At 60.0% G+C, this 228,079-nt stretch carries 219 protein-coding genes, 1 tRNA gene and 3 pseudogenes (1 of these 223 only partly in view); 127 read left to right on the top strand and 96 right to left on the bottom strand.

Features of this window, described 5'->3' with window-relative positions; genetic code table 11:
• The 9 genes from olsA to trmB form a co-directional block, all read left to right on the top strand.
• Positions 1-485 carry the 3' portion of a lyso-ornithine lipid O-acyltransferase gene (gene olsA / locus BN77_RS06025; protein ID WP_007529532.1) on the top strand. 313 nt of this gene lie to the left of the window's left edge, so only the last 485 of its 798 coding nucleotides appear in the window; its start codon lies off the left edge, out of view; it ends in the stop codon at positions 483-485.
• A gap of 48 nt (positions 486-533) precedes the next feature.
• Positions 534-1,943, top strand: a complete 1,410-nt coding sequence (miaB, locus tag BN77_RS06020) for a tRNA (N6-isopentenyl adenosine(37)-C2)-methylthiotransferase MiaB (protein ID WP_007529530.1) — start codon at positions 534-536, stop codon at positions 1,941-1,943.
• Positions 1,944-1,961: 18 nt separating this feature from the next.
• Positions 1,962-3,014 (top strand): PhoH family protein, encoded by a 1,053-nt coding sequence (locus tag BN77_RS06015; RefSeq protein ID WP_040676793.1) that lies wholly within the window; start codon positions 1,962-1,964, stop codon positions 3,012-3,014.
• Positions 3,014-3,529: an rRNA maturation RNase YbeY gene (ybeY, locus tag BN77_RS06010; protein WP_007529526.1), complete on the top strand. Its 516-nt coding sequence runs from the start codon at positions 3,014-3,016 to the stop codon at positions 3,527-3,529. Before BN77_RS06015 ends, ybeY begins: the two co-directional genes overlap by 1 nt.
• Entirely contained in the window at positions 3,526-4,677 is a 1,152-nt protein-coding gene (locus BN77_RS06005) for a hemolysin family protein (protein ID WP_007529525.1), read from the top strand. Before ybeY ends, BN77_RS06005 begins: the two co-directional genes overlap by 4 nt.
• 77 nt (positions 4,678-4,754) lie before the next feature.
• Complete coding sequence (lnt, locus tag BN77_RS06000) at positions 4,755-6,356, top strand: apolipoprotein N-acyltransferase (protein WP_007529522.1); 1,602 nt, start codon at positions 4,755-4,757, stop codon at positions 6,354-6,356.
• 151 nt (positions 6,357-6,507) lie between these two features.
• Positions 6,508-6,924, top strand: coding sequence for a helix-turn-helix domain-containing protein (locus BN77_RS05995; protein ID WP_007529519.1), 417 nt, complete (start codon positions 6,508-6,510; stop codon positions 6,922-6,924).
• A gap of 182 nt (positions 6,925-7,106) precedes the next feature.
• A complete protein-coding gene (gene metK / locus BN77_RS05990; protein ID WP_007529516.1) occupies positions 7,107-8,360 on the top strand; it encodes a methionine adenosyltransferase in 1,254 nt (417 codons plus the stop codon).
• Positions 8,357-9,058: a tRNA (guanine(46)-N(7))-methyltransferase TrmB gene (gene trmB / locus BN77_RS05985; RefSeq protein WP_007529514.1), complete on the top strand. Its 702-nt coding sequence runs from the start codon at positions 8,357-8,359 to the stop codon at positions 9,056-9,058. Before metK ends, trmB begins: the two co-directional genes overlap by 4 nt.
• Before the next feature lie 7 nt (positions 9,059-9,065).
• Here trmB and BN77_RS05980 read toward each other — a convergent pair whose 3' ends face one another.
• Together BN77_RS05980 and BN77_RS05975 are read right to left on the bottom strand one after the other, a co-directional pair.
• Positions 9,066-9,323, bottom strand: coding sequence for a BQ00720 family protein (locus tag BN77_RS05980; protein ID WP_028745285.1), 258 nt, complete (start codon positions 9,321-9,323; stop codon positions 9,066-9,068).
• A gap of 49 nt (positions 9,324-9,372) precedes the next feature.
• On the bottom strand, positions 9,373-9,804 hold the full coding sequence (locus tag BN77_RS05975) for an Hsp20 family protein (protein ID WP_040677598.1): 432 nt from the start codon (positions 9,802-9,804) through the stop codon (positions 9,373-9,375).
• Positions 9,805-10,065: 261 nt separating this feature from the next.
• On the opposite strand from BN77_RS05975, the gene BN77_RS05970 reads away from it, so the two are divergent.
• On the top strand, positions 10,066-11,010 hold the full coding sequence (locus BN77_RS05970; RefSeq protein WP_007529505.1) for a nucleoside hydrolase: 945 nt from the start codon (positions 10,066-10,068) through the stop codon (positions 11,008-11,010).
• A gap of 23 nt (positions 11,011-11,033) precedes the next feature.
• Here the strand turns inward: BN77_RS05970 and grpE are convergent, their stop codons facing one another.
• On the bottom strand, positions 11,034-11,666 hold the full coding sequence (gene grpE, locus BN77_RS05965; RefSeq protein WP_007529503.1) for a nucleotide exchange factor GrpE: 633 nt from the start codon (positions 11,664-11,666) through the stop codon (positions 11,034-11,036).
• A gap of 217 nt (positions 11,667-11,883) precedes the next feature.
• Between grpE and BN77_RS05960 the strand changes: the two genes are divergently transcribed.
• A complete protein-coding gene (locus BN77_RS05960) occupies positions 11,884-12,318 on the top strand; it encodes a GFA family protein (protein WP_007529501.1) in 435 nt (144 codons plus the stop codon).
• 5 nt (positions 12,319-12,323) lie between these two features.
• Here the strand turns inward: BN77_RS05960 and hrcA are convergent, their stop codons facing one another.
• Positions 12,324-13,412, bottom strand: a complete 1,089-nt coding sequence (hrcA, locus tag BN77_RS05955; RefSeq protein ID WP_007529499.1) for a heat-inducible transcriptional repressor HrcA — start codon at positions 13,410-13,412, stop codon at positions 12,324-12,326.
• Between the two features lie 175 nt (positions 13,413-13,587).
• Between hrcA and rph the strand changes: the two genes are divergently transcribed.
• The 4 genes from rph to hemW are packed head-to-tail and all read left to right on the top strand — an operon-like array spanning position 13,588 to position 16,583.
• Complete coding sequence (gene rph, locus BN77_RS05950; RefSeq protein ID WP_007529497.1) at positions 13,588-14,307, top strand: ribonuclease PH; 720 nt, start codon at positions 13,588-13,590, stop codon at positions 14,305-14,307.
• Complete coding sequence (locus tag BN77_RS05945) at positions 14,304-14,720, top strand: VOC family protein (protein WP_007529495.1); 417 nt, start codon at positions 14,304-14,306, stop codon at positions 14,718-14,720. Before rph ends, BN77_RS05945 begins: the two co-directional genes overlap by 4 nt.
• 7 nt (positions 14,721-14,727) lie before the next feature.
• The gene (rdgB, locus tag BN77_RS05940; protein ID WP_007529493.1) at positions 14,728-15,372 is read left to right on the top strand and encodes an RdgB/HAM1 family non-canonical purine NTP pyrophosphatase; all 645 of its coding nucleotides are present in this window, start codon (positions 14,728-14,730) and stop codon (positions 15,370-15,372) included.
• 8 nt (positions 15,373-15,380) lie between these two features.
• Entirely contained in the window at positions 15,381-16,583 is a 1,203-nt protein-coding gene (gene hemW, locus BN77_RS05935; protein WP_007529491.1) for a radical SAM family heme chaperone HemW, read from the top strand.
• Here the strand turns inward: hemW and BN77_RS05930 are convergent.
• The 6 genes from BN77_RS05930 to mutM form a co-directional block, all read right to left on the bottom strand.
• Positions 16,580-17,497, bottom strand: a complete 918-nt coding sequence (locus BN77_RS05930) for a DMT family transporter (RefSeq protein WP_007529489.1) — start codon at positions 17,495-17,497, stop codon at positions 16,580-16,582. The genes hemW and BN77_RS05930 overlap by 4 nt on opposite strands.
• Before the next feature lie 179 nt (positions 17,498-17,676).
• A complete protein-coding gene (locus BN77_RS05925) occupies positions 17,677-18,756 on the bottom strand; it encodes a saccharopine dehydrogenase family protein (RefSeq protein ID WP_007529487.1) in 1,080 nt (359 codons plus the stop codon).
• Positions 18,757-18,874: 118 nt separating this feature from the next.
• Positions 18,875-20,422: a chromosomal replication initiator protein DnaA gene (gene dnaA, locus BN77_RS05920; RefSeq protein ID WP_040677595.1), complete on the bottom strand. Its 1,548-nt coding sequence runs from the start codon at positions 20,420-20,422 to the stop codon at positions 18,875-18,877.
• A gap of 840 nt (positions 20,423-21,262) precedes the next feature.
• Positions 21,263-21,541 carry a 30S ribosomal protein S20 gene (gene rpsT, locus BN77_RS05915; protein WP_007529484.1) on the bottom strand — a complete coding sequence of 93 codons (279 nt, stop codon included), beginning with the start codon at positions 21,539-21,541 and terminating at the stop codon, positions 21,263-21,265.
• Positions 21,542-21,726: 185 nt separating this feature from the next.
• On the bottom strand, positions 21,727-22,500 hold the full coding sequence (locus BN77_RS05910; protein WP_007529481.1) for an enoyl-CoA hydratase: 774 nt from the start codon (positions 22,498-22,500) through the stop codon (positions 21,727-21,729).
• Positions 22,501-22,514: 14 nt separating this feature from the next.
• Positions 22,515-23,405, bottom strand: a complete 891-nt coding sequence (gene mutM, locus BN77_RS05905; RefSeq protein WP_007529479.1) for a bifunctional DNA-formamidopyrimidine glycosylase/DNA-(apurinic or apyrimidinic site) lyase — start codon at positions 23,403-23,405, stop codon at positions 22,515-22,517.
• 152 nt (positions 23,406-23,557) lie between these two features.
• Here mutM and ubiE point away from each other — a divergent pair, with 152 nt between their 5' ends.
• The 9 genes from ubiE (at position 23,558) to BN77_RS05860 (ending at position 34,471) form a co-directional block, all read left to right on the top strand.
• On the top strand, positions 23,558-24,334 hold the full coding sequence (gene ubiE, locus BN77_RS05900; protein ID WP_007529477.1) for a bifunctional demethylmenaquinone methyltransferase/2-methoxy-6-polyprenyl-1,4-benzoquinol methylase UbiE: 777 nt from the start codon (positions 23,558-23,560) through the stop codon (positions 24,332-24,334).
• A 56-nt stretch (positions 24,335-24,390) separates the two neighbouring features.
• Positions 24,391-25,965, top strand: a complete 1,575-nt coding sequence (ubiB, locus tag BN77_RS05895; protein ID WP_007529474.1) for a 2-polyprenylphenol 6-hydroxylase — start codon at positions 24,391-24,393, stop codon at positions 25,963-25,965.
• Between the two features lie 92 nt (positions 25,966-26,057).
• The gene (locus BN77_RS05890; RefSeq protein WP_007529472.1) at positions 26,058-27,641 is read left to right on the top strand and encodes an aromatic amino acid lyase; all 1,584 of its coding nucleotides are present in this window, start codon (positions 26,058-26,060) and stop codon (positions 27,639-27,641) included.
• A gap of 31 nt (positions 27,642-27,672) precedes the next feature.
• Positions 27,673-29,055: a dihydroorotase gene (locus tag BN77_RS05885; RefSeq protein ID WP_007529470.1), complete on the top strand. Its 1,383-nt coding sequence runs from the start codon at positions 27,673-27,675 to the stop codon at positions 29,053-29,055.
• Positions 29,052-30,314, top strand: a complete 1,263-nt coding sequence (locus tag BN77_RS05880) for a Zn-dependent hydrolase (RefSeq protein WP_007529467.1) — start codon at positions 29,052-29,054, stop codon at positions 30,312-30,314. The genes BN77_RS05885 and BN77_RS05880 overlap by 4 nt, the downstream gene beginning before the upstream one ends.
• Positions 30,314-31,411, top strand: a complete 1,098-nt coding sequence (locus BN77_RS05875; RefSeq protein ID WP_007529465.1) for a DUF917 domain-containing protein — start codon at positions 30,314-30,316, stop codon at positions 31,409-31,411. The genes BN77_RS05880 and BN77_RS05875 overlap by 1 nt, the downstream gene beginning before the upstream one ends.
• A 4-nt stretch (positions 31,412-31,415) precedes the next feature.
• A complete protein-coding gene (locus BN77_RS05870; protein WP_007529463.1) occupies positions 31,416-31,745 on the top strand; it encodes a TfoX/Sxy family protein in 330 nt (109 codons plus the stop codon).
• Between the two features lie 49 nt (positions 31,746-31,794).
• On the top strand, positions 31,795-33,456 hold the full coding sequence (locus BN77_RS05865) for a urocanate hydratase (RefSeq protein WP_007529461.1): 1,662 nt from the start codon (positions 31,795-31,797) through the stop codon (positions 33,454-33,456).
• 139 nt (positions 33,457-33,595) lie between these two features.
• Positions 33,596-34,471 (top strand): DMT family transporter, encoded by an 876-nt coding sequence (locus BN77_RS05860; RefSeq protein WP_007529459.1) that lies wholly within the window; start codon positions 33,596-33,598, stop codon positions 34,469-34,471.
• Here the strand turns inward: BN77_RS05860 and BN77_RS05855 are convergent, their stop codons facing one another.
• Positions 34,472-35,767, bottom strand: a complete 1,296-nt coding sequence (locus BN77_RS05855; protein WP_007529457.1) for an MFS transporter — start codon at positions 35,765-35,767, stop codon at positions 34,472-34,474.
• 96 nt (positions 35,768-35,863) lie between these two features.
• Between BN77_RS05855 and BN77_RS05850 the strand changes: the two genes are divergently transcribed.
• A complete protein-coding gene (locus BN77_RS05850; protein WP_007529455.1) occupies positions 35,864-36,736 on the top strand; it encodes a LysR family transcriptional regulator in 873 nt (290 codons plus the stop codon).
• Here the strand turns inward: BN77_RS05850 and BN77_RS05845 are convergent, their stop codons facing one another.
• Positions 36,737-37,642, bottom strand: a complete 906-nt coding sequence (locus BN77_RS05845) for a LysR family transcriptional regulator (RefSeq protein WP_007529453.1) — start codon at positions 37,640-37,642, stop codon at positions 36,737-36,739.
• A gap of 126 nt (positions 37,643-37,768) precedes the next feature.
• Here BN77_RS05845 and BN77_RS05840 point away from each other — a divergent pair, with 126 nt between their 5' ends.
• Together BN77_RS05840 and BN77_RS05835 are read left to right on the top strand one after the other, a co-directional pair.
• A complete protein-coding gene (locus BN77_RS05840; protein ID WP_007529451.1) occupies positions 37,769-38,533 on the top strand; it encodes an SDR family oxidoreductase in 765 nt (254 codons plus the stop codon).
• A 125-nt stretch (positions 38,534-38,658) separates the two neighbouring features.
• The gene (locus tag BN77_RS05835) at positions 38,659-39,408 is read left to right on the top strand and encodes an SDR family oxidoreductase (RefSeq protein WP_007529449.1); all 750 of its coding nucleotides are present in this window, start codon (positions 38,659-38,661) and stop codon (positions 39,406-39,408) included.
• A 103-nt stretch (positions 39,409-39,511) separates the two neighbouring features.
• Here BN77_RS05835 and BN77_RS05830 read toward each other — a convergent pair whose 3' ends face one another.
• Complete coding sequence (locus BN77_RS05830; protein WP_007529446.1) at positions 39,512-40,876, bottom strand: PepSY-associated TM helix domain-containing protein; 1,365 nt, start codon at positions 40,874-40,876, stop codon at positions 39,512-39,514.
• Positions 40,877-40,939: 63 nt separating this feature from the next.
• The gene (locus tag BN77_RS05825) at positions 40,940-41,344 is read right to left on the bottom strand and encodes a hypothetical protein (RefSeq protein ID WP_007529444.1); all 405 of its coding nucleotides are present in this window, start codon (positions 41,342-41,344) and stop codon (positions 40,940-40,942) included.
• 121 nt (positions 41,345-41,465) lie between these two features.
• Here BN77_RS05825 and coaBC point away from each other — a divergent pair, with 121 nt between their 5' ends.
• Positions 41,466-42,674 (top strand): bifunctional phosphopantothenoylcysteine decarboxylase/phosphopantothenate--cysteine ligase CoaBC, encoded by a 1,209-nt coding sequence (gene coaBC, locus BN77_RS05820; protein ID WP_007529441.1) that lies wholly within the window; start codon positions 41,466-41,468, stop codon positions 42,672-42,674.
• Here coaBC and BN77_RS05815 read toward each other — a convergent pair.
• A complete protein-coding gene (locus BN77_RS05815; RefSeq protein ID WP_007529439.1) occupies positions 42,664-43,473 on the bottom strand; it encodes a class II glutamine amidotransferase in 810 nt (269 codons plus the stop codon). The genes coaBC and BN77_RS05815 overlap by 11 nt on opposite strands.
• 262 nt (positions 43,474-43,735) lie before the next feature.
• Here BN77_RS05815 and BN77_RS05810 point away from each other — a divergent pair, with 262 nt between their 5' ends.
• From BN77_RS05810 to otsA, 6 genes are all read left to right on the top strand, one after another.
• Positions 43,736-44,647 carry a pirin family protein gene (locus BN77_RS05810; RefSeq protein ID WP_007529438.1) on the top strand — a complete coding sequence of 304 codons (912 nt, stop codon included), beginning with the start codon at positions 43,736-43,738 and terminating at the stop codon, positions 44,645-44,647.
• A 449-nt stretch (positions 44,648-45,096) separates the two neighbouring features.
• Complete coding sequence (locus tag BN77_RS05805) at positions 45,097-45,774, top strand: FadR/GntR family transcriptional regulator (RefSeq protein WP_007529435.1); 678 nt, start codon at positions 45,097-45,099, stop codon at positions 45,772-45,774.
• On the top strand, positions 45,771-47,063 hold the full coding sequence (locus BN77_RS05800) for a CynX/NimT family MFS transporter (protein ID WP_007529433.1): 1,293 nt from the start codon (positions 45,771-45,773) through the stop codon (positions 47,061-47,063). The genes BN77_RS05805 and BN77_RS05800 overlap by 4 nt, the downstream gene beginning before the upstream one ends.
• Positions 47,064-47,209: 146 nt before the next feature.
• Positions 47,210-48,670: a S10 family peptidase gene (locus BN77_RS05795; RefSeq protein WP_244426207.1), complete on the top strand. Its 1,461-nt coding sequence runs from the start codon at positions 47,210-47,212 to the stop codon at positions 48,668-48,670.
• Positions 48,671-48,773: 103 nt separating this feature from the next.
• Positions 48,774-49,568 carry a trehalose-phosphatase gene (gene otsB / locus BN77_RS05790; protein WP_007529429.1) on the top strand — a complete coding sequence of 265 codons (795 nt, stop codon included), beginning with the start codon at positions 48,774-48,776 and terminating at the stop codon, positions 49,566-49,568.
• Positions 49,569-49,608: 40 nt separating this feature from the next.
• The gene (gene otsA, locus BN77_RS05785) at positions 49,609-50,985 is read left to right on the top strand and encodes an alpha,alpha-trehalose-phosphate synthase (UDP-forming) (protein ID WP_007529426.1); all 1,377 of its coding nucleotides are present in this window, start codon (positions 49,609-49,611) and stop codon (positions 50,983-50,985) included.
• A gap of 8 nt (positions 50,986-50,993) precedes the next feature.
• Here the strand turns inward: otsA and BN77_RS05780 are convergent, their stop codons facing one another.
• Positions 50,994-51,896 carry a choline sulfate utilization transcriptional regulator gene (locus tag BN77_RS05780; RefSeq protein WP_007529424.1) on the bottom strand — a complete coding sequence of 301 codons (903 nt, stop codon included), beginning with the start codon at positions 51,894-51,896 and terminating at the stop codon, positions 50,994-50,996.
• Between the two features lie 194 nt (positions 51,897-52,090).
• On the opposite strand from BN77_RS05780, the gene betC reads away from it, so the two are divergent.
• Together betC and BN77_RS34650 are read left to right on the top strand one after the other, a co-directional pair.
• Positions 52,091-53,605 (top strand): choline-sulfatase, encoded by a 1,515-nt coding sequence (betC, locus tag BN77_RS05775; RefSeq protein ID WP_007529422.1) that lies wholly within the window; start codon positions 52,091-52,093, stop codon positions 53,603-53,605.
• A 54-nt stretch (positions 53,606-53,659) separates the two neighbouring features.
• Positions 53,660-53,864, top strand: a pseudogene (locus BN77_RS34650) (TOBE domain-containing protein).
• Positions 53,865-53,867: 3 nt separating this feature from the next.
• Here BN77_RS34650 and tsaA read toward each other — a convergent pair.
• Together tsaA and BN77_RS05760 are read right to left on the bottom strand one after the other, a co-directional pair.
• The gene (gene tsaA, locus BN77_RS05765; protein ID WP_007529420.1) at positions 53,868-54,389 is read right to left on the bottom strand and encodes a tRNA (N6-threonylcarbamoyladenosine(37)-N6)-methyltransferase TrmO; all 522 of its coding nucleotides are present in this window, start codon (positions 54,387-54,389) and stop codon (positions 53,868-53,870) included.
• A 54-nt stretch (positions 54,390-54,443) separates the two neighbouring features.
• Positions 54,444-56,027, bottom strand: a complete 1,584-nt coding sequence (locus tag BN77_RS05760; RefSeq protein WP_007529417.1) for a peptide chain release factor 3 — start codon at positions 56,025-56,027, stop codon at positions 54,444-54,446.
• Between the two features lie 90 nt (positions 56,028-56,117).
• Here BN77_RS05760 and dut point away from each other — a divergent pair, with 90 nt between their 5' ends.
• Positions 56,118-56,588 carry a dUTP diphosphatase gene (dut, locus tag BN77_RS05755; RefSeq protein WP_007529414.1) on the top strand — a complete coding sequence of 157 codons (471 nt, stop codon included), beginning with the start codon at positions 56,118-56,120 and terminating at the stop codon, positions 56,586-56,588.
• 71 nt (positions 56,589-56,659) lie between these two features.
• On the opposite strand, the gene BN77_RS05750 is transcribed toward dut, so the two are convergent.
• The gene (locus BN77_RS05750) at positions 56,660-57,130 is read right to left on the bottom strand and encodes an Lrp/AsnC family transcriptional regulator (protein WP_007529412.1); all 471 of its coding nucleotides are present in this window, start codon (positions 57,128-57,130) and stop codon (positions 56,660-56,662) included.
• Positions 57,131-57,233: 103 nt separating this feature from the next.
• Between BN77_RS05750 and BN77_RS05745 the strand changes: the two genes are divergently transcribed.
• Complete coding sequence (locus tag BN77_RS05745) at positions 57,234-58,130, top strand: DMT family transporter (RefSeq protein WP_007529410.1); 897 nt, start codon at positions 57,234-57,236, stop codon at positions 58,128-58,130.
• 15 nt (positions 58,131-58,145) lie between these two features.
• On the opposite strand, the gene BN77_RS05740 is transcribed toward BN77_RS05745, so the two are convergent.
• The gene (locus tag BN77_RS05740; protein WP_007529408.1) at positions 58,146-58,658 is read right to left on the bottom strand and encodes a Dps family protein; all 513 of its coding nucleotides are present in this window, start codon (positions 58,656-58,658) and stop codon (positions 58,146-58,148) included.
• A 207-nt stretch (positions 58,659-58,865) separates the two neighbouring features.
• Here BN77_RS05740 and BN77_RS05735 point away from each other — a divergent pair, with 207 nt between their 5' ends.
• Both BN77_RS05735 and cysK read left to right on the top strand, forming a co-directional pair.
• Positions 58,866-59,483, top strand: a complete 618-nt coding sequence (locus tag BN77_RS05735; protein WP_007529405.1) for a LysE family translocator — start codon at positions 58,866-58,868, stop codon at positions 59,481-59,483.
• A 132-nt stretch (positions 59,484-59,615) separates the two neighbouring features.
• Positions 59,616-60,578: a cysteine synthase A gene (gene cysK / locus BN77_RS05730; protein WP_007529403.1), complete on the top strand. Its 963-nt coding sequence runs from the start codon at positions 59,616-59,618 to the stop codon at positions 60,576-60,578.
• 310 nt (positions 60,579-60,888) lie between these two features.
• Here the strand turns inward: cysK and gshB are convergent, their stop codons facing one another.
• From gshB to rsmI, 8 genes and pseudogenes are all read right to left on the bottom strand, one after another.
• Positions 60,889-61,833, bottom strand: a complete 945-nt coding sequence (gene gshB, locus BN77_RS05725; protein ID WP_007529401.1) for a glutathione synthase — start codon at positions 61,831-61,833, stop codon at positions 60,889-60,891.
• Positions 61,834-61,928: 95 nt separating this feature from the next.
• Positions 61,929-62,438: a cupin domain-containing protein gene (locus tag BN77_RS05720; protein WP_007529399.1), complete on the bottom strand. Its 510-nt coding sequence runs from the start codon at positions 62,436-62,438 to the stop codon at positions 61,929-61,931.
• 103 nt (positions 62,439-62,541) lie between these two features.
• On the bottom strand, positions 62,542-63,639 hold the full coding sequence (locus BN77_RS05715; RefSeq protein ID WP_007529396.1) for an ABC transporter ATP-binding protein: 1,098 nt from the start codon (positions 63,637-63,639) through the stop codon (positions 62,542-62,544).
• An 11-nt stretch (positions 63,640-63,650) separates the two neighbouring features.
• Positions 63,651-64,493 (bottom strand): sn-glycerol-3-phosphate ABC transporter permease UgpE, encoded by an 843-nt coding sequence (gene ugpE / locus BN77_RS05710; RefSeq protein WP_007529394.1) that lies wholly within the window; start codon positions 64,491-64,493, stop codon positions 63,651-63,653.
• Positions 64,494-64,503: 10 nt separating this feature from the next.
• Positions 64,504-65,385: an ABC transporter permease subunit gene (locus BN77_RS05705; RefSeq protein WP_007529391.1), complete on the bottom strand. Its 882-nt coding sequence runs from the start codon at positions 65,383-65,385 to the stop codon at positions 64,504-64,506.
• Between the two features lie 73 nt (positions 65,386-65,458).
• On the bottom strand, positions 65,459-66,757 hold the full coding sequence (locus BN77_RS05700; protein ID WP_007529388.1) for an extracellular solute-binding protein: 1,299 nt from the start codon (positions 66,755-66,757) through the stop codon (positions 65,459-65,461).
• Positions 66,758-66,882: 125 nt separating this feature from the next.
• Positions 66,883-67,249, bottom strand: a pseudogene (locus BN77_RS31915) (YraN family protein).
• Positions 67,242-68,141, bottom strand: a complete 900-nt coding sequence (gene rsmI / locus BN77_RS05690; protein ID WP_040677591.1) for a 16S rRNA (cytidine(1402)-2'-O)-methyltransferase — start codon at positions 68,139-68,141, stop codon at positions 67,242-67,244. Before rsmI ends, BN77_RS31915 begins: the two are co-directional and overlap by 8 nt.
• A gap of 270 nt (positions 68,142-68,411) precedes the next feature.
• Here rsmI and dnaN point away from each other — a divergent pair, with 270 nt between their 5' ends.
• The 7 genes from dnaN (at position 68,412) to BN77_RS34065 (ending at position 73,374) form a co-directional block, all read left to right on the top strand.
• A complete protein-coding gene (dnaN, locus tag BN77_RS05680) occupies positions 68,412-69,530 on the top strand; it encodes a DNA polymerase III subunit beta (protein WP_007529381.1) in 1,119 nt (372 codons plus the stop codon).
• A 122-nt stretch (positions 69,531-69,652) separates the two neighbouring features.
• Positions 69,653-70,246 carry a phospholipid N-methyltransferase PmtA gene (gene pmtA, locus BN77_RS05675; protein ID WP_007529380.1) on the top strand — a complete coding sequence of 198 codons (594 nt, stop codon included), beginning with the start codon at positions 69,653-69,655 and terminating at the stop codon, positions 70,244-70,246.
• Between the two features lie 5 nt (positions 70,247-70,251).
• On the top strand, positions 70,252-70,839 hold the full coding sequence (locus tag BN77_RS05670) for a histidine phosphatase family protein (protein ID WP_007529379.1): 588 nt from the start codon (positions 70,252-70,254) through the stop codon (positions 70,837-70,839).
• Between the two features lies 1 nt (position 70,840).
• Positions 70,841-71,539, top strand: coding sequence for an orotidine-5'-phosphate decarboxylase (gene pyrF / locus BN77_RS05665; protein ID WP_007529378.1), 699 nt, complete (start codon positions 70,841-70,843; stop codon positions 71,537-71,539).
• A gap of 17 nt (positions 71,540-71,556) precedes the next feature.
• A complete protein-coding gene (locus tag BN77_RS05660) occupies positions 71,557-71,844 on the top strand; it encodes a DUF1330 domain-containing protein (protein WP_007529377.1) in 288 nt (95 codons plus the stop codon).
• A gap of 112 nt (positions 71,845-71,956) precedes the next feature.
• Positions 71,957-72,937, top strand: a complete 981-nt coding sequence (locus tag BN77_RS05655) for a complex I NDUFA9 subunit family protein (protein ID WP_007529376.1) — start codon at positions 71,957-71,959, stop codon at positions 72,935-72,937.
• A 284-nt stretch (positions 72,938-73,221) separates the two neighbouring features.
• Entirely contained in the window at positions 73,222-73,374 is a 153-nt protein-coding gene (locus tag BN77_RS34065; RefSeq protein ID WP_028745343.1) for a hypothetical protein, read from the top strand.
• Between the two features lie 109 nt (positions 73,375-73,483).
• On the opposite strand, the gene BN77_RS05645 is transcribed toward BN77_RS34065, so the two are convergent.
• Positions 73,484-74,281, bottom strand: a complete 798-nt coding sequence (locus BN77_RS05645) for an undecaprenyl-diphosphate phosphatase (RefSeq protein ID WP_007529374.1) — start codon at positions 74,279-74,281, stop codon at positions 73,484-73,486.
• 250 nt (positions 74,282-74,531) lie between these two features.
• Between BN77_RS05645 and BN77_RS05640 the strand changes: the two genes are divergently transcribed.
• From BN77_RS05640 to BN77_RS05630, 3 genes are read left to right on the top strand one after another with little or no spacing between them, the layout of a single operon-like run.
• Entirely contained in the window at positions 74,532-75,224 is a 693-nt protein-coding gene (locus BN77_RS05640) for a glutathione S-transferase family protein (protein ID WP_007529373.1), read from the top strand.
• Between the two features lie 12 nt (positions 75,225-75,236).
• Entirely contained in the window at positions 75,237-76,385 is a 1,149-nt protein-coding gene (gene queG / locus BN77_RS05635) for a tRNA epoxyqueuosine(34) reductase QueG (protein WP_007529372.1), read from the top strand.
• Positions 76,385-77,257: an SDR family oxidoreductase gene (locus BN77_RS05630; protein WP_040676785.1), complete on the top strand. Its 873-nt coding sequence runs from the start codon at positions 76,385-76,387 to the stop codon at positions 77,255-77,257. The genes queG and BN77_RS05630 overlap by 1 nt, the downstream gene beginning before the upstream one ends.
• A gap of 6 nt (positions 77,258-77,263) precedes the next feature.
• On the opposite strand, the gene BN77_RS05625 is transcribed toward BN77_RS05630, so the two are convergent.
• Positions 77,264-78,478: an MFS transporter gene (locus BN77_RS05625; RefSeq protein ID WP_007529370.1), complete on the bottom strand. Its 1,215-nt coding sequence runs from the start codon at positions 78,476-78,478 to the stop codon at positions 77,264-77,266.
• A 601-nt stretch (positions 78,479-79,079) separates the two neighbouring features.
• On the opposite strand from BN77_RS05625, the gene BN77_RS05620 reads away from it, so the two are divergent.
• The 7 genes from BN77_RS05620 to BN77_RS05590 all read left to right on the top strand — a co-directional run bounded on the left by BN77_RS05620 (position 79,080) and on the right by BN77_RS05590 (position 86,581).
• Positions 79,080-79,442: a septal ring lytic transglycosylase RlpA family protein gene (locus tag BN77_RS05620; protein ID WP_028745348.1), complete on the top strand. Its 363-nt coding sequence runs from the start codon at positions 79,080-79,082 to the stop codon at positions 79,440-79,442.
• Positions 79,443-79,595: 153 nt separating this feature from the next.
• Entirely contained in the window at positions 79,596-80,885 is a 1,290-nt protein-coding gene (locus BN77_RS05615) for an RsmB/NOP family class I SAM-dependent RNA methyltransferase (protein WP_007529368.1), read from the top strand.
• A gap of 129 nt (positions 80,886-81,014) precedes the next feature.
• Positions 81,015-82,295, top strand: a complete 1,281-nt coding sequence (locus tag BN77_RS05610) for an imelysin family protein (protein WP_007529367.1) — start codon at positions 81,015-81,017, stop codon at positions 82,293-82,295.
• 46 nt (positions 82,296-82,341) lie between these two features.
• Positions 82,342-83,880 carry a di-heme oxidoreductase family protein gene (locus tag BN77_RS05605; RefSeq protein WP_007529366.1) on the top strand — a complete coding sequence of 513 codons (1,539 nt, stop codon included), beginning with the start codon at positions 82,342-82,344 and terminating at the stop codon, positions 83,878-83,880.
• Positions 83,880-84,974, top strand: a complete 1,095-nt coding sequence (locus tag BN77_RS05600) for an imelysin family protein (protein ID WP_007529365.1) — start codon at positions 83,880-83,882, stop codon at positions 84,972-84,974. Before BN77_RS05605 ends, BN77_RS05600 begins: the two co-directional genes overlap by 1 nt.
• 4 nt (positions 84,975-84,978) lie before the next feature.
• Positions 84,979-86,067, top strand: a complete 1,089-nt coding sequence (locus BN77_RS05595; RefSeq protein WP_007529363.1) for a DUF1513 domain-containing protein — start codon at positions 84,979-84,981, stop codon at positions 86,065-86,067.
• Positions 86,068-86,128: 61 nt separating this feature from the next.
• Positions 86,129-86,581, top strand: coding sequence for a TspO/MBR family protein (locus BN77_RS05590; RefSeq protein ID WP_007529361.1), 453 nt, complete (start codon positions 86,129-86,131; stop codon positions 86,579-86,581).
• 33 nt (positions 86,582-86,614) lie between these two features.
• Here the strand turns inward: BN77_RS05590 and BN77_RS05585 are convergent, their stop codons facing one another.
• A complete protein-coding gene (locus BN77_RS05585) occupies positions 86,615-87,190 on the bottom strand; it encodes a dienelactone hydrolase family protein (RefSeq protein ID WP_007529359.1) in 576 nt (191 codons plus the stop codon).
• Between the two features lie 44 nt (positions 87,191-87,234).
• The gene (locus tag BN77_RS05580; protein WP_040676782.1) at positions 87,235-88,296 is read right to left on the bottom strand and encodes a glycoside hydrolase family 25 protein; all 1,062 of its coding nucleotides are present in this window, start codon (positions 88,294-88,296) and stop codon (positions 87,235-87,237) included.
• Positions 88,297-88,540: 244 nt separating this feature from the next.
• Here BN77_RS05580 and BN77_RS05575 point away from each other — a divergent pair, with 244 nt between their 5' ends.
• From BN77_RS05575 to guaA, 3 genes are all read left to right on the top strand, one after another.
• Positions 88,541-88,990 carry a PaaI family thioesterase gene (locus BN77_RS05575; protein WP_007529354.1) on the top strand — a complete coding sequence of 150 codons (450 nt, stop codon included), beginning with the start codon at positions 88,541-88,543 and terminating at the stop codon, positions 88,988-88,990.
• Positions 88,987-89,625 (top strand): 5'-methylthioadenosine/S-adenosylhomocysteine nucleosidase, encoded by a 639-nt coding sequence (locus BN77_RS05570; RefSeq protein WP_007529351.1) that lies wholly within the window; start codon positions 88,987-88,989, stop codon positions 89,623-89,625. Before BN77_RS05575 ends, BN77_RS05570 begins: the two co-directional genes overlap by 4 nt.
• 93 nt (positions 89,626-89,718) lie before the next feature.
• Positions 89,719-91,281: a glutamine-hydrolyzing GMP synthase gene (gene guaA, locus BN77_RS05565; protein WP_007529349.1), complete on the top strand. Its 1,563-nt coding sequence runs from the start codon at positions 89,719-89,721 to the stop codon at positions 91,279-91,281.
• A gap of 174 nt (positions 91,282-91,455) precedes the next feature.
• On the opposite strand, the gene BN77_RS05560 is transcribed toward guaA, so the two are convergent.
• Positions 91,456-92,517, bottom strand: coding sequence for a LacI family DNA-binding transcriptional regulator (locus BN77_RS05560; RefSeq protein ID WP_007529347.1), 1,062 nt, complete (start codon positions 92,515-92,517; stop codon positions 91,456-91,458).
• Between the two features lie 113 nt (positions 92,518-92,630).
• Between BN77_RS05560 and bglB the strand changes: the two genes are divergently transcribed.
• From bglB to kduD, 8 genes are all read left to right on the top strand, one after another.
• Positions 92,631-93,731 carry a beta-galactosidase BglB gene (gene bglB, locus BN77_RS05555; protein WP_007529344.1) on the top strand — a complete coding sequence of 367 codons (1,101 nt, stop codon included), beginning with the start codon at positions 92,631-92,633 and terminating at the stop codon, positions 93,729-93,731.
• On the top strand, positions 93,728-94,564 hold the full coding sequence (gene kduI, locus BN77_RS05550) for a 5-dehydro-4-deoxy-D-glucuronate isomerase (RefSeq protein ID WP_007529342.1): 837 nt from the start codon (positions 93,728-93,730) through the stop codon (positions 94,562-94,564). The genes bglB and kduI overlap by 4 nt, the downstream gene beginning before the upstream one ends.
• A complete protein-coding gene (locus BN77_RS05545; RefSeq protein ID WP_007529339.1) occupies positions 94,561-97,047 on the top strand; it encodes a hypothetical protein in 2,487 nt (828 codons plus the stop codon). Before kduI ends, BN77_RS05545 begins: the two co-directional genes overlap by 4 nt.
• 88 nt (positions 97,048-97,135) lie before the next feature.
• Positions 97,136-98,404 (top strand): ABC transporter substrate-binding protein, encoded by a 1,269-nt coding sequence (locus BN77_RS05540; protein WP_007529337.1) that lies wholly within the window; start codon positions 97,136-97,138, stop codon positions 98,402-98,404.
• Positions 98,405-98,634: 230 nt separating this feature from the next.
• Positions 98,635-99,663 (top strand): carbohydrate ABC transporter permease, encoded by a 1,029-nt coding sequence (locus tag BN77_RS05535; protein WP_007529335.1) that lies wholly within the window; start codon positions 98,635-98,637, stop codon positions 99,661-99,663.
• On the top strand, positions 99,660-100,712 hold the full coding sequence (locus BN77_RS05530; RefSeq protein ID WP_007529333.1) for a carbohydrate ABC transporter permease: 1,053 nt from the start codon (positions 99,660-99,662) through the stop codon (positions 100,710-100,712). The genes BN77_RS05535 and BN77_RS05530 overlap by 4 nt, the downstream gene beginning before the upstream one ends.
• A 9-nt stretch (positions 100,713-100,721) precedes the next feature.
• A complete protein-coding gene (locus BN77_RS05525) occupies positions 100,722-101,807 on the top strand; it encodes an ABC transporter ATP-binding protein (protein ID WP_007529331.1) in 1,086 nt (361 codons plus the stop codon).
• The gene (gene kduD / locus BN77_RS05520) at positions 101,791-102,549 is read left to right on the top strand and encodes a 2-dehydro-3-deoxy-D-gluconate 5-dehydrogenase KduD (protein WP_007529329.1); all 759 of its coding nucleotides are present in this window, start codon (positions 101,791-101,793) and stop codon (positions 102,547-102,549) included. The genes BN77_RS05525 and kduD overlap by 17 nt, the downstream gene beginning before the upstream one ends.
• A 224-nt stretch (positions 102,550-102,773) precedes the next feature.
• On the opposite strand, the gene BN77_RS05515 is transcribed toward kduD, so the two are convergent.
• The 3 genes from BN77_RS05515 to BN77_RS05505 form a co-directional block, all read right to left on the bottom strand.
• The gene (locus BN77_RS05515; RefSeq protein ID WP_007529327.1) at positions 102,774-103,253 is read right to left on the bottom strand and encodes a hypothetical protein; all 480 of its coding nucleotides are present in this window, start codon (positions 103,251-103,253) and stop codon (positions 102,774-102,776) included.
• 135 nt (positions 103,254-103,388) lie between these two features.
• Positions 103,389-103,967, bottom strand: coding sequence for a TetR/AcrR family transcriptional regulator (locus BN77_RS05510; RefSeq protein WP_007529325.1), 579 nt, complete (start codon positions 103,965-103,967; stop codon positions 103,389-103,391).
• Between the two features lie 96 nt (positions 103,968-104,063).
• A complete protein-coding gene (locus BN77_RS05505) occupies positions 104,064-104,624 on the bottom strand; it encodes a methylated-DNA--[protein]-cysteine S-methyltransferase (RefSeq protein WP_007529323.1) in 561 nt (186 codons plus the stop codon).
• A 341-nt stretch (positions 104,625-104,965) separates the two neighbouring features.
• Between BN77_RS05505 and BN77_RS05500 the strand changes: the two genes are divergently transcribed.
• The 3 genes from BN77_RS05500 to ybaK are packed head-to-tail and all read left to right on the top strand — an operon-like array spanning position 104,966 to position 106,849.
• The gene (locus BN77_RS05500) at positions 104,966-106,021 is read left to right on the top strand and encodes a M14 family zinc carboxypeptidase (RefSeq protein ID WP_007529321.1); all 1,056 of its coding nucleotides are present in this window, start codon (positions 104,966-104,968) and stop codon (positions 106,019-106,021) included.
• Positions 106,022-106,372, top strand: coding sequence for an ArsC family reductase (locus tag BN77_RS05495; protein WP_007529319.1), 351 nt, complete (start codon positions 106,022-106,024; stop codon positions 106,370-106,372).
• A 3-nt stretch (positions 106,373-106,375) separates the two neighbouring features.
• Positions 106,376-106,849 (top strand): Cys-tRNA(Pro) deacylase, encoded by a 474-nt coding sequence (gene ybaK, locus BN77_RS05490; RefSeq protein ID WP_007529317.1) that lies wholly within the window; start codon positions 106,376-106,378, stop codon positions 106,847-106,849.
• A gap of 2 nt (positions 106,850-106,851) precedes the next feature.
• Here the strand turns inward: ybaK and BN77_RS05485 are convergent, their stop codons facing one another.
• Positions 106,852-107,358 carry a MarR family winged helix-turn-helix transcriptional regulator gene (locus tag BN77_RS05485; RefSeq protein ID WP_040676778.1) on the bottom strand — a complete coding sequence of 169 codons (507 nt, stop codon included), beginning with the start codon at positions 107,356-107,358 and terminating at the stop codon, positions 106,852-106,854.
• 20 nt (positions 107,359-107,378) lie between these two features.
• Between BN77_RS05485 and BN77_RS05480 the strand changes: the two genes are divergently transcribed.
• Both BN77_RS05480 and BN77_RS05475 read left to right on the top strand, forming a co-directional pair.
• Positions 107,379-108,095 carry a glutathione S-transferase family protein gene (locus BN77_RS05480; RefSeq protein ID WP_007529312.1) on the top strand — a complete coding sequence of 239 codons (717 nt, stop codon included), beginning with the start codon at positions 107,379-107,381 and terminating at the stop codon, positions 108,093-108,095.
• Between the two features lie 115 nt (positions 108,096-108,210).
• Positions 108,211-109,464 (top strand): aminopeptidase, encoded by a 1,254-nt coding sequence (locus BN77_RS05475; protein WP_007529310.1) that lies wholly within the window; start codon positions 108,211-108,213, stop codon positions 109,462-109,464.
• Here BN77_RS05475 and BN77_RS05470 read toward each other — a convergent pair.
• Positions 109,412-110,320 carry an EamA family transporter gene (locus BN77_RS05470; protein WP_007529308.1) on the bottom strand — a complete coding sequence of 303 codons (909 nt, stop codon included), beginning with the start codon at positions 110,318-110,320 and terminating at the stop codon, positions 109,412-109,414. The two genes, BN77_RS05475 and BN77_RS05470, sit on opposite strands and share 53 nt — an antisense overlap.
• A 99-nt stretch (positions 110,321-110,419) precedes the next feature.
• Between BN77_RS05470 and BN77_RS05465 the strand changes: the two genes are divergently transcribed.
• Positions 110,420-110,902: a MarR family winged helix-turn-helix transcriptional regulator gene (locus tag BN77_RS05465; RefSeq protein ID WP_007529305.1), complete on the top strand. Its 483-nt coding sequence runs from the start codon at positions 110,420-110,422 to the stop codon at positions 110,900-110,902.
• 72 nt (positions 110,903-110,974) lie between these two features.
• Here BN77_RS05465 and BN77_RS05460 read toward each other — a convergent pair whose 3' ends face one another.
• Together BN77_RS05460 and xseA are read right to left on the bottom strand one after the other, a co-directional pair.
• Complete coding sequence (locus BN77_RS05460; RefSeq protein WP_007529302.1) at positions 110,975-112,084, bottom strand: endonuclease/exonuclease/phosphatase family protein; 1,110 nt, start codon at positions 112,082-112,084, stop codon at positions 110,975-110,977.
• Between the two features lie 84 nt (positions 112,085-112,168).
• Complete coding sequence (gene xseA / locus BN77_RS05455; protein ID WP_007529300.1) at positions 112,169-113,758, bottom strand: exodeoxyribonuclease VII large subunit; 1,590 nt, start codon at positions 113,756-113,758, stop codon at positions 112,169-112,171.
• Between the two features lie 603 nt (positions 113,759-114,361).
• Between xseA and BN77_RS05450 the strand changes: the two genes are divergently transcribed.
• The gene (locus tag BN77_RS05450) at positions 114,362-114,598 is read left to right on the top strand and encodes a hypothetical protein (protein ID WP_007529296.1); all 237 of its coding nucleotides are present in this window, start codon (positions 114,362-114,364) and stop codon (positions 114,596-114,598) included.
• A 3-nt stretch (positions 114,599-114,601) separates the two neighbouring features.
• On the opposite strand, the gene BN77_RS05445 is transcribed toward BN77_RS05450, so the two are convergent.
• Complete coding sequence (locus tag BN77_RS05445; RefSeq protein WP_007529294.1) at positions 114,602-116,431, bottom strand: hypothetical protein; 1,830 nt, start codon at positions 116,429-116,431, stop codon at positions 114,602-114,604.
• 155 nt (positions 116,432-116,586) lie between these two features.
• On the opposite strand from BN77_RS05445, the gene BN77_RS05440 reads away from it, so the two are divergent.
• Both BN77_RS05440 and BN77_RS05435 read left to right on the top strand, forming a co-directional pair.
• Positions 116,587-117,594, top strand: coding sequence for a glycosyltransferase (locus BN77_RS05440; protein WP_007529292.1), 1,008 nt, complete (start codon positions 116,587-116,589; stop codon positions 117,592-117,594).
• Positions 117,591-117,968, top strand: a complete 378-nt coding sequence (locus BN77_RS05435) for a GtrA family protein (RefSeq protein WP_007529290.1) — start codon at positions 117,591-117,593, stop codon at positions 117,966-117,968. Before BN77_RS05440 ends, BN77_RS05435 begins: the two co-directional genes overlap by 4 nt.
• A gap of 3 nt (positions 117,969-117,971) precedes the next feature.
• Here the strand turns inward: BN77_RS05435 and BN77_RS05430 are convergent, their stop codons facing one another.
• Positions 117,972-118,958: a Gfo/Idh/MocA family protein gene (locus BN77_RS05430; RefSeq protein ID WP_007529287.1), complete on the bottom strand. Its 987-nt coding sequence runs from the start codon at positions 118,956-118,958 to the stop codon at positions 117,972-117,974.
• A gap of 179 nt (positions 118,959-119,137) precedes the next feature.
• Between BN77_RS05430 and BN77_RS05425 the strand changes: the two genes are divergently transcribed.
• Both BN77_RS05425 and BN77_RS05420 read left to right on the top strand, forming a co-directional pair.
• A complete protein-coding gene (locus BN77_RS05425; protein ID WP_007529285.1) occupies positions 119,138-120,085 on the top strand; it encodes an aldo/keto reductase in 948 nt (315 codons plus the stop codon).
• 29 nt (positions 120,086-120,114) lie between these two features.
• The gene (locus tag BN77_RS05420; RefSeq protein WP_007529283.1) at positions 120,115-120,558 is read left to right on the top strand and encodes a GNAT family N-acetyltransferase; all 444 of its coding nucleotides are present in this window, start codon (positions 120,115-120,117) and stop codon (positions 120,556-120,558) included.
• Here the strand turns inward: BN77_RS05420 and BN77_RS05415 are convergent.
• Both BN77_RS05415 and BN77_RS05410 read right to left on the bottom strand, forming a co-directional pair.
• Positions 120,548-121,165, bottom strand: coding sequence for a hypothetical protein (locus tag BN77_RS05415; RefSeq protein WP_040677584.1), 618 nt, complete (start codon positions 121,163-121,165; stop codon positions 120,548-120,550). The two genes, BN77_RS05420 and BN77_RS05415, sit on opposite strands and share 11 nt — an antisense overlap.
• 71 nt (positions 121,166-121,236) lie before the next feature.
• A complete protein-coding gene (locus BN77_RS05410) occupies positions 121,237-122,127 on the bottom strand; it encodes a LysR family transcriptional regulator (protein WP_007529279.1) in 891 nt (296 codons plus the stop codon).
• Positions 122,128-122,253: 126 nt separating this feature from the next.
• On the opposite strand from BN77_RS05410, the gene BN77_RS05405 reads away from it, so the two are divergent.
• Together BN77_RS05405 and BN77_RS05400 are read left to right on the top strand one after the other, a co-directional pair.
• Positions 122,254-123,249 carry an aldo/keto reductase gene (locus tag BN77_RS05405; protein WP_007529277.1) on the top strand — a complete coding sequence of 332 codons (996 nt, stop codon included), beginning with the start codon at positions 122,254-122,256 and terminating at the stop codon, positions 123,247-123,249.
• A gap of 100 nt (positions 123,250-123,349) precedes the next feature.
• A complete protein-coding gene (locus BN77_RS05400) occupies positions 123,350-123,709 on the top strand; it encodes a nuclear transport factor 2 family protein (protein ID WP_007529275.1) in 360 nt (119 codons plus the stop codon).
• A gap of 52 nt (positions 123,710-123,761) precedes the next feature.
• On the opposite strand, the gene pheT is transcribed toward BN77_RS05400, so the two are convergent.
• The 5 genes from pheT to infC form a co-directional block, all read right to left on the bottom strand.
• Positions 123,762-126,185, bottom strand: a complete 2,424-nt coding sequence (gene pheT / locus BN77_RS05395) for a phenylalanine--tRNA ligase subunit beta (RefSeq protein WP_007529273.1) — start codon at positions 126,183-126,185, stop codon at positions 123,762-123,764.
• A gap of 15 nt (positions 126,186-126,200) precedes the next feature.
• Positions 126,201-127,283, bottom strand: a complete 1,083-nt coding sequence (pheS, locus tag BN77_RS05390; protein WP_007529271.1) for a phenylalanine--tRNA ligase subunit alpha — start codon at positions 127,281-127,283, stop codon at positions 126,201-126,203.
• Between the two features lie 263 nt (positions 127,284-127,546).
• A complete protein-coding gene (rplT, locus tag BN77_RS05385) occupies positions 127,547-127,951 on the bottom strand; it encodes a 50S ribosomal protein L20 (protein ID WP_007529269.1) in 405 nt (134 codons plus the stop codon).
• Positions 127,952-127,990: 39 nt separating this feature from the next.
• Positions 127,991-128,194 carry a 50S ribosomal protein L35 gene (gene rpmI, locus BN77_RS05380; RefSeq protein WP_007529267.1) on the bottom strand — a complete coding sequence of 68 codons (204 nt, stop codon included), beginning with the start codon at positions 128,192-128,194 and terminating at the stop codon, positions 127,991-127,993.
• A 291-nt stretch (positions 128,195-128,485) separates the two neighbouring features.
• Positions 128,486-129,022: a translation initiation factor IF-3 gene (gene infC / locus BN77_RS05375; protein WP_025658610.1), complete on the bottom strand. Its 537-nt coding sequence runs from the start codon at positions 129,020-129,022 to the stop codon at positions 128,486-128,488.
• A gap of 179 nt (positions 129,023-129,201) precedes the next feature.
• On the opposite strand from infC, the gene BN77_RS05370 reads away from it, so the two are divergent.
• Positions 129,202-130,002: an alpha/beta hydrolase gene (locus tag BN77_RS05370; RefSeq protein WP_007529262.1), complete on the top strand. Its 801-nt coding sequence runs from the start codon at positions 129,202-129,204 to the stop codon at positions 130,000-130,002.
• Between the two features lie 148 nt (positions 130,003-130,150).
• Positions 130,151-130,750 carry a transglutaminase-like cysteine peptidase gene (locus BN77_RS05365; RefSeq protein WP_007529260.1) on the top strand — a complete coding sequence of 200 codons (600 nt, stop codon included), beginning with the start codon at positions 130,151-130,153 and terminating at the stop codon, positions 130,748-130,750.
• Positions 130,751-130,865: 115 nt separating this feature from the next.
• On the opposite strand, the gene mbfA is transcribed toward BN77_RS05365, so the two are convergent.
• Positions 130,866-131,849, bottom strand: a complete 984-nt coding sequence (gene mbfA, locus BN77_RS05360; protein WP_040676771.1) for an iron exporter MbfA — start codon at positions 131,847-131,849, stop codon at positions 130,866-130,868.
• A 316-nt stretch (positions 131,850-132,165) separates the two neighbouring features.
• Here mbfA and BN77_RS05355 point away from each other — a divergent pair, with 316 nt between their 5' ends.
• Positions 132,166-132,534 (top strand): helix-turn-helix domain-containing protein, encoded by a 369-nt coding sequence (locus BN77_RS05355; RefSeq protein ID WP_007529256.1) that lies wholly within the window; start codon positions 132,166-132,168, stop codon positions 132,532-132,534.
• 13 nt (positions 132,535-132,547) lie between these two features.
• Here the strand turns inward: BN77_RS05355 and BN77_RS05350 are convergent, their stop codons facing one another.
• The 5 genes from BN77_RS05350 to BN77_RS05330 all read right to left on the bottom strand — a co-directional run bounded on the left by BN77_RS05350 (position 132,548) and on the right by BN77_RS05330 (position 140,726).
• Positions 132,548-132,757: a hypothetical protein gene (locus tag BN77_RS05350; protein WP_007529255.1), complete on the bottom strand. Its 210-nt coding sequence runs from the start codon at positions 132,755-132,757 to the stop codon at positions 132,548-132,550.
• Between the two features lie 150 nt (positions 132,758-132,907).
• Positions 132,908-134,743 (bottom strand): TPR end-of-group domain-containing protein, encoded by a 1,836-nt coding sequence (locus BN77_RS05345; protein WP_244426206.1) that lies wholly within the window; start codon positions 134,741-134,743, stop codon positions 132,908-132,910.
• A 268-nt stretch (positions 134,744-135,011) separates the two neighbouring features.
• Positions 135,012-136,139: a molecular chaperone DnaJ gene (gene dnaJ / locus BN77_RS05340; RefSeq protein ID WP_007529251.1), complete on the bottom strand. Its 1,128-nt coding sequence runs from the start codon at positions 136,137-136,139 to the stop codon at positions 135,012-135,014.
• Positions 136,140-136,224: 85 nt separating this feature from the next.
• On the bottom strand, positions 136,225-138,141 hold the full coding sequence (gene dnaK, locus BN77_RS05335) for a molecular chaperone DnaK (RefSeq protein ID WP_007529248.1): 1,917 nt from the start codon (positions 138,139-138,141) through the stop codon (positions 136,225-136,227).
• Between the two features lie 236 nt (positions 138,142-138,377).
• Positions 138,378-140,726: a transglycosylase domain-containing protein gene (locus tag BN77_RS05330; protein ID WP_007529246.1), complete on the bottom strand. Its 2,349-nt coding sequence runs from the start codon at positions 140,724-140,726 to the stop codon at positions 138,378-138,380.
• Between the two features lie 235 nt (positions 140,727-140,961).
• On the opposite strand from BN77_RS05330, the gene BN77_RS05325 reads away from it, so the two are divergent.
• Together BN77_RS05325 and BN77_RS05320 are read left to right on the top strand one after the other, a co-directional pair.
• Positions 140,962-141,285, top strand: coding sequence for a GCG_CRPN prefix-to-repeats domain-containing protein (locus BN77_RS05325; RefSeq protein ID WP_007529245.1), 324 nt, complete (start codon positions 140,962-140,964; stop codon positions 141,283-141,285).
• Positions 141,286-141,465: 180 nt separating this feature from the next.
• Entirely contained in the window at positions 141,466-141,648 is a 183-nt protein-coding gene (locus BN77_RS05320; RefSeq protein ID WP_007529243.1) for a hypothetical protein, read from the top strand.
• A gap of 460 nt (positions 141,649-142,108) precedes the next feature.
• Here BN77_RS05320 and BN77_RS05315 read toward each other — a convergent pair whose 3' ends face one another.
• Together BN77_RS05315 and BN77_RS05310 are read right to left on the bottom strand one after the other, a co-directional pair.
• Positions 142,109-143,497, bottom strand: coding sequence for a dipeptidase (locus BN77_RS05315; RefSeq protein WP_007529239.1), 1,389 nt, complete (start codon positions 143,495-143,497; stop codon positions 142,109-142,111).
• A gap of 258 nt (positions 143,498-143,755) precedes the next feature.
• Positions 143,756-144,172: a MarR family winged helix-turn-helix transcriptional regulator gene (locus BN77_RS05310; RefSeq protein WP_007529237.1), complete on the bottom strand. Its 417-nt coding sequence runs from the start codon at positions 144,170-144,172 to the stop codon at positions 143,756-143,758.
• Positions 144,173-144,595: 423 nt separating this feature from the next.
• On the opposite strand from BN77_RS05310, the gene polA reads away from it, so the two are divergent.
• Positions 144,596-147,595: a DNA polymerase I gene (gene polA, locus BN77_RS05305; RefSeq protein WP_040676768.1), complete on the top strand. Its 3,000-nt coding sequence runs from the start codon at positions 144,596-144,598 to the stop codon at positions 147,593-147,595.
• Positions 147,596-147,767: 172 nt separating this feature from the next.
• Complete coding sequence (locus BN77_RS05300) at positions 147,768-150,119, top strand: DNA translocase FtsK (RefSeq protein WP_007529231.1); 2,352 nt, start codon at positions 147,768-147,770, stop codon at positions 150,117-150,119.
• 200 nt (positions 150,120-150,319) lie between these two features.
• Here the strand turns inward: BN77_RS05300 and phnN are convergent, their stop codons facing one another.
• The 7 genes from phnN to phnC all read right to left on the bottom strand — a co-directional run bounded on the left by phnN (position 150,320) and on the right by phnC (position 157,124).
• Positions 150,320-150,919, bottom strand: a complete 600-nt coding sequence (gene phnN, locus BN77_RS05295) for a phosphonate metabolism protein/1,5-bisphosphokinase (PRPP-forming) PhnN (RefSeq protein WP_007529229.1) — start codon at positions 150,917-150,919, stop codon at positions 150,320-150,322.
• The gene (locus tag BN77_RS05290; protein WP_007529228.1) at positions 150,916-152,055 is read right to left on the bottom strand and encodes an alpha-D-ribose 1-methylphosphonate 5-triphosphate diphosphatase; all 1,140 of its coding nucleotides are present in this window, start codon (positions 152,053-152,055) and stop codon (positions 150,916-150,918) included. Before BN77_RS05290 ends, phnN begins: the two co-directional genes overlap by 4 nt.
• A gap of 12 nt (positions 152,056-152,067) precedes the next feature.
• On the bottom strand, positions 152,068-152,763 hold the full coding sequence (locus BN77_RS05285) for a DUF1045 domain-containing protein (RefSeq protein ID WP_007529226.1): 696 nt from the start codon (positions 152,761-152,763) through the stop codon (positions 152,068-152,070).
• 130 nt (positions 152,764-152,893) lie between these two features.
• Positions 152,894-154,234 (bottom strand): phosphonate ABC transporter, permease protein PhnE, encoded by a 1,341-nt coding sequence (gene phnE / locus BN77_RS05280; protein WP_040676766.1) that lies wholly within the window; start codon positions 154,232-154,234, stop codon positions 152,894-152,896.
• 8 nt (positions 154,235-154,242) lie between these two features.
• A complete protein-coding gene (phnE, locus tag BN77_RS05275) occupies positions 154,243-155,214 on the bottom strand; it encodes a phosphonate ABC transporter, permease protein PhnE (protein ID WP_007529222.1) in 972 nt (323 codons plus the stop codon).
• Between the two features lie 70 nt (positions 155,215-155,284).
• The gene (phnD, locus tag BN77_RS05270; RefSeq protein WP_007529220.1) at positions 155,285-156,190 is read right to left on the bottom strand and encodes a phosphonate ABC transporter substrate-binding protein; all 906 of its coding nucleotides are present in this window, start codon (positions 156,188-156,190) and stop codon (positions 155,285-155,287) included.
• Positions 156,191-156,278: 88 nt separating this feature from the next.
• Positions 156,279-157,124 (bottom strand): phosphonate ABC transporter ATP-binding protein, encoded by an 846-nt coding sequence (phnC, locus tag BN77_RS05265; protein WP_007529217.1) that lies wholly within the window; start codon positions 157,122-157,124, stop codon positions 156,279-156,281.
• 291 nt (positions 157,125-157,415) lie between these two features.
• Between phnC and BN77_RS05260 the strand changes: the two genes are divergently transcribed.
• Positions 157,416-157,628 (top strand): hypothetical protein, encoded by a 213-nt coding sequence (locus BN77_RS05260; protein WP_007529215.1) that lies wholly within the window; start codon positions 157,416-157,418, stop codon positions 157,626-157,628.
• A gap of 56 nt (positions 157,629-157,684) precedes the next feature.
• Here the strand turns inward: BN77_RS05260 and BN77_RS05255 are convergent, their stop codons facing one another.
• From BN77_RS05255 to phnK, 3 genes are all read right to left on the bottom strand, one after another.
• On the bottom strand, positions 157,685-158,299 hold the full coding sequence (locus BN77_RS05255; RefSeq protein ID WP_007529213.1) for a DapH/DapD/GlmU-related protein: 615 nt from the start codon (positions 158,297-158,299) through the stop codon (positions 157,685-157,687).
• The gene (gene phnL, locus BN77_RS05250; RefSeq protein WP_007529211.1) at positions 158,296-159,006 is read right to left on the bottom strand and encodes a phosphonate C-P lyase system protein PhnL; all 711 of its coding nucleotides are present in this window, start codon (positions 159,004-159,006) and stop codon (positions 158,296-158,298) included. The genes BN77_RS05255 and phnL overlap by 4 nt, the downstream gene beginning before the upstream one ends.
• 63 nt (positions 159,007-159,069) lie before the next feature.
• Positions 159,070-159,846 carry a phosphonate C-P lyase system protein PhnK gene (gene phnK, locus BN77_RS05245; RefSeq protein ID WP_007529209.1) on the bottom strand — a complete coding sequence of 259 codons (777 nt, stop codon included), beginning with the start codon at positions 159,844-159,846 and terminating at the stop codon, positions 159,070-159,072.
• Between the two features lie 220 nt (positions 159,847-160,066).
• On the opposite strand from phnK, the gene BN77_RS05240 reads away from it, so the two are divergent.
• Positions 160,067-161,245 (top strand): IS110 family RNA-guided transposase, encoded by a 1,179-nt coding sequence (locus tag BN77_RS05240; protein ID WP_007529207.1) that lies wholly within the window; start codon positions 160,067-160,069, stop codon positions 161,243-161,245.
• Between the two features lie 8 nt (positions 161,246-161,253).
• Here the strand turns inward: BN77_RS05240 and BN77_RS05235 are convergent, their stop codons facing one another.
• Genes BN77_RS05235 through phnG form a run of 4 tightly spaced genes read right to left on the bottom strand, consistent with a single transcriptional unit; the run spans position 161,254 to position 164,320 of the window.
• Entirely contained in the window at positions 161,254-162,135 is an 882-nt protein-coding gene (locus tag BN77_RS05235) for an alpha-D-ribose 1-methylphosphonate 5-phosphate C-P-lyase PhnJ (RefSeq protein ID WP_007529205.1), read from the bottom strand.
• Complete coding sequence (locus BN77_RS05230) at positions 162,132-163,241, bottom strand: carbon-phosphorus lyase complex subunit (protein WP_007529203.1); 1,110 nt, start codon at positions 163,239-163,241, stop codon at positions 162,132-162,134. The genes BN77_RS05235 and BN77_RS05230 overlap by 4 nt, the downstream gene beginning before the upstream one ends.
• A gap of 3 nt (positions 163,242-163,244) precedes the next feature.
• Positions 163,245-163,853, bottom strand: coding sequence for a phosphonate C-P lyase system protein PhnH (gene phnH / locus BN77_RS05225; RefSeq protein ID WP_007529201.1), 609 nt, complete (start codon positions 163,851-163,853; stop codon positions 163,245-163,247).
• Entirely contained in the window at positions 163,853-164,320 is a 468-nt protein-coding gene (gene phnG / locus BN77_RS05220; RefSeq protein WP_007529200.1) for a phosphonate C-P lyase system protein PhnG, read from the bottom strand. Before phnG ends, phnH begins: the two co-directional genes overlap by 1 nt.
• A 98-nt stretch (positions 164,321-164,418) precedes the next feature.
• Here phnG and phnF point away from each other — a divergent pair, with 98 nt between their 5' ends.
• On the top strand, positions 164,419-165,150 hold the full coding sequence (gene phnF, locus BN77_RS05215; RefSeq protein ID WP_007529199.1) for a phosphonate metabolism transcriptional regulator PhnF: 732 nt from the start codon (positions 164,419-164,421) through the stop codon (positions 165,148-165,150).
• A 52-nt stretch (positions 165,151-165,202) separates the two neighbouring features.
• Here the strand turns inward: phnF and BN77_RS05210 are convergent, their stop codons facing one another.
• Positions 165,203-166,072: an oxidoreductase gene (locus BN77_RS05210; RefSeq protein ID WP_007529198.1), complete on the bottom strand. Its 870-nt coding sequence runs from the start codon at positions 166,070-166,072 to the stop codon at positions 165,203-165,205.
• An 87-nt stretch (positions 166,073-166,159) separates the two neighbouring features.
• Between BN77_RS05210 and BN77_RS05205 the strand changes: the two genes are divergently transcribed.
• Positions 166,160-166,573: a winged helix-turn-helix transcriptional regulator gene (locus tag BN77_RS05205; RefSeq protein WP_040676762.1), complete on the top strand. Its 414-nt coding sequence runs from the start codon at positions 166,160-166,162 to the stop codon at positions 166,571-166,573.
• A gap of 61 nt (positions 166,574-166,634) precedes the next feature.
• On the opposite strand, the gene BN77_RS05200 is transcribed toward BN77_RS05205, so the two are convergent.
• The 7 genes from BN77_RS05200 to BN77_RS05170 all read right to left on the bottom strand — a co-directional run bounded on the left by BN77_RS05200 (position 166,635) and on the right by BN77_RS05170 (position 173,312).
• On the bottom strand, positions 166,635-167,270 hold the full coding sequence (locus tag BN77_RS05200; protein ID WP_007529196.1) for a 2,3-bisphosphoglycerate-dependent phosphoglycerate mutase: 636 nt from the start codon (positions 167,268-167,270) through the stop codon (positions 166,635-166,637).
• A 20-nt stretch (positions 167,271-167,290) separates the two neighbouring features.
• Complete coding sequence (gene dapB, locus BN77_RS05195; RefSeq protein ID WP_007529195.1) at positions 167,291-168,115, bottom strand: 4-hydroxy-tetrahydrodipicolinate reductase; 825 nt, start codon at positions 168,113-168,115, stop codon at positions 167,291-167,293.
• Between the two features lie 21 nt (positions 168,116-168,136).
• Positions 168,137-169,927: an ABC transporter ATP-binding protein gene (locus tag BN77_RS05190; protein WP_007529194.1), complete on the bottom strand. Its 1,791-nt coding sequence runs from the start codon at positions 169,925-169,927 to the stop codon at positions 168,137-168,139.
• Between the two features lie 96 nt (positions 169,928-170,023).
• Positions 170,024-171,049: a glucokinase gene (locus BN77_RS05185; protein ID WP_007529193.1), complete on the bottom strand. Its 1,026-nt coding sequence runs from the start codon at positions 171,047-171,049 to the stop codon at positions 170,024-170,026.
• 36 nt (positions 171,050-171,085) lie between these two features.
• A complete protein-coding gene (locus BN77_RS05180) occupies positions 171,086-171,466 on the bottom strand; it encodes a methylglyoxal synthase (protein WP_007529192.1) in 381 nt (126 codons plus the stop codon).
• Between the two features lie 92 nt (positions 171,467-171,558).
• Positions 171,559-172,629 carry a penicillin-insensitive murein endopeptidase gene (gene mepA / locus BN77_RS05175; protein ID WP_007529190.1) on the bottom strand — a complete coding sequence of 357 codons (1,071 nt, stop codon included), beginning with the start codon at positions 172,627-172,629 and terminating at the stop codon, positions 171,559-171,561.
• A gap of 110 nt (positions 172,630-172,739) precedes the next feature.
• On the bottom strand, positions 172,740-173,312 hold the full coding sequence (locus BN77_RS05170) for an isochorismatase family protein (protein ID WP_007529188.1): 573 nt from the start codon (positions 173,310-173,312) through the stop codon (positions 172,740-172,742).
• A 51-nt stretch (positions 173,313-173,363) separates the two neighbouring features.
• On the opposite strand from BN77_RS05170, the gene BN77_RS05165 reads away from it, so the two are divergent.
• The 10 genes and pseudogenes from BN77_RS05165 to BN77_RS35650 all read left to right on the top strand — a co-directional run.
• Complete coding sequence (locus BN77_RS05165) at positions 173,364-173,978, top strand: TetR/AcrR family transcriptional regulator (RefSeq protein WP_007529186.1); 615 nt, start codon at positions 173,364-173,366, stop codon at positions 173,976-173,978.
• Between the two features lie 112 nt (positions 173,979-174,090).
• The gene (locus tag BN77_RS05160) at positions 174,091-175,929 is read left to right on the top strand and encodes an extracellular solute-binding protein (RefSeq protein ID WP_007529184.1); all 1,839 of its coding nucleotides are present in this window, start codon (positions 174,091-174,093) and stop codon (positions 175,927-175,929) included.
• Between the two features lie 155 nt (positions 175,930-176,084).
• A complete protein-coding gene (locus BN77_RS05155) occupies positions 176,085-177,179 on the top strand; it encodes a microcin C ABC transporter permease YejB (protein WP_007529182.1) in 1,095 nt (364 codons plus the stop codon).
• On the top strand, positions 177,179-178,327 hold the full coding sequence (locus BN77_RS05150; protein ID WP_007529179.1) for an ABC transporter permease: 1,149 nt from the start codon (positions 177,179-177,181) through the stop codon (positions 178,325-178,327). Before BN77_RS05155 ends, BN77_RS05150 begins: the two co-directional genes overlap by 1 nt.
• Positions 178,324-179,961, top strand: coding sequence for an ABC transporter ATP-binding protein (locus BN77_RS05145; RefSeq protein WP_007529177.1), 1,638 nt, complete (start codon positions 178,324-178,326; stop codon positions 179,959-179,961). Before BN77_RS05150 ends, BN77_RS05145 begins: the two co-directional genes overlap by 4 nt.
• A gap of 8 nt (positions 179,962-179,969) precedes the next feature.
• A complete protein-coding gene (locus BN77_RS05140; protein ID WP_007529175.1) occupies positions 179,970-180,929 on the top strand; it encodes a 2-hydroxyacid dehydrogenase in 960 nt (319 codons plus the stop codon).
• A gap of 89 nt (positions 180,930-181,018) precedes the next feature.
• Positions 181,019-181,369 carry a hypothetical protein gene (locus BN77_RS05135; RefSeq protein ID WP_007529173.1) on the top strand — a complete coding sequence of 117 codons (351 nt, stop codon included), beginning with the start codon at positions 181,019-181,021 and terminating at the stop codon, positions 181,367-181,369.
• 168 nt (positions 181,370-181,537) lie between these two features.
• Positions 181,538-182,842, top strand: a complete 1,305-nt coding sequence (gene pncB / locus BN77_RS05130) for a nicotinate phosphoribosyltransferase (RefSeq protein ID WP_007529171.1) — start codon at positions 181,538-181,540, stop codon at positions 182,840-182,842.
• Positions 182,843-182,981: 139 nt separating this feature from the next.
• Positions 182,982-183,503 carry a peptide-methionine (S)-S-oxide reductase MsrA gene (gene msrA / locus BN77_RS05125; RefSeq protein WP_007529169.1) on the top strand — a complete coding sequence of 174 codons (522 nt, stop codon included), beginning with the start codon at positions 182,982-182,984 and terminating at the stop codon, positions 183,501-183,503.
• Between the two features lie 139 nt (positions 183,504-183,642).
• A pseudogene (locus tag BN77_RS35650) lies at positions 183,643-184,384 on the top strand (integrase core domain-containing protein); the annotation flags it as partial.
• Positions 184,385-184,427: 43 nt separating this feature from the next.
• Here the strand turns inward: BN77_RS35650 and BN77_RS05115 are convergent.
• Positions 184,428-184,517: transfer RNA gene (locus BN77_RS05115), tRNA-Ser, on the bottom strand.
• A gap of 229 nt (positions 184,518-184,746) precedes the next feature.
• Between BN77_RS05115 and BN77_RS05110 the strand changes: the two genes are divergently transcribed.
• The 12 genes from BN77_RS05110 to BN77_RS05055 all read left to right on the top strand — a co-directional run bounded on the left by BN77_RS05110 (position 184,747) and on the right by BN77_RS05055 (position 197,824).
• Positions 184,747-185,064, top strand: a complete 318-nt coding sequence (locus tag BN77_RS05110) for a hypothetical protein (protein ID WP_007529163.1) — start codon at positions 184,747-184,749, stop codon at positions 185,062-185,064.
• A 303-nt stretch (positions 185,065-185,367) separates the two neighbouring features.
• The gene (locus BN77_RS05105; protein ID WP_007529161.1) at positions 185,368-186,360 is read left to right on the top strand and encodes a BMP family lipoprotein; all 993 of its coding nucleotides are present in this window, start codon (positions 185,368-185,370) and stop codon (positions 186,358-186,360) included.
• A 68-nt stretch (positions 186,361-186,428) separates the two neighbouring features.
• Entirely contained in the window at positions 186,429-187,940 is a 1,512-nt protein-coding gene (locus BN77_RS05100; RefSeq protein ID WP_040677582.1) for an ABC transporter ATP-binding protein, read from the top strand.
• A gap of 7 nt (positions 187,941-187,947) precedes the next feature.
• On the top strand, positions 187,948-189,051 hold the full coding sequence (locus tag BN77_RS05095) for an ABC transporter permease (protein ID WP_007529157.1): 1,104 nt from the start codon (positions 187,948-187,950) through the stop codon (positions 189,049-189,051).
• A gap of 12 nt (positions 189,052-189,063) precedes the next feature.
• Positions 189,064-190,035: an ABC transporter permease gene (locus BN77_RS05090; RefSeq protein ID WP_007529155.1), complete on the top strand. Its 972-nt coding sequence runs from the start codon at positions 189,064-189,066 to the stop codon at positions 190,033-190,035.
• A gap of 4 nt (positions 190,036-190,039) precedes the next feature.
• Positions 190,040-190,429: a cytidine deaminase gene (locus BN77_RS05085; RefSeq protein ID WP_007529152.1), complete on the top strand. Its 390-nt coding sequence runs from the start codon at positions 190,040-190,042 to the stop codon at positions 190,427-190,429.
• A complete protein-coding gene (locus BN77_RS05080; protein ID WP_007529150.1) occupies positions 190,426-191,229 on the top strand; it encodes a purine-nucleoside phosphorylase in 804 nt (267 codons plus the stop codon). The genes BN77_RS05085 and BN77_RS05080 overlap by 4 nt, the downstream gene beginning before the upstream one ends.
• Entirely contained in the window at positions 191,226-192,002 is a 777-nt protein-coding gene (deoC, locus tag BN77_RS05075) for a deoxyribose-phosphate aldolase (protein WP_007529147.1), read from the top strand. Before BN77_RS05080 ends, deoC begins: the two co-directional genes overlap by 4 nt.
• 1 nt (position 192,003) lies before the next feature.
• Positions 192,004-193,323: a thymidine phosphorylase gene (gene deoA, locus BN77_RS05070; RefSeq protein ID WP_007529145.1), complete on the top strand. Its 1,320-nt coding sequence runs from the start codon at positions 192,004-192,006 to the stop codon at positions 193,321-193,323.
• Between the two features lie 304 nt (positions 193,324-193,627).
• A complete protein-coding gene (locus BN77_RS05065) occupies positions 193,628-194,710 on the top strand; it encodes a substrate-binding domain-containing protein (protein WP_007529143.1) in 1,083 nt (360 codons plus the stop codon).
• 80 nt (positions 194,711-194,790) lie between these two features.
• Positions 194,791-197,043 (top strand): ABC transporter permease, encoded by a 2,253-nt coding sequence (locus tag BN77_RS05060; protein ID WP_007529141.1) that lies wholly within the window; start codon positions 194,791-194,793, stop codon positions 197,041-197,043.
• Entirely contained in the window at positions 197,036-197,824 is a 789-nt protein-coding gene (locus BN77_RS05055) for an ATP-binding cassette domain-containing protein (protein ID WP_007529139.1), read from the top strand. The genes BN77_RS05060 and BN77_RS05055 overlap by 8 nt, the downstream gene beginning before the upstream one ends.
• Positions 197,825-197,867: 43 nt before the next feature.
• Here the strand turns inward: BN77_RS05055 and BN77_RS05050 are convergent, their stop codons facing one another.
• From BN77_RS05050 to BN77_RS05020, 7 genes are all read right to left on the bottom strand, one after another.
• Entirely contained in the window at positions 197,868-198,389 is a 522-nt protein-coding gene (locus tag BN77_RS05050) for a TIGR02281 family clan AA aspartic protease (RefSeq protein WP_007529136.1), read from the bottom strand.
• Positions 198,390-198,549: 160 nt separating this feature from the next.
• Positions 198,550-199,179 carry a uracil phosphoribosyltransferase gene (gene upp, locus BN77_RS05045; protein ID WP_007529134.1) on the bottom strand — a complete coding sequence of 210 codons (630 nt, stop codon included), beginning with the start codon at positions 199,177-199,179 and terminating at the stop codon, positions 198,550-198,552.
• Positions 199,180-199,285: 106 nt separating this feature from the next.
• Entirely contained in the window at positions 199,286-200,254 is a 969-nt protein-coding gene (locus BN77_RS05040) for an adenosine deaminase (RefSeq protein ID WP_007529132.1), read from the bottom strand.
• Entirely contained in the window at positions 200,251-201,471 is a 1,221-nt protein-coding gene (locus BN77_RS05035; RefSeq protein WP_007529130.1) for a phosphopentomutase, read from the bottom strand. Before BN77_RS05035 ends, BN77_RS05040 begins: the two co-directional genes overlap by 4 nt.
• Before the next feature lie 99 nt (positions 201,472-201,570).
• Positions 201,571-202,146: a TadE/TadG family type IV pilus assembly protein gene (locus tag BN77_RS05030; protein ID WP_007529129.1), complete on the bottom strand. Its 576-nt coding sequence runs from the start codon at positions 202,144-202,146 to the stop codon at positions 201,571-201,573.
• A complete protein-coding gene (locus tag BN77_RS05025) occupies positions 202,146-202,763 on the bottom strand; it encodes a TadE/TadG family type IV pilus assembly protein (RefSeq protein WP_007529127.1) in 618 nt (205 codons plus the stop codon). Before BN77_RS05025 ends, BN77_RS05030 begins: the two co-directional genes overlap by 1 nt.
• Positions 202,764-202,875: 112 nt before the next feature.
• Positions 202,876-203,286, bottom strand: coding sequence for a pilus assembly protein N-terminal domain-containing protein (locus BN77_RS05020; protein ID WP_007529126.1), 411 nt, complete (start codon positions 203,284-203,286; stop codon positions 202,876-202,878).
• Between the two features lie 385 nt (positions 203,287-203,671).
• On the opposite strand from BN77_RS05020, the gene BN77_RS05015 reads away from it, so the two are divergent.
• From BN77_RS05015 to BN77_RS04970, 10 genes are all read left to right on the top strand, one after another.
• Entirely contained in the window at positions 203,672-203,866 is a 195-nt protein-coding gene (locus BN77_RS05015) for a Flp family type IVb pilin (protein ID WP_007529125.1), read from the top strand.
• An 83-nt stretch (positions 203,867-203,949) separates the two neighbouring features.
• Positions 203,950-204,462, top strand: a complete 513-nt coding sequence (locus BN77_RS05010) for an A24 family peptidase (RefSeq protein ID WP_007529124.1) — start codon at positions 203,950-203,952, stop codon at positions 204,460-204,462.
• Between the two features lie 109 nt (positions 204,463-204,571).
• Entirely contained in the window at positions 204,572-205,384 is an 813-nt protein-coding gene (cpaB, locus tag BN77_RS05005) for a Flp pilus assembly protein CpaB (protein ID WP_007529123.1), read from the top strand.
• Positions 205,385-205,389: 5 nt separating this feature from the next.
• Positions 205,390-206,901, top strand: coding sequence for a type II and III secretion system protein family protein (locus BN77_RS05000; RefSeq protein WP_425280172.1), 1,512 nt, complete (start codon positions 205,390-205,392; stop codon positions 206,899-206,901).
• Between the two features lie 35 nt (positions 206,902-206,936).
• On the top strand, positions 206,937-207,641 hold the full coding sequence (locus tag BN77_RS04995; protein ID WP_007529121.1) for a CpaD family pilus assembly protein: 705 nt from the start codon (positions 206,937-206,939) through the stop codon (positions 207,639-207,641).
• A gap of 18 nt (positions 207,642-207,659) precedes the next feature.
• Positions 207,660-208,937 carry a CpaE/TadZ family protein gene (locus BN77_RS04990; RefSeq protein WP_007529120.1) on the top strand — a complete coding sequence of 426 codons (1,278 nt, stop codon included), beginning with the start codon at positions 207,660-207,662 and terminating at the stop codon, positions 208,935-208,937.
• A gap of 29 nt (positions 208,938-208,966) precedes the next feature.
• On the top strand, positions 208,967-210,424 hold the full coding sequence (locus BN77_RS04985) for a TadA family conjugal transfer-associated ATPase (RefSeq protein ID WP_007529119.1): 1,458 nt from the start codon (positions 208,967-208,969) through the stop codon (positions 210,422-210,424).
• Positions 210,425-210,428: 4 nt separating this feature from the next.
• Positions 210,429-211,436, top strand: coding sequence for a type II secretion system F family protein (locus BN77_RS04980; protein WP_007529116.1), 1,008 nt, complete (start codon positions 210,429-210,431; stop codon positions 211,434-211,436).
• A gap of 12 nt (positions 211,437-211,448) precedes the next feature.
• Positions 211,449-212,432 carry a type II secretion system F family protein gene (locus BN77_RS04975; protein WP_040676752.1) on the top strand — a complete coding sequence of 328 codons (984 nt, stop codon included), beginning with the start codon at positions 211,449-211,451 and terminating at the stop codon, positions 212,430-212,432.
• A gap of 82 nt (positions 212,433-212,514) precedes the next feature.
• Entirely contained in the window at positions 212,515-213,147 is a 633-nt protein-coding gene (locus BN77_RS04970) for a LysE family translocator (RefSeq protein WP_007529112.1), read from the top strand.
• 2 nt (positions 213,148-213,149) lie between these two features.
• Here the strand turns inward: BN77_RS04970 and BN77_RS04965 are convergent, their stop codons facing one another.
• Positions 213,150-213,980: a tetratricopeptide repeat protein gene (locus tag BN77_RS04965; protein WP_007529111.1), complete on the bottom strand. Its 831-nt coding sequence runs from the start codon at positions 213,978-213,980 to the stop codon at positions 213,150-213,152.
• Positions 213,981-214,122: 142 nt separating this feature from the next.
• Here BN77_RS04965 and BN77_RS04960 point away from each other — a divergent pair, with 142 nt between their 5' ends.
• The 3 genes from BN77_RS04960 to BN77_RS04950 all read left to right on the top strand — a co-directional run bounded on the left by BN77_RS04960 (position 214,123) and on the right by BN77_RS04950 (position 216,846).
• Positions 214,123-215,511 (top strand): leucyl aminopeptidase, encoded by a 1,389-nt coding sequence (locus tag BN77_RS04960; RefSeq protein WP_007529109.1) that lies wholly within the window; start codon positions 214,123-214,125, stop codon positions 215,509-215,511.
• Between the two features lie 116 nt (positions 215,512-215,627).
• A complete protein-coding gene (locus tag BN77_RS04955) occupies positions 215,628-215,978 on the top strand; it encodes a MarR family transcriptional regulator (protein ID WP_007529107.1) in 351 nt (116 codons plus the stop codon).
• Between the two features lie 10 nt (positions 215,979-215,988).
• On the top strand, positions 215,989-216,846 hold the full coding sequence (locus BN77_RS04950) for a C40 family peptidase (protein ID WP_007529105.1): 858 nt from the start codon (positions 215,989-215,991) through the stop codon (positions 216,844-216,846).
• Here the strand turns inward: BN77_RS04950 and BN77_RS04945 are convergent.
• The 8 genes from BN77_RS04945 to purU form a co-directional block, all read right to left on the bottom strand.
• Positions 216,839-218,230, bottom strand: coding sequence for an amidase (locus BN77_RS04945; protein ID WP_007529103.1), 1,392 nt, complete (start codon positions 218,228-218,230; stop codon positions 216,839-216,841). The genes BN77_RS04950 and BN77_RS04945 overlap by 8 nt on opposite strands.
• A 31-nt stretch (positions 218,231-218,261) precedes the next feature.
• On the bottom strand, positions 218,262-219,128 hold the full coding sequence (locus BN77_RS04940; RefSeq protein ID WP_040676748.1) for an ABC transporter permease: 867 nt from the start codon (positions 219,126-219,128) through the stop codon (positions 218,262-218,264).
• 1 nt (position 219,129) lies between these two features.
• Entirely contained in the window at positions 219,130-220,077 is a 948-nt protein-coding gene (locus BN77_RS04935; protein ID WP_007529099.1) for an ABC transporter permease, read from the bottom strand.
• Positions 220,078-220,124: 47 nt separating this feature from the next.
• A complete protein-coding gene (locus tag BN77_RS04930) occupies positions 220,125-221,972 on the bottom strand; it encodes an ABC transporter substrate-binding protein (protein WP_007529097.1) in 1,848 nt (615 codons plus the stop codon).
• 18 nt (positions 221,973-221,990) lie between these two features.
• On the bottom strand, positions 221,991-223,022 hold the full coding sequence (locus BN77_RS04925) for a P1 family peptidase (protein WP_007529094.1): 1,032 nt from the start codon (positions 223,020-223,022) through the stop codon (positions 221,991-221,993).
• Between the two features lie 122 nt (positions 223,023-223,144).
• Positions 223,145-223,339, bottom strand: coding sequence for a hypothetical protein (locus BN77_RS04920; protein WP_007529092.1), 195 nt, complete (start codon positions 223,337-223,339; stop codon positions 223,145-223,147).
• Between the two features lie 522 nt (positions 223,340-223,861).
• On the bottom strand, positions 223,862-226,789 hold the full coding sequence (locus BN77_RS04915; RefSeq protein ID WP_007529087.1) for an aminotransferase: 2,928 nt from the start codon (positions 226,787-226,789) through the stop codon (positions 223,862-223,864).
• A 110-nt stretch (positions 226,790-226,899) separates the two neighbouring features.
• On the bottom strand, positions 226,900-227,784 hold the full coding sequence (gene purU / locus BN77_RS04910; RefSeq protein WP_007529085.1) for a formyltetrahydrofolate deformylase: 885 nt from the start codon (positions 227,782-227,784) through the stop codon (positions 226,900-226,902).
• Positions 227,785-228,079 lie beyond the last annotated feature (295 nt).

Genomic DNA, 228,079 nt, shown 5'->3' with positions numbered 1-228,079 from the left:
TGGCAAGGCTGCAGAAGAGCGTCTTTGTGGTGCGGGAGGAAAAGCGCAAGACCGGCCACCAGGCGAATGAGATTGCCACCCGCATGGCGGACGGCGAGGTCGTCGTACTGTTCCCGGAGGGCACGACCTCGGACGGGAACCGGCTGTTGGAGGTCAAATCGTCGCTGTTTGGCGCCGCCGCCATGGCAGTTCCGGCTTCGCCGACCGGTGCCGTCGTCATTCAACCCGTCGCGGTTGCCTATACGGGCATCCACGGTCTGCCGATGGGACGTTATCATCGCCCGCTTGCTTCGTGGCCCGGCGATGTCGAGATGCTACCGCACCTGAAAGACATGCTGCGATGCGGCGCCTTTGAGGTCGACGTATGCTTCGGCGAGGCGGTTGAATATCGCGCCGACAGCAACCGCAAGGAAGTCAGCGCTACGATTGCGCGGCGAATCCGCTCGATGCTTGGCGCCGCCCTGCGCGGCCGCGACGCCGCGTAAGACAAGATTTCCTTTTCTCGCGAACTAAAAACCACTAAATAGCCGGCCATGACCCAGGACAGCGCCCTACTTCAGGCCCCGGAGACCGGTCTCCGCGATGGCAGCAACAGCCGCAAGGTTTTCATCAAGACTTACGGCTGTCAGATGAACGTCTATGACTCGACGCGCATGAGCGATGCCCTCGCCCGTGACGGATACGAGCCGACGGAGGTCATGGAAGAGGCCGACCTCGTTCTGCTGAATACCTGCCACATTCGCGAAAAGGCTGCTGAAAAGGTCTATTCCGCGCTCGGCCGTCTGCGCGAGATGAAGAAGGAACGCAATAAGGAAGGTCGGGAGTTCATGATCGGCGTTGCCGGCTGCGTGGCACAGGCTGAAGGCGAGGAAATCCTGCGCCGGGCGCCAGCTGTCGATGTCGTCATCGGGCCGCAGACCTACCATCGCCTGCCGGAAGCGCTGCGCAAGGCAAAGGACGGGCACCGCATCGTCGACACCGAATATGCGCTCGAAGACAAGTTCGAGCATCTGCCGATCGCCGAAGCCAAGAAAATCCGTTCGCGCGGCGTAACCTCCTTCCTCACCGTTCAGGAAGGGTGCGACAAATTCTGCACCTTCTGTGTCGTGCCCTATACCCGCGGCTCGGAAGTGTCGCGGCCGGTCAGTCAGATCGTCGAGGAGGCGCAGAAGCTTGTCGAAGGCGGCGTGCGCGAAATCACGTTGCTCGGTCAAAACGTCAACGCCTGGCACGGTGTCGGCGGCAATGGCCAGGAATGGACCCTTGGCGACCTGCTCTACCGGCTGGCCGAGATCCCCGGCCTTGCACGACTGCGCTACACTACGAGCCATCCGCGCGACATGGATGATCGCCTGATCGAGGCGCATCGGGATCTGCGCGCGCTGATGCCGTACCTGCATTTGCCGGTGCAAGCCGGCTCCGACCGCATCTTGAAGGCGATGAACCGGCGGCATACGGCCGCCGAGTATCTGGCGTTGATCGAACGTATCCGTATTGCCCGTCCAGATATCGCGCTCTCCGGCGACTTCATTGTCGGCTTTCCGGGGGAGACAGACCAGGATTTTGAAGATACACTTCGTCTTGTGGAGGAGGTGCGCTATGCGCAGGCTTTCTCCTTCAAGTACTCGACACGGCCGGGCACGCCCGGCGCGGAACTGAAGGACCAAGTGCCGGAAGAGATCAAGGCAGAACGACTGGAACGCCTGCAGGCGCTTCTTCTGAAGCAGCAGCAGGAATTTGCCGAATCCTGCATCGGCAAATCGATCGAACTGTTGCTCGAAAAGCCCGGTCGCATGCCGGGACAGCTTATCGGCCGTTCTCCGTGGCTTCAGTCCGTGAATGTTGATGCAAAAGCATTGCAAATCGGTGACATTATTAATGTGCGAATCACCGGAACCGGAACCAACAGCCTGTTTGCCGAGATAGCAGAGGCTGAGGTCTAACCCTAGGAGCTCGACCGCTTGAACGGACAAGAATTGGTTTCTTCTTCACCGCGCCACCCACGCATTGCGAGCGACGCCAATCACTTTATTCTGACGTTCGAGAACAATCGGTTCGCCAGTGAACTGTTCGGTCAGTTCGACCAGAACCTCAAGCTCCTTGAAGAGCGTCTGCACATTGACGCGCGAGCGCGGGGCAATTCCGTCGTTATCTCCGGAGATATCGTCGCCACCAACCAGGCGCGACGTACCCTCGATTATCTCTATGAGAAACTCCAGAAGGGCGGCACCGTGGAACGCTCCGACGTCGAGGGCGCGATCCGTATGGCGATGGCCGCCGACGATCAGTTGAGCCTGCCGACGTTGGAGAAGAAGGCCAAGCTGACGATGGCCCAAGTTTCCACCCGCAAGAAGACAATCATTGCCCGCACGCCGACGCAGGATGCCTATCTCAGGGCACTGGAGCGTGCTGAACTTGTCTTCGGCTGTGGTCCGGCAGGTACCGGCAAGACCTACCTCGCCGTCGCCCATGCCGCCCAACTCTTGGAACGTGGCGTCGTTGAGAGGATCATTCTTTCGCGCCCTGCTGTCGAAGCCGGCGAACGCCTCGGCTTCTTACCCGGGGACATGAAGGAGAAGGTCGATCCTTACCTTCGCCCGCTCTACGACGCGCTCTATGACATGATGCCTGCCGACAAGGTCGACCGCGCCATTACCGCCGGTGTCATCGAGATTGCGCCGCTCGCCTTCATGCGCGGGCGGACACTGTCGAACGCCGCAGTCATCCTCGACGAGGCGCAGAACACTACGTCGATGCAGATGAAGATGTTCCTGACGCGTCTCGGCGAGAACTCACGCATGATCGTCACTGGCGACCCGAGCCAGATCGACTTGCCGCGGGGTGTCAAGTCGGGATTGGTGGAGGCGCTGCAACTGCTGAACGGCGTCGAAGGCATTTCAATCGTCCGCTTCAAGGATACGGATGTCGTGCGCCATCCACTCGTCGGGCGCATTGTCAGGGCCTACGATTCCACCTATGCAGCGGAAACCGAAGAGGTTAGCCAGCAGGGCTGATGGCGCAACTCGATGTCCAAATCAGCATCGAGGAGGGAAACTGGCCCTCCGAAGATGCGTTGCATGCATTGGCGGATCGCGTGCTCGAGACGGCGGCAACCTACCTTCGCGAGAGCGAAGGGCAGCCTTTTCCCAAGATGATCCCCGAAGTCTCGCTGGTTTTCACCGACGACGCCTCGATCCAGGACATCAACGCCGAGTGGCGCGGCAAGGACAAGCCGACCAACGTGCTTTCTTTTCCCGCCTTCCCGGTCAAACCCGGCAAGGTGCCGGGCCCGATGTTGGGCGACATAATTATCGCAAGAGAGACCGTGGAGCGGGAGGCGGTCGAGCTCGAAAAGAGCTTTGACGACCACTTGACCCACCTTATGGTGCATGGATTCTTGCATCTCTTCGGCTACGATCATAATAATAACGCTGAAGCCGAGATAATGGAGGGGCTTGAGACTCGCATTTTGGCAGTACTCGGCCTATCTGACCCATACGAGGGTCAAGACCTTAAAATGGAACCATGAGCGACTTTACGACGAAACCGGCCGCTGAGGCCAAGGACGCCGATCAATCATCCTCTTCCGACGAGGGTGGCAGTAGTAGTAGGCAGTCCGGACGATCCCAATCCTTCTGGTCGCGCGCAGCGCGCATCCTGAGACCACAGCAGGGCTCGCGCCTGCGCGAGGACATCGCCGACGCGCTGATGACCGACGCGGCCGTTGGCGACGTGTTTTCGCCGGACGAGCGGGCGATGCTGCACAACATCCTGCGCTTCCGCGAAGTGCGTGTCGCCGACGTGATGGTGCCGCGCGCTGATATTGAGGCCGTCGATCAGAACATCACCATAGGCGAACTGATGATCCTGTTCGAGGAATCCGGCCGTTCGCGCATGCCCGTCTATGCGGATACGCTCGACGACCCGCGTGGCATGGTGCATATCCGCGACCTCCTATCCTACATCGCCAAGCAGGCGCGCAACAAACGCCGCGGCAGCACCAAGGCACTCAAGCCGGCAGAGCCTTTGGTTGAAGTTTCCCCGGAGCACCTGCAAAAGCCGACGCGCGCCGCCAAGCCGAATTTCGACCTCAGCCGCGTCGACCTGCAGAAGACGCTGTCAGAGGCCGGCATCATCCGCAAGATCCTCTTCGTCCCGCCGTCAATGCTTGCCTCGGATCTTCTTCGTCGGATGCAGGTGAATCGCACGCAGATGGCGCTTGTCATCGACGAGTATGGCGGCACCGATGGGCTGGCATCGCACGAGGACATCGTCGAAATGGTCGTCGGCGACATCGACGACGAGCACGACGACGAGGAAGTCATGTTCAAGCGCGTATCCGAAGACATCTTCGTTGCGGATGCCCGAGTCGAATTGGAGGAGATCGCCGAAGCGATCGGACCGGACTTTGACATCACTGAACAGGTCGACGAGGTCGATACGCTGGGCGGCCTGATCTTCTCCGAACTCGGGCGCATTCCGGTGCGCGGCGAGGTGGTGCAGGCCCTGCCCGGTTTCGAGTTCCATATTCTCGATGCCGATCCCCGCCGTATCAAGCGCGTGAGGATCACGCGCAAGCGCCAAGCCATCCGCCGCCGCGTCAAGATCGACGGTGACGGCACGCCCGGCTCCGATCACGGCGAAGAGCGGCCAGCCGACGCCCCCACGACAAACTGATTGCCGCAAAACACGACAAACGGCGGTTTTTTTGAAAGACTGCGGTCGGGTTGATTCGCAGCGTGACGGGAGTGCGCATGGAGCGGCTTGCAGACAGGGTCATCCTGGCCTGGGGGGTCAAGAGGGTTGCATTGGCCGTCTTTGCGGGCGCCGTTGGCGTTCTGGCCCTGCCGCCGTTCGGTTTCTTTGCTGCCATGTTCGTGTCGTTCACGGTTCTTGTCTGGCTGATAGACGGTTCAGCTGCCGCTCCTGAAAGTGGGCTGCTCAAGCGCCTGTGGCCTTCCTTCGTGACTGGCTGGCTCTTCGGCTTCGGCTATTTCGTCGCTGGTCTCTGGTGGCTCGGACATGCGTTGATGATCGATGCTGCGGCCTTCGCCTGGGCGCTGCCGTTGGCGATCCTCGGCCTGCCTGCCGTGCTCGCTGTCTTCTACGGAATTGCCGCGGCGCTGGCGCGAACCATGTGGTCTGACGGCATGGGGCGGATCGCAGCACTCGCGGCGAGCTTCGGGCTGCTTGAGTGGCTGCGGAGCGTACTTTTCACTGGCTTTCCCTGGAACGCTGTCGGCTACGGCATCACGCCGGTGCCGCTCATGATGCAGTCGGCGCATGTCATCGGCATCATGGGCATCACGTCTCTCTCAGTCTTCGTCTTTGCCGCGCCCGCACTCCTCGGCACCCGTCAGGGGGCGAGGCTTGGCCTGGCACTGGCCGCCCTGCTTTTCGCCGCGCATATCGGCTACGGCGCCCTTATCCTCTATGGCCCTCAGCCTGCGGCAGCGCCAGATGCCAAGAGCCCGGTTATCCGCCTCGTTCAGCCGATGATCGAACAGACAGCGAAGATGGACACGGACGCTGATCGCGCCGCTATCTTCGAGAAGCACCTAAAGCTCTCCGTGGAACCGCCGAAGGATGGTGGCCGAAAGCCCGACATCATCGTCTGGCCGGAAACGGCTGTCCCCTTCATCCTCACCGACAACCAGGATGCGCTCACCCGGATCGCGGAAACGCTCGATGACAACCAGATCTTGATCGCAGGCGCCGTTCGGGTGGAAGACATGGGGCCAGGTAATCCGCCACGCTATTACAATTCGATCTATGTCATCGACGGCCGTGGACAGATTGCCGGTGCCGCCGACAAGGTGCATCTCGTTCCGTTCGGCGAATACGTACCCTTCGAAAGCATACTCGACGATTTCGGCATCCAGAACGTCGTGGAGATGCCAGGCGGCTTCTCACCGGCCGCCACGCGCCAGCTGCTGACGTTGCCGACCGGGATCAAATTCTATCCACTCGTCTGCTATGAGATTATTTTCCCGGATGAGATGACTGGTGACCTTGGCGCGGCAAATGCCATCCTCAATGTCACGAACGATGCGTGGTTCGGCACAACACCCGGCCCTTATCAGCATTTTCAGCAGGCCAGATTGCGCGCCGTGGAGACCGGTTTGCCACTGATTCGCAACGGCAACAGCGGTATTTCAGCCATCGTGAACGCCCGGGGCGAGATCATTGCTGGCCTCGGGCTCAATGAAACGGGCTTCGTCGACGCAACCATTGAGAGCTTCGGCGCGCAACGCGGTCCAGGCCACCCACGGCAAACTTACTTCTGGTTGCTGGAAATACTTCTGTTTGTAATTGCGTTGACCTCGCGCTTTGGTTTTGTTTTCAAGCAGAATTGACCGAAAACCCCTAAAATTGCATAGTAGTTGGGATCGGCGTTCTTGGCGTATGTTTCAAGGTGGTTTATTAGGACTTTGCAACGTGACGTTTTGGAGATGGGTTTGGGCGTGCCGGTTTGAACAAGGTTGAAATTATTGTTAGGGCAGGACCATGGTTGAGAACAAGAAGCGGCCGAACCCGATCGACATCCACGTTGGCAGTCGTATTCGCCTTCGCCGAACAATGCTTGGAATGAGCCAGGAAAAACTGGGCGAGAGTCTCGGCATTACCTTTCAGCAGATCCAGAAATACGAAAAGGGCACCAACCGCGTCGGCGCAAGCCGCCTGCAGAACATCTCCAGCATTCTGAACGTTCCGGTATCCTTCTTCTTCGAGGATGCGCCCGGAGAGCAATCTGGCCTATCCGGCATGGCGGAAGCCTCAAGCTCCAACTACGTCGTTGACTTCCTTTCGTCGTCCGAAGGGCTCCAACTTAACCGTGCGTTCGTGAAGATTACTGACCCGAAGGTTCGCCGTAAGGTCGTCGAACTGGTGAAGGCACTCGCTGCAGAAGCCGACAGCGAATAATCGCCACTCAAGTTTGGATCAAAATAGGAAAGCGGTCGCAATGGCCGCTTTTTGGCGTTTTCTGGGCATAATTTGCCACTTTGCCGCAGATATAAAGATATATTTATGTCCTTGTACGCTTGTTTTTCGCGTGCGAACTGAGTACCTACTACGCAGCTTTGTTCTTTGAGGGGAATCCCGAAATGCGCGCCAATTACCTCTTTACCAGCGAGTCAGTTGCCGAAGGTCACCCGGACAAGGTGTGTGACCGGATCTCCGACGAGATCGTGGATCTGGTCTACCGCGAAGCCGCCAAGACCGGCGTCAACCCCTGGGGTGTGCGCATCGCCTGTGAGACGCTGGCGACTACCAACCGCGTCGTGATCGCCGGTGAAGTTCGCCTGCCGCCGAGCCTGATGAAGAAGGACAAGGACGGCAAGGACGTCATCAATCCTTCAAAGTTTAAGGCTGCCGCCCGCCGCGCCATCAAGGACATTGGCTACGAGCAGGACGGGTTCCACTGGAAGACGGCCAAGATCGACGTGCTGCTGCACTCGCAGTCCGCCGATATCGCCCAGGGCGTCGACAGTGCCGCCGACCAGCAAGGTGATGAAGGTGCTGGCGACCAGGGCATCATGTTCGGCTATGCCTGCAAGGAAACGCCTGACCTCATGCCGGCGCCGATCTATTACTCCCACAAGATCCTGCAGTTGCTGGCCACGGCCCGCAAGAAGGGCGACGGCGACGTCGCAAAGCTCGGCCCGGATGCCAAGAGCCAGGTGACGGTGCGCTACGTCAACGGCAAGCCCGCCGAGGTCACGTCGATTGTTCTCTCCACCCAGCACCTCGACGAAAGCTGGGACTCGAAGAAGGTTCGCGCTGTCGTCGAGCCCTATATCCTCGAAGCCCTCGGTGATCTGCCGATCGCCGATGATTGCAAGTGGTACATCAATCCGACCGGCAAGTTCGTCATCGGCGGCCCGGACGGCGACGCGGGCCTAACCGGCCGCAAGATCATTGTCGACACCTACGGCGGCGCTGCTCCGCACGGTGGCGGCGCGTTCTCCGGCAAGGACACGACCAAGGTCGACCGTTCGGCCGCCTACGCTGCCCGTTATCTCGCGAAGAACGTCGTTGCTGCCGGTCTTTCCGATCGCTGCACGATCCAGCTCTCCTATGCGATTGGCGTCGCACAGCCGCTGTCGATCTATGTCGACCTGCACGGCACCGGGAAGGGTGTAACGGAAGACCAGGTCGAGGCAGCGATCCGCAAGAACATGGATCTGTCGCCGACCGGCATCCGCCGTCATCTCGATCTCAACAAGCCGATCTACGCCAAGACCTCGGCCTACGGCCACTTCGGCCGCAAGGCCGGCCGTGACGGCTCATTCTCCTGGGAGCGCACTGACCTCGTCAAGGCGCTCAAGGAAGCCGTGAAGGTCAAGGAAGCAGCATGACCGATATGGAACGCCGCGGACGCGCGACCGAAGCCTTCTTCGGTCGCCGCAAGGGAAAGGCTCTGCGCGAACATCAAGCGGAGCGACTGAATACCCTGCTTCCGGCGTTCCTCATTGATCTTTCAGCTGCCCCGCCCGCGCCGCTGAATAGTCTCTTTCCGGTGCCGATCGAGAGGCTGCGCCTGGAAATTGGCTTCGGCGGCGGCGAGCACCTGATCCATCGCGCCGTGGAGATGCCGTCCACCGGCTTTATCGGCGTCGAACCCTTCATCAATTCGATGCAGAAGCTGCTGACAAGCGTCGACAAGGCGGGCGCCAAGAACGTCCGTGTCTATAACGATGATGCAACGCAATTGCTGGATTGGTTGCCTGACGCCTCGATCGACCACATCGACCTGCTTTACCCGGATCCGTGGCCGAAGCGGAAGCACTGGAAGCGCCGCTTCGTGTCGAAGACCAATCTCGACCGCTTCCACCGCGTACTGAAGCCGGGCGGGCTGTTCTGCTTCGCATCCGATATCGATACTTACGTCAACTGGACGCTACTCAAGTGCCGGGACCACGGCGGCTTCGAGTGGCTGGCCCGGAATGCCATGGATTGGCTGACGCCCTACGAGGGCTGGCCGAGCACACGCTACGAGGCCAAGGCGCGGCGTGAGGGCAGATCTTCCGCTTATCTCACGTTCAGGCGCGTCTGAGCCTGCCTTAATGCAGGCTCACCGTTTTCAGTTCATCCTCGGCAGCCTTAAAGAAGGTACTGGAGCGGTTATCCGTCAAAAGGATCGGCGTGCCATCGGCGCCGAACAGCGCCCATAGGTCAACGCTCGGATCGATATCCGGCGCTTCAGGGAAGCACTTGGAGACTTCTTCAGACCGCATTTTCCGGATGTAGGCGACCTCGCCGTTGCCGATAACGGCAAGTTCGGTTTTGGTCAGGTGAGAATTGGCTTCTTTCATCAACATTCCTGTACCTCCAACAGAAGGGACCAACGGCTCAAGTTGCGCCGTTGTCCTACTCTGAGACCGAAATGTTAATTTTCTTCACCATACGGCTCGGCTCCGGGCGAATGAGATCTACCGAGAGCAATCCGTTCTTGAGGCAGGCGCCCAGAACCTGCATTCCGTCGGCTAGAACGAAAGTCCGCTGAAACTGACGCGCGGCGATGCCGCGATAAAGGTAATCCCGCTCGCCTTGATCGACCTGTCGACCACGGATCGAAAGCTGATTTTCCTCGACCGACACGTCCAGTTCTTCTTCGCTGAACCCGGCAACGGCAAGAGTTATGCGCAGCCTCTCCGGATCGCCGGCGGCGCGATCAGCGGCGACGCGCTCGATATTGTAAGGGGGGTATCCATCGCTGGCCTTGGAGAGGCGCTCAAGCGTCTTTTCCATGGCGTCGAAGCCCAAGAGCAAAGGGCTCGCGAAAGGCGTAATGCGGCTCATCATCTTCAAGTCCTTGATTCAAGCGACCTTGCCGGACCTGAAAGACAGCATCCGGATGCCGTCAATATGGGAATTGCTGGAGGCGTGCGCAAGGCGGATGTCCGCACTCGCCGCCGGAAAGGCCGCAACAATCCGAGCTTGACAAAGCGAGTGTCGCCTCGCATCAAAATCTGCCCGTGCCGGCTGCGCCGATTTGCAATGGGAATATAAACAAACGGTGCATGCCACGAAGCCGCGCACCACGAGGATAGAACGACCGCAATGGCAGACCCTAGGAAGATCATCATTGATACTGACCCCGGTCAGGACGATGCAGCCGCCATCATGCTTGCCTTCGGCAGCCCGGAAGAGCTCGAAGTTCTGGGGATCACCACGGTCGCCGGCAATGTGCCGTTAGCCTATACGAGCCGCAACGCGCGCATCGTCTGCGAACTCTGTGGGCGCACCGATACGAAGGTCTTCGCCGGCGCGGACAAACCGATCGCGCGCAAGCTCGTGACTGCCGAGCACGTGCACGGCAAGACCGGTCTTGATGGTCCTGTTCTCGACGAGCCTGTCATGCCTCTACAGGCGCAGCATTCCGTAGACTTTATCATCGAGACGCTGCGCCGCGAGCCTGAAGGCACCGTGACGCTCTGCACCCTGGGGCCGCTGACCAATATCGGCCTGGCCTTCCAGAAAGCGCCCGACATTGTCCCGCGTGTCCGTGAACTGGTCATGATGGGTGGCGGCTTCTTCGAGGGCGGGAATATCACACCGGCAGCTGAGTTCAACATCTACGTGGACCCCGAGGGAGCTGACATTGTCTTTCGTTCCGGTGTTCCGATCGTAATGATGCCGCTCGACGTCACGCACAAGCTTCTGACGCGCAAGGACCGCGTCAAGCGTATGGCCGATCTCGGCACGCGCCCGGCGATTGCCATGGTGGAGATGCTGGAATTCTTCGAACGTTTCGACGTCGAGAAGTATGGCTCAGATGGCGGTCCGCTGCACGATCCGACGGTTATCGCCTACCTGCTGAAGCCTGAGCTATTCAGAGGCCGGGCGTGCAATGTCGAGATCGAGGTTTCATCGGAACTGACAGTCGGGATGACCGTCGTCGACTGGTGGCACGTCACCGACCGCAAGCGCAACGCGCAGGTCATGCGTTATGTCGATGCGGACGGCTTCTTCGATCTCTTGATCGAGCGTTTCGCCCGCATCTAATGCCTAAAAGGGCGCCTGAGAGATCAGGCGTCCTTCTGGTCGAAAACCGAATTGGTTTCGGGCTCAACGAGCTTCGGGCCGCCCTTGGCGACGCCGACCATGGCAGGACGCAGAACGCGTTCACCGATCGTGTACCCAGCCTGAACGACCTGGACAACGGTGTTGTTCGGCACCTCGGGGTTCGGCACTTCGAACATAGCTTGATGGAAATTTGGATCGAATTTCTGGCCGACCGGCTCCAGCTTGCGTACACCATGGCGCTCGAGCGCGGACAGCATCGAGCGCTCCGTCATCTCGACGCCTTCGATTAGCGTCGTCAGGCCGGCATCGGCGGTAGCCTTGGCTTCCTCGGGGATCGCGTCGATGGCGCGGCGCAGGTTATCCGAAACGGCCAGCATGTCGCGGGCAAAGCCAGCGACTGAATAGGCTTTTGCGTCCTTGACCTCCCGCTCTGTGCGGCGGCGCAGGTTATCCATCTCCGCGGCAAGGCGCAGGTAGCGGTCGCGCAACTCTATATTCTCGGCCTTCAGAAGTTCCAGCGGATCGGGTTGTGCTGCGGCTTCAGCGGCGGCTTCGTTCTCGACGTTTGCGGGGGCGTCCGCTGCGGCTTCGGTCGCGGCGGCGTCAGGTCCGTTCTTCGTCGTTTCGTCAGTCATGACGTTCTCCGGTGATTGGTGTCTTTTAGGATGTGCCCGATATCGAGCTTTGACGGGCAAAAATCAAGTCTGCGTAACTGAAAAGCACGCGATCTGAGGCGCTCATCCCGGGTTGACCGAAAGGGTTACCTTGACTTGCTCGCGCTAAAGCTCTTTTATTTTAGCTACGTCTAAATCTTTGGTGCTTCGGCCTTATCGAGGTCAAGGAGCTGCTGCCATGAGCGATCAGAAAAGCTATTCCGGGCGCTGCTTCTGCGGCGCCGTGGGGATTGTTGCTACCGGTGAACCGGCGACAATGGGATACTGCCACTGTGCCTCCTGTCGACACTGGTCGGCGGGGCCGGTCAATGCCTTCACGCTCTGGCAGCCGCACACTGTCCGCGTCACCAAAGGCGGGGAGCACGTGGAAAACTATCAGAAGTCCGATACAAGCGTGCGGAAATTCTGCGAACTCTGCGGTGGACATCTCTACACCGATCACCCGACCTGGGGACTCACCGACGTTTCGGCGGTGCTTCTACCCGATCTCGATTACGTTCCGGCATTGCACATCAATTATCAGGAAAGCGTGCTACCAATCCGTGACGGCCTGCCGAAATACAGAGACATGCCTGTAGAGATGGGCGGCTCGGGCGACCTGCTCCCGGAATAATTGTCCTACTTTGCGCCGCGTGATAATCGCGTCATCAGCTGAGCTGTATAATCCACCATCGGGACGATCCGCGAGTAGTTGAGCCGAGTCGGCCCGATGACCCCGACGGCGCCGACAATGCGATCGTCATCGTCTCGGTAGGGCGCAACAATCAGCGACGAGCCGGAGAGCGAGAAGAGCTTGTTTTCCGAGCCGATGAAGATACGTACGCCCGGCCCGCTCTCGGCGAGATTGAGAAGCTCCAGCAGGCTGTCCTTTTTTTCAAGGTCGTCGAAGAGCATCCGCAAGCGGTCGAGATCGTCGGCGCCGGCTAGACCGGCGAGCAGATTGGCGCGACCGCGAATGATGAGCTGGGCCGGCTTGCCTTCATCCGCGCTGCCAGACCAGACGGCGATGCCCCGCTCGACGAGATCCTGCGAAAGGGTATCAAGCTCGCTGCGCACTTCATCCTTCAGTCGGCTTAGTTCGTTGCGAAGTTCTGGTAGCGTCTGGCCGGTCATGTGGGCGTTGAGGAAATTGGCCGCCTCCGTCAATTGCGACGACGTTACACCGGCCGGAAGCTCGATTATACGATTTTCCACCTGGTCGTGATCACCAACGAGGACCGCGAGCGCCTTGGTCGGCTCAAGCCGGATGAATTCGACATGCTTGAGGATGGGATCGCTTTTCGAGGTGATGACAAGCCCCGCGCCGCGCGAGATGCCCGAGAGCATGCGGCTGGCCTCGTTCATCATCAATTCCATCGGATTGTCGCGGCTTTCGGCACGCACCTGCCGATCGATATTGGCGCGATCTTCGGCCGAGAGGTCGCCGACTTGCATGAAGGCGTCGACGAAGAAGCGCAGGCCGATCTGCGTCGGCAAACGGCCCGCACTGACATGCGGTGAATAAATGAGGCCAAGTTCTTCCAGATCGCTCATCACGTTGCGCACGGACGCCGGCGACAGCGACATCGGTAGGATGCGCGACAGGTTGCGGGAGCCGAGCGGTTCACCCGTCTCCAGGTAGCCCTCTACGATGCGGCGAAAGATTTCCTTAGAGCGTTCATCCAGCGCATCCACTGCATCTGAAACCGACGTCGACCTGAACTCCATGAAACCTTGCGTATCCGTGCTGACGATGATCCGACAAAATATAGCCAATCTCCCTGCAGCGGCAAAAGGGAAATTGCAAATGGGCTCTGCCAATCGTAGAAGCTCTCAACACCATAGCACGCATGATCTATCCGAAGGCCGCCTGCGTCTTCGACAGCATGATTAGGAGAATAGTATGCGGCCCTCAGGCAGAAAAACCGACCAGATGCGCAAGGTCTCTTTCGAGCGCAATTTCTCGAAGCACGCGGAAGGTTCCTGTCTGGTGAAGTTCGGCGATACGCATGTGCTGTGCACGGCAAGCGTCGAGGAAAAGCCGCCGGCGTGGCTACGCAATACGGGCAAAGGTTGGGTCACGGCCGAATACGGCATGCTGCCACGCGCCACCGGCGATCGCATGAAACGTGAGGCGGCCGCAGGCAAACAGGGCGGCCGCACCCAGGAGATCCAGCGCCTGATCGGCCGGTCGCTGCGCGCCGTCGTCGACCTCAAGGAGCTCGGCGAGCGCCAAATCACCCTGGACTGCGACGTCATCCAGGCCGACGGCGGAACGCGCACGGCATCGATTACCGGCGCCTGGATTGCGCTCTACGACTGCCTGAAGTGGATGGAAGGCCGCAACATGCTCAAGGTCGAGCGCGTGCTGAAGGACCATGTCGCGGCCATCTCATGCGGCATCTTCGCGAACCAGTCGGTACTTGACCTCGACTATCTCGAAGACTCTTCGGCGGAGACCGACGCGAATTTTGTCATGACCGGCGCCGGCGGCATCGTCGAAATTCAAGGCACCGCCGAAGGCGCGCCCTTTACCGACGAGGAGTTCGCCTCGCTGATGGCACTCGCCAAAGGCGGTATTGCCGAGCTCGTCGCGATGCAGAAGCAGGCGATCGCCGAATGAACGACATGCTGGAAGGCATGCTGGAGACAGCGCTCTATGCAGATGATCTTGACAAGGCCGAAGCCTTCTATGAAGGCATCCTCGGCCTTTCGAAGATCTCGCGGGGCGGCAACCGGCATGTCTTCTTTCGCTGCGGCCCCGGCGTGGTGCTGATCTTCAATCCTAAGGAAACGATCAAGCCACCCTCGCCTACCGCACTGCAGGTGCCGCCACATGGCGCGACAGGTGCAGGACACGCCTGTTTCCGCGTCTCTGGGGAAAATCTCGATGCGATTGCCGCCCGGTTGAAGTCCGAAGGCGTTGCCATCGAATCCGAAGTCACCTGGCCGCAGGGCGGCCGGTCGATCTATTTCCGCGATCCGGCGGGCAACAGTCTTGAATGCGCTGAAGCCCGCATCTGGGGCATCGAATAGGACAACCATGCGCAAGCTCGAAACCAAGACCATCGTCGTTGCCAGCCACAATGCCGGCAAGATCCGGGAAATCCAGGACCTGATCGGCCCCTTCGGCTTCACGGCAAAGTCGGCCGCCGAATTGAACTTCGTGGAGCCTGACGAAACCGGCACCACCTTTGAGGAGAACGCAACGATCAAGGCGCTGGCGTCGGCTGAAGCCGCCGGACTGCCGGCGCTGTCGGACGATTCCGGCCTCGTCATCGACGCGCTCGGCGGTGACCCGGGCGTCTACACCGCCAACTGGGCCGAGAAGCCGGACGGCACCCGCGACTTCGCGATGGCGATGGAAAAGGTCGAGGCGGCGCTGGACAAGATCGGCGCTTCGAAGCCGGAACAGCGCACGGCGCGCTTCGTCAGCGTGCTCTGCCTTGCCTGGCCGGACGGCCACACAGAGCTTTTCCGTGGCGAAGTCGAAGGCGTTGTCGTCTGGCCGCCACGCGGCAGCCGGGGTTTCGGCTACGATCCGGTCTTTCAACCTGAGGGCTTTGACACTACCTTTGGCGAGATGAGCGCGGAACAAAAGCACGGCTGGAAGCCGGGCGAGTCAGCAGCTCTGTCGCACCGCGCCCGCGCTTTCAAGATTTTCGTCGAAACCTGCCTAGAAGGCTAAGGGCAAACGTGGACACTTTGAAACAGCCAAAACTGACGCGCGATGCCGCTCTTCTGCCCGACACCGGCGAACCCGGCTTCGGCGTCTACGTGCATTGGCCGTTCTGTGCCGCCAAGTGCCCCTATTGCGATTTCAACAGCCACGTCCGCCACCAGCCGGTCGATCAGGAGCGCTTTACAGCGGCCTTCCTGAAGGAGATGGCGACGGTGCGCCAATTGAGCGGATCGAAGACGGTGACGAGTGTTTTCCTCGGCGGCGGCACGCCTTCGCTGATGAAGCCTTCGACGGTTTCGGCCATTCTCGACGGCATTGCCAAGCATTGGCATCTGCCCGATGGAATAGAAATCACCATGGAGGCGAACCCGTCCAGCGTCGAGGCGGAGCGTTTCCGCGGCTATCGCGCGGCCGGCGTCAACCGCGTCTCGCTTGGCGTCCAGGCGCTGAATGACCGCGACCTGAAGTTTCTCGGTCGATTGCATGACGTTGCCGACGCCTTGAAGGCGATCAAGCTCGCGCGTGACATCTTCCCCCGCATGTCCTTCGATCTGATCTATGCCCGCCCGAACCAGACGGTCGACGAGTGGGAGCGCGAACTGAAGGAGGCGATCTCTTACGCGGTCGATCACCTCTCGCTCTACCAGTTGACAATTGAGGAAGGCACGCCGTTCTACGGCCTCCACAAGGCTGGCAAGCTAGTCGTACCGGACGGCGATCAATCGGCTCTGCTCTACGAGGCGACGCAGGAGATCAGCGCCCGCGAAGGCCTGCCTGCCTACGAGGTATCCAACCACGCGCGCCCGGGTGCGGAAAGTCGCCACAACCTCACCTACTGGCGATACGGGGATTATGCCGGCATCGGCCCCGGCGCCCACGGGCGGTTGTCGCGCGGCAGTATGAAGATCGCCACTGCGACCGAGCGCAAGCCGGAAAGCTGGCTCGATCTCGTCGAGCGCGACGGCCATGGCATCATCGATCAAGAGCAACTTGGCTACGAGGAGCAGGCGGACGAGCTGCTGTTGATGGGGCTGCGCCTGAAGGAAGGCGTCGATCTCGCCCGCTGGCAGCAGCTTTCGGGCCGCGATCCAGACCCGAAGCGTGAAGAATTCCTGCTGGAGCACGGCTTCATCGAGCGGATCGGCAACTCCCGGCTTCGCTGCACGCCATCAGGCATGCTGATCCTCGATTCCGTCGTCGCCGATCTCGCCTGCTAGGCGGGCCGCTTTCTGCCGCGCGAGAATAGGCGTCCGTCGATCGCCGCCAGGCCGATCGCGATCATCGCCATACCGATCAGGTGCTTGGTCTGCATCTGCTCTCCGAGAATAGCCGCTCCGAGCAGGATAGCACTGACGGGGATCAGGAAGGTCACAAGCATGAGGTTCGTTGCGCCTGCCGTTGCCAGGATGCGGAAGAACAGCACATAGGCAATCGCGGTCGACAGCAGGGCCAAGCCCAGCAATGCCATCCAGGTTTCGAATGATGGCACGGCCAGTATCCAGGGTTGGTCGACAACGAGCGCGATCGGCAGCATCAGGGCGGTCGAGGCGGTGACCTGCCCTGCGGCGGGGATTAGCGGCGCCATACCCATCTGGCGAAAACGGCGACCGAAAATACCGGCAAAGGAATAGGAGAGCGCAGCCCCCAGCACCGCAAGCTGCGCCAGCACGTTCGAGCCGAGATCACGCAACACGTCGAAGCCGATCATATAGGCGACACCCGCAAAGCCGACGAGAACGCCGAGCAGGCGGTTACCGGTCATCTTTTCATCGGCAGTCAGGAAGTGCGCGACAACAACGCCGAACAGCGGCGTCGTGGCATTCAGGATCGAGGCAAGGCCGCTTTCGATATGCGTCTGGCCCCAGACAATAAGGCAGAAGGGGATCACGTTGTTCAGGATGCCCATACCGAAGAAGGCCGCCCAAGTCCTGCCGTCGCGGGGCATGAAATGGCCGGTTGCCCGGACGATCACGTTCAGCGCCAGCGCGGCGATCAGAACCCGGCCCATGACGATCGTAAACGGCGGCAGGGTCTTCACCAGAATTCCGGTGAAGAGGAAGGATCCGCCCCATAACAGAGATAGCACCAGCAGCATTCCCCACTCGGCAAAGCCCATCTGTTTCTGCTGCATCATCTTCTCCCTGGTCAGCCTGCCACCGCAATACATCCCGTCACAGGCTGCCGCCACCCGATTGTTGCGCGGCGCGGACGCGCCGACATCCTGGGTAAGGCGCAACAGCGAAGTCGATCCCATGCCCGGTCTCACAGAGTGCCTTTTAAACTGTGAGCATACTGGACGAGCCTGAGAGATTAATGGCCGGGCGCGCCGGTCTTGAAGAGACTGCCGGTCGGCGTGCTCAGGAACATCTCCAGCGGAATGAATTCCTGATGCAGGAAGCCGGCAGATGGTAGCAGGTCGTCGCGCACCATCTCGATCACGGCAACCACCGAGGCCGACGTCGTCCAGGCGATCGCCGTGCGGCGAGCGCCAGCGATCTCGATCGGATAATAGGCGCGGACGAATTCCTTGCGACGCAGGTTGCCGTTCTCCGTGCCCTCCGCCGCCACATGGACATAGACGACATCGTCTTCAACCGGTGGCTTAGCGTTGGTGAGGATTTCGCCGGCGAGTTTGCGTTTGTCGCGCATCAGCAGTTCATGGAAGAAGAAGTTCATCAAATCCATATGTCCGGGATAGCGCATCGTCTTGTAATCGAGGTTCTCGACCTTGCCGAGCAGCGTATCGCACATGGTTCCGATGCCGCCTGACGTTGTGAAGGCTTCGAGCTTGACGCCCTCAACATAGATCGTCTCGTGCCACTCCATCGGGGAGACGAGCTTGCGGATGCCACCCTCGATAACCTCGCAGTCGTTCAGATACTCGTTGACCACGCCTTCGGGCGACCAGTTGAAGGCGTAACCGAGGAGACCTGTCGGGTGCTGCGGCAGGGCACCGACCCGCATGCGAATCGACCGACATTTGTCAAATCCATCCGCAAGGCTTGCCCCTACAATGCCCACGAAGCCGGGGGCCAGGCCACACTGTGGGGCCATCAGCCCGCGCGCAGCCTTGGACAGTTCGATAATGAAATTTGTGGTCGGCACGTCTTCGGTTAGGTCGAAGTAGTGAATGCCCGCAAGATGGGCAGCGTGCGCCAGGCCGATGTTGAGGTGATAGGGTAGGCAGGAAAGCACGGCCTCGACGCTCGAGAGCAATTGGCCAATCACGGCGGGATCGGAGATGTCTTCTCTCCTGCATTCGAAAGGTAGGCCCTCCGTCGGCGCCTGAACATCGACGCCGAGAACGTCGAAGCCTCCCTCATGCAAGAGCGTTGCGGCCAGTCGCCCAACCTTGCCCAGCCCGAGAACAGCGATCCTGTCGAACCTCATCCAGCTTCTCCCCTGTACCGCTAGCCATGCTCCTCCAAGCCAACCTACAGAAGATTGTGCGCAAAAGAAAACGGCCGGAGCGATGCCCGGCCGTCAACTTGCAGGAAAGGTTTCCTGACTACTCGTTGATCAGGCGCTTCAGCAACTCGATCTCGTGCGAGAGCTTCGTGTCGCCGGCAATCAACTCCTCGATCTTGCGAACGGCGTGCAGCACGGTCGTGTGATCGCGACCGCCGAAACGACGGCCAATTTCAGGGAAGGACCGCGGCGTCAGCGTCTTCGACAGGTACATGGCGATCTGTCGCGGTTTTACGATGACGCGGGTGCGGCGGTTCGAGACCAGCTCCTGGCGCGACACGTTATAGTGCCGTGCAACGATGCGCTGGATGTCCTCGATGCGGACACGGCGCGGCTCGCCCGAGCCAACGAGATGAGCAAGAAGCTCATCGACGCGCTCGACCGTCAGGTTCGGTTCGAAGGAGCGGCGGAACAGCAGCTGGTTGAAAGCGCCTTCCAGCTCGCGGCCACTTGCCGTGATATTGCGGGCAACATGATTGAGCAGATCGACCGGGATTTCCAGGGACGGATCCTCGACACGAGCAGCAGCGAGGCGACGCTTCAGGATTTCGAGACGCATCTCGTAATCGGGGGCGTCGAGCTCGATTGCCACACCGCCCTGCAAACGGGAGCGGACACGTGGATCGAGCGATTCCAGCTCCCAGGGAGCGCGATCGGCAGCGACGACGACCTGCTTGGCGCTGTCGAGCAGCATGTTCAGCAGGTGGCAGAACTCGTGCTGGATCATCTTGCCCTGCAGGAACTGCATGTCGTCGATGATGAGAAGGTCGATATTGCGCAGCGAGTCCTTCAGCGTCAGTGCATCATTGTCGCGGATCGCGGTTGCGAAACGCCACATGAAATACTCTGCTGTCAGATAGACGACGCGCAGGGCGCGCGGGTTCTGTACCGCGGCATTGGCGATCGCCTGCAGAAGATGCGACTTGCCGAGACCGACGCTGGAATGGACGAAGAGCGGATTGAAGCGGACAGCGCCCTGTCCAGCTTCAGCAATCGTCTTGGCAGCGGCAAGAGCCACACGGTTAGAGCTGCCTTCGACGAACGTGTCGAAGGTGAAGCGTGAGTCCAGCGGCGAGCCGAAGAGCGGCTGGCCGGAAGTGGCCGGACGGGCTGCAACTGCAGACGACACTGCCTGCTGGGCAATCTGGCCGGCATGCTGCGCCACAGGACGGCGCGTCTGTGCGGCGGCAACAGGCTCTGGGGAAGCCGGCTCTTCAACCGGCTTGCCGACGCCACGCGTTGCCGTGCGAACAAGAATTTCGACTTTCAGAATTTCTGAGTCTTCTGCCTGGAACAGGCTGGTGATCAGCTCAAGATACCGGTTGTTGATCCAGGACTTCAGGAAAGTGGTCGGCACCGTCAGGCGCACGACGCTCTTTGAAACCGAATGCAATTTCAGCCGCGCAAACCAGCTTGCATAGACATCCGGACCGACTTGCGCCTTTAGGCGGGCGCTGACACGCTCGAAAAGTACACCATGCTTCATCTCTCCCTTTTCCCCTGCCGCTTCGGCGCACATAGAGCCAAACGCCTGCGGTTCACTGTCCCCACTCTCCAGGACATCCGCCGTCATTGTATTCATCTGCATCATGCCGCCTTCCATTCGCCGGCCGACTTTGTTTCGTCGCCCGATTATTTCCCCGCTATGGCTAGAAAGTGGCACCCTCATGAGCCACTCGCCTGCCGGTTCACTCAAATACTGCCCCACTCACAGGATGATCCCGGAAAGGCGCGAGCCCGCATCATGCGATTCGGCTGCATTTCCTCGGACTGGATGCCGCTCCTCGCAACACCGGCGTCCAATCGTCCTGCCACGACTTCTCTTCCCCATTCCGGTTTCACGCAATGCGTGCAAACCAACTCACAAAACATCACCGTTCCGCGACAGCCACGTCGCGGTCAAAAATGCTCAAGTGCGTGAAAAACCGGAGACTTAAAACTCTCCGTAACAAGGGGCACAGTTTCATCGCCCCGCCGACGTGGCAGTTTCAGACCAAGCCTTCGCAGGTGATGTCTGGACCCCTTGTTGATCGGCATTTAGGCAGGATCGAATGCGGGAATCAACGATGAATTTTACGCAAAATTAAGAGCGGCCCGTTGACTCCGGGGACAGTTTTTGAGCGTCACATCCGTGTCAAAAAAGAATCGCTTTTGAATCAAGGAGATTCCCCTCGCCGGCATTTTTGACACGCATAAAAAGAAAAAAATAAAAAAGCTTCTTGACTCTGCTCAGACCGCAGATTGTAGGCCCCGAGTCGGGCGAACCTGAAGTATCCTACAACAAGTGTTTGTTATTATTGGATTTTTCGTGTCACACGCTCGACATGAAATTGTCGCCGAGTTAACCATACGGAAGCCAGCCGGCGGAATCGAAAAAGCCCGACAAAGTTGCCGGGCTAATCATAATGATAGGTTTATTAACGAAAGATTATGCGGTCGCAGAAACCGACAGAGCTTTTACACGAGCGGCCAGGCGCGAAACCTTGCGTGAAGCCGTGTTGGAGTGCAGCACACCCTTGCTTGCGGCGCGAGCCAGTTCCGGCTGTGCGGCGAGGAAAGCTTCCTTTGCCTTGGCAGCATCACCGGATGCGATTGCCTCTTCGACCTTGCGAACGAAAGTACGAACGCGCGAGCGACGAGCCTTATTGACGTCGGTACGGCGGGCGATCTTGCGGGTCGCTTTTTTCGCCGAAGTTGTATTGGCCATGGATGCCTCTCTAAGAATTCGAACAAACTCCGTCATCACCGCGGGCCCTGCGGCCACTTAATCCAGCGATGCGGGAGCATAATCGGAAAACCGGAGTGGCTTCCCGAACCGTGGGCGGGCATATAACCCTAAAGCCGACCCACGTCAACGCGCATTTTCAAGGAAACGCCGCCTTTCTCCAAGGGTCAGCGGTTCTTGAAGGTGGGCTTACGCTTTTCGATGAAGGCCGTCATCCCCTCTTTCTGATCTTCGGTGGAAAACAAGCTATGGAAAAGGCGGCGCTCGAAGCGCAGACCTTCATCCAATGTCGTCTCCAAGGCGCGGTTGACGGCCTCCTTCGCCATCAGCACGGACGGACGCGACAGCGAGGCAATCTTGGCGGCCGCCTCAAGTGCCTCGTCCATTAGGCGCTCGGGCGCCACCACACGCGAAACGAGTCCTGCGCGCTCGGCTTCGGCAGCGTCCATCATGCGGCCGGTCAGGATCAGGTCCATCGCTTTGTAGCGGCCGACGGCGCGCGTCAATCGCTGTGTACCGCCCATGCCGGGGATGACGCCAAGCGTGATTTCGGGCTGGCCGAACTTGGCGGTCTCCGACGCGATGATGAGGTCGCACATCATTGCAAGCTCGCATCCGCCGCCGAGGGCAAAACCGCTGACGGCCGCGATCACAGGTTTGCGTACCTTTGCAACATCGTCCCAGCCGCTCATCAGATCGCGGCTGTAGACGTCAACATAGCCAAGCGGCTGCATTTCCTTAATGTCGGCGCCGGCGGCGAATGCGCGCTCGGAGCCGGTCAGCACCATAGCACCAACCGCATCGTCGTCTTGGAAGGCTTCGTAAGCCTGGAGGAGCTCTTTCAGCACGGTCGAATTCAGCGCATTCAGCGCTTGCGGGCGATTCAACGTGATCAGCCCGACCGCTCCACGGGTTTCGACGATCAGTGTTTCATAAGCCATGGACTATCCTCCCGTTATTTTTGGCAGACAGGGCAATAGAAGGTCGAGCGCCCCGCCTGGACGATGCGTGCGACCGTACCGCTGCAGCCGGGCGTGCGGCAAGGTAGACTTTCGCGATCATAGACCGAGAAGGAGTGCTGGAAGTAGCCAAGCGAGCCGTCGGTCTGGATATGGTCCCGCAGAGACGAGCCGCCCGCCTTGATGGCGTCCGCGATGACGTCCCTGATCGAGGCGACCAGAAGTTCCATCTGCTTGGTCGGCTTGCCGGTCTTGGTGACGATTGTCGCCGCCGCCCGCGCCGGACGCAGGTGCGCGCGCCATAGCGCCTCGCAAACATATATATTGCCGAGCCCAGCAATATTCTTCTGGTCGAGCAGCGCACTTTTCAGAGGCTGCGTCTTTCCCATAAAGCGTTCCGCGAGATAGGCAGCGCTGAGCTCGTTGCCCGTGGGCTCCGGTCCGAGGCCGAAGAGGAAGGGATTAAGATCAATCTCCGAACGATGCACCACGTCCATAAAGCCAAAACGGCGCGGGTCATTATAGATGACACGGCTAATGCCGTGCGGTCCCTCAAGATGGAAAATCGCGTGATCGTGCTTTTCGTCCTTCGACTGCAGATGATGAAATTCGCCGGGCCAATCGGAAACCGGCCCCGCCTCGATGCGGAAGGAGCCAGACATCCCGAGATGCGATATGATCGTCGTGCCGTCGTCGAGGTCTATCAGCAAATATTTGGCGCGACGGCCAAGCGCGACGATATTGCGGCCGGTCGCCCGCGCCTCCAGACCCTCCGGAAAGGGAAACCGGAGATCCTTGCGCCGTAGCTCCAGGCGGACGATGCGCGCACCTTCCATGGTGGGAGCAAGCCCGCGTCTGACGGTTTCGACTTCTGGCAATTCCGGCATCTTAACCCATCTATATCTAACATGTTTCAACCAGAGGCGTTGTGCGCTATAGCGCCAGGGTGCCCGCGGCTTTGAGCGTGGCCCACAGATAGCGCCGCGCGCGTCCGTTCGCTATGGTCGCCGCGCCGATTTCAGATAGATGGAGTATTTTGATGTCAGAAAGCCGTACCTCTGCCGAAGGCGGCATGGAAACATCCTACGGCTTCCGCGAAGTGGCGGATGGCGAAAAGCAAGGTCTCGTCAACGAGGTCTTTCATAAGGTCGCCAAACGCTACGACATCATGAACGACGTCATGTCAGTCGGCATGCACCGGGTCTGGAAGGACGCGATGATTACGGCGCTGAACCCGCGCAAGGAGCCCGGCTACAAGGTTCTCGACGTTGCAGGCGGCACCGGCGACATCGCCTTCCGCATCATCGAGGCTTCCAATCGGCAGGCGCATGCGACCGTGCTCGACATCAACGGCTCGATGCTGGCGGTCGGCGCCGAGCGCGCCGCCAAGAAGAAGCTCTCCGACAATCTGACTTTCGTCGAGGCGAACGCCGAGGAGCTGCCGTTCGAGCCGAACAGCTTCGACGCCTATACGATCGCCTTCGGCATCCGCAACGTACCGCGCATCGACGTGGCGCTGAGTGAAGCCTATCGCGTACTGAAGCGTGGCGGCCGGCTGCTCGTGCTCGAATTTTCCGAAGTCGACATGCCGCTTCTCGACCGCATCTATGACAGCTGGTCCTTCAATGCCATTCCGAAATTCGGCAGGGCGATCACCGGCGAGTCCGAGCCCTATCAGTATCTCGTCGAATCGATCCGCAAGTTCCCCAACCAGGAGAACTTCGCCGAAATGATCCGCAAAGCGGGCTTCTCCCGCGTGAGCTTCACGAATTATACCGGCGGCATCGCAGCCCTTCATTCTGGCTGGAAGCTCTGAGGCATGATCCGAGGCACTCCGTTCACCCGCTCGCCTTCGCAGGCAGGCAATCCGGCATGAGCACTCTGGGCGCATATTTCCGGCTTTGGCGCGTCGGCTGGATTCTCGTGCGCGAAGGCGTGATTTCGGCCTTGCCGTCGGACGATCTTCCGCCCTCGATCGGGGTTGCCAAGTCGTTTGTCGGTATGTTCGCGCGCAATCGTTCGAAATCGAAGAAGCGCAGCGACCGACTGGCGCAAGCCGTTGAAAGGCTCGGCCCTTCTTACGTGAAGATCGGGCAGTTCCTGGCAACGCGCCCGGATGTCGTTGGCGTCGAGTTCGCCGACGATCTGTCGCAGCTTCAGGACCGCATGGCGTTCTTTCCGCTCGCCGCCGCCAAGGCGAGTATCGCCGGGTCTCTCGGACGCCCGATTGAGGACCTTTACGCAAGTTTTGGCGAGCCGATTGCCGCAGCGTCGATTGCCCAGGTGCACGCGGCCGAAGTCGATACGCCTGCTGGACGCAAGAAGGTCGCGGTCAAGGTCGTTCGTCCCGGCGTGCGCCAGCGCTTCTCGCATGACATAGAGGCGATGTATCTGGTCGCTCACATGCAGGAACGCTTCATGCCTTCGAGCCGGCGACTGAGGCCGGTCGAGGTCACGAAGACCCTGGAGCAGACGACCAAGGTTGAAATGGACCTGCGCCTTGAGGCGGCAGCCCTTTCTGAGATTGCAGAAAATACCGAGAAAGACCCGGGCTTCCGTGTGCCGAAGGTCGATTGGGAGCGCACCGGCCGCGATGTGATCACCATGGAGTGGATTGACGGCGTGAAGATGTCCGACGTCGAGGGTCTACGCGCCGCCGGCCACGATCTCAACCTGCTTGCCGATACACTGATCCAATCGTTTCTTCGCCATACGTTGCGTGACGGCTTCTTCCACGCCGACATGCATCCTGGGAACCTCTTTGTCGACGAGCATGGCGATATCGTCGCGGTCGACATGGGGATCGTCGGACGACTGGGGAAAAAGGAACGCCGCTTCCTGGCCGAAATTCTCTTCGGCTTCATCACCCGCGACTACATCAGGGTCGCGGAAGTCCACTTCGAGGCCGGCTACGTACCGGGGCACCACAATGTCGAGAGCTTCGCGCAGGCGATCCGCGCGATCGGCGAGCCGATCCATGGTCAACCTGCCGAGACGATCTCGATGGGCAAGCTGCTGACGCTGTTGTTTGAGGTCACCGAACTCTTCGACATGGCAACGCGGCCGGAACTGGTCATGCTGCAGAAGACCATGGTCGTGGTCGAAGGCGTGTCGCGCATGCTCAATCCACGTTTCAACATGTGGAAGGCGTCAGAACCCGTCGTCGGCGATTGGATCCGCAACAATCTCGGTCCGAAGCGGATCGTCACCGATCTCAAGGATGGATTGAAGGCGGCCGTGAAGCTTGCCGAGGCCGCGCCCGAGATTGCCGCCAAGACTGAGAAATTTCATCATCAACTGCTGCAGATGAGCGAGCAGGGGTTGCGGTTCGACGCAGAAACGGCCGATGCGATCGGCAAATCCGAAGCGCGCCACAATCGCTCCGGTCGGTTCGCCCTCTGGATTATAGCGCTTGCCCTTCTCTATATTGCGTGGGTGGTGACCTGATCCATCGCAGCAACGCATGCTGTGTTCGATATTTGGGATATCCCACCCAGTAGCGCCGTCGCATAGTCTCACTTTTCAAGGAGATATGGCAGATGAAGCATGAACGCCCCCGCATCGAACTTTCCGGGCAGCCGCTCAGCTTTGCTGAGATGGTGAGGATCGGATCGGGCAAGGTGGCGCTTTCAGCTTCGACGACGGGCATGGCCCGCGTCGAGGTTGCCCGCGGGATTGTCGAGGACGCGATCAATTCCGGGACGCCCGTCTATGGAGCAACCACCGGTGTCGGCGCCATGAAGGATGTCGAATGGTCTTCCGAAGATGTCGACGCTTTTAATCTGGGGCTGGTGCGTGCACATCACTTCGGCACCGGGACACCGTTTTCGAGCTCCGTCGTGCGCAACGCGATGGCCATCCGCATCAATACCGCACTGACGGGACAAGTCGGTTGCACGCGTGAACTTGTCGATTCCTATATGCGCATGCTGGAGGCCGGCATTATTCCCGTGGTCCGCCGCACCGGCTCTATCGGTTGCGCCGACATTGGCCTCATGGGACAGATCGGCGCTGTATTGACCGGTGTCGGGGAAGCCGTCTATCGGGGCAAGCGCATGCAGGCTGCCGACGCCTTCGCCGCAGCCGGCATGAAACCATTCACTATGGCTCCGCGCGACAGTCTGGCCTCGCTCAGCGTCAATGCCGTGAGCTTCGCGGCGGCAGCGGACGCGACCCGCAATGCCGCAGCTTCCATTCGCGTGCTGCTGGCCTCCGGCATGATGGCCTCAGGCGCGCTTGGCGCTTCCCGCGACCCGTGGCTTTCCGTTCGCCATGTCGGCACCTCCCGGGAGGCTTTGATCGGCTCCTGGCTTTGCAACGCTTCGGACGCCTGGCAGTGGCCGGTCAAAACCCATGTCCAGGACCCGTTGAGCCTGCGAATGATCGCTCAGGTCTTCGGCGCGGTCATCGAGAACCTGCTCACGACAGGCCACAAGATCCTCGCCGCCACTGGACGCTCCGACGACAACCCCGTCGTCGTCGAGGGGCGGGTGATGACCTCGGGCGGATCGCTGCCGCTTGACGTGACGATCCTGCTTGAATCGGCCGCTCTCTGCATGGCGCACGCTGCCCGCAACGCCTTCAATCGCTGCGTCCTGCTCGGCAACGGCCAGCGCCGTGACCTTCCGGTCAATCTCGTGCCGCCGGGCCGTATCGCCACCGGATTCGGCCCGATTATCAAGCTGGCCGGCGAGATCTTTTCCCGCGTGCTGTCGATGTCGAACCCGGTTTCTGCCCAGTCGCTGGTGGTCGCGGCTGGCCTCGAGGACGAGGCTGCCTTCCTACCGTTGGTGATCGAGCGCTTCGAGCGCCAGACGCGCGCGCTGATGCGACTTGCCGCTCTCGAAACGCTGCTTTCTGCGCAAGCCGTGGACATTCTCGGCGACAAGCCGAAAGGCGTCGGCGCGATGCTCTATGACGTTGTTCGCAAGCACGCGGAGTTTTATACGGTCGACCGGCCACTGTCTGCCGAAGTCGAAGCGATCGAGGAAGAACTCGGCTCCGACGCCTTCCTGTCCAAGCTGATAGAAGAGGTGCCGATCGCATCGTTCGACGATTTCTTTGCCCTCGGGTCACTGGAGCGCATCGAGGAACGCCTCACCCAGGAACCGGTTGTCATCTGATCCCTTCAATTCTTGCCACGGAGAAAGCGGCATGGCTGATTTCGATCTCGTTCTGCAGGGCAGGGTCGTTTTGCCGGAGCGCATCTTGGAAGCCGGCTACGTTGCCGTCCGCGATGGCAAAATTGCGGAATTCGGCCTTGGCGTGCCGCCTGGCGCACGCGAGCGCCACCTGCTGGGCAAGGCCTTGATCCTGCCGGGAGCAATCGACGCCCAGGTTCACTCGCTGTCACAGAAGGACCAGGAAGATTTCATCTGGTCGACGCGCTCGGCTGCGGCCGGCGGTGTGACGACCATCGTCGATATGCCTTATGATGAAGGCAACCTCGTCTGCTCGGCGGAAGCTGTAAAAAAGAAGATCGCTCACGCCGGCCCACAGGCGCGGGTCGATTTTGCGCTCTACGGCACCGTGGATCCTGAAGAAGGCGCCAAACGGGTCCCCGAAATGATAGAGGCCGGCGTTGCCGCCTTCAAGTTCTCGACCTTCGGCACGGATCCGAAACGTTTCCCGCGCATTCCCCCTGCTCTGCTGGACGAATGCTTTGCCGCTATCGCGCCGACAGGGCTGACCGCAGGCGTCCACAACGAGGATGACGAGGCCGTCCGCACCTATATGGAGCGCGTGAAAGCAAGTGGGGTCACCGATTGGCGGGCGCATGGACTGTCCCGGCCGCCGATCACCGAGCTGTTGGCTATGCACACCATTTTCGAAACGGGCGCCAATACCGGATGCCCATCGCATGTGGTGCATTGTTCACTCGGGCGCGGCTATGACATCGCGCGCGCCTATCGCCGCGACGGCTTCGAGGCGACGGTGGAATGCTGCATCCACTATCTGACTCTGGACGAAGAAAACGACGTCAAACGCCTAGGCGGCAAGGCTAAGATTAATCCGCCGATCCGACCGCGCGGCGAGGTCGAGGCGCTGTGGCGCAAGGTCGCCGAGGGCAATGTCTGGCTGGTCTCGACAGATCACGTCAGCTGGTCCGAGAATCGCAAGACTAACCCTGATATGCTTGCGAACGCCTCAGGTGTGCCCGGGCTTGAGGTTATGGTGCCGCTCTTCCTCAAGGGTGCCTCCGAGCGGGGCATCCCGCTCACCTGGGCGGCCAAGCTGATGGCAGAGAACCCGGCGAAGCATTTCCGCCTCGATCACGTCAAGGGTGCGCTCACGCCAGGCAAGGACGCCGATATCGTCGTGCTCGAGCCGCGCGAAATGGTCTATGACGCAGCCGCCAGCGGCAACAACGTGGTTGGCTGGAGCCCTTACAACGGCATCCTCCTTCCGTGGACGGTCTCGGCGACCTATCTGCGCGGCAAGAAGATCGCCGATGGCGTGACGGTACTGGCTGAACCGGGAACCGGCCGATTTGTGCGCCCACTGCCAAGGCGGGTGATTGCCGGAGCCGCACAATGAATAGAAACCTGCCGGTGAATCCAGATCGCATTGCAGAGGATATCGACGCCCTGGCCGGGATCACCGAACCCGGCCATCCATGGACCCGTCGCGCCTTCTCGCCGCTCTTTCTCGAGGGGCGCGCCTATATCGAAGCGCGCATGCAGGCGGCTGGCCTCGAGACAAGGATCGATGCAGCCGGCAATCTCATCGGCAAGCGGCGGGGCGCCATCGAAGGGCTCGGCGCGATCATGCTTGGTTCGCATTCGGATACCGTACCGGACGGTGGCCGCTTCGACGGCATTGCCGGTGTGGTGGCGGCGCTGGAGGTCGCTCGTGCGCTTAGCGATCGGGGCATTGAACTTGATCACGACCTGGAGATCGTCGACTTTCTTGCGGAGGAGGTCAGCATCTTCGGAGTCTCCTGTATCGGCAGCCGTGGCATGACCGCGCAACTGCCGGAAGCCTGGCTTTCCCGCGCCACGGACGGGCGTGATCTGGCCGAAGCGATTGCCGGGGTTGGTGGGCGCCCGGGCGTTCTGCTGCAGCAGAACAGGCCGGACATTGCAGGTTTTCTTGAGCTCCATATCGAGCAGGGACCGGTTCTCGAGAACGAGAGGAAGGATGTCGGCATCGTCACCGCGATTGCCGGGATCACCCGGATCGAGATTATCGTCGAAGGGCGCGCCGACCATGCCGGCACGACACCGATGGATAGCCGCTCGGATGCGCTGGTCGCCGCCGCGCAACTGGTTCTCGATATCCGCAATGCCGCAGCCGCTCGTGCGAAGACACCGGGGCATTTCGCTGCGACGGTCGGTGAGTTCCGGATCGAGCCGAATGCAGCCAACGTCGTTCCCTCGAAGGTCGTCCTGCTGATCGATGGGCGGGCAGAGGTCCGAAATGACATGGAAGCCTTCTGCGAATGGCTGGACGAGCATGTCATTAAGTTAGCCATCGCTTACGGAGTGTCGATCAAAAGCCCGATGCGCATCTCCGACAACTATCCGACGCCGAGCGATGCCGGGCTGTTGAAACGGCTCGAAAGGGCATGCGAAACCGTCGGCGCCAAGTATCGGCGCATGGCGTCGGGCGCCGGCCACGACATGGCCTGGATCGCCAAGGTCGCGCCCGCGGCCATGATCTTCGTGCCCTGCAAGGAGGGACGCAGCCACTGCGCTGACGAATTGGCTGACAATGACGACATCAGCCTCGGTGCTGCAGTGCTTTTCGAGGCCGTCATGGACATGGACAAGAGCTTGAAGCAGGAGAATGCCTGATGGGACGCATACTCGTTGAGAAGGATGTCGAAGCCGCCGTAAAGGGCGGGTCGGTCTATGCCGCCGGTGGTGGCGGCTGGGCGGACCACGGCCGCATGCTCGGCTATGCTGCCGTCAATATCGGCAAGCCCGAACTCGTATCGATCGACGAGTTGAATGACGACGACTGGATCGCGACCGCTGCTGCGATCGGCGCACCAGCCTCCACCACCCCGTGGGAAATGCAGGGTATCGACTATGTGAAGGCCGTGCAGCTGCTGCAGGACGAACTAGGCGAGACACTGTCCGGCCTGATCATCGGCCAGAACGGCAAGTCGTCAACGCTGAACGGCTGGCTGCCCTCCGCAATCCTCGGAACCAAGGTCGTCGACGCCGTCGGCGATATGCGCGCGCATCCGACAGGCGACATGGGCTCGATCGGCATGGCGGGTTCGCCCGAACAGATGATCCAGACCGCGGTCGGCGGAAACCGCGCTGAAAACCGATACATCGAGCTCGTCGTCAAGGGCGCAACGGCGAAGATCTCACCGATCCTGCGGGCGGCCTCCGATCAGTCAGGCGGGTTCATTGCGAGCTGCCGCAATCCGCTGCGTGCATCTTATGTGCGCGCCAACGCAGCACTCGGTGGCATCTCGATGGCGCTGGCGCTGGGCGAGGCAATCATTGCCGCGGAGAAGATAGGCGGCTCGGCCGTGATCGATGCCATCTGCAAGACAACCGGCGGCCAAATCCTCGCCGAAGGCATCATCACCAAGAAGGACGTCGTCTATACAAGGGAGGCCTTCGACATCGGCACGATCGTCGTAGGCTCCGGCGACAAGGCGGTGACCATGCATGTGATGAACGAATACATGGCCGTCGACGATATGGAGGGCAAACGGATCGCCACCTTCCCCTCCGTCATTACAACGCTGTCGCCCGAGGGCGAGCCGCTGAGCGTCGGTCAGTTAAAGAGCGGCATGCATGTCTTCATCCTACATGTGCCGATGAGCACCATTCCGCTGTCTGCCAGCGTTCTCGACCCGACCGTCTATCCCCCGGTGGAGAAGGCGATGGGCATCGAGCTTGCGCGCTATGCGCTTCTGCCAAAGGCCTGACATCATGGCACGGGACATCGGCCTCGAGGAACTGCTGAAAGAGGAGCTGGGCACAGTGTCCGGCCTCAGCGAGAAGCCGATGTTCGGCGGGCTAGCCTTCCTGCTCGACGGGAATCTCCTTTGCGGCGCCCGACAGGACGGTATGCTGATCCGTCTTGGCAAAGGCAATGACGACTGGGCGCTCGACTTGCCCGGCGCCGCGCAGATGCTTTCCGGCGGCCGTGCAATGCACGGTTGGGTCAGGGTCGGCGCGGAGATTTATGGCGATGACAATATACGGCGCCATCTCCTCGAGGCAGCCATTGCGTTCGTGCGCTCACTACCCGCCAAGTGAACGGAAGCACCGAGACCCCAAAAAAGACAGAGACAGAGGAACGACCAAGATGCCGAAACCCAATCCACGTCATCCGAAATTTCCAGTTCCGGGCGGACCGGAGCTGCGCGCCAAGGGTTGGCGGCAGGAGGCTCTGCTGCGGCTTCTCGAAAACGTTCTCTCCGTCGGCGAGGATCCTGACAATCTCATCGTTTATGCCGCGCTCGGCAAGGCAGCGCGCAGCTGGGCGGCGCACAGGGGCATCGTCAAGGCACTGATAGAAATGGACGAGGACCAGACGCTGCTCATCCAGTCCGGCAAGCCAATCGGCCTTGTGAAGACGCACGCAAAGGCGCCGCTGGTCATTATGGCGAACTGCAACATCGTCGGGCAATGGGCCAAGGCCGAGGTCTTCTACGAACTGCAGCGCAAGGGGCTGATTTGCTGGGGCGGGCTGACGGCCGGCGCTTGGCAGTATATCGGCAGCCAGGGCGTCATCCAGGGCACGTATGAAATCTTCATGCGCATTGCCGAACGTCGGTTCGGCGGCGATCTCTACGGGCGCTTCGTTCTGACGGCGGGTCTGGGGGGCATGGGTGGCGCGCAGCCGCTCGCCGGTCGCATGGCGGGTGCCGCCATCCTATGCGTCGACGTCGATCCCGAGCGCGCGAAGAAACGGCAGGAGATCGGCTACCTGCAGGAAATCGCGCCGGATCTCGATACGGCGCTTGCCATGATCGACGCCGCTGTGAAGGAGAAGCGAGCGCTTTCTGTCGGTCTCGTCGGCAACGCGGCGGAAGTCTACCCTGAGATCGCACGGCGCGGCATCGTGCCTGATATCGTCACCGACCAGACGTCTGCGCACGATCTTGTCTACGGTTACGTGCCGAAAGGCATGAGCCTTGCGCAGGTTCGCGAAATGCGCGACGACGGCCAGGGACAGTTGATGGCGGCAAGCCGCGCCTCGATCGTGCAGCATGTGACCGCCATGCTGGACTTCCAAAAGAACGGCTCCGAAGTCTTCGATAACGGCAACCTGATCCGCACCCAGGCAAGAGAAGGCGGAGTCGCTAATGCCTTCGACATTCCGATCTTCACCGAAGCTTATCTTCGGCCACTCTTTGCGCGGGCGATCGGTCCCTTCCGCTGGATGGCACTATCGGGCGAAGAAAGCGATATCGCCCGGATCGATGATCTGCTTCTGGAGATGTTCCCCGAGAACAAGATCATCACCAACTGGATCCGGCTGGCGCGCGAGCATGTGCCTTTCGAGGGGCTGCCGGCCCGTATTGCCTGGCTTGGCCATGGTGAACGCACGATGCTCGCCCGCCGGGTCAACCAGTTGGTTGCAAGCGGTGAGCTGAAGGGGCCGGTCGCCTTCTCGCGTGATCATCTCGATGCAGGCGCAATGGCGCATCCGAACATCATGACCGAGCGGATGAAGGACGGCTCCGACGCGATCGCCGATTGGCCGCTGATCGATGCCATGATGCTCTGCTCGTCTATGGCCGATCTCGTGGTGGTTCATTCCGGCGGGGGAGGCTACGCCGGCTACATGACGAGCTGTGGCGTGACCATCGTGGCAGATGGCACCGATGCCGCGGACGAGCGGCTCGACCATGCGCTCACCAACGACACAGCGCTTGGCGTTATGCGCTATGCCGATGCCGGCTATGACGAGGCGTTGGACGAGGTCGCCAAGAAGGACGTCGCCTATATCCGTCTTGGATAGTATCGCAGCGCGGTTGCATCACCCGAATTTTTCGTCGGATTACGCTATAGCGTGACGCAAAGGATCGATCGCGCGGCGCGCCTGACTGATAGGTATCAGATGTCGAACCGACGCTGCCTTCTAATGAACGGACCTCGCCATGCAGGCTCGCACCTACGGTACGCTCCTCGTCAGCATTGCTACGATCATGTGGAGCACCGCGGGGCTCTTCGTCCGGGCGCTCGATCTCGATGTCTGGACCGTGCTCGGATGGCGATCACTGTTTGGCGGGCTGGCGCTGGCAATCATCATCTTTGCAAAGAAGCGGATCAGCGCGGAGGCCGGCAAGGTATCGCTGTATTTGTATCCGCTGTTTGGTCTCATGGCCGCCATTTCGATGTATGGCTATATCGGCGCGTTGAAGCTGACGACCGTTGCCAACGTGCTTGCGATCTATGCCACCGTTCCGTTTGTCGCTGCGGCCATCGCTTATCTCTGGATGAGGGAGAAGATCAGCAGGCGCGTGCTGATCGCGAGCCTCATCGCCTTTGTCGGCGTCCTTATCGTTGCAGGCTTCAGCGCGAGGCCTCAGGACATCGCCGGCAATGCGCTGGCCTTCCTGATGACGCTGACCTTCAGCGTTTTGCTCGTGGCAGCGCGGCGCTACCCCGCGCTGCGGCTGGCGCCGGTCAACGCGCTTGGGTCTGGCTTCTGCGTGCTGCTCTGCCTGCCGCTGATGTCGCACGTGATGCCGAGCCCCCAGGAAATCCTCGTGCTTGCCCTCTTCGGATCGACGACATCGGGAATCGCCTATCTGCTATTCATGACCGGTGGTCGCTATATTCCGTCGAGCGAGGCTGGGCTGATCGGTTTGCTCGATGTCGTGCTCGGTCCGCTCTGGGTCTGGCTCGTCTTCTCCGAGACGCCAGCTCTTTCCACGATCATCGGTGGCGGGATCATCCTGATCTCCGTCTTTTGGTACCTGTGGAGCGGCGTGAGAGGGGCTCCGCCGCGGCGAACCTTGAAGAATGTTTAGTCAGTTTACGATCGCCTCCGCCGTTGCCAACATTGCGGCCGCGAGCGCCGCGATCATTCCGATAGCCAGCAGCGAAAGCGTGAAGGCAACAACGCCATTCCAGCGATCGGCGCCCCAGGAATAGCCTCCGACCGAACCGGCAACACTGGAACCGATGTAATAAGACAGTAGATAGAGCGCGGAAGCATGCCCCTTGGTCACGAGGGCAAGGCGGCCGACAAGGGCGCTCGCAACCGAGTGCGCGATGAAGAAACCCGACGTCAGCAGCACAATGCCAAGCACGATTAGCGGCAAGGCGGATGAAAGTGTAACCGCCACGCCGGCGGCGGCAATCGCAATGCCAGCCGGCAGCACAATGAAATGGCCAATCCGATCTCCAAGCAGGCCCGCGATCCAGGATGCGGCGATTCCAAACAGATAGACCGTGAAGATCAGGCCGAGCTCGGTCTGGTTGAGACTGTATGGTGGCTGAACGAGGCGAAATCCAATGTAGTTGTAGACCGTGACGAAGCTGCCCATGGCGAGAAAGCCGATAGCAAAGAGCAACGGCATCGCCGGATTACTGATATGGCCGACCCACGCCCTCAGGTGAAACCGAGCGTCAAAAACCTTGCACGGCGTAAAATTGCGCGATGCGGGGAGCAGCAGGACGAAGCCGATTGCCGCGGCAAGGCCAAGCACGCCAAGCGAACCCAATGCAATACGCCATGATGAAAATTCAGCAAGCATGCCGGTAACGACGCGGCCAGCCATACCACCGAAGGCATTTCCAGCGATATAGAGGCCCATCGAAGCGCCAAGTCCACGCGGATCGATTTCCTCGGAGAGGTAGGCCATCGCAACGGCCGGCACACCACCGAGCAACAGCCCCTCAAGCGCCCGGACGACAAGCAGGGCGTGCCAACTCGGCACGAGGGCGCAGGCGATCGTGCACAGGGAAGCACCAAGCAGAGAGACGAACATCAAGCTGCGACGGCCGAAGCTTTCGGAGACGGCCGCCGCACAGAAGATGGCGACGGCGAGGAAACCGGTAGACAGGGACAACGACAATGAACTCGCGGCAGGGCTCACTGCGAAGTCCGTGGCAAAGATTGGCATCAGTGGCTGCACACAATAGAGAAGAGAGAAGGTGGCAAAACCGGAGAGGAAGAGTGCGAGGCTTGCGCGTCGATGGGACGATGTACCGCGCAGCAGAAACTGCTTGTCCTGCAGTTCCGCCGTCCTTCGCAGCAGGTGGAGATTTGGACGCGGGTGGATTTCGGAGACGTCGAGAGGCTTGTCTGCGGCGCGTTGCATGAGGGTACCAACCTTTCACGCCTTTTGATCTAGCCAGCGGGACTCCATTTGTCCAATATATGAAGTTGCTATTCTTCATAGCTTTTGGAGATACCGATGGAGTTGCGCCATATCCGCTATTTCTTGGCCGTGGCCGAAGAGGGAAATTTCACCCGCGCAGCGGCGAAGCTCGGCATCGGTCAGCCGCCGCTCAGCCAGCAAATCCGCGACCTTGAGAACGAGATCGGAGCCGCGCTTTTTCATCGCGTTCCACATGGTGCGGAATTGACGGAGGCAGGCAGCGCCTTTCTGCCGGAAGGGCGCGCTGCCATCGCGGCTGCCGAGAAAGCGAAGCTTGCCGCAAAGCGCGCAAACCGTGGCGAGACAGGGCGGCTGGCGCTCGGCTTTACCGCATCCTCTGCCTTCAACACGGCGGTCAGTGGCACAATCCGTCGCTTTCGCGGACAGTGGCCGGATGTCAGCCTTTCTTTGACCGAGATGAACAGCAATTGGCTGATGGAGAAGTTGCTGCGGCAGGAAATCGACGTCGCCTTCCTCAGGCCTGGTCTAGAGGATCCGAAAGAAGTCGTCCTTAAGCGGCTTGCGGACGAGCCGATGCTGATCGCCCTGCCGGTACGCCACCCCCTTACAAAATACGAGACAGTCCCGCTCTCTGCACTTGCGGGCGAACCGTTCATCTTGTTTCCGCGCACGTTTGGTCTCAGTCTCTATGATGACATCGTGCGCGGCTGCCGCGATGCGGGTTTCGAGCTCGTCGTGACACAGGAGGCGCCGCAGATCCCTTCCGTCGTCAACCTTGTCGCCGCCGACCTCGGCGTGTCGATCGTACCGGCCTCGATCGCCCATCTGGCACTCGACGGCGTGGCCTATCGAGCGATTGAGGGACCGCCGCTAGTGGCACGTCTAGGGCTTGCGATGCTGAGGGCGCAGCGGTCACGCGTCGCCGCAAACATGATGAGCCTCATATGATCAGCCGGCAGGATCCCAGTAGGGCGGATCGCCAAAGGTTTTGCGCAGGTGATCCGCTACAGCGCGCAGCTTGGCGGAGGGATTGCGGCCCTCCGGATGCGCCATGTAGATGAATTCGGCTTCTGGTCTGTACCCGACATCGATCTCCTGCAGCTCTCCCGAACTTATTGCGGGACCCGCAATGAATGCTGGTAAAAGCGCGATGCCAAGCCCCGCGGCGGCGGCATCTCGGATCATGTCGCCATTGTTCATGCCGACGGCCTGGCTTGACCGCACGACGATTGCCCCATCCGGCGTCTGGAACCGCCAGTCCGCGACACCCCGATTGGTATAGAAAATGCCTTTGTGGCCATCGAGATCGGCAAGGGTCTTCGGCACACCATTGCGGCTGAGATAATCCGGCGATGCCACCAAAAGCCTGCGGCTGCGGCTGAGCTTCCACACGACCAGCCGGGAATCGACGATCGGGCCATGGCGGACCACGGCGTCATAGCCTTGCGAGGAGACGTCGACGCGGCGGTCGTCGATGTCGAGCACCAGCTGAATTTCCGGATGGGCGGCAAGAAACGGATAAAGCGCAGGGCCAAGATGCATGCGCCCAAAGGTGACGGGCGCTGCAATCCGCAACGGGCCGGACAACGTGCCGCGCCGTACCGCCATCTCAGCGGTGGCCTCCTCGATTTCCTGAACGATCCGTGTCGCGCGCTTCAGAAAGGCCGCGCCGTCTTCCGTCAAGGTGAGTTTTCGCGTGGTGCGATGCAGGAGCACTCCGCCAAGCGACTTTTCAAGCTCCGCCAGCCGCTCGCTGACGACAGATTTTGACAACCTCAAGCGCCGGGCGGCCTCGCTGACCGAGCCGGATTCCACGATCGCCACGAACGCCGTTATTCCCTCAACCCTGATCATCGTTCGGCAAATCCGAATTCGAGTTCCACCATTTGAAGACTAATCCGAACGAAAGGAAAATGCCATCTTCAGGCTATCGAAAGGGACGGCAATCGCCATCCCACAAACCACACTGGAGATGGAACAATGAATCGCTTGAATGGAAAAGTCGCCATCGTCACCGGCGCCAGTGCCGGCATCGGCCGGGCAACAGCAAAGCTCTTTGCCGCCGAAGGCGCGAAGGTCGTGGTCGGCGCTCGCCGCCAGGCAGAGCTAAACAGCCTTGTCGAAGAGATCAAGACAGCCGGCGGAGAAGCTGTGGCCGTTGCCGGCGATGTTCGCTCGGAAGACTATCACAAGGCGCTGGTCGCCACCGCCGTCAATCGCTATGGCAAGCTCGACGTTGCGTTCAACAATGCTGGCATCCTTGGCGAAGCCGGGCCTAGCACCGGTGTTTCGGAGGCCGGATTCGCCGAGGCTCTGACGATCAACTTGACGGCGTCCTTCCTGGCTGCCAAGCACCAGATCGCGCAGATGGAAAAGAACGGCGGCGGCTCCGTCATCTTCACATCGACCTTCGTCGGCTACAGCTTCGCCTTCCCGGGCGTTGCAGGTTATGCCGCCAGCAAATCCGGCCTGATTGGCCTGACACAGGCGCTCGCCGCCGAATTCGGACCGAAGAACGTTCGCGTCAATGCGGTCCTGCCGGGTGCGGTCGACACGGACATGTACCGTGAAATGAACAATACCGAAGGCAAGCAGAATTTTGTAACCAACCTGCATGCACTGAAGCGCGTTGCCGCCCCGGACGAGCTTGCCCGCTCGGTGCTCTACTTCGCATCCGACGACTCCAGCTTCGTTACCGGCACAGCCTCGCTCGTCGATGGCGGCGCCTCGATCACCCGCACCTGAGTTCTATAGATGTTCGCTCGGATGGGAGACGCTCTCCGGAAGAGCGGAACATCGTAGCCGATTTTCATTGCTTTCTTCGCCCGCTAAAGGGTGCTCGTCAAACGCGAATACAAGGATCCAAGACAATGACTCGTTTAGAGAACAAGACAGCCCTCATAACCGGCGGCACCAGCGGCATAGGCCTCGAAACTGCACGTCAATTCATCGCCGAAGGCGCTCGTGTCTCGATTACCGGCAGCAGCGAGAAGAGCGTAGCGGCCGCGCGTGCTGAGTTCGGCGACAAGGCCTTGGTCATACAGGCAGATGCCGGCAACGCAGCCGGCCAGAAAATCGTCGCCGGTGCGATCAAGGAGGCCTTCGGCCATCTCGACATCCTGTTCGTCAATGCCGGCGTGGCCGAATTCGGCCCGCTCGAACAATGGAGTGAGGGAGCCTTCGACAAGTCGATCGCGATCAACGTCAAAGGTCCGTTCTTCCTCATTCAAGCTCTGCTGCCAATTTTCTCGAAGCAGGCATCCATCGTTCTCAACACGTCGATCAACGCCCATATCGGCATGCCGAATTCGAGCGTGTACGCCCTGACCAAGGGCGCACTGCTGACGCTCGCAAAGACCCTCTCCGGTGAACTGATCGGCCGCGGCATTCGCGTCAACGCCGTCAGCCCCGGCCCGATTGCGACACCACTTTATGGCAAGTTCGGCATGTCGGAAGCCGACGCCAACGCCATGGCTTCGCAGATCCAGGCGCAAATCCCGGTCGGCCGCTTCGGCGACGCCGGCGAGGTTGCCAAGACGATCATCTTTCTCGCTTCCGATGAAGCTGCCTACATCGTCGGCAGTGAGCTCGTCATCGATGGCGGGATGAGCAACCTCTGAGCATCGAGACCCGACAGGATTCCTAAGAGAAGCCACGGAACTTTCCTCGACGGCCTCTCTACTGCATAAGACTGGGGGGGACGCGAGACTGCCCAGATCCCTCTCAAATCGACCGCAACCTTCTGGATCGAACATAGAGCCGGTCCAAGCCGAGCATGGACACCAGCGACAAGCCGACCAGCGGGAAGAGCACCCCGCCGATAGCGAGAATCGCAATAAGGACGCGAAATATGCGCTTGTCGGCCGGCATAGGTGGAACGCCGAGCGATCCAGCCGGGCGCCGTTTCCACCACATCACCGCAGCCGACGCCGCAAGCAGGATGATCGCCACACAAGCGGCAAGCAGCACGACCTGGTTCGCAAGTCCGAATTGCTGACCGAGATGTGTGTTGATGCCCCATTCGAGTGATTTGCCCAGAGGACCGTAGTCGGCATAGCTCATGTCGATCAGCGGCGTTCCGGAATACTGGTCGAGATGCACGACCCGCTGCCGGGAGAGATCGTCGGGATAGACCGAGCCGGTAAACACGCCATCCGCTTTGGTCGGCATGTTGACGACGTAGCCACGATGCAGGCCAAAACGGTCGAAGGTGGCGACAGCGTCGTCGAGACCGATCGGCTGAGCATGATGCGCGTGCCCGGGAGACTGCGGTACCTGCGCCTGCTCCAGCGACCACGAGGTCTTGGCAATGTGATCGAGATGCTCGTCGGACATCGGTACGGCGACGCGCACCCCTGCGGGATAGCCGAAATTATTGCCGTTCGCCCATTCATTGACTTTGCCGCCCCAGACCCCTGACCAAGGCATGCCGGTAATCGCCAGAAAGACGATGAAGAAGCCGACGAGGATCCCGGTCACGGCGTGCATGTCCCGCCAGAAGACCCGCCGCTTCGGCGTGCCGCGAACGGAGAGAACACCACCGGTCTGTCGACGAGGCCATAGATAGATGCCCGTGACGACGAGGAGGATCGACCATCCGGCGGTGATCTCGATGAGCATGCGTGCGTGGTTCCCGAAATATTTGAGGCTGTGAAGGTTGCGGATCCTCCACATGACGGTGCCGTGATCCGGTAATGCGCCCAGCACCTCAGCGGTGTAGGGATTGACGTAGACGACAAGTCTGCCTTCCCCTTGTGTGCCAACGGTGATTTCGGCGGAGGCATCGGGCGTGGCCGGGTCGGTGAACTTGACCGCGATCCCGGGGTGGACGGCGAGGGCGGCGGCCACCATCGCTGAAGGTGCCGCCCGATTTATGCCCGGCTGCGCTTCGACCCGTTTGAGATCGGAATGGATCGTCGCCTCGATCTCATCCTTGAAGAGATAAATGCCGCCGGTGATTGCCAGTGTGAACATGAAAGGCAGGACGAGCAGGCTTGCGTAAAAATGCCAACGCCAGACGGCGCGGTATAGGTCGGAGGCGGAGCGCGAAGCGCCAACGCTCTCGCGACCGACAATGAGATCGGACATAGAGGACTCCCAACGAAAGAAAATCGGCCTCTACGCAAAGCGTGGAGGCGGGCGACGACGACGTCAGGACATGATTGGAGGCGCACGTGGTTCGGCGATCCGTCCGCGTAATGCAAGCCAAACGACTTCATCCACTCGGATCATTGCATCGATCGAAGTCTCGACCGCGACATAAAGAGGCCCCGCCTGCCCGCCGAGAATTGCCGGGATCGCCGCCGATGCCAGCCGGCAAAGCGTGCCACGCGGGCATTCAGGCGCTTTCTTAGCCGGCAAATTGCCGTGGAGGGCGTCATTAACGGAACCATGTCCAACTGAGGAGCAAATCGCGGCGGGATCAGCGGCGGGAACCGCCATGGCGCCCTGCGCAGCCCCGGTCAGCAGCCCCTGGATCAAAAGCAGGCAGGCAAGCAACAGCGCGACGGCGCTGGCCGATACTCGATCCCGCAAGATGCTGCGCATGGTCCCCATGTTTCGCTCATGCCACAGGAAGGCGGCATTGTCACTGCGACCGATGCTTCCACTGCCGATTGCTTATTATTCCCCAAAGGCTTAGGGTTTGAAGCAATCAGGGTAATCGACGGAAAAAGCCATGGTTCTCAGCGGCAAACGCATCCTCCTCATCATTTCAGGCGGGATCGCGGCCTATAAAAGCCTGGACCTGATCCGGCGGTTCAGAGAGCGGGGCGCGTCCGTTCGACCGCTAATGACAACCGGCGCGCAGGAATTCGTGACACCGCTTGCCGTCGGCGCACTTGCTGCCGACCATGTGTTCACCGACCTTTTCTCGCGGCAGGACGAGCAGGATGTCGGCCATATCCGGTTGGCGCGCGATTGCGACCTCGTCGTGATCGCGCCGGCGACGGCAGACCTGCTCGCCAAGATGGCAAACGGGCTTGCGGACGATCTTGCCTCGACGGTTTTGCTTGCGACCGACCGACCTGTTCTCGCCGCACCCGCCATGAACCCGCATATGTGGGCGCATCCTGCGACAAAGCGCAATATCGAGACGCTGCGCGGCGACCGCATTCGCTTCGTCGGACCCATGCCAGGCGAGATGGCAGAGAGCCGCGAAGCGGGCGTTGGGCGGATGGCCGAGCCGCTCGAGATCGTCGCCGCCGCAGAAGCATTGCTCCACGATGGACCGAAGCCGCTTGCCGGCCACAGGGCGATCGTCACCTCCGGGCCAACCCACGAGCCGATCGACCCTGTGCGTTACATCGCCAATCGCTCCTCCGGCCGCCAGGGGCATGCGATCGCCGCCGCGCTTGCAACGCTTGGCGCGGATGTGACGCTCGTTTCCGGACCGGTCTCCATTGCCGATCCGGTCGGGGTCAAGGTGATCCATGTCGAGCGAGCGGACCAGATGCGGGATGCCGTGCTTGCCGCGCTGCCGGCCGATGTTGCCGTGATGGTTGCGGCAGTCGCCGACTGGCGCGTTGCATCAGCCGCCGACCAGAAGATCAAGAAGCATCCGGGCGAATCCATTCCGACGCTCGCGCTGACCGAAAATCCCGATATTTTAAAAACGGTCGGCCATCATACAATGCGACCAAAACTGGTGATCGGTTTTGCAGCGGAAACCCAGGATGTCGAGAGTAACGCCAGGGCAAAGCTTGATCGCAAGGGTGCCGATATCATCGTCGCCAACGATGTTTCTCCGACAACCGGTATTATGGGCGGCGTCCGCAATAGGGTGAAAATCGTCAGCCACAGCGGCATCGAGCAGTGGCCGGATCTTACGAAGGAAGAGGTTGCAACGAGGCTCGCGGCGATGATTGCCGAACGACTCAAGCGCTGACCGCGATCGGGGCGGCCTTTAAGACTGCCTGAGCCGGACGAAACGGTGCGATATCGAGACCATTGTCGCCGAGCGTAACGGCGCTGCCATCCGGGATTTCCGCCCAGGCATCGACGTCATCATTTAGCGGTTCCGACACCAGGCAATAACCCTTGCCGAGCGGTGAGGCGTAAAGTGTCGGCGCCTTTCGGTCCGTCGCATAGCGGATCGCATAGAGCGCCTTGCCATCGGAAAAGGCTGCCGTATAGCGCAACAACACCGATCCAAGCAGCTTCGCGGCAAGGCCTTCAACGAAGCGGATCATCTCCGTCATCGCAGCCACCGGCGTCTGCTGTAGACCGAACTGGAGGGCGAGCAAAAACATCAGTTCGGAATCAGTCGTCCCGCCGCGGGCATTGAAGAGTTCGTCATCCAGCATGGCCTCCATCGGGCGGCGCAGCCGTTCAAAGCCTGAGATCTGGCCGTTGTGCATGAAGGACCAGATGCCGAAGGTGAAAGGGTGACAGTTGTCACGACGAGTACCGCCGCCCGTCGCCGCGCGCACGTGCGCGAGGAACAAAGGTGAACGGATCTGCCGTGCAAGGCTCTTGAGATTGCAATCGGACCAGGCCGGCAATGTGTCGCGGTAGCGTCCCGGTTCCGGGCGGTCGCCGTACCAGGCGATGCCAAAGCCATCGCCGTTGGTGGGGGTCTTGGCGCGGGTGGCGCAATGCGATTGCTCGATCAGGGAGTGCGCGGGCGAAGACACCAGCTCCTCCAGATAGAGGGGGTCTCCGCGATAGGCTGCCCAGCGACACATGCTTTTTCCACTCCGGAACCCGCGCTGTTGGAGGCGGGAGAATGCTGAAACGCGACAATGATTGTCGAATCTGATGGTTAATAAGATCTGAACCGCGCCGTGGCTTGCAAGCAGAAGATGACAAATTTCTGGCGGATGGCGCGATCACATTGCGCGATGCCGCATCTTCTTTTGTGAACAGTGCGTTCCCGCCTCTGCCGGTTTCGCAGAGGCCGGCTCGATGGCTATATTTCCGGTCAAGTTGAACCTTCGAGAGGATGCCATGTCGATCCGTCCCGTAAAGCATATGAGCACTGCAACGCCGACTATGGAAGGCGCCGGCGTAAAGCTGCATCGCGTCTTCGGCTTCGGAGATCCGTCGATGACCGATCCATTCCTGATGATGGACGATTTCCGCAACGACAATCCGGCGGAATATATTCGCGGCTTTCCCTGGCATCCGCACCGCGGCATCGAGACGATCACCTATGTGCTCGCCGGCACGGTGGAGCACGGGGACAGCCTCGGCAATCGCGGTCTGCTGAGCGCCGGCGACATCCAGTGGATGACGGCTGGAAGCGGCATCATGCACCAGGAGATGCCAAAGGGCGACTTTGCCGGACGGATGCACGGTTTCCAGCTCTGGGCCAACCTGCCCTCCTCGCTGAAGATGACGGCGCCGCGTTATCAGGACGTAAAGTCCGCCGACATTCCTGTTGTGGTCGATGACGACGGCACGGCCGTTCGCGTGATCTGCGGCGACTTCTGGGGCAAGGCGGGCCCGGTCGACGGCGTGGCAGCCGAACCGATTTATCTTGATGTCTCGGTGCCGCCAGGCAAGAAGAAGCGCCTGCCGGTCGATACCTACCGCAACGCCTTTGCCTATGTCTTCGCAGGCTCCGGCACGTTCCGCGACGCCTCCAAGCCGCTCGGCATCCGTGTCGAGAAGGAGGTCAACGGTGAAGAGTTGAACATCCGCGACATGTCCGGCAACCGAACCCTGGTCGTCTTCGACAGCGGTGATGAGGTAACCGTACAGGCCGGCGACGACGGCGTCCGCTTTCTGCTCGTTTCGGGCAAGCCGATCGAAGAGCCCGTCGCCTGGCACGGGCCGATCGTCATGAACTCGCGAGAGGAGATCATGAAGGCGATGCGAGAACTGCAGAACGGCACGTTCATCAAGGCAGCACATTGAGCCGGTTTAATCCACAGGCCTTGATGCTGAAGCTGCGTGTCGATGCCATACGGCAATAACCGTTTTAAAACATTACAGTGTTGCCAGCGGCGCGGAGATGAAATCACGTAGCCCGGAAGTTATGGCGAGATCTTGGGCGGAATTTTTTCTTGCATCGCGAGCGAATCATCCTACCTTCTTCTCATCGACAACAGAACGAAAGGAAGGTGATCCAATGTCTAATGAGATTTCAGACCTCGTAAAAGGCATGGAAGTGGTGACGAAAGCGAGGCAGCCCTCGCTCTAACCCCACCTTCCTAGGACCGCTTTGACGGTCCGGCCATTTATAGGGCCAGAACTCATGGAAAGGGTCGCTTCACGCGGCCCTTTTCCATTTTCGACACAGCATTGACGAAGACCATGCTTCCGAAGTATTCTTAAGGTCATCAGATGATTTGATGAATAGGATGATGGAACCACTCGCAAAAACGAGGCTTGCGGACACCGCCATTGAGGCAATCCGCGCCGAGATCCTGGGAAAAAGGTGGGCCGTCGGCGAGAAATTGCCCAACGAGGCGACGCTGTCGTCCATGCTGTCCGTCAGCCGCGGCACAGTCCGCGAGGCGGTGCGGGTGCTGGTGTCGCAAGGGCTGCTCGAGACGCGCCAGGGCTCTGGAACCTACGTGCTCTCGACCACGGACACACGGCTTCCGCTCACGATGGCACGCCGCGCTAGTCTGCGCGATCTCTTTGAAGCGCGGTGCGCGCTCGATGTCGAGGCCGCGCGACTGGCTGCGGTACGACAAACCCCTGAGATCATTGCAGAGTTACGGTTACTTCTTGCACACCGAGGCAATTTCGAAGGTGGCGACAAGAGCGCCTTCGTCGAGCGAGATCTTGCCGTCCACAAGGCGATTATTGCTGCCAGCGCCAACCGTGCGATGATCGAAATCTATCAATTCTTTTCCGCCTCGATTGCCGAAACGATTGAGGCGACTTTGGATGCTGAGATTCCCGAACCTGATATGCGGGCGCATGCCGACATCATCGACGCGATCGCCACCGGCGATCCGCAACAGGCCGATGCAGCCGTTCGCCGCTTCATGGCCCCCGTCATCAGTGCTCTCGACCGGATGCTTCATTCATGATAGCGCCCCTTCAGGATCCTACCTTCGCTTACGATCTAACGGGCGAACAGCTCATCGATGCCGAAGCGGACAGCGTCCCGCAGCCGCAGCCGCCGGTTGGCAGCGGCGCCGCGGCACGATTTCTGCTCGGGGCAAGCCTCGTTCTGATTGCTTTCAACCTTCGTCCTGTCTTTTCCAGTGCCTCCGCTCTGTTGCCCGAAATCAAGAAGGAGCTCGGCCTCTCGTCGGTCGGCGCCAGCCTGCTGACCACCCTGCCCGTCGTCTGCCTCGGCGCCTTTTCGCCGCTGGCACCTCGGCTTGCTCAGCGGATCGGCGCCGAGCGTACACTGCTGGGCGTACTCATTCTGCTGGCGCTCGGGACAGCTCTCCGCGGTCTCTCCTCGATTCCGCTCCTCTTCGTCGGCACTGCGCTTGCCGGCGCCTGCATTGCTGTCGGGAACGTGTTGCTGCCGGGCTTGGTCAAGCGTGACTTTCCCGATCGCGCCGCGCTGATGACCGGCTTCTACACGATGGCGCTTTGCGCCGGCGCGGCAAGCGCTGCGGGTTTCACGCTGCCGCTCGAGCGCATTCTTAGCGGCTCTCTCTCCGGCGCGCTTGCCGGGTGGGGACTACCCGCGCTGATTGTCGCGATCATCTGGTTGCCGCAAGTGCTGTCCACGAGGAAGCAGATCAAGCGCACCGGCTTTTCTGTCCAGGGGCTCTGGTGCGACCGTCTGGCCTGGCGGGTCACGCTTTTCATGGGGCTGCAGTCGGCGCTGGCCTATTGCGTTTTCGGCTGGCTTGGTCCGATCCTGCGTGAACGGGGCGTCGACGGCGTTACTGCCGGAGCGATCGTTTCGGTATCGGTGATGGTTCAGGCCGCAGCATGCCTCGTTGCCCCGCAGATCGCGGTAAGGGGCAAGGACCAGCGGGTGATCAACGCGTCACTCTGCGCCCTTGCTGTCGTTGCATTGTTCGGTCTGCTGTTTGCGCCGCTCTCAACCGTCTGGGTCTGGGCCGTGCTGCAGGGAATCGGCCAGGGCGGCCTGATCGCCGTGGCCATGACGACGATTGTGCTGCGGTCCCGCGATTCGCATGTCGCGGCACACCTTTCCGGCATGGCACAGTGCGTCGGCTACCTCCTTGCCGCGATCGGTCCTCTCGTGGTCGGGCTGATCCGCAGCTGGACCGGCAGCTTTGCCTGGTCAGCGGTGCTTTTCGTCGTGCTTGGCGCTGGCGCGGCGATCAATGGCTGGAATGCCGGACGCGCGCAATACGTAAATGTGTGGACGATCGAGAAGGCTAGATGACGCCTGCCTCACCATCTGTTGATTTCTCCCCCACCGGGCCGATGCTAGGCTGGCGCCTCAGTGCCCCTTTCGTCGGAGGACAAGTTTTGCGGTTTCTATCCGCCATTCTGCTCGCAACAGCCTTGCTTTGGCCGCTCGCTCCCGCCATGTCGCAGGAGGGTCGGAGCGAACCTGCCCCACAAGGTTCACCGGGCGATGGGGTGCTCAGGCTGTTGCCTGATGACTCGGTCACCCGCCACACAATAAGGATCGGCGAGCGGTCCCTCGACTATGTGGCCACGGCCGGGACGCTGGATCTCTTCGCACTAGACGGCGTTAAAACAGGCGCCATATTCTACACGGCCTATGTCGCGAAGAACGGAGCCCCAGACCGTCCGCTGACCTTTGCCTTCAATGGCGGCCCCGGTGCCGCTTCGGCATTCCTGCATCTCGGCCTTATGGGGCCGCGTATCCTGGACTTCGGCCCGAGCGGCGACGACGGGGCCGAAGCAAGATTGATCGACAACCCGGACACCTGGCTCGACTTTACCGATCTTGTATTCATCGACCCAATCGGAACGGGCTGGAGCCGGACCGCCAAGGCCGACGACGCCTCCAAATACTACAACGTCAATTCCGACGCCGAGAGCATTGCGAAGGCGATCGCTCTTTACGTCGCTCACAACAATCGATCCGGCTCGCCCAAGTATCTTCTCGGCGAGAGCTATGGCGGCTTTCGAGCCGCCAAAGTCGCAGGCGCTCTGAAGGACAGCCAAGGCATCATCGTCTCTGGCGCGATCATGCTTTCGCCGCTGCTCGAGGGGCAACTAATGTTCAACGCCGATCAGTTTGCGCTTGGCGCGGCACTCGAGCTCCCCTCGCTTGCCGCAGCGAATATGGACAGACACAACGCGTTCGATGAAACACAGCAAAAAGAAGCTGAGAGATTTGCCCTTGGCGACTATCTCACAACGCTCGCCGGCCCTGCGCCGACCGGTGACGCGGCCAAAGCCTTTTACGGAAAGATTGCGAGCATGACCGGCATTCACGAAGATGTCGTGGCGAAGAACCGCGGCTTCCTCGCAAATGCTTATGCCAAGAAATCAGCCGAGGACGGACGAGTCGTCAGCCCCTACGACGCGGCGTTCTCGACGCCCGATCCTTATCCAGAGTCAGACTCCGATCGTGGCGAGGACGCGATCCTCGACGGCTTCACCCGCGCATATGGCGGGGCCTTCGCCGACTATGCGCGCAGTGAACTCGCCTTTAAGACCGACCTGACTTATTCGCTGCTCGATGGCGATATCGGTCGCAGGTGGGAGTGGGGCGGACGCGGCGGCGGCTCCATGCGGCAGGCGAGCGTTACCGACGATATCCGCCAACTTCTTGCCGCCAATCCGAAATTCCGCCTGCTGATCGTCCATGGCTATAGCGATCTTGTGACGCCCTATGGGGTCAGCCGCTATGTTGTCGACCATCTCCCTGCGTCGCTTGACGGCGAGCGGGTGGCGCTGAAGGTCTATCGGGGCGGACACATGTTTTACACGCGGGCCGACCAACGCGCCACCTTTACCGCCGATGCCAGGGCCTTCTTCACCGGGCACTCGGGCACAACACCGGCTGAATGAACAGCTGATCAGTACACGGATTCCACGATAAAATCTGAGATCTCCTCGCGTTATTGAGTTAGGACCTGTTGCCTTCAGCCGATCCCGACATAGGTAAGTCACCATGTCGTACCCCTGTGAGCCATTTTCTGCCAAGATGCCGCAACCGGCTTCGGGGCAGAAGGAACTGCTAAGCGCTCTTTCGTCCTCCCCGCAAGATTGCGCCCTTTTTCTCGATATCGATGGGACATTGCTCGATCTGGCCGAGGTGCCTGATGCGATTGTCGTACCGCCGTTTCTGCCTGCAAGCCTTGAGATCGCGTCGCGAAGGCTCGGTGGCGCGCTTGCCTTGGTCACGGGGCGAGCGCTCGCCTACGCTGACGAGTTGTTCTCACCATTTCGATTTCCGATGGCCGGCTTGCACGGAGCCGAATTGCGCCGACCAGACGGCAAGGTCGCAAAGGCAGAAACGACGGCCGCCTTCGAGGTTCTAAAGGCGGATCTCCGCAAGGAGACTGAAGGCCTGGAGGGCGTGCTTATAGAAGACAAGGGAGCGGCAGTTGCCGCCCACTACCGTCTGGCGCCGCAACGGCAGGCGCAGGTGGGGCCGATCATGGAGCGGCTGCTCACCAGGGCCGGGCCGGACTGGACCCTGCAGCGAGGCAAGATGGTCCTCGAGATCCGCCCTGCCAGCGCGGACAAAGGACAGGCCGTCGAGGCGTTTCTCTCGATGCCACCGTTTGTTGGCAGGCGTCCGATCGTGATCGGTGATGACGTCACCGACGAGGCTATGTTCCGCGTAGCCAATCGCCGGGGCGGCCTCTCGGTTCGGGTCGGCGCTTTCTTTGAAACCGCCGCCACCCTGACGTTGCCTTCCGCATCGGTGGTGCGGGAACTGATCGCGCAGTTCGCCATTTGATCCAGGCATGACACGCCGTCTTCCCAGGAAAGGAACTTTTGTGTCCCGTCTCGTTATCATCTCCAATCGCGTGCCGGCTCCCGTGAAAGAGGGCGCTGCATCCGCCGGCGGATTGGCGGTGGCGCTTAAGGCAGCACTTGAGGAACGCGGCGGCATCTGGATGGGCTGGTCAGGCAAGTCGAGCGAAAATGACGAGCCCCGCCCCCTATCCCTGACGGAAGAGGGTAAGGTCACCTATGCATTGACCGATCTCACCGGCAAGGATGTCGAAGAGTATTATTACGGGTTCGCCAATCGCGTGCTCTGGCCGATCTGTCACTACCGCCTGGATCTCGCGGAGTACGGCCGCAAGGAGATGGCGGGTTATTTCCGCGTCAACCGCTTCTTCGCACATCGGCTGGCGCCACTGCTGCGGCCGGACGACATTATCTGGGTGCATGACTACCATCTGATTCCGCTCGCCGCGGAATTGCGGCAGATGGGCTTCAGGAACCGTATAGGCTTCTTCCTGCACATTCCCTGGCCGCCCGCCGATGTGCTCTACACTATGCCGGTCCATGAGGAGATCATGCACGGCCTGGCGGCTTACGACCTCGTCGGCTTTCAGACCGATCATGATCTCGAGAACTTCGCCGGGTGCCTTCGTCGCGAGGATATGGGCGACGCGATCGGTGATGGCCGCTTCACCGCAAATGGCAAGATTTTCAAGGGCGGAGCCTATGGCATCAGCATCGAAACGGCTGCCTTTGCCGAATTCGCCAAAAAGGCTGGCAGCCACCATATGGTGCAGAGAGCGCGGCAGAGCGTTAAGGACCGCGACCTCATTATAGGCGTCGACCGACTCGACTATTCGAAGGGTATCACCCAGCGGCTCGATGCATACGAGCGCTTCATCGTCAACAATCCAGCCCACCAGCGCAAGGTCACATACCTCCAGATCACGCCGAAGTCGCGCTCGGAAGTCCCGGAATACGAACAGATGCAGCGCACCGTCGCTGAGCAGGCAGGTCGCGTCAATGGCGCCTTGGGTACAGTGGACTGGGTGCCGATCCGGTACATCAACCGGTCCGTCAGTCGTCCGATCCTTGCAGGTCTCTATCGGCTGGCCAAGGTCGGACTGGTCACGCCGCTTCGCGACGGCATGAACCTCGTGGCAAAGGAGTATGTGGCTGCGCAGGACCCGGAGGATGCGGGCGTACTGGTGCTTTCGCGCTTTGCCGGCGCAGCCCGTGAATTGAAAAACGGCGCGTTGCTGGTCAATCCCTATGACATCGAAGGAACCGCCAACGCACTGGCGCGTGCCCTGAATATGCCGCTCGAGGAGCGCCAGGAACGCTGGCGGCGGATGATGGATTACCTCATGGAACACGACGTGTCTCGCTGGCGCGACGACTTCCTCAACGACTTGACCGCCTAAGAGCAAGCTCAGCTTATACCCGCCTCTGCCTTCAGCCATGTCGCAAGCAGATCGCTCTGAACATCACTTCTGCGCGGCGGCAATAGCCAGTAGCCCCGATCCGGCGCTTCCAGCATTGGACCCACGGTTTTCAGCATCCCTGAGCCGAGCAGCGCGTCGACGAGGCCCATCCATCCGATGGCAACACCCTGCTCGCCGACCGCCGCCTGCACGACCAAGGAGTACGTGTTGAAGCTGAGATCGCCCTGCCCCGCGTATGGATTGCGACTGACACCGAGTTCGGCAAAGTACCGCCGCCAGTCGAACCAAGGCGGCGGCTCCGCGGCGTCGAGGTGGATCAGGCGTGCGCGTGCAAGGTCCGCCGGCGTGGAGATGGCGCCATGGCGATCGAGGAAGCCTTGCGTACAGACAGGCATGACCCTTTCCGGCAGAAGCAGAACGGGATGGCATTCGAACTCCCATCGAGTACCGAACACCACAGCGACGTCGCCGTCGTCCGCGCGGTCGGCCGATGTTCGTTGTGTCGCAACAATCTGAATGTCAACGTTTGGATGAAGTGCGCGAAACGCATGCATCCGTGGGATGAGCCATAACGCTGAAAAGGCATAATCGGTATGCAGCCTGATGGTTGGTCGATCGGTTTCGTTGCGGAAACTCCGCGCCAGTTGGTCGATCTCGGTGACGCTCCTCGTTACAATATCAAGCAGACGCAGGCCTTCCGGCGTTAGCTGCACCCCTCGATGCTGGCGCTTCAAGAGGCTGACACCAAGCTGCTTTTCCAGACGGCGAATCTGATAGCTGACCGCCGGCTGCGTGAGGCCAAGAGCACTTGCCGCCGCCGACAGACTCCCTGCCTTGCCGATTACAGCGAAAATGCGCAACCACCCAAGATCGACGCGGCGGCTTTCCATAAAAAATCCTTAGAGGAGATGTCGAAAAATGACCACTTCACAGGCCTGGCAATATTGATAATCAATAAACTGATCAAATGGCAAACTTGAGATGAGGCGGGAATCTCTGCGGTAAATTGGGAGCGATACGGGCTGGAAGACGCCTAGCGACCCAGCTACGTTTCCGCCCCCCGATATACGAAGGACATGTTGGCATGGCGCGCGCGAATATTCTCATTCTGATGGTCGATCAGTTCAATGGCACGCTGTTTCGCGACGGGCCGGCCGATTTCCTTCACGCGCCGCATCTGAGAGCATTGGCAGAGCGTTCGGTACGCTTTGCCAACACCTATACGGCAAGTCCCCTCTGCGCGCCTGCACGCGCATCCTTCATGTCGGGGCAGCTGCCGAGCCGGACCCGCGTCTATGACAACGCGGCCGAATTCGCGTCCGATATCCCGACCTTCGCGCATCACCTGCGCGCCGCGGGCTATCACACCGCCCTTTCAGGAAAGATGCATTTCGTCGGCCCCGACCAGTTGCATGGCTTCGAGGAACGTCTGACGACCGACATCTATCCGGCCGATTTCGGTTGGACGCCCGACTACACCAACCCCGGCGAGCGCATCGATTGGTGGTACCACAATCTAGGCTCCGTCACGGGTGCCGGCGTTGCCGAAATCACCAATCAGATGGAATACGACGATGAGGTCACCTACAACGCGACCCGCAAGCTCTACGACCTCTCCCGCCGTCTTGACGATCGCCCCTGGTGCCTGACGGTGAGCTTTACCCATCCGCACGACCCCTATGTCGCGCGGCGCAAGTATTGGGATCTCTATGAAAATTCCCCGGCACTCGATCCTGATGTCGATGCTATTCCCTTTGACCAGCAGGATCCGCATTCACAGCGCCTGTTGAAGGCCTGCGACTACGATGCGTTCGAGATTACCCGGGAACAGATCCGGCACGCGCGTCGGGGCTACTTTGCCAATATCTCCTATATCGACGATAAGATCGGCGAGATCCTTGACGTGCTCGAGCGCGGGCGGATGGCTGACAACACAATCGTGCTTTTCGTGTCCGACCATGGCGACATGCTCGGCGACCGTGGCCTCTGGTTCAAGATGTGCTTCTTCGAAGGTTCGTCGCGGGTGCCGTTGACGATTGCGGCGCCGGGGTGGGCATCGGCTTGCGTTCAGCAGCCGGTCTCGACGCTCGACGTGACGCCGACACTCGCGGCACTGGCGGGGATCGACATTGCCAAACTGGCGCCATGGACAGATGGCGAGGACCTGACGCCACTTGCGACGGGCAGTGGCGGCCGCGGCCCGGTGCCCATGGAATATGCTGCCGAAGGGTCGGAGGCGCCGCTCGTGTGCCTTCGGGACGGCCGCTTCAAGCTGACGCTTTGCGACAAGGATCCGCCGATGCTGTTCGATCTCGAGGCGGACCCAAGGGAATTGAACAACCTCGCATGCGATGCGGAGTATGGCGATGTTCTGACCAGGCTCACCGCCCAGTCCGAGATACGCTGGAACCTGCGGAATTTCGATGCCGCCGTGCGCGAAAGCCAGGCGCGCCGCTGGGTGGTCTACGAGGCGCTACGGAACGGCGCCTACTATCCTTGGGATTATCAGCCGCTGCAAAGGGCTTCCGAGCGCTACATGCGCAATCACATGGATCTGAACGTGCTGGAGGAAAGCCAGCGCTATCCGCGCGGCGAGTGAGATTGCGGCCGGCACACCCTTGCCGATACAGTCAGCCGCAAAACAGGAGCCCCCATGAAGATCAGTACACGCAATCGCTTGAACGAAAGATCGTCGAGGTAAGGAAGGGGGCGTCCGCGGCGCATATCCGGATTGATATCGGCGGAGACACGATCATTGCGGTCTCGATCATCAACGAAGCGGTCGATGACTTGGGGACGTCAGCGGCGGTGCCTATGAGGTCGTCAAAGCCTCGGATGTCATGATCGCCGTCGACTGATCGTCAGGCCTTCTTGCAGCAATACGCGACGTCGTCACCGGTCTGGAAATCTCCGGGCTGCGGCGCCGCGATCGGCTTAAACAGCGTACGGTCGGGCTTCAGATCGAGGAGCGGCGTACCGTCAAGACAATCCAATCCGCGAACCAGCAAGACGCCACCTTCGACCCTTTCCAGCTTGACGATGGAGGTTCCGATCGGGTTTGGCCGCACGGGTGAACGCAGAGAAAAGGTGCCATGCACCTTCCCGCTATTGGCCGGGCTTTGCAGAACCAGGTCGCGCCGCGAGCGATCCAGCCAATAGAGTACTTCCAGCCGCTCGAAGGCCTCCACACCCTGGAGGGCCTGCTTCCACGGCTCGAATACGTCGATTTTGCAAAGCGGACCATCATGCCGCCCCTGGCGCGGCGTCCCCACGCGCGAGGTCCACGGGGTCGAGATCCGCCCGATGAACATCAGACCGGCGTCGGTCGCCGGCGGCAGTTCGACGGCGACCTCGTTTTCCCTGATCTCATTCTCTCCAACCATGAGGCGCTCCCTTTCAAAAGGGCATCATGGCAGATCGCTATATCCGATCCAATATCACGCCGCCTTAACGGCGTGATATTCCTTGAGGGCGGCCATCTTGATCGCCGGATAGCGCTCTGCTTCATACCGCAGCGAGAAGCTGTCCTGCGCCAGGAATACTGGGTCGTTGTCGAGGTCTCGCGCGATATCGCCGCGACGGGCGGTCACAAATTTCTCGAGCTCAGCGGGCTGATCGGCGGAAATCCAGCGGCAGACGGAGAAGCGCGACGTTTCAAAGGAGACCGGCAGGCCGTATTCGGCCATCAGGCGCTCCTTGAGAACATCGAGCTGCAGCGCGCCGACAACGCCAACGATAGCCGGCGAACCATCTTCCGGCTGGAACAGCTGAACGACGCCCTCCTCGGCCATCTGCTGCAGCGCTTCCTTGAGCTTCTTCGCCTTCATGGCATCTTCCAGGCGCACGCGGCGCAGGATTTCGGGCGAGAAGTTAGGTACCCCCTGGAACACCAGAGCCTCGCCTTCAGTCAGCGTATCCCCGATGCGAAGCGTCCCGTGATTGGGGATGCCAACAACATCGCCGGCATAGGCTGTATCGGCAAGCTGCCGCTGCGAGGCGAAGAAGAACTGCGGCGCAGTGAGGCCGAGCTGCTTGCCGGTGCGCGAAAGCCTAGCCTTCATGCCACGCTCGAGTTTGCCGGAACAGATGCGGGCAAAGGCGATGCGGTCACGATGGTTCGGGTCCATGTTCGCCTGAATCTTGAAGACGAAGGCCGTCATCTTGTTGTCGGTCGCCTGCACGGTGCGGATATCGGCGACCTGATCGCGTGGAGGCGGCGCAAATTCGCCGAGCGCATCGATAAGGTCGCGAACGCCGAAATTGCGCAGCGCCGAACCAAAGAAAACAGGCGTCAGATGGCCTTCCAGGAAGGCTTTCTTGTCGAAGGGTTTGCAGGCCTCGATCGCGAGCAGGGTTTCCTCGACGAAGGCATCGCGCTCGTTTTCAGGCAAGCGGTGGGACACCATCTCAGGATCGGTGACCTTGGTCATGATCTCCTGAGTATCGGAGGCGCGCACCTCGTTCTTCGCCAGGTGATAGGTGCCGCAGAAGGTCTTTGAACGGCCGATCGGCCATGTCACCGGCGCGCAATCGAGCGCAAGCTTCTCCTCGACCTCGTCCAGGATCTCGAAGGGATCGCGGCTTTCACGGTCCATCTTGTTGATGAAGGTGATGATCGGAATGTCGCGCATGCGGCAGACTTCGAACAGCTTCAGCGTCCGCGGCTCGATACCCTTGGCGGCGTCGATCACCATGACCGCGGCGTCGACCGCCGTCAGCGTGCGGTAGGTGTCGTCCGCGAAGTCTTCGTGCCCGGGCGTGTCGAGAATGTTAAAGACGTTGTCGTTGTACTCGAATGTCATCACCGAGGTGACGACTGAGATGCCGCGCTCGCGCTCAATCTTCATCCAGTCGGAACGCGTCTGCATGCGATCCTTCTTTGCTTTGACTTCGCCGGCAAGCTGGATAGCGCCGCCGAACAGCAGCAGTTTTTCCGTCAGCGTGGTCTTACCCGCGTCCGGGTGCGCGATAATAGCGAATGTGCGGCGGCGGGAGACCGCCTCGGCGAGACTTTCAGCCATGATGTGAATCCTGTGGAATTGCGGCGTATCTAGCGATTAAAGCCCGGCATTGCAATTGACCTTGGCACTTGCGGCGCAAACTAATGCCCCATGACAATCCATTCCGATACGCGCCCGACACTCAACATCATCCGCCTTGCCAACGGCCAGGGTCTCGATCTGCCCTCCTACGAAAGCAGAGGGGCGGCCGGCATGGACCTGCGCGCCGCCGTTGAGGCAGGTGCTACGATGATCATCGAGGCCGGAAAGCGCGCGCTAGTGCCAACTGGCTTCACCTTCGAAATTCCAGAGGGATATGAAGGCCAGGTGCGTCCGCGCTCCGGGCTTGCCTTCAACCACGGCATCACCTGCCTCAACACGCCTGGAACAATCGACAGCGACTACCGCGGCGAAGTCAAGGTTCTGCTGATCAACCTCGGCGAAGAGCCATTCGAGATCACCAGAGGCATGCGCATCGCGCAGATGGTGATTGCCCCGGCGATCCAAGCACATATCTCAGAGATTTCCGAGGCGAGCGTGACGGCACGTGGCGCCGACGGCTTCGGATCAACCGGAGTATGAGCTCCAAGGCCCGGCACCCGCACCACCGCATTCGATCAACCGACCATGCTCCCCCGATGCCCGATTTCTGATTATGGCAGCCGCGAGAGTGGTGGCAGGCGACGCTTGACCGGAGATGCCTTGACCATAGAAGTGCTTGTTTCGGCCCTCTCCGCCACCTTATCGAGGATCGAGTCGAGCTCTGCCATCGAGCGCACGACAAGCCGGGCAATGAAGCAATCGTCGCCGGTGACCTTGTCACACTCGACGAACTGAGGCGTGTCCTGGATGATCCGTTGAACGACATGCAGCTGCCCCGGCAGCGGCCTAACCCGCACAATCGCCTGTAGCGGATATCCGAGTGCCGGGGCGTCGATATCGATGGTGAAACCGGCGATGATCCCGCGCTCTTCCAGGCGACGGAGGCGTTCGGCGGCGCTGGGCGAAGATAGTCCGGCAGCCTGCGCCAGCTCCTTTAACGAGATGCGCGCATTCTCAGCCAGTGTTTCCAATATTCTCTGATCGACCTCGTCGATGCCATAATCATTAGCCGAAACAGACATTATCCCTCACAATGATAGGCCATGTACGCGATCAACCTCATGCAACCTATATAAATTACGACGTGACCACAATAATCTTTCTCCATTGAGATGGAGAGACGTTATGAATAGCGAAATTCGCACCGGCACGGCCCAGATGACCGCGGCAATGCTGATATCTGGGACAATCGGCTGGTTCGTGGTGATGTCTGGTCAACCGGTGAGTGGCGTGGTGTTCTGGCGCTGCCTCTTTGGCGCAATCAGCCTGCTTGTCGTCTGCGCCGCTATGGGACTTTTGCGTCCGGGCCTCATCGGCTTGAAATCGGCGGGTATCGCTGTCTTCGGCGGCGTCGCCATCGTTCTTAACTGGTTGCTGCTCTTCGCATCCTACAGCCATGCATCTATTTCGATCGCGACGACCGTCTATAATACGCAACCTTTCATGCTACTTGCGCTGGGGGCCCTGTTTCTTGGCGAAAAGATCACCACCACAAAGCTGTTCTGGCTGACTCTGGCCTTTGCCGGCATGGCGGCTATCGTCCAGGCAAAGCCGGCCACCGCTGGCGGGCACGAGGGCTACGGCCTCGGCATCCTGCTGGCACTCGGCGCCGCTTTCTTCTACGCCCTTGCAGCGCTCGCAGCGAAATGGCTGAAAGGCACGCCGCCACATCTTATCGCGCTGATCCAGGTTGCAACCGGTGTGCTGATGCTGTTGCCGACCATGAATTTCTCCGACCTGCCCGGTGACGGCCAGTCATGGGCGATCCTGATCACCATGGGTGTCGTGCATACAGGACTGATGTATGTGCTGCTGTACGGCGCGATCCAGAAGCTGCCGATCCATCTGACAGGGGCCCTTTCATTCATCTATCCGATCGCCGCGATCCTCGTGGACCGGGTGGCTTTCGGACATGCGCTGCAACCCCTGCAACTGGTCGGCGCAGCCACCATCCTTGTCGCCGCGGCAGGCATGAACCTCGGCTGGACGCCCGCGCGGCTGTTGCGCGCGCGGACGGGCTAATAATTGCCAGCGAAGCTACTGCCGCGTCGTTTCGAACAGGAACCAGGTACGGCGCTCGGCCTCGTCAATCCAGACCTCCAGCAGGCTCGTGGTGGCGAAATCATTATGCTCGGAGCAGATATCGTGGGTCTCGCGCAAGAGCGATACCATCTGCTTGTTGTCGTCGCGCAATTCCGCCAGCATGTCCTCGGGCGTGACATAGTCGGCGTCATTGTCATTGATGCGCTGCAGGCGGCCGATATGGCCGATCGAGCGCAACGTCGTGCCACCGATCTTGCGGGCGCGCTCGGCAATCGCATCCGTCGTGGCGAAGATCTGCTCGGCCTGTTCGTCGAGCATCAGATGGTAATCGCGGAAATGCGGTCCCGACATATGCCAATGGAAATTCTTCGTCTTGATGTACAGCGCGAAGACATCCGCCAGAAGCGCGGCCAGAGCGGCCGAGATATCCTGAATGGCATTGCTCTTCAGATCCGTCGGTGTGGCAAGCGGGTCGAGTCTACGCTTTTCGGCTGCGGTGGGGCTCATCAGGTGTCTCCTTTGGCGAGCGGAGGGCATCGGCAGGTATCGGAACAGACATCGCCTTCGCTTGTCAGCTTCTACCAGCCGTTATCACCGCCTTGGAACTAGAAGCCCAATCGGGAGCGTCAATAGCGGTAGCACGGCGACAGAACTCGGATGCTTGAAACCAATGTGGCCGAGGGGTAGAAGGCGACTGAACCAGGAGCTCATGTCATGTCGTTTACCGCCCTTTTCGCATACGCAGCGGCGCTCTTTATTGCGGCGGCAATTCCTGGGCCCGGTATCACGGCGATCGTCGCCCGGGCGCTCGGCTCGAGTTTTCGCGAGACTTTTTTCATGGGCCTCGGCCTTGTGCTTGGCGACATGACTTATCTCACCGCCGTCATTCTCGGGCTTGCCTTCGTGGCACAAACGTTCACCGAAGTCTTCGTTGTCATCAAGATCGCCGGTGCGCTCTATCTCTGCTACATCGCCTGCAAGCTCTGGACGGCCGGGCTGCTGCCCCAGCACATCGCGGCCAAAAAGACGAGCAATGTGGGCATGAGCTTCCTGTCCGGCCTGTTCGTAACGCTCGGCAATCCCAAAACCATGCTTTTCTACGTCGCACTGGTGCCGACCTTGATCGACCTCAACAGCATCGGGCTTCGCGAATACGGCATTCTCCTGGCAACCACCTTCGTTGTCCTGCTTGTGGTACTGGTGCCCTACATGCTGCTGGCGTCACGCGCCCGTATGATGCTCAAGCAGCCGCGTGCGCTACAGGCGCTAAACAAGACGGCCGCAGGTATTCTCGCCGGCACAGCAGCCTTCATCGCCACCCGTGCGGCCTGAAAAATTCATTCGGCAAAGCCCGGTTTCTAAAGGATTTTTTCTCGCCCAACCGTGTCTGGCGGATGAAGCCGCACTGGCCTCCATTCGTCTTTGACCCTATTCTCTCCGCACATTTCACCAAGGGAGAGCCTCATGTCGAAGAAACCGGGCCGCGGCCGTATCTATTCCTCGATCACCGAAACCATCGGTGACACGCCGATCGTGCGGCTCGACAAGCTTGCCAAGGCGAAAGGCGTCAAGGCAAACCTCCTGGCGAAGCTGGAATTCTTCAATCCGATCGCGTCCGTAAAGGATCGCATCGGCGTCGCCATGATCGAGTCGCTGGAGTCGCAGGGAAAGATTTCACCCGGCAAGACGACGCTGATCGAGCCGACATCGGGCAATACCGGTATTGCGCTGGCTTTCGCCGCGGCTGCCAAGGGATACAAGCTTATACTGACGATGCCGGAAACGATGTCCATCGAGCGCCGCAAGATGCTGGCGCTGCTCGGAGCCGAACTCGTGCTCACCGAAGGTCCTAAGGGAATGAAGGGTGCAATTGCTAAGGCCGAAGAGCTGGCGGCGACCCTCCCCGATGCCATTATCCCGCAGCAATTCGAAAACCCGGCCAATCCGGAAATCCACCGCCGCACGACAGCCGAGGAGATCTGGAACGATACCGACGGTGCAGTCGATATCCTGGTCTCCGGCATCGGCACCGGCGGCACCATCACCGGCGCCGGTCAGGTGCTGAAATCGAAGAAGCCCGGCATCAAGGTGATCGCCGTCGAGCCAGCCGAGTCGCCAGTCCTTTCCGGCGGGCAGCCGGGACCGCACAAGATCCAGGGAATCGGCGCAGGCTTTGCGCCGGCAATCCTCGACACACACATCTACGACGAAATCGTTACTGTGAGCAGCCCTGAGGCGCTGGAACTTGCCCGCGAGGTCGCCAAGCTCGAAGGCGTGCCGGTCGGCATTTCGTCTGGCGCGGCACTGACGGCCGCGATCAAGATCGGCAGCCGCGAGGAGAATGCCGGGAAGAACATCGTCGTGATCATCCCGTCCTTCGCCGAACGCTATCTCTCGACAGCCCTGTTCGACGGCCTCGGCAGCTAGAAAACCAATTCATGCAATCGAAGCTGGGGGCGCCTCTTGGCGCCCCATTGCGTTTCAGGCTCCTGTCGTCTGTTCGCGATACGATAGGAAATCGCCTCGAAGGTGAATGCGGCCCGCCGTTTCGTTGGTCGAGATCAGCCAAGGTGCGGGTCACATTCAGCAGGCGACGATAGCCTCGCGAACTTCATTTTCTCGGCTGCGTCGCGGACGCAATCACAGGCCGGTCGAATTCGTCGCGGCGTATTTCTCGATCATAACGGTCGAACACGGGTGATATCCACGCTGTTCGGCACCCGTTACGAGGAGACGCTTAGCGCTTCCGCTCGATCGCGTCCCACAGCAGGGCTGCGATATCCGCGCCACCAAACTTGCGCACCTCGCGAATGCCCGTCGGCGACGTGACGTTGATCTCCGTCATGTAGTCGCCGATGACATCGATGCCGACAAAGAGAAAGCCGCGTTCCTTCAGCGCAGGGCCAATGCGCTTGCAGATTTCGATCTCGCGTGCCGTCAGTTCAGTCGCCTCGGCGCGCCCGCCGACATGCATGTTGGAACGGCTGTCATGCTCAGCGGGGACGCGGTTGATGGCACCGACCGGCTCGCCGTCGACGAGCAGGATGCGTTTGTCGCCCTTGCGCACATCGGGCAGATATTGCTGTGCGATGAAGGGTTCGCGGAAGAGCTGACCGAAGATTTCGAGCAGCGACGAAAGGTTGCGGTCGTCCCTGGTGGAGTGGAAGACGCCGGCGCCACCGTTGCCATAGAGCGGTTTCAAGATGATGTCGCCCATCTCGTCGCGGAAACGGCGAATCTCGGCCGCATCCTTGGTGATCAGCGTCTTTGGCATCAGATCGGCGAATTCGGTGACGAAAATCTTTTCGGGAGAATTCCGAACCCAGGCTGGGTCATTGACAACGAGCGTCTTCGGGTGAATCCGCTCCAGCAGGTGCGTCGAGGTGATATAGGCCATGTCGAACGGCGGGTCCTGGCGCAGCAGGATAACATCCATCGTGGAGAGATCGACGCGTTCGGGGGCTCCAAGTTCGAAGTGATCGCCTTTGATGTCGCGCAGCACCATGGGCTCCACGGTAGCGTATAGATTGCCATCTCTGAAGCTCAGGCGGTCCGGGGTGTAATGGAAGAGCCTGTAGCCACGGGCCTGTGCTTCCAGGCTCATCGCAAAGGTGGAATCGCCCGCAATATTGATGCCGGCAACGTGGTCCATTTGGACCGCTACATTCTTGATCTTGGCCATTTCCGTCCCTTAGCTGATGCGGGACAGATGTAGGCTGCAGATGCCCCGAAAGCAACGCCAATCAATGGCACCCAACGCGGCGAACCGTAAATTCCTCAGGCCGCGATGCCGCTCTTCGGCGCCTCGCCGCGCAATAGGCTGCGGAGCCGATAGGCAAGGGCAACCGGCTTCGGAAACGGCTTTCTCAGGAACGCGACCTTGCGGACATAATTGTCGACGCGCCAGCTTGCCCAGGTGCCCGCCGCGAAGAAGGCGACGTCGCCCGCCTTCAGCGTGCGCTCCGTGCCGTCCTCGGCAACGATATGGACGCCGCCTTCGATGATCATCACCGTTTCATCCCAATAGAAGTACCAACGGAACTCACCGGCGGTGCAGTCCCAGATCGCCGTATAGGCTGCATCGTCGTTGCTGCGGGAATGTTCACCCGTGCGCGCCTGCGGATCGCCGCTGATAATCCAGTCCGGATTGATCGGTGTCGTGTGCATGACGAAGTTGTCCCCGGACTTCGCTACGAATGGCTTTGTTTCTGACAGCGGCAGACTCGAGAAAGGCACCACCCGCGTGGCCATCGCGATCACGCTTGCCAGCATCATATGAATACCCATGAGCAACCCCCGCTGCTATCAAATCCGCGTCGGGATAGCAGAGAGTCGTAAAGGCACCGTACAGGCGGTCCGTACAATTTGAATGATCAATCACCAGAAGACGTCAGGCGATTTCCGCTTTCATCACGACGGCCCGCGAAGACGACGTTTCGCCAATGCGCTTCCCGGTCTCATGGTTGAAGAAATGCAGTCTCCCGGCAGTCACGATCAGCCGCAGTTCGGACTTCAACTCTATTTCGGGAGACAGAACTGCCGTCAGTTGCTGATCACCAAGATTTGCATGCACGAGACGCTGGGAGCCGAGTTCCTCCACATAGTCGATCGCGACCGTCATGGCATGTTCGCCAGGACCGGCAAGGCGCAGGTCCTCGGCACGAATGCCGACGATCACGGGCCCGGATGCGGGCGCATGACCCGCAAGGTCGATCACGTTTGGCCCCAAGGCGAGCCTATCGCCATGCAGCTCGCCCTTGAGCAGGTTCATGGCCGGGGAGCCAATGAAGCTCGCGACAAAGGTGGAGGCCGGGGTGTGATAGACGTCGAGCGGGGCACCGATCTGCTCGATTTCGCCTCTGTTCAAAACCACCAGCCGGTCGGCCAAGGTCATTGCTTCCAGCTGGTCGTGGGTGACGTAAATTGAGGTCGTGCCGAGACGGTGTTGCAGCCGCTTGATCTCACCGCGCATCGAAACACGCAGTTTGGCGTCGAGGTTGGAGAGCGGTTCGTCGAACAAAAAGGCGGCTGGCTTGCGCACGATCGCGCGCCCCATAGCGACGCGCTGCCGCTGACCGCCCGAAAGGGCACGCGGCTTGCGCTCGAGATAGGCTTCGAGCTGCAGCATGCGGGCGGCTTCGGCGACGCGGGCGTCGATCTCCGCTTTCGGCGTTTTGCGGTTACGCAGACCGTAGGCAAGGTTCTCGTTGACCGTCATATGCGGGTAGAGCGCATAGTTCTGGAAGACCATGGCGATGTCGCGTTCGGCAGGGTCGACCCTGTTGACGACGCGCTTGCCGATCTTGACCTCGCCCTTGGAAATTTCCTCCAGCCCGGCGACCATGCGCAGAAGCGTCGACTTCCCGCAGCCGGACGGGCCGACAAGGACGATGAATTCGCCATCCTGAATGTCGATGTTCACGGACTTCACCGCATGGACGTCCCCGGTATAAATCTTGGAGACCTGATTGATTTCGATGGCGGCCATCGGCGTTTCCTTTACTTGTCGCTTTCGGTGAGGCCCTTGATGAACCAACGCTGGAACACCACGACGATGATCACAGGTGGCAGCATCGCCAGAATGGCGATGGCGAAGGCTTCGTTGTAATCGGGAATCTGCGCACCGACCCAGACCAGGAGGATCTGCTTGATGCCGCGCACCAGCGTGTAGAAGCTCTCGTCGTTGGTCATCAGCATCGGCCAGAGATACTGGTTCCAGCCGTAGACGAACATGATGATGAAGATGGCTGCGACCATCGTCTTGGAGAGCGGCACGATCACGTCGAAGAAGAACTTGATCGGACCGGCACCATCGATTCGCGCCGCTTCCAAGAGCTCGTCCGGGATCGATTTGAAGAATTGCCGGAAGTAAAAGGTGCCCGTTGCCGACGCCAGCAGCGGCACGATCAGGCCCGTATACGTGTTGATGAGGTGCAGCTGGTGCATGACTTCGTAAGAGGGAAGTATGCGGACCTCGAGCGGCAGCAGCAGCGTCGTGAAGATCATCCAGAAGAAAACGGTAGCGAGCCGAAACCGGAAGTAGACGATCGCATAGGCCGCGAGCATCGACAGGATGATCTTGCCTATAGCAAAGCCGATGCCAAGAATCAGCGAGTTCATCAGCATCCGCGTGCCAGTCACCTGTCCGGTAAAGCCGCCTTCGCGGTGCAGCACGTTATTGTAGGTCTCCGCGAAATGATTGCCCCAGGTCAGCGTCAGACCTTGGCGATGGATTTCGGCGGCGTCGTGCGTCGAGGTGAAGAAGGCGACGACAACGGGCGCCATCATGACGAAGACGCCAAGCAGCAGAATGATATGGTCACTTATCTTGAGATGGTACATTCCGCGCTCCTCAATTGTAGTGAACGCGCCGCTCGAGGAAGCGGAATTGGAAAACGGTGAGCACGAAAACGACGATCATCAGGATCACCGACTGGGCCGAGGAGCCGCCAAGGTCGTTGCCACGGAACCCATCCATGTAGACCTTGTAAACGAGCGTGATTGGGTTGTTGGCGGCCTTGTCCTTCACCATCACGTCGACGATGCCGAAGGTATCGAAGAGCGAATAGGTGATGTTGATGACAAGAAGGAAGAAGGCGGTCGGCGCCAAAAGGGGCAGAATGACGGTCCAAAACCGACGGAAACCCGAACGACAGTCGAGTGCCGCTGCCTCGCGGACGGAAACGGGAATCCCCTGAAGGCCCGAGAGAAAGAAGATGAAATTATACGGAATCTGCTTCCAGACAGAGACAACCACCATCGCAAAGGCCGTATCGAAATAATTTAGGCCGATTTTCATGTCCCAGCCGAACAAAGCGGCGAAACGCACGAAGGGGCCGATGTGCTGGTCGAAGAACATCATGCCGATCAGGCCGGCGACCGGCGGGGCGATTGCGTAAACCGAGATCAGCAGCGTCTTGTAGGTCGAGCCGCCTCGGATCACGGCATCCGCCTTGACTGCAAAAAGCAGGCCGAGCGACAGCGAGAAGAAGGTAACAAGCGCCGTGAAAATGGCGGTGAAGCCGGCGATCGAGCGGTACTCGGCGCTTTCGAGGATAGCCCTGTAATTGTCGAGGCCGACGAAGCTGGAGCTGAAGCCGAAGGGATCCTCCAGGAAGAACGAGGATTTCACCGCCTGAACGGACGGCCAATAGAAGAAAATGAAAATGACCGCCATCTGCGGCAGCAGGAAGAGATAAGGCAACGTTGGCGACGAAAACTGCATGCGCTTCATGGTGGGACCCTTTTACAAAGCGGTTCCGGAGACGGCGGGCGCCTCCGGAACCGTTGTTTCAGCAATGGCAGTATCAGCCGGCCGTCTTGGCGAAACGCTCGAGCAGCTGGTTGCCTTGCCTCTCGATCGTGTCGAAAGCGTCCTTCACGGAGGTTTCACCCGAGAAGATGCGGCCGTATTCGCGTTCCATGATTTCTCGGATCTGCGGGTAGAAACCGAGGCGGTAGCCCTTCGACCATTCGCCGTCCTTGAGCTTCAGCTGCTTGATACCCACTTCAGCGACCGGCTCCTTGTCGTAGTAGCCTTCCTTCTTGGCGAGCTCGTAGGCTGCCTCGGTGATGGCGACGTAGCCCGTTGCCTGGTGGTAGAACTTCTGGATCTCAGGCGAGGTCAGGAACTGGAAGAAGTCAGCAACGCACTTGTTCTCTTCAGCTGACTTTCCGGACATCGCAAAGAGTGCCGCGCCGCCGATAAAGCTGTGGGCGCCGGCTCCCTTGATCGAACCCCAGTATGGCAGGAAAGTTGCCGAGAAGGGCATCGTAGCCGTCTTCTTCAGGCCGCCAAAGGATCCCGAGGAACCCACCCAAAGAGCGACCTTGCCTTCTTCGAAGGGTTTCTGGTTGTCATTCCAGCCGGCGCCGTAGTACTTGAAGTAGCCTTCATCGGACCAGGCCTTCAGCTTCTCGAACATCATGATGAGGTTCGGGTCGGTGACCTTCAGCTTGGTGTCGACGACGCTGTCGTAGCCGTTGTTGTTGGTGGCGAACTGGATATTGTTGCGCGAGAAGAAGTTCTCGGTGAATTCCCAGGTCAGCTGAGACTGGACGAGCGGGATGTAGCCGGCGTCCTTGAGCTTCGGCGCAATAGCCTCGAACTCTTCCCATGTTTTCGGGGCTTCAACGCCGGCCTTCTTCAGCGCTTCCGAATTGATGTACATGATCGGAGCGGAAGAGTTGAACGGCATGCCGACGAACTTGCCGTCAGCGGCAGCGTAGAAATAGCGAACACCCGGAATGAAGGCATTGCGATCGAACTTGTAGCCGGCGTCCTTGATCAGGTCTTCGGCAGGAACGACAGCGCCCTTGGCGTTGATGATGGTTGCAGCACCCGCGTCAAAGACCTGCAGGATGTTCGGCTGCTCGCCAGAGCGGAAGGCAGCGATACCCGCCGCAAGCGCTTCCTCGTACGTGCCCTTGCTGACCGGGGTCAGGGCGCAGGACGGCTGCGCGGCGTTGAACTTCTGTGCAACCTCGTTGATGACTTCGCCGTTGCGGCCGCCCATGCCGTGCCACCAGGTGATGTTGGTCGCAGCAAAGGACGACGAGGCCGAAAAGCTGACCGCCATCGCGGCCATGGAAATCTTCTTGAACATGGCTAATCCCTCTCCACCAGTTGTTGGGGTGAGGAGTGCAATAGAGGCGTTCCATGACGCCTCCTTAATGGTTTGATGACAGCAGTGTTACAGCAATAGCTTTCTGCACGCGATTGCAAGCGACGTCAGACGGCGTTCGGGAAGTGGCGCGGCAGGCGACCGGGCTGGATGCCACAATGTCGTAGTACTGCAAAAGCACAGCATAATCGCGTTGCCGTGCCAGCCACAGATCGCTTGCAGCTTTGATCCGGTTTTGCGCCCTTGGCGACAGGGAATCGATGGGCGAACATGTGGTCACGGCGCGCTTTCACGTCCAAGAAAATCGCCGGATTGCGCTTGCGTGCAATGGTGCCGATCTCGCCCGGCCTCATGCGGTAGCGCCAATGCAATGGCCTCGCCCTTCGGCATGAGATAGATCGCGACGAGGTACTCGGAGATATGCCCCCCGCGTAGAGCCTTGTGGCGGTCGCTGGCGGCAGCCTTATCACCCATCGCCGCTCTTCATGTCGAGGAGCCGCTGATAGAGTTCTTTCTTGGAAATGCCTGTGAGCCGCGAGGCTTCGGCGGCGGCCTTCGAGGTGGGCAAAGTCCTTGCCAAATCGGCCAAGATCGCGTCTACATCCGCGGTTTCGACACCGCGTTCGGGAGGCGGACCAATGACCAGCACGATCTCGCCTTTGACGCTGTCGACGTCGGCATAATGGCGAGCAAGCTCTGCGAGCGTGCCACGCCGAAACTCCTCGTAGGTCTTCGTCAATTCACGGCAGACGGACGCGGCGCGATCACCCCCGAGCACATCGGCGGCGGCGGCCAGCGTTGCGGCTATACGGTGCGGCGATTCAAAGAACATCAGCGTTGCGGGAACCGCATCCAATTCGGCCAGCCGGTCGCGACGGGCCTTGTCCTTGGTCGGCAAAAAACCGGCAAAGAGAAAAGCGTCATTGGGCAGGCCGGAGCCAACCAAAGCAGCGAGCGGCGCCGAAGCCCCCGGGATCGGCACGACACGATAGCCAGCCTTTATGGCATTTTGTGCCAGACGATAGCCGGGATCCGAGACCAGCGGCGTCCCCGCGTCGGAGACGAGGGCGACGGACTTGCCGGCTTCAAGCGCGTGCAAGAGCCGTGGTCCGGCCTCATCGGCATTGTGTTCGTGGTAAGCGTAGGGCCGGTTTTGAATGCCATAGCGGTCAAGCAGAACGCGTGTGACGCGGGTGTCTTCGCAGGCCAGCACATCGGCGCCGGCAAGTGTTTCCAATGCACGCAGCGTGATATCGCCGAGATTGCCGATCGGCGTCGCGACGAGGTAAAGCGCCGGTTCCAACGGCCGTGCCGGAATGGGCATATTGTGTAAGCGAAAGCTGCGTTGCCTGCCACCTTCGGCCATCACATCGTCATTGCTCAAGATTGTTCCACTTTCTTTGGCTTCGCGCCTTTATGGGCGAGGCCTCGCTGTTCGGCAAGGCCGCTGCGATTTCTGTGAGCATTGCGCGGGAAAACGGCGATTGCATTGACGCTTCCGCTGGTACCTCTTGCAATCGGCCGCAAAATCCTGCCATTTTGCCTGTCCACTCTCTGGCCCCTCTTGGGCAAAAGCATTCCTTGCGGCGCGCAACATGCGCGCTCAAGCAGTAACGGTCGAAAGCGGTAGCATCCCATGCGTATTACAATTGAGCGGTCCAACCTTTTGAAGTCGCTGAACCACGTGCATCGCGTGGTCGAACGCCGGAATACGATCCCGATCCTGTCTAACATCCTGCTGCGCGCCGAGGGCCAGAACCTGGACATGAAGGCGACCGATCTCGATCTCGAAGTGACCGAAGCGACACCAGCCAATGTCGAACAGGCCGGTGCAACGACCGTTCCCGCCCATCTTCTTTACGACATCGTGCGCAAGCTACCGGATGGCTCCGAAGTCCTGCTTGCGACCAGCACCGATGGCGGCTCCATGACGGTTCAGTCCGGCCGCTCGAAGTTCTCGCTGCAGTGCCTGCCGGAATCCGACTTCCCGGATCTCACCGCCGGCACATTCAGCCATACCTTCAAGCTGAAAGCGACCGACCTCAAGATGCTGATCGATCGCACGCAGTTCGCGATCTCGACCGAGGAAACCCGTTACTACCTCAACGGTATTTTCTTCCACACCATCGAGAGCAAGGGCGACCTGAAGCTCCGCGCCGTCGCAACTGACGGCCACCGTCTCGCCCGCGCCGACGTGAATGCGCCGTCCGGCTCAGAAGGCATGCCCGGCATCATCATACCTCGCAAGACCGTTGGCGAACTGCAGAAGCTTGTCGATGTGCCGGATGCGATCGTAACCGTCGAAGTTTCCGACGCCAAGATCCGTCTCAGCATCGGCTCGATTGTCATGACCTCGAAGCTAATCGACGGCACCTTCCCAGATTACCAGCGCGTTATTCCGGCCAACAACGACAAGGAAATGCGTGTCGATTGCACGACGTTTGCGCAAGCTGTCGATCGCGTCTCGACGATCTCTTCCGAGCGCGGTCGGGCAGTCAAGCTCGCCATCTCCGATGGCCAGCTTCTGCTTACAGTCAACAATCCGGATTCGGGTAGCGCGACCGAGGAAGTTGCGGTTGGCTATGATACCGACTCGATGGAAATCGGCTTCAATGCGAAATATCTGCTCGACATTACGGCACAGCTTTCCGGCGACGAGGCGATCTTCTTGCTTGCCGATGCCGGCTCGCCGACGCTCATACGCGACACGACCGGCGACGACGCGCTTTACGTGCTAATGCCGATGCGCGTCTAATCGCGCGTCGCATTTGTCGCACAAACGTTGCCAATTGCGACGTCTGGCCTTGTTTTTCGGCTCGACTAACTGCAATTAAAGACCGGGCTGCTTTGATGCTGCATTTCTAGGAGGATGGTGGAATGGCGTTGCGCCTGAAGGAACGGCTGGGCAAGAAGTTTGACGAAGAGATCCGCTTCTTCAAGGGGATGATGCAGGGGCCGAAGACTGTCGGTTCGATTGTTCCCACCTCCTCCATTACCGCGCGCAAGATGGCGAGCGTCGTCAATCTGCACTCCGGATTGCCAGTCCTCGAGCTCGGACCTGGCACCGGCGCGATCACCAAGGCAATCCTCGGACGAGGCGTGAAGCCGGAAAATCTGGTCGCCGTCGAGTATTCGACGGATTTCTACGAGCATCTGGTTCGGCTCTATCCGGGCGTGAAATTCATTAATGGCGACGCCTTCAATCTCGACAAGACGCTCGGCGCCCTGAAGGATCAAAAGTTCGATTCCGTCGTGTCCGCCGTCCCGCTGCTGAACTTCCCGATGCAGGCCCGCATTGCGCTTCTCGAAAGCCTGCTCGACCGTCTGCCGGCTGGCCGCCCCGTCGTCCAGATCTCTTATGGCCCGGTCTCGCCGATCATCGCGCGACCTGATCGCTATCACATCCAGCACTTCGACTTCATCGTGCGGAACATTCCGCCAGCGCAGCTTTGGGTTTACCGGCGCGGGTAAACCCTGTGTTCGGCCTCTACATCACCCATCCGCAGGTCAAGATCGATCCGGCTGTTCCCGTATCGAAATGGGGGCTGTCGGAGATCGGCACCGCTCGCACCCACAAAGCGGCCGACAGCGACTGGGTAAAGCAGTTGCGGCGCATCATTTCCAGCGACGAGACGAAGGCGATCGAGACCGCCGAGATCCTTGCCGCGGCGGCCGGGCTGACCATCGAGATCGTCGATGGCACTCATGAGAACGACCGCTCAGCAACCGGTTTCCTGCAGCCGCCGGAGTTCGAGAAGGCGGCCGACTGGTTCTTTGCGCATCCCGCAGAGAGCTTCAGGGGCTGGGAACGCGCCATCGACGCGCAACGGCGAATTGTCTCGGCCGTCACGGATACTCTCGCGTCGCATGATCCCACCTCGCCTATTGCTTTCGTGGGCCATGGGGGCGTCGGCACGTTGCTGAAGTGCCATTTGCAGGGGCGCTCCATCCGACGCGACCACGACCAGCCCGGCGGCGGCGGCAGTCTCTATTGTTTCAGCCTTGCGGATCAGCGCCTATCGTGCGACTGGACGCCCATCGAAGAGTGGCAGGGATGGATATGAGATGGATGCACGCGAACGACTGATCGTCGGGCTGGATGTTCCAACGCTTGGCGAAGCCGAAAAAATTGTCGATACGCTTGGCGACGACGTCGTTTTCTACAAGATCGGCTATCAGCTCGCTTTTGCCGGCGGCCTGGAGTTCGCGCGCGATCTTGCCAAGAGTGGCAAGAAGGTCTTCCTCGATATGAAGCTACTCGACATCGACAACACCGTCGCGTCAGGTGTCGAAAACATCGTCAAGATGGGCATGTCGATGCTGACGCTACACGCCTATCCGAAGGCAATGAAGGCTGCGGTTGAGGCCGCGAAGGGCTCCGATCTCCGCCTTCTCGGCGTCACAGTGCTGACGTCGATGGACGAGGAGGATCTGGTCGCTGCCGGCTACGAATACGATCCGCATACGCTGGTGCTACGCCGCGCCGAACAGGCTCACCTCGCCGGCATGGGTGGCATTGTGTGTTCCGCCGAGGAATCCTCGGCCGTCCGCAAGATCATTGGCCCCGAAATGGCGCTTGTCACGCCGGGCATTCGCCCTGCCGGTGCCGACAAGGGCGACCAGAAGCGCGTGATGACGCCGGCTGCCGCGCTTCTGGCCGGCTCCAGCCACCTCGTCGTTGCCCGTCCGATCGTCAAGGCAGCCGATCCGAAGGAAGCGGCCCGGGCGATCCTCGCCGAGATGTCGGCTACCCTTCAAAAGTGAGTCAGGGAGCATCTAAGATGGCTAAGGGATATTGGATTGCGCGCGTCGATGTTCGCGATGCGGCGCGTTACAAGGATTATGTTGCGGCGGCGAAGCCGGCCTTCGAAAAGTACGGCGCCAACTTCCTCGCCCGTGGCGGCGCGATCACCGAGCTTGAAGGCAAGGCGCGGGCACGTAACGTGGTGATCGAGTTTCCTTCGATGCAGCACGCCGTCGATTGCTACAATTCGCCTGAATACCAGATCGCGGCGAAAATCCGCCAGGAAGTAGCCGACGCCGAAATGGTCGTTGTCGAAGGCATCTGAGACGAGTTCTCGGCCATGAGACCTGCGGCGCGATGGCCCTTTTCGTCGCGTCGCGATTGGTCTAAGACGAAATCAGATTGACCCAACAATTGAGCCTTTCGAGGAGCCTGCCATGACACTTGCCAACCTGCCGCCACTCGTCACCGTGTTCGGAGGGTCCGGCTTCATCGGCAGGCATATCGTCCGTGCGTTGGCAAAGCGCGGCTACCGCATTCGCGTTGCCGTCCGCCGTCCTGACCTCGCCGGCTTCCTGCAGCCGATCGGTAATGTCGGTCAGATATCTTTCGTTCAGGCAAACCTGCGCTACCGCAACTCGGTCGACCGCGCCGTCGAAGGCGCAGACTTTGTCGTCAATTGCGTCGGCATCCTGCACGAGGCCGGCCGGAATTCCTTCGAAGCAGTCCAAGAGTTCGGTGCACGTGCCGTCGCCGAGGCGGCCCGCAGCGTTGGCGCAAAACTGATCCATATCTCGGCGATCGGCGCGCACGCGCATTCCGATTCGGGATATGCCCGAACTAAGGGACGCGCCGAGGCGGCGATCCATGCGATCAAGCCGGATGCCATCATCTTCCGCCCGTCGGTCGTTTTCGGTCCCGAGGACAGCTTCTTCAACAAATTTGCTGACATGGCCCGCGTGTCGCCCTTCCTGCCGTTGATCGGTGGGGGTAAGACAAAGTTCCAGCCAGTTTATGTCGTCGACGTCGCCCAGGCCGTCGCCAGGGCAGTCGAGGGCAAGGTGACTGCAGGCGAAGTCTATGAGCTTGGCGGACCCGAAGTGCTGACGTTCCGCGAATGTCTCGAGATCATGCTCAAGGCAACCCGGCGCAAGAATCGCCTGGTCTCGCTTCCATTCAGCATTGCCTCGCTGATGGGCAATATTGCCTCGCTGGTCCCATTCGTCACGCCGCCGATCACCGCGGATCAGGTACGCCTTCTGAAGAAGGACAACATTGTCTCCAAGGAAGCGGAAGCCGAAGGCCGCACCTTGAAGGGCATTGGCGTCACCCCAACTCTGGTGAGCTCGGTCATCGGCTCGTATCTTGTGCACTATCGTCCGCAGGGCCAATATACCGGATCGGGCAAGGCCGCTTGAGGCCAACGGCCTAAAGTCTAATTAGCAGTGCCGCTTGCGAATTCGCGGGCGGCATTTTTCTTGGAAGAGTTTTCCGGAATCGCGCAAGTTGTGGATGCTTTTTTCTCCATGTCCGGCAGGCACTCGTTGCATAAAAGCCGCACGAAAAAATTAGCGGAATTAACACCAAATTTAGCAGGAACATTTATTGCTATTTGCCATTCCACTGACTACACACCCCGCGCGTCTCCCAATGGACTCAGCGCCTTGGCGGCGCTCTAACGACATTTGAAAGGCTTTCTTCGATGGGTAGGTCAATCGCGCTTCTGTTTGCGTGCGCGGCGCTGGTTATTCTGGCAGGGTCTTTCATTGCACCCGGTTCGGTTGCAGCGGTGAAGGGTGAGTGTTCGCCGGCCTACGGCATCGATCCCTGCGAGACCGGCTCCATCGGCCGATAAGAAAACCGGCGCTTTCGCGCCGGTTCCTTTTTAATCCGCAGTTCGATCAGAGGCTGAGCCGCGCGCCGCATATGCACGGTCGTTGCGGATGCAGCAATCAGGAAGCGTCTCAGGCAATCGCCCCAGTCGCCGCCATGCCAAGCAGAATGCCGCCGAGAATGATGCGGTAGATGGCAAACATCGTAAAGCGATTGCTGCGGATATAGGAAAGCAGCCACTTCACAGCGATAAAAGCGACCACCGTCGAAACGACGAAGGCAATCCCGAGGCTTGTCCAGTCCTCGTTTGCCGCTCCACCATCCTTAAAGGTCTTCAACAGTTCATAAGCGCTGGCTGCATACATGGTCGGGATACCGACCAGAAAAGCGAACTCGGTCGCTGCCGCACGATCGCCGGTACCAGCCAACATCGCGACGAAAATCGTGGCGCCTGATCGCGATGTCCCCGGGAAGACGCCGGCAACCACCTGGGCAATGCCCACCAGGATGGCGACGAGCCAGGTGATCTCCTTGTAGGGCGGTCGGCGCGCCGCGGCCCATTCGGCAAAGATCATCCAGACACCGCCTATGATCAGCGCCCAGGCAATCGGCGTCGCTGTCTCAGGTAGCTGGAATCCGAGCTTCTTGACGACAAGTCCGAGGACCGCCGTAATGAGAAACGCGACAATCAGCTTGGCGGCATAGGATCGGTTGCGCGGATCGCGCCAACCGAGGACCAGGTCCAGCAGGCGGTGCCGGTAGATAATAGTGACGGCGAGGATCGCGCCGGCCTGTATAACGATGTTGAACATATCCGAGCGGTGGCCGAGCCACTGCTCCGCGATGATAAGGTGGCCGGTACTCGAAATCGGCAGAAACTCGGTAATTCCCTCTATTATACCTAGAATTATAGAGTTCATATATTCCATGAATTCTCTCCGTGGAGTTTGGTCGGGGGCGTTGGTTGGGTTATGACCTCTGGAAGTGACGAAGGCAGGGCGAGATAGTTAAAAAATAGTTACCGGGCAGATCTACGTCCGTTGTCGGGCAGTCCGCAACCCGACTCGCTTGTATTGGAAGGGCCAAGCTCCTATAGCTTCAACGAATGAGTCATGACTAGGGCGCTAAAATGATCGCGCTCTTTCAACGTGCCACACCCCTCAAAAAATCCGAGAATCGATGCCCACGCTCTATCATCACCCTATGTCATCCGCATCACGCTTCGTTCGCCTGATCCTAACGGAGTACGGTTATCAGGCAGACCTGATCGAGGAACAGACATGGGAGAAGCGCCGGGACTTCCTCGCGCTCAACCCGGCCGGAACATTGCCGGTCTACGTCGATGACAGCATGCGGGCGCTGTGCGGCGCCACTGTGATTTCCGAGTACCTCGACGAAACCCATGGCGTGCTCAAGCGTGATCGCCGGTTGCTAGCTGAAGATCCGTTCCAACGCGCCGAAATCCGCCGCCTAACCGAATGGTTCATGCAGAAGATGGAAACCGACGTGACCAAGCCGCTCGCCCGCGAGCGTGTCTACAAGCTGCAGATGACGGCTGACCAGGGAGGCGGCGCGCCCGACTCGAAGATCCTTCGAACGGCGCGGGCGAATATCCGACAGCACATGAAGTATCTCACATGGCTCGCAGGCTCGCGCCAATGGCTGGCGGGTGACCGCATGAGCTATGCCGATCTGGCTGCAGCATCTGCCGTTTCCATTCTCGATTATCTCGGCGAGATCGACTGGTCGGAGGCTTCTGTTGTCAAAGAGTGGTATCAGCGCTTGAAGTCGCGCCCATCGTTCCGGCCACTGCTTACCGAACGCGTGCGCGGTCTGACACCGGTTTCGCACTACGCCGATCTGGATTTCTGACGAGGGCCTTGGATGGCCACAGAAAACAAGGAACTGAAACGCCGCGACACCCTCACCGCCTACATTCGCTCGCAGGCGAAGGCTCTCGGATTCGACCTCTGTCGCATCACGCGACCCGACGCCATCCCCGAGGCCAAGCAGCGGCTTGGTGAATTCATCGACGCCGGGCGGCATGGCACGATGGAGTGGATGGCGGAAACCCGCGACAGGCGCGGCGATCCGCGCACGCTCTGGAGCGATGTCCGGTCGATCGTCGTCTTCGGCCTCAATTACGGACCTGACGAGGATCCGCGCGACATTCTGAAAAAGCCCGACAAGGCGGCGATCTCCGTCTATGCGCGCAATCGCGACTATCATGACGTCATCAAGGGCCGGCTCAAGGAGATCGCGACGCGCTTTGCCGCGCGTGCCGGGGCGGATGTGAAGGTCTTCGTCGATACCGCTCCGGTGATGGAGAAGCCGCTCGCCGCCGCCGCCGGCCTCGGCTGGCAGGGCAAGCACACGAACCTCGTCAGCCGCGAGCTTGGTTCCTGGCTTTTCCTCGGCTCGATGTTCACGACCGCGAACCTGAATATCGATAATCCCGAAGTCGACCACTGCGGCTCCTGCCGCGCCTGTCTCGACATCTGCCCGACCGATGCCTTTCCTGGCCCCTACCAGATCGACGCAAGGCGCTGCATTTCTTACCTGACCATCGAGCACAAGGGCCCGATCGATCCCACCTTGCGTCCCTTAATCGGCAATCGGATCTACGGCTGCGACGACTGCCTCGCCGCCTGCCCATGGAACAAGTTTGCCCACGAAGCATCCGAAATGAAGCTGCGTGCTCGCGAGGATCTCAAGGAGCCGACGATCGAGTATTTGCTCGGCCTCGACGATGCTGCCTTTCGCACTTTCTTCAGCGGCTCGCCGGTCAAACGCATCGGCCGCGACCGTTTTATCCGCAATGTGCTTATCGCCGCCGGAAATTCGGGCGAGCGCCGATTTGTCGAGAAATGTCACGCCCTGACGCGGGACCCATCGCCCGTCGTGCGGGGCATGGCAGTTTGGGCGCTGTCGCGCCTTCTGGAGGCTGGTGAATTTTCTGCCTTTGCGGCACAAAGGCCAGACGAGTCGGACAGCGATGTCCTCAACGAATGGCGGCTAGCAGGAGCGGTGTGATGGAAGTGACGATTTTCGGCTGCGGCTATTCGGGGAAGGCAATCGCCAAGGCCTTCATAGCTGATGGCGTGCGCGTAACCGGGACCACGCGGACGCACGACAAGGCAGCCGCCCTTTGCGCCCAGGGCATTAACGCGTTCCTTTTCGACGGCGAAACCTTAGGGAACGACTTGCGCGCAGCAATGCGCGATACGACGCATCTCGTTCAATCCATTGCGCCGCGGGAAAACGGCGATCCACTGATCGGATTAACGCGAGGTCGCTTGCGCGAAACGATGCCCAAGCTTCAGTGGATCGGCTATCTCTCGACTGTCGGCGTCTATGGCGATCATAAGGGAAACTGGGTCACTGAAGACACTCCTTGCACGCCGGTGTCCGGCCGGTCGAAGGAGCGATTGGAAGCGGAAGATGGCTGGATGGCGATCGGTAGGGAGGTCGGTATCCCGGCAGCGGTTCTCCGACTGTCCGGTATCTACGGCCCGGGCCGCAATGCCTTTTGCAATCTGGAACGTGGCACCGCACGACGGCTGATAAAGAAAGATCAGGTTTTCAATCGGATCCGGGTCGAGGATATCGGCGCGGCCACGCAATTCCTTGCCGCGCACGGGCTCGGCGGCATCTACAACGTCACAGACGACCTGCCCGGCCCACCGCAGGACGTCATTGTCGAGGCTGCGCGCCTTCTAGGCGTCGAGGCCCCGCCGGAGCAGCCTTTCGAGACTGCCGAGCTCTCGCCCATGGCGCGGTCCTTTTACGGCGAGAACAAGCGGGTGTCCAACGCCAAATTGAAGGCGGCGGGCTTCACATTGGCTTTCCCGGATTATCCCGCCTCCCTTGCCCAGCTGATGCGGAGTAACAGCTGGCGAGGATAGCGTGCCTCAGGCCGAGATGCTGAGAGCCGGTTCAGTCTTTGCCCGTGAGAACGGTGGGAAAGCCAGCGCGATCGCCGCCGCTCCAAGCCCGACCAGCGCGGATCCGATGAAGAGCCACGAGTAGTTATGGAACGTGTCAAAGATCCAGCCGCCGATCAGTGGACCGAATGCCATACCGAGACTGGAGAGCATGGTCGCCGCGCCGAACACAGTGCCGATGATGCGAGGGCCGAAGTATTCCCGCGCAAGCACGGCATAGAGCGGCATAACGCCGCCATAGGCGCTCCCGAAGATGATTGCCAAAACATAAAATTCACCGAGCCGGCTGACGAAGAGGTACGTTGCCAGCGCAATCGCCTGGACAAGCAGGCCGGCCACAAGGACGGGCTTCACGCCGATCCTGTCTGCAAGCCCGCCGTAGAGTAGCCGTCCGCCCAGCCCCGCGAGCCCCTCGACGCTGTAGATACTGACGGCAGCCATAGGTGCAATGCCGCAGAACGTGGCGTAGCTGACCATGTGAAAGATCGGGCCTGAATGCGCGGCACAACAGGCAGCGAATGTCAGCCCGAGCACGATGAATTGCGGGGAGCGGAACACCTGCGAGAGCATGGGTTGCTCGCCGTTCGGCATGAGGGCGGCGGCAGCGGCGCCTGCTTCCGCAGGCGGACGACGAACGAGCACGGCTGTCGGTATCAGCAGCACCCAAGCGGTGACGCCAATCAGCAGCATCGCGGTTCGCCAATCGTAGGCGGAAATCAGCCAGCGTGCGAAGGGCGAGATCGTCATCGGTGCGACACCCATGCCGGCCGACACCAACGAGACGGCAAGGCTGCGGTTCTCCTCGAACCAACCGGTTGTCGTCGCGATCATCGGTGCAAAAAAGGTGCTGGCAGCAAGTCCGACCAGAATGCCGTAAGTCAACTGAAATTGCAGGAGCGACTCCGCGCGGCTTGCCAAGACAAGCGCCAGGCCAAGGCCGCCAGCGCCGATCAAAACGACAATGCGCGGACCGAAGCGATCGCTTGCGGTGCCCCAAAGGAAACCACCAACCCCCATGACAATAAAATTCAGTGTCATCGCACTCGCGATACCCGCGTGCGACCAGCCGGTTTCGATTGCGATGGGCTCCTGGAAAATCGCCAGCGAGAACATCGCGCCAAGCGCAACGCAGGTCATCAATGCGCCGGCGGCCACAATAATCCAACGATAGTGTATACTCATAACTTCGCAGCCTCCCTGCAAAAATTAAACGAGGCGCACCGCAGCTAGCGCCTGGCGGCCTTGCAACGTAAAGACGACCGAGGTCTCTCGTTTTCGACAGCCTGCAGATTTTTATACGATGGCGGGGCGGTCAGCATCACTTTGCGCGTCGGAGCCCAGCTTGCCGAACAGCAACGGGTTGCAAAATTTGCGTCCTTAGGTTGCTAAGTCCTGCAACGAGCAAATCGGCAAATCAGCAGAAAAATTCTACCTCGGTTGCTTGCCGCACAAATTTAGTACCGGTTTATGGTTAATGGCCCCTAAATTTGCTCAAATGAGGCACTAATTATGGCAATCACGCAAAATTATTTTCGTTAATTTTGTGATCTTGAGTTGCGTGGACACGCCCTTGCAAAAAACGTTCGAATTTTACTTGATTTCATTATCTTTTTTTCCATTTCCCTGATTTTTAGGGCGCTTGTCGCCGCACATCTATCTATCACAAATATTACATTCTGTAATATTCCGTGATAATGGGGGGCACTTTTTCGCCACACTTGGCCGGATTCAACCCCTTCACCGCCCACAAGGCGTGAGTTCAACAGTTGAGGGACAATCCGTTTTGAAGAAAATCTGCCGTTCTGTTATCGCCGCAACAACTATTGCCGCCTGCTCTACCATCCTTCCCGTTGAAGGATTTGCTGCAAATGGTTGTGGTGGTGCTTCATGGTACGCACTTCGCTCCAAAACCGCTTCCGGGGAACGTATGAACCCGGCCATCAATACTGCAGCACATCGTTCACTGGCATTTGGCACGAAGCTGAAAGTTACCAACCGCAACAACGGCCGCAGTGTCGTCGTTCGCGTCAACGATCGTGGCCCGTTCATTCGCGGTCGCGTGCTCGATCTCTCCCGCGCTGCCGCCCAGAACATTGGTATGGTTGGCACCGGCACGGCAAAGGTCTGCTACGAAGTCATAGGCTAAGCGTTCTCCCGTACTCGAATGGGTCGCTTGCTCTTGCCGCCAATCGCGTTTACGACGCGGTTCAGACTTGTGTACCATCCGCTGCCTCTGTCGCGCTTCCTGCGGATTGTTCACAAGCCCGGTATTTTGATCCAAGCGATGGGAGCTGTTTGAATGCGGTTGGGCGGACGGCTCGAAGGGGCGATTTCGGTTCTTGCAGATATCGATACCCGCAGACGGCCTGTCGCCGATGCACTGAAGGACTGGGGCCTCGCACATCGGTTTGCCGGTTCAGGCGACCGCGCCGCGATCGGCAACATCGTTTACGACGCGCTGCGCATGCGACTGTCTCACACTTGGCTGATGGACGACGACAGCGCTTCCTCCATCGCTTACGCTGTGATGTTCCGGCAATGGGGCTTCACACCAGACACGCTCGCCGCCGAGCTTTCCGACGACAAGTTCGCACCTGTCCCGCTCTCGGAAGCGCAACTCTCCGCGTTCAGCAGCCGTCACCTGGCCGACGCTCCGGCTCATATTCAGGGCGACATCCCCGAGTGGGTCCAATCCTCCTTTGAAAGTGCCTTCGGCGACAGCTGGCTTGCCGAGGCACATGCCCTTGCCGGGCGTCCTACACTCGATCTGCGCGCCAACATCCTCAAGGCCACGCGCGACAAGACGGTCAAGGCGCTTGAGAGAGCCGGCGCACAAGAGGCCGCGATCGCCCGTTATGGCATCCGGATTCCTGCCGGCGAAGGCGCCTCAAGGCTTCCAAACGTGACAGCTGAACTTTCGTTCCATAAAGGCTGGTTCGAAGTACAGGACGAGGGATCGCAGATCGTCGCCGATCTCGTGCTCCCAAAGGACGGCGAACAGGTGCTCGACTATTGCGCGGGCGGTGGAGGCAAGACGCTCGCCATGTCGGCGGCCATGCATAACAAAGGTCAGGTCCACGCCTTCGACGCGGATCGCAAACGTCTCGCCCCGATCATCGAGCGCTTGAAGCGTGCCGGAACCCGCAATGTGCAGGTCCATGACGACGCGAAGGCTCTGAACGGCCTCAGCGGCCGCTGCGACAAGGTGCTCGTCGACGCGCCTTGCACGGGAACCGGAACCTGGCGGCGGCGGCCTGATACAAAATGGCGGCTGACCGCAAAGAATCTGGACGAGCGCACCGCTCAGCAGCAGGATGCGCTCAGGCAGGCGAGCGCCTTTGTACGACCGGGCGGGGAATTGATCTATGTCACCTGCTCGGTGCTTCCGCAGGAAAATGAGGAACAGGTCCGGCGCTTCACCACCGAAAATGCCGACTACGAGATTGTCGGCGCCCTGCCTGCCTGGGATGGTCTCTTCGGAAAGGACAGCCCACGCCCTCGTTCCTCCGACGGCAAGACGATCACGCTGACACCCGCTTCCACCGATACGGACGGCTTCTTCTTCTGTCGCATGCAGAGGAAGGGCTGAGCATTCGCTAAGGCAATGGCGGCGAGAACTCTTAAAATCATTCCAAACTAGAGTGTTTGACACAAGTTTACTTTTGCGCGAAGAGATTTTCCGCCGGATCTCAGACGGAGCTCCGCACAGGAGAGGATCATGAAACTCAACAAGAATTTCTGCGCAGCCGTGGCGCTGACGGTGGCCCCAACCGCTCTGCTCGCCATGCCCGCCTGCGCGGCACCGGATGCTGCCGCAGTCGTCAAGCATTACACCGATGTTGCGCATGCGAAGTACGAAGACTCGCTGACAACGGCCAAGGCTCTCGACGCAGCCATCGACGCCCTGCTCGAAAACCCGACCGATGAGACGCTGAAAGCGGCTCGCGCTGCGTGGATCAAGGCACGGGTGCCTTACCAGCAGACGGAAGTTTACCGGTTCGGCAACCCGATCGTCGACGATTGGGAAGGCAAGGTCAATGCCTGGCCGCTCGACGAGGGCCTGATTGATTACGTCGATCCGTCCTACGGCACCGAGAGCGACGAAAACTCGCTCTACGTCGCCAATGTCATCGCCAACAAAACGATCAAGATCGACGGCAAGGATGTCGACGCGTCCAAGCTGACGCCCGAATTCCTCTCCGGCACGCTGGCTGAAGCCGGCGGCGTCGAAGCTAACGTCGCGACAGGCTATCATGCCATCGAATTCCTGCTCTGGGGCCAGGATCTGAACGGTACCGGTCCCGGTGCCGGCAATCGTCCCGCCACCGACTACGACCTGAAGAATTGCACGCACGGCAATTGCGATCGCCGGGCCGAGTATTTGAAGTCTGCTTCGACGCTGCTGGTTTCCGACCTTCAGGAAATGACCAGCAACTGGGCTCCCGATGGCGAAGCCACCAAGCACGTCGAAGCCGATGCAAAGGCTGGTCTCGTGGCCATCTTGACCGGCATGGGCTCGCTCTCCTACGGCGAACTGGCAGGCGAACGCATGAAGCTCGGCCTGCTGCTGCATGATCCGGAAGAAGAGCATGATTGCTTCTCCGACAACACCTACAACTCGCACCTCAACGACGCGATCGGCATCGCTGCTGCTTATAGCGGCGATTATACCCGCGTCGACGGCACGAAAATGACGGGTCCGTCGCTGCATGATCTCGTCGCAGCCAAGGACAAGAAGCTAGACAAGGAAATGCAGGCGAAGCTGAAGAAGACGCTCGACGCGATGCAAGTCATGGCGAAGCGCGGTCAGAATGTCGAGAAGTACGACCAGATGATCGGCGAAGGCAACAAGAAGGGCAATGCCGTCGTTCAGGCTGCCATTGATGGCCTCATCGACCAGACCAAGACCGTGCAGCGTGTTATTGCCGCACTCGATCTCGGCACGGTGAAGCTTGAAGGTTCCGACAGCTTAGATAATCCTAGCGCCGTCTTCCAATAAGTGAAAAGGCGGGCCGCTTCCTTCAACGGAGCGGCCCGAATCCAGCATGCCTCCCAGACCGGTCTGTCACCTTCTCAGTAGCGCAGCATTCTGCGCCGCGATTGCCGGATTTTCTGTCGCTCTGGCCTCCGGTTTCGATCTTCCGACACAGCGAACCGACCTTTCCAACTCGGATATGAGACGCGTCGCCGATGTGACGCGACCGACCACCGATTTTTCCAAGGCCGAGCAATACGAAGCGATGCAGGCGGGTAGCGCGACGTCCATCGAGCCGGTCACCGAAAACTCCTTTTCGCACATCTCGGCGACAATTCCCTTTGATGAAGAGCAGCCGTTCCGGCTCGGAAATGCGCTATTCAAGAAGCTTTGGGTCTCCGCTCCGTCCTCGACACGGGCCTCGGATGGCCTGGGGCCGCTCTTCAATGCCCGTTCCTGCATGAGCTGCCACTTGAACGACGGCCGTGGGAAGCCGCCGGAAGGGGGTGTCAGCGCCACCTCGATGTTCCTGCGCCTCGCGCGCCCGGCAATAACGCCTGACGAGCAGCACGCGGTCGCCAACGCTGAGATCATAAACTTCCCAGACCGGATCTATGGCCGCCAATTGCAGGATCTTGCGGTTCCAGGCCTTCCCTCCGAAGGCAAGATGGCGATCCGCTACGCCGAGGAGCCTGTGGCGCTTGGCGACGGAGAGACGGTCTCACTGCGCCGCCCGACATACGAGGTTGTCGACCTTGGTTATGGGCCGCTCGACCCGGCAACAACGATCTCGCCGCGTGTGGCACCCGCGATGATCGGCCTCGGTCTGATTGAGGCGGTTCCAGAGGCCGACATCCTGGCTCACGCCGATCCGGAAGATGCTGATGGGGACGGCATCCACGGCAAGCCCGCAATCGTGCGCGACCACCGCACCGGCAAGATTGCGCTCGGTCGCTTCGGCTGGAAGGCGCAGAATGCAAGTGTGCGCGACCAGAGCGCGGATGCCTTCTCCAACGATATCGGTATTTCGACGGCGGACCGACCAGACCCCTATGGCGATTGCACAAAGGCCGAAGCGAAATGCCGGGAGATGCCGAGCGGTGTGCAGGAAGGGCTTGGCAAGGAGGAGGCGCCCGGGCCGATCCTCGACCTCGTTACCTTCTATTCCGCCAACCTCGCCGTCCCTGCCCGGCGAAAAGCAAGCTTCCCAGAGACCCTGCAGGGTAAGAGGATCTTCTATGAAAGCGGCTGCATTTCCTGCCACGTGCCGAAGTTCGTCACCCACAAGGACGGGGCCGACAAGGTCCGATCCTTCCAACTGATCTGGCCATATTCCGACTTGCTGCTGCACGACATGGGCGAGGGTCTTGCGGATGGACAACAAGTCGGCAGCGCGAACGGACGTGAATGGCGCACGCCGCCGCTATGGGGTATAGGTCTGACCCAGACTGTCAGCGGGCACAGCTTTTTCCTCCACGACGGCCGCGCCAGAAATCTCACCGAAGCGATTCTCTGGCATGGCGGCGAGGCGCAAAAGGCGCGTGACGCTTTCGCATCCCTGCCGAAGGATGACCGGCGGGCACTGATTACATTCCTGGAGTCCCTTTGATGCGCCTTTGGCAACCTCTTCTTCTTTCCCTTGCCCTTGCCACCTCCGCTGCCGCACAAATCCCTGCACCGCAAGCCGGCTTGAACGACGAGGCAGTATCAGCGGTGATGGAGCGGGCAGTCGATGAGGTGATCCGCCCCGGCTATCGCAATGCCCAGCAATCGGCAGCGCGCCTGACGGCGGCGATGAAGGATCTCTGCGACGACGCGACCCAGCAGAAGCTCGATAAGGCGAGGTCGGCTTTCGATGACACGATCCGCTATTGGTCGGTTATCGAAATCGTTCAGGCAGGGCCGGCTATCCAGGACAATCTTTTCGAGCACATCCTGTTTTACCCCGATCGCAAGGGTGTCGGTCTGAAGCAAGTTCAGGCGTTGATCGCCAAGGCCGATCCGAAGGATACGACGGTCGACGCGATAGCCGGAAAAAGCGTGGCAGTGCAGGGACTAACCGCGCTTGAATACGTGCTCTACGGTACCGGCGCCGAAGATCTGACCACGCAGAAGAACAGCTTCCGGTGCCTCTATGGCGCGGCCGTCGCGGGCAATATCCAGCGCGAGGCCGGCGAGGTCGTCGCAGCTTGGGAAAAGCCTGACGGTGTGCAGGCAAGTTGGAAGCATCCCGGCCCACAGAGCGCAGACTTTATGGACAACAAGGAGGCGGTGACCGCATTGCTTGGGATCCTCGTCCACGGCGCGGAGACTGTCCGCGATCAGCGGCTCGAGCAGTTTTACAAGGGCAAGGACACCACGCCGCGTCCGCACATGGCGATCTACTGGCGTTCAAAGAACACGTGGAAGTCGATGGCGGCGAACCTTGAGGGATTGCGGACACTCTGGCAAAAAGCCGGCATGGCTGAACTTCTGCCTGCCGACAAGAAGCCGGTCGCCGATGCGATCGATGCCAGCTTCAAGTCGCTGCTGGAAACGGTGCCGAAGCTCAACCCGGATATCGAAGCCGCGACAAGCGCCGCCGAGAAAGAAAAGCTCGATGCGCTTCTTGTCAGCACGCGCGAACTGATCAGGAAGGTCAGCGACGACTACGGCTCGGCGATCGGCCTGTCGGCCGGCTTCTCCTTCTCCGACGGCGATTGAAGCCATGTGGACCAGTCCGGCGATCGACCGGCGCAGTTTCGTGAAAGCCGCTGGGCTGACCTTCCTAGCCGCGCTTCAACCGCGAGCGCTTATGGCGCTGGAGCGGGCGGATGCCGTCTACGCGTCTGGTATGCGAACGGCAAACGGAACCTATGCCATTGCCACGGTCTCGGAGCGCGGCGAAATCGTTGATCAAGTCGCGCTTCCGGCGCGAGCGCATGGCATGGCCTTCAGCCAAAAGACGGGAAGAACGGTCGCATTTGCTCGTCGCCCCGGCCTCTATGCAATGATCTTCGATCCTCGAGGCAAGAGGGAGCCCATCACCATTGTCGCCGCCGAGGGACGCCACTTCTATGGCCATGGCGCCTTTTCGCCGGACGGCCGCCTCCTCTATGCCAGCGAGAACGCATTCGAAGCCAATCGCGGCGTGATCGGCCTTTACGACGCGACGAGCCGCTTTGAGCGGATCGCCGAGTTCGAGACCTACGGTGTGGGTCCGCATGACATGAGGGTATCCGACAACGGGCGCATGCTGATCGTTGCCAATGGCGGCATTGAAACGCATCCAGATTTCGGCCGCACGAAGCTCAATCTATCCAATATGCAGCCGTCGCTGACCCTGATCGACACGGCAACGGGATCGCTGATCGAAAAGCACTCTCTGCCATCGCAATGGGCACAACTCTCCACCCGACACGTCGATGTCGATGCGAGCGGCCGCATCTGGTTTGCCTGTCAATATGAAGGGCACCGCAACGATCTGCCGCCGCTCGTCGGCTCCTTCGCGAAAGGAGAAGACCTGCGTTTCATCGATCTGCCGGTAGAGACGACACGCCGGCTTGCCAACTATGTCGGCGCGATCGCGGTCAATCGCGCCGAAGGATTGGTCGGCGTCACCTCGCCCAAGGGCGGCGCCTCCGTGATGATCGACGCGAGGACCGGCCGAGTGCTCCGCGAAGAGATCATCCCTGACGCTGCGGGGATTGCAGCAGCCACGTCCGGTTTTGCCGTGTCGTCCTATCAAGGCGATTTTTTGTCGACGCAAAGCGACGTTGCCTGGGACCAGCATATCGTGCGCATTGCGGCCATCTGAATTGTGCGCAAAACATCGCTAGCAATCTGGTTGGAGGGGGCCGCTGCCCTATCTCCAGCGGATGAGCAAAGCCCTGACCTACGTCGTCTTCATCGCCGTCGCGCTGGGCGGGGGGCTCGCTATCGGTGTCAACAATCTACCGGCGGAATGGTACCAATCTCTCACCAAGCCGCCGTTCAATCCGCCTGATTGGATATTCGGGCCTGTCTGGCTCGCACTCTACGCTTTGATAGGTATCGCGGGCGCGCGAACGTGGTTGCGTGGGCACCTTTCGGTCGGCATGCTTATCTGGGCCTGGCAGATGGTGTTCAATTTTCTATGGTTACCATTCTTCTTCGGCTTGCGCATGTTGTCGGCCTCGTTGGTCATCATCGTCCTGTTGCTGGCACTGATCCTCGCCTTTTCTGCAAATCGCTGGAATTCGGATCGGACCGCCGCACTGCTTTTCGTGCCTTATGCAGCCTGGGTTGGCTTCGCGACCTTGCTCAATGCCTCGATCGTCTATTTGAACTGAGGCGCAGCTTACCACGATGACGGGGTCGAACCGCTATCTACTGGCGAGAAAATCGAGCAATCGCCGTTCAAGAACAGCTGCCGCGGCTGGATCAAAAGCCGCGAGCGACCGGTCGGAAAAAAGGTGCGCATCGCCCGGATAGAGGAAAAGCCTGACGTCAGCCGACTCGGCAACCAGCGCCTTCGCCGCCTCGATGTCACCGTCTCCAACGAAGTACGGGTCGGCGTCCATCGCATGGATCTGGGCGGGTAGGTCCTTTGGCCAGGCCGGGCCGAACTGCGAACGCGGCAAGCAGGCGTGAAGAAAGACCGCGCCCCGCGCACCGGCGCGTGTCTGAGCCAAATACTGTGCTGGTAGAACTCCCAGGGAAAGACCGACATAGACGAGCTCACTCGCAAGCCCATCCACGGCGCGGACTCCGCGTTGGATGATCTCGCCGAACCCAATCTCCTGAGCATGCCGGACACCCTGGCCCAGAGTGTCGAACACCTGGCCGGCAAACACGTCAGGCACATGGACGACATGCCCTGCGGCCCGCAGGTCTTCAGCAAGGGCGATAAGGCCTTGCGTCAATCCAAGCGCGTGGTGAAACAGCACGACCTCTGCCATGGCGGACCTCCCGATCGTTTCTCGCGGGCGGGACCGGCAGCGCCTCAGTTTGATCTGGCGACCCAGTCGTGCCAGTCGTCTTCGCTGCCGTGGAAGACATTCAGGTCGATCCGTCCATCGACGCCATGCGAGATGCCTGAGCCCGAATACTGCCAGAATACCCACCGGCGTCCGGGATAGACCTTTGACGGGTGTGCCGCAACCGAACGCAGCCAGAAAGGATAGTTCAGGAAGGCGCCCTTTAGGTTGTCACGGTAGAAATCGGGCGCCGTGTAAATGATCGGTCGCTGACCATAGTGCTGTTCAAGCTTGTCCATGAAGACCTGCATCTTCTCGCGAACCTTCTCGGGCGAGACTCGCCGCTTGCAGCTTGACTCGCCATTCCATTCGACGTCGATAACCGGTGGCAAGGCTCCGGCTTCCCGGGGAACATTGCGGATGAACCAGTCTGCCTGTTCGCCCGCCGTGCGGCACCAGTAGAAAAAATGATAGGCGCCGCGCTTTATTCCGGCCTGCTTTGCGTCCCGCCAGTTCTTCCGGAACATCGGATCGAGGTGATCGCCGCCGTCGGTCGCCTTGATGTAGACGAAGTTCGCGCCCTGCGTTCTCAGCTTCTGCCAGTCGATGTCTCCCTGCCAGCGCGAAACATCGACGCCGTGGACGGCGAGCTTTCTGGGCGACGAGGAGCCAAAATTGATCGGTTTGACGTCGCGGAAGCGATGATTGTAGATCCGCGAACGGGTCGGCTGCTCCTCGTCAACTTCAGGTGCTGCTGGGGCCAACACGGCGGGTGCAACTGAAGCAGCCGGCCTTTCCAAAGGCATCGGCGCAGCGGCCACGCCTGGCTGCGGCGTGAAGGCCTGCGGCTGGGGTACCGGGCCGGCCCAGGCCAATTCCTCCTGTCGCGGCGCGGTTGGCGATGGCGTCTCTGCGACATCGGGTGACGGCACAGCCGTTGCCGGCACTGGCGCGCTTGGGCGCGCTACCGAGCTGGTTGTCTCCCGCGATGGTACTCCCGCAACGAGGCTGTCCGGTGCCAAACTGGACGTACAGCTCGACAACGCGAGGCAAGCAAGGAAGAAAGCTGGCGTAGCCGATAGACGCATAAAAACCCGCACGCAAAACAACTGCGACGACAGATTCGCTGCCGCCGGGGACCCATCGAAAAGCAATGACTAACGGAGATTTACCAAAAAAGACTGAATCCAATATTTGCGCCCGACGCTGGCACAGCATCCCAAATGACAGCCAGCAGCGAAGAGCGAGAGCGTTCTTTTAACTCATTTCCGCGAACCGCTTGTCTGACGCGGCGCACCATGCCACTTTCGCGCTCGCAAGAAAGGCGCGACGATGACTGACAACGACAGCGGCGATTTCCAAGAGCGAATCCGCCAGAATTTTGCCCGCCAGGCGGCGCTGCAGACCATCGGTGCCGAATTGACCCGTGTCGAGCGGGCAATGGTCGAGATCGAGCTGCCATTCGACGTCAAACTCACCCAGCAGCATGGAATTCTGCATGCCGGCGTGATCTCCGCCGCTCTCGATTCTGCCTGCGGCTTCGCCGCCTACAGCGTCATCGATGCCGAGGCCTCTGTTCTGACAATCGAATTCAAGGTCAATCTGCTGTCGCCCGGCCGCGGCGATCGCTTCCTCTTTCGAGGCGAGATCACCAAACCGGGATCGAACATTATCGTTGCGGACGGGCGCGGCTACACGATCGGCGACGGACCGGCAAAACTGATTGCTTCCATGACAAGCACCATGATGATCATCCGTGGGAGAGAGGGTATTTCGGGATGAAGTTTGAGCTGAAATCGGTCGCCGGCAAATCCATTCTGTTCGTGATGGCGGCGGAGGCTGAATATGGGCCATTCCTGCGCTCTCGCTTCGAGCCGCTGATGACAGGCGTCGGCCCGGTCGAGGCGGCCATCGTTTTAACGCGGGCCCTGGCGCGATTGGAGCAGACCGACGAGCTGCCTGATCTCGTCGTGTCGCTCGGCTCGGCCGGCTCTGCAAAGCTCGAACAGACCGAGGTCTACCAGGCCACGTCGGTGTCCTATCGCGATATGGATGCATCGCCCCTGGGTTTCGAAAAGGGACGCACGCCGTTCCTTGACCTGCCGGCCATCGTCGATCTGCCACTCAGAATCCCCGGCATTCAGGAGGCCAGCCTTTCCACCGGCGGCAACGTCGTGTCAGGGCAGGCCTATAACGCTATCGCGGCCGACATGGTTGACATGGAGACCTTCGCGATCTTGCGCACCTGCCAGGCCTACGAGCTGCCGCTGATCGGCCTGCGCGGGATCTCCGATGGCGCAGAGGAACTACAGCACATTTCCGGTTGGACGGAATACCTGCACGTCATCGATCGCAAGCTGTCTTATGCGGTCGACAGCCTGTTTACGGCGCTGGAGGACGGCGTATTCTGGTTCTAGGCCTTGAGAAACAGGGACAATCAGCACAATAAAATCCTGAAGCGGAAGATTTCGCAGATTGCAAGACCGGGTGCTTTTCATTAAAGGCTCGCCATGACCCAGACAGCACATCCAGACAGCGTCCTCATCGTCGATTTCGGCAGCCAGGTAACCCAGCTGATCGCACGCCGCGTGCGCGAAACGGGTGTATACTGCGAGATCGTTCCCTTCCAGTCCGCCGAAGAAGGCTTCAAGCGCCTGCAGCCCAAGGCCGTGATCCTTTCGGGCAGCCCGGCCTCTACGGTCGATGAAGGCTCGCCCCGTGCACCCCAGATCATTTTCGACAGCGGCCTGCCCGTTTTCGGCATTTGCTACGGCCAGCAGACGATGTGCATGCAGCTCGGCGGCAAGGTCGAAAGCGGCCATCACCGCGAATTCGGCCGCGCCTTTCTCGAGGTGGACGAAGACAGCGCGTTGTTCGAAGGTCTGTGGTCGAAGGGCTCGCGCCATCAGGTCTGGATGAGCCACGGCGACCGCGTCACGGCACTCCCCGAGGGCTTCGAGGTCGTCGCGACTTCGCCTAACGCGCCTTATGCCTTCATCGCCGATGAGAAGCGCAAGTATTATGGCGTGCAGTTCCATCCTGAAGTCGTGCATACGCCTGACGGCGCCAAGCTGATCGCCAACTTCATTCATAACATCGCCGGCATCAAGGGCGACTGGTCGATGTCGGCCTATCGTCAGAAGGCGGTCGAAGCGATCCGCGAGCAGGTCGGCGACAAGCGTGTCCTCTGTGCCCTTTCGGGTGGCGTCGACAGCTCGGTTGCCGCACTGCTGATCCACGAAGCCGTCGGCGACCAGCTGACCTGCGTGCTCGTCGATCACGGCTTGATGCGCAAGGATGAGGCGGCCAATGTCGTCGCCATGTTCCGCGAACACTACAATCTGCACCTGATCCACGTGGACGCCTCTGCCAAGTTCATCGGCGAGCTCGAAGGCGTCAGCGACCCCGAGACGAAGCGCAAGATCATCGGTCGGCTGTTCATCGAGACCTTCGAGGAGGAGGCGAAGAAGCTCGGCGGCGCCGACTTCCTTGGCCAGGGCACACTTTATCCTGATGTCATTGAAAGCGTTTCCTTCAGCGGCGGCCCGTCGGTGACGATCAAGTCGCACCACAATGTCGGCGGCCTGCCGGAGCGCATGAATATGCGGCTCGTCGAGCCGCTGCGCGAGCTCTTCAAGGACGAAGTGCGCGTGCTCGGCAAGGAACTCGGACTGCCTGACTCATTCATCGGTCGCCACCCATTCCCCGGCCCTGGTCTTGCGATCCGCTGCCCGGGTGGCATCACCCGCGAAAAGCTGGAGATTCTCCGCGAAGCCGATGCAATCTATCTCGATGAAATCCGTAAGGCCGGTCTCTATGACGCGATCTGGCAGGCATTTGCCGTGCTGCTTCCGGTCCAGACCGTCGGCGTCATGGGCGACGGGCGCACCTATGAATTCGTCTGTGCGCTCCGTGCCGTGACCTCTGTCGATGGCATGACCGCCGATTTCTACCACTACGACATGGAATTTCTCGGCCGCGCAGCCACTCGCATCATCAATGAGGTACGTGGCATCAATCGTGTCGTCTACGACGTCACCTCGAAGCCGCCCGGTACGATCGAGTGGGAGTGATCCACGCCCGTCCGAACCATCAAAATGCGCCGCGCTTCGACATAAGCGGCTGATATAAAAATCATCGGTGTGCCTATCGACAACTTTTGGCGCGGTGCCCTCCAAAAAGACGTGACGGTGTTTTCTAGGAGGAGTGGGTGTGTTGACCGATGCTACCCTTAAGGCCCTAGGCCTTCACCGTGAGAACGTCTGACATGCCTTTGCTGTCGAATCCCTCACCACCAGGTTGCAAGCGAGCTCCACCCGCCGCGGTGGCGCCGGAAAGCCGGAGAGCGTATCGCGCAAAAGGTCGAGTGCCACCGAACCGATCTCGCGCATCGGAATATGCATCGTCGTCAGCGGCGGATTGACGAACGCCGCCTGCGGCAGGTCGTCCATGCCAATAACCGAGACATCTCCCGGAACTGAGAACCCCTTCTGCTGGATGCCAAGCATGGCACCGACTGCAAGACTGTCGCCGGCGGCCAGCACCGCGGTGAAATCCAGCCCCCGCTTCGTGATCCGCTGCGTCATCGCCTGGATTGCCAGTTCCGGCAACCAGTCGTCGACGGTGACTAGCAGGTCATCCGTGACAGGCAATCCCTTCGCCAGCAGCCCATCGCGCCAGCCCTCGTAACGACGCTCGATCGTTCGACGCCCCGGCCGCATCAAGAACAGGATGCGCTTGTGTCCGAGATCGGTCAGGTGGTCGGTCGCCAGCCGCGCGCTCGAGCGATTGCAGGGAGTGACACTCGATAGCCGCATGAACGGGTCGTCGCTATTGAGCAACACGACTGGCTTGTCGAAGCCCCGCGTCGCTGCGAGCAAGCGCTCATCGTCGATGGTAAGAAACAGGAGACCGGCGACCTGCTCGTCCTGCTCGGCCTCGGCAAGAACCGCCAGTTCTTCGCTTTGGTCGGCGATCGGCCGCGTCACGATCTCGAGATCGAGCGCCTGCGCGCGTTCCTTCAGCCCCTCCAGCACGTAAAGAGTGAACTGGTTGCGTACATAGTCGATCATCGCGGCGCTCGACGCTGCAACGATTACCTTCTGCCCGGCGACCGCCGTAGGGACGACGTAATTGGCGTTCTTCGCCGCCTCTAGCACACGCTGGCGGATTTCCGCTCGCACACCCTTTTCGCGGGCAAGGGCGCGCGACGCGGTGCTGAGCGATACTCCGCACGCTTCGGCGATGTCCTCAAGTCGAACCCGTTTGCTCTTTTTGCCGCGTTTGCCCGGCAGCGGTTTTGCGATCATCCGAACCTCCATTGTCGCAATATGAGAAAAATTTTCATGTTGCGCAAGAGAAATCATCATGCCTTTATCGCCCTTGGGAGCCGAGGAAGAGCGGCATAAAACGGAGGAGCGCCATGGGCCCGAACGCCCACGACATTCGCATGGGTCTCGATCGTCTTGTCGGTGGCATGACCGGTCTCAAGCATGACGGACGGTTCGATGAACCGAATCTCGACGGCACGGCCGGGGATTACATCAGTTTCGACAGTTGGGAATGGCCGCAGGGCGTTGGCCTCTATGGTCTGATCAAGCTTTGGCTGTTCACTGGCCGCGACGACATCCGCCAGCTCATCGAGACTTGGTACGAAGGACGCCTTGCCGCCGGCCTGCCGGAACTCAATGTCAACACGACCGCGCCGATGCTCGGCCTTTCCGTACTCTGGGCAAAAACGGGAAATCCCCGCTGGAAACCGCTGCTCGACGAATGGGCAAACCGAGTGGTCAGTGAAATGGGCCGCACACCGGAAGGCGGCTTCGAGCACCATGTCTCCGACAAGGTCAACAACAACGAGCTTTGGGACGACACGCTCTATATGGTCGCCCTGTTCCTCGCCTCCTACGGTCAGGCAAGCGGCCGGCGTGAGCTCGTCGACGAAGCCACGCGGCAGTTCCTTGTGCACGTCCGCTATCTCGCCGATACCCAGTCGGGTCTCTGGTTCCACGGCTGGACCTTTGACGGCCGGCACAACTTTGCTCGCGCCCGCTGGGCCCGCGGCAATGCCTGGATCACCGCCGGCATGCTCGACCTCTTCGACCTCGCGGAGATCGCCGCACCGATCAAGGCATACCTGCGCGGCGTACTCGTCACCCAGGTCGAGGCGCTGCTGCCGTTGCAGACCGCCTCCGGCGCCTGGCGCACGCTGCTCGACGACGCGACTTCTTATGAGGAAATCTCGGCGACGGCCGGCATAGGCTACGGCCTGCTCAAGGGTTATCGCCTTGGCTACGGCACGCCGGTCTGGCGCAAGGCCGGTCTGCGGGCGCTTGAGGCGGTAATGCGCAACATCGATGAAAGCGGCACTGTGCTCAATGTCTCCTACGGCACGCGCATGGGCCACGACTTGCAATTCTACAAGGACATCCCAATTCAGCCGACCGGCTACGGCCAGGCACTGGCAATCCTGTGCCTCTCCGAAGCCCTGCAGCATGTCGGCGCGGAAGGACGGGCAGCATGACGATGAAGGTTCTCTACGGGGCCAGCCCCGAAGATGTCAAAGGTTACGACACGGCGCGGCTCCGCCGCGAGTTCCTGATCAGCGATCTCTTTGCGGCGGATGCGGTGAACTTTACCTATACCCATGTCGACCGGCTGATCCTCGGGGGCGCCATGCCGAAGACCAGGAGCGTCTTCTTCGGGTCCGGCGCCGATATCGGGACGTCCTACCTGCTTTCGGCCCGCGAGATGGGAATAGCCAATCTCGGCGGCACGGGGACGATCGCCGTCGACGGCAAGAGCTTCGTGCTCGAGAACCGCGATGTGCTCTATGTCGGGCGCGGCGCAAAGGAAATCGTCGTTTCGAGCGAGTCCCCTGACAAACCGGCCCGCTTTTACATGAACTCGGTGCCCGCCGGCGCCGATCTGCCGCACCGGCTGGTCAAGAAGGCAGACGCAAAAGCACTCGAACTCGGCGACGTCAAGCGCTCCAATAGGCGGCGCCTCGTGATGTACATCCATCCGGAAGTGATCCCCTCCTGTCTGCTTTTGATGGGCATCACCGACCTTGCCGAAGGCAGCGCCTGGAACACCATGCCGCCACATGTGCATGAACGGCGGATGGAGGCCTATTGCTATTTCGACATGGCCCCGCAAGACCGGATCGTCCACGTGATGGGAGAGCCGGAAGAAACCCGGCACCTGATCGTCGCAAATGGTGAAGCGGTGCTTTCTCCCGCCTGGTCGATTCATATGGGCGCCGGCACCGGCACCTATGCCTTTGTCTGGGGCATGACCGGCGAAAACCAGGAATACAACGACGTCACCCCCGTAGCCTTGGCTGAGCTAAAATGAGCGATAAGATTTTCCATCTGAAGAAGGGCCTCGCCGCGGGGCACGCCGTTGGCTACTGGCAGCTCGGCGTCATCGCCGAAGAGCGGTTCGACGTAATGGATCAGCCGATGAAGGGCGAAATGGACCCCTTCTTCTTCCTGACCAAACACAAGAACTTCATTCCGCACGAGTATCCCTGCCGGACGGTCTTCGCCGAGCAATTTCGTGGCAAGCGGCCCGATGTGCGCGGCACATTCGAGGCCACCCGTTGGTGGCTGCCCTTCGGCTCGCCTCGGCTCGATCTCTCGGGCTTCTGGTTCCGGCCGACGCGGCTTGCGACCTGGGCCCGCACGTCGATCGAAGCCGAGGCTTCCGGGACCGCGAAAATCCGCCTCGGTACTTGCGGCGGCGCGGTGATTTTCCTGAACGACACCGAAATCGGTTGGATGGCACCCTATAGCCGCAACCTCGAGGCCAAGGCGGAGTTCGATCTGCCCCTCAATGCCGGGCTCAACGAGATCACGATCTTCTTCGACGACCTCGCCGAGCGCGACGCGCGTTATTTCTTCCAGTTCGACTATCTCTCCGGGCCGGCTGCCCACGTGGCGCTGCCGGTTCCCTGCCAAAGTGCTGCGGCCGCCGATATCGAAACCGCGCTCGACGGCATGCATTTCGACCGCACCGCCTATTTCGAAGGCGACATCACGCTCAACTTCGCCACCGCCCTGCCGCTCGACGTGGAGGTCAATGTCGCGGTTGAAGGCGACTTCATGTCGACCGAGCGCTTCGACCACGACTTCGTGCTGAAAGCCGGCGACAAGAGGTTGACAATCGGGCCCTCGGAGGAGACGCCGGCCGACTTCCGCCATTTTCGCATCACGCTCGATGCGGGCGGTTTCGTCGCATCGCGGTCGCTCGGCGTCGAGATCTGCCATGCCGGCCGTCAGGGCAAGGCGCCGGAAACGCTTGGTGCCCGGATCACCGAGACGCTGGACGAAATCTCACGCTTCTCCGAACGCGATACGGTGCGCGCTTTCGCACGGCTTGCGAGCGGTCGCGGCGGCGCCGACACGGATGCCATGATCGAGGAGATCCTACCCTCGATAGAGGATTGCCACGACTGCGCCGACTTTTCGCTGGTACCGCTGATCTGGTCGCGCACCAGCTGGGGCCAGGATATCGGAGCAACGACCCGTGACCGCATCGACCAGGCGATCCTTGGCTTCCGCTACTGGATGGATGAGCCCGGCAATGATGTGCAGTGGTATTTCTCCGAAAACCACGCGCTCTTGTTCCATACCTCGGCCTATCTTGCAGGCCATCTCTTCCCGAACGCGACCTTCCTCCGCTCGGGCCGCAAGGGAAGCGAGCAGGGCGCCGTCGGTGCGATGCGGGTCCGCGCCTGGCTCGATCACTTCGAAGCCTGGGAAATGGCGGAGTTCAACTCCGCGCCCTATTTCCCGATCGACCTCAAGGGCCTGACGGCGCTGGCGGCACTCTCGCCGGACGCGGACATCGCGGAAAGGGCGAAACGAGGCATTGTCCGTCTCTGCGAGATCATCGCCCGCTCGGCCCATCACGGCATGATGACGGCAGCGCAAGGGCGCTCCTACGAGCACACGCTTTGTGCCGGTCGCTCGCTCGAGCTTTCGGCCGTCGCCCGTCTGCTTTGGGGCAAGGGCTGGTACGGCCGCCGCGTGCACGCGCTGCCGCAGCTTGCCATCTGCCTGCGCGACCACGGCCTCGTTGTGCCGGATGCACTTGCTACCGTTGCCTGCCATGAGGACGAGGCAGCCCATCAGGAGTGGCGCTTCGCCCAGGGCGAAAACCGCTTCGCAGCACTCTACCACTACAAGGGCCGACATTTCGCCATGGGCTCGGCGGCGCATTATCGCTGGAACGAATGGGGCTATCAGGAAACGGTGCTGCACCTGCGCCTTGGACAACGCCCCGAAGCGGCGATCTGGATCAACCATCCGGGCGAAACCATTCAGTTCGGGTACGGCCGGCCATCCTATTGGGGTGGTTGCGGCACCCTCCCTCGTGCCCACCAGTACAGGGGGCTGGCCGTACTCGACTTTAAAACCCTCAGCGAACAACCGAATTTCACCCATGCCTGGTTCCCAGTCGCCGAGTTCGACGAGAGCAAGGTCAAGGGCAGGCTCGCGCTTGCGCGCAGTGGCCGCGGCGCCGTTGTGTTGATCGGTGGAAGTGAGCTGGTCCCGGTGACCGACGGTCCGTCGGCCAATGCGGAGCTGCGCCAGGGCGGGCACAAGACACGCTGGGTCGTCAGGGTCTGCGAAGCCGAAGGGCTTTCCGAGGCGGAAGCCAGGTTTGCTGCGCTTTCGGTCGAGGAAACCGCCGACGGCGCATTTGTCGTCAACGATCCGGACTATGGCCGCGTCGTCTTCCGCAATGACGGCTCGACCGAGGCTGAAGGGCGCAATGCCGCCGCCAAGGATTTCACCGTGGCCGGCGAGGTGACCATGCTCGCCGCCCGGTAAGACAGGAATTGCGTCGGCCGGGAGAAGTCGGCGCCGTCCCAAACGAGCGGGAGGGAGCTCGTATATGGATAAGTGGAGGAGAAAGACAATGAAGAAGACCAAAACGATGCTCGCGGCGCTCGCCGTCGGACTCTTGACGTCGACGGCGGCGGTCGCCGGCGACGTGCGCATCATGTGGTACTCCGACGGCGTCGAGGGCGAGGTGCTGAAGGACCTGCTCGACCGCTTCATGAAGGAGAACCCGGGGATCAACGTGATCCTCGACAACGTCTCGTACAGCGTCGTCAAGGAGCAACTGCCGGTACAGCTCGAAGCCGGCAACGGCCCGGATATCGCCCGCGTCACCAACCTGAAGGCCCAGAGCCAACACTGGCTCGACCTCCGGCCGCTGGTCGCAGATCCCGCCTATTGGGACAAGAATTTCGGCGAGCAGGCAGACTGGATGCGCCCGGACGGATCGAACCAGATCTCCGGCTTCATGACCCAGATCACCATTGCCGGCGGTTTTGCCAACAAGACGCTGTTCGACCAGGCGGGCGTTGCGATCCCCGACAAGAATGCGACCTGGGACGACTGGGCGAAGGCAGCCACGCAGGTGGCCAAAAGCCAGCAGGTGCCCTTCCCGATGGCGCTCGACCGCTCCGGCCACCGCCTCAGCGGCCCGAATCTTGCCTATGGCGGCAACTATATCGGCGCCGATGGTAAGCCGGCGCCGCTGAATGAAGGCACGAAAAACTTCCTGAAGAACTTCGTCGGCTGGGTTGGCGACGGCACGATGAGCAAGGATGTCTGGGTTTCGGCCGCTGGCTCGACCTATCGCGCAGCCGCCGACGACTTCATCAACGGACAGGTCGTCTACTACTATTCCGGCTCCTGGCAGGTCCCGAATTTCTCGACCAAGATCGGCACCAACTTCGACTGGGTGGCGACCGGCAGCCCCTGCGGCCCGACGAACTGCACCGGCATGACGGGCGGCGCGGGTCTGGTCGCGGTCAAATATACGAAGAACCCGAAGGAAGTCGCCAAGGTGATGGATTACCTTGCGAGCGAACCGATCGTGAAGGAATTCTCCGAGCGTACCCTGTTCCTGCCCGCCCATAAGGGCGTGCTGGCCAAGGGCCTAGACTTCAAGACCGACGATTCGCAGGCAAAGGCCGCGCTTAACGCCTTCGTCGAAGCGGGCAAGTCGCTCTCCGATCTCGCGCGCAAGCTACCCGGCTGGCTTTGGTCTGACGCCGTCTACGGCGCGCTCGTCACCCGCGTCAGCCAGGCGGCTGCAGGCGAGATGACGGTCGACGAGGCCTTCGCGCGCATCGACTCGGATATCGCCACGAAGGTGAAAGATACAGGCAACTGATCTGAGTCCCCGACACCAGGTGTCCGAAGGCATGCTGTGCCCTCGGCTCACCACCGGTATCAAGAGGGCGACGCTGCGCATCTGCGTAAGATGACGCTTACCAAAATGCGACCGAGAAGCCCCTCCGTCCAAAAAGGATTGTCGGCGTCGGTGGGCAACAGATCAAAATCCGGTGGCGGTCCTTGCGCATTTTTTAATTGACCCGCAATCGACGCGGTGAGGAGCCAAGAATGAAGGCAGATGTTCCAAGACGAAGGGGCTCCGGCCTCGGCGAGCCGGCCATGGCGCCGGTTCGCCTGATAATGGGCGCTGTCGACGCGCCGCTGCGTTTCCTGCAGCGGCGGCTCGGCATCGGCGGCATGGCGACCTTCTTCCTGCTTCCGAATATGCTGATCTTCGGCATCTTCGTGCTGCTGCCGTTTTTTATCAACTTCGCCTATTCCATGACGGGTGGCACGGCGCTCTTCCTGCCGGACCGGAGCTTCGTCGGCACCGAGCAATATGCGCGTCTGTTCGACTGCGTGAATTACACCGACCCGAACAGTTGCGTGGAAGACACCTTCTGGACGGCCGTCGGCAACACCGCCTGGTTCGTGGTGCTACAGGTCACCCTGATGATCCTGTTTTCACTGGTGACCGCACTGATCCTCAATCGTGACCTGATCGCGCGCAGTTTCTGGCGAGCGGTGTTCTTCTTCCCGGTGCTGCTGTCGCCTGTCGTCGTCGGCCTGATCTGGAAATGGATCCTGCAGCGCCAGGGGCTGCTCAATTTTGGCCTCTACGGCCTCGGTTTCGAGCCCTACACTTGGCTCAACGACCGCAACTGGTCCTTCGCCGCGACTGTCGGCGTTTCGATCTGGGCCCATATGGGCTTCTACACACTGATCCTGCTTGCCGGCCTGCAGGCGATCCCGAAGGATCTCTATGAAGCCGCCGAGATGGACGGCACACTGCCGGCACGCGCCTTCTGGCGTATCACGTTGCCGCTCCTGATGCCCAATCTGCTCGTCGTCGTCGTTCTCGTCCTGATCCGCGCTGTGCAGATCTTCGACGAAATCTACGTGCTAACAGGCGGCGGCCCTGGCACCAGCACGCTCTATCTCACCCAATACGTCTACGAGACAGGCTTCGCCGCGCAGTTGCGCAATCCAGGCCTTGCTGCCGCCGCCTCGATCCTGATGGGCGCCGTATTGGTGGTCCTTACCCTGGTCCAACTTGGCATTGGCCGCAAAGGCGAGAAAAAGGGAGCCCGCAAATGAGCCGCTTTGCCGAATTCATCTTTCGACGCCGCGGCCGCAGCGGCTGGCACTGGACCGATATCGTCACCTGGGTCTGGCTCGTCGGCGGTCTCTTTATCATGTTCGGCCCGGCCGTTTGGCTCGTCGGGTCCTCCTTCAAGTCGCCGGCGGCGCTTGCCGAATTCCCACCGACGATCATGCCGTATGTCACCCAGAAGGCGACCGTTGACGGTTACGACAAGCCGCTCGACCTCTACGAGGTGACGCTTCCGGATGGCGGCAAGGCCGTGCTCGCCGAGGTTCGCCGGATCGGCGTCGTCAGCCAGATGGTCGCGCCGGAGAAGCCGACCGAAATCGTCAAGGTCAACATTGCTAAGCGCACACCGGTGCGCACCATGTCCTTTGCCACCTCGAACTATAGCGAACCCTTCACCCAGTTCGACTTCGTCCGCTACCTCTGGAATTCGGTCTTCGTGACTGTGACGGCGACGCTGATCACGCTGATCGTCAATTCGATGGCCGCCTTTGCGCTCAGCAAATACGAGTTCCGCGGCCGCAGCTTCGCGATGTTCTTGATCCTCGCCACCCTCATGGTGCCACTTTCGGTGATCATGGTTCCGCTCTATTCGATTGTCTCGGCGCTCGGGCTCTTCAACAATCTCTGGGGCGTCATCCTGCCGACAGTGGCGACGCCGACTGGCGTCTTCATTCTACGCCAGTACATGCTGACCATCCCCGACGAACTGATCGACGCCGCACGCATGGACAAGGCGTCTGAGTGGCAGATCTACTGGCGCATCATCTTGCCGCTGACGGCCCCGGCGCTGGCCGTTCTTGCGATCTTCTCCGTCGTCTGGCGCTGGAACGACTTCCTCTGGCCGCTGATCGTGCTGTCGCGCAAGGAGCTCTACACGCTGCAGGTCGGCCTCAGCATCTATTCCGGCGAGTTGAACGTGCAGTGGCATTTCATTCTCGCCATGACGGTCGTCACGATGATCCCGGTCGTCCTCGTCTTCATCTTCCTGCAACGCTTCATCACCACCGGCATCGCCGGAACCGGACTGAAATAGGAGGGCACCATGGGCCACATCAAACTTACTAATGTGACCAAGTCGTTCGGCGCTGTCGACGTGCTTCATGACATCAACCTGGAGATCAAGGACGGCGAGTTCGTCGTCTTCGTCGGGCCGTCCGGCTGCGGCAAATCCACGCTGCTGCGCATGATTGCCGGGCTCGAAAAACCGACCAGCGGGGAACTTTCGATCGACGGCAAAGTCGTCAACGAAGTGCCAGCCGCCGACCGTGGTCTCGCCATGGTCTTCCAGTCCTACGCGCTCTACCCTCATATGAGCGTGCGCCAGAACCTCGCCTTCGGGTTGGAAAACACCCGGATGCCGAAGGCGGAGATCGCTGGGCGCATCGGCGAAGCCGCGCGCATGCTTGAGATCGAGCCCTATCTCGCGCGCCGGCCCGGGCAGCTTTCCGGCGGCCAACGTCAGCGCGTCGCAATCGGCCGCGCGATCGTGCGCCGCCCGGTTGCTTTCCTGCTCGACGAGCCGTTGTCCAACCTCGACGCCGAGCTGCGCGGGTCCACCCGCGCCGAGCTTGCAGCCCTTCACGCCCGCCTCTCGGCGACGATGATCTATGTGACGCATGACCAGGTGGAAGCTATGACGCTTGCCGACCGCATCGTTGTCTTGCGCGCCGGGCGTATTGAACAGATCGGCACGCCGCTCGAGCTTTACAACAAACCGGCCAATCGTTTCGTCGCCGGTTTCATCGGCTCGCCGCATATGAACTTCCTTGGAGGTACGCTTGAAGCGACGGGCTCGGACAGGGCCGTCGCGACCCTGGAGAGCGGTCACCGCCTGGAGGTTCCAATGGTGGATGGCACGGTGGCAACCGGAGCGCCCATCACCATCGGCGTGCGGCCGCATCATATTGCGCTCGATGCAGGCGAAAACAGCATTCCGGCGAAGATCCGTCTCGTCGAAGCGCTCGGCTCGGATACCGTGCTGCACGCCGACGTCGCCGGCCAGAAGCTGCTGGTCGTTGCTCCCGGCCAGCATAACCTCGCGAAGGGCGACGACATCCGGCTGTCGCTGGTAGCCGCCCCCATTCACCTCTTCAACGACAGGGGGCTCCGCCTTGAACGCGCTGTTTGACCTCACAGGCAAGACCGCGCTCGTCACCGGCGCCCGCACCGGCCTCGGCCGGGGCATGGCCCTGGCATTGGCGCGCGCCGGCGCCGATATTGCCGCGCTCGGCTCGTCCCCGATGCCCGAGACGGCAGCGCTGGTTGGCGAGGCGGGTGTGCGCTTTCACGAGATGATGGTCGATCTCTCCAAACCCATTGATACAACCGCGATCATCGCCGACGTCGCCGCAGCCCTCGACGGCATCGATATTCTCGTCAACAATGCCGGCACCATCCGTCGAGCCGACCTGCTTGACTATTCCGAGGCGGATTGGGACAGCGTTCTCGACGTCAACCTGAAGGCCGCCTTTCTGCTGTCGCAGGCCGTTGCCCGGCATATGGTTTCGACCGGACGCGCGGGGCGAATTGTCAATATCGCCTCCATGCTAACCTTCCAGGGCGGCATCCGTGTTCCGGCCTATGCCGCCTCGAAGCACGGCATCGCCGGCCTCACCAAGGCGATGGCCAGCGAGTTGGCGCCGTGCGGGATTACCGTCAATGCGATCGCCCCCGGCTACATGGCGACCGACAATACCGAGGCCCTTCGCAACGACCCCGATCGCAACACGCAGATTTCCGCGCGCATTCCGATGGGGCGCTGGGGAACGCCGGCTGACCTGACGACAGCCGTACTCTTCTTCGCCGCACCGGCTTCCGGCTATGTCACGGGCACCGTGCTGCCGGTCGACGGCGGCTGGCTCGTTCGTTAGGTTATACCCCGAACCAGCCAGGGCTCAAAGCGACCAATCCTCCAGCCGCAGGCTCTCAACGCCGTTGAACTCGCCGACCTTGTTGGTGACGAGGGTCGGCTTTCGCCAGCCCCGACTGCGAGTTCCCCGACTGGACGTGCAAGATGGGGCACGGCCACCTCCCTTATGTATCTACTTCGATGTAGATACGGCCTTTCGCCTCAGTTCAGACGGGCCGACCTTGATCACGGTCTTGGCAGCCTTACCAAGTAGATGATTTGGGCGGTCAAGCCGACTACGAGAATAGCCAACAGGCCTCCTTGAGCCCCGAGGAGCAGCGGCGATTTCAAGTCGGTAACCAAGGGGTGGCCATCCGGAACACGGCGCAGGGTTTCGCTGACCGTCGGCACCATCAAAAGAAACACGCTCAGGCTCAGACAGATGGTTTCAATGTATCTGGCTATGCGCGCTGAACCCAGAATGCGTTCGATCACGTACCCTGTAAGCAGGAGCAGGATGGTGAGGGTACCGATGCCATAACTGACCGGTTGATGTGCCACGAGGAAGACCGTTGCGGCGCCGATGAGCATCGAAACAAAATAGACGGCGCCCACCATAGATCGGGGCACGATTCGACCATGGCGGACAAACATGTAAAGGGCCACAGGAATGGCTGGCAGGCTTCCGAGTACATGGATCCAGCCAAGCGGAGAAATTCCGAACATAAGACATTGCCTTTCTCATCCAAGGGGACGGTGTTGATGGGCAGCAGACTGCCGGTGATAGACATTGAACGCAGTTAGGCTATCTACTAGTCGGTAGGTACCTAGACCATGCGTTCGTCTCCGGGGCAAATTCCATTAGGCAGCGATGCGCTCCAGCAAGGGATAGGTTATTGCGCCAAAAGTCCTGACATCGCCGTACGCGCGCGTCGAAAGCATCGCTCCGTGCACGGTGGCAATGAGCATTTCAGCATTGGCCCTAGCGGTCCCAGTCAGTGCGAGGCGGCCCTGGACGGCGCCGCGCTCCAAGACGGAGGTGAGCCAGTCCGAGAGCGTTCGAAAATGCGCACGCACTTCAAGAGCGACTGCCTCGGGAAGAACAGGGATCTCACTTGCGAGCAAGGCGCAGACGCAGAAGGCGTGAGACGGATCAGCGATACACCTCTCCCAATAGCCGACATAGGCTCGAAGTTGTTCAAGCGGATCGGAGACATTTCGTTCCAGTTCGGCGATCCCGGCTTCCGCCTCCTCCCGATACTGTGCAACCAGTTTGCGGACCAGATCTGATTTGCTGGGAAAATGGTGGTGAATGCTCGCATTGCGAATGCCCACCACGCTCGAAATATCGGCGTAGCTGAAACTGTTATAGCCACCCCTGATAATCAGGGAGCGCGCACAGCGAAGAATCTCGTCAGCCTTGGTTTGTGGATTTCTCATAACTGTCGCCTACCAACTAGTAGGAAGAATGTCAACTAGGCGATCTTGCAGCTGAATGATGGCCCCATTTGAGATCAAAACCATCGGCAATTTCGATCAGAAATCGAGCGATTGCTGGGTGGGCTTCGGCCGTGCCAAACTCACCCCTTCGAGTTCAAGCATCCTTTGCTTGGACGATGGTCCGCCTGGAGCGGAGAAGCCGCCGATCTTGTTTCCGGCGGCAAGAATACGATGGCAGGGGATGATCAGTGCCACGGGATTTTTCGCCATTGCTTGGCCGACGTCGCGGGCTGCCTCCGGACTTGCGCCGAGTTTCTTTGCAAGGGCGCCATAGGTGGTCGTGGTGCCCCAGCCGATGTGGCGTGCGGCGTCATAGACTTGCTTGAAAAACGCATCCTGACCAGCAAGATCGACCTTCACGGTTGAGAAATCCGTGGGCTCTCCGCAGAAATAGCGCTTCACGGCCGCGACAACCTCGGCGACCGCAGTTGGCGGTGTCGCGGGCTCGGCATCGGGAATGCGACGCAGGAGTAGCCGTTCGGTTGCCTCAGCACTCGACGTCGGCAGCTGAAACCGCGTGATGCCGACATCATTCCAGGCGATGCCGCAGAAGCCGCCGGCCGTTTTGAAAACCAAATAGTGCACTGCTTGTTGCATGGGTCGGTGCCTCCCTGCTGGATCCCTCCGAAAATCGTACTGCCACGCGTCGGTTTCAACCCGTTTCTTGCGCAGGGCGAGCTTTGTCGTATCGGTTTCTCGACGTCATGTTCTATTTTGTTCTTGTCATTTGCCGCAGGCGGTCGTTCGGCCTCGAACCGCCTTGCAGGAGCCAGTCGCGATCGCTGCACACGAATTCGTGCTGCTCCAAGGTCGCCGGGGCCCAGGCGGGCTGAAAAGAACGCGGGCGTTAGTTGCTTCATGCACGCGGATAGCACCTTGCCTCCACCCATCGAACTCGCTTAAAGCTCCTCCGACAGGGCATGAAAGCGGAGAACGACATGAACACGTCCGAGATCATTATTGCGGGCGATACCGCGGGCATCGAGTGGCGATTGCCGGTCCTCCGTTTCAATGGCAATGATCCCAAGGCACCAAAGGTCTACATTCAGGCGGCTCTGCACGCCAACGAGCTGCCTGGTACGGCATTGGTCCATTTCCTGTGCGAAATGCTGCGCCAGTTTGAGAGTGCTGGGCAGATCAAGAGCGACATCATCGTCGTTCCGCATGCCAACCCGATCGGGGCGGCTCAGGCTCATTTCGGGGAGCTTCAGGGCCGCTTCGACCTTGGAACGCGCACCAATTTCAACCGGGAATTTCCACTGATCTCAGTGAAGGATCGCGATGGTCTGCTTGAAGACCTCGAGAACCGTTCGGCCGTAGACAAACTGAAGCGCCAGCTGCTGCATATGGCACTTGGGTGCGACCTAGTGATTGATCTGCATTGCGATGATGAATCGCTGCAATATGCCTATATCGACGAGGCCTTCTGGCCTGAGGCGGCCGATCTCGCATCAGCGATGAAAATGGAAGCCGTTCTTCTCTCCGATGGCGAGAGTTCCGCCTTCGAGGAGGCTGTCGGCTTTGCCTGGAAGTACGAGACGCCGGAGAAGCAATCGCGGCTACCTGGTAAACTGTCCGTAACTGTCGAGCTCCGCGGCCGCCGTGATGTCTATCCTGATATGGCGAAAGAGGATGCCGACGGATTGTGGCAGTTTCTGGCGAGCCGCGGCGCAATCGATGCCGCCGTCTCGCTGCCCGCCTTCGATGGTCCCGCCGTGCCGCTCGACAATATCGAGATGGTCCGTGCGCCGGAGGCCGGCACGGTTCTCTTCCACCGCAATATCGGCGAATGGGTTGGCGAAGGCGATGTGCTTGCCACGTTGATCACTCGCCCAGGTATGGCCGACGGCAGCATCGAGATTCGCGCCCCACAGGGCGGCTTGATTGTGACGCGCAGCTCCGAACGGCTGGTTCGCCGCCGCGCCGACCTGATGAAGATTGCTTGCAAGAACGCCAGCAATGCGACGCGCAAGCCCGGAACGCTGGAGGACTAAGTGACCGTCATCATCTACGGCATCAAGAACTGCGATACCATGAAGAAGGCCCGCAGCTGGCTGGAAGAGCATGACATCGCCTACCAGTTCCATGACTACAAGGCCGTCGGAATCGATCGCCTGCACCTGCAGGCATGGACGAAGGAAGCCGGGTGGGAAACAGTGCTCAATCGGGCGGGCACGACATTTCGCAAGCTATCAGAGGCCGAGCGCGAAAATCTCGACGAGCGCAAGGCGATCGCGCTGATGCTGGAGCAGCCATCGATGATCAAGCGGCCTGTCGTCGAGGCAGATGGCAAGTTGCTCATCGGCTTTAAGCCCGAGACCTACGGCAGCTTCTTCAAGGCCTGATCGATGTCTAAAACCACGCGCGCCACGCAGGTTCTCAGCAAGGCCGGGATTGCTTTCACGGTCCATACCTACGACTACGACCCGAATGCCGAGCGCGTCGGCCTGCAGGCTGCGGATGCGCTTGGCGAGGAGCCGCATCGCGTGTTGAAGACGCTGATGGCGGAGGTCGACGGCAAGGCCGTCTGTGTCGTCGTGCCGTCCGATCGCGAGGTCAGCATGAAGAAGCTCGCAAGCGCTTTCGGCGGCAAATCCGCCAACATGATGAAACCCGCCGATGCCGAACGCCTGACCGGCTACCATGTCGGTGGCATCAGCCCCTTCGGGCAAAAAAAGCTCGTCCCGACAGCAATCGAGGAGGCTGCGCTGACGGAACCGAAAGTCTATATCAATGGCGGGCAACGCGGCCTGCAGGTTCGGCTTGACCCAAAAGACGCTATGAAGACGCTGAAGGCTGCAGCCGCGCCCCTTATTGCCTGAAGTTACCTGAAGCGCGCCAGCAAAGAGGTCAGAGTTGTGGCATCGGCCTCGCTCAGCTTGGCGCCAAGGTTCTCCTCGATGCCTTTGGCATAGACCTTCCATATGCGTTTCTGCAGCGCGCGCCCCTCCTCGGTGACGACCACCCACTTTCCGCGCCCGTCCTGATCGAACGTCTGGCGCTGCACCAGCCCTGCCTTCTCAAGGCGATCGATCAATCGCGATAGATTGTATTGGGCAAGCAGCGTGCGTTCCTCGATCTCAAACGGACGCAATCTACCATGCGGCGATCGCACAAGTTCCCAGAGTACGTCGTACCAGCCAAGCGGCGGCAGCCCGGCCGATTTAAGATCGGCTTCTATTTGGCCGAGAAGCCTCTGCTGAGCCCTCATCAGTCCGATCCAGGCATCGATCACTGTCTCGGAGGGCGTGCTACTGATTGTTTTTTTATTCATACATGCATTTACATCTATCTTGAATCCTGACGCAACAGCTATTACATGCAATTGCATCTACAATGGAGATCGCCACAATGGATCATTTTCCTTCTCAAGCAGCCGGTTCGGCTCTGCTGCTCGTCAGCCACCACCTTTGCCCCTATGTGCAGCGCGCTGCGATTGCGCTTGCAGAGAAAGGAGTGACGTTCGAGCGTGTGAATATTGATCTGGCGGACAAACCTCGCTGGTTCCTTGAGATCTCGCCTCTCGGCAAAGTGCCGCTGCTTGCCGTTTGCAACAGCGACGGCAGCCGGGATGTACTCTTCGAAAGCAGCGTGATCTGTGAGTATCTGGAGGAGACGCGGGACGGCCGCCGCCTTCATCCGGCCGACCCGCTAATGCGTGCCCGCCATCGCGGCTGGATGGAGGTCGGCTCTTCAATCCTGTCGGATCTCTGGGTCTACGAGACGACGCAAGACCGCGCCCAGCTGGACGCGAAGCGGCAGGTGCTCGCATCAAAATTCGCGACCATTGAAATGGAATTGAAGAGCGGTCCCTACTTCGCGGGCGCCGACTTCAGCCTGGTCGATGCGGTGTTTGCGCCGATCTTTCGCTACTTCGACGTCTTTGACGCGATCGCTGACAATGGCATTTTTGCCGGTCTGCCCCGCGTCCAGGCCTGGCGGAAAGCATTGTCCGAAAGACCGAGCGTGAAAGCCGCCGTAGGACCTGACTATGCCGACCGGCTGATGGCCTTCCTTAGACGTCACGACGCAGTGCTGTTGCATCAACCCTCCTTTTCGGCCGCCTGATCCCGGTATCGACCGATGGCAAAGGGCTGCCATCGGTCGACAAGCGAGCTTCAATTTCGCCGCAAAGGGGTCTAAGTCTACTGGCCAATCAGTTTCGTTCGAGGAGTGACCGATCATGAACTTCATGCCGCAAAGCCAGACCTCCGTGGACCCCATAAAGCTTGAGAAACTGGCGGAAGTGGCCGTCAGGGTCGGGCTGCAGTTGCAGACGGGCCAGGATCTAGTGATCACAGCCCCGGTCGTCGCCCTGCCCCTCGTGCGCCTAATCACCAAGCATGCCTACATGGCAGGTGCAGGATTGGTGACGGCATTCTATTCCGACGAGGAGTCGACGCTCGCGCGCTACAGATATGGTAATGATCAGAGCTTCGATCGCGCCTCCGACTGGCTCTACGACGGCATGGCCAAGGCCTACTCCAGAGGCACTGCCCGCCTTGCCGTTTCAGGCGACAATCCGATGCTGCTTTCGGAGCAGGATCCGGCAAAGGTTGGCCGTGCGAACCGGGCGAACTCCGCCGCCTACAAACCGGCTTTGGAGAAGATCTCAAATTTCGACATCAATTGGAACATCGTCTCCTACCCCAATCCGTCCTGGGCAGCGCTTGTCTTCCCGGACGATCCGGAGGCCATCGCGGTGGCCAAGCTAGCAAAGGCGATATTTGCGGCATCGCGGGTCGACGTTGAAGACCCGATCGCTGCCTGGGCCGAACACAATGCCAGCCTTGCCAAACGTTCGAGCTGGCTAAATGGCGAGCGCTTCGCTTCCTTGCACTTCACCGGACCCGGCACCGATCTGAGGGTCGGCCTTGCCGACGGCCACGAGTGGCACGGCGGTTCGTCGACCGCCAAGAACGGCGTCACCTGCAATCCGAACATTCCGACCGAGGAAGTCTTCACGACGCCCCATGCGCTACGGGTCGAGGGCCATGTTTCGAGCACCAAGCCCCTATCCCATCAGGGGACGCTGATCGACAATATCCGGGTTCACTTCGAAGGCGGCCGGATTGTAGATGCGAAGGCCTCGCGTGGCGAGGAAGTGCTGAACAAGGTGCTGGATACCGATGAGGGTGCGCGTCGCTTGGGCGAAGTGGCGCTCGTGCCGCATTCCTCGCCGATCTCGGCCAGCGGCATCCTTTTCTATAACACGCTGTTTGATGAAAACGCCTCGTGCCACATCGCTCTCGGCCAATGCTATTCGAAATGCTTCGTTAACGGCGCGAGCCTGACGCAGGAACAGATCAAGGCCCAGGGCGGCAACTCGAGCCTGATCCATATCGACTGGATGATCGGTTCGGGCCAGGTCGATATCGACGGCGTCAGGCCGGACGGGTCGCGCGTTGCGGTGATGCGTCAGGGCGAGTGGGCCTGACTGTCATCATCCGCTGACTGAGCCAAACGCTTGCAAGCACCATTGCAAAGCCGAAGAGCTGCGCGGGCGTCAGGCTTTGCCCGAGAACCAGCCAACCGAGAAGGGTAGCCGTCACCGGGCTGAGGAAGCCTAATGAGGCCACGGCGGACGGTTCGATGCGCGCGAGCCCCCGAAACCACAGGAGATAGGTGAAGGCCGCGCCGATCAGGCAAAGATAGGCCATGCCGAGGATATTGGCTGCAGTCGGCGCCGGCATCGCTGGTTCGAAGAAGAAGGCGACCGGCGCAAGCATGATGCCGCCGGCCGTGAGTTGCCATGCGGTAAAGGCAAGATTCGATACCGGCGGGACCCAACGTCGCGTCAGCACCGTGCCGAATGCCATCGAAACCGCCCCCGCAATGCCAGCGACAACACCGATCGGGTCGAGCGCCGCATTCGGCGTGAGAACGAGAAGTGCCACACCTATCATCCCGACCATGCCGGCCCCGACCGCAACTGAGTGGATCGGCCTGCCGAGAAAGACGCGCGACAGCAGGATGACGATGAGCGGCTGAATGGCCCCAACGGTCGCGGCGACACCGCCCGGCAGACGATAGGCTGACACGAATAGCATTGCCCAGAAGAACGAGAAATTGAGGCCGCCGAGCACGAATGCGCGTAGCCACCAGATCCCGTGCGGCAGTTGCCGAACGGTCGCAAGTAGCAGAAGCCCGGCCGGCAAAGCGCGGAGAAAGGAAACCGTCAGCGGATATCCGTGCGGAAGGTAGGATGTCGTGACGAAATAGGTGCTGCCCCAGATCGTCGGTGCCAACGCGGTGACCAGGACATCGGAAAAAAGAGTTCTAGTTTTCTTCATTTCAAGAATCTCTATATCAAGATAAATGCAATCTAACTCCATTTATCTTGACGTCAAGATATGCGGTGATAACAGTCCCCTCAAAGGAACGGACTGCCGATGGATCGTGTCGACAAGATACTCGCGCAATGGAGCAGAGAACGCCCCGACCTCGATACCGAGGCGATGGGCATCATGGGGCGGCTGAAACGGCTGACGACGCATCTCGCACGCGAGGTGGACCAGGTGCTGCAGGAGCAGGGACTTTCCTCCTCGTCCTTCGATGTGCTGGCAACCCTTAGGCGCTCGGGCGCGCCGTACCGGCTTTCACCTGGCGATCTGCTCTCCATGACGATGGTCAGTTCCGGAACCATGACAAACCGGATCGATCAGTTAGAGAAAGCCGGGCTCGTCGAGCGTGTTCTCAACCCCGACGATCGGCGAAGCGTTCTTATCGCCCTGACCAAAGCGGGACTCGCCGCTGTGGAAAGTGCCGTCGGCGTCCACGTCGCCAACCAGCAAAGGTTGACGAAGAGCTTCAGCGCCGAGGAGAAGGCGCAGCTAGACACCCTGCTTCGCAAGTTTCTGGCGACATTCGAGTAGCCGTGTCGCGCTCATCACCGGCGTCCGGCCTTCACCATTGGCGCGGAAGATAACCGCCTCCCGTCTTTGGCCTCAGATGTTCAGGTCGACCCAGATGGCAGCATGATCCGACGCTGCGTGTTTCGGCTCGGTCAGTTCGGGATAGGTCTCCCAACGTTTTGGTCGCCTTCCAGGCCAGGCTCCTTTGCGGAAAACTCCGCCGCGCTCAACCCTCTCGAAAAGCTTTGGCGACAGGAAAAGGTAGTCGATCTTGTTTCCGGCGTTTCCAAGCCCGAATGTACCGGGAAAACCGCCATCGTCGAACGCTGAATGCGTAAAAGCATCCCGGAGTGTACTGGCCTTCAGCGGGGCCAGAGGGGCACTGTCCGGCGTGTCGTTCAGGTCGCCGATCAGCGCGATGTGCTCCAATCCATCGGCAATACGCTTCTCATAGATCTCTCGCGCCCGTTGCGCTTGCGCATGCCGGCGAGCGTCGGAGGACTGGGCGCTGCCGAAACCCTTGCTTTTGAAATGGTTGACCATGACAAGCAACGTCGTTCCCCCAGGCGTTGTCACGTAATATTCGGGGCAATCGCGCGAGAAGATCGGGGTGCCCGCCGCGTCCCTGTCGTCGACGTGCCTGCGCATAATATCGAGCGTGAAGCCCTTTCGCGTCACCAACCCGACATCGATACCTCGCTCGTCATTGCCGTCGATTACCATGACCTGCGTAAAGGGGCTGCCACCAACGGCCGGCAATACCTGCGTATTGAAGGCCGTAAGGACAGGCCGGCTCTCAACTTCGACGATGCCGAGAATATCGGCATCCAAATCACTCATGACACGCGCGGTGTTTTGCATGGCGACCTCATTGATCGGCTCGTCACGCAATTCCAACGATCCCACCCAGTCGATCCGGCCATTCGCAATGATGACAACGCCGCCGGTGGTTGGCCGCTTCAGGAGATTGCCCCTGTTGCGGCGAAGGATGACAAAGGGGCCATTATCGCTCTTTTCCATACCGAGCTCGACAATCAACGTCGCCATGCGTGCCTTGTCGGCGTCGCTATAGGTCACCTGACCCAGCAGCTTCCCCAACTCGGCAAATTGGTCGAGAACAACGCGCCCCTCCGCCCACGTATCCAGATTCATGGCCTTTGCGCGGTCGAACAGGTTTTCCACATTGAACGATGCAAGCCTCATGTCTCCCCCCGTTTGAGGGCAGAATGACACGCATAGGTTGCATTTCAATGATGTCGGCGCTGTAATGAAACCGCCCGCTATTACCTAGAATAAGCTTCCTTGTTTCGGCGGGACTTGTTCACCTTGCGGCTTGGCGGCTCGCTTCTTGGGCGTGGCCGGCGCAGTCCCGGCTTCGGTCGTCACGGCGCCCACGTGGCCATCCGCAAACTCGATGGAAATGCCCATGCCCGACGACAACATCGCCGCCTGCGACACGGGCTTGTTTTCGTCGTCGCGAATGACTGCGTAGCCACGTTTTAAGACATTCTTGTATGACAGGGACTGCAGCACGCGGTCCTGCGCCGTGAGTTCGCCGCGCGCCCGCGTCAGCTGATGCCTTGCGGCCGTATCAGCGTGACGGGACAAATTGGCAAGGTGATCGCGCAAGCGGGCGGTCTGCGTTTTCAGGCGCGCCGGCAGCGTGGCAAAGGTCGCGTCCGCGCGGGTGACCCGCGACTTCGAACGATCGATGAGGCGCTCGATCGTCCGCTCGGCGCGCGTCATCCGTTCGTTCAGAAACTGGCGACGCTCGGCGAGCCGGTTCGACAGGACATCGGGACGCAAGTGCGCGGCGATGCGCTCAAAGCCACGGCGTTTGTTGATCGTATTGAGTTCAAGGCCGCGCCCAAGACCGGCGGCCGCCTCGTCGAAGCGGCGGCGCGGGAGAGCCAGCAACTGATCCAGCGACGGCAGCGCGCGGATCAGTGCCCGTACGGACTGGCGATGATGATCCATCCGGCGGCTCATGCAACCCTGCAGACGCGCGGTAAGCGCCGCCGTCTGGGCCTCCAGTTCAGCCTTCACGGGAACCGCCATCTCGGCCGCACCGGTCGGCGTCGGCGCACGGACATCGGCCGCGTAGTCGATCAGCGTCCAGTCAGTTTCGTGGCCAACAGCCGAGATCAATGGAATCTGGCTCTCGGCCGCGGCCCTTACGACAATTTCGTCATTGAAGCTCCAGAGATCCTCAAGGCTACCGCCACCACGCGCGATGATTAGGACATCCGGGCGCGGCATGTCCCCACGCACATCGAAGCTGTTGAAGCCTCGGATCGCATTCGCGACTTCCTCTCCCGAGCCGTCACCCTGCACTTTTACCGGCCAGACAATGACGTGCACCGGGAAACGATCGGAGATGCGGTGGAGAATATCGCGAATGACAGCGCCAGTCGGCGAGGTCACGACACCGATCACCCTCGGCATGAACGGCAGCCGCCGCTTGCGGGACGGATCGAACAGGCCTTCGGCGCCAAGCCTTCGCTTGCGCTCTTCGATCAGCGCCATCAGCGCGCCAGCGCCAGCCGGCTGCAGCGTTTCGATGACGATCTGATACTTCGATGAGCCGGGGAATGTCGTCACCTTGCCGGTTGCGATCACCTCCATCCCCTCCTCGGGACGGAATTTCAGCCTGGAGAACGTCCCCTTCCAAACGACGGCGTCGATGCGGGCACGATCATCCTTCAAAGCAAAGTAGGCGTGCCCGGAGGAATGCGGGCCTCGATATCCGGAAATCTCGCCGCGCACGCGTACCTGGTCGAAGGCTGTCTCGACAGTGCGCTTGATCGAGCCAGAAAGCTCCGAAACCGAGTACTCCGTAAGATTGCTCGGCGAATCATTCTCGAAGACGTTGCTCATAGTTCCGTTCTAGCCGATGAGGCCGCAAAGAGCAGCCTCCAATGGGAAGCGATTTTTTGCGCTCTCCCACAGCCGAAATTGGCAGTGCAGTTGTTTTACTTACCATATCAAATACTTAGGTCTATATTTCAGAAACGGCAGCAATCGACCACCTCCCCAATTTTCCCCGGCGACCTTTAAAGAGCTTTGATCGGACAACAACAAGAAAAGTTTTCATGTCCGGCCGTTTCGGTTGCCATGCCCTCGCTCATCGCTCCTAGGAGTGCCGGCTTCGCCAGCCCAAATGACAATCTCGATCTCACTGAGACCATAAGGGCGCATATATTTCGGCATTGGATGAGATCTGGCGGTGACCATGGCGTCGGGTCAGGTTCTTACCTTTTCTCCGGTACCCGAACGGTTCGATGCTGCCGCTGCGCATCTCTCGTGTCCAATCCACCCGGCAACACCGCGGAGACCACTTTCGGGCTCACGTAAGTCCTCCGTTACGCTCTGTACCATGACTGTACCGATTGCGAACACCGGGAAAAACGGTAGCAAGGCGTTCGATTAATTGTTCGACAAGATGTACGCGCCTATACTGAAAGGAATCAGGAGATACCGATGATCGCTCTGACGGCCACAATACTTGGTTTTGTTACTGCGCCAATGCGCTCAATCTTTTCGATGGTGCTGGTCGGTTGTCTCATGTGCGTCGCCTATGCCGGTGCGGCTTGGGTCTCATTGACGTCCATTCTCGATCTCGCGGCTGCCATCGTATGCTACGACGCCGGTCTTCTGATCTGCCTTCTCGGCCTCCATTCCGTGGATCGTATCCGAGATCGCCGGCGATACGTTTAAATGCTACGAGCCACTGGGCACGTAGCGAAAGAACCGAACCGGCGCGCCCTCTTGCGCAGGCATTGGCTTCAGGTAGGCCGGAACAACACCTTTCTCCAATTGTCCATAGAGACCATCCGGCTTGATTGTCGCAAGCTCCTTGGTCTGCGGATTATTTGCGCAAAAGGCTAGAATGCTGACACCGGCTTCCTTGAGAAGCGCGTCTGCCTCCTGGGATGGAGCCAACCCAATATGTATTTCCGTCAGCATGCCACCTTGATTTCGGTGATAGGGTGCGGCCAGAATGCGATTGTCCGTGAAGCGCAAAATGGAAACGCCCATATCGGATGGTGCCGCCACCAAGCCGGATGGCATACCGGCCAAAGGCGCCAGAGACGTCTTCGATGAACAGGATGAGTTAGGCGCCTGCCCGATGCCGTCACCATTGTTCGCCTGCATGCCGATTGCATGCCCCCCAAGTCCCCAGACAGCAGCAACACTCATGAGAACAGTGGAAACATAGCAGAAGGCAGCCGCCACATCCTCGCTGTCGCTGACCGATATGCGGCGCATGTCGACAATCAATAGGGTCAGCGGGAAGACTGCGAGAAGGTTGGAGAACATCGCGCCGCGGACCTGAACGGCCGCGATTGCCCAGCTGACCGTCAGCAAAAAGAGCAGGATCAGGTGCACCCGAACGCGACCCCCGTTGATCAGGCGGAATGCGCAGACCGCGATGGCGAAGACACCGGTCGCGTAGAAGAACCCGATCATAAACGTGTCCTGCCGGTTGGCACCGAAGATAGACTGAGCCTCCTGCACGCCGCCCAGCCAGAGCCTGACAAGGATCGGATCGATTTCCGCCAGTGGGCTGTCAAGGCATTGGGGAGCGATCGTGACGGCCGTAGCGAGAACGACCGCACCGATCGCAACCACAAAGACAAAACGTATTGAACGGCTTGCCGGGCTTCCAGCAAAAAAAAGAAGCAATACGCCGCCAATCGCCGCCAGGCTGTAATACCCCAGCGAAAGGTTGTCGCAGGTAACCGCCGAATAGAGGCGCGGGGGCACGGTTCCAAAGAAGAACAGGCTGATGGACAGGGCCAGCGCAAGCCCGAAGGCCTTAGCGGCGCGCGCGAACGGCTCGCCTTCCCAAGCCCAAGAGATAGCGACCACAATGCACACTGCCGCAACGAAAGGCGTCGTTTCGACCCCGATTGCGATCGCGGTCGCGGCCGCCAAACCAGCCGCCGCATAGTTGACAGGCGGATGACTTTCATCGAGGAGCATCGCACTCATGATTGCAACGAGCGCGAACTGGGCATTGTGGTGATCTATTGCTCCCGGCAGGAAGCGATTACTTGTCACGAGGAGAAGTGTCGCCAATCCCAGCGCAACGTGCATTCCCAACGTACCGTCGAGGCGCCGGCCCGCCAAACCCATCGCCCACAGGCTGGGGATCGTTAGCGAAAGCGGCCAGACGGCCAGCGCGAGCGCCTCGGCCCGCTCCTGCGGAAAAAAGAGACTGAAGAACTTTATCAGTGTCGCAATCGGAAGATCAATCACGCGCGACCAGTGCATCAGCGTGCCATCGCCGAGCCCCATGCGATATTGCATCAGGTCGAACCAGCCCTGCCCATTCAGGAAGTCTCGGACTTCGACAAGCCGCATGCTGTCATCATTGTCCCAACCGACATAGTCCGTTGCCCCGGGCAGCTTGAGAGCCAGGATGGCAATAATGAGAAGGACGCTGTAGACGAGCACCGACGGCCATAGCCTAGTCGTCGCAATGCGCAGCGTGGTAATCGACGATGCCGATGTGGAGTCATCGACCATCTGGGCAACCTTCGTCATGAAGCGGATCTCATCGTTTTGAGCAATGAACCCTAGCGCTCTCCCATCAAGAAACCGTAAAAGCCCTTACGACAGCCCGCTTTCGCCAATCTTTGTAGCCACTTGTTAACGGCCGGCATCTATTCTCAGGCGAATTTCTCGCCACGAGCTTGATCATGACTGGATCGCGTATCGACAATCTGCGTATTGCCGTGCTCTTGCCTTGCTACAACGAGGCCGCGACGATCGGCGAAGTCGTTCGCGGTTTCAGGTCAGCGCTTCCTGGCGCGCCCATCCATGTCTACGACAACAACTCGACCGACGGCACCGCGCTCCAAGCTATGCTCGCCGGCGCCCATGTCGTGCGCGAACGGCGGCAAGGCAAAGGTCATGTTGTCCGGCGCATGTTCGCCGACATCGAGGCGGACATCTATATCATGGCCGATGGTGACGGGACGTACTCACCTGACGACGCCGAGGAGCTGGTTCGCACGCTGTTGACCGAGCGCGCTGATATGGTGGTGGGGACGCGTCGTGGCGTCCATGCGGATGCCGGCAGGCAGGGGCACGCCTTCGGCAACAAGATCTTCAACATGCTTTACCGAGCGATCTTCGGAACCGACTTTACCGACATCTTCTCGGGCTACAGGGCCTTCTCGCGACGCTTCGTCAAGAGCTTTCCCGCGGTATCGGGAGGCTTTGAGATCGAGACGGAGATGTCTGTTCACGCATCTCGTCTGAAACTGCCCGTCAGCGAATTGGAACTGGACTACGGTCGCCGGCCGGAAGGGTCCCATTCGAAGCTTTCCACTTTCAGGGATGGAACCAAGATCTTATGGATGTTTGCCATGCTGATGAAAGAGACGCGTCCGTTCGCCTTCTTCGGTATCATCAGTGCAGTTTTCATGTTAACCAGCCTCGGACTTATGGTGCCGGTGCTTACCGAGTATTTTGAAACGGGTCTTGTCAACCGGATGCCGACATGGGTCTTGTCGATGGCGTTGATGATGGTGTCGTTCATGATGTTTACTGCTGGTGTGATCCTTGATTCCGTTTCGCGCGCACGCGCAGAACAGCTTCGCATCCACTACATGAGCCTCGCCCCTCGTCCACGTGAACCGTCGCTTCCGCTCATTGATGATCTCAATGCTCAGCAACGGCCCACACGGGTCGGCGCTGCATGAAAAAGCTGCTCCGCTTCGGCATTGCAGGTGGCATTGGCTTTCTCGTAGATGCAGGCGTTCTTTCGCTCTTGCTGGAAACGACGCCGCTCGGCCCGTTCCTTGCGCGCTTGGTCGCGATAGCCATGGCAATGGCTACGACTTGGATCTTCAACCGAAAATTCACGTTCGCTCGGTCCGGCCACTCTTTGGCGGTCGAGGGATTTCGCTACGGCTCGGTCGGGGTGACCGCGGCTCTCGTCAACTACGGGCTCTATTCGGCGCTGCTGCTGTCGTTTCCAGATCTGCAACCGGTTACGGCGATGGTAGTAGCCACCGCCGCTTCGGTTCTTCTCAGCTTCTTTGGCTATTCCCGCTTCGTCTTCCGCAACGAGTGACCGTCAGACCGTTTCCCAGCCGTCCTTCTCACTGGCGCGATAGATTGCGTCGATGAATTTCTGGCTGAGCTTCGAGCTCTCCAGCGTCACGATCTCTTCCGTCTCGCCCTGAGCAGCACGCGCAAACGCCTCGGCTTCTCGCTTGTACTGACGGCTGTCCGGAAAGCGGAAGACGGTCGATTCGTTATGGCTGCGGTTGGCGAGCTCGATCTCCTCGGCGCCCCAGCGGTCGGCGTTGAAGGGCGACTTGACCTCGATGAAGCCATCCGTGCCGTGGAACACCATGACCTGGCGGTTTGCCATCTGGGTGGCGATGTAGAAGGTCAATTCGAAATCGCCAAAATCGGCCTTGACGCTCGAGTAGATGTCGGTGCCGAACTGCGGGTCGCGACGAGTGACGGCCTGGACGCGGAGCGGTTCCTTGCCGGTTGAGAAGCGCGTGCTGATCGTCGGATAGACGCCTATATCCGGAAGCGCGCCGCCGCCAAGCTCGGGAATGTTGCGCATGTTGCCAGGATCCCGGTTGAAATAGGTGAAGGCGCCCTGGACATGCAGGAGCGAGCCGATCGCGCCGTCAGATATCAGCGAGCGGACCTTCCGCCAGACCGGCGTGTAGGTGACCATGTAGGCTTCGGTGATGAGAACCTTGTTGCGATCGCGGGCGGCGATCAGGCGGTCGATCTCATCGGCCTTGAGCGCGATCGGCTTTTCGCAAAGCACATGCTTTCCGGCATCTGCGGCCTTGATCGTCCACTCGACATGCTGCGAGGTCGGCAGGGGAATATAGACGGCATCGATCTTGTCGGAGGCCAACATCTCCTCGTAGGAACCGAAGGCATGCGGAACGGAAAAGCGGTCCGCCATCTCGCGGGCTCTGGCAAGATCGCGGCTGGCGATCGCCGTCACGACGCAGTTCTCCGCGTCCTGAATGGCTGGGACCACGAGTTCGCGGCCAATTTTCGCGGTCGAAAGAATACCAAAACGCAGCATAGCCTGGGTCCTCCTGTTTCGATTTTTGCGCACCTTAGTAAGGCGGCGACGGCGGCGCAATGGCGCGATCACAATTCAAGGAGCCAGTTTCCATCGGGCGGCGGCCGCGCTAGGTTAACTCCCGGCGGCGTTCTGCCGCGTCAGCGATTTCAATCAATCCAGCACTTTAGGAGAGCGCCATGGACATGCGCCGTCTTGGAAAAACAGGCCTTTCGATCGCCCCGATCGTCTTCGGCGGCAATGTCTTCGGCTGGACCGCCGACGAGAAGACGTCCTTCGACATTCTCGATGCCTTTTTTGATGCCGGATTCAACGCGATCGACACAGCCGACGTGTATTCGGCCTGGGTACCGGGCAATAAGGGCGGCGATTCCGAGGAGATCATCGGCAAGTGGTTGAAACGCGGCAAGATTTCGCGCGACAAAGCCGTTGTCATCACCAAGGTCGGCTCCGACATGGGCCAGGGCAAGACGCTGAAGGAGACCTATATCCTGAAGGCGGTCGAGGGCTCGCTGCGCCGGCTGCAGACCGACTATATTGACCTCTACCTCTCGCATTGGCCGGATGAGAACACGCCCTATGAAGAAACGCTCGGGGCTTTCGCCAAGCTGAAGCAGCAGGGCAAGATCCGCGCGATCGGCTGCTCCAACCTCGACGCCACACAGCTTAAGGCGTCCTTCGATGCTGCCGCGAAGGCCGGCGTGCCGCGCTATGATGTAATCCAGCCGGAATATAATCTTTATGAACGCGCGAGCTTCGAGGGGCCGCTGGCGGATCTCTGCGTCAAGGAAGATATCGGCGTCATCACTTATTTCAGCCTCGCCGCCGGCTTCCTCTCCGGAAAGTACCGCACGAAGGCCGATACGGAAGGCCGCGCCCGCGAGGGCCGGGTGGCCCAATATCTCGACGACAAGGGATTGCGTATCCTCGCAGCTCTCGACAAGGTGGCTGCGGAAACTGGCGCCAAACCGGCAGAAATTGCGCTGGCCTGGCTGCTCAGAAAGAAGGGCGTGACGGCGCCGATCGCCAGTGCTACCAGCTTGTCACAGCTTGAGAGCCTGGCCAAGTCAGCGACGATTTCGCTCTCGAACGACGCAATGACGCTGCTCGACAAGGCCGGCGCCTGACAGGAGAGAGAGAGAGAGAGAGAGAGACGATGACCGTGACGATCCGCGGTGCTCGACCCGAAGACGAAGCGCGTTGGCGCGAGCTTTGGGCCGGCTACCTCGCCTTCTACGAAGTCACGGTCGACCCCGATATCACAGACGCGACGTGGCGGCGGGTTTTCGATCCGGCGTCGGCGATTTTCATGCGCGTCGCCGAGGTGGATGGCAAGATGATGGGCTTCACGCTCGGCCTGACGCATGAAGGAACCTGGATCCACGGCAAGGACTGCTATCTCGAAGACCTCTTCGTCGATCCGGCTGCACGAGGCAAAGGTGTTGGGCGAGCCTTAATGGACGATCTCGTTTCGCTTTGCAGGAAGAACGGCTGGTCGCGGCTCTACTGGCACACCAGCGAGCAGAACAAGACGGCGCGGGCGCTCTACGACAGCTACGTTAAAAGCGACGGGCACATTCGCTACCGCATCATTTTCTAAGCACCGGGAAGCCCTCGTAGAAGCTCGCGTGGCTGCCTTCCCAATTCGCCATGCCTGATTTCGTCAGTATGCCGCGCGGTCTGACATAGCTCCGAATGACGCGCCGCGGTCGCTCGTGCCACTGGATGTTGAAGGCCCAGAGCTTTGGGAAGAAGCAGAGCGAGGCATAGGGCAAATGGTCGTGGATCCACCAGGCGAGCCTCTGCCATTCCTCCTCGTTGCCGTAGTTGTCGATCAGCCACGGTACGACGACACAGGCGGTGGCACCCATGCAGCCGTCAAAGTCGCGAAGGTCCCAGATGTGATCAGCTGCCGTCGCGGTGTTCGAGGAGCAGTTGAGATTGTTGCGATTGCCGAACTGGTTGACTTCGGCGGAACGATAGCCGGAGCGGATGTGCAGCCGACCGAAGGTCGCCTGCAGTGGTTCCAGCAGTTCCTCGCAAAGCCGCTTCCCCGCTTCAATCGCCAAATCAGGATTATCCGGGATGTTTGGAATGCGATAGAAATCGGCAATTTCGGAATGAAGGAAATCGCGGAAGAAGAAATTTGTCGAAAGACGCGCACGCCCCAGCTCTTCCATGCCCCTCATCGATCCAGGTTTCTTCATTGCACCGCCCCTTGCCTCCATGCGACCCTCCCTGATCGGCGCGCTGCGGACCACCCGATTTCCGCACAAGCCTATGGGCTATACCGGAAGAAGTCGATGAAGGCGCGTAGAGCCGGCCGCATCTGGCGCCGGCTCGGATAGTAGATGAACGGTCCCGGATAGGGTGAGCACCAGTCCTCCAGCACACGAACGAGCTTGCCGCTGGCCAGTTCATCCTCGACACGAAGATCGAACAGATAGGCGAGCCCCGCGCCATTCAGCGCAGCAATCAATCCCAGCCTGTCTTCGCTGACAATCAAAGGCCCATCGACCGCGACGACGAGCTCCTGGCCGTCCTTCTCGAATTCCCAACGATAGATCGTGCCATTGGCGAAGCGCCGCTTGATGCAGCGATGATGAACGAGATCGGATGGATGCAGCGGTTTGGGGTGCCGGTCAAAATATTCGGGCGAACCGGCAATCACCGTCGTCAGGTTTGGCGAGGCCCGCACGGCGATCATATCCGCCTCGAGGCTCTCCTCCAGCCGGATGCCAGCATCAAACCCCTCACGGACGATATCGGTGAGGCCATCCTCATTGGCGATTTCGAGGGTAATGTCGGGATAGCGGTTCAAGAATTCGCCAAGCCGCGGCGCAAGCAGGATATCCGAGGCAAAGCGCGGCGCGGTGATACGCAGATTGCCGGCCGGTCTTCCGGCAGCTTCGGTGACCGCTTCCAGGGCGATCCCGATCTCGTCAAGCGCCGGCTTCAGGCGCTGCAGCAGAAGACGCCCCTCCTCTGTCGGCGCAACACTGCGGGTCGTTCGCGCCAGAAGCCGGACGCCAAGGCTCGCCTCCAGGGTGGAAATCGCATGACTGACCGCCGAAGGCGCAATCTCCAACTCTTTGGCAGCGGCGCGAAAACTCCGCCGCTCAGAGACAGCGGCGAGAACGGCAAGTTGAGCGAGCTGTGTGCGATTCATTGATCTAACTACTAGAACAGCCTGTTATGTATTGCACGTATTTTTTGATGACTGACGGGGCGCTAAGTTTCCTCTGTACCCGGCATTGACCGCGGTTTGAATTTCGCTCGACAGAGGAGCCTCCGCATGAAAACCCGCAAACTCGGAAACAGCCTTGAAGTCTCTGCCGTTGGCCTCGGCTGCATGGGCATGAGCTTTGCCTATGGCGCCAGCGACGAAAACGAGGCGATCAGGACGCTGCAGCGCGCCGTCGAATTGGGCATCACCTTCTTCGACACGGCCGAGGCATACGGCCCTTATACCAATGAAGAGCTTCTTGGCCGGGCATTAAAGCCGGTGCGCGACCAGGTTGTCATCGCTACCAAGTTCGGCTTCAAACTCGATCCGGAACGATCGGGACCGTCGGCACTGACAGGGGTCGACGGTCGCCCGGAAAACGTGAAGCGGGTGGCCGAAGCCTCTCTGAAGCGGCTCGGTATAGAAACGATCGACCTTTTCTATCAGCATCGCGTCGACCCCAATGTGCCGATCGAGGAGACCGTCGGCGCAATGGCGGACCTGGTACGAGAAGGCAAGGTGCGCGCGCTCGGTCTTTCCGAGGCTGGTAGCGCCACAATCCGGCGCGCCCATGCGGTTCACCCGATCGCGGCGCTGCAGAGCGAGTATTCGCTCTGGTCTCGCGACCCTGAAAACGGCGTACTCGACACCTGCCGCAAATTGGGGATCGGTTTTGTGCCTTATAGCCCACTCGGTCGAGGCTTCCTTACCGGCACGATCCAGAAGCCCGAAGATCTTGCCACAGACGATTTCCGGCGGCAGCTGCCGCGCTTCCAGTCGGATAATTTCGATGCCAATGCCGCGCTCGTGGCCAAGCTCGAAAGGTTCGCGAGCGAAAGGGGCGTGACCACGGCGCAACTAGCGCTCGCCTGGGTGCTGCATCAGGGCGACGACATCGTGCCCATTCCCGGTGCCCGCAAGATCCATCACTTGGAGCAGAATGCAGCGGCGGCCGATATCGTGCTCGATGCGTCCGAACTGGCAGAGATCAACGAAGCGATCCCGTTGGATCAAATCGCTGGCAAGCGTTACTCCGATGCATCGCTGGCGATGACGAACCTCTAGCCGAAAGATTGGAGCTTCGAACGCAGGCCGCATCCTTGTGCGACCTTGCCGCACTCATTCACTGCACTATGCTATTGGGCATGTTCTGAAGAGGTGAGGCATGTCGGACCAGCAGGCAATCGAAGCAGTCGTTCATCTCTATGTCGAAGGCATGACCTTCGCGAACGAAGCTGCATTGCGGAAAGCCTTTCATCCGCAATGCGCCATCATCGGTCATTACAAGAACGCCGTCGAGTGGCTGAACCGGGAAGAGTTCATCGCCGCGATCGTGGCTGAAGGCTCGGCGCCGCCCACGACACAGCCGCACATGGACATCCAGATGCTTGACGTCGTCGGCGATGCGGCGAGCGTGAAGGTCAGCGACGATTTTGCCGGCATGCGCTTCACCGACTATCTGTCGATGCTGAGGATCGAGGGCCGCTGGATGATCGTCAACAAGCTCTATTATTTGCACACATAAAAAGGCCGGCGAAACGATCGCCGGCTTTCTGTTTTGAAAGATCCGATGCGCTCTAGGCTCTGAGGACGCCGCCAGTGAACTTCGTCACGCTGGCAACAATCTTTTCAGTCAACACCTCGAAATCCTCATCGGTCAGCGTGCGCTCGACCGGCTGAATCTGCACTTCGATCGCCACCGACTTCTTGCCTTCACCAAGCGACGGGCCTTCGAAGACGTCGAAGACATTGACACCTGTGACGAGTTTGCGGTCGGCGGCAGACGCGGCCTTGATGATCGCACCGGCTTCCACCGACTTGTCGACGACGAAGGCGAAGTCACGCTTTACGGCCTGGAACGGCGAAAGCTCCAGCGCCGGCTTGGTGCGGGTCGCCTTCTTCTTAGGCTCAGCCATCGCATCAATATAGACTTCGAAGCCGCAGAGCGCGCCCGAAACGTCGAGGGCCTCAAGCGTCGAGGGATGGAACTCGCCGAAATAGCCGAGAATTATTTTCGGACCCATCTTGATCGTGCCTGAACGGCCGGGGTGATACCAGTCCGGCCCGCCCTGCTCGATCTGGATGTTGCCCATCGGCAAACCGCAGGCTTCGATCACTGCGAGTGCATCGGCCTTGGCATCGAAGACGTCGACCGGCTTGCCGCCGCCCTTGGCGGCGTTCAGCCACATGCGGCCGGCGCCGGCAAGCGAAGCGGTGCCACGGCGCACACCGCCGGCGACGCGGCGCTGCCCCTCGGGACGATCGTTCTCATAGGTGCCGGAGACTTCAAAGATCGCGACATCGCCATAACCCTTGTCAGCATTGCGCTGAGCAGCGCTGAGCAGGCCGGGCAGCAGTGACGGCCGCATGTCGGACATATCGGCTGCGATCGGGTTGGCGAGCTTGAGAGCCGGCGAGCCGCCGCCGAAAAGCTTCGCCTGATCCTCGGATATGAACGACCAAGTGACTGCTTCGAGCATGCCGCGCGAGGCAAGCGCGCGCTTAGCGCTTCGGGTGCGGATCTGCAGCGTCGTCAAAATCTTGCCATTGACCGCGGCATGGCTTTCCAGCGGCGCCGGCTTGATGTTGTCCACGCCGTGGATGCGCATGACTTCTTCGACGAGGTCGGCCTTGCCGTCGATATCGGGACGCCAGGACGGAACGGCGACGGAGACACGTTCGCCGTAACCGCTGACCTTGAAGCCGAGACGCGTCAGGATCTCGACACTCTCTTCCGACGAAACCTCAAGTCCCGTAAGGCGCTTGACCTCAGAGAAGGGGAAATCGACGATCTTGGGCTCATAACCCTTGTAGCCGACGATATCGGCCTTGGCCGCCGTACCGCCGCAGAGTTCGAGGACCAGTTCGGTCGTGCGCTCGAGGCCCGGAATCATGTATTCCGGATCGACGCCGCGCTCGAAGCGGTAGCGAGCATCAGTGATGATGCCGAGGCTGCGGCCGGATTTTGCGATGTTCATCGGATCCCAGAGAGCACTCTCGATTAGCACATCGGTGGTGTTTACGTCGCAGCCCGAATGCTCGCCGCCCATAATGCCGCCAATCGACTCGATGCCATTGGCGTCCGCGATCACCACATTGTTCGGTCCAAGCTTGTACTCGCGCTGATCAAGCGCCAGCACCGTTTCGCCTTCCTTGGCGCGGCGAACGGTCAGATTGCCCGTGACCTTGGCGGCGTCGAAGACGTGCATCGGGCGGCCCTGGTCGAAGGTCATGTAGTTGGTGATGTCGACCAGCGCGTTGATCGGGCGCAGCCCGATCGCCAGCAGGCGCTGCTGCATCCACCTCGGGCTCGGGCCGTTCTTAACACCGCGCACGAGGCGCAGCGCAAATCCCGGGCAAAGCTTCTCGTCATCAAGGTCGAGCGTCACCTTGACAGGCGTCTCGCCTTCAACGGCGAGGGACGGTGCCGGACGTGCCTTCAGTGTACCGAGGCCGGAGGCCGCCAGGTCACGAGCGATACCATAGATCGAGGTGCAATCAGGACGGTTCGGTGTCAGGTTGATCTCGATCACGGGATCATCGAGATGGGCGTAGGCCGCGTAGCTCTGGCCGACCGGCGCATCCTCAGGAAGATCGATGATGCCGTCATGACTGTCGGAGATCTGCAGCTCCTTCTCCGAGCACATCATGCCGTGGCTCTCGACGCCGCGGATGTTGCCGACGGCAAGCGTCATGTCGATACCGGGGACATAGGTGCCGGGGGGGGCAAAGGCGCCGATCAGGCCGACGCGTGCATTCGGAGCGCCGCAGACGACCTGGACCGGCGCGCCCTTGCCCGTATCGACCGATAGAACCTTCAGTCGATCGGCCTGGGGGTGCTTTTCGGCCGAGAGAATCTTTGCGATGACGAAAGGCTTGAACGCCGCTTTGTCGTCGACGTCCTCGACCTCAAGCCCGATCTCAGTCAGACGCTTGCAGATTTCGTCGAGGGACGCATCCGTTTCCAGATGATCCTTGAGCCAGGAAAGTGTGAACTTCATAATCTCTATCCTCCCTTACGCGCTCAGACCGCCAAATAGCGTCGGCATGTCGAGCGGGCGGAAGCCGTAATGGGTCAGCCAGCGAACGTCGGCGTTGAAGAAGTCACGCAGGTCTGGCATGCCGTATTTCAGCATGGCGATGCGGTCGAGGCCCATGCCCCAGGCAAACCCTTGGTACTCGTCGGGATCGAGACCGCCCGCGCGGAGCACGTTCGGGTGCACCATGCCGCAGCCAAGGATTTCCATCCAGTCGGTGCCTTCGCCGAACTTGACGATCGGGCCGGAGCGGTCGCATTGGATGTCGACCTCGAAGGAGGGTTCGGTGAACGGGAAGAAGGACGGGCGGAAGCGCATCGTCACACTGTCCACCTCGAAGAAGGCCTTGCAGAACTCTTCGAGCACCCATCGGATGTTGGCGACATTCGCCTTCTTGTCAACGACGAGGCCTTCGACCTGATGAAACATCGGCGAGTGCGTCGCGTCACTGTCCTGGCGATAGGTCTTGCCCGGGATGATGATGCGGATCGGCGGCTTCTGCGCTTCCATGGTACGCACCTGCACTGGCGAGGTGTGCGTGCGCAGCACCTTGCGCTCACCATTCTCGTCTGGATTGAAGAAGAAGGTATCGTGCATCTCGCGGGCGGGATGACCTTCCGGGAAATTCAGCGCCGTAAAATTGTAGTAATCGGTCTCGACATCTGGACCTTCGGCGATCGAGAAGCCCATATCGGCAAAAATCGCGGTGATTTCGTCGATGATCTGGCTGATCGGATGAATGCGGCCGCGCTCGGCGGGCGACGAGCGTATCGGCAGGCTAACGTCAACTGTCTCGGCCTTCAGACGCGCATCGATCGCGGCCTTCTTCAGTTCCGCCTTACGTTCCGCGATCGCGTCTGTGACGGCGCTCTTCAGCGCGTTGATCGCCGCGCCGCGCGTCTGGCGCTCTTCCGGCGTCATCGCGCCCAGCGTTTTCAGGAGCTCGGAGACAGAGCCCTTCTTGCCGAGCGCACCGACACGCACGGCTTCGATCGCCGGCTCGTCGGCAGCGGCTGCCACATCAGACAGAAGTTGCTTTTCCAGAGTTTCGAGTTCGGTCATCTTTTCCTGCCTCACAGGGCGTCAGTCTTGTCGATAATTCACGAGAACATGCATCGGATAGCTGGTGCGCCACGATGAAGCGTCGCAGATCACTACCCATGTGCACGCGGCCAATCAACCGGGCACACCACAAAAAGCCCGCGACATTGAGAGAAGAAGAGCTATGTCGTCTCAATCGCCATCGCGCCAAATGCAAAGAACCCGCGCGAGCCTGGCCAGCGCGGGTTCAAGATCATCGAAGCAGAAGTTCGAATAGCGCCGGCTTAGTTGACGGCTGCTTCAAACTCGTTCTTCGTACCGGCGTCCTTCAGGTACTCGAGAGCCTTCTTGGAGGCAGCAACGAGTGCACCGAATGCTTCCGGCTCATGGATTGCCATGTCGGAGAGAACCTTACGGTCGACTTCGATGCCAGCCTTGTTCAGGCCGTCGATGAAGCGGCCGTAGGTCAGGCCGAATTCGCGGACAGCAGCGTTGATACGCTGAATCCAGAGGGCGCGGAAGTTACGCTTGTTGACCTTGCGGTCGCGGTAAGCGTACTGCTTCGAACGATCGACAGCAGCCTTCGCGGCGCGGATGGTGTTCTTGCGACGGCCGTAGAAGCCCTTAGCGGCCTTCAAAACCTTCTTATGCTTGGCGTGGGCAGTAACGCCTCTTTTTACACGTGCCATTTCATGATCTCCTTAATCTAAAGCGTTCGCGGAATAGTCTCAGAGACCGTTCGGCAGGTAGTTCTTCACGACCTTGCGGCCATCCGGTTCTGCGAGAACCATGGTGCCACGTGCATCGCGGATGAACTTGTTGGTACGCTTGATCATGCCATGGCGCTTGCCAGCAGCTGCAGCCTTGACCTTGCCGGTCGCGGTGATCTTGAACCGCTTCTTGGCAGCAGACTTCGTCTTCATCTTGGGCATTTTGCTACTCCGTTTCTGGACCCCGACTCTTCATCAAAGAAGCCTTCCTGCGATGCCCGGTTTCCGGCCGTCGCAACAAGGTGCGGGAGCGTTTGTTGTTGATCTGCGGCTCCGATGACGAACCGTTCCGCAAGCATTCGAAACTGCCACGGCATGCCCTGCCGGTCAGTTCGGACGCGCGCTTATAACCGCAGCGTCATAAAAGTGCAACGGGGCGGCCAAGGAATCTTCTGGGCCAAAATACAAAAGCCGCCCTCGCGGACGGCTTTGATACGAGAGCGGCGACGCGCCTCACTTCGGCGCGAGCACCATCATCATCTGGCGGCCTTCAAGCTTGGGCTCGGCTTCGACCTTTGCATACTCTGTCGTGTCGGCCTTCACCTGCTGCAGCAGCTTCATACCAAGTTCCTGGTGCGCCATTTCGCGGCCGCGGAACTTCAGTGTCACCTTGACCTTGTCGCCGTCCTCAAAGAAACGGCCCATCGCCTTCATCTTCACCTCATAGTCATGGGTGTCGATATTGGGGCGCATCTTGATTTCTTTGACTTCGACAATCTTCTGCTTCTTGCGCGCCTCGGCAGCCTTCTTCTGGTTGGCATATTTCAGCTTGCCCAGATCGAGGATCTTGCACACAGGCGGTTCGGCATTGGGGGAGATTTCCACCAGGTCGAGGCCGGCTTCTTCAGCCATTTTCAGGGCCTGGTCGGTGGGCACGACGCCCAAGTTCTGTCCTTCAGCATCAATCAGCTGAACTCGGGGGATGCGAATTTCCCGGTTCGAGCGCGGCCCTTCCTTCACGGGCGCGTCGGCTTTAAAGGGTCTGCGAATGGTCGTATTCTCCTCGCGTTGTTTCGGATCGCTGCAGCCTCGGCACTCCCAATATTGGAAGCACAAACGTAATTTCGCCATTGCTGCAACGGAGTCGGTAGCATTCTTTAGCGGAAAAAACACCTGCTGTCAGCCTGTCAAGAATCTGTTTTATAGGCCAAAACAACTGGAGTTTCGCGATGTTTGACGCAAATCTCATTCATGACCAACAATATCTGACTGTCGGCGAGGGAGAAGCCGCACGCGAGATTGCCTACATCGCGCGAAGCCAACCAGACCAGGCGACCGGCCCAACACTCGTTTGGTTATCCGGTTACCGCTCCGACATGAGTGGCAGCAAAGCGGTCGAACTCGACAAGTTCGCGGCCGAAAACGGCCTTGCATGCGTGCGCCTCGACTATTCTGGTCATGGGATATCCGGCGGCAAGTTTGTCGATGGCACGATCTCGCGCTGGTTGGAGGAAGCGCTTGCCGTGATCCTCCATATAGCACCCGAACGCATCCTCGTCGTCGGCTCGTCGATGGGCGGATGGATCGCCTTGCGGCTCGCCCAGGAGCTCGCCAAGCGACAGGATGGGCCAAAGCTTGACGGAATGGTGTTGATTGCCCCGGCTCCCGACTTCACCGCCGATCTGATCGAACCGAACCTCACGAAGAAAGAAATAGCCTCACTCGCCAAGCGAGGCTATTTCGAAGAGCGGTCGGCTTATAGCCCGGAGCCGAACATTTATACGCGGGCGCTGATGGAGGACGGGCGCGACAACAGCGTGCTCAAAGGTATCATCGAGACTGGCTGCCCGGTGCATATCCTTCAGGGGATGAAGGATGCAGACGTTCCCTATCAGCACGCCATGAAGCTCATGGAGCACCTGCCCGCCGACGACGTCGTGCTGACCTTCGTGCGTGACGGCGATCACAGGCTGTCGCGACCCCAGGATATCGAGCGCATGCTCGCCGCCGTCAAAGGGCTGATCCACTAAGCCAAACGATACAAGCTGTGCCAAATCCTAACGGATTTTAACCATGTTGGCGGGTAGCTGCCCCTCCGCAGAAGTAACGATTGACTCTTCGAGCCTCCGTCCGTTAACTTTTTGTTAATAAAACGGGCGATGCAAGGGAAGAGCGGGCGTGCGGATCAAGGGTTTCCTCGTGGCCATGATGGCCATGTTTGCTATGTCTACAGCCGCGACTCCGGCTTCCACCAACAACCTTTCCATGGTTACCGGCGCAGCCACTTCCCAGCCGATCGGCCACTATGACTTCTGTCAGATTCATCGGGACGAATGCGGGCCGAACCGTAATGTCTCGCCGGCCGAGATGTCGGACGCCAAATGGGCAGTAGTGCAATCCGTCAACTCCATGGTCAACAATAGCATCACGCCGATGACCGACAAAGAAATCTACGGCAAAGATGAAGTTTGGGCTTATCCGACGACGGCAGGTGATTGTGAAGACTTCGCCTTGCTGAAGCGCCGTGTCCTGATCCAACGTGGAATCTCACCAGCTAACCTTCTCCTCACGGTTGTCCGCAAGCCCGATGGCGAAGGGCACGCGGTACTGACACTGCGCACCAGTGAGGGCGACTTCGTGCTTGACAACCTAGCATCGAACGTCAAGCCTTGGTTCGATACCCCCTATTCCTTCATCAAGCGCCAGTCGAGCGCCAATGCCGGTCGGTGGGTCACCATCGAAAATGGCCGCGACGTTCTGGTCGGCGCTCTGCAGTAAGCAATGATCATCATCCTCATCGCAACAATGCGAATGACAGAGCAACGGCAATTGACGCCGTTGCTTTTTTGTTCAGACTTCGCATGCGGTGCTTAATGCCGATCTTCAGTTATGCTCAGGCATTGCCGATCAAAATGCCGGCACCGAGAACAAGCCCGCCACCCACGACCACTTGTAGCGCAGCGCGCAGGAACGGTGTTTCCATGTATCTGTTCTGGATAAATGCAATTGCCCAGAGTTCGAAAATCGCGATGACCACGGCCATCGTCGTTGCCGTCCAGAAGTGCGGAATGAGATAAGGCAAGGTATGGCCAAGGCCGCCGAGTGCGGTCATGACACCACATGCAAGGCCGCGCTTGATCGGTGAACCGCGGCCGGAAATCTTGCCATCGTCGTGGGCCGCTTCCGTGAAGCCCATCGAGATCCCGGCGCCAACAGAAGCGGACATGCCAACAAGGAAGGTCTGCCAGGTGTCTTGGGTCGCAAAGGCGGCCGCGAAAATCGGCGCTAACGTCGACACGGAGCCGTCCATCAAACCGGCCAGGCCGGGTTGAATATAGGTGAGTACAAGCTGCCGCCGGGCCGCAAGATCTTCCTCTCCCTTGACTTCGACCGGGGTGTGCTTGTCATCGAGCATACGGGTGATGTCCTCGTGGCCCTGCTCCGCCAGTGCGAGGTCGCCGAGCAACTGCCTGGTCTGCGCGTCCGTCACGCGTTTCGCCGCCTCGACATAGAAGTGGTAAGCCTGCCGCTCCATAGCTTCGGCTTCACCCCGGATCTTTTCCAACGGAAGGTTGCGCCGCAGCCAGTCGGGCCTACGGTCATAAAATCCCCGAACATGTTCCCGACGAATGAGCGTAATGCGCTCGCCGAACCGCTCTCGATAGACTTCAATCAAGGATCTGCGATGTGTATCCTCAACCGCGGCCATTTCCTCGAAAACCTTCGCGGACGCCGGGTAGTTGGCTCGCAGCGTGTCTGCGTAAGCGAGATAGATGCGCGCATCCTCCTCCTCAGCACCAATAGCGAGCGCCAGCATTTCCTGTTCGGACAAAGAGTCAAAAGAACGCTTGGATGATCTAAAAAACCTGCTCAGCATGCCAACCTCTATTTTAGAATTATTCTAAAATAGCGGCAGATACTGCGTCGGTCAAGTTTTGCTCGGCCCCTGAGCATGAGAATCGGCCGGTCAATGCAACAAGTACAATGGCGTATCGTTTTGGCCTTAATGCCACGTTTAACTGGCATGGAAAATAGCGTGCACGCTGTAGTCTATACCTACGCCGAAAGTGTAGGATTACGGCCCTAAAAACCACAGCAAAGGCAGGTTGAAATTTGCAACTGATGGGTTGAGATATTGCAGAACGCGGGCATAGTACTAGCCATATTTAATATTCTTATGAGGGAACACCACGGTGCCAGATCCGGTAGATATCATTGTCGGTAGAAATGTGCGGACACTCAGAGCCAAACGACGCATATCGCAGCTGGAACTGGGAGAGGCACTAGGGCTGACTTTTCAACAAATTCAGAAATACGAGAAAGGCACCAATCGCGTATCTGCAAGCAAGCTGCATCAGATCTCCGTCTTTCTCGGCGTGGATATTTCGGAATTGTTCGAAGGCGCAAACGCGACCGACGGATCGGCGCGGCAGGGGCTCAGCCCCGAAGCCTACGAGCTGGCGATACACTACGACAAGCTTCGATCCACGGCTGGTAAGGAGGCCGTCAAAACGATCCTCTCTATCATGATCGGTGAAAGCTACGCTGAGGCCCTGGGCTAAGCGCTGCGGTCGGCTAGTGATGATCGCATTCGTGAAGCGCAACGAGCAGGTCGTCCTGCGTCTGATGGCCGGCATGATAGAGATCGATTGCGATGCTTGCGATGGAGAGCCCTTGTTGGCTGCGCAGCTTGATATTGCGCTCGGCGCACCAAGCATAGAGTGCGCCGGCAAGCACGTCGACATCATCTGACTGCAATGACAAGGTGGTGGCTGCTACCGTCATGGAAGTTGCCCTTGGTTTTTGGTTGATCCCCGAAGGAATACTGGCGCTTCTGCGTGTCTTTGCAAAGCGACATTCATCGCCTGCGTTAACGCCAGTCGGATGCGCGTTGCGCAGCTGTTTCATTCTGGAGCAACCGATCGAGGAAAGTGGCTATTCCGATGCCACCTTAAAGTCTATCGAGGCCGAGCATGCCTCGATCGCATCAAGCATTTTCTCGAACCGCGGGTGGTCACGGACGGAATCGAGGTCCGAATCGTGCTTGAACCAGAGGATTTGATAGCATGACGATTGTGGCAGCAGCGCCTCCAGCAGGTCCAGTGCCGTATCACATTCATTCAACAGCGCGTACACGCAGGCAACGTTATACTGTGCAACGATGTCGTCCGGATCGATCATCTGGGCGCGCTTCACCCACTCCTTAGCTCTCTCTGCCTCACCGAGGTGAGCCCAGGCAAGCGCCCCACGATGAGCCGGCCCCGAATTCTCCGGATGGCATTCCAGGGCATGCTCTGCACGCTCAATGCAAACATGCGCCCAGTGCTCCCGCTCCTCCCTCAGCCCCAGCGAATGGCATGCACTCATCAGATGGATCGGCGAGAGGTAGTCGTCCGGCCGTATCTCGGCCGCCCTGGTGAAAAACGTGATCGCACCCTCGAACTTGCCTTGCATGAACAGGAAGCGCCCGTAGTGAAAGTTTGCCTCGTAGAGATCGGGCTCGAGCGCAAGGGCTTTCTCGAATTCTACCAGGGCTTCCTCATCGCGCCCGTCCTGATGCAATGCCAAACCGCGCGAAGCATGGGCCTCAGCCAGGTTTGGATCAAGCGCAAGCGCCTTGGCGCTGAGGCCGAGAATCCCTTGCAGCGTATACTCTCCCGCATGCCAGTCCCGTAGCGCCGACTCGCAATCGGCCATGCCCGCATAGGCGCGCGCATATTCCGGATCCAGTGTGACCGCCGTTGCGAACATGCGGCGCGCCAGAAGTAGGTAAGGCCTTGTCCAAGTGTGGGAGAGCTGCCGGCCACGCAGATAATAGGTATAGGCTTCGACATTGCATGTCGGTTCGGCCTCGATCGCTCGCCTTTCCTCGGGTAGCAGTTTGATCTTGAGCTGGTCGACGATTGCGTGGGTGATCTCGTCCTGGATCGCGAAGATATCGGTCAAATCTCGGTCGAAACGATCGGCCCAGAGGTGCCCGCCGTTCCTCGCATCGATCAGCTGTCCGGTGATGCGAACACGCTGGCCGACCTTGCGCACGCTCCCCTCAAGAACAAAGTCGACACCAAGTTCGGCAGCCACCTGCTTCACCTGCACGGACTTTCCCTTGTAGGTGAAGGCGGTGTTGCGCGCGACGACGTAGAGGTTCGATACTTTGGAGAGGTCGGTAATGATATCCTCGGTGATGCCGTCTGAAAAATATTCCTGCTCCGCATCACCGCTCATGTTGGTGAAAGGCAGAACAGCAACGAGCTGCTTCTGCTTTTCTTTGGCGGCAGCCAAGGCGGCCTTGTTCACTCTCAGTGGCAACGCCCGCCGTGGGGAGATCGCATAAACCCTGATCGGTTCCTTGATGTTCTTGAGCCTGTGCTCACCGCGGTCCTCAAAAGAAAGGTCGAGCCGTGAGCCGACATGGTCTCTGACCGAGGCAGAAACGGCAATGCCGCCGGGCTCGGCCAATGTTTCCAGCCGGGCGGCAACATTGACACCGTCACCAAAGATGTCGCCCTCCTCTACGATGACATCGCCCAGATGAATGCCGATCCGAAATTCGATGCGCTTGTCTTCAAGGACCGACAGGTTTCGCTGTGCCGTCTCCCGCTGCACCTCGTCGGCGCAGGCAACAGCGTTCACGATACTGGAGAATTCCACCAGCATGCCATCACCGGTCAGCTTGACGATGCGGCCGCGATGCTGTGCGATCTTCGGATTGAGAAGCTCCGTGCGGCAGCTTTTGACCGCACTTAGCGTTCCGGACTCGTCTGAACCCATCAACCGGCTATAGCCGACGATGTCTACTGCAAGGATGGCTGCGAGACGGCGTTCCAAGTGTCCCCCGGCGCTGCAATGTTGTTGGGTTCGCTAATTTAACCTTTTATTATCTTAATGTCCCACCAATCATTTGGTTGATACAAGATAATAAAGCGATTTTGAATGTGAGCGTCGCGCCCTTGGACAGCCTTGTCTGGGTGGACCGGAATAGCGAACAAAAGGCCGGTTGTAGCAACAACCGGCCCTTTCGACATGCAGGGATGACTGGTCAGTTCTCGAAGAATTCCTTCATCCGGGCAAAGAATCCGGTCGATTCCGGATTGTTTTCCTTCGAGGATAGCTGCTCGAATTCCTGAAGTAGCTCGCGCTGACGCTTCGTCAGTTTCTGCGGCGTTTCGATCTGGATCTGGATATAAAGGTCACCGGTTTGCGGCGAACGCAACACCGGCATGCCCTTGCCCTTCAGACGGAACTGCTTGCCGGCCTGAGTGCCTTCCGGCACGCTCACACGCGATTTCGTGCCATCGAGCGTCGCCACGTCAAACGTCCCACCGAGGGCCGCCGTCGTCATTGAGATCGGAATGGTGCAGTAGAGGTCGGCGCCGTCACGCTGATAGAATTCATGCGGCTTGACGGACAGGAATATATAGAGATCGCCCGCCGGACCGCCGCGCATGCCGGCCTCGCCCTCGCCCTGCAGGCGAATGCGGGTGCCATCTTCGATGCCGGCCGGAATGTTCACCGAGAGCGATCGCTCTTCGGTGACGCGCCCTTGGCCATGACACTTCCCGCAGGGATCGGGAATTATCGTTCCGCGACCATGACAGGTCGGGCAGGTACGCTCGATCGAGAAGAAACCCTGGGCTGCACGCACGCGGCCCGAACCCTGACAGGTGCCGCAGGTCTTCGGTTGCGTACCGGGTTTTGCGCCCGAACCAGAACAGACGTCGCAGGTAATCGATGTCGGAACTCGAATTTGCGCCGTCTTGCCGGAGAAGGATTCCTCCAGCGAAATCTCCATGTTGTAACGAAGATCGGCGCCACGCTCGCGGCCGCCGGAGGAGCGCTGCCGCTGACGGCCGCCGCCCATCATCTCGCCGAAGATATCCTCGAAAATGTCGGAGAATCCGCCGCCGCCAAATCCACCGCCACCGCCACCCATGCCGCCGTGTTCGAAGGCTGCGTGACCATACCGGTCATACGCCGCGCGCTTCTGCGGATCCTTGAGCATTTCATAGGCTTCGTTGATTTCCTTGAATTTGCGCTCGGCATCATGGTCGCCCGGATTCTTGTCCGGATGGTACTTCATGGCGAGTTTGCGGAAGGCGCCTTTCAGCTCTTTCTCGTCCGCCGTCTTGGCGACACCCAGCGTTTCGTAAAAATCAGCTTTTGCCATTAAGGATTAAACCCCGGAAATGGTTTTCCGGCTGCCGTGGCGAGCAGCCGGAACGTCAGTTTCAAGCTAGACTGCTCCGTCGCGCTTACGCGGACTTCTTATGGTCGTCGTCCTTGACTTCTTCGTAGTCGGCGTCAACGACATTTTCGTCGCCACCGGCTGCCGAGGCATCCGCCGAGCCAGCTTCCGCCTGCTGGGCTTCATAGATCGCCTGGCCGAGCTTCATCGAAACTTCCATGAGCGTCTGGGTCTTCGCCTTGATGTCTTCAGCATCCGGCTCGGTCGCTTCGACGGAGGACTTCAGAGCAGCGATCGCATCGGAGATTGCCGTGCGGTCCGTTTCGGAGACCTTGTCACCGTAATCCTTTAGCGACTTCTCGCTTGAATGGATCAGGCTTTCGGCCTGGTTCTTTGCTTCGACGGCTTCTCGACGCTTCTTGTCGGCCTCGGCATTTGCTTCGGCGTCCTTGACCATCTTCTCGATGTCGGCGTCGGAGAGACCACCCGAAGCCTGGATACGGATCTGCTGTTCCTTGCCGGTGCCCTTGTCCTTGGCCGAAACCTGAACAATACCGTTGGCGTCGATATCGAACGTCACTTCGATCTGCGGAACTCCACGCGGTGCCGGGGGCAGTCCAACGAGGTCGAACTGACCGAGCAGCTTGTTGTCGGCAGCCATTTCGCGCTCACCCTGCGAAACGCGGATGGTGACAGCCTGCTGGTTGTCGTCGGCGGTCGAGAAGGTCTGCGACTTCTTCGTCGGGATCGTTGTGTTACGCTCGATCAGACGGGTGAAGACGCCACCGAGGGTCTCGATACCAAGGGACAGCGGGGTTACGTCGAGAAGCAGAACGTCCTTGACGTCGCCCTGCAGAACGCCAGCCTGGATGGCTGCGCCGAGTGCTACGACTTCGTCCGGGTTTACGCCCTTGTGCGGCTCCTTGCCGAACAGCTGCTTGACGACTTCCTGCACCTTCGGCATGCGGCTCATACCACCGACGAGAACGACTTCGTCGATCTCTGCGGGGGTGACGCCGGCATCCTTGAGGGCTGCCTTGCACGGTGCGATGGTGCGTTGAATGAGATCGTCGACCAGGCTTTCCAGCTTGGCCCGGGTGAGCTTCAGCGTCAGGTGCTTCGGGCCGGTTGCATCAGCGGTGATGAACGGCAGGTTGATTTCGGTCTGCTGTGAGGACGACAGTTCGATCTTTGCCTTTTCGGCAGCCTCCTTGAGGCGCTGCAGAGCAAGCTTGTCGCCCTTGAGATCGATACCGTTGTCCTTCTTGAACTCGGCAACCAGGTATTCGACCAGACGCATGTCGAAGTCTTCACCGCCGAGGAAGGTATCGCCGTTGGTGGACTTAACTTCGAAGACGCCGTCGCCGATTTCGAGGATCGAGATATCGAAGGTACCGCCACCCAAGTCGTAAACGGCGATCGTCTTGCCATCCTTCTTGTCGAGACCGTAGGCAAGGGCTGCTGCCGTCGGCTCGTTGATGATGCGAAGAACTTCGAGGCCAGCAATCTTGCCGGCATCCTTGGTTGCCTGGCGCTGTGCGTCGTTGAAGTAAGCGGGAACGGTGATGACGGCCTTTTCGACCTTTTCACCAAGATAGGATTCGGCGGTTTCCTTCATCTTCTGAAGAATCATCGCTGAGATCTGTGCCGGAGAATAGGACTTGCCCTGGGCTTCGACCCAAGCGTCGCCGTTGTCGCCCTTGACGATGTGGAAAGGAACGAGGCTCTTGTCCTTCTCAACGGTCGGATCTTCGTAGCGGCGGCCGATGAGGCGCTTCACTGCGAAGAGGGTGTTCGTCGGGTTGGTGACCGCCTGGCGCTTGGCCGGCTGGCCGACGAGGCGTTCGCCGTCATCGGAAAATGCCACCATGGAAGGGGTCGTACGCGCGCCTTCCGCATTCTCAATGACCTTTGCGTCTTTGCCGTCCATGACTGCGACGCAGGAATTTGTCGTTCCGAGGTCGATACCAATTACTTTTGCCATGTCATTCTCTCCTTGAAGCAAGCTGTCGGAACCCCGAGAAGGCATTCCCCTGACAGCCCCTTACGGGATGGGTCTTTAAGATTAACGCAATCGTGATTGCGGTGATGCCGCGTATATAAGGAGCGGTTTTCGGGACTGCAAGGCGAGAAATAGCCAGTAAACTGGCAAAACAAGCGCCCGGCTTACTAATTTTGGCGGACACAAGAAGATGGCTTTTTGCCGCCTGAACTGTTTCGCTATCGCCCCATGATCAGGTCGAGGAGAGTCGTCCTCCTCGACCGGTTCGTAACTGCCGGTTCGGGCTCGCCAATATCACCCGGCGGCAGCGCTTCGCCGTAGCCATTATCGCCGTCCTGAGCGATGTCGGCGGGAGGCACCGGACCGCCATCAATCGGCGCCATTGGTTGACGTCTTAGCCGGTCGTTCGCCCGCGGATTCCGCTCACGAACATCGGCCCCGGCCCCGAAGACACCGGAGAGAATGCTGCCGATCGTCGTCGGCTCGTCAAGCGGCGCCGCCGCGCCAGGCTCGACGGACGCCATGGGCTGATCGCCAACACCGGGATTGGCTGTCGGATCTGCCATGAACTGCCCATTGCCGAAAAGCGGTGCCGGCGACAGTCCCTTGTGCGCGGCGACCATGAACTCCTGCCACGCCTTGGCCGGCAGGCCGCCGCCTGTCACCTTCTTCATCGGCTTGCCATCGTCATTGCCGAACCAGACGCCGGTTGTGAGATTACTGGTGAAGCCAACGAAGAGCGCGTCACGCGAATTCTGGGTGGTGCCGGTCTTGCCGGCTGCCTGCCAGCCGGCAAGCTTGGCGCTCTTGCCCGTTCCCTGGTTGATGACACCCATCATCATGGTGTTCATGTTGGCGGCAATCGCTTCCGACAGGACGCGGGGCGGATTGTCGTAAGTGTTCTCGTAGAGCACCCTGCTGCCGTCAGCCGTCGTCACACGGCGGATCACGTGCGGTGTTGCCTTATAGCCGCCATTCATGAAAGCGGCATAGGCGCCGGTGAGCTCCATCAACGACACTTCCGACGTGCCCAAAGCGATCGAGGCGTTGGGCTGCAGCTCCGATTCGATGCCGAGACGGTGTGCCAGCTTGATGACCTGATCCGGCCCGTCATACATGACCAGCTGGGCGGCGACAGTGTTCAGCGACTTTGCAAGCGCCGTCGCGAGCGACACTTCGCCATTATACTTCTTCTCGTAGTTCTCAGGCGTCCAGTCGCCTATGCGAATCGGCGCGTCATTGAACACCGAGAACGGCGTCAGGCCCTTTTCCAGCGCTGCCGCGTAAACGAACGGCTTGAAGGAGGATCCGGGCTGGCGCTTGGCGGTGACGGCGCGGTTGAACTGACTGTCGGCATAGTCCCTCCCGCCGACGAGGGCACGGATTGCACCGGTCCCATCGAGAGAGACCAACGCGGCCTGAGAGGCATCGACCTTGGCGCCATCCTTACCGAGCACGTCATTCAACGACTGCTCCGCACGCTTTTCCAGTGTCTTGTCGATCGTCGTGTCGACGACGATGTCTTCCTTGACTTCGCCGATCAGGGCGGGCAGCTGATCCATCACCATATCGGCAACGTAGTGGCCGGCACCCGACCAATAGCGCTTCGCCTTTGCAGGCGTCTGCGACATGGCGGTCTTGACTTCGTCATCGGTGATATAGCCTTGGTCGCGCATCGTCTGCAGCACCACCTGCGCGCGGGCATTGGCGGCATCGGGATCGCGTGCCGGCGACAGGCGCGACGGTGCCTTTACGAGACCGGCAAGAAGGGCTGCTTCACCGAGGTTCACATCACGCGCAGACTTGTTGAAGTATCGGCGCGAGGCAGCTTCGACACCATAGGCGTTCGAGCCGAAAAATACGCGATTGAGATACATCGCAAGAATCTGGTCCTTGGTGTACTTCTGCTCCAGCCACAGGGCGAGCAGGACTTCCTGGACCTTGCGTTCCAGCGTTCGGTCCGGCGATAGAAAGAGGTTCTTTGCAAGCTGCTGCGTCAGCGTCGAGCCACCCTGGACCATGTGCCCGGTCGTCAGGTTGGTGACGAAGGCGCGTGCAAGGCCAAGCGGATCCACGCCGAAGTGCGAGTAGAAGCGGCGGTCTTCGATGGCGACGATCGCTTCGGGAATGTACGGCGACATGTCTTCGAGCGCCAGGGCCTCGCCCCCTGTTGTACCGCGATTGGCTATGACGCTGCCGTCGACAGCAGTGATCTTGACGTTCGGCGGACGCTCCGGAATAGCCCAGGTGCTGGCGCTCGGCATGCGAGATCCGTAATAGACGACGAGACCCGCCACGCCGATCCCGGCCCAAATGCCGAAAACGACAAACCAGTAGACGATGCGACGGATGAAGCTGAAGAGTCCTCCACCTTCTCGATCGCGGCGGTCGCGTTTACGTCGCTCCGGCTGGCGCGCGCGGGACGGTTTCGGCGCTGCGCGCCTGGTCGAGCGTCCGCGCACAACGCGGTCATCGGCATCGAGCGAGAAATCGTCATCATCGTCGCGGTCGTCGCGACCGCTGAAAGAAGGTTCGATCCTGTCGCGTGATTTGCCTCTGCCCGCCATCTAGTACCCGGTGCACCCCATCTTCGCTTCGTGCGCGGCGACGCCGCAGAAACCGCGCTTTTATGAAACGGTTCTTCGCTCGGTTGAACTTTAAATGCGGCGATTTAAGGGGTGGTTAAGAAGTGGTTAGAGCGGTCCGCGCTTGCCCCAATAATGTCAAATTTGGTTCAGCCCCCATTCACCGAACCGGCTTTCTAATCGACGCGCAAGGGACTTGCATAACAGAGGTGCAGAGATGCGTATGAGAATGATTGCAGTCGCGATCGCCATGTGTGGATTTGGCGTTTCGGTGGCTGAAGCGATGCCGGTCGCTCCGATGAACGCCGCGGCCCAAAACACGGTGCTCGTCGACTACGCTTGCGGGCGCGGCTATCACATCACCCGGTGGGGAAATTGCCGACCGAACTGGGACCGCCCACCGCCGCCACGTTATGGATGGAGGTACGATCGCCGCTACGGATGGGGCGGCCCGCCCCGCTATGGCTGGCGTTACGAACGGTCCTACGGGTGGGATCGTCCGCCGCCGTGGGCCCGCGATCGCTACAGCGATTGGCGCTGATCACACGATTCGAACCGAAGACAACAACAGAGCCCGGATCGCCGGGCTCTGTTTTATTTGGCCCGTCAAGCCACGCTTTTTTGGCATGGCTGCCATTCGTTGCGACTGTCACAAATCTGACATATAGCACGTCGAATTGCGCCTAAGATTAGCGCAGAACGCGCATTAGGCAGGCATTTCATGAGCATCGACTTTAGTAACATCGAGGAATTTAGGCTGCACGAAATCTGGAACGTGCAAGAGTTTGCACGCCGCTACCGGCTGACAAAGATGGAAGAGAGCCGCCTGAAGATGCTGCACGGCCCGTTCGCGGAGATCCGCGAGCTGCTAGGCTGTCGCCAGAATTCAGTTTCTCTCTGGTAGGAGGGAACCATTAGGGACACCGTGAATTAGTTCCCTAGCGAAACACGCCCTACACGTTTCGCTAAAGGTCGGCCGTCCCCCCTCAAACGTGCCGATTACGATCAGGTCCGGTGTCTCTCCCAGAGCACCGGGCCTCCTCATGTCGCTGATGAAAGCCTCCGCCCCAAGCAAAAGGGATGACAGCTGGCCCCACTTGAAACGCCTGGTCGGCATTCCAACATAGGGACCGCCATGCAGCCGATGGAAAGCTGTGCGCGCAACCAACGTTGCCGCTTCCCCGCTTGATCGCGGCTTTGCGGTTAACCATTCGTTAACCTTTCCCGATCAATCTGGCTGCAACATTCGCTTGCTCCTTGACCACGGATGTACTGGCATCGAAGTGAAGTGGATGACGAAAGGCCGGTTTGTTCCGGCCTTTTTGTTTTTCTGGCGCCTGCAACCCAGCGCGATCTTCCAACTGTTACTTGGCGAGCGCTTCCAGGATACGAATCCAGGAGCGGATGCCCTTGTGATAGGAAACGAGTTCGTATTTCTCGTTCGGCGAGTGGATACGGTCATCGCTGAGACCGAAGCCGACCAGCAGCGACTCCATGCCCAGCATTTTCTGGAAATCGCCGACGATCGGGATCGATCCGCCCATGCCAATGACCACGGCAGGCTTCGGCCATTCGTCGGAAAGCGCATTCTTGGCCTGCGTTAGCACCGGTGAATCATAGGAGAGATGAATCGCCGGCGAACCGCCGTGCGGATGGAATTCGACGGAGCAATCCGCCGGAATTTTTGAACGGACGTAACTGCGGAAGCTCTCGCGAATGGCGTCCGGATCCTGCGTGCCGACGAGACGGAAAGAAATCTTGGCGGAAGCCTTGGCTGCGATCACCGTCTTGAAGCCTTCACCGGTATAGCCACCCCAGATGCCATTGACCTCTGCGGTCGGACGCGCCCAGGTCAATTCGAGGACCGAGCGACCCTTCTCTCCCGACGGGACCGACAGACCCACCTCGCCCAGGAAGGTCTCGGCGGTCTTGCCGAGGGTTTCCCAGGATGCCTTGATATTGGCCGGCGTTTCCTCCACGCCATCATAGAAGCCATCGAGGGTGATGCGGCCAGTTTCATCGTGCAGACCAGCAAGTACAGCCGTCAGAATGTGGATCGGATTTGCGGCGGCACCGCCGAACAGGCCGGAGTGCAAATCGCGATCGGCTGCCGTCACGACGACCTCTTCGCCGACGAGACCCCGAAGCGCCGCAGCAATCGCCGGCGTGTCGCGGTCCCACATGCCGGTATCGCACACGAGGGCGTAGTCGGCCTTCAATTCAGCGGCGTTGGCCTCGAGAAACGGCTTCAGCGACGGTGAACCGGATTCCTCTTCACCTTCGAAAAGGATTGTGATGCGGCATGGCAAGGCACCGTTGACCTCCTTGTAGGCGCGGCAGGCTTCGACGAAGGTCATCAACTGGCCCTTGTCGTCGGCGGTTCCGCGACCCGTCAAGACCTTCCGGCCATTGCCGACATCCTTGATCGACGGTTCGAACGGATCATTCTCCCAAAGCTCGATGGGATCGACCGGTTGCACATCGTAGTGGCCGTAAAACAGCACGTGGGGTGTGTCTGCGCTCGCCCCGGCATGATGGGCGACAACCATCGGATGACCGGGCGTATCGCGCACGGAAGCATGGAAACCCAGCGTCTCGAGATAGGAAACCAGCCATTCGGCTGCCTTGCGGCACTCGCCCTTGAAAGCTGGATCCGTGGAGATCGATTTGATCCTCAAGAGTTCAAACAGCCTGTCGAGGCTTGATGGCAGATTCTGATCTGCGCGCGAAAGCACCGGATTTATGTCAGTCATTTTCGACTCCTTTCGAAATTCCGCCGGACGATAGACCAAAGGTAAATCGCTTTCGAGTTGAAAAGATCGAAGGAGGAAGAGGCGATCTGCGAAGACTGAGTGCGACAAGTACACCAGAAGACGAATGCTAAAATCACATATGCAATTTACAGTTATTTAGGGAAGGATAAATAGCATACGGCAATGTGTTCGAGGTGAGATATGAGGTCCACCGGCTACCCAGCTCTGCTAATATAACGGCTTCGGTATAAGGCCAACTCAGAGCTTCTTGGCGTTGTCGAGGAGGCGACGAATATACGCGAGGGTCAGTTCGCGCTCGAAGCTCTTGAAGCCCTGAAAGAGCGCAAGGTCCGCTTCACGTGCCGCCTCGATCGCGTCGCCTTCCATGCCTTTGGCCTTGTCGGTGAGAAAGATTAGCTGGGCACGCTTGTCGGACGGATGCGGACGACGATCAATGAGTCCGTCGCGCGCCATGCGCGCTAGGGTGTTTGCCATCGTGGCTTGTTCAATATCGACCCGAGCCAGCAACTGCTTCTGCGTCAGCCCATCCTCGGCCCAGAGTTCGAGAAGTACTGGGAACTGCCCTGGCGAAAAGCCGAGCCGCGCCGCGCGCTGCTGGAGCGAACGAGCGAAGCCCTTGGCCAGCTGGCTGGCAAGGTAGGCTCCCGAATCCATACGATTAATTCCCATCTTTCCAGTTAGTCGCAAAAGACTCGACGAAACAGTGTAACAAATCGCATACGATGCATCACAAATGCTTCATCGCAAGCTATCGTTCAAAAGATAGAGCAGAAAAACAAAGCCGCCATAGCCTGGAGGTCTGGCTATGGCGGCTCTAAAATGGGGACAAAGGCCCGGAGAGGGGATAAGGCCTTTGTCCAAGTCCGATGCGGCGGGGGACAAGCCAGCTATCAGACCCTCGACGCGATCAAACACGATCAAACGTCGGTAGTAATCATTTGTGATCGAGAATGTGGCTTTTCAAGGGAGAGTCAAAGTTTGACAATTACAAATTAGTAACAGTTTGGTGAGCCCGAATCTTTTCTTCGTTGGAACTTTATATGGACCTTGCAAGGTGGCCGCGCTATCCATGACGCCATGAAAAAAGGCGATCATCTTTTCCTTGTCGACGGCTCCGGTTTTATCTTTCGAGCCTTTCACGCACTCCCCCCCTTGACTCGCAAATCCGATGGTTTGCCGGTCGGCGCCGTGTCTGGATTCTGCAATATGCTGTGGAAACTCCTGACGGATGCACGCGACACGTCGGTGGGCGTAACCCCGACGCATCTTGCCGTTATCTTCGACTATTCGGCAAAGACGTTCCGCAAGGATCTCTACGATGCGTATAAGGCAAACCGTTCCACCCCGCCCGAAGAGCTAATTCCCCAATTCGGTCTCATCCGCCATGCCACCCGCGCCTTCAACCTGCCGTGCATCGAGACCGAAGGCTTCGAGGCGGACGACATCATTGCGACCTATGCGCGTCAGGCCGAAGCGCTCGGCGCAGATGTGACGATCGTCTCTTCGGACAAAGATCTGATGCAGCTCGTTACGCCCAACGTCCATATGTACGACAGCATGAAGGATAAGCAGATCGGCATTCCGGACGTCATCGAGAAATGGGGCGTTCCACCCGAAAAGATGATCGATCTTCAGGCAATGACCGGAGACTCGGTCGACAACGTGCCTGGCATCCCCGGCATCGGCCCGAAGACGGCGGCGCAGCTACTTGCCGAATACGGCGATCTCGACGCGCTCCTGGAACGCGCGACCGAGATCAAGCAGGAAAAGCGGCGACAGACTATCATCGAGAATGCCGACAAGGCGCGCCTGTCGCGCGAACTGGTGCGACTTCGTACCGACGTCCCGCTGGAACTGAGCGTCGAAGACCTGATCCTCGAGCCGCAGAATGGGCCAAAGCTGATCGGCTTCCTGAAGGCGATGCAGTTTGCGTCGCTGACCCGTCGCGTAGCCGAGGCTTGCGACTGCGATGCTAGCGCGATCGATGCCGCCGAGGTCCCTGTGGAATGGGGAGCTGCGGCCCGCGGCCCGGATCTCGATGCCGCGGAGCCGGCGCCGGTCGCCGGCGGTATTCCCGACCTCGTCGGCGAGGCGGTGCCCGTTCCGGCAAAGACGAGCGGTGCGAGTAGTCGCGAAGGCGCTTTCCTAGCTGCTGATTTTGCCAAGGCACGCGCAGAAGCGTTTGCCTCGCTACCATTCGACCACTCGCGCTATGTCACCATTCGTGATGTCGCGACGCTCGACAAGTGGATTGCCGATGCACGTGATACTGGACTGGTTGCCTTCGATACGGAGACGACCTCGCTCGACGCGATGCAAGCCGAGCTCGTCGGATTTTCGATGGCGATCGCTGACAACGACAAGAATGCCACGGGCACCAGCATCCGCGCCGCCTACATCCCGATCGGCCACAAAACAGGCGTCGGTGATTTGCTCGGCGGCGGGCTCACTGACAACCAGATTCCAATGCGGGATGCCCTGCCCCGGCTAAAGGCGCTGCTGGAAGACGAGTCGATCCTTAAGGTCGCCCAGAACCTCAAATACGACTACCTGCTGATGAAACGTTACGGCGTCGAAACGAAGAATTTCGACGATACGATGCTAATCTCCTATGTGCTGGACGCTGGAACCGGTGCCCACGGCATGGATCCGCTTTCGGAAAAGTTCCTCGGCCATACACCCATTGCTTACAAGGACGTGGCTGGCAGCGGTAAGTCGAACGTGACATTCGACCTCGTCGATATCGATCGCGCCACGCACTACGCTGCCGAAGATGCGGAAATCACATTGCGGCTCTGGCTCGTTTTGAAACCGCGCCTGGCTGCTGAGAAGCTAACGACGGTGTACGAGCGCCTCGAGCGGCCGTTGCTTCCGGTCCTTGCGCACATGGAAGCACGCGGCATAACCGTTGATCGGCAGATCCTCTCGCGTCTCTCCGGCGATCTCGCACAGGGCGCCGCGGCACTGGAGGACGAAATTTACAAGCTCGCGGGCGGTCGCTTTACCATCGGTTCGCCAAAGCAGTTGGGCGACATCCTCTTCGGCAAGATGGGACTGGCAGGCGGCACGAAGACGAAGACCGGCCAATGGTCCACTTCGGCGAGCGTTCTCGAAGACCTCGCCGCTGCCGGTTTCGAGTTGCCGCGCAAGATCGTCGATTGGCGCCAGCTGACCAAGCTAAAGTCGACTTACACTGATGCGCTACCGGGATACATCCACCACGAGACGAAACGGGTTCACACCTCGTATTCGCTAGCCTCGACGACCACGGGGCGCCTGTCATCCTCGGAACCGAACCTGCAGAATATTCCGGTGCGCACGGCGGAAGGCCGCAAGATACGCACGGCATTCATTTCGTCGCCTGGCCATAAGCTGATCTCGGCCGACTACAGCCAGATCGAGCTGCGGGTGCTCGCTCATGTCGCCGAGATCCCCCAGTTGACACAGGCCTTTGCCGACGGTGTCGACATTCATGCCATGACCGCATCGGAGATGTTCGGCGTTCCGGTCGAGGGCATGCCGTCCGAGGTGCGGCGCCGGGCAAAGGCGATCAACTTCGGGATTATCTACGGCATTTCGGCCTTCGGCCTTGCCAACCAGCTCTCGATCGAGCGCTCGGAAGCGGGCGACTATATCAAGAAATATTTCGAGCGCTTCCCCGGCATCCGCGACTACATGGACAGCCGCAAGCAGATGGCCCGCGACAAGGGCTATGTCGAGACGATCTTCGGACGGCGAATCAACTACCCGGAGATTCGCTCCTCCAATCCATCGGTGCGCGCTTTCAATGAGCGAGCGGCAATCAATGCACCGATCCAGGGATCGGCGGCCGATATCATTCGCCGGGCGATGATCAAGATGGAACCGGCGCTTGCCGAAGCGGGGCTTGCCGACCGCGTGCGCATGCTCCTGCAGGTCCACGACGAACTGATCTTTGAGGTCGAGGACGCAGACGTCGCAAAGGCCACACCAATCATCGTTTCGGTCATGGAAAACGCTACCATGCCCGCTCTTGAAATGCGGGTGCCGCTGAGGGTCGACGCGCGTTCGGCCACCAACTGGGACGAAGCGCATTGAGCGCTTCGTCGAAAATCCATTAAAATTTTCTCTACCTGTCAAACCATTGATATTAAACGTTATTCATTACATTTTTGGTCGAATGGTGGCGCGGATGGAAGGAACTTATTAACCTTCATTTCCTAATTCGAGATCGGATATTAGTTGCTAATCATGAGTGAGTAGCGGTCGTATGCGCTTTCCTAGAACCAATCTGACAGGGGCCGAGGAGATTTCCGCGGAAGTCGAAGGTGAACAGCTGCAGGAATACGCAGGCGAGAAGCCTACGGCGCCAATCTGGCAGAGCAATTTTTCACTGGCCCCGAATGTGCGGTTCACCCGCACGCCCGAGAACCTGATCAATCCGAAGCGCATGCCGGTGCCACCCGTTCGCACGCCGCCTCTCGCGCTGCAGGAACGCGTTGCTGCAGAAATTGGTGCGAGCGTGGCGCCGTCGGCGCCTCTTGTCGCCAACGTTCCACTCGACGTCTATGAAGCCGAGATCCCCCCCGCAATCGAAGTGCAGCCGGTTGTGACTGTATCGTCGGTGATCTCAGTCGAGCGCGAAACCCAGACCATTGTCCGTGCCTCCACAGAGCTGGCTGCTATCTCGGACTTCGCGTTCTGGGAAGTCATGGCCTTCGAGGAAGCTTCGGCCGAACCGATCCTGCTGCCTCAAATTTCATTGCCGCGGCCCGAAGTCATCCCCGAATCGATCGTCAGCCGATTCCGCGTCATGGAGTGGCGACCAGGTCGGCAACAGCCGGCAACAGCCATTGCTCCCCTGCCTGAGCCAGTCGCCCCGCCGCCTGTCGCGCAGGCTGCCAGTTTGGCGATGCGCAGCCGCCCCGCGCAACAGCCGGTCTCGACCGACCAGACCCGCGTGGAAGAAGCAGTAGTCCCGCCGAAAACACAGCCGATCGCTCCGCTGCCGGTCCGCGCTTTGGCGCCGCAACCGCTCGCACCGGTACCGCGGTTTGCGGCACCGAAGGTCGTCCCCTCGAGAGTCGATTCCTCCGGCTACGAATTCCCGTCACATTCGCTGCTGCAGGAGCCGCCGGAGCGTATCGGCGAAATCATGTCGCAGGAGACGCTCGAGCAGAATGCCGGCCTTCTGGAAAGCGTGCTCGAGGATTTCGGTATCAAGGGCGAGATCATCCATGTCCGCCCCGGCCCCGTCGTCACACTTTACGAGTTCGAGCCGGCACCTGGCGTAAAGTCCTCGCGCGTCATCGGTCTTGCCGACGATATCGCCCGTTCGATGTCCGCGCTGTCGGCGCGTGTTGCAGTGGTTCCCGGCCGCAACGTCATCGGCATCGAACTGCCGAACGCGCTGCGCGAAACCGTCTACTTCCGCGAGATGATCGAAAGCCAGGATTTCGAGAAAAGCGGCTACAAGCTTGCGCTCGGCCTCGGCAAGACGATCGGCGGCGAACCCGTCATCGCGGAGCTCGCGAAGATGCCGCACCTGCTCGTCGCCGGTACCACCGGTTCGGGCAAATCGGTCGCCATCAACACGATGATCCTGTCGCTGCTCTACCGGATGTCTCCGGAACAGTGCCGCCTGATCATGGTCGATCCCAAGATGCTCGAATTGTCGGTCTACGACGGTATTCCGCACCTGTTGACGCCTGTTGTCACGGACCCCAAGAAAGCGGTGATGGCCCTGAAGTGGGCCGTGCGCGAGATGGAGGATCGCTATCGCAAGATGTCGCGCCTCGGCGTACGCAACATCGACGGCTACAACAGCCGCGTGGCGCAGGCGCGCGACAACGGCGAGACCATCCACGTCATGGTCCAGACCGGCTTCGACAGAAGCACCGGCGCTCCGATCGAGGAGCAGCAGGAAATGGACCTGACACCGATGCCCTATATCGTCGTCATTGTCGATGAGATGGCCGACCTCATGATGGTCGCCGGCAAGGAGATTGAAGGGGCGATCCAGCGCCTGGCGCAGATGGCACGTGCGGCCGGCATCCACCTGATCATGGCCACACAGCGCCCATCGGTCGATGTCATCACCGGCACTATCAAGGCAAACTTCCCGACGCGCATCTCCTTCCAGGTGACGTCAAAGATCGACAGTCGCACCATCCTCGGAGAACAAGGCGCCGAGCAACTACTCGGGCAGGGCGACATGCTGCACATGCAGGGCGGCGGGCGGATTTCGCGCGTGCACGGGCCGTTCGTTTCGGATGCTGAAGTGGAGAAGGTCGTCGCGCACCTGAAAACCCAGGGTCGGCCGGAATATCTCGACACAGTTACGGCTGACGAGGAAGAGGAGGCGGGCGAGGAAGAGGACAGCTCCGTCTTCGACAAGAGCGCCATGGGTTCCGAAGACGCAGACGAACTCTATCAGCAGGCAGTAAAGGTCGTCATGCGCGACAAGAAGTGCTCGACCTCCTACATCCAGCGCCGTCTCGGCATCGGCTACAACCGTGCGGCTTCGCTCGTCGAACGCATGGAGAACGAAGGTCTTGTCGGCCCGGCAAACCATGTCGGCAAGCGCGAGATCGTGGCTGGACGTGGCGGCGAGAGCGAGTGATCGCTCTGCGTCGCCCCTCAGGCTGCCGCAGATGTCTTTCGACCACCTCCTGCAATCATCACCGGACGCTGGTTCGTGACCGGGCGATTGCAAGGACGCGATCCGCTGCCAGCGTCGGCAGTGGACGCCTCGCGGCGTCGAAAGCGGCCTGACCACGCCGGATCATAGTCGAGAACCCTGATCGGCCGCATGCTCCCGCGTCAGCCGATCTCGGCCAGGAAGCCGTTCAGCGTATCTACGATCCTGCGCTCGCCTTCTTCCAGCGAGCCGCTGTTGTCGAGGTCGGTCACGTCGTAGTCGCCACGTACGGTGAGCGGGCCGCGGGCGAGACGCGCCATGATGTCTTCGTGCGTCTCGCGGCCGCGAGCTTCTAGCCGACTCGCCAGCACTTCGGCAGTCGCCGTCACATTGATGACCTTGAGCCGTGGGAAAGCGGCCTTGAAATGGTGAAGCGCCGAGCGGGAACCATTGGCGATGACCAAGTTTCCTTGTGCAAGCGAGACCGACACTTCGGCCGGAATGCCATATTTAAGACCGTGTGCTTCCCACCAAACCGCGAAACTTCCGGCCTGTTCCATCGACGCAAAGCCCTGGTCCGACACGGCGAGATGCTGCTCGCCGCCAGCATGGGTGTGACGGGTGATGACGCGGCGGACGAAATGCACCTCTGGACGACCCCGGAAGTGCTTGGCGGCCAGCGCCATCAAGGTGTCCTTTCCAGCACCACTCGGACCGACGACCACGACCATGATGCCGTGTTCGGTGCCCGGAACGATGTGCGGTTCGTGCGACGGGTTCATGCGACACGGCGCCCTTCACGCCAAACAGAACGGGTGACCGGCACACCCTGGTCGCGGAAGACGCGGACGAGATCGGCGCGCAGGCCGGTGGCGATGCGGCCGCGATCGTTGAGGCTAACGGTGCGGGCCGGCGTCGCGGTGACCATGGCGATCGCCTTCGGCAGCGAAATGCTCTCCACTTCGTCGGCAATCAGAAAGGGGGCGTAAAGGAGGCTGAGCGGGACGTAGTCGGAGGACAGCACGTCGAGCACGCCGCGTTCGGCGAGATCGCGGGCCGCAATGTTGCCGGAGTGCGACCTGCCGCGAACGATATTCGGGGCACCCATCAGCACGCTCATGCCGTGCTCGTGCGACGCCTTGGCAGCGTCGAAGCTGGTCGGGAATTCGGCGAGGCGAACGCCGTTTTCGATGGCTTCGTCGACATGGGCAAGCGTTGCGTCGTCGTGACTGGCGACGGTTATGCCACGCTCAGCGCAGACCTTGGAAATGGCCGTGCGGTGCGGCGTCGAATTGCGCTCGGATTCAGACACACGGCGATCAACGAACTTGGCGAACTCGGCATCGGAAAGGCCGCGCTTTTTCTGGTAATAGAAGATGTACTGGTCCATCGTCTGGAACTGCCGCTGGCCAGGCGCGTGATCCATCAAGGAGACGAGACGGACATAGGGATCGTTTTCGAAGTCGGCGAAGTGCTGCAGCACGTTGTCGGCCGAGACCTCGCAACGCAGGTGTATGAGATGCTCGGCGCGCAGGCGGCCTTCCTGCTCGGCCTTCTGGATCGCATCGGCCATCTCGCGCATCTCGCCGTGCTCGAAGCCGCCATCCTCGTCGGCGCCCATGCGCAGGCAATCGAAGACGGTCGTGATGCCGGAAGTGACGATCTGGGCATCGTGCGCCTGGATCGCCGCCGTCTTGTGCCAGCGCAGACCCGGGCGCGGCGAATAGTGGCCTTCGAGATGGTCGGTGTGGAGTTCGACGAGACCCGGGATCAGATAGTCGCTTTCGAAATCCTCACCGACATCAGAGTAGCCCGTCGAGATATCGGCGATCTTGCCGTCGCGGACGAGGACCGATCCCTCGATGATTTCATCCTCAAGGACGATGCGGGCATTGGAGAAGACGGTTTCTTTGGTCATGAATATGGTCTCTCAGATTTTCGCGCCGGCAAGCGGCCACCAGGAATGGGCTGTAAACGGAGCGCCGCGCGCCTCCTCAATGAAAACGGCAAGGCCGGTGATTGGGAGCGGCCGGCCGGTAAAGGCGGCGAAACGCTCCGCCAGAATGGCCTTCATTATGCCAGCACGCTCCTGCGGCACCAGGCCGGTCAGCGTCATGTGGAACCCGAAGTCATCCATCACATAGGGATAGCCCCAGCGCAACAGATTGGCCCTCTGGCTCTCGCTCAGTTTCTCCGGATTGCGGCGCGCGATATCGGCATCCGATAGGGCGGCGCGAAACGGTTCGAAGGATTTTACCACCGCGGCGGCGAAATCCTGAAGCGGCGGATGCAAAAAAGCGGGCACGAGCGCAAAGAACTTGCCGAGTTGTCCAAGCACCAGCTCGGGAATCTCGAAGGCAGATGTGCGAGCGGCGAAATCCTCGACAACCTCAAGGAAATCCTTCTCGGTGACGGAGGACACCAGATGGAATGGCGCCTTGATTGTCGCGTGGAAGGCGTAGCGGCGAGGCTGGGCGGTCAGGTCAAACTGCTCGGCGGCTGGCAGTTCCGGATGATCGGGAGCCGGGTAAGTTGCGCCGGTGAAGGCATCGCGGCCAAGCCAGAGAGCGGCTGTGGCGTTCAAAGGATCGTCCTTCGGCGGCGTGAAATAGAGTGCGTAGCGCAAGGCTCGTATCCTGGGAATCGTTCGGATTGCGGATTGCAGTCTTCAGCGATTTGGTCGCCACCGCAAGCTGGCCTCCGGCTAAAAGATTTCCGTGACAGAATGATGATGATCCCGAACGATCCAGCGCTTTTCAGTGTGCCTTGGTGCCCATCAACCGATGGCGCAGGGTGTTCGAGGCCATGTCGAACAGGAACACGACGATGAGGATCAACAACACCATATAGGCGACGTTTTCCCAGTTGGCGTTGGTACGCATCGCTTCCCAAAGCTTGAGGCCGATACCACCGGCGCCGACGGCGCCGATGATGGTGGCACCGCGGACGTTCGATTCCCACTGGTAGAGGGTCTGGCTGACGAAAACCGGGACGATCTGCGGGATGACCCCGTAGCGTTGGGTCAGCACGGTGGAGGCGCCGGTCGATCTGATACCTTCGCGAGGCTTGTTGTCCACGTTTTCGAGACCTTCTGAATAGAGCTTGCCGAGCGTGCCCGTTTCGGTGAGGAAAATCGCGCCGGACCCCGCCAACGGGCCAGGGCCGAACGCACGGGTCAGGAAGAGTGCCCAAATCAGCATGTCGACCGAGCGCAGGAAGTCGAAGAAGCGCTTCAGGGCCTGATTCAACATTTTGTTCGGGGCAATATTGCGCGCGGCCAGAAATGCCAGCGGGAAAGCGAGCAATGCACCGAGCAGCGTTCCCAAAAAGGCCATTACGATAGTCTGGAACAGCTTGGTCCAGACGTCGCCGTGCTGCCAGGCGCTGTTGTGCCAAATATTATCGAAGGCGAGCGACAGGTTGGATTGGCCCGGCTTCAGTTCCGGTCCCGAAACGATCAGGCTGATGACCTCGCTCGCCGGCTTGTCGAAGAATGGCGACTGAGTGTCGAAGACGAAATTTGCCCAGCCAAGAAAGCGCTTACGCACCTTGACGCGATCGACCGAAATACTGACGTCGCCGGCAAAGCCCAGGTCGGCAAGGACGTTGTCGTCATAGACTGTCATCCAGCTCGGCACGGGGACGACCACCTTCGGCGCACCGCTGGAGACTTCCACGGGCACGCTGATGCCGTGAGCTGTAATGACCGTTTCGGTCTTGGAGACCGTGACACTGCGGCCCGTGCCGCTCACCGAAACGGTGACGCTGCCGTCCGCATTGTTTACGACCCAATCCGGATGTGGGTTGTCGCCAAGCGGCGAGAAGCGTGGATATTTGACCGTAATGGCATCATTGCCAATGCGCAATTCGGGCTGCACGTCATAGCTTACCCACTGGCTGAGATAGAGGCCAACGCGCTCCCAATGGGCATCGGCAAGCAGCTTCGGCAGGTCGAAGAACCACATTGCGTAAAGTGCATAGACAAACGTCGCGACCACAATCATCAGGCCGCCGAAGCGCTGGCGGAAGGACCGCTTGAAATACTCCGGATAACGCTGCTCTATCTCGTGCATCCGGGTGGCGTCGATCACCGTCATGGCGGACCTCAATGCTGCAAAAGGAAGGCGTGCTCGCCGACGAGGCGGCGGCGTAGCCATGCGGAGAACTGATCGACCGCAACAATGGTGATGAAAAGCAGGAGAACGAGAGCCATCGTCTTGGCGCCGAACCCGCGGGAGATCGAGAGCTTCAACTCCTCACCGATACCGCCGCCGCCAACCGCCCCGATGATGGTGGAGGCGCGGACGTTGATCTCCAGGCGCAGCAGCACGTAGGAGACGAAGTTCGGCATGACCTGTGGCAGTGCTGCGAAGCGGACACGCTCCGACCAGCTGGCCCCTACGGCTTTCATGCCCTCATCCGGCTTCATGTCGATGTTCTCGACGACTTCATAGAAAAGTTTGCCGAGCGCACCGATGGTATGCAGGCTGACGGCGATGATCGCGGCGACTGGACCTATCGACAGGATTGCGGAAAAGAGGCCCGCAATAACAATCTCGGGAAACGCGCGGAGGAGTTCCGTTAGACGCTTGGCGATGATGCGCAGCGGAATGGACGGGGCCAGATTGCCGGCCACGAGAAAGCTCAGCGGCATAGCAAAGATGAAGCCGATGATCGTCGAGACGAGCGCGACATTGATAGTGATGATCATCAGCTCGAAATATTCGGGGATATAGAAGCCACCCACCCCAACATAGACGCGACCCTCTGCGAAATTAAACTCCTCGCCAGTCTTCTGGGTCGGGCTTGCGATATCGAAGAGGGCGCGCCATAAGTCATTCCAATCCTTGGGAATGAGCCAGCTTAAAAAATCGAACAGATGCGACAGGCGCTCGAAGAAATGGCCGGCATTGCTTTCATCGGCAAAATGCACCGAGGCAATGAAAGCGGCAAGCAGGATCACCAGGCCGAGGCCGGTATAGAGGCGGCGGCGAGCCACCATTTTGCTCCAGGCGTCACCGATTTCTCGGGCGCTTTGCTGCACCGGCGCGTGGGCGTTTGTGTCGGCAAAAGTCATGAACGCGGTCCGCTTACTTCGCTGGAAAAAGGGCGGCTTGTTGCGGCCGCCCTCTAACGATCAGGATCCATCAACCGCCGATGGCGGCCTTACGAGCGTCGATGATGGCCTTGTAGAAGTCCGGCTGAACCTTCGTGTAGCCCTGATAATCGCCGCCTTCGATGGCTGCGAAGCATTTGGCATCCTTCGCCGGGAGCTTCATGAAAAAGTCCGTGAGCTTTGCCTGCCAGTCAGCGCCGAGTTCGTTGCGAACGACGAGCGGGCCGTTCGGGATCAGCGGCGAACGCCAGACCTCAACGAGCTTGTTCGGGTCTACGGTGCCCTTATCGACAGCCTTGCGGAAGGTACCGGAGGTGTAGCCGTCCTTGAAATCACCGATGCCCGAGGAGTCATCAACGGCGATGTCGACCTTGCCGTCATAGGCAGCAAGAAGGTTGTTCTCATGGCCGCCGTTGAACTGCGTGGAAGCGAAGTACTGGTCATTCGGCATGCCGGTGTCCTTCGGGATCTGAGTTAGTGGGATCAGATAACCCGAGGTGGAGTCCGGATCGGCGTAGCCGAGCTTTTTGCCCTTGGCGTCCTTTATGTCTTTAATGCCCGAGGATTTCAGAGCAAGACCGATCGAGTGGTAGCCCGTCGAGCCGTCCTTCTGAACGGTTGTGAGGATCGGGGTCACAGCCTTGTCGTTCTTGATGGCAATCGCAGCGTAGCCCGAAGCGCCGAGTTCGGCGAAGTCAAGCGTGCCGCCGAGCAGACCCTGGATAACGCCGTCATAGTCGGCAGCCGGGAAGAGTGAGACCTTCTCGAAGCCGAATTCGGTCTTCAGGTGATCGGCCAGGCAGGCATAGTTGCGCAGGCGATCGGCCTCGTTTTCGCCGCCGAGGATACCGACCCGGAATTCCTTGAGGTCTGCGGCATGCGAGACGCCAGCAAGCGCAAACAGCGCCGTCACGGCAAAGAGTGCTTTCTTCAACATGGTACTCTCCTGATTGACCGGTCTACCCGGCGATCCCTGGTTAAGAAGAAGTGCGCCCATAACGCGGGCTTACGATCGAGGCCGCCCCTCAGAGACCGGCCAGCGCCAGCGGTTGCAAGCCGGCGGATTGTTTGGCGGCAGCAGCCGCCGGAATGTTGATCGAGGTCGAGGTCATCGTCTCGTCGATACCGGCCCCATCCCTGTCGGTACCGTAGATCTGCTTGACGGCATCAGCCGTCAGCTCGGAGGGTTTACCGTCGAACACGACGCGGCCGGCGGCCATGCCGACAATACGTTCGCAGTAGTTGCGAGCCGTATCGAGCGTATGAAGGTTGGTGATGACGGTAATGCCTTCGCGCTCGTTGATGTCGCGCAGCGCGTCCATGACGATCTTGGCATTGAGCGGGTCCAGCGAGGCGATCGGCTCGTCGGCGAGCACCATCTTCGGGTTCTGCATCAGGGCACGGGCGATCGCGACGCGCTGCTGCTGGCCACCCGACAAAGTGCCTGCCATCTGCAAGGCAGTCTGCTCGATGCCAAGGCGTTCAAGGGCGGCAATTGCGTGGATGCGCTCTTCGCGGGTGAAGAGACCGAGAAGGCTCATCACCGTCGAACGATGGTTGAGACGGCCGAGCAGGACGTTTGTCAGCACGTCGAGACGCGGAACGAGATTGTATTGCTGGAAGATCATGGCGCAATCGCGCTGCCAATTGCGTAGCGCCTGGCCACGGAGGCCGGAAACCTCGACGCCGGCAAAATGAATCGATCCAGATGTCGGCTGCTGCAGGCGGTTGATCATGCGCAGAAGCGTGGACTTACCCGCACCGGAACGTCCGATGACGCCGACCATCTGGCCCTGAGGAATGTCAAGCGTGACGGAATCGACAGCGGTCTTTTTTCCGAAACGGCGGGTGACATTCCTCAGCTTGAACATCATGCTCTTCCTCATAGTCCAGACGCGACATGAGGGAGTGCATTAGTCCTGGTTGATGAAGCTCCAATGTCATTTTTGTGTAAGCACTGTCATAATTGAGGCTTTAGCGGCACACCAAAATCCGGCCGGTAGTGTGCCGGATAAACAAACATGCGTGGAAGTCCTGCCACGCGTAGCCAACCGGCGATTGCTCACGAAGCAAAGCACGAGAGGTATCGTGTTGACAGTTGACCCGATCAACGGTCGATGGCAGGCAATTTGGGCGGACATCGAGGATACGGGAGTAAAATGATGGATCAGACCCTCTTTAAAAGTCTGTGCAAGGCCGGGAAGTTTAAGGAGGCACTCGGCCTTGCCATCCGTGGACACGAGGACGAAAAGTTCACGCCCAGCCGCTTTTCCATGGATAAGAAGACCGGACTGCCAATCTTCTACCGCGGCAACAAGCGGGTCGAGCCGGATGAGACCGGCGAATGGCAATTGGCGAAGAACCCAAATCCGTAGGATAAGGCCGGCCTTCGGGCCTGCCATTGTAGACCGCAGACAAAAGCCTTCGGTCACTATTCGTAGCGGGAGAGAAAGTCTTCCGCACTCAGGTTCCGAAAGTCCTGCAGGGCGCCCCGAAGGCGGTCGTGCTCCCAATCCCACCATGCGAGCTTATCCATGCGTTCGCCGACCTCTTTCGGGAAGCGTTGGCGGATGAGCTTGGCGGGGACACCACCGACTATGGTGTAGGGGGCGACATCCTTGGAGACGACGGCACCGGCGCCGATGACGGCGCCGTTGCCGACCTTGACGCCGGGCAGGATTGTGGCGCCGTGGCCGATCCAGACGTCATGGCCGATGAGGACACGGTTGGAGCGGCGCCATTCGAAGAAGTCGGTCTCCGTATCTGCGTCCGGCCAATAATCGGCGGCACGATAGGTGAAGTGATGCAGTGTTGCGCGCCAAGTTGGGTGGTTGGTGGCGTTGATGCGCACCGAAGCGGCGATGTTGACGAACTTGCCGATCGTCGCGCACCAGATCGCGCCGTCCTGCATGACATAGGAATAGTCGCCGAACTCGACCTCGTCGATCCGACAACGCTCCGAGACCTCCGTGAAGCGGCCGAAGGTGGCGTCCTTCACGGATGCCGTTTCATGGAAATAGGGCTCGAGGCCAATCTTGCGGCTCATGCGGCGATTGCCTTTCGCGGCGAGAACTTCTGGACGTCGAGAATACGGTCCGCGAGGACTTCGCGCACCTCCTCATCGTGGAAGATGCCGAGAAGGGCGACACCTGCCCTCTTCTTTTCCTCGATCATGCCGACGACCACGGCGCGGTTCCTGGAGTCGAGCGAGGCGGTCGGCTCGTCGAGCAACAGGATGGTGTGCTCGGTGATGAAGCCGCGGGCGATGTTAACGCGCTGCTGCTCGCCGCCGGAGAAGGTGGCGGGTGGAAGCTGCCAGAGCGCTTCCGGCAGGTTCAGCCTCGCGAGGAGGCTTGCGGCCTTCTCGCGCGCCACTTCCGCCTTTTGGCCGCGTGCGACCAACGGCTCGGCAACCACGTCGATTGCTGCAACACGCGGGACGGTGCGCAGGAACTGGCTGACGTAGCCGAGCGTGTGGCGTCGCACGTCGATGATCGTGCGCGGGTTCGCCGCTGCCAGATCGACGATCTTGTCATGATGACTGATCAGGATCTGGCCGCTATCGACGGCATAGTTGCCGTAGATCATCTTGAGCAGTGAGCTCTTGCCGATGCCCGACGGGCCGCCAAGGACAACACATTCCCCGCATGCCACGGAAAAGGATACATCCGAAACGACCGGTAGCGTAAGGCCGTCGCGCAGATGCATGGTGAAGCTCTTGGCGACTTCCGAAACAACGAGTGGCGTTGCCATGATTTCTTTCCTTAGTTTCGTTTGCCACGAATCCGATAGCCGGTGGCCGAACGGCCTTCGCGATCAGACCTGCAGGATGGAGGACACGAGGAGCTGCGTGTACGCCTCGCGTGGATCGTCCAGGACGCGATCGGTCAACCCATGCTCGATGACTTGGCCATCCTTCATTACCATCATGCGGTGTGACAGTAGGCGCGCGACGGCGAGGTCGTGGGTGACGATGATTGCGGCTAGACCAAGATCGTGGACGAGGCCGCGGACGAGATCGAGCAGGCGGGCCTGCACCGACACGTCGAGGCCGCCGGTCGGCTCGTCCATGAAGACCAGACGCGGGCCGGTGACCAGATTGCGGGCAATCTGCAGACGCTGGCGCATGCCGCCGGAAAAAGCGCGCGGCTGCTCGTCGATGCGGCCTTCGTCAATCTCGACACGCTGCAGCCAGTCAACAGCGGTGGAGCGGATGTTGCCGTAGTGGCGGTCGCCAACCGCCATCAGGCGTTCCCCTACATTAGCGCCGGCCGAGACGGTCATGCGCAAACCGTCAGCCGGATTCTGATGCACGAAACCCCAGTCGGTGCGCATCAAGGAACGGCGTTCCGCCTCGTTCATCCGGTAGAGGTCGCGGTAGGCGCCGTCGCGCATATGGTATTCGACACTGCCGGTGGTCGGCATCAGACGGGTCGAGATGCAGTTGAGCAGTGTCGTCTTGCCAGATCCGGATTCACCGACGATGGCGAGCACTTCGCCCGGCCAGAGCTCGAAGGAGACCGTCCGGCAGCCAATGCGGTTGCCGTAGAATTTCGAGACGTCATTGACTTTGAGAAGCGGGGTTTCGCTCATCCTTACCTCTTTTCATAGTGCCTACTGCAGTGAGAAGCTGCTTGGGCGCAGGTGATGCGGGTATGGTTGTCATTCGGGCTGCCCTTGATGGCTCCGGCTGCTGAGCCGCTCGCTTCACCGACCTGGATCGACCGCTGATTGCTCGATGCCCGCGATGGCTATGTAAGGCGATGTCGGCGTGTCCGGGCCTGCGCGGTCGCCACGTCATGCGAGGAGCGTCATGGAGATTTACGTTGGAATAGACATTGCCAAGGAAACCCATTGGGCCTGCGCTCTCGATGCGCGCGCACAGGTTCTGCTCGACCGCGCGGTCGATAACGATCAGGCCGCGATCGAGCACCTCGTCGCCGACCTGCACGGTCTCGGTGGCGAGGTCGTGGTCGGGCTGGACATCACCGGATCGCTGGCGCGCTTCCTGGAGGGCATCCTTCTGGCCAAGGGGTTGCGTCTCGTCCATGCGCCCGGCATCGCCGTCAACCGGGCCGGACAGGGCTTTTCCGGCGGCGAGCGCAAGTCGGACCCCCGCGATGCGCATACCATCGCCGAGCTGGTCCGAACGCGTGATCTGCGCCCGATCCTGCCAGACGACGAGACCGCGATCGCCCTGCGCCTCAAGGTCACGCGACGCCGCGAACTCAGCGACGACCAGACGCGCCGCATCTCCCGAATGCGCCAGCTCCTGGGCGCTATCCATCCCGGCCTCGAACGCCGGCTCGACCTGACGGCCAAGGGACCGCTTGTCCTTGTCACCCGCTACGTCACGCCGGCCGAGATCCGCCGGGCCGGCCTCAAACGGATCATGGCGCATCTCAAGCGAATACCTCACCTGCACGCCGTCGAGGCACTGGCCCAACGCGCCCTCGAAGCCGCCGAGGGCCAGAGCATCGCCGTTCCCGGCGAGGCCAGCTTCGCCGACATGGTCCGCGAACTCGCCGCGGAGGCCCTGCAGGCGCGCGAGGCGATCGCCCGCATCGACCGCGACTTGGAGGCCCTGCTCGAGCGCCACCCTGACGGTGCCCTCATCCGCTCGCTGCCGGGGATGGGGGCGGTGCTGTCGGCAGAGCTCATCGCCAACATCGGCACTATCGAGCGCTTCCACTCGGCTGACGCCATGGCCAGCGCCGCGGGCCTGACGCCCGTCATCCGCCAATCCGGAAAATCCAGGAACTGGCGCCGCGCACTTGGCGGCGACAAGGCCCTCAAGCGGGTATTCTTCCAGAGTGCCTTCTGCGCCGTCTCCACCAGAGACCCACTCTCCAAAGCCTTCTACGACCGGAAACGGCGAGAGGGAAAACATCACACCCAGGCCATCATCGCCTTGGCCCGCCGACGCGTCACCGTCCTGTGGACCATGCTCCGAACCAGGCAAACCTTCGATCCAACTCAAAAAGCCGCTTGACTTGCGCATTACTCAGCAGCCTCCTGATTGGGTGCCAACATTTCGCCGGCATGCCCATGGGCGCGGCGGTCGTCGCAATGGTCGGTGTCGGAGCAGACGAACATGCGCCCGCCCTTGTCGTCGAGGATAACTTCGTCGAGATAAACCTCTTCGCCGCCGCAGAGCGCACAAGGCTTGCCGAAACGCTGTATCTCGAACGGGTAGTCCTCGAAATCGAGGCTGACGACTTCGGTATAGGGCGGAACGGCATAGATGCGCTTCTCGCGCCCTGCCCCGAAGAGCTGCAGCGCATCTGACATGTGCATTTTCGGATTGTCGAACTTCGGCGTCGGCGACGGATCCATGACATAGCGGCCGGCGACCTTGACCGGGTAGGCGTAGGTCTTGGAGATGCGGCCGTTGTGTGCGATGTCCTCGTAGAGCTTCACGTGCATGAGACCGTATTCCTCGAGCGCGTGCATCTTGCGGGTTTCGGTCTCGCGCGGCTCGAGGAAGCGCAGCGGCTCGGGAATCGGCACCTGATAGACGAGCACCTGGTTGATTCCAAGCTTCTCCTCCGGAATACGGTGACGGGTCTGGATGATCGTCGCATCCTTGGTATGCGTCGTCACCGCGACATTCGCGACCTTCTGGAAGAAGGCGCGGATCGACACGGCATTCGTCGTGTCGTCGGCGCCTTGGTCGATAACCTTCAGCACATCATCCGGTCCGATAATCGAGGCCGTGACCTGCACGCCGCCGGTGCCCCAACCATAAGGCATTGGCATTTCGCGGGAGGCGAAGGGTACCTGATAGCCTGGGATAGCGATCGCCTTCAGGATGGCTCGGCGGATCATACGCTTCGTCTGTTCGTCGAGATAGGCGAAATTGTAGCTGGCTAGATCGGTCATTCAGCCGCCTCCTTGGTGATATCGTCGCCACTGATGCGGTTGGCTTCGAATTCGTTGCGCATGCGGCGTACCAGATCGAGTTCCGCCTGGAAGTCGACGTAGTGCGGCAGCTTCAGGTGCTCGACGAAGCCAGTCGACTGAACGTTGTCGGCATGCGAGATGACGAACTCCTCGTCCTGCGCCGGTGCGGTGATGTCCTCGCCAAGCTCTTCGGCGCGCAGTGCGCGGTCGACGAGCGACATGGACATCGCCTTGCGCTCGCTCTGGCCGAACACCAAGCCATAGCCGCGGGTGAACTGCGGCGGCGCCTTGGACGAGCCCTTGAACTGGTTGACCATCTGGCACTCCGTGACCTGGATGGTGCCAAGCGAGACGGCGAAACCGAGCTCGGGAACATCGAATTCGACCTCGACCTCTCCGATGCGGATTTCGCCGGTGAAGGGATGGTTGCGTCCATAGCCGCGCTGGGTCGAATAGCCAAGCGCCAGGAGAAAGCCTTCGTCGCCGCGTGCAAGCGCCTGCAGGCGCAGATCGCGGGTCATCGGAAATTCCATCGGCTCGCGCGTCAGGTCGCCGATCTCGTGATCCTCGGGCACTTCGCCATCGCCCTCGATGAGGCCTTCCTGCGCAAGGATTTCCGAAACGCGCATGATGCGGCCAATTTCGGCGTCGCGAAGCATCGGCTCCGCGACGGCTTCGTCGGTCAGAAGCGATGGGTCGAGAAGGCGGTGCGTATAATCGAAGGTCGGGCCGAGCAGCTGGCCGCCCGGAAGATCCTTGTAGGTGGCGGAGACACGGCGCTCGATCTTCATGTGGGCGGTGTCGATCGGCTTGCTATGGCCGAAGCGCGGCAGCGTCGTGCGATAGGCGCGCAGCAGGAAGATCGCTTCGATCATGTCTCCGCGCGATTGGCGGACGGCAAGAGCCGCAAGCGGGCGATCGTAGAGGGAGGCCTCGGCCATCACGCGATCGACGGCCAGCGCCAGCTGCGCCACGATCTGGTCGATTCCGATAGCAGGCAATGAACGGTCACCGCGACGGCGATCCGCCAACAGGCGATGGGCGTTGGCAATGGCAGCCTCGCCCCCTTTGACAGCAACATACATGGGTCACATCTCCGTTGCGGTGATCTTGGTCGTGCGCGGCAGGCAGACGAAACGGCTGCCCGAGGTCAGCACGATGTCGATACCGCGCGGGAACAGCGCGCGGTTCTCCGTCCATAGGCGCAGGAAGGTGTCTGGCAGGCCGAGGGGGGCGATTTCGGTCACCGTCTTAATGCCTGGGCCCATCAGGGCGAGCCTGCGGCCTACCTCGAGATCGGCCAGTTCGATGATCAGCGTCGTCGAACGATCGGGATATTCTTGGGTGCCGGTGGCAAAGAGACCGAAGGACGAGAGCGTCGTACCGGCTTCGGCAAAGGCGAAACGCGCCTCGGCCTTCTCCGGCGTAACTGGCGCACCAGTATGGAAGCAGAGCCATTGCGGCACGGCGGATTTTGCGAGCCCGGCAGACAGCCAGACAGGGGTGTCGTGATCGCAGAGCGTCAGCGCGATCGCGCCGGCCGCGCGTCCAAGGGGTGTCGGCGGCGCGGCATCGGGAGCGACCGTCTGGAGCGTGCCCGGACGCGCCATCGCATCCATCATCAGCTTGAAGACGCTCTGGGCGTGGAAGACCGGCTCAGCAAAGCCACCGGTCAGGACTTCCGTCTTGAGACTCATCAGTCGTCTCCGCGAACCATGGTGAAGAAATCGACGCGCGTCGCGGCCGTCTCGTTGGCCTTGCGCTGCTCGGCTTCAGCTACGCGCGCGGCTATCGGCTGAAGGAGCGATTGCTCGATAATCTGCTGTGTGGCCGGTTCCTGCCAGAGCGCGTCGAAGACGGCCGAAAGCCTGGCCTTCTCGCGATCGGTGCCCAGCGCCTGGCCATGGCCGACGGCGCCTGATGCAAGGCGCACGGTGGCGCGGGTGACCGTCACCTCACCGAGGTTGAACGGCGCTCCGCCGCCGCCCATGCGCCCCCGGACCATGACGAGGCCCGTTTCCGGACCGCGCACGGGCTTGACCGCAGGCTTTTCCGCCAGATTGTCCCATGCTTCGAGCAGCTCCTGCCGCTCCGCGCGCGCAAGTAGGTCGACGACGCGCTTGCGCCCACCTGCCGCCGGCCCATTCTTTTCCGCTAAGGTCATCACCACATCCCTTAAATGTCTATTGATATAGACAACTATACAAGATATGGTTACGCTTAAATCCGCAACATGACAAGCGTGTGACATCAAGGGGTAAAATGGCTGGGCAGGTACAAAGACAGACGGGCGTGGCGCTATGGCGGCAGATCGCCGACCGCATTCGCCAGGCGATCAGCGCCGGCGCCTATGACGAGACCGGCATGGTGCCGCCGGAGACGGTGTTGGCGCTGCAGTTCGGCGTCAACAGACATACGGTCAGAAGCGCGATCGCCGCTCTTGCCCAGGAGGGCATCGTACGCGCGGTGCAGGGGCGCGGCACGTTGATTGAGCGCAAGGAGCGGCTGAACTTTCCGATCACTAAGCGCACCCGGTTCACCGCCGGGATTGGCGAGCAGGCGCGCGAGATGCGTGGATTGCTGCTTTCCTATTCGCAGGAGAAGGCGGGCCCGGACGTGGCGCGCGGCCTGAAGATCCGGCCGGGAGAGCCGGTGATCCGCATGGAAACGGTTCGCAAGGCGGATGGCCGCCCGGTTTCCTGTGCGACGGCGTGGTTTCCGGCCGGGCGCTTCGGCGGCATGCCCGATGCCTACAAGCGGACCGAATCCATCACGAAGGCCTTTGCCGAGCTTGGATTATCCGACTACGTGCGCGCAACGACCGAAATCACTGCCGTTCATGCCGATGAGGCGGACACCGCGGCCCTCGAACTGGCGCCCGGCGCGATCCTGCTGATTACCAAGGCGACCAACACCGACCTCGAAGGTGTACCGGTCCAATATGCGATCAGCCGGTTTGCGGCCGACCGCGTGCAGTTCACGATCGAGAATTAAGTCCGGCCGATGCCGGAGGAGCAGTCCCCGGCATCGTTGAAAGGACCGGTCGTTATCTCCCGGCTTCCCAGGGAAATTTCCCAGCACCCGCGCCGGGCTCGAAATCAGTGGAGACACTCAGGTCGCGCCAGGCTGCATGTTCCTTGACTCGTGCCGCATCGTTCTGCTCGACCCCGCGCACCGCATCGCTGCCGAGCAGCAGGCGCAGCGGCGGCTCCGCGACACCGGCGACATGGACGATCGCGGCGGCTGCCTTCGCGGGGTCACCCGGCTGATTGCCGTCGTAGTCGCGCTGATATCGGGCCATCTTGCCGACGGTGTCTTCGTATTCCGGGCGCCCTTCCCGGAGCGTGGTGGAGGCGCCGGCGAAATCGGTGCGGAAACCGCCGGGCTCGATGATCGTCACCTTGATGCCGAGCGGGCCGACTTCCCTGGAGAGCACTTCGGAGAAACCCTCGACGCCCCACTTGGCGGCTGCATAGGGGGCGCGACCAGCTGGGCCGATGCGGCCGCCGACGGAGGAAACCTGAATGACGTGACCGGAGCCCTGCTCGCGCATCAGCGGCAGAGCCGCTTTGGTCACGATGATCGTTCCGAAGAGGTTGGTTTCGATCTGGGCGCGGAAATCGGCAAGGCTGGTGTCCTCGATCGATCCGACGTCACCATAACCGGCATTGTTGACGAGCACGTCGAGCCGGCCGAACGTCTCTATTGCTGCCGTCACGGCGGCGGCAGCTGATTGCTCGTCTGTAACGTCAAGAGGAATCGCTAAGACATGGCCGGGATAGCGCTGCTTGATGTCGTTGAGTTGCGAAGGATCGCGCGCGGTCGCGACCAGCTTGTGCCCTGCCGCCAGAACCGCTTCCGCGAGCGCCCTGCCGAGGCCGCGAGAACTGCCTGTAATCAACCAAACCTGTGACATCCGAAATCTCCTTGATCCGTTGCAAGATCATATAGGCAACTCGGTTTCTTCTTGAAAGAAGGCACCCTGAGGAGCTATACATACCAAATGGTAACTACCGTGGACGATGATACATTCGATTTTTGCGAGACATTGACCGACGCGCAGGATGCGTTGGCCCGGGAGATGCTGGAGCGCGCCAGCGCCAAATGGCCACTGCGGGTGATGCACATTCTGGCGGAGGCAAAGGGGCCCTTGCGCTTTTCGCGCGTTATGGAACGGGTGGAGGGAATTAGCCAGAAGGTATTAACGCAGACCCTGCGGACGCTCGAAAGCGACGGCCTGGTAACGCGGACGCTCTATCCGCAGGTGCCGCCACGGGTGGAGTACGAGCTGACGCCGCTTGGCGGCGAGCTTCTGGTGGAGGTGGTAACGCTCTGGCAGTGGATCGCAAATCGCCTGCCTGACTTCGAGGCGGCGCACAGAAAGTCGCCTCAGGCGGAGGATACGTCAAAACTCTGAAAAAGCAGGGGTCGGTCAGCGGAAAAGCGCCGCGCAGCAATGATGCGCGACGCGATCGATACTAGTGCGCGCCGGACATGTCGCCGAGCACTTCCTTGGAAGCGACGGTCGAGTCAGCGTTGAGCTTGTAGACCATAGGAACGCCCGTCGCGAGATTGAGCGCCAGGATCTGTTCCTTGGTCAGGCGGTCGAGCACCATCACCAGCGAGCGCAGCGAGTTGCCATGGGCGGCAACCAGCACCTTTTCGCCGCGCAGGACGCGGGGCAGAATTTCCGTGAGATAGTAAGGCCAGACGCGAGCGCCGGTGTCGCGCAGGCTCTCGCCGCCCGGAGGCGGAACGTCGTAGGAGCGGCGCCAGATGTGCACCTGCTCCTCGCCCCACTTGGCGCGGGCGTCATCCTTGTTGAGGCCCGAGAGATCGCCGTAGTCTCGCTCGTTCAGCGCCTGATCCTTGAACGTCTTGAGGTCCGGCTGACCGACGTTGTCGAGAATGATCTTCAGCGTGTCCTGAGCGCGCTTAAGATCCGAGGTGAAGGCGACGTCGAACTTGATGCCGTAGTCAGCGAGTGCCTTGCCGCCGGTGTTGGCTTCCTGAATGCCGAGTTCGGTCAGATCGGGGTTCTTCCAACCGGTGAAAAGGTTCTTGAGGTTCCAGTCGCTCTGGCCATGACGAACGAGGACGAGAGTGCCACTCATGAAAATGCCTCCGAAAAAGATTACTTTGAAGAAAGCCCGAGCACGTCGAGCATGGAATAGAGACCGGGCTTCTTGTCGCGGGCCCAGAGCGCTGCCTTGACGGCCCCGCGGCCGAAGATCGTGCGATCGGTGGCGCTATGCGACATCGTCACCGTTTCGCCTTCGCCGGCAAAGATCACCGAATGTTCGCCGACAATCGAACCGCCGCGCAGGGTCGCAAAGCCGATGGTGCCCTGCTTTCGCGGGCCGGTGTGCCCGTCGCGCACGCGAACCGAATTCGAGGCGAGATCGATGTCCCTGCCCCTAGCAGCCGCGTCGCCGAGCAGCAGGGCGGTGCCCGAGGGGGCGTCGACCTTGCGCTTATGGTGCATCTCCAGAACTTCGATATCCCAATCCGCAGGATCAAGCGCACGGGCCGCCTGCTCGACGAGGACGCTAAGCAGATTAACGCCGAGACCCATATTGCCCGACTTGACGATGCGGGCATGGCGGGCGGCGGCCGCGATCGTCGCCTCATCCTCCACCGAACAGCCTGTCGTGCCGATGATGTGGACGATGCGGGCCTGGGCGGCGAGTGCGGCAAATTCGTTGGTCGTGGCCGGTGTGGTGAAATCCAAAACGCCATCGGCATGCAGGAAGGCTGCGAGCGGATCGTCGCCGATGATGATGCCGTTTGGACCAAGCCCTGCGATCTCGCCGGCGTCCTTGCCGACAAAGGGCGACCCTGGACGGGCCACGGCGGCATGCAGGGTCACCCCCTCGATCCCGTGGACCAACCGGATGAGCGCCTGCCCCATGCGACCTGCTGCACCTACCACTACCAGCTTCATCGCAGCATCGCTCATGTCAGTCGATCGTCCTATTCGTCAGCGGGCATCGGAGGCGGCCGGCCTCTGCAGATTGTTGAGGCGAGCGTAAAGACCGTCGCTACGCTGCGCAAGGCTATCGTGATTGCCTTCTTCGATGACCCGGCCCTGTTGCATGACCACGATCTTGTCGGCGCGCACGACGGTGGACAGGCGGTGGGCGATCACGACCACGGTCCGACCAACCATCGCCTCATCAAGCGCCTTCTGAACAGCCGCTTCCGACTCGGTGTCGAGCGCCGAGGTCGCTTCGTCGAGGAGCAGGATCGGCGCATTGCGCACTAGAGCGCGGGCGATCGAAAGGCGTTGGCGCTGACCGCCTGAAAGCGTTACGCCATTCTCGCCAACCGGCGTGTCGTAGCCTTGCGGCTGCGCCAGGATGAAGTCGTGCGCATAGGCGAGACGCGCGGCGCGTTCGACTTCGGCGTCTGTCGCCTCCTGGCGGCCATAACGAATGTTGTCGCGGATCGTCCCTTCGAAAAGATATGGCTGCTGGGAAACATAGGCCAACTGCTCGCGCAGCGACTGTTTCGTCACATGCGCAATGTCCTGGCCATCAATCAGGATCTGCCCTGCCTTCGGATCGTAGAAGCGCGGAATGAGCGTGATGATCGTCGATTTGCCGGCACCCGAGGGCCCGACTAACGCCGTTGTCTTGCCGCCGTCCGCGACCAGGCTGACATCGCGCAGGACTTCATCGTCACCATAAGCGAAGCAGACGTTACGGAACTCTATCTTGGCTTCCGTGACGACGAGCGGCTTGGCACCGGGCACGTCGCGCTGATGCGGCACGGTATCCAAAAATTCATAGATCATGCGTGCATTGACGACGGCACGCTCCATTTGCACCTGAAGGCGCGCAAGGCGGCGGGCCGGATCATAGGCCAGAAGCAGGGCCGTTACGAACGAGAAGAAGCCGCCCGGCGGAATATTGTTATAGATCGTGCCATAAGCGGCATAGGCAAGAACGCTGGCCACCGCCAGACCGGCGAAGCTTTCGGTCAGCGGCGCAGTCCGCTCGGACAGGCGGGCTATACGATTTGCGCGCCGTTCCGCACTTTCGACGAGCCTGTCGACCTTCTGCCCCAGCTGGCGCTCCATCGTGAAGGCCTTGACGATAGCGATACCCTGGATGGTTTCCTGCATCGCTCCGGCGACGTGGCTGTTGACGTTGATTGCATCCTTGGTTGCCACACGAAGCCGCTTTGACACGTATCGCAATGCGTAAAGAAGAGGCGGCGCCAGAACGAAAACCGCCAGGCTGAGCAGCGGATCCTGAATGATCATCACGGCGAGCAGAGAGATGAACGTCAGGAGATCGCGCACTGTCGACGTGATCGTCAGGTTCATAACATCGCGGATGCCGCTGATATTCTGGTTGAGCTGCGCGACGACGTGAGCCGAGCGCGTCTGGTTGAAGTAGCCGAGCGACAGCTTCATGAGGTGCGCATAGGCACGCTGCTGGTATCGCGCCACAATATTGTTGCCGATTTTAGAAAGAACCACCGCTTGGCCGTAGCTCGCAAAACCGCGCAACACGAAGGCAACCAAGATTGTGAAGCAGATCACCCATACGGTGTCCGCGCGCCGGTGTTCGAACGCCTCGTTGATCACCGACTTCATGATCCAGGCGGTATATGCGGTCGACAAGGCAACCATGACGAGGCAGCTGATGGCAAAAGCATAGCCCCACAGATGATCACGGCCGTTTTCCGCAATGATGCGCTTCAAGATGCCGGTGATGCTGTCGCTGGTTACAGGCGGCTTCTGCTGGGTGTCCGGTGCTTGCAAAAATCAGTCTTCCTGTGTGTCAGAACACGCTTGTCCTCATGACCGCGTGCGCTCGCGCGGCTCTATAAAGAGTTGGCGCGCTTTTGACCAGAGCCGTTAGGCCCGCCAGCGGCGACCGTCCGTCGAGACGCCGAAGCTCTCGGGTTTGCGGGCATAAGACGAGAGCCCTGCAAGAGCCGCAAGCGGGTGCGTGACGACGTAAGTCGGGATCGTCGCAAGCAACGCCGAATGCGGCGCCTTGTCCTCGAACGCAGCCCGGAATTCCGGTTTCTTGAGCGCGGGCAAGATCTTCTGGGAGATCCCGCCGGAGAGGAAAACGCCGCCGCGCGCCATGAAGATCATGGCCATGTCGCCCGCAACGCGGCCGAGATAGGTCGAGAACAGGCTGATCGTCTCGACGGCAATCTTGTCCGAAGCGGCAAGCGCGTGTGAAGTGATGTCTGCCGGGTCGGAATGGATTGGCGCGATGCCATCGGCTGCACAGATCGCCCGGTAAAGGTTGACGATGCCCCGGCCACACAGAATCTGCTCTGCCGAAACCCTGCCCTCGATCGTCTCCACATGCGGGAATATTTGTAGGTCTCGTGCGGTCCGCGGCCCGAGATCAACGTGACCACCCTCACCCGGCACGGGAATCCAGGAGCCTCTGGCGCGAACGAGTCCGCCGACGCCAAGACCGGTGCCCGGACCGAGGACGACACGGGATGCGACCATCTCGCCCGATGCATTGCCAAGGCGCTCGCGGTTTTCGTCGGAGAGGTTGGCAACTGCCAATGCCTGCGCCTCAAAGTCGTTGACGACGAGCACGTCCTCGATGCCGAGACCATCGATCATCGTGCGCGGGCGAACGACCCAGTCGCAGTTCGTCAGCGGTATTTCGTCCCGGCTGATCGGACCGGCGACAGCAAGGATTGCCGAGCGCGGTCGCAAGCTGCTCTTTTCGAGAATGCTGCTGCGAATCGCATCGTCGATCGTCTCGAAATCGGCGGTGCGGACATTCGGAAAATGGACCTGCTCTGCCGCAGCGTCCGGGATGATCGCAAAACGGGCATTCGTGCCGCCGATGTCGCCGATCAGGATCGGGAAGGGCATAGCGGTGTCGCTGGTATCGAGCTGGGGCATGGCAGGTTCCGTACGTGCGCGCAATTCAATCGCCGGTTACGCGTGAAGGGTGGCAATAAGCTTGTCGGCGGTCGCTTCGTTCAGCGCCATTGGGATATCGTAGACGATTGCAAGCCGCATCAAAGCCTTGACATCGACATCATGGGGCATCGGTGTCAGAGGATCGACAAAAAAGATCAGCGCATCGACTTCGCCGGTGGCAATCAGTGCACCGATCTGTTGGTCGCCGCCGAGCGGGCCGCTTTTCAATCGCATCACATCAAGGTCCGGAGCGGCCTCAAGAACCCGGCCGCCGGTCGTGCCCGTGGCGACGATCTTCCATTTCGAAAATGTTTCACGGTTGCGGCGTGCGAACTCCGCCATGTCGTCCTTCTTCTGGTCATGCGCAATCAATGCAAGGCACTTGCTGCCGGCCATGAAAAGGACCTCCGTTTGAAATTCAATCGATTTGACCGCTTCTATACGAAGCGCCCGTCTTTTGAAAGACCACCGCCAACACTGGAAATGCGTCACTCAATGGACGGCTTATCATCCGGCACCGGTCCGATGACAGGTAGTCCTTCATCAGACGCCGCAGCAGGCACTGCCGCGGTCGGCGCAACCGCCGGCGCATCGGCGGCACCACCGAACGTTGCCGCTTGGATGGAGTCGACCGACGGTGCTGCGAGAACCGCCGAACAGGCATTCGGGAGATCGGAGACCATCACCTCGCGTGGCTTGACCGGCTTCGTGCCGGGCTTTGGTGGCTTCGGCGGCGCCCATGGTTCCTTCGTGAACCACCATGCCAGCGATTTGCCGCATCCATCGTCGGCGGGGACTGGCGCTTGCGGCTTGCAGGCGGTTGTGCCGGGCGGGCACTTGATGCGGATGTGGAAGTGCGAATCGTGTCCGTAGATCGGGCGAAGCTTGCCGAGATTGGTGCGATCCCCCGTCCAGGTATCGCACATCTTCTTCTTGATGGCAGGATTGACGAAGATCCGTTCCACCTGGGGATAGCTCGCCGCACGCATTAACAGCCTGGCACGCGATTCGGTCCAGACACTGGGATTGATGGTAAGAAACGCATTCTTCTGCAGCATCGTGGTGAAGGGCAGCGTTTCGCGTTCCTCGATGCTCAGCGGATGGGCGGGCATTGGCGTCAGCCAAATGTCGGCATCAAGTCCGATCTGGTGCGACGCATGGCCGTTGAACATCGGCCCGCCGCGCGGCTGGGAGATATCGCCGACCAGCAGGCCCGGCCACCCGTCATATCTTGCCGCGTCACGGGACAGCCGCTCCAAGAGCGAGATCATGGCGGGATTTCCCCAGCGGCGGTTGCGCGAAATCCGCATCACTTGCCAGGTCGGACCGTCAGTCGGCAGTGCCACGGCGCCGGACATGCAGCCTTTCGCATAGAAGCCATAAGGCTGAGCTACACCTTGGCTTGGCAGCGAGACGGAGCCGAAAATGGCCTTGGCGCTCCCGGGACTCGGCGGCTTCTCTTCGGCGCCGGCGTCGCCGGCGACGAGACTTGCGCCGAGCATGCCGGCAAATGCCAATTTCAAAAATGTCTGAAAAGTCCTGGTGGTATGGAGAGCCATGCCATGTCCTGAGCGTCTGCGGCCAAGTGATTTGCAATCGAATCTATCGTGAAAAGCAATTTTGGTGAATCGATGTTTTCACCAATACCGGGCCGGGCAGCGTGTGAGGCTCAGGCGTTCGCGAGAACGTTGGCGGTTTTGCGCACCCGGGCAAGGCGCGGAAAAATACGCTCGCAGGCAAAGGCTTGCATCTCGGTTGAGAATGTCGTCATCGCATCTTCGACGGCGATGACCGCATAGTTATGCGCGAAGGCATCGCGGATGGTGGCTTCGACACCAAAATTCGTGGCAATGCCGGTGAGAATAACGGTCTTGATGCCGCGGCGGCGCAGTTGAAGATCCATTTCAGTCCCGTAGAAGGCGCTCCATTGATGCTTGGCGATGCGTACGTCGGGCGTGAGGGCCGCGATCTCGGGGGGCTCGCGCAGGGCTTCGGCCGGCAGTCCACCCTGTGGGAAGGCGGCCGGGTCGTCGGTCGGCTGGTTGACAGCATCGGCATAGTCTGCGGAAAATCCGATAGTTACGAAAATCGTAGTGCCGCCGGCGGATTTCAGCGACTTTGCGATTGCGGCCGTATTTTCGATCACCTGCTGGGCGGAATGGGGTGCCACAGGCCTGGCAATGATGAAGCCCTGCAGATCGATGGAGATCAGGGCCGTGGTCTTGGGATCGTAGAGGGACATGAAAGACTCCGGAATAAACATGAGGTCATCCTCACAATTGGAAATATGAGGATGCCCTCACAAAAATCAAGCCCGGATCTGATCAATCGTTCGCCGAAGCAGAAGCGCGGGCGGGAACGCGTCGCCGTTCTCACCGAGGCCGCGGCCAAGGTGTTTCTCGAAAGAGGCTACGAAGCCGCGACGATGACTGAGATCGCCGCTGAGGCAAAATCCTCGATTGGCTCGCTCTACCAGTTCTTCCCAACCAAAATGCTTCTGGCGGAGGCGCTGCATCTCGAACGACTGAGGCAGCTCAACGCCGCCCTGGTGGATCTGCGGGGAAAGGTGGACGGCAAACGCGCGGCGGAGATCGGCGACGCGATATTCGCCCGACTTGGGGCTTTTCTAGAGGAACATCGCGAGTTTCCGGTTCTGGCGGCGCGGCGGGACATTCCCAAGGAACGCAAGGTACAATCACGGGCGGAACTGCGCGGCAATATCACAGCGCTGCTACGTAAGGCCGTGCCGTCGATTGGCGACGACGTGGACCTGCTGGCCGCGCTAGTGCTCGAACTCCTTCGGATCATCGTAACTGCAGCGCACGATTCGGACATCGGAGGCGACCCGCGCGTGGTGGCGGAACTACGGGGAATGCTGCACAAAAGGCTGGAGGAAGCGACGACCTGACCGGCGCATTGGTCGCGATCCTGCGAGCCAGACAAAAACTGGCGGCTCACCTGTTTTTCGCCTGCTTTTGGCCTATTGTCGGCAAAAGCAGAAAAACAATCGGGGTTGGCGAATGGCGCTTACGTGGTCGAAACTTGGTGTAGTCCTTTCTCTCTTCGGCACATTGGCGTTGTCGCTGCAGGCGGTTGCCCAGGAGCCAAATTTCCAGATCGGCAGTTCCGTCATCAGCGAGCTGAAATACAAGCCGGGTTTCAAGCATTTCAACTACGTCAATCCGGATGCGCCGAAAGGCGGTAATTTGCGGCTTACGGCTACCGGCACCTACGACACCTTCAATCCGCTGCTTGCAAAGGGGGAAGTGGCGGTCGGGCTGACGCTGCCTTTCGAAACACTGATGAAATCGGCCGACGACGAGCTACTCGCCTCCTACGGTCTTTTGGCCGAAGGCGTTTCTTCTCCCGACGACGTATCGAGCGCGACCTTCCGATTGCGTAAGGAAGCCAAGTGGGCCGACGGAAGCCAGGTGACGCCGGAGGACGTCGTCTTCAGCTTCGAAAAATCGAAGGAGCTCAATCCACTCCTGTCCAACTACTACAAGCATGTTCTAAAGGCCGAGAAGACCGGCGAACGCGACGTGACCTTTACTTTCGATGAGAAGAACAACAAGGAGCTTCCCAATATTCTCGGTCAGCTGACCATAGTACCGAAGCACTGGTGGGAGGGCACGGGGCCGGATGGCAAGCCGCGTGACATTTCCAAGACGACGCTCGAGCCTGTGATGGGGTCCGGCCCCTATAAGATCGCTGCCTTCGCGCCAGGTGCAACCATCCGCTACGAGTTGCGCGACGACTATTGGGGCAAGGACCTCAACGTGAACGTCGGCCAGAACAATTTCGGCTCCATCACCTACACTTATTTTGGTGACCGGGACGTCGAGTTCGAGGCATTCCGGGCCGGCAATAGCGACTACTGGCAGGAGACGCAGGCGGCACGCTGGGCGACCGGCTATGATTTCCCCGCCGTCAAGGACGGGCGCGTGAAGAAGGAGGACGTTCCCAACGCACTTCGCGCCACCGGCATCATGCAGGCTCTGGTGCCGAACACGCGCCGTGACATCTTCAAGGACGAAAAGGTTCGCGAGGCGCTGAACTTTGGCTTCGACTTTGAGGAACTGAACCGCACCGTAGCCTTCAACACCTACAAGCGCATCGACAGCTATTTCTGGAACACCGAGCTCGCCTCCTCGGGCCTGCCTGAGGGCCGTGAGCTGGAAATCCTGAAAGGATTGAAGGACAAGCTGTCGCCCGCGGTCTTCACCACCCGCTATACCAACCCGGTCGGCGGCGATCCGCAGAAGAGCCGCGATAACCTACGCAAGGCGATCGGGCTGTTCAAGGAAGCTGGCTGGGAGATCAAGGGCAACCGCATGGTCAACACCAAGACCGGCAGGCCGATGAGCTTCGAGATCCTGCTGTCCAGCCCGATGCTGGAACGCTGGGCGGTGCCCTATACCAATAATCTCAAGAAGATCGGCATCGATGCGCGCGTTCGGACCGTGGATGCCTCGCAATACACCAACCGCGTGCGCAGCTTTGACTATGACATGATCTGGAATGTGTGGGCCCAAACGATGAACCCCGGCAACGAGCAGGCCGACTATTGGGGCTCCGGATCGGCCAACCAGCAAGGCTCGCGCAATTATGCGGGCATCGCCGATCCGGCGATCGATGCGCTCATCCGCATGGTGATCTTTGCCCCCAACCGGGACGAGCAGGTGGCTGCGATCAAGGCGCTCGACCGCGTGCTCCTGGCAGGACACTATGTCGTTCCGCTATTTTATCGCGGCGCGCAATCAATCGCCTATTGGAACACGATCACCCGCCCGGCCGAATATCCGACCTATGGCACCGGCTTCCCAGATGCCTGGTGGTCATCGGCTGCGTCAAAATGAGTAGGCTTGCATTGGCCCGACGGCTGCGCTCCAAATGAACGATGCGAATCAGGACAAGGCATAGCGCTTGGCCACACCACTAGGAGACCGCACGGATTGAACGGCGATAGACTGGGTAGCGCTCGACGCAAGCTTTTCCGGAAGGGCCTTTACTGATGGGCGCCTATATCCTTCGCCGCCTGCTTTTGATGATTCCGACGATCATCGGCATCATGGCCATCTCCTTTACCGTCATCCAGTTCGCCCCCGGCGGTCCGGTCGAGCAGGTCATCGCACAGCTGACCGGCGATGCGCAGGGCGCCGATGCTCGCCTTTCCGGCGGCGGCGGCGATCTCCTCGGCGGCGGTGGCCTCGATGAAGGCAGCTCCAAATATCGCGGTGCCCAGGGGCTCGATCCTGAATTGATCGCCAAGCTCGAAAAGCAGTTCGGCTTCGACAAGCCGCCCCTGACGCGTTTCGGCGAGATGATGTGGAACTACATCCGCTTCGACTTTGGCGAAAGCTTCTTCCGCAATACCTCGGTGCTGAACCTGATCAAGGAGAAGCTGCCAGTCTCAGCTTCGCTCGGCGTCTGGATCATGATCTTCTCCTACGGCATCTCAATCCCGCTTGGCATCCGCAAGGCGGTCAAGGACGGCTCGACCTTCGACGTCTGGACCTCTGGCGTCATCATCATCGGCTATGCGGTTCCGAGCTTCCTGTTCGGTATCCTTCTGATCGTGCTCTTTGCCGGCGGATCCTTCTATGACTGGTTCCCGCTGCGCGGCCTCGTCTCAGACAATTTCGACCAACTCGCCTGGTGGCAGAAGCCGCTCGACTATTTCTGGCACCTGACACTGCCGTTGATCTCGCTCTCGCTTGCCGCCTTCGCGACGACGACGCTGCTCACCAAGAATTCCTTCATTGAAGAAATCAAGAAGCAATACGTGGTGACAGCCCGCGCGAAGGGCTTGAATGAACGGCAGGTGCTCTACGGACACATCTTCCGCAACGCCATGCTGATTATCATCGCCGGCTTCCCCGGCGCCTTCATTTCCGCCTTCTTCACCGGCTCGCTGCTGATAGAGAACATTTTCTCGCTCGATGGCCTGGGGCGGCTCGGCTATCTTTCAGTCGTCAACCGCGATTATCCGATCGTGTTTGCCACCCTTTACATCTTCTCGCTACTCGGCCTGTTCGTCAGCCTGATTTCCGACCTGATCTACACATGGATCGATCCGCGCATCGACTTCGAGCGGAGGGACGTCTGATGGACACCGCCGCCAACCCGAGCACCGCAACGCCGGTCAAGCCGCCGCGCAAGGGCCTGCTGTCGCCGACCAACATCCGCCGTTGGAAGAATTTCAGGGCCAACCGGCGGGGCTACTGGTCGCTCTGGCTGTTCCTTGCCCTCTTCGTGCTCAGCCTGTTTGCCGAATTCATCGCCAACGACCGGCCGATTATCGCCTCCTACAAAGGCGAGATCCTCTTCCCCGTCCTGGTCAATTATCCCGAAGAGAAGTTCGGCGGCTTCCTGGCGGAGACCGATTACCGCTCCGAGGTCATCTCGGAGGAGATCAACGCCAATGGCTGGATGATCTGGCCCCCGATTCGCTACTCCTATCGCTCGGTCAACTCGAATATCCCGCATTCGGCGCCGACCCCGCCCTTCTGGCTGATGAGCAAGGAAGAGCGCTGCTCTGGATATCCGCAAGGAGCGGCCGATCCCGGCTGCAACCTTGGCAACCTCAACTGGCTCGGTACGGACGATCAGGCGCGTGACGTGCTTGCCCGCGTCATTTACGGCTTTCGCATCTCGGTGCTGTTTGGTCTGGTGCTGACGATCTGCTCGGCAATTATCGGCGTCAGCGCCGGCGCGATACAGGGCTACTTCGGCGGTTGGACGGACCTGCTGCTGCAGCGCTTCATCGAGATCTGGTCATCGATGCCGGTGCTCTACATCCTGCTGATCATAGCAGCCATTTTGCCCCCCGGCTTCTTCGTGCTGCTCGGGATCATGCTCCTCTTCTCATGGGTCGGCTTCGTCGGCGTCGTTCGCGCGGAGTTCCTGCGGGCCCGCAACTTCGAATATGTACGGGCCGCCCGCGCGCTCGGGGTGAACAACCGGACGATCATGTGGCGCCACCTGCTGCCGAACGCAATGGTCGCGACGCTGACGTTCCTGCCGTTCATCCTGTCGGGCTCGATCACGACGTTGACCTCGCTCGACTTCCTCGGTTTCGGCATGCCGCCAGGCTCCCCCTCACTCGGCGAGATGATCGCGCAGGGCAAGGCCAATCTGCAGGCGCCGTGGCTCGGGCTGACCGCGTTCTTCACCATGTCGATCATGCTGTCGCTCTTGATTTTCATCGGGGAGGCGGTTCGTGATGCATTCGATCCCAGAAAGACGTTTCAATGAGTGACGCTGCCGAAACACTGCTGTCCGTTCGCGCTCTCTCCGTAGCATTCCACCAGGGCGGCGATACATCGCTGGCTGTCGATCGCATCTCCTTCGAAATCCGCAAGGGAGAGGTCGTGGCGCTGGTCGGCGAGTCCGGCTCGGGCAAATCGGTCTCCGCCAATTCGATCCTGCGTCTGCTCCCCTACCCTGCGGCCAGCCATCCCTCCGGCGAAATCCTGTTCAAGGGCAAGGACCTCCTGAAGGCATCTGACAAGGCGTTGCGCGACGTGCGCGGCAATGACATCACGATGATCTTTCAGGAGCCGATGACGTCGCTTAATCCGCTGCACACGATCGAGAAGCAAATCGCCGAGGTCCTCGAGCTGCATCAGGGCGTGACCGGGCAGGCTGCCCGCACGCGGATTCTCGAACTTCTCAATCAGGTCGGCATTCGCGAGCCGGAAAAGCGACTGAAAGCCTATCCACACGAGCTTTCCGGCGGCCAACGGCAACGCGTCATGATCGCCATGGCGCTCGCCAATCGGCCGGAGCTTCTGATCGCCGACGAGCCGACGACGGCGCTCGACGTGACCGTGCAGGCGCAGATCCTCGAACTGCTACGACAGCTGAAGGGCCAGCATGGCATGTCCATGTTGTTCATCACTCACGATCTCGGCATTGTCCGCAAGTTCGCCGATCGGGTCTGCGTGATGACGAAGGGGAAGATCGTCGAGACTGGTACCGTGGAAGAGGTCTTCCGCAATCCGAAGCACGACTATACCCGGCATCTTTTGGCCTCTGAGCCGCGCGGCGAGCCCCCGCGTACAGACTCCTCCAAGCCTATCGTGATGCAGGGATCGAACATCCGCGTCTGGTTTCCGATCAAGTCCGGGCTCATGCGCAAGGTCGTCGATCACGTCAAGGCTGTCGACGGCATCGATCTTCAGCTGCGCGCGGGGCAAACTCTGGGCGTCGTCGGCGAATCCGGTTCCGGCAAGACAACGCTTGGTCTCGCACTGACGCGCCTGATTTCGTCGCAGGGCCGTATCAGCTTCGTTGGCAAGGACATAGCCAGCTATACATTCACGGAAATGCGGCCTCTCCGCAATCAGCTGCAGGTCGTGTTTCAGGATCCCTACGGCTCGCTCAGCCCACGCATGTCCGTTGGCGACATCATCGCCGAGGGGCTCAAGGTGCATGAACGGTCGCTTTCCTACGAGCAACGTGATCAGCGGGTCTGCTGGGCGCTGGAGGAGGTCGGCCTCGATCCGCTGACCCGCTGGCGGTATCCGCACGAATTCTCCGGTGGGCAGCGCCAGCGTATCGCCATTGCCCGCGCCATGGTGCTGAAGCCGCGCTTTGTAATGCTGGATGAGCCGACCTCGGCGCTCGATATGAGTGTCCAGGCGCAGGTCGTCGACCTCCTGCGTGATCTGCAGAGGAAGCACGATCTCGCCTACCTCTTCATCAGCCACGATTTGAAGGTGGTAAAGGCATTGGCGAACGACGTCATCGTCATGCGCTTCGGCAAGGTCGTCGAACAAGGACCTTCCGCCAAGATCTTCAGTGCGCCCAAGGACGACTATACCAAGGCGCTAATGGCTGCCGCCTTCAACATCGAGGCGGTCCCGACACCCGCCGTCCAACAGTAAAGACTATCATGTCCGCAAAACCGCCCATTCTTGTCGATCTGAAGTTCGACCCTGACACCATTGCCCGCGTCCTTAAGGCGTCCTTTTTGGACCGCGGCAGCATCAATCTCGCCGATCCCGCAAACAAGGATCGCGATCTGACCGGCATCGACTATGCGCTGCTGTGGAAGCCGGACGCGGATCTTTTCAGCCGCGCCCCCGATCTGAAGGTTATTTTCTCCGGCGGCGCCGGCGTTGATAGTTTCATGAACCTGCCGGGCTTACCTGACGTTCCGATCGTTCGCTTCTCCGACCGTAGCTTGACGACCCGGATGAGCGAATGGGTGGTGATGCAGTGCCTCATGCATCTTCGGCAGCAGCACCAGCATGACAAAGACCAGCGCGCGCGCATCTGGGGCAAGCTGGTTCCGCCTGAAGCGGCCGAGATTACTGTCGGCGTCATGGGGCTTGGCGTGCTCGGACAGGACGCGGCGCACAAGCTGAAGATCATGGGTTTCAATGTCATCGGATGGTCGCGCAGCCGCAAGGAAATCGACGGCATCGAGACGTTCGATCCCGGTCGGACCGACGAGTTCCTGTCTAAGACGGATGTTCTCGTCGGACTGCTGCCGCTAACGCCCGAGACCACTAGCTTCTATAATGCGGCGCTGTTTTCAAAGCTCCGGCAAGGTGGCGCGCTCGGCAAACCGGTGTTCATCAATGCCGGCCGAGGAAAGAGCCAGGTGCAGAGCGACATTGTCGCTGCGGTTCAGGGCGGCATTCTTGGAGGCGCCTCGATTGACGTCTTCTCGGTCGAGCCGCTGCCCTCCGATGATCCGCTTTGGGGGCTTGAGAACGTATTCATCACGCCGCATGATGCAGCGGTATCCGACGAGACCGCCCTTTTCCGGCACGTCGAGCGGGAGATCGCCCGCTACGAGAGGGGCGAGGCGCTGCAATTCGTTGTCGATCGGCAGGCCGGCTACTGACCGCAGGAACCATGCCCGGCGCCATTCGTTTTCCTTCCGGATTAGCAGCGAGCCGGTCACGGCTCGCGCGACACCGAAAGGAGAAAGGCATGGGACGGCAGACGACGGAACCGCGCTGGGAAGAATCGGACGGGAAGCTCCACGCTGAAGAGCAGATCTCGCCGGTCAAGGCGAGGCAAGGCCGCATGGGCACGCGCATTCTTGCAGTCCTGATCGTTGCATTGGCGCTTGCCTTCATCGTTTGGATCCCTGTTGAAATCTGGGGCAAGAAGGAGGCGGCGGACGTCGCTCGGCAGCAACCTGGACAGCAGATCCAATCACAACAACCGGCTCCGGCAGAGCCACCGTCATTGCAGAATGGCAATGCGGTGCCGACCGAGACGCCGCAACCGCCGGCATCAAGTCCCGCGCCGGCTGCCCCGCATGCCCCCGTGCAGTAAGAACGGGCGAACCAGGCGGTTCACAAAGCTCCTGTTGGACAGCTGGCCAGGTGCTTTTCGGTTTGCACTGGACTTTACCTGCTGATTTTTCGATAAGAAGGCGCACGAGCCGGTCTTCGTGCGTCGGCTTATGACGCGATGTGTCCGGTTTGGGAATGGGCGGAGTTCATGGCCAAGACCGATATCGCACGGCGCGTTTACAATCACACCTGGAAGCTCGATCCGATTGTCCGCAGCCTGATCGACACAGACTTCTACAAGCTACTCATGCTGCAGATGATCTGGAAGCTCTATCCTGACGTCAACGCCACGTTTACCCTCATCAATCGCACGAAGCGCGTGCTGCTGGCCGAAGAGATCGACGAGGGCGAGCTGCGTGAGCAACTCGACCATGCGCGTTCGCTCCGCCTTTCCAAGAAGGAGACGATCTGGCTCGCTGGTAACAGTTTCTATGGGCGCGCACAGATCTTTGAGCCTGAATTCCTGGCCTGGTTCTCACATTTCCAACTGCCCGAATACGAGCTGTCGACGCGCGATGGTCAATATGTGCTTGACTTCCACGGATCGTGGAAGGACACGACGATGTGGGAAATCCCGGCGCTCGCCATCATCAATGAATTGCGGTCGCGCTCTGCAATGAAAGCGCTTGGGCCCTTTACGCTCGATGTGCTCTATGCCCGCGCCAAAGCGCGGATGTGGGAAAAGGTGGAGCGCCTGCGCGAATTGCCCGGTCTGCGCATCTCTGACTTCGGCACGCGCCGCCGCCACAGCTTCCTCTGGCAGCGTTGGTGCGTCGAGGCCCTAAAGGAAGGCATCGGCCCCGCGTTCACGGGCACCAGCAACGTCTTGCTCGCCATGGATTCCGATCTGGAAGCCGTCGGCACGAACGCCCACGAACTGCCGATGGTGGCAGCCGCGCTGACGAAGAACGACGCGGAGTTGCGCAGCGCGCCCTACAAGGTTCTGCGCGACTGGAATAAGCTCTATGGCGGCAACCTGCTGATCGTGCTTCCGGATGCCTTCGGAACGGCCGCCTTCCTACGCGACGCGCCGGAGTGGGTCGCCGATTGGACCGGGTTTAGGCCAGACAGCGCGCCGCCGATCGAGGGTGGTGAGAAGATCATCGAGTGGTGGAAGAAGATGGGCCGCGATCCGCGCCAGAAGCTGCTCATCTTCTCGGACGGGCTCGACGTCGATGCGATCATCGACACCTACAAGCACTTCGAGGGCAAGGTGCGTATGAGCTTCGGCTGGGGCACCAACCTCACCAACGACTTTGCCGGCTGCGCGCCAACCGAGATCTCCGGGCTAAACCCGATCTCCATCGTCTGCAAGGTCATCGACGCCAACGGTCGCCCCGCCGTGAAGCTGTCGGACAATCCGCAGAAAGCAACCGGCGACCCGGCGGAGGTTCAGCGCTACTTGAAGTTTTTCGGGACGGAAGATCGCGTCGATCAGGCGGTGCTTGTCTAAGGGATTCCCGCGACACTGGACGGGGGCCGCGCTTGGTCGCGCCGAAACTGGCAAAACCCGGGCACGATCCCCATCTAGGGAAGTGCGGGCGCAAGCGACCGAAGCTTGACACCCATCTTTGACCTGAAAGGAAGATCCAATGACTGTAGAGCGTGCGGTGCTGGCGGGCGGTTGCTTCTGGGGCATGCAGGATCTAATCAGACGCTATCCGGGTATCGTGTCCACGCGCGTCGGCTACACTGGGGGCGAGATTGCCAATGCAACCTATCGCAACCACGGCAACCACGCCGAGGCGATCGAGATCATGTTTGATCCCGCGACGACTAGCTACCGCGACATCCTAGAGTTTTTCTTCCAAATACATGATCCCACGACGCTCAATCGACAGGGAAACGATCTCGGGACGAGCTACAGGTCCGCTATATTCTACGCCAACGACGAACAGCGGCTGACCGCCGAAGACACCATCGCTGATGTGAACGCCTCAGGCCTGTGGCCAGGAAAAGTGGTTACCGAAGTCGCTCCCGTCAGTGATTTTTGGGAGGCGGAGCCAGAGCACCAGGACTATCTGGAGCGCATTCCGAACGGCTACACGTGCCACTTTGTCCGGCCAGGATGGAAGTTGCCGAAGCGCAAGCAAGACACGGCCGCCGTCGGATGAGGTCAGGCATTTCTCGCATTTCGAGCCACCCTTGACCAAAAAGGCCCTGCTCCACAGAGCAGGGCTTTGCGCTTTTCGGACTGGCGGCCGACGAGCAACGCAAGGCCGTGGGCACGTCGCTCTCCACAGCCATCGGCGCGCCGACTTCAAGGGCGAGTTCAAGCTGGGCGACAGCAGGTATTGTTACCCCTGACGATCACCGACCAGGCTTCGCGCTATCTCCTGTGCTGCGAGGCCTTCGAGACGACCCGCGAACGCGGCGTCTTCGATGCCTTCGGGCGAGTCTTTGCCGAGCGTGTGCTTCCGCTTGCCATTCGTTCCGACAATGGCCTGCCGTTTGCCAGCCCGAACGGGCTCTACAATCTCTCGAAACTGTCGGTCTGGTGGCTCAGACTCGGCGTCGCCTTCGAACGCATTCGCCCCGGCCACCCGCAGGAGAATGGCCGCCATGAACGCATGCATCTGACGCTGAAGAAGGAAGCCACCCGTCCGCCCGGACGCAATATTCTCCAGCAGCAAATGCGCTTCGACGCGTTCGTCAGCGAATTCAACACCGAAAGACCGCATGAGCCCTATCGATGAAGGTCCCAGCCGACGTCTACAAGGCTTCGCCGCGACCCTATGAGGGGCTGCCCGAGATCAGCTATCCCTTCCACGACCGCGATGCCATCGTAACCAACTGCGGCCGTCTGTGCATCCATCGCAAGAAGATCAACATCTCAACCGTCATGGCCGGTCAGAGGCTCGGCCTCAAGCAGGTCGACGACGGTATTTGGCTCGTCAGCTTCATGCACTATGATCTCGGATATATCGATCTGGAGCAGAGGACTTTGCAAACCATCAACAACCCGTTCGGCACGAGGTTGTCACCCATGTCTTAGGGACGATCTGTTACCTATGTCTCTGGTCGGACAATCATAGAGATGGCGGACAGAGAGGGATTCGAACCCTCGGTACGCTTTCACGTACACACGCGTTCCAGGCGTGCGCCTTCAACCACTCGGCCACCTGTCCTTTGGCGGTCTGCATCGGCGAAGATGCAAATCGTCGGAACGGCCGCGATATATACCGATGAATTTTTGCCGATCAACCCAAATCTAACAGTTTTTTGACTTCTTCCGGTAAAAGTGCGGCCAAGCCCTCCGTTGCAGTCCCACCCGCCTGTCACTATGTTTTGTTGTGGGTAGCGAATGGTGCGGCTGGTCGGGTAAATACCCGGCGCGTTTGCTAGCCGGAGAGATCGATGCGTTTCCTGTTGCGTTTGGCGAGTCTTGTTGCGCTGGCTGTTGCCGTCATTGCCGGAACGATTGATTCCATTCAATCCGTTGCCGCATCCTCCGTTGTCATCACGCCGATGGGCGACGCCTGGCAGGATCTCAGCCCCTCCTCGCTCGAAATACTGCAATCGTCCATTGCCTACTATATCCATCCGCGCTTTTACACGATCGTCTTCCAGTGGTTGATGCTCCAGCCAGCTTTCGCCGTGTTCCTGGTGCTGTCGCTGCTGCTGTGGATGGCAGGTTACAAGAAGCCGCCGGTGGCCGGCCGATTTGCCGCATAACGAATGCGGCAGCTCGGAATCTGAACGAGATATCGGCCCAGTACGAGCCTGACATCAACCGCCCAACTGACTAGAAAAACCGCGACTCAACGATGATATTGTACAAAAATCAGCCGGTCTGAGTTCATTTTTGGCAATTGCGTCAAATTTTTACCAGTCGAAAAATTTCTCGTGAATTTTTTTTTGAGCCATGCAAGGATGCGCCCAGCCAGGCCTCCGGGGGGAGGTCGGTGGTTCCGCAGACATGCCTGCAACAGGCTTGCGGGAGGACCCAAACAAATAGAAACAACAGGGCTGCAACTCATGAAAAAATCCCTTCTGACTCTCCTGGCCGTGGCGGCAATGTCCACGACGGCGCTGGCCGCCGATGTCAAGCCGGCGCTCGTTTACGGCACCGGTGGGAAGTTCGATAAGTCTTTTAACGAAGCAGCCTTCAATGGCGCTGAGAAGTTCAAGAAAGAAACCGGGATCGCTTACCGCGACTTCGAGCCGACGGGTGACACCCAGGGCGAGCAGGCGATCCGCAACTTCGCAAGCCGCGGTTTCAACCCGGTTATTGCCGTCTCGTTTGCCTGGACCTCGGCCATCGAGAAGGTCGCGGCCGAATTCCCCGACACCAAGTTTGTCATCGTTGACGCTGTTGTCGACAAGCCGAACGTCCGTTCTGTCGTCTACAAGGAGGAAGAAGGTTCCTTCCTCGTTGGCACTCTCGCAGGCCTCGCATCGAAAACCGGAAAGGTTGGCTTCGTGGGCGGCATGGACATTCCGCTGATCCGTAAGTTCGAATGCGGCTATGAGCAGGGCGCGCGCTCCGTCAAGTCCGGCATCGAAGTATTCCAGAACATGACCGGCACGACAGGCGCTGCCTGGAATGACCCGGTCCGTGGCGGCGAACTCGCCAAGAACCAAATCGATCAGGGCGCGGACGTCATCTACGCAGCAGCGGGCGCAACCGGCCTCGGCGTCTTGCAGACGGCTGCCGACAACAAGAAGCTTTCGATAGGCGTCGACAGCAACCAGAACCACCTTCACCCGGGCTCCGTCCTGACCTCGATGGTCAAGCGCGTCGACCTCGCCGTCTACAACGGCTTCAGCGACGTCAAGGCCGGCAAGTTCACGGCCGGTGTTCTCGCACTCGGTGTCAAGGAAGACGGCGTCGCCGCAGCCATGGACGAGAACAACAAGGCTCTGATCACGCCTGATATGCAGGCTGCGCTTGATAAAGCCAAGGAAGGCATCATCGCGGGAACCATCAAGGTTCACGACTACACGACGGACAACGCTTGCCCGAAGTGATCCGTGACTGAGACGGGCGTATGGCGGAGTCGCTTCGCCATACGCCCTTTTCGTATTTGGAGCCTGCTGTGACAGACACGCCCGCTATCGAACTTGTGGGCATCGACAAGAAATTCGGTGCCGTTCACGCCAACAAGGACATCAATCTTACCGTCGCCAAGGGCACGATTCACGGCATCATCGGGGAAAACGGTGCCGGCAAATCGACCTTGATGTCGATCATCTATGGTTTCTACCATGCCGACGCCGGTGAAATCCGCGTCAACGGCAATCCCGTCACCATCAAGGACAGCCAGGCTGCGATCGCGTCCGGGATCGGCATGGTGCACCAGCACTTCATGCTGGTCGACAATTTCACGGTGCTCGAAAACGTCATGCTTGGCGCCGAGGGCGGCGCGCTGCTCGCCAGGGGGGTCTCTTCCGCACGCGCCGAGCTGCGCCGGCTAGAGAAGGACTACGGCCTCGAAGTCAATCCCGATGCATTGATCGAAGAGCTTCCGGTCGGGCTGCAGCAACGCGTCGAAATCCTGAAGGCCATGTACCGCGGCGCCGAGATCCTGATACTCGACGAACCGACGGGCGTGCTGACGCCTGCCGAAGCGGACCATCTTTTCAAGATTCTTCGTGTCCTGCGCGACCAGGGCAAGACCGTCATTCTGATCACCCACAAGCTGCGCGAGATCATGGCAATCACCGACACTGTGTCGGTCATGCGCCGTGGCGAAATGGTCGCGACCCGGAAGACATCCGAAACGACGGTCGAGGAGCTTGCCGAACTGATGGTCGGTCGCCGCGTGCTGCTGCGCGTGCAAAAGGGTGAAGCCAATCCCGGGAAGGTGATCCTGTCGGCCCGCAACCTGACCGTTAAGGACAATCGTGGCGTCACCATGGTCGACAACGTCTCCTTCGATGTCCGCGCCGGCGAGATTGTCGGCATTGCCGGTGTCGCCGGCAATGGGCAGTCCGAGCTACTGGAGGCGATTGCCGGTATTCGCAAGCCGCATTCCGGCGAGATTTTCCTCGACGGTCATCCGATCGACAAGGCCGATCCGGCGCGGCTTCGCGAGCTTGGGCTTGCCCACATTCCGGAAGATCGGCATCACATGGGGCTGGTGCTGAAATTCGAGGAGTACGAGAATTCCGTTCTCGGCTACCATCGCAATCCCGGCTACAGCAAGGGTCCGCTGCTCGACCTCGACGCGATCCGCAAGGACGCGATGGAAAAGATCGAAAAATACGACATCCGTCCGCCGAACCCGCGGCTGAAGACGGCGAACTTCTCCGGTGGCAACCAGCAGAAGATCGTCGTAGCACGCGAAATCGAGCGTGATCCCACGGCGCTGATCATCGGCCAGCCGACCCGCGGCGTCGATATCGGCGCAATCGAATTCATCCACCGCCGGATTATCGAGATGCGCGACGCGGGCAAGGCGATCCTGCTCGTCTCCGTCGAACTTGACGAAATCCGGGCCCTTTCAGACCGTATCCTTGTCATGTTTGCCGGCCATGTCGTCGGCGAGAAGACGCCCGATGCCGGTGAACAGACCCTCGGCCTGATGATGGCCGGCATTGCTGCGTGAGGCCTTGATGAGCACTGCTTCAGTTCCACTTCCAAATTGGATCAACTACGGCCTCATCCCGCTGTTGAACTTATTAGTTGCCTTCCTGATTTCCGGCTTCGTCGTCTGGCTAATCGGGGAGAGCCCGCTTGCGGCCTTGTCGCTGTTGATCGAAGGCGCGCTCGGCAGCGGCGAAGGCATCGGCTTTACGCTCTACTATGCAACAAGCTTCATCTTCACCGGTCTTTCCGTAGCTGTCGCGATTCATGCCGGCCTGTTCAACATCGGCTCCGAAGGTCAGGCCTACCTCGGCGGCCTCGGCTGCGCGCTGGTCGCGCTGGCGCTCGACCACTTTGTTCCGTGGTACGTGACCATGCCGGTGGCGGTCGTCGGTGCAGGCCTCTTTGGTGCCGCCTGGGCCTTCATCCCTGCCTTCCTGCAGGCAAAGCGCGGCAGCCACATCGTCATCACCACCATCATGTTCAACTACATCGGCGCGGCGCTGATGGTATATTTGCTGGTGCATGTGCTGATCGTGCCCGGCAAGATGGCTCCGGAAACCCGGACCTTCCTTGAAGGCGGACAGTTGCCGAAGCTCGGCTGGCTGATGAACCTGTTCGGCGCCAAGCTTGGCGCAGCCCCCTTCAACGTCTCGTTCCTCATCGCGCTTGCGGCCGCCTATTTCGTCTGGCTTCTGGTCTGGCGCACTAAGCTTGGCTTCGAGATGCGAACGCTTGGCGTCAGCCAGAGCGCTGCGGCCTATGCCGGCATCCCCTACGCTCGTATCGTCATGATTGCCATGCTGCTGTCCGGCGCGCTTGCCGGCATGATGGCGCTGAACCCGGTCATGGGATCGTCTGCGCGTCTGCAGGTGGAGTTCGTCGGCGGCGCCGGTTTCGTCGGCATTGCCGTTTCGTTGATGGGGAGAAATCACCCAGTGGGGATCATTTTCTCGGCGATCCTCTTCGGCGTCCTCTACCAGGGTGGCGATTGGATCTCCTTCGAGATGCCCAACATCACGCGCGAAATGATCCTGGTCATCCAAGGTCTCGTCATCCTCTTTGCCGGTGCGCTCGAATACATGTTCCGCCCCGCGATGGTTCGCGTCTACCAACAGTTCAAGGCCGCGTGAGGGGAACGGACGATGGATTACTATGACATCTTCATCAGCGTCCTGAGTTCCACTATCCGCCTGTCGATCCCGCTGATCTTTACGGCGCTGGCAGGTCTGTTTTCCGAGCGGGCCGGCATCTTCGATATCGGCCTCGAGGGCAAGATGCTCGGCTCCGCGTTTGCAGCAGCCTGCGTCGCTTACCTCACGGACTCAGCATGGCTTGGCCTTGGCGCCGGCATCATTTGCTCTGTGGCGCTCAGCCTCGTCCACGGCTTCGCCTCGATCACCAATCGTGGCAACCAGATCATCTCGGGCGTGGCGATCAACTTCTTCGTCGCCGGTATCACGATCGTCCTTGGGGGTGCCTGGTTCGGCCAGGGCGGCCGCACGCCACAGCTAGCTCAGGAAGCACGCTTCGCGCCGATCGTGTTGCCGGGCGCCGATGCCATCCGTGGCGTTCCGCTCATCGGCTCGCTGTATGCGAACGTGATCTCAGGCAACAATGTCCTGACCTACCTCGCCTTCCTCGCGGTTCCGCTTTCCTGGTGGATCCTCTATCGCACGCGCTTTGGCCTTCGGCTGCGCGCCGTTGGCGAGAACCCGGGCGCCGTCGATACGGCGGGCATTTCGGTAAGCTGGCTGCGCTATCGCGCTGTGATGTGCGCTGGTATCCTCTGCGGCTTCTCCGGAACTTATCTGGCGATCGCACAGTCAGCGGCCTTCATCAAAGACATGTCGGCCGGCAAGGGCTACATCGCACTTGCGGCGCTGGTCTTCGCGAAATGGAAGCCGGTGCCCGTTATGTTCGCCTGCCTGCTCTTCGGCTTCCTCGACGCGCTTGCGAACTTTATGCAAGGCAAGCAGGTTCCTCTGATCGGCGAAGTGCCGGTGCAGATTTTCCAGGCGCTGCCCTATATCCTGACCTGCATCCTGCTCGCCGGCTTCATCGGCGTGGCGATTCCGCCAAAGGCGGGTGGTGTCCCCTACACGAAGGAGCGTTGAGAACATGTCCCACGATCTTTTCGAGGCCGCTCGCGGAGCCATGGCCTTCGCTCATGCTCCCTACTCGAAGTTCCCTGTCGGTGCAGCGATCCGCGCCGAGGACGGCAAGGTTTATACCGGCGCCAACGTCGAAAACTTGTCTTTTCCGCAGGGTTGGTGCGCGGAGCCGACAGCGATTAGCGCCATGATCATGGGCGGCGCCAAGAAGATTGTCGAAATGGCCGTGATCGCCGAGAAGCTACCTCTCTGCCCGCCCTGCGGCGGCTGCCGGCAGAAGATCTCGGAGTTCGCCTCAAAGGACACGAAGATCTACCTCTGCGATGAGGTCGGCGTGCAGAAGACGATGACTATGGAAGAGCTTTTGCCATTCAGCTTCGAGACCGAACTCGGATGAGTGTCGCTTTCGATGTCCTTGCCGGTAAACTTGGCGGTCTTTCGCCGCGCGTTGGCATCGTGCTTGGTTCGGGCCTCGGTTCGCTAGTCGGCGAGATGAAAGACGCGCAACGCATCCCTTATCAGGACCTGCCGGGCTTCCCGGTCAGCGCCGTCTCCGGCCATGCCGGAGAAGTCGTCACAGGTTCGCTTGACGGCGTGCCTGTTTTGATGTTGTCCGGCCGAGTTCATTTCTACGAGAAGGGCGACGCCGGCGCGATGCGGCTGCCCATCGAGGTGCTGAGGCAACTCGGCATCGAGACCCTGATCCTGACCAATTCCGCGGGTTCGCTGCGGGACGACATGCCGCCCGGCTCGGTGATGCAGATCAGCGATCACATCAACTATTCCGGGATGAATCCGCTGATCGGCGAGGAAAGCGATCGCCGCTTTGTCGGAATGACCAGTGCCTACGATCCGAGTCTTGCCGACAGGATGCGCAAGGCTGCCGAGAAGCTCGGCATACCCCTGTCACAAGGCGTGTACATGTGGTTTTCCGGCCCGAGCTTCGAGACCCCGGCCGAGATCCGTATGGCCCGTATTCTCGGTGCCGATGCCGTCGGCATGTCGACCGTACCGGAGGTTATTATCGCGCGAATGCTGGGCTTAAGGGTTGCGGCGGCGTCCGTTATCACCAACTATGGCGCGGGCATGACCGGCGGCGAACTGAGCCACGAAGAGACCAAGAATATGGCTCCGCTCGGTGGAGCTCGCCTAGCCGCCATATTGAAGGAAATGATTGCAGGAGAACGCGAACAATGACCAACCATTCCAGCAAGGAAACGGCCGCCGTCGCCCTCTCCCTCCTCGATCTCACCAACCTGAAGGACGATTGCACCGAGGCGCAGATTGACGAGCTGTGCGCCCGGGCGCAGACCCCTTATGGCAACACGGCGGCGATCTGCATCTGGCCGCGCTTCGTCGCCCGCGCTCGCGCCGTACTCGGCACAGCCCATGCGGTGCGGATTGCGACGGTGGTCAATTTCCCCTCGGGCGAGATGGAGGTGGCTGATGTTGCCGCCGAGACTCGCGAGGCGATTGCCGACGGCGCCGATGAAATCGACCTCGTCATCCCCTATCGCAAGTTCATGACCGGTAGCGCCAAGGCCGTTACCGACATGGTTGCCGCCGTGCGTGCCGAGTGCAAGGATCCGATCCTTCTGAAGGTCATTCTCGAGACCGGCGAAATCAAGGACGCGGCGCTGATCCGTCGTGCCTCTGAACTTGCGATTGAAGCGGGTGGCGATTTCATTAAGACCTCCACGGGCAAGGTCTCCGTCAATGCGACCCTGGAAGCGGCCGACATCATGCTGCGGGTCATCCGCCAGAGCGGCCGAAAGGTTGGCTTCAAGCCGGCAGGCGGCATCGGTTCGGTGTCCGATGCAGCGCTTTATCTGAGCCTTGCAGAAACGATCATGGCGCCCGACTGGCCAATACCATCCACCTTCCGTTTCGGTGCCTCCGGATTGCTTGACGACATTCTCGCCGTGCTAAGCGGTGCGCAATCCGCACCCGCCACCGCTTCGAGCTATTGACATGATTCCCCAGGAAATCATCCGCCAGAAACGAAACGGCGGAACGCTTTCCGAAGAGGATATCCAATCGTTTGTTGCCGCACTTGCATCCGGTCAGCTCTCCGAGGGGCAGATCGGCGCCTTCGCCATGGCGGTTTGGTTCAAGGGCATGACGCGCGACGAAGTCGTGGCGCTGACGCTTGCGATGGCGCACTCGGGCGACATGCTGACCTGGACCGACATAGACCGGCCGATCGCCGACAAGCACTCGACAGGCGGCGTTGGCGACAATGTTTCGTTGATGCTGGCACCAATCGCGGCTGCCTGCGGCCTGGCCGTCCCGATGATATCAGGGCGTGGCCTCGGTCATACTGGCGGAACACTGGACAAGCTCGAGGCGATTCCCGGCTATACCATTACCCCGGACGCCATGCGTTTCCGCAAGGTCGTGAAGGATGTGGGCTGCGCCATCATCGGCCAGACCGGAGCCCTTGCGCCTGCCGATGGCAAACTCTACGCTGTTCGGGATGTCACGGCGACCGTCGACTCGATCCCTCTCATCACTGCCTCCATCCTTTCGAAAAAGCTGGCAGCCGGGTTGCAGACCCTTGTACTCGACGTCAAGGTCGGCACGGGCGCATTCATGGCCGAGCCGAGAGACGCAGAGATGCTGGCACAGGCGCTTGTCAATGTTGCCAATAGCGCAGGCGTGAAAACCTCGGCGCTGATCACCGACATGAACCAGCCACTCGCTGACGCCGCGGGAAACACCGTGGAGATCCGCAACTGCCTGGAATTTCTGGCGGGCAGGAAAAAGAATACGCGGCTAGAAACAGCCGTTCTGGCCTTCGCGGCCGAGATGCTAATGAAATCCGGTGTCGCTTCGTCAATTCAGGAAGGTGAGACGAGGGCCGCGGACGCCCTTTCAACAGGCAAGGCCGCCGAAAACTTCGCCCGCATGGTCCACCTACTCGGCGGCCCGTCGGATCTTCTGGAAGAGCCGGATAAATACCTCGTTGAAGCGCCAATAAAGAAGGCGGTTCCCGCGCCTCAGTCCGGTTGGCTTTCCGGCTGCGACGTACGGGAGATCGGCATGACCGTCGTCGATCTCGGTGGCGGACGGCGCCATCCAGACGACAGGATCGATCACCGCGTTGGTCTATCCGACATCCTGCCGCTCGGCACCCATGTCGAGCGAGGTGATCCGATTGCATTTGTGCATGCCGCCACCGAAAATTGGGCAGATGCGGCAATCGCTGCCCTAGCTACCAACTACAGGATCAGCGAAACCCCACCTGCAATCGCGGCTGTCGTTTGCGAGCGCATTGCGGCTATTGCCTGAGACTTAGGGCTTCCCGGTGGGGCTTGAACGACAGCAATTCGCGCCTTCCACTGGGGTAGGAGCGCAGGGGTAAGGTTAACCCTTGGCCGCAGGGGGGGCAAACACGACTTCGGCGGCTATTTCGCAACAAGGCAACCTTTAGATGCCGACGCGGCAAACAAATTCGCCTCTACGATGAGTTCGCCGTTTACTTGCATCGAAATTGCGCAGAATATTAGCGCATGGGAGGAAGCCTTCGGGCCTTCACTCTCTAAAAAATTGCGCCCGAAAGGCATTCCTCCGTTGTCTCAAGGGAGGACTAATCATGAGGCGGACTTTGCTCTACGCGGCGTCGGCTGCGGTACTGTCGTTTGGCGTTACGCATGCATTTGCGCAGTCCGGCGGCGTTGAGAAGGCGGTCGGCGGATATGATTTTGCCGAAGCTGCCAAGGAGGCGCCCGGCACGAAAAACTTCCATTCGGCTGATGGTCATTTGACTTTCGCGATTGTGACGCATACTGCGGGCAACGGCTTTTTTGACCCCGTCTATGTCGGTGCAACCGTTGCCGGCAACATGATCGGCGCCAAGATCTTGCTGCTCGGCTCGGAATCACCGGTTGACGATCCTGCGCGTGAAATCGAGATTCTGAACCAGATCGTTCAGGACCCGACGATCGACGGCATCATTATGACAACGCCGCAGGTCGGCGCGTACAACGACATCGTCACGGCCGCCGAGAAGGCCGGTATACCGATCGCGACAACCAACTCGTTCGACGCGACGATCCTGCATCGCAGTAGCATAAGTCATACAGGGCAGGACGCATCAGCTGCGGCGATCGGGGGTGAGGCGCTTGCCAAGTGCGTGCTTGATAGCGGCGCGACCAAGGGCTCGATACTCCTGCCGTCTTCGACCGCTATGGGCAACATTGAGGTCAACAATCGCGTGACCGCCGCCTTCAACGCCATCGTCAAGACGTTGAAGGATGCCGGCAAGCTCGACGCCTTCAAGGTCGATGCCGGGCCGGAGAATGTTGGTATAGACACAAATCCGAATGACCCCGTCAACGCGCTTGTGTCGCTCTTTGAGTCCCGCGGTGACGCAGTCGGTGCTTTTACAGCCAACAACGTCTTTACGCCGCCGCTCGTGAAAGCGGTCGCACAGATGGGGAAGACTGGCAAGTTCTGCGCCTTTGGGTTCGACCTCGGCCCGGCGCAGCAAGAGGGGATCGCTGCTGGAAACCTCACCGGTTCGCTGGGACAGCAACCCTTCCTGCAGGGCTTCTGGCCTGTCATGCAGCTTTACCTCCAAATCGATCGCGGCATTTCCGCCGCCAACCTGGACACGCGTGCCCAATTGGTGACGAAGGATAACGTCGCAAAAGTCGGCAAGCGCTTCGAGAACTGACCGCTCGGAACGCCTGGAAACCGATGCGGGGGATGGGAAGTCCCTACGCATCGCGACGGCAAGATTGATCGGTGATTGCAATGGCGCCCACGACGACATCGCTAGGCCGAGCGCCACCTCAGCTCGTCGGCGGCTGGGAGGCTGGGCTGCTGATTTTCCTTGCCCTGCTCTATCTCGGTGGAGCTCTCGTTAATCCAGCCTTTTTTGGGTCTACGGAAGCCCTTCTGGCGCTCCTGCGCGATACATCCCGTGTCGGGATCATCGCTGTTGGAATGACCTTTGTCATTGCCAACAAGGATCTCGATCTTTCGGTCGGCTCCACCTATGGCCTGATCGCCGTTGCCTTTGCCAGGCTCTTTGCGTCTGATGTTCTCGACTTCGGCGTCGTCGAATCGGTCATCTTCTGTTTGCTGCTCGGCACGGTGATTGGTCTCTTCAACGGCATCCTTGTAACGATCCTGAGAGTACCTGCCTTCATTGCAACGCTAACGGTACTCTTTATCGGTCGCGGTTTCGTTCTTGCGCTTACGCACGGTCAGGCGATCTACTATTCCGGCAAGGCAAAAGACTATCCGCTCTTCTTCCACCTCGGTGAGAGCAACGCCCTCGGTTTCAATAACCAAATCGCAATCTTCCTTCTGGTCGCCGTCGTCGGTGCCTATGTGCTTGCCAAGACCCGCTGGGGCTATGAGACCTTCGCGACCGGCGGCAACGAGCAGGCTGCGGCCTATGCGGGCATGAACACGCGGTGGGTGCGCATTCGCGCTTATCTGCTCTCATCGCTTTGCGCGACGCTTTCTGCTCTCCTGGCAGCGGCGCAGGACAAGGGTGTCACCCCTCTCTACGGCGTCAGCTGGGAACTTACCGTCATCGCATCTGTCGTCATTGGCGGCGCATCGATCCTCGGCGGCCGCGGCCGCGTCTTCGGGTCCTGTCTCGGTGCCGCTGTTGTTGTCCTGATCGACAAGGTGTTGCGCGAAGGTTGGCCGATTACGCGAACCGTCGTTATCGATGGAGAGAACGTTGCCGTGGGCGCCAGGTTCACCTTACCTGCTGGTGCCGTGCTGGTTTTCCTCGGCCTGCTTCTTGTCACGGCCGTGTTGATCGAACCCTTCCTCATTCGACGCCAGATCGCGGCCCGTTTCTGGGCCTGGCTCCGCGGCCGACCGCCACCGCCGGCCTATGAGACCGGCGGCCTGGCACTGGAGGGTGTGCAGACGAAGGGAGCAATGACGGGCGACATGGCGCTCTCTGCCACCGGGCTTGGCAAGTTCCTCGCGCGACGCGACGCACTGGCCATCATCCTGACCGTGGTGCTCTGGTTGACCGGCTTGGCGCTGAGGCCGGACTACTGGTGGAACTTGCCCAACACCTTCGCGATCCTGCTCAACTATACGGAACTGGCGCTCATTACCGTGGGGCTCACCTACGTCATTGCAGCCGGCGATATCGATCTCTCCGTTGGAGCTGTACTTGCGCTTGCAGGCAGCACCGCCGCCTACTTCCTGAAGGTGCTGGGCGCCGATCCGCTCACCGCCGTGGCGATGGGGCTACTTGCAGGAACGGCTGCCGGCCTCGTCAACGCCGTCGTGACAGTCGGCTTCAAACTGCCCGCCTTTATCGCCACCCTTGGCATGTTCTACATTGCCCGTGGTCTCGCCGCCTGGTTTGTCGCCGGCCAGCAGCTGACCGGCTGGCCGGAAGGCTACAACCTGCTTGGTCGCAAGCTGAACGACGTTCTCCTGCATTTCGACCTTTCGCTGCCTTCGGGAATTATCCGCTCAGTGGCGGAGGTCGTCAGTATCCAGACGATCTTCATGTTTTTCGTCGCCCTTCTCGCCGGCGTCGTGCTTGCCTACACACCATTCGGATTGAAGGTCTGCGCCGCGGGTGGCAACGTCCGCGCGGCCACCTATGCCGGTATCAACACCAACCGCGTGCGTTTCATCTCCCTGATGTTGGCCGCGCTGTGCGCAACCATGGCCGGAATCATCAACGTTGCTTACTTCCGCAGCTTCAACCCGGTTGCCGGCCAGTTCCGAGAGCTTGACGCCATCGCCTCTGTCATCATCGGCGGCGGATCGATCTTCGGCGGCTACGGCACGGTGATCGGCTCGCTTGCTGGTGCAGCCGTGATCACGCTCGTCCGCGCGCTGCTGCAGCTCAATGTTCAGGGCTTCACCATGCCCCAGCACTGGATCAATGTCTTCATCGGGGTCATCCTCATCGTTGCAGTGCTAATCGACATTTGGGTACGACAGGCCAATCTGTTCGCGCGCCTGCGGGCCCGTTTCGCGACCGCAGCACCAACGGGAGAACGCATCCATGGTTGACGCTCAGCCATTACAGCCGATCGTGGAAATGCGGGGCGTCGAGAAGGCATTCGGCGCAGTACAAGCGCTCCGAAAAGTTGATCTCACACTTTATCCTGGCGAGATCCTCGGCCTGGTGGGCGACAACTCGGCCGGCAAGTCGACGCTTATGAAGATCCTCACCGGCGCCTATCAGCGCGATTCCGGCGAAATCCTGGTTGCCGGGCAACCGGTGTACTTCAAGAGCCCGCATGAGAGCCGCGACGCCGGAATCGAGATGATCTATCAGGACTTCGCCCTCTGCGGGAACATGGATGTCGGCCAGAACATTTTTCTTGGCCGCTGGCCGCTCAGGGGCCCCTTAGTTGATCGGCGAAAGATGTATGCCGAGGCGGATAGCGTTTTGAAACGACTCAAGGTCGACGTGAATTCCGTCTATCAGAAGGTCGAGAGCCTGTCTGGCGGCCGCCAGCAATCCGTGGCGATCGCTCGTGCGATCTCTTTCGAGCCGCGCGTCGTGATCCTCGATGAGCCAACCGCCAACCTCTCGGTAATGGCGACAGAACGGCTGCTCGAAACCATGCTGGAGTTGAAGAAACAAGGCGTAGCCCAGATCATCATCTCCCACCGTCTGGTCGACATTTTTGCTGTCGGCGATCGCGTCATGGTTCTCAAGCGCGGTGAGTATGTCGGCGACCGCTATGTCAAGAACACGGACGAGCACGAGGTCTTGGAGATCATCGTATCCGGCACTCGAGAGAGCGCACTGACAGCCGACGAGGCAAGAACCATCCATCGGTGATGACGCCTGGCGTTCAGGAATAATACCGTTACGCCGGGATTCGCTATTGCTTCAGGCTGAGGGATCCATTCGCAACGGAATAGGAAGCAAGCTTGCGCAGGAAGCTCATGCCGACGAGCGTAGAGGAAAGGGCCTCATCCTTTAGGACGAAGGCCTCCACGTCGCGAACGCGGATACCACCGATTTCAACCCTATCCAGTACGACGTGGGCCGCCTTCGTGTTGCCGTTGGCGGTGTTCACCGAGTAGCGGAAATCGAGCTGGTTGCCCGTATAGCCAAGCCGTCGGGCGAAGCTCTCGTTCAGGGCGACGTAAGTTGCGCCGGTGTCGATCAGACCCTGCACCTGTCGACCGTTTATTCTGAAGTCTCCGGAGTAGTGTCCCTGGGCATCGGCCTGCAGGCGCATTGTGCCGACATTGGCGGGGCTGGCAGGCAGCTGCTCAGTGGCGCCAGTCGCGATGTTTACCGAAGCGGTTGGTTCGTTGCCGGGTTTTCCGACAAGGGACGGTATCTGCGTTGCAAGCACCGCAGCAAGGCTTGCAAAGATGACGGTACGCACGAGCATCGGGACAGAAATCCTTCCTGTATAAACCCCGCGTCATGCGTGGCCATGTTTACAGGTGCTACGCGATAATTGCTGACAAGTTGCTAATGCCGACCATTGCAAATGGCCCGGCAAGCGTCTCCGGGCCATTGCTGCTTCGATTTAGTAAACGGATTGCGAATTATTTCGTGCCGTACATGCGATCGCCGGCGTCGCCAAGACCGGGCACGATATAGCCCTTCTCGTTCAGATGGCTGTCGATCGAGGCCGTGAATACGGGAACATCTGGATGTGCTTCGCGGAAGTTCCTGATGCCCTCGGGAGCGGCGAGGAGGCAGAGGAAGCGGATGTTGCGCGCTCCCCGCTCCTTGAGCTTGTCGATCGCGGCAATCGAGGAATTACCGGTCGCAAGCATGGGATCGACGACGATGATCAGGCGCTCGGCGACGTCCTCCGGAGCCTTGAAGTAGTATTCAACAGGCTGCAGCGTCTCGTGATCGCGGTAAACGCCGATATGCGACACGCGCGCCGACGGCACGAGATCGAGCATGCCTTCAAGAAGGCCGTTGCCGGCGCGCAGGATCGAGGCGAAGACAAGCTTCTTGCCTTCGAGAATTGGCGACTCCATCGTCTGCAGGGGCGTCTCGATGGTCTCCATTGTCAGCTCCAGATCGCGGGTCACTTCGTAACAGAGCAGCGTGGATATTTCGCGCAGGAGCCGACGGAAACTTCCGGTCGATGTCTCCTTGCGCCGCATGATCGTGAGTTTGTGCTGCACAAGCGGGTGATCGATGACCGTTACGCCGTCCATAGCCGAGCCCTTTCAGTCGTTGTTCTTATCGGATGTTTCTTCCATGGAAATTGCCTCCACCGCAAGAGCGGAGGCAATTTTGCAACGCTGATCCCCAGGGCGTCGATCACATCCGGGCAAAAAGCGCTTGGCGCGTCGCCTCGTCGACGAAGGCTGCCTCGATACCGGTTCGAGTCATCTCATCAATTGCTGCGTCGCTGAAGCCAAAGGCATCGGCGGCCAATTCGTATTCACGCTTCAGCGACGTGTGAAAGAACGGCGGGTCATCCGAACTGATTGTGACGCGTATGCCGGCGTCCTTGAGTTTTCGCAGCGGATGCGATGCGAAATCCGGAAAGACCTTCAGCGCGATATTGGAGCCGGGGCACACTTCCAACACCGTTCCGAGATCGGCGAGCCGCTTAACAAGATCCAGGTCCTCTATCGCTCGCACACCATGCCCGATACGCGATGGCCGAACATCGTCAAGCGCATCGGCGACGCTGTAGGCTCCGCACACTTCGCCAGCATGGATGGTGAGGCCGAGCCCCGCATCGCGTGCAATGTCAAAGGCACGTGCATAATCGGCGACCCTGCCCATGCGCTCCTCGCCAGCAAGATTGAAGCCCGTAATGAGCGGGTTCCTTGCCCCGGCCGCGTATTCGGCGGCGCCAATGACACTTTCCGGGCCAAAATGGCGTTCCCCGGTGACGATCAGACGTGCCTCGATGCCGCTTTTTGTCTTCGCGCGACGAATTCCTTCACAGACACCCTCGATATAAGCGTCGGCACCAAGCCCGATCCGCTTGCCATGATCTGGAGATACGATTAGCTCGCTGTAAATGGTTCCGATCCCGGCGAGCTCCTGAAGATAGGTCTCGGTCAGCAGCGCATAGTCCTCCTCGGTCTTGTAGACCTCGGAGACCTTGTCGTAGCACTCCAGAAAGCTCGCAAAGTCGTGCCAGACATAGGCGCCATCCGCGAGATAGGGGCTGATGTCGATGTTATATTTCCGGGCCTGCGCCAAGGTGAGCGTCGGCGGCGCGGCACCTTCCAGATGACAGTGCAGCTCGACCTTCTTCAAATGCGATGTCATAGAAAGCTTCTCCCGTGCGCCCCTGGTGGAATGCGCAGATGCCGAGCGATCGTCTCGCCGATGTCCGCATAGGTAGCGCGTATGCCGATATCGCGAGAAAGCAGCCCCGGGCCGTAGGCAATGATCGGTACCCGTTCGCGCGTGTGATCCGTGCCGCGCCACGTCGGATCGCAGCCGTGGTCGGCCGTCAGTATGACAAGATCGCCAGGCTTCAGCTTGCCGCCCACTTCCGGCAGTCTGGAATCAAATGCTTCCAGGGCGGCGGCATAGCCCGCTACATCCCTGCGGTGGCCATAGACCATGTCGAAATCGACAAAATTTGTGAAGACCAGGTCACCATCCTCGGCGATATCCATGGCTGCGAGACTGGCGTCCATCAACGCCTCGTTGCCATTCGCCTTGACTACTCGGGATATCCCTTTATGCGCAAAGATGTCACCGATCTTGCCAATGGCATGGACCTTGCGACCTTCCTTGATCAACCGGTCGAGAAGTGTCGGCTCCGGTGGCGGCACTGAGAAGTCGCGGCGGTTTCCGGTCCGCTGAAATTTGGAGGCAGTCTCCCCGACAAACGGCCGCGCAATGACGCGGCCGATGTTGTAGGGATCTAGCAGCGCCCGCGCGATCGTGCAGAAGGTCATGAGCCTGTCGAGGCCGAAATGCGTCTCGTGAGCGGCAACCTGGAAGACCGAGTCGGACGAAGTGTAGCAAATCGGCTTTCCAGTCCGGATGTGCTCTTCGCCATGCCGGGCAATGATATCGGTGCCAGAGGCGTGACAGTTGCCGAGAATCCCCGAAACATCGGCGGCCCTGCAGAGCGCCTCGACGAGCTGTGGCGGAAATGCTTCGCCTTCGGCAGGAAAGTAACCCCAATCGAATGTTACCGGCGTCCCCGCAATCTCCCAGTGGCCAGATGGCGTGTCCTTCCCGCGGGAAACTTCACTGGCGGAGCCGAACGTCGCATAGACCTTCTCCGGCACCGGCATCCCCATGGGGAAACGTCCCGATGCGGCCTTGGCGAGATGGACAAGGCCGAGAGCCGACATGTTCGGAAGCTGGAGTGGGCCGGAACGCAACCCATCACGATCCCCAGCGCCTGCCGCGCAGAATTCCGCGATGTGTCCAAGCGTGTTAGCCCCCTCGTCGCCGTACGCCCCAGCATCCGGAGCACCACCAACGCCAAAAGAATCCAGAACGAAAAGAAAGGCTCGCGCCATACTCCACCTAGCGACAGAATTTGACGGCCTCGTCAGGGGCCGCTGCTGCTCAAGCCTTATAACGGCAGGGCGCGCTTGGCAAACCGGCATTCGGCTTGATCAGCAATCGCTGCAAGTAACAGTATCGCTCGCACGTGGAAGGTAGAAGTAACTGCGGCTGATGGTGATTGTGCTGTTGTTCGGTGCCAAGTTCGGCGCAAACAGGAAGAGCTTGTAGGGAACGCTGAGCTCTGTACGAACCAGAAAGATGTTGGCTTTCTTCATATCGGCAGGCACTGTTGTCACAGAATTCACCGCATAGGGACGAGTCCCATTCTGCGCCCAGGACCATGCCACCTTCGGGTTCCCAGTCCCATCCAGCGCAATGCCCGTGATCTTGATCGTAAGGCCGGTCGAGCCATAAGGAACGAACACTGCGGAAGCGACCGAGGGCATATCGGCAAGCCAGGACTTGGTTACGCTTTTCTGTTGCGTCACGACATCGGTGATCATGCCCGCCGCCCGGCTGGCACGCTTGCTCATGCTGAGACCAATCGTGATCTCGAATGCACCGATATAAAGCATCACCAGAATCGGAAACAGGATGGCGAACTCGATCGCGCCAACGCCTTGCCGGTCGCCGACAAAGCGTTTTGTCAGCCGATGAAGCCGTATCGAAATTCCGCGACCTTTCATCAGGGATACTGCTCGTTCTGGAAGGCTGCGGTTGCGACGATCAGGAAGTATGACGAAGAACCATCGGTGGGGCGGACATTCGTAATATAGGGTCGTATTAGGTCGGTGATGACCTGCCAGCGGTAGTAGGCCCGAACCATATTGATCGTGCCAGAGCCGCCGGGAAGATACTTGAAGGCCGAGGTCTTGATGTCCGCGTAGGCGCTGGTTGACGTCCGGGGTATCGTTGTGGGGATGGCAGCAAAGGTGCTGAAGTTCTGCACATCGACAAACAGCTTGCTCGGCGTCGCAGCCTCCGTCGAGGAGCACTTTATCAGAATGGAAATCTCACTGCAGAGCTCCGTTCGGAATGCCGTTAGATCAGTGTTCGCAGGTGTGATCTGCCCGGTCCGCATCTTGCGGCTCATCGTATCCACAGCATTCGACATGAGCTCCTCGCCGGCGAAGGCGATGAATGTCTCGATGATCGCAAAGACGACCAGGAAATAGGGGATGGCAAGGAGCGCAAATTCGATCGCGGCCGACCCGTCGCGCGAGCGTGCAAACTCGGTTAAACGCAGCCTTTCCCGGCGGCGGAGACGGGAGGCCGCGTCCGCTGCTTCATCCGTTTCCTTCATGGCCTGTACCCGGGACAGCTTCGACTACACTCTTTTAGAGCGCGATCGTTGATTTTCCGTTTCAAGCAGGGTCGGAAGTTTAGCGGACGTTCGCAGCGCAACCTGGCAGCTATCATTGAGCAGCCGCTGTAGTCTCCGCCCCCTGCTGGCTGTGTTGCTCGCAATTCGGGGTGCAGGAAAGGACCGAGCGCTCCGTCTGGCGAAACACCCGGACGGTGTTTGCCTCATCAATCGAGACAAGAATGCTCTCGTCCAGAATTGCATTGCCGTCCGCATCGAGCAGCACCAGATTCGTCGTTCCGAAACTGCGGCCGGTCAAGACGATCGTTTTCGAATCAGCAACGGTCGCATCCGCGACCTTGGCGTTTCCCACGATGACTTTGCTGACCGCGCGATCAAGCTTCAAAACACGGGCCTGATCCATATAGACCCGCAGCATGTTCTGCTGCGCTAGCGCGGAGTCACAGAGGCCGAGGGTGGCAAGAAAGCTGGCCAGGATGATCCTCTTGCCGCTCGGTGACATTTTGGCTCTCTTTCAAGGGTTAAAGCGATTTTTGCCAAACAGAATGAGAAGAAATGGTGAATGAAGCTTTAACTCCGCTTCGTTTCATCCAGAGAAGTGCACATCGCTTCGATTAAAACGCAATCACGCGCTACCACGGAGCCTCCCATTCTTCGCGACGATGCATGTATTTAAGCCCCAAAAACCCAGGCGCACGCATGCTTTTCTAGAATTTTAGCTAGCGACGCAAGAATAGAGTTACCATGTTTGGGCGGCGATCGATGTTTACGAAGTAGTAACCCAACTGCTTAATTTGATGGAAACAGGCAATCGGTAAATTGTGGCAATCCGATCAACGGCAACAGTTGGCGGACGTGCTGAACATCAACTGGAGTTAGGAGTTACCATGACCAAGCTTGTTAGCCGTTTTCTGAAGGACGAATCCGGCGCGACCGCAATTGAATATGGCCTGATCGCAGCGCTGATCTCCGTCGCGCTCATCACAGGTGCAACCGCACTGGGCAGCAAACTGAACAACGTCTTCTCAGGCATATCGACGAAGATGAACGACGCTTGCAACACCGGCGGCGTCACCTGCTGATGGCAAGTCGCCTTTGAGAAGAAAAGCCGTCCTGACGCGCTCAGGACGGCTTTACATTTTGTTCGGCTAAATGGGGGTCCGTCATGACTGCCAGCGTCATCATTACCGTCTTTCCGATGTGCCTAGCGTTTGCCGCGGTGATGGACATGTTAACGATGACCATCCCGAACAGAATCTCGGTTATACTATTGCTGTCATTTCTTTGGCTGGCCCCCTTCGTGGGCATGGATTGGCAGACGTTTGGTTATCATCTATTCGGCGGCGCCGTCGTCTTTGCCGCCTGTTTTGTGTTCTTCGCCCTGAATGTCATGGGCGGGGGAGACGCCAAGCTGCTGACCGCGGCAGCCGTATGGTTTGGCTTTGGACAGCCTCTTTTAGAGTTCATCGCCTACGTCGGCGTCGTGGGCGGCCTGTTAACCATGGCTATTCTGGCAGTGCGAACGCAAAGCGCTGTTATCACGACGATTGGCCTGCGAGTGCCCGATTCACTATTTGTGACCAAGAAAATTCCCTATGGCATTGCAATCGCAATTGGCGGGTTTATCGCCTTTCCCTCGTCGCCGCTCTTCATTGCAGCACTTGAAGGGCTTAAGTAACGGCAAGGTAAGCCTCCGTTAACTTAAAATCGAAGGCTTTTATTAACTATAATTACACCAATTGCGGGCCATTCTCCGGGTCGAATATTGCGAATCCCGAGGAAGTTCGATGAGACCCGCCCGCCTGATGATACTTGGAGTGGCTGTTGTGGCAGCCGGCCTTGCCGGTGTGCTGGCGATGAGCCTTGCGGGCCGCGGTTCCGTGGTCACCCAGGTTCAATCGGTCGTCGAGAAGGAGCCGACGGTCAAAGTCCTCGTCTCCAGTGCCAATTTGCCGGTTGGGGCACGATTGGACGATAAGGCGGTTCACTGGATGGGCTGGCCGCAGAGTGGCGTCGTCCAGGGCTTTATCACCGAAGCCGATAAGCCCGACGCGCTGAAAGATATGCAGGGCGCCGTCGTTCGCTTGCCGATCTTCGAGGGCGAACCGATCCGCGCGGAAAAGATCGCGGACTCGAACAGCCGCATCATGTCCTCACTTCTGCCTTCTGGAAAGCGTGCAGTTGCAACGGAAATCTCGGTCTCCACGGGTGCCGGTGGCTTCATCCTACCAAACGACCGCGTCGACGTCATCATGGTCCGCAAGGCAAAGGATGGCGACAAGTACCTGACCGAGACGGTGCTGAACAATGTGCGCGTGCTCGCAATCGACCAGCAGATCCAGGAAAAGGAAGATGGCTCCAAGGCCGTGGTCGGAACGACAGCCACGTTGGAACTCACCCCCGATCAAACAAAGGTACTGGCCGTCGCGCAACAGATGGCCAACCGGCTTTCGCTGGCACTGCGTTCCGTCGCCGACGCGCAGGAACAGGATACCAGCGCTGCCGACTACCTTCTCAGCGGCGATAACGGCAGTGCCCTCGTCCAAGTCATCAAATCAGGCTCGATCGTCACTGACAGCAGCGCGCCGAAGGCCGAGTAAAGGAAATGAGAATGGGCAATTTGAAGCGCCACATGAAGCCCTTGATGGCAGGGTGCTTGTCCTTTGCGATCGGATACACCGGGGTGGCGCCCGGCTTTTTGGCTCCTGTCCTCGGCATAAGCACCGCTTGGGCCAGTGCCGACGGCATCGTTTCGATAACCCAGACGGGTCCTGGTGCTCATCGCAGCCTCAAGCTGGGTTTGAAGAAGGCGATCGTCGTCGACTTGCCAGTCGATGCCCATGACATTCTGGTTTCCGACCCCTCTATGGCCGACGCCGTCACCCGCAGCTCGCGTCGCATCTATCTCTTCGGCAAGACCGTTGGGCAGACGAACATCTTCATCTTTGGTGCCGACGGCCAGCAGATCGTCAGCCTCGATATCGCGATCGAGCGCGACGTCGCGGGCCTGGAAGCCAATCTCCGGCGCTTCATTCCCGACTCCTGCATCAAAGTCGAGATCGTCTCGGACAACATCGTGCTGACAGGCACGGTTCGCACACCCCAGGATGCGGCCCAGGCTGCGGATCTGGCACAAGTGTTTTTGAAGGGCGGCGAAGCAACGACACGTACGGAAACCGCTACCGGTTCGGGCGGCGACAGTTCAGTCGCGCTGTTTGCAGAAAACCGCCAGATATCCCAGGTGGTCAATCTCTTGCAGATTCAGGGCGAAGATCAGGTTACGTTGAAGGTGACTATCGCCGAAGTTCGTAGGGAGGTCCTGAAACAGCTCGGCTTTGATAATTTGGTTTCAAACTCCAGTGGGCTGACGGTCGCGCAGTTGGGCACCCCTTCTGCAGACAATGCAGCGGCACTTGTCGGCGGCGGCCTGGCAGCCCTCTTCAAAAACTCGATCGGGAAATACGATATCTCGACCTATGTCAGTGCGCTTGAGCAGGCAAAAGTAGTCAAAACGCTGGCTGAGCCAACGCTGACCGCGATCTCGGGTCAGGCCGCGACGTTCAACTCCGGTGGTCAGGTGCTCTATTCGACGACGGACAGTGACGGAAACACGACGATCGTTCCCTACAACTACGGCATCAATCTCGCCTTTAAACCTGTCGTGCTTTCTTCCGGCCGCATCAGCCTGGAAATCAAGACCAACGTGTCGGAGCCTGCACCTTCGGTTTCCGGGTCAACACCGACCTATCAACGTCGCTCGGCGGAAACATCGGTCGAACTTCCTTCCGGTGGCTCAATCGCGCTTGCAGGCCTGATCCGTGACAACGTCTCACAGACCTCGAACGGCACGCCAGGTGTTAACAAGATCCCCCTGCTCGGCACATTGTTCCGGCAGCGCACAGTCGAGCGTGACGAGACCGAGCTTGTCATCATTGCAACGCCCTATCTGGTCCGCCCGGTCGCGCGCAATCAGCTCAACCGTCCCGACGACAACTTTAGCCCGGAAAACGACGCTGCGGCTTTCCTGCTCAATCGCGTCAACAAGGTTTATGGCGGCCGCGAGACACCCGTTGCCAACGCTCAATTCCATGGCTCCATCGGGTTCATCTACAAATGAGCGCGGCAGCAATGGCACAACACAGAGATCAGTCAATGGCCAACCAGCAGAACACAGCGCATGAATCCCGCCTTTCGAAGTCGCTGCTGACTGCGGTCGCCGTGACGGTCGCCTTGCTTTCGGGCTGCGCCTCCCACGACGACCTGACGACCGGTGGAATTCCCGACGACTATCGCCAACGCCACCCAATCGTTGTTGCTGAAGCCGAGCAGTCGGTCGATCTCCCGGTCGCTTCGACGGACCGCCGCCTTAACATCGCCCAGCGTGACATGATCCGCGGCTTCGCACAGAACTATTTGTCGCGGGCCACCGGGCCGGTCTATCTGTTGACGCCCGAGGGATCGCCGAATGCAGCCGCCGCGCGTCAGCTACGCGGCCAAGTGCGCGCCGAACTGTCGGCTCGCGGTATCGCAAGTTCCAAGATCGTCAACAGCAGCTACGCAGCCACCGGTCCGGGCGACGCCGCGCCCATTCGCCTGACTTTTCTCGGCACGACGGCAATGACGTCGCAATGCGGTCAATGGCCAAGGGACATGATCAACGATTTCAGCAACCAGAACTACTACAATTTTGGCTGCGCAACGCAGAACAATCTGGCTGCACAGGTGGCGAACCCGGAAGACCTGATCGCGCCCCGCGGCATGACGCCAATCGATGCGACGCGTCGCAACGCCGCGATCAAGGAGTATCGCGAGACGTCGAGCACGATCGAAGATGTCACCGGTTCAAGTACGTTCTGATCAGGGTTGGGCCGAACAATGAGCACCGTCGAATACGAGATCAAGAACACCACCGAGCTGCGGAATGCCGAGGAGGCGATCCGGATGGCCGAGCTCGAGAACATGCGGCCCTTGCCACGCATATCGGTGCACGCGTTCTGTGAGAGCGAAGAATTACAGCGCGTCATGGAGCGTTGCAGCCAAGACCGCCGCATGTCGAAGGTTGGTCTGCGCATCACGAGTGGGGGTATCGCAGCCGCCGCCAACATGTTCGCGACGGCGCCGACTCCAAATCTGATCATTCTCGAAAGCAAGGCGGGAGCAGCGGGCCTGCTAAGTGAGCTCGCGCCGCTCGCCGCCGTTTGCGACCCCTCCACCAAGGTCGTTATCGTCGGTTACTACAACGACATCGCGCTTTACCGCGAACTCGTGCGCAACGGTATTTCCGAGTACATGGTTCAGCCAGTCGCCATGCCTGACATCATGATGGCGATGGCCGCGATCTTTGTAGACCCCGATGCGGAGCCACTCGGCCGCAGCATCGGTTTTATCGGCGCAAAAGGCGGGGTAGGCTCTTCGACGATCGCGCACAATTGCGCGTTCGGCATCTCCAACCTGTTTTCGACAGAAACGATCCTGGCCGATCTCGACCTGCCCTACGGCACGGCCAACATCGATTTCGACCAGGACCCGACCCAGGGCATTGCCGAGGCGGTATATGCGCCCGATCGCTTGGATGAGGTATTTCTCGACCGCCTGCTGACGAAGTGCTCCGAGCATTTGTCTTTGCTTGCGGCCCCCTCCCTTCTCGACCGCGCTTATGATTTCGAGGGGCAAGCGTTTCAGCCTGTTCTCGACGTGTTGCAACGCAACGCCCCCATCACGGTCCTCGACGTGCCGCATGCCTGGTCGGAATGGACCCGCTCTGTGCTTGCGGCCGTTGACGAGGTTGTCATTTGTGCATCCCCCGATCTCGCCAACTTGCGCAACGCCAAGAATATGATGGATGCGCTTCGCAAGTTGCGGCCCAACGACAAGATGCCGCATCTGATCCTCAACCAGGTCGGCATGCCCAAACGGCCGGAAATCAGCCCCTCCGACTTCTGCGAGCCGCTGGAAGCCGAGCCGATCGCGATCATCCCGTTTGACGCCAACCTCTTCGGCAATGCGGCCAACAGCGGCCGCATGATCTCGGAGATGGATGCGAAGTCGCCAACCGCGGAGACATTTTCGCAGATATCGCACATCGTGACCGGACGTATCGCGGTCAAGAAGGCCCGCAAGGGCGGGTTGCTTGGCCTGCTGAAGCGCAAATGACGTTCGCCAAGATCGGATTGGAATAAGGCATGTTCGGAAAACGCGGAAACGAAGGATTTGGCAAGGCGGGAGGGGCAATCGCACCACCTCCGCCGGCCCAGCAGTCCTTGCCTTCGGCACCTGCTGTTCTGGTTGAACCGCAGCGCCAGCAAGTTCCGCCGCCGCCGATGCAGACGCCGCAGCGCAAGCGCCCAACCCGTACCGATGAATACTACGATACCAAAGCGCAGGTCTTTTCCGCGCTGATCGATACGATCGATCTTTCGCAGCTTGCCAAACTCGACGGAGAAAGTGCGCGCGAAGAAATCCGCGATATCGTCAACGACATCATCACGATCAAGAACTTCGCGATGTCGATTTCCGAGCAGGAAGAACTGCTCGAGGACATCTGCAACGACGTTCTCGGTTACGGTCCGCTCGAACCGCTGCTTGCCAGAGACGACATCGCCGACATCATGGTCAATGGTGCCGGCCAGACCTTCATCGAAGTCGGCGGCAAGACCATCGAATCCGAGATCCGCTTTCGCGACAATTCCCAGCTGCTTTCGATCTGCCAGCGTATCGTTAGCCAGGTTGGCCGCCGTGTCGACGAATCAAGCCCGATCTGCGACGCCCGTCTGCCCGACGGCTCCCGTGTCAACGTCATTGCGCCGCCGCTCGCCATCGACGGGCCCGCACTCACAATTCGTAAGTTCAAGAAGGACAAGCTCAACCTCGAGCAGCTCGTTCGCTTCGGTGCCATCACGCCGGAAGGTGCGACACTGCTCCAGATCATCGGCCGCGTTCGCTGCAACGTCGTCATTTCGGGAGGTACCGGCTCGGGCAAGACGACGCTGCTCAACTGCCTTACGCGATACATCGATGCGGATGAGCGCGTCATCACCTGCGAGGACACGGCCGAACTGCAGTTGCAACAGCCGCACGTGGTGCGCCTGGAAACCCGGCCGCCGAACATCGAAGGCGAAGGCGAGATCACCATGCGCGACCTCGTCAAGAACTGCCTGCGTATGCGTCCAGAACGGATCATCGTCGGTGAAGTGCGCGGACCGGAGGTTTTCGACCTCCTGCAGGCCATGAACACCGGCCACGACGGCTCCATGGGGACGATCCACTCGAACTCGCCGCGCGAATGCCTCAGCCGTATCGAGTCGATGATTGCGATGGGCGGTTTCACGCTACCGGCGAAAACGGTACGTGAGATCATCGCCGGTTCGATCGATATCATTGTCCAGGCGGCGCGCCTGCGTGACGGCTCACGCCGTATCACGCAGATCACCGAAGTGATCGGCATGGAAGGCGACGTGATCATCACCCAGGATCTGATGCGCTACGAAATCGAGGGCGAAGACGCGTCCGGCCGGCTGATCGGAAGACACAAATCGACCGGTATCGGCAAGCCCCATTTCTGGGATCGCGCACGCTACTTCAACGAAGAAAAGCGCCTTGCCGCCGCGCTCGACGATATGGAAGCGAAATCCAAGGATTAATGAGATGTTCGGGTTCGATCCTGTCGTGTTGGCCATTGTCGTGCTTGCCGCCATCGCGGCGGGTGCCGTTTGCTATGGCATTCTCTTCGCGCGGATCGAGACCGAGAAGAAGTCGGCAAACCGCGTTAACCGTGTCGTTTCGGCTGAGGCCGACAAGGCGAGCGTCAAGGCGGCTCGTGACCGAGTCCAGGAAATGTCGAAGCGTCGCAAATCGGTGCAGGACAATTTGAAGGACCTTGAGAAACGCCAGCAGGAAAACACCAAGAAGAAGCTGTCGTTGAAGTCGAGACTGACGCAGGCCGGCCTCCGGATCACACCTGGGCGCTTCTATGTGTTCAGCGCTATTTTCGGCCTTGTCCTGATGTTCGTCGCTTTCCTGGCGGATGCACCTGTTATGGTCGTGCTCGGTCTGCCCATCATTGCCGGACTTGGGCTGCCGCGCTGGGTACTCGGCTTTCTGATCAAACGGCGTCAGAACAAGTTCCTCGCCGAGTTTCCCAATGCGCTCGACGTCATCGTGCGCTCGATCAAGTCTGGCTTGCCATTGAACGACGCCATCCGGCTCATCGCCAATGAGGGCAAGGATCCTGTGAAGAGCGAGTTTCGCCGTGTCGTCGAATCGCAGCAGGTCGGTCTCAGTGTGCCGGATGCCTGCGCGCGCATGAGCAACCACATGCCTTTGCAGGAAGTAAGCTTCTTTGCGATCGTCATCGCCATCCAATCGCAAGCGGGCGGGAACCTTTCAGAGGCTATCGGCAATCTCGCGAAGGTTTTGCGCGACCGAAAGAAAATGAAGGCGAAGGTGAAGGCACTGTCGATGGAAGCCAAGGCTTCTGCCGTCATCATCGGCGCCTTGCCTTTCATCGTCGCCACACTCGTCTACCTGACATCGCCCGAATATATGCTGATCCTGTTTACCGACCCGCGGGGCCATCTGATCATGGGCGTTTCGGCGGTCTGGATGTCGATCGGCATTTTCGTCATGCGCAACATGGTCAATTTCGATATCTGATGGAGACGGGCGATGTCATCTGATCTCGCGAGCAAACTAACAGACCCCTCGATGCTGATTGCGGTGCTCGTCGCCATCGCTGTGTTCGCCAGCCTGTATACGATCGCTGTCCCATTCTTCGAACGTGGCGACCTCAACAAGCGAATGAAAGCCGTGTCGACGGAGCGCGAATTGATCCGGGCCCGCGAACGGTCACGAATGAACGCCGATTCCGCCGGAAAGAGCTCGCTTCGCACCCAGAACAACCGATCTGTCCGTCAGATCGTGGAAAAATTCAATCTTCGCGAGGCGCTCGTCGATGAAAATACGATGAACAAACTGCGCGCCGCCGGGTTCCGCTCGGAAAATGCGCTGAATATATTCCTCGTCGCGCGCTTCGTGCTGCCATTCCTGTTCTTCGGCCTCGCGGTCTTTTGGGTCTTCGGTCTCAATCACCTTGCCGACAAGCCGACGCCGATGCGCTTTCTTCTGACGCTTGGCGTTGCCTATGTGGGCTTCTACACGCCGAATATCTTCATTTCCAATCGGATGTCGAAGCGGCAGCATTCAATCAAACGCGCCTGGCCCGACGCGCTCGACCTGATGCTAATCTGCGTCGAGTCGGGTATTTCGATCGAGGCGGCCATGCGCCGCGTCTCGGAAGAACTCGGCGAGGCTTCCCCGCCGCTGGCGGAAGAAATGATCCTGACGACTGCCGAGCTTTCCTTCCTTCCCGACCGACGGGTTGCGCTGGAAAACCTCGGGCTGCGTACACAGATTCCATTGGTGCAGTCCGTTACGCAGGCACTGATTCAGGCCGATCGCTACGGCACACCGGTTTCGCAGGCGTTGCGCGTATTAGCACAGGAAGGCCGCGACGAACGCATGAACGAGGCGGAGAAAAAGGCCGCCGCACTGCCGCCGAAGCTTACGGTGCCGATGATCCTGTTCTTCCTTCCCGTGCTGGTCGCCGTTATTCTTGGCCCCGCCGGCATCCAGGTGGCCGATCGCTTCTAGCCTTCCATTTCCGCAGGGCTGGCCATCTCTGCCCATTGCGCTTAGGTTGCGCGACATCTCCACAGGCCAGCAGGAGCCGTTGATGTCATCCCTAAGCATCTTCCTGAGTATCATCGCTGCTCTCTTCATCGGGGCGATGAGCCCAGGCCCAAGTTTTGTTCTCGTTTCCCGCATTGCCATGTCGCGGTCACGTCTGGACGGGCTTGCGGCGGCGCTCGGGATGGGCGTTGGCGGCGTTGCCTTCAGCGTGTTGGCGCTCGCTGGATTAACAACGCTGCTTTCGCATTTCGGATGGCTCTATCTCGGCCTGAAGGTGGCTGGTGGGGCTTATCTCGTCTTCATCGCCTTCAGAATCTGGCGCGGCGCGCGAGAGCCGCTCCACGTCGGTGATGCGGGAAGTGATCGTCGGGCACTCGGCCGAAGCTTTACCACCGCCCTCCTGACACAGATCAGCAACCCAAAGACAATCGTTGTCTATGCAAGCATCTTTGCTGCGCTGCTACCCAAAGCCGTTCCGCTTGGTCTCTTTCTTGCAGTGCCGATTGGCGTCTTTGCGGTTGAAGCCGGCTGGTACGCGGTTGTGGCGCTCGCATTTTCGGCCACACACCCGAGACGGCTTTACCTCGCTGCCAAGACATCGATCGATCGTGTGGCCGGGACAGTCATGGCTGGCCTCGGCGTGCAACTCGTCACCTCCGGGTTGGCCGGCCGCTGAGGTCAGTTGGTGCTGGTGGGGGCGCTACTGCCGCTATCCTTGGCCGCGAGCTTTTGCCAGGAGTTCTGCTGCGATAGCATCGAGCGCAGATAGGCGACATTGGCATCGGCCTGCTGCTGCGAAAGCTCTCCACGCGCAATCTTCTCCGCCTCAGGGAACCGGCCCTGAAGACCAATGACGAGCGCGAGATTCTGGCGAACCCGACTGTCGGCCGTGGACTGCCCTGCCGCCTGGCGCAAATAGGTCTCCGCTGTCCGGAGGTCACCGGTCAGCACATAGGACATGCCGAGATTGGACAGGATCGATGCTTCGCCCGGCTGTATATCGAGTGCTTCACGGTAGCGTTGGCGCGCTTCGGCGGAACGACCAAGCTGATCGAGGATCGCGCCCTCGGCCGATGTGAGCTTCCAGTCCGGACGATCAGGGGTCTGAGCGCGACCGATCGTATCGAGGGCCTGCTGCCATTGGCCGGCCGCAGCCTGTGCTTTGCCGTAGGCCGCCAGCACGGTTCGATCGGTCGGATTGGCAATGGCAACCTGCTGCATGACCGCAAGCGCCTGGGCATCGCGGCCCTGCATGCGCAGGAGGTTCGCGTAGTTCACGCCGTTCACGGCATCGCGTGGGTTCTTTTCGTACGCCTGTCCAACGCGCTCGGTCGAGCTGCGCAGTTCTGCTTCATCCATCGCTTCGACCGGCTTGTTGAGTTTCGGTATGGATCCCGTCGTCATCCGGTCCGTGGTCGTCGTGCATCCGGCAAGTGCCAGCGCGACGAGCGCGATCGCAACGCCCTGAAAAATGCGGGTTCTAAGTAAAGTACAGGCCGAAGCAGGCATCGTGCGTCCCTGAGATCCGAAATCGGCGTCTGACCTCAAAGCGGAACAGGGAAAGGCTTTGACGCAATCTTCACTCCAGCAATAGTCTGTTAACCCTAACGGACCGTTAAGACGCGATTCCCGGACGCCCCAGAGGATACTCATGGCACCTTATCAGTTCATCGAGAGACCCACCCCCTTCAACAGCAAGGGCGGCTCGACGCTGCCGATCTTTGCCGTCACCCCCGCGCATATCGAAACCGGCACGATCGATCCAATCGCGCTCGATTGGGCCAAGAAGGCGGGCTACAAGGCCGAGAGCGGCTCGTTGCTGCTGATCCCGACAGAAGATGGTCATCTTGGTGGCGCGCTGTTCGGGCTCGGCACCAATCCATCTGAACAACCCTACATCACCGGCAAGCTTGCACGTACTCTGCCCGCCGGCGACTGGCATATCGAAACGGCGCCGCTGACGGCAAACCGCCTCTCGCTCGGCTTCGGCCTCGGTAGTTACCGCTTTGACCGTTATAAATCGGAGAAAACTTCGGCTCCGACGCTCATGATCCCGCGCGATGCGGACGGCGCGGATATCAAGCGACAGCTAGCCGGCGTTTTTCTGGCACGCGACATGATCAATACTCCGACGAATGACATGGGGCCGAACGAACTGGAAGCAGCCTTCCGCGGCCTGGCGGCTCACTATAAGGCTGAAATCAATGTCGTCAGCGGCGACGACCTCCGCCAGAACTTCCCGCTCGTTCATACCGTCGGCCGTGCCAGCACGGACGCGCCACGTCTGCTCGAATTGCGTTGGGGCAAGAAGGGGCACCGCAAGATCACACTCGTCGGCAAGGGCGTCTGCTTCGATACTGGCGGCCTCGACATCAAGCCGGCGTCCTCGATGCTGCTGATGAAGAAGGATATGGGCGGCGCTGCAAACGTCATGGGCCTTGCGCTGATGATCATGGACGCCAAGCTCAAGGTCGATCTCAGGGTAATCATTCCTGTCGTCGAAAATTCGATCTCATCCAATGCCTTCCGTCCGGGCGACATCTACCGGAGCCGCAAGGGGCTGACGGTGCAGATCGACAATACCGACGCGGAAGGCCGGTTGATCCTCGCCGACGCGCTTGCCTATGCGGATGAGGATGCGCCCGACCTCCTTATCGACATGGCGACGCTTACGGGTGCTGCCCGCGTGGCACTCGGTCCCGACCTGCCGCCCTTCTTCACCGACGACTCCGATCTTGCCCAGGACCTGATCGAAGCAAGCCTCGAGACGGATGATCCCCTGTGGCGGCTGCCGCTCTATGCCGGCTACGAAAAGGATATTCGCGCAAAGTTCGCCGACATCACCAATGCGCCGGCGGGCGGCATGGCCGGTGCAATAACCGCTGCCCTGTTCCTCAAGCGCTTCGTCTCCAACACCACGAGCTGGGCGCATTTGGATATTTACGGCTGGGCGCCTTCCGAACGACCGCATTCTCCTGGCGGCGGCGAGGCGCAGGCAATTCGTGCGCTCTACCACTACATCCGGCAGAGCGTTCGCTAAGCGACGATCGTTAAAATTTTATTCACCGTGACGGGCGGCAAACCTGCCGCCCCATTGCGTCGCACGATTCACTGCCGGAAAATGGAACGCGGGTGTAACGAGTTTCCGGAGGACCCATGCCGATCGAACTGACGGCTTCGCAGGCGTTGGGCCTGTGGCATGGTGTGACGCTCGATCAGGTGAGGCTTGACGATCGTGATTTGACGTTGCGCCAAATGGCGATCCTGCTGCATATCTATCTCGTGCCGCCGCCGCATACCGTACGCGGCCTAGCGGCGACGCTCAATGTAACCAAGCCTGTCATTACCCGGGCACTTGATACAATGGGCGATATGGGTCTGGTCGATCGTGTCCGCGATGAACGCGACCGGCGAAACGTCGTGATAAAGCGCACTGTCACTGGTGCGCTCTATCTGGAAAAGCTTGGCGATCTGGTGCGCGACAAGGGCCGCCACCTGACGCCGTGAAAGGGATACAATGACGACGCTTGATCGCCGCCTGCATGCCTACCGACCGGATCTTGCCGAGGCGGGTCTGGAAGGACATGTGGAAGCCCTGCGGTTCGTTTCTGGCACGCCGGCTCGTGTAACCGTGCCGGTCATCGGATTGCGGCCCGAGCCGGATATCACCAAGGGAATCGATACCGAACTACTGCTGGGCGAGGACGTCGCGGTGTTCGACCGCGCCGAGGGCTGGTGCTGGGTCAAGGCCGCCTCCGATGGCTATGTCGGTTATCTGCCGGAAACCGCACTTTCGGACGCGGGTGCGGAGCCCACGCATGTCGTCACGGCTCAGCGGACGTTCCTCTATCTCGAGGCCGAGCTGCGCAAATCCTACAAGAGCATACTGTCCATGGGCAGCAGGGTCCGGATTGTCGGGGAAGCCGAAACGCGCGGCAACCGCTATGCGATGCTGGAAGATGGGACGGCGATCTTTGCCAAGCACGTGCAGCCGATCGCGGTTGGCCAAGGCGGAGACTATGTCGACGTCGCAACCCGGTTCCTGGAAACCCCCTATCTTTGGGGCGGCCGGTCCGGACTTGGCATCGATTGTTCGGGCCTCGTGCAGCTTTCGATGCTGATGACGGGGCGAAGCGCGCCGCGGGACACCGACATGCAGGCGGCAACCCTCGGGGAGTCGATCGACCGATCCGAACTCCGCCGTGGCGACCTGGTTTTCTGGAAGGGTCACGTTGCCGTTCTGGAAAATCCGGAAACGATCGTGCATGCCAACGGGCACACCATGACCGTTGCCCGCGAAAACTTCGAGGATGCCATCAAGCGCATCGGCTGGCTGTACGAGCAACCGACGGGTTACCGCCGCCCGGTCATCTGACCGGCGGCTTCGGCCACGACCTCACCCCGCCTGTCCAGTTCTCAAAGGCCTTCGACAGCCTCAACACAAGCATATCATCGAAGCGCGGACCGACAATCTGCAAGCCGATCGGCATTCCCGATCGCGAGAAACCGCAATTGATCGATGCGGCGGGCTGCTCCGACATGTTCCACGGCACCGTAAAGCAGATGTGTTCGAAGGGACGCGCGGGATCGTTGGTCGGCGAAGCCCATTCCGCCGGATAGGAAACAATGGGGTTGGTCGGTGAAAGTACGGCATCGACCCTCGTGAACAATCTGCCGCAGCTTTTGCGCATCTCGATCGTCTGATTGAAACCCCTGACGGCATCGGCGCCGCTGATGGAGGCGCCGCCCTCGGCCCATTTGTAGACGTAGGGCAGAATCTTGCTTCGACGCTCCAGGTTCAAGTTCTCGATATCGCCCCAGAAGCGGGAACGCCAGAACGTGTCCAACCCGTCGAGCATTGCCCGCGTCATGACGGGGGGAACCGGCAGGACAATTGCGCCCGCATCCTCAAATCGCTGACCAGCCGCCTCGACCGCCGCACGCACCTCGTCGTCGACTGCAAGGCCGCATCCGGCATCGAGCATCAACCCGATCTTCAGGCCGCGGAGATCGATATTGAGGTCCATCCAATCGATATCGTTCGGGGGCAGGCTGGTGCCGTCGCGCCAGTCCGGACGCGAGAGTGTCGCCATTGCAAAGGCGGCATCCTCGACGGTTCGCGTCAGCGGTCCGGCGCAGCGACCGACATAGAACGGATCGACCGGAATCCGGCCATGGCTGGGCTTGAAGCCAAAGGTGCCTGTCCAGCCGGCCGGCAGCCGCACCGAGCCACCGATATCGGTACCGACGTGCAGAGGTCCGTAACCCGCCGCCGCTGCTGCAGAGGCGCCGGCGCTCGAGCCTCCGGGATTCTTTGACGTATCCCAGGGATTGCGGCTCAGATGATGGAAGCTAGAAAGGCCCGAGGAAAGCATTCCGTAGTCCGGGCACGTCGTCTTCGCAAAGAGCACCGCGCCGTCTTCGCGCAATCGTGCCGCCGCAGGAGCATCCTCTGTCGCAGGCGCCAGTTCGGTGGCACTGGTCCCGAGCGGCACTGGCTGCCCCTTGGTGGCGATAAGCTCCTTCAGCGTCGCCGGGATACCATCGAGGATGCCAACTGTCGTCCCCCGCATCCAGCGCTCCGTTGACGCTTTTGCCTGCGTGCGCGTCGCCTCCGGATCATAGGCGTAAAGGGCACAGATTGTAGGCTCCCACGCCTCGATGTGCCGTTCCAACGCCAGCCAGTACTCGAGCGGGGACAGGCTTCGATCAGCGAAGCGCTGCCTCAGTTCGCGGATGGTTAAATCGGTTTCGGACATGGCATTGTCATCCGGGCCTGTAGTTCGAAGACTAACGACGGTTCGCCTCGCGAGGATCGAGCATGTCGCGGAGACCGTCGCCGAGCATGTTAAATCCGAAGACGCAGAGCGCAATTGCAAGCCCTGGCAGGATAGCCAACCATGGCGCAACCGCTAGGTAGGTTTGTGCGTCGGCAAGCATTCGACCCCATGTCGGCGCTGGCGGCGCAATGCCGAGACCAAGGAAACTGAGTCCGGCCTCCGTCAGCACCGCCAACCCGAGCTGGATCGTGACCTGGACAATGATCTGGCTCATGATGTTCGGCAATACATGGCGGACGGAGATTGTGAAACGACTATTTCCGATCGCGCGAGCCGCGAGCACATAGTCCCGGCTCCAGGCTTGGAGGGCTGTCGCCAACGTGACGCGGGCAAAGACGGGAATCATAAAGGACGCAATGGCGATGATGGCGGTAAGCCGGCCCGGGCCAAGAAAGGCCCCCAGCATCATCGCCGAGAGGATCGGCGGAAGGGCGAACACAACATCGCAGGCACGCATCAGCAGAGCTTCGAACGGCCCTCGAACGGCCGCCGCCGCTACGCCGGCGACGGAGCCGAGCATCCCGCCCATCGAAACGGCGGCAATGGCGATCGATAGAGAATTCCAGCAGCCGACCATCAGCATCGAGAGTATGTCGCGGCCGAACTGGTCCGTCCCGAGAACGCCGAATGCCAGAGGCGGCTGCAGCTTGTGGACGATTTGCATCTTCGCCGGCGGCAGCGGTGTCCAGACCAGCGACAGAAGCGCGACGGCGACCAGGAATGCGATGATACCACCGCCGACCATCAGATCAGTTCTCCGGCTAATTTTAAAACGCCGCCGCGGGGCCCTCATTTGATCGGAGACAGTGGGCGCCATTTCAGTCGCCTTTCCGCAAGCGCGGGTCGATTGCCAGATAGGAGAGATCGACGATAAAATTCATGACGACGACAAGCGCAGCGAAGAACAGTACAACATCCTGCATGACGATGATGTCACGTTGCGAGAGCGCCTGATATGCAAGGCGGCCAAGGCCCGGAAGGTTAAAGACGTTTTCGACTAGAACCGCGCCTGCGACCAGGAAGGTGAACTGCAGGCCGAGGATCGTCAGGACGGGAACCAGCGCATTCGGGACAGAATGGCGCCACAGGACCCGCCGCTTCGACAGTCCCTTGGCAACCGCCGTTCGGATGAAATCCTCGTGGAGGGATTCCAAGACGGCAGAACGCGCTACACGCGTCAGGACGGCGGCCTGCGGCAAGGCAAGAGCTATCGCTGGCATAACAAGGGCCCTGAGAGCGCGCCAAATGCCGGCATCCCACCCCGGGAAGCCTCCGGCTGGCATCCAGCCGAGTGCCGTCGAGAAGAGCATAATCAGCAACAGCGCCACCCAGAAGCCGGGAACGGCGATACCGATCTGCGAAAATACCAAAGCCACGGCGTCCGGTAGTCTATCGCGGTGCGCCGCCGCAAGCGCGCCCAGAGGGAGGGCGACGGCGATGGAGATCGCGATTGCCATCAGTGCCAGCGGCAGCGTGACCGCCAGCCTATCAAGGATCAGCCCGGCCACCGGCACGCCGTAGGTATAGGATTGACCGAGATCGCCCCGGATTACGCCGGCCAGCCATTCGCCATAGCGCCACAGGAGCGGCAGATCGATGCCAAGCTCGTGGCGAAGGCTTGCGAGCGTTTCCGGCGACGCCGACGTACCGAGCATGATGGAGGCCGGATCACCAGGCAGAAGGTCCATCACGACGAAGATGAGCAACGAAACGACAGCGAGTGTAGCGATGAGACCAGCGAGGCGACGGGACAGAAGTTTTATCATTTCAGGTCCGGTTCTATTCGCCGCCTCGCCATGTCACTTATCCGCAATCAGTCTTCCCAGGAGACGTTGGTGAGAACGTTCGAGGGAATGGGCTCGTTCTCCCAGAGACCCTTCAATTTCTTGTCCCAGACGCCCAATTTGGGCATGACGAAGAGATAGAGCGCGGGTACGTCCTCGGCCAGAATCTTCTGAGCCTCACCGTAGATCTTCGCTTGCGCCGCCGAATCCGGCGTTTCCTGCACCTTCTTCATCAGCTCGTTGAAAGCCGGATTCTTGTAGTTGAAGTAGTAGGGGTCACGGGCGTAGATGTCGATGTCGAGCGGCTCGGCGTGCGCAACGATCGTCATCTCATAGGCGCGATCCTTCATGATATCCTGCACCCACTTGGCCGGAAACTCGGTCGGCTCGATGTTCATCGTCACGCCGATTTCGGCGAACATCGCCTGCATGACCTGCGCGGTGCGCGGCGCATAGGCCATTTGCGGCGACTTGATCGTGAAGGTAAAACCATTGGGGTAGCCGGCTTCGGCCAGCAACGCCTTGGCTCTTTCTGGATCATAAGGCAGAACGCCGGTCAGATCGAGATAGCCCGGGTCATTCGGTGTGTAGTGGCTGCCGATTGGCGTGCCAAGCCCCGACCATGCCCCGTCGACGACGGTCTTCCGGTCGATTGCCATCATCAGCGCCTGACGCACGCGCTTGTCATCGAACGGCTTCTTCGCATTGTTCATGCCGGCCACGACCTTGAGCTCGGTATTGCCGATCTTGGTCGCTAGCTTGGCGTCGCCGTCAAACGAATTCATCAACTCGGGAGCCGCGAACTCAGGAATGGCGTCGACATCCCCCGACTTCAACGCCGCCGCCTGGGCCTGTGGATCGGCGATAAAGCGGAAGGTCACCTTGTCGAGCTTTACCGCGAGGTCCTTGTTCCAATAGTCGGCGTTCTTCTCTAACTCGACCTTGTCGCCCTTCGCCCAGTTCACGAACTTGAACGGCCCGGTGCCAACAGGCGTCGTCTTATCCGCGGCCGCAGACTTCGGGCCCACAATGACGGAGGCCGGCCAACCGAGCCAATAGAGGAGACTTCCAGTCGGTGCGGAGAGTTTGAGGACCAGCGTCTCCGGGTCGGGCGTTTCGATGGAAGCGATCGAAGCGAAAAAGCGCTTTTGCGGGTTCACCGAACCGGCACCGCGGGCGCGATCGAGCGCGAATTTCGCTGCGGCGGAATTGAAAGCTTCGCCATCATGGAATTCAACGCCGGTCTGTAGTTTGAACGTATAGGTGAGACCGTCTGGAGAGACCTCCCAGCTTTTGGCGAGCTGCGGCTGGATCTTGCCTGCCTCGTCGATCCTTACAAGGCCCTCGAAAACGTTCTGCCAAGTGACCTGGCCGATCGCAACAGGGGCTGCGATCGTCGGATCAAGGCCAGCCGGCTCCACCGTCATGCCAAGGGTCAGTGTGGTCTTGGCGGCTTCCGCCGGGGTAAGACCCAGCAAAACGAGGCCGACGGAAGCGGCCGTGCCAAGATAGAGACGTCGAACCAGCCGCATCGATGACGCGAGCGAAACCTTCATCATTCTGGTCCCCTGTCGGTAGCCCCTATTGGCATAGATGCTGACCCTGCCTCGCTGCAATCCCTTCAGGTCTTCGATGAGCTGGCCGACGTGATCAAGTTCGCGCAGCGTCGGTCCCACGCACCCCGCGAGCAATTCCCGATCCGCCGTTGGTTTCACCCCACGGGCGCTGCGCTCCGCAAGCGGTGCGACAAACTGATATTCCAGGTTCTCGATCTGCCGGCTTATCGCTGTCGGCGCAACGTTCAGATTCTCCGCAGCCTGGCGCATGGAGTTGGTGCGCACCAGTTCGTCGAAGTTCATCAGGGCACGGATCTGCATGTCAGGGTCTCCGTCGCTTCAGGCAGTATCGCCCTGTTTAGGCGATGTTGCGCGATCCGGGTAGCGGGTTCGCCACGCCTGTTGCGCGCCAGCGACCGGGAGTGCGGTGGCCTCGTAGACTCCACGTGCGATGGCGCGCGCCATCACAGTCGTGGCAAAGTGGCAAAGCTCCAGGAAAGCAGGAAGATCCGGCCGCGGCTTTTTGCCCGTAGAGGCGGCAAAGATCGTGTCTCCATCTAGCGGCAAGTGAGCCGGGAGCAAGGCGCGCGCGAAGCCATCATGGGCCATGATTGCCAGGCGATGGGCCTCCTGCTTCGTCAATTCGGCATCGGTGACGATGGCGCCGATCGTGGTCGCCGCGGTGTTCATGCCTTTCAGCCGCACGCAGGTGTCAGCGTCAGAGATCGGAGAGGGCAAGCCGAGGCCGCCAAACTCTGCATTCTGCTCGAACGGTGCTGACCAGAAATGCGGCCCCTCGCCCACAGTCGCCGAACCGAGCGCATTGACGGCAACGATCGCGGCGATCTTCAGGCCGGTGTTGGTCACGGCACTTGCCGAACCGAGCCCCCCCTTGAAGCTCGCTGTGGTCGCTCCCGCGCCCGCGCCAATGGTTCCGAGGGCAAAGCGTCCCTTGGTCGCTGCCTTGAAAGCTTCGTAGCCCATGTCCCGATAGGGCGACTGCAGGCCCCAGTCTTTGTCACCACCGTTGAGAAGGTCCATCAAGATTGCCTGGGGAACGATCGGCACCTTCACATCTCCGACTGGAAAGCCTCGACCGGCTTCCCGAAGACCTGCCTGAACGCCGCCCGCTGCGTCGAGACCGAAAGCCGAGCCGCCGGAAAGCACGAAGGCATCGACAGCTCCGACCGTCATTGACGGATCGAGAAGGGCGGTATCACGACCGCCGGGAGCGCCGCCCAGCACCGCACCGGAGGCGGTGGCAGGCTCGTCGAAGACAATTACAGTCACGCCTGAGCCGAGCTTAAAATCCGTCGCGTTTCCGACCAAGACGCCTTCAATGTCGGTGATCAGATTGAGCACGCGCGCCATCCTTATTTCTTCAGGTGCGCGCGATAGGACCGCAACGGCGATCAAAAGACAAGACCGGCCTCACCTTTGGGTAAGACCGGTCTGAAAATCTGTCGGGGCTGGCTAGGCCGTGCCCTATCCTCTCAGGCGTGGATGGGCTTCGGGTGACGGCGGGTCATCAGATCATGGATGGCGAGTTTCACTTCCGCCGGCGAGCTGAAATGTTGCTCGTCCAGATCGTGAACGTGAAACTTCACTGCGATGAACTTCAACCGGTTCTCATCCGGGATGACGATCCCGACGGGAACGCCTGCGTACTCGATTACTTCTTTTTTCATGCGTAGAACTCCTGCCGCGCGGCGTGCGCTGGCGATGGCGAATTGACTTGTCTGATTCCGTTAAGGGTTGACGAAGGTCACATTCGACAGTTCGGGCGGGAGAGGGCGCCCGGACGGTCATTGCCAAGCACGGTTCGCCCAAGGAAATTGGCGAGAGTATCGATGTCGCTCATGTCTCATTCCTTTCTCTGGCGTTGCGCTTGTTTGAGGCCCTGGCATCTCCGGGGCCGGCGATGACTGCGCTATTAATCTACTTCATTTGTAGACTATAGTTCACAGCCTATCAGAAACATATTCCGAAACGTGTCAAAATATCGACCATTCGGAAAATTTCATTCCATCATGCTCGAATTGGCTGAAAAGAACCCTATCAAGTCTTTGTGCAATTCGCGTGACAGTCCGAAACTCTCTTTCGATCACGGAGCAGACATAGGAAGTGCCGCTGATTCCGGCAATGGCGCATCTGCCTAAAAAACGCAAAGCCGCGAAATGAACGAAATGGTTAACGCCGCTATAGGCAGCCTACCACCCCTCCGATAGCACCTTTTCCAGCATCTCGACGAAGAAATCGGCGCTCTCGGCTGTCAGGCAAAGAGGCGGCTTGATCTTCAATACATTCAGATGATCGCCGGTCGGCTGCATCAGGACACCAAGATCGAGGAGGCGGCTGCAGATTGCCGCGGTCTCTTGCGTCGCCGGCTCCAGCGTCGTCCTGTCACGGACCAGCTCGAGGCCGAGATAAAGCCCCATGCCATGCACGGCGCCGACGATCTGATGGTGCTCAATCAGCGCCACCAAGCGGCCCTTGAGATAATCGCCAACGACGCGTGCGTTCTCCTGCAGCCTTTCGTCGGCCATGATATCAAGCACAGTCATGCCAGCCGCACAACTGACCGGACTGCCACCGGCGGATGAGAAGAAATAGCCTTCCTTCTCCAGGGATTCGGCAATAGCCCTTGTCGTGATCACGGCGCCTAGCGGATGTCCGTTTCCCATGCCCTTGGCGATCGTAATGATATCGGGAACAACCCCTTGCTGCTCGAAGCCCCAGAAATGATGGCCAAGCCGCCCGTAGCCCACCTGCACCTCGTCGGCGATGCAAACACCGCCACGAGCTCGAACCTGGCCGTAGACCGCCGTAAGGTAACCGTCCGGAAGCGATATGCCGCCGGCGTTCCCGTACACCGGCTCCGCGATGAAGCCAGCCAGGCCCTCGCCCTTTGCATCGATCGCCTCAAGAGCAGCAAAGACCGCATCCAGATAGCCGGCGGCTGATTCGGAACCGCGGAATGTGCCGCTGTATGTATTCGGCGAGAGAACAGCATGCACCCAGGCGGGCCGTGTCGTCAGAGCCTGCGGATTATCGGCGATCGACGTTGAGACAGCGTCGCTCGCGACCGACCATCCGTGATAGGCCTCAAGCAGGCACAGTGTGTGCCGAGCGCCGGTGTGCGCCCAGGCAAGCCGCAGCGCGAGGTCGTTCGCCTCTGACCCGCTGTTGACAAGGAACACCGTGTCCAGCCCTTCCGGGGCAAGCGACGCAAGCCGCTCCGAAAATTCGGCAATGGCGCCATAGTGGAAGCGTGAATTGGTGTTCAGCCGCAACCATTGCTCGCCGATCGCTTCGGCTAGGCGTGGGTGGCCGTGACCAAGAATGGTGACGTTGTTGAGCATGTCGACATATGCACGGCCCTCGACATCAAACATATGTTCCTTCCAGCCGCGCTCGATTTGCGGCGGCGCCTCGTAGTAGTTCTTCTGCGGCTTTGCGAGATGAGCCTGCCTGAGCGCAAACAGTTCCGCCGAAGCCGGCCTTGGCGCATTCACGTCGGGACCAAGAAGGGCGGCTGGGGACGGGCATAGTTGCGACCAAGCGACCGCTTCCCGCGGGGCGCAAAATAGCGGGGGTTCTGTACCCTGCAGGGTGGAAAGCTGAACGCGCAGTCCGCCGAGAGAACCGTCTTCGCCGGACACGGTCCCGATCGACTGCCCGGCTTCCACGTCGGCTTCATCCTCAAGCAAAGGCTCAACTCCATCGAGATGAAGGTTGATTCCCTCGCCTACGAGAATGAAATGATGGTTCTTCCAACTTACCTTCCCCGCGAACGGAGCGGCAATCACGCTGCCGCCTGCCAGGCAAATGTCGGAATGGAGTGTGAAGGTTGACGGCGGTGCGGCGCTGCGGAGCTTCGAGCGCGACAATCGGTGTTCGCCATAGCGCGTCGCAGCGGTGCCGGTCTCGGCCGCCGCACGGGCAAGCAGCCGCCAATCAATGTCGGCCTGCGACCAGTTGCCCGCGGTGAAATGCGGACTCTGGACACCGAGATCGACGAAGGAAATGGTAGCCGGGTCGATATCCGGCAATAGCGGCTGCCAATCCTCCGTCAAGAGGGTGGCGGTTTCGATGCCAACCGCGTTTAGGACAGCAATCTCCATCAGTTCGAACGGAGCGGATACCGCCGTGTCGAATATGCGGCGCTCGGATTCGAGATTGCCGCGAACATAGTCGTTCTCGGGGTCGATCGAGATCTGCTGTTCGCTGCTGGCGACGAGAATGACAGCGCGAGCAACGACCAGCGGCCAGAGAGCGCGCAGTTCCTGTTCGGTCAGCGGATAGACTTCGTGATACGCCTTTACCGCGGGAAGAATGTAGAGCGGATCGCCATCAGCCTGATGCAGTAATGATGCGCAGGTGACCGCGAGATCGCCGATCAGCCAGCCGCGGATGATATCGCCGAAATCGATAACGCCGTCCGGAATCAGGTGGCCCTTGTCGTCGCGACGGCTGACGACGTTGTCGCCGGTCACGTCATGATGCACAGCCTGGAGGCGCAAGTACGGCGCGAGGGGTTGGATTCGCCGGACCGCCGATACCATGGTCTTAGCGATTCGATCTCGTGCGGCGCTGTCGGTGATCGCAGATAAGAGTTGCACAGCGACCGGGCCGGCGCGGCGCAGGTCCCATTGCAGGCTGCGATCGAGACCCGGATGCGAAAAATCGGCGAGCGACTCGGCCAGGCGCGCGCAGAGGGCGCCAAGTGCCGCGACAGATTCCCTCGGCAAATGCTTGGGATGGGTGAGCCCCTCGCCTTCCAGATACTCCAGCAGCCGAACCTGATAGGTCTGATCGCGGACGGTGACCGCGACGATGTGCTGACCGTCGGTCGACGGGATGACCCGCGGAACCCTTGGTGCCCCCACCTTTGTGCTGATGTGGTGGATGGCCGCGTTCTGTGCCTCAAGCTCCAATGTCGCGTAGGCCACATGGCATATTTTCAGGACGTAGCGCCGCTCATCCGTATCCAGACGATAGTTGCGATCCTGCTGGCTACCGAGCTCGGTGATCGCCCCCGACAAGCCATAGCGTGACTGAAGAATGTCGCCGGCTTCCGCGGCCGTCACATCAGGGCGTGGCAACGTCGCGCGATCGACAAGCGTCTCGTCAGTCATGGCATCCCCCGCGGCATGATTCGAATTTGCAGACTAAGCAGATAATCGAATCCGTGCTACCGGCAAGCGAGGAGATCTTACTCACCCAACGGGCAAACCCGCCGCAGCGATCAGCCCATGCGCTCGGAGGCGTAGCTGCCCGGGCTTGCCGGGAATACGATCGTGCGGTTGCCGTTCAGGAAAACCCGGCGGTGAATATGCGCATGGATGGCGCGGGCCAGCACCTGGCTCTCGACGTCGCGGCCGATGGAGACGTAATCGTCGGCGCTTTGGGCGTGGGTGATGCGGGCCGTATCCTGCTCGATGATCGGACCTTCATCGAGGTCCGCCGTCACATAATGCGCCGTGGCGCCAATCAGCTTCACGCCGCGCTCGTAGGCCTGCTTGTAGGGATTGGCGCCCTTGAAGCTCGGTAGGAAGGAGTGGTGGATGTTGATGATCCTGCCGGACATTTTGCGGCACATCGCATCGGAAAGGACCTGCATGTACCGGGCAAGTACGATCAGTTCGGTCCCAGTTTGATCCACGAGGTCGAGGAGCTGGGCCTCGGCCTGCGGCTTGTTTTCCTTCGTCACCTTGATGTGGTGGAACGGAATATCGTGGTTCACCACGACCTTCTGATAATCGAAATGATTGGAGACCACGCCGACAATGTCGATCGGCAGCGCGCCGATTTTCCAACGGTAGAGAAGGTCATTCAAACAGTGGCCGAAGCGCGACACCATCAGGAGGACCTTCATGCGGCTGGCGCCATCGTGGATTTCGGCGTCCATTTCAAACTTCTCGGCGATCGGCTTGAAGCCTTCTTTCAGCGCCGCAAGGCCAACGCCTTCTTCTGAAAGGAAGCTGACGCGGGTGAAGAACATGCCGGTATCGAGGTCATCGAACTGCGACGAATCGACGATGTTACAACCCTGATCCGCCAGGTAATTGGCAATCGCCGCAACAATCCCGCGCGTCGACTTACACGTCACCGTCAATACATAGCTCGTCATCTGTTCCGTCCTTCTGGCGCCGCCTGCCGGCTGCTTAGATCAAAGCGAAAGTCACGGATAGGCCACCGCGCCTTCATTCATGCAACTATTTGGAGGAGAAACCTTCAAAAGCTTGCAGGCTCCTCGTGTTCCTCGTCGACATCAACTTACGGCAGGGTTTGCAAAACTCCGTTCCGCTTGCGTCGTCAAAACGCGTATCCCCGCCGTAGCGGCATTGTGGGCCACCTTGCCGGCGAAGTCACATTTGCGAGATGGCGGCTAACGGAGCGAACACTCGCTTGATACGTACCGCCGT

The sequence above is a fragment of the Rhizobium mesoamericanum STM3625 genome (assembly GCF_000312665.1).
Taxonomy (GTDB): Bacteria; Pseudomonadota; Alphaproteobacteria; order Rhizobiales; family Rhizobiaceae; genus Rhizobium; species Rhizobium mesoamericanum.
Note: the sequence above shows the minus strand (reverse complement) of the source record. Positions and strands in the feature narration are given on the sequence as shown.

Bases quoted from the DNA above. Each gene is read 5' to 3' on its own strand.
- BN77_RS05300 (WP_007529231.1), top strand. From the start codon at position 147,768: ATGCGCTTTCCTAGAACCAATCTGACAGGGGCCGAGGAGATTTCCGCG.
- BN77_RS05540 (WP_007529337.1), top strand. From the start codon at position 97,136: ATGAAGAAGACCAAAACGATGCTCGCGGCGCTCGCCGTCGGACTCTTG.
- BN77_RS05145 (WP_007529177.1), top strand. From the start codon at position 178,324: ATGAGTGACGCTGCCGAAACACTGCTGTCCGTTCGCGCTCTCTCCGTA.
- lnt (WP_007529522.1), top strand. From the start codon at position 4,755: ATGGAGCGGCTTGCAGACAGGGTCATCCTGGCCTGGGGGGTCAAGAGG.
- BN77_RS05020 (WP_007529126.1), bottom strand. From the start codon at position 203,286: ATGTCACCGAGCGGCAAGAGGATCATCCTGGCCAGCTTTCTTGCCACC.
- BN77_RS05645 (WP_007529374.1), bottom strand. From the start codon at position 74,281: ATGGAATATATGAACTCTATAATTCTAGGTATAATAGAGGGAATTACC.
- dnaK (WP_007529248.1), bottom strand. From the start codon at position 138,141: ATGGCAAAAGTAATTGGTATCGACCTCGGAACGACAAATTCCTGCGTC.
- BN77_RS04920 (WP_007529092.1), bottom strand. From the start codon at position 223,339: ATGAAAAAAGAAGTAATCGAGTACGCAGGCGTTCCCGTCGGGATCGTC.
- BN77_RS05025 (WP_007529127.1), bottom strand. From the start codon at position 202,763: ATGAAGGAAACGGATGAAGCAGCGGACGCGGCCTCCCGTCTCCGCCGC.
- BN77_RS05840 (WP_007529451.1), top strand. From the start codon at position 37,769: ATGAATCGCTTGAATGGAAAAGTCGCCATCGTCACCGGCGCCAGTGCC.
- BN77_RS04985 (WP_007529119.1), top strand. From the start codon at position 208,967: ATGTTCGGAAAACGCGGAAACGAAGGATTTGGCAAGGCGGGAGGGGCA.
- BN77_RS05170 (WP_007529188.1), bottom strand. From the start codon at position 173,312: ATGTCCCTCTACGATCCCAAGACCACGGCCCTGATCTCCATCGATCTG.
- tsaA (WP_007529420.1), bottom strand. From the start codon at position 54,389: ATGGTTGGAGAGAATGAGATCAGGGAAAACGAGGTCGCCGTCGAACTG.
- BN77_RS05925 (WP_007529487.1), bottom strand. From the start codon at position 18,756: ATGAGGTTCGACAGGATCGCTGTTCTCGGGCTGGGCAAGGTTGGGCGA.
- BN77_RS05720 (WP_007529399.1), bottom strand. From the start codon at position 62,438: ATGGGTATTCATATGATGCTGGCAAGCGTGATCGCGATGGCCACGCGG.
- BN77_RS05835 (WP_007529449.1), top strand. From the start codon at position 38,659: ATGACTCGTTTAGAGAACAAGACAGCCCTCATAACCGGCGGCACCAGC.
- BN77_RS05160 (WP_007529184.1), top strand. From the start codon at position 174,091: ATGGCGCTTACGTGGTCGAAACTTGGTGTAGTCCTTTCTCTCTTCGGC.
- BN77_RS04975 (WP_040676752.1), top strand. From the start codon at position 211,449: ATGTCATCTGATCTCGCGAGCAAACTAACAGACCCCTCGATGCTGATT.
- BN77_RS05875 (WP_007529465.1), top strand. From the start codon at position 30,314: ATGGGACGCATACTCGTTGAGAAGGATGTCGAAGCCGCCGTAAAGGGC.
- BN77_RS05060 (WP_007529141.1), top strand. From the start codon at position 194,791: ATGGCGCCCACGACGACATCGCTAGGCCGAGCGCCACCTCAGCTCGTC.
- BN77_RS05080 (WP_007529150.1), top strand. From the start codon at position 190,426: ATGAGTGTCGCTTTCGATGTCCTTGCCGGTAAACTTGGCGGTCTTTCG.
- BN77_RS05470 (WP_007529308.1), bottom strand. From the start codon at position 110,320: ATGAAGAAAACTAGAACTCTTTTTTCCGATGTCCTGGTCACCGCGTTG.
- BN77_RS05255 (WP_007529213.1), bottom strand. From the start codon at position 158,299: ATGAGCCGCAAGATTGGCCTCGAGCCCTATTTCCATGAAACGGCATCC.
- BN77_RS05595 (WP_007529363.1), top strand. From the start codon at position 84,979: ATGTGGACCAGTCCGGCGATCGACCGGCGCAGTTTCGTGAAAGCCGCT.
- BN77_RS05855 (WP_007529457.1), bottom strand. From the start codon at position 35,767: ATGCAACGCGCCGCAGACAAGCCTCTCGACGTCTCCGAAATCCACCCG.
- BN77_RS05960 (WP_007529501.1), top strand. From the start codon at position 11,884: ATGAGCGATCAGAAAAGCTATTCCGGGCGCTGCTTCTGCGGCGCCGTG.
- BN77_RS05040 (WP_007529132.1), bottom strand. From the start codon at position 200,254: ATGACATCGCATTTGAAGAAGGTCGAGCTGCACTGTCATCTGGAAGGT.
- pheT (WP_007529273.1), bottom strand. From the start codon at position 126,185: ATGAAGTTCACACTTTCCTGGCTCAAGGATCATCTGGAAACGGATGCG.
- BN77_RS05575 (WP_007529354.1), top strand. From the start codon at position 88,541: ATGACTGACAACGACAGCGGCGATTTCCAAGAGCGAATCCGCCAGAAT.
- BN77_RS05015 (WP_007529125.1), top strand. From the start codon at position 203,672: ATGACCAAGCTTGTTAGCCGTTTTCTGAAGGACGAATCCGGCGCGACC.
- BN77_RS05570 (WP_007529351.1), top strand. From the start codon at position 88,987: ATGAAGTTTGAGCTGAAATCGGTCGCCGGCAAATCCATTCTGTTCGTG.
- phnH (WP_007529201.1), bottom strand. From the start codon at position 163,853: ATGAGTCTCAAGACGGAAGTCCTGACCGGTGGCTTTGCTGAGCCGGTC.
- BN77_RS05810 (WP_007529438.1), top strand. From the start codon at position 43,736: ATGTCGATCCGTCCCGTAAAGCATATGAGCACTGCAACGCCGACTATG.
- grpE (WP_007529503.1), bottom strand. From the start codon at position 11,666: ATGACTGACGAAACGACGAAGAACGGACCTGACGCCGCCGCGACCGAA.
- BN77_RS05420 (WP_007529283.1), top strand. From the start codon at position 120,115: ATGACCGTGACGATCCGCGGTGCTCGACCCGAAGACGAAGCGCGTTGG.
- BN77_RS05150 (WP_007529179.1), top strand. From the start codon at position 177,179: ATGGACACCGCCGCCAACCCGAGCACCGCAACGCCGGTCAAGCCGCCG.
- BN77_RS05485 (WP_040676778.1), bottom strand. From the start codon at position 107,358: ATGCAATTGCATGTAATAGCTGTTGCGTCAGGATTCAAGATAGATGTA.
- phnN (WP_007529229.1), bottom strand. From the start codon at position 150,919: ATGAACCCGTCGCACGAACCGCACATCGTTCCGGGCACCGAACACGGC.
- BN77_RS05605 (WP_007529366.1), top strand. From the start codon at position 82,342: ATGCCTCCCAGACCGGTCTGTCACCTTCTCAGTAGCGCAGCATTCTGC.
- BN77_RS05705 (WP_007529391.1), bottom strand. From the start codon at position 65,385: ATGAAGCGCATGCAGTTTTCGTCGCCAACGTTGCCTTATCTCTTCCTG.
- BN77_RS05630 (WP_040676785.1), top strand. From the start codon at position 76,385: ATGGAAGTGACGATTTTCGGCTGCGGCTATTCGGGGAAGGCAATCGCC.
- BN77_RS05745 (WP_007529410.1), top strand. From the start codon at position 57,234: ATGAATAGCGAAATTCGCACCGGCACGGCCCAGATGACCGCGGCAATG.
- BN77_RS05980 (WP_028745285.1), bottom strand. From the start codon at position 9,323: ATGTTGATGAAAGAAGCCAATTCTCACCTGACCAAAACCGAACTTGCC.
- BN77_RS05880 (WP_007529467.1), top strand. From the start codon at position 29,052: ATGAATAGAAACCTGCCGGTGAATCCAGATCGCATTGCAGAGGATATC.
- BN77_RS05330 (WP_007529246.1), bottom strand. From the start codon at position 140,726: ATGGCGGGCAGAGGCAAATCACGCGACAGGATCGAACCTTCTTTCAGC.
- BN77_RS05185 (WP_007529193.1), bottom strand. From the start codon at position 171,049: ATGCCCCAGCTCGATACCAGCGACACCGCTATGCCCTTCCCGATCCTG.
- BN77_RS05545 (WP_007529339.1), top strand. From the start codon at position 94,561: ATGAGCGATAAGATTTTCCATCTGAAGAAGGGCCTCGCCGCGGGGCAC.
- phnL (WP_007529211.1), bottom strand. From the start codon at position 159,006: ATGGCAACGCCACTCGTTGTTTCGGAAGTCGCCAAGAGCTTCACCATG.
- BN77_RS04970 (WP_007529112.1), top strand. From the start codon at position 212,515: ATGTCATCCCTAAGCATCTTCCTGAGTATCATCGCTGCTCTCTTCATC.
- BN77_RS05585 (WP_007529359.1), bottom strand. From the start codon at position 87,190: ATGGCAGAGGTCGTGCTGTTTCACCACGCGCTTGGATTGACGCAAGGC.
- otsB (WP_007529429.1), top strand. From the start codon at position 48,774: ATGTCGTACCCCTGTGAGCCATTTTCTGCCAAGATGCCGCAACCGGCT.
- BN77_RS05010 (WP_007529124.1), top strand. From the start codon at position 203,950: ATGACTGCCAGCGTCATCATTACCGTCTTTCCGATGTGCCTAGCGTTT.
- BN77_RS05165 (WP_007529186.1), top strand. From the start codon at position 173,364: ATGCCCTCACAAAAATCAAGCCCGGATCTGATCAATCGTTCGCCGAAG.
- phnK (WP_007529209.1), bottom strand. From the start codon at position 159,846: ATGAGCGAAACCCCGCTTCTCAAAGTCAATGACGTCTCGAAATTCTAC.
- msrA (WP_007529169.1), top strand. From the start codon at position 182,982: ATGACTGTAGAGCGTGCGGTGCTGGCGGGCGGTTGCTTCTGGGGCATG.
- BN77_RS05655 (WP_007529376.1), top strand. From the start codon at position 71,957: ATGACACTTGCCAACCTGCCGCCACTCGTCACCGTGTTCGGAGGGTCC.
- BN77_RS05535 (WP_007529335.1), top strand. From the start codon at position 98,635: ATGAAGGCAGATGTTCCAAGACGAAGGGGCTCCGGCCTCGGCGAGCCG.
- BN77_RS05510 (WP_007529325.1), bottom strand. From the start codon at position 103,967: ATGAGAAATCCACAAACCAAGGCTGACGAGATTCTTCGCTGTGCGCGC.
- trmB (WP_007529514.1), top strand. From the start codon at position 8,357: ATGACCGATATGGAACGCCGCGGACGCGCGACCGAAGCCTTCTTCGGT.
- phnD (WP_007529220.1), bottom strand. From the start codon at position 156,190: ATGTTGAAGAAAGCACTCTTTGCCGTGACGGCGCTGTTTGCGCTTGCT.
- BN77_RS05735 (WP_007529405.1), top strand. From the start codon at position 58,866: ATGTCGTTTACCGCCCTTTTCGCATACGCAGCGGCGCTCTTTATTGCG.
- BN77_RS05140 (WP_007529175.1), top strand. From the start codon at position 179,970: ATGTCCGCAAAACCGCCCATTCTTGTCGATCTGAAGTTCGACCCTGAC.
- BN77_RS05315 (WP_007529239.1), bottom strand. From the start codon at position 143,497: ATGACTGACATAAATCCGGTGCTTTCGCGCGCAGATCAGAATCTGCCA.
- BN77_RS05440 (WP_007529292.1), top strand. From the start codon at position 116,587: ATGACTGGATCGCGTATCGACAATCTGCGTATTGCCGTGCTCTTGCCT.
- BN77_RS05260 (WP_007529215.1), top strand. From the start codon at position 157,416: ATGGATCAGACCCTCTTTAAAAGTCTGTGCAAGGCCGGGAAGTTTAAG.
- BN77_RS05240 (WP_007529207.1), top strand. From the start codon at position 160,067: ATGGAGATTTACGTTGGAATAGACATTGCCAAGGAAACCCATTGGGCC.
- BN77_RS05830 (WP_007529446.1), bottom strand. From the start codon at position 40,876: ATGTCCGATCTCATTGTCGGTCGCGAGAGCGTTGGCGCTTCGCGCTCC.
- BN77_RS05205 (WP_040676762.1), top strand. From the start codon at position 166,160: ATGGTAACTACCGTGGACGATGATACATTCGATTTTTGCGAGACATTG.
- BN77_RS05825 (WP_007529444.1), bottom strand. From the start codon at position 41,344: ATGGGGACCATGCGCAGCATCTTGCGGGATCGAGTATCGGCCAGCGCC.
- BN77_RS05180 (WP_007529192.1), bottom strand. From the start codon at position 171,466: ATGGCCGGCAGCAAGTGCCTTGCATTGATTGCGCATGACCAGAAGAAG.
- BN77_RS05095 (WP_007529157.1), top strand. From the start codon at position 187,948: ATGAGCACTGCTTCAGTTCCACTTCCAAATTGGATCAACTACGGCCTC.
- BN77_RS05155 (WP_007529182.1), top strand. From the start codon at position 176,085: ATGGGCGCCTATATCCTTCGCCGCCTGCTTTTGATGATTCCGACGATC.
- BN77_RS05860 (WP_007529459.1), top strand. From the start codon at position 33,596: ATGCAGGCTCGCACCTACGGTACGCTCCTCGTCAGCATTGCTACGATC.
- BN77_RS04950 (WP_007529105.1), top strand. From the start codon at position 215,989: ATGACGACGCTTGATCGCCGCCTGCATGCCTACCGACCGGATCTTGCC.
- BN77_RS05945 (WP_007529495.1), top strand. From the start codon at position 14,304: ATGAACGACATGCTGGAAGGCATGCTGGAGACAGCGCTCTATGCAGAT.
- phnC (WP_007529217.1), bottom strand. From the start codon at position 157,124: ATGTTCAAGCTGAGGAATGTCACCCGCCGTTTCGGAAAAAAGACCGCT.
- mutM (WP_007529479.1), bottom strand. From the start codon at position 23,405: ATGCCGGAATTGCCAGAAGTCGAAACCGTCAGACGCGGGCTTGCTCCC.
- cysK (WP_007529403.1), top strand. From the start codon at position 59,616: ATGTCGAAGAAACCGGGCCGCGGCCGTATCTATTCCTCGATCACCGAA.
- BN77_RS04945 (WP_007529103.1), bottom strand. From the start codon at position 218,230: ATGTCCGAAACCGATTTAACCATCCGCGAACTGAGGCAGCGCTTCGCT.
- mepA (WP_007529190.1), bottom strand. From the start codon at position 172,629: ATGGCTCTCCATACCACCAGGACTTTTCAGACATTTTTGAAATTGGCA.
- BN77_RS05445 (WP_007529294.1), bottom strand. From the start codon at position 116,431: ATGACGAAGGTTGCCCAGATGGTCGATGACTCCACATCGGCATCGTCG.
- BN77_RS05480 (WP_007529312.1), top strand. From the start codon at position 107,379: ATGGATCATTTTCCTTCTCAAGCAGCCGGTTCGGCTCTGCTGCTCGTC.
- ybeY (WP_007529526.1), top strand. From the start codon at position 3,014: ATGGCGCAACTCGATGTCCAAATCAGCATCGAGGAGGGAAACTGGCCC.
- ubiE (WP_007529477.1), top strand. From the start codon at position 23,558: ATGTCAGAAAGCCGTACCTCTGCCGAAGGCGGCATGGAAACATCCTAC.
- BN77_RS05590 (WP_007529361.1), top strand. From the start codon at position 86,129: ATGAGCAAAGCCCTGACCTACGTCGTCTTCATCGCCGTCGCGCTGGGC.
- queG (WP_007529372.1), top strand. From the start codon at position 75,237: ATGGCCACAGAAAACAAGGAACTGAAACGCCGCGACACCCTCACCGCC.
- BN77_RS05050 (WP_007529136.1), bottom strand. From the start codon at position 198,389: ATGCTCGTGCGTACCGTCATCTTTGCAAGCCTTGCTGCGGTGCTTGCA.
- ugpE (WP_007529394.1), bottom strand. From the start codon at position 64,493: ATGTACCATCTCAAGATAAGTGACCATATCATTCTGCTGCTTGGCGTC.
- BN77_RS05210 (WP_007529198.1), bottom strand. From the start codon at position 166,072: ATGTCACAGGTTTGGTTGATTACAGGCAGTTCTCGCGGCCTCGGCAGG.
- dnaJ (WP_007529251.1), bottom strand. From the start codon at position 136,139: ATGGCAAAAGCTGATTTTTACGAAACGCTGGGTGTCGCCAAGACGGCG.
- BN77_RS05780 (WP_007529424.1), bottom strand. From the start codon at position 51,896: ATGGAAAGCCGCCGCGTCGATCTTGGGTGGTTGCGCATTTTCGCTGTA.
- gshB (WP_007529401.1), bottom strand. From the start codon at position 61,833: ATGGCCAAGATCAAGAATGTAGCGGTCCAAATGGACCACGTTGCCGGC.
- BN77_RS05970 (WP_007529505.1), top strand. From the start codon at position 10,066: ATGGCAGACCCTAGGAAGATCATCATTGATACTGACCCCGGTCAGGAC.
- BN77_RS05600 (WP_007529365.1), top strand. From the start codon at position 83,880: ATGCGCCTTTGGCAACCTCTTCTTCTTTCCCTTGCCCTTGCCACCTCC.
- dapB (WP_007529195.1), bottom strand. From the start codon at position 168,115: ATGAGCGATGCTGCGATGAAGCTGGTAGTGGTAGGTGCAGCAGGTCGC.
- BN77_RS34065 (WP_028745343.1), top strand. From the start codon at position 73,222: ATGGGTAGGTCAATCGCGCTTCTGTTTGCGTGCGCGGCGCTGGTTATT.
- BN77_RS04965 (WP_007529111.1), bottom strand. From the start codon at position 213,980: ATGCCTGCTTCGGCCTGTACTTTACTTAGAACCCGCATTTTTCAGGGC.
- BN77_RS05870 (WP_007529463.1), top strand. From the start codon at position 31,416: ATGGCACGGGACATCGGCCTCGAGGAACTGCTGAAAGAGGAGCTGGGC.
- BN77_RS05610 (WP_007529367.1), top strand. From the start codon at position 81,015: ATGAAACTCAACAAGAATTTCTGCGCAGCCGTGGCGCTGACGGTGGCC.
- cpaB (WP_007529123.1), top strand. From the start codon at position 204,572: ATGAGACCCGCCCGCCTGATGATACTTGGAGTGGCTGTTGTGGCAGCC.
- BN77_RS05085 (WP_007529152.1), top strand. From the start codon at position 190,040: ATGTCCCACGATCTTTTCGAGGCCGCTCGCGGAGCCATGGCCTTCGCT.
- BN77_RS05815 (WP_007529439.1), bottom strand. From the start codon at position 43,473: ATGTGTCGCTGGGCAGCCTATCGCGGAGACCCCCTCTATCTGGAGGAG.
- BN77_RS05435 (WP_007529290.1), top strand. From the start codon at position 117,591: ATGAAAAAGCTGCTCCGCTTCGGCATTGCAGGTGGCATTGGCTTTCTC.
- BN77_RS05580 (WP_040676782.1), bottom strand. From the start codon at position 88,296: ATGCGTCTATCGGCTACGCCAGCTTTCTTCCTTGCTTGCCTCGCGTTG.
- kduI (WP_007529342.1), top strand. From the start codon at position 93,728: ATGACGATGAAGGTTCTCTACGGGGCCAGCCCCGAAGATGTCAAAGGT.
- BN77_RS04915 (WP_007529087.1), bottom strand. From the start codon at position 226,789: ATGACTGACGAGACGCTTGTCGATCGCGCGACGTTGCCACGCCCTGAT.
- miaB (WP_007529530.1), top strand. From the start codon at position 534: ATGACCCAGGACAGCGCCCTACTTCAGGCCCCGGAGACCGGTCTCCGC.
- BN77_RS05135 (WP_007529173.1), top strand. From the start codon at position 181,019: ATGGGACGGCAGACGACGGAACCGCGCTGGGAAGAATCGGACGGGAAG.
- coaBC (WP_007529441.1), top strand. From the start codon at position 41,466: ATGGTTCTCAGCGGCAAACGCATCCTCCTCATCATTTCAGGCGGGATC.
- pheS (WP_007529271.1), bottom strand. From the start codon at position 127,283: ATGACCGAACTCGAAACTCTGGAAAAGCAACTTCTGTCTGATGTGGCA.
- ybaK (WP_007529317.1), top strand. From the start codon at position 106,376: ATGTCTAAAACCACGCGCGCCACGCAGGTTCTCAGCAAGGCCGGGATT.
- BN77_RS04935 (WP_007529099.1), bottom strand. From the start codon at position 220,077: ATGATAAAACTTCTGTCCCGTCGCCTCGCTGGTCTCATCGCTACACTC.
- BN77_RS05625 (WP_007529370.1), bottom strand. From the start codon at position 78,478: ATGAGTATACACTATCGTTGGATTATTGTGGCCGCCGGCGCATTGATG.
- bglB (WP_007529344.1), top strand. From the start codon at position 92,631: ATGGGCCCGAACGCCCACGACATTCGCATGGGTCTCGATCGTCTTGTC.
- BN77_RS05465 (WP_007529305.1), top strand. From the start codon at position 110,420: ATGGATCGTGTCGACAAGATACTCGCGCAATGGAGCAGAGAACGCCCC.
- BN77_RS05110 (WP_007529163.1), top strand. From the start codon at position 184,747: ATGCGTTTCCTGTTGCGTTTGGCGAGTCTTGTTGCGCTGGCTGTTGCC.
- BN77_RS05750 (WP_007529412.1), bottom strand. From the start codon at position 57,130: ATGTCTGTTTCGGCTAATGATTATGGCATCGACGAGGTCGATCAGAGA.
- hrcA (WP_007529499.1), bottom strand. From the start codon at position 13,412: ATGGAGTTCAGGTCGACGTCGGTTTCAGATGCAGTGGATGCGCTGGAT.
- BN77_RS05410 (WP_007529279.1), bottom strand. From the start codon at position 122,127: ATGAATCGCACACAGCTCGCTCAACTTGCCGTTCTCGCCGCTGTCTCT.
- BN77_RS05910 (WP_007529481.1), bottom strand. From the start codon at position 22,500: ATGGCTTATGAAACACTGATCGTCGAAACCCGTGGAGCGGTCGGGCTG.
- xseA (WP_007529300.1), bottom strand. From the start codon at position 113,758: ATGAGCAACGTCTTCGAGAATGATTCGCCGAGCAATCTTACGGAGTAC.
- pmtA (WP_007529380.1), top strand. From the start codon at position 69,653: ATGGCGTTGCGCCTGAAGGAACGGCTGGGCAAGAAGTTTGACGAAGAG.
- purU (WP_007529085.1), bottom strand. From the start codon at position 227,784: ATGACGAGCTATGTATTGACGGTGACGTGTAAGTCGACGCGCGGGATT.
- BN77_RS05405 (WP_007529277.1), top strand. From the start codon at position 122,254: ATGAAAACCCGCAAACTCGGAAACAGCCTTGAAGTCTCTGCCGTTGGC.
- BN77_RS05230 (WP_007529203.1), bottom strand. From the start codon at position 163,241: ATGTATGTTGCTGTCAAAGGGGGCGAGGCTGCCATTGCCAACGCCCAT.
- BN77_RS05235 (WP_007529205.1), bottom strand. From the start codon at position 162,135: ATGACCGATCTAGCCAGCTACAATTTCGCCTATCTCGACGAACAGACG.
- rpsT (WP_007529484.1), bottom strand. From the start codon at position 21,541: ATGGCCAATACAACTTCGGCGAAAAAAGCGACCCGCAAGATCGCCCGC.
- metK (WP_007529516.1), top strand. From the start codon at position 7,107: ATGCGCGCCAATTACCTCTTTACCAGCGAGTCAGTTGCCGAAGGTCAC.
- BN77_RS05740 (WP_007529408.1), bottom strand. From the start codon at position 58,658: ATGAGCCCCACCGCAGCCGAAAAGCGTAGACTCGACCCGCTTGCCACA.
- BN77_RS05805 (WP_007529435.1), top strand. From the start codon at position 45,097: ATGGAACCACTCGCAAAAACGAGGCTTGCGGACACCGCCATTGAGGCA.
- BN77_RS05415 (WP_040677584.1), bottom strand. From the start codon at position 121,165: ATGAAGAAACCTGGATCGATGAGGGGCATGGAAGAGCTGGGGCGTGCG.
- BN77_RS05055 (WP_007529139.1), top strand. From the start codon at position 197,036: ATGGTTGACGCTCAGCCATTACAGCCGATCGTGGAAATGCGGGGCGTC.
- dut (WP_007529414.1), top strand. From the start codon at position 56,118: ATGACAATCCATTCCGATACGCGCCCGACACTCAACATCATCCGCCTT.
- pncB (WP_007529171.1), top strand. From the start codon at position 181,538: ATGGCCAAGACCGATATCGCACGGCGCGTTTACAATCACACCTGGAAG.
- phnE (WP_007529222.1), bottom strand. From the start codon at position 155,214: ATGACTTTTGCCGACACAAACGCCCACGCGCCGGTGCAGCAAAGCGCC.
- dnaN (WP_007529381.1), top strand. From the start codon at position 68,412: ATGCGTATTACAATTGAGCGGTCCAACCTTTTGAAGTCGCTGAACCAC.
- BN77_RS05800 (WP_007529433.1), top strand. From the start codon at position 45,771: ATGATAGCGCCCCTTCAGGATCCTACCTTCGCTTACGATCTAACGGGC.
- phnG (WP_007529200.1), bottom strand. From the start codon at position 164,320: ATGACCTTAGCGGAAAAGAATGGGCCGGCGGCAGGTGGGCGCAAGCGC.
- BN77_RS04960 (WP_007529109.1), top strand. From the start codon at position 214,123: ATGGCACCTTATCAGTTCATCGAGAGACCCACCCCCTTCAACAGCAAG.
- BN77_RS05035 (WP_007529130.1), bottom strand. From the start codon at position 201,471: ATGGCGCGAGCCTTTCTTTTCGTTCTGGATTCTTTTGGCGTTGGTGGT.
- BN77_RS05450 (WP_007529296.1), top strand. From the start codon at position 114,362: ATGATCGCTCTGACGGCCACAATACTTGGTTTTGTTACTGCGCCAATG.
- BN77_RS05530 (WP_007529333.1), top strand. From the start codon at position 99,660: ATGAGCCGCTTTGCCGAATTCATCTTTCGACGCCGCGGCCGCAGCGGC.
- phnF (WP_007529199.1), top strand. From the start codon at position 164,419: ATGGCTGGGCAGGTACAAAGACAGACGGGCGTGGCGCTATGGCGGCAG.
- upp (WP_007529134.1), bottom strand. From the start codon at position 199,179: ATGGACGGCGTAACGGTCATCGATCACCCGCTTGTGCAGCACAAACTC.
- BN77_RS05975 (WP_040677598.1), bottom strand. From the start codon at position 9,804: ATGAGCCGCATTACGCCTTTCGCGAGCCCTTTGCTCTTGGGCTTCGAC.
- BN77_RS05885 (WP_007529470.1), top strand. From the start codon at position 27,673: ATGGCTGATTTCGATCTCGTTCTGCAGGGCAGGGTCGTTTTGCCGGAG.
- BN77_RS05290 (WP_007529228.1), bottom strand. From the start codon at position 152,055: ATGACCAAAGAAACCGTCTTCTCCAATGCCCGCATCGTCCTTGAGGAT.
- BN77_RS05560 (WP_007529347.1), bottom strand. From the start codon at position 92,517: ATGATCGCAAAACCGCTGCCGGGCAAACGCGGCAAAAAGAGCAAACGG.
- BN77_RS04925 (WP_007529094.1), bottom strand. From the start codon at position 223,022: ATGGCGCGCGTGCTCAATCTGATCACCGACATTGAAGGCGTCTTGGTC.
- BN77_RS05890 (WP_007529472.1), top strand. From the start codon at position 26,058: ATGAAGCATGAACGCCCCCGCATCGAACTTTCCGGGCAGCCGCTCAGC.
- BN77_RS05500 (WP_007529321.1), top strand. From the start codon at position 104,966: ATGAACACGTCCGAGATCATTATTGCGGGCGATACCGCGGGCATCGAG.
- BN77_RS05425 (WP_007529285.1), top strand. From the start codon at position 119,138: ATGGACATGCGCCGTCTTGGAAAAACAGGCCTTTCGATCGCCCCGATC.
- phnE (WP_040676766.1), bottom strand. From the start codon at position 154,234: ATGACGGTGATCGACGCCACCCGGATGCACGAGATAGAGCAGCGTTAT.
- BN77_RS05475 (WP_007529310.1), top strand. From the start codon at position 108,211: ATGAACTTCATGCCGCAAAGCCAGACCTCCGTGGACCCCATAAAGCTT.
- polA (WP_040676768.1), top strand. From the start codon at position 144,596: ATGAAAAAAGGCGATCATCTTTTCCTTGTCGACGGCTCCGGTTTTATC.
- BN77_RS05700 (WP_007529388.1), bottom strand. From the start codon at position 66,757: ATGTTCAAGAAGATTTCCATGGCCGCGATGGCGGTCAGCTTTTCGGCC.
- BN77_RS05795 (WP_244426207.1), top strand. From the start codon at position 47,210: ATGTCGCAGGAGGGTCGGAGCGAACCTGCCCCACAAGGTTCACCGGGC.
- mbfA (WP_040676771.1), bottom strand. From the start codon at position 131,849: ATGCTGAGCAGGTTTTTTAGATCATCCAAGCGTTCTTTTGACTCTTTG.
- rsmI (WP_040677591.1), bottom strand. From the start codon at position 68,141: ATGGCCGAAGGTGGCAGGCAACGCAGCTTTCGCTTACACAATATGCCC.
- BN77_RS05515 (WP_007529327.1), bottom strand. From the start codon at position 103,253: ATGTTCGGAATTTCTCCGCTTGGCTGGATCCATGTACTCGGAAGCCTG.
- BN77_RS05200 (WP_007529196.1), bottom strand. From the start codon at position 167,270: ATGAGTGGCACTCTCGTCCTCGTTCGTCATGGCCAGAGCGACTGGAAC.
- BN77_RS05995 (WP_007529519.1), top strand. From the start codon at position 6,508: ATGGTTGAGAACAAGAAGCGGCCGAACCCGATCGACATCCACGTTGGC.
- BN77_RS05760 (WP_007529417.1), bottom strand. From the start codon at position 56,027: ATGGCTGAAAGTCTCGCCGAGGCGGTCTCCCGCCGCCGCACATTCGCT.
- BN77_RS05030 (WP_007529129.1), bottom strand. From the start codon at position 202,146: ATGAAAGGTCGCGGAATTTCGATACGGCTTCATCGGCTGACAAAACGC.
- BN77_RS05850 (WP_007529455.1), top strand. From the start codon at position 35,864: ATGGAGTTGCGCCATATCCGCTATTTCTTGGCCGTGGCCGAAGAGGGA.
- BN77_RS05325 (WP_007529245.1), top strand. From the start codon at position 140,962: ATGCGTATGAGAATGATTGCAGTCGCGATCGCCATGTGTGGATTTGGC.
- BN77_RS04980 (WP_007529116.1), top strand. From the start codon at position 210,429: ATGTTCGGGTTCGATCCTGTCGTGTTGGCCATTGTCGTGCTTGCCGCC.
- BN77_RS05525 (WP_007529331.1), top strand. From the start codon at position 100,722: ATGGGCCACATCAAACTTACTAATGTGACCAAGTCGTTCGGCGCTGTC.
- rdgB (WP_007529493.1), top strand. From the start codon at position 14,728: ATGCGCAAGCTCGAAACCAAGACCATCGTCGTTGCCAGCCACAATGCC.
- BN77_RS05065 (WP_007529143.1), top strand. From the start codon at position 193,628: ATGAGGCGGACTTTGCTCTACGCGGCGTCGGCTGCGGTACTGTCGTTT.
- BN77_RS04990 (WP_007529120.1), top strand. From the start codon at position 207,660: ATGAGCACCGTCGAATACGAGATCAAGAACACCACCGAGCTGCGGAAT.
- BN77_RS05105 (WP_007529161.1), top strand. From the start codon at position 185,368: ATGAAAAAATCCCTTCTGACTCTCCTGGCCGTGGCGGCAATGTCCACG.
- BN77_RS05640 (WP_007529373.1), top strand. From the start codon at position 74,532: ATGCCCACGCTCTATCATCACCCTATGTCATCCGCATCACGCTTCGTT.
- BN77_RS05615 (WP_007529368.1), top strand. From the start codon at position 79,596: ATGCGGTTGGGCGGACGGCTCGAAGGGGCGATTTCGGTTCTTGCAGAT.
- rpmI (WP_007529267.1), bottom strand. From the start codon at position 128,194: ATGCCCAAGATGAAGACGAAGTCTGCTGCCAAGAAGCGGTTCAAGATC.
- BN77_RS04955 (WP_007529107.1), top strand. From the start codon at position 215,628: ATGCCGATCGAACTGACGGCTTCGCAGGCGTTGGGCCTGTGGCATGGT.
- BN77_RS05865 (WP_007529461.1), top strand. From the start codon at position 31,795: ATGCCGAAACCCAATCCACGTCATCCGAAATTTCCAGTTCCGGGCGGA.
- BN77_RS04940 (WP_040676748.1), bottom strand. From the start codon at position 219,128: ATGGCGCCCACTGTCTCCGATCAAATGAGGGCCCCGCGGCGGCGTTTT.
- BN77_RS05930 (WP_007529489.1), bottom strand. From the start codon at position 17,497: ATGCAGCAGAAACAGATGGGCTTTGCCGAGTGGGGAATGCTGCTGGTG.
- BN77_RS06005 (WP_007529525.1), top strand. From the start codon at position 3,526: ATGAGCGACTTTACGACGAAACCGGCCGCTGAGGCCAAGGACGCCGAT.
- rplT (WP_007529269.1), bottom strand. From the start codon at position 127,951: ATGGCACGTGTAAAAAGAGGCGTTACTGCCCACGCCAAGCATAAGAAG.
- BN77_RS05345 (WP_244426206.1), bottom strand. From the start codon at position 134,743: ATGGGTTCAGACGAGTCCGGAACGCTAAGTGCGGTCAAAAGCTGCCGC.
- BN77_RS05350 (WP_007529255.1), bottom strand. From the start codon at position 132,757: ATGACGGTAGCAGCCACCACCTTGTCATTGCAGTCAGATGATGTCGAC.
- pyrF (WP_007529378.1), top strand. From the start codon at position 70,841: ATGGATGCACGCGAACGACTGATCGTCGGGCTGGATGTTCCAACGCTT.
- BN77_RS05000 (WP_425280172.1), top strand. From the start codon at position 205,390: ATGAGAATGGGCAATTTGAAGCGCCACATGAAGCCCTTGATGGCAGGG.
- BN77_RS05310 (WP_007529237.1), bottom strand. From the start codon at position 144,172: ATGGATTCGGGAGCCTACCTTGCCAGCCAGCTGGCCAAGGGCTTCGCT.
- deoC (WP_007529147.1), top strand. From the start codon at position 191,226: ATGACCAACCATTCCAGCAAGGAAACGGCCGCCGTCGCCCTCTCCCTC.
- guaA (WP_007529349.1), top strand. From the start codon at position 89,719: ATGACCCAGACAGCACATCCAGACAGCGTCCTCATCGTCGATTTCGGC.
- rph (WP_007529497.1), top strand. From the start codon at position 13,588: ATGCGGCCCTCAGGCAGAAAAACCGACCAGATGCGCAAGGTCTCTTTC.
- BN77_RS05370 (WP_007529262.1), top strand. From the start codon at position 129,202: ATGTTTGACGCAAATCTCATTCATGACCAACAATATCTGACTGTCGGC.
- betC (WP_007529422.1), top strand. From the start codon at position 52,091: ATGGCGCGCGCGAATATTCTCATTCTGATGGTCGATCAGTTCAATGGC.
- BN77_RS04930 (WP_007529097.1), bottom strand. From the start codon at position 221,972: ATGCAGATCCGTGCCCTGATGAACTTCGACGAACTGGTGCGCACCAAC.
- BN77_RS05660 (WP_007529377.1), top strand. From the start codon at position 71,557: ATGGCTAAGGGATATTGGATTGCGCGCGTCGATGTTCGCGATGCGGCG.
- BN77_RS05505 (WP_007529323.1), bottom strand. From the start codon at position 104,624: ATGCAACAAGCAGTGCACTATTTGGTTTTCAAAACGGCCGGCGGCTTC.
- BN77_RS05845 (WP_007529453.1), bottom strand. From the start codon at position 37,642: ATGATCAGGGTTGAGGGAATAACGGCGTTCGTGGCGATCGTGGAATCC.
- dnaA (WP_040677595.1), bottom strand. From the start codon at position 20,422: ATGCAGATGAATACAATGACGGCGGATGTCCTGGAGAGTGGGGACAGT.
- BN77_RS04995 (WP_007529121.1), top strand. From the start codon at position 206,937: ATGGCCAACCAGCAGAACACAGCGCATGAATCCCGCCTTTCGAAGTCG.
- BN77_RS05320 (WP_007529243.1), top strand. From the start codon at position 141,466: ATGAGCATCGACTTTAGTAACATCGAGGAATTTAGGCTGCACGAAATC.
- BN77_RS05430 (WP_007529287.1), bottom strand. From the start codon at position 118,958: ATGCTGCGTTTTGGTATTCTTTCGACCGCGAAAATTGGCCGCGAACTC.
- BN77_RS05715 (WP_007529396.1), bottom strand. From the start codon at position 63,639: ATGGCCGCCATCGAAATCAATCAGGTCTCCAAGATTTATACCGGGGAC.
- ubiB (WP_007529474.1), top strand. From the start codon at position 24,391: ATGAGCACTCTGGGCGCATATTTCCGGCTTTGGCGCGTCGGCTGGATT.
- BN77_RS05090 (WP_007529155.1), top strand. From the start codon at position 189,064: ATGGATTACTATGACATCTTCATCAGCGTCCTGAGTTCCACTATCCGC.
- deoA (WP_007529145.1), top strand. From the start codon at position 192,004: ATGATTCCCCAGGAAATCATCCGCCAGAAACGAAACGGCGGAACGCTT.
- BN77_RS05400 (WP_007529275.1), top strand. From the start codon at position 123,350: ATGTCGGACCAGCAGGCAATCGAAGCAGTCGTTCATCTCTATGTCGAA.
- BN77_RS05460 (WP_007529302.1), bottom strand. From the start codon at position 112,084: ATGAGGCTTGCATCGTTCAATGTGGAAAACCTGTTCGACCGCGCAAAG.